Origin of the sequence: Actinosynnema sp. CS-041913 (assembly GCF_050942485.1) — a bacterium.
Classification (GTDB): domain Bacteria; phylum Actinomycetota; class Actinomycetes; order Mycobacteriales; family Pseudonocardiaceae; genus Actinosynnema.
Window position 1 is genome coordinate 3,491,422 of sequence record NZ_CP192037.1, and the last position, 230,686, is coordinate 3,722,107.

At 69.9% G+C, this 230,686-nt stretch carries 186 protein-coding genes, 4 tRNA genes and 5 pseudogenes (2 of these 195 running past the window's edge); 126 read left to right on the forward strand and 69 right to left on the reverse strand.

Features of this window, described 5'->3' with window-relative positions; all coding sequences use genetic code 11:
* The 4 genes in view from ACQPZF_RS16770 to ACQPZF_RS16785 are tightly spaced (at most 14 nt apart) and all read left to right on the forward strand, a layout consistent with a single transcriptional unit that may run on beyond the window.
* Positions 1-580: the 3' portion of a hypothetical protein gene (locus ACQPZF_RS16770; protein WP_433272590.1), read on the forward strand. Its footprint begins 536 nt before the window's first position; 580 of the gene's 1,116 nt are visible here — the last part of the coding sequence; its start codon lies off the left edge, out of view; the stop codon is at positions 578-580.
* The gene (locus ACQPZF_RS16775) at positions 577-2,127 is read left to right on the forward strand and encodes an MBOAT family O-acyltransferase (protein WP_433272592.1); all 1,551 of its coding nucleotides are present in this window, start codon (positions 577-579) and stop codon (positions 2,125-2,127) included. The genes ACQPZF_RS16770 and ACQPZF_RS16775 overlap by 4 nt, the downstream gene beginning before the upstream one ends.
* Before the next feature lie 14 nt (positions 2,128-2,141).
* A complete protein-coding gene (locus ACQPZF_RS16780) occupies positions 2,142-2,372 on the forward strand; it encodes an acyl carrier protein (RefSeq protein ID WP_433272594.1) in 231 nt (76 codons plus the stop codon).
* A complete protein-coding gene (locus ACQPZF_RS16785; protein ID WP_433272596.1) occupies positions 2,369-4,432 on the forward strand; it encodes an amino acid adenylation domain-containing protein in 2,064 nt (687 codons plus the stop codon). Before ACQPZF_RS16780 ends, ACQPZF_RS16785 begins: the two co-directional genes overlap by 4 nt.
* Before the next feature lie 36 nt (positions 4,433-4,468).
* Here the strand turns inward: ACQPZF_RS16785 and ACQPZF_RS16790 are convergent, their stop codons facing one another.
* Positions 4,469-4,645 (reverse strand): hypothetical protein, encoded by a 177-nt coding sequence (locus ACQPZF_RS16790; protein ID WP_433272598.1) that lies wholly within the window; start codon positions 4,643-4,645, stop codon positions 4,469-4,471.
* Positions 4,642-5,301, reverse strand: a complete 660-nt coding sequence (locus ACQPZF_RS16795; protein ID WP_433272599.1) for a class I SAM-dependent methyltransferase — start codon at positions 5,299-5,301, stop codon at positions 4,642-4,644. The genes ACQPZF_RS16790 and ACQPZF_RS16795 overlap by 4 nt, the downstream gene beginning before the upstream one ends.
* Before the next feature lie 304 nt (positions 5,302-5,605).
* On the opposite strand from ACQPZF_RS16795, the gene ACQPZF_RS16800 reads away from it, so the two are divergent.
* The 5 genes from ACQPZF_RS16800 (at position 5,606) to ACQPZF_RS16820 (ending at position 10,050) form a co-directional block, all read left to right on the forward strand.
* Positions 5,606-6,139: a hypothetical protein gene (locus ACQPZF_RS16800; RefSeq protein ID WP_433272601.1), complete on the forward strand. Its 534-nt coding sequence runs from the start codon at positions 5,606-5,608 to the stop codon at positions 6,137-6,139.
* Positions 6,140-6,298: 159 nt separating this feature from the next.
* Positions 6,299-7,462: a PLP-dependent cysteine synthase family protein gene (locus tag ACQPZF_RS16805; protein ID WP_433272603.1), complete on the forward strand. Its 1,164-nt coding sequence runs from the start codon at positions 6,299-6,301 to the stop codon at positions 7,460-7,462.
* Positions 7,459-8,730 (forward strand): MDR family MFS transporter, encoded by a 1,272-nt coding sequence (locus tag ACQPZF_RS16810; RefSeq protein WP_433272605.1) that lies wholly within the window; start codon positions 7,459-7,461, stop codon positions 8,728-8,730. Before ACQPZF_RS16805 ends, ACQPZF_RS16810 begins: the two co-directional genes overlap by 4 nt.
* Positions 8,727-9,680: a pyridoxal-phosphate dependent enzyme gene (locus tag ACQPZF_RS16815; protein ID WP_433272607.1), complete on the forward strand. Its 954-nt coding sequence runs from the start codon at positions 8,727-8,729 to the stop codon at positions 9,678-9,680. Before ACQPZF_RS16810 ends, ACQPZF_RS16815 begins: the two co-directional genes overlap by 4 nt.
* A gap of 157 nt (positions 9,681-9,837) precedes the next feature.
* Positions 9,838-10,050 carry a hypothetical protein gene (locus tag ACQPZF_RS16820; RefSeq protein WP_433272609.1) on the forward strand — a complete coding sequence of 71 codons (213 nt, stop codon included), beginning with the start codon at positions 9,838-9,840 and terminating at the stop codon, positions 10,048-10,050.
* Positions 10,051-10,074: 24 nt separating this feature from the next.
* Here the strand turns inward: ACQPZF_RS16820 and ACQPZF_RS16825 are convergent, their stop codons facing one another.
* Positions 10,075-10,437 (reverse strand): ArsR/SmtB family transcription factor, encoded by a 363-nt coding sequence (locus ACQPZF_RS16825; RefSeq protein WP_433272611.1) that lies wholly within the window; start codon positions 10,435-10,437, stop codon positions 10,075-10,077.
* A gap of 95 nt (positions 10,438-10,532) precedes the next feature.
* On the opposite strand from ACQPZF_RS16825, the gene ACQPZF_RS16830 reads away from it, so the two are divergent.
* The gene (locus ACQPZF_RS16830; RefSeq protein WP_433272612.1) at positions 10,533-12,506 is read left to right on the forward strand and encodes a heavy metal translocating P-type ATPase; all 1,974 of its coding nucleotides are present in this window, start codon (positions 10,533-10,535) and stop codon (positions 12,504-12,506) included.
* 226 nt (positions 12,507-12,732) lie between these two features.
* Positions 12,733-13,065 (forward strand): annotated as a pseudogene (locus tag ACQPZF_RS16835) (transposase); the annotation flags it as partial.
* 148 nt (positions 13,066-13,213) lie between these two features.
* On the opposite strand, the gene ACQPZF_RS16840 reads toward ACQPZF_RS16835, so the two are convergent.
* Positions 13,214-13,834, reverse strand: a complete 621-nt coding sequence (locus tag ACQPZF_RS16840) for a TetR/AcrR family transcriptional regulator (protein WP_433272614.1) — start codon at positions 13,832-13,834, stop codon at positions 13,214-13,216.
* Between the two features lie 101 nt (positions 13,835-13,935).
* Between ACQPZF_RS16840 and ACQPZF_RS16845 the strand changes: the two genes are divergently transcribed.
* Together ACQPZF_RS16845 and ACQPZF_RS16850 are read left to right on the forward strand one after the other, a co-directional pair.
* Positions 13,936-14,208: a siderophore-interacting protein gene (locus ACQPZF_RS16845; RefSeq protein WP_433272616.1), complete on the forward strand. Its 273-nt coding sequence runs from the start codon at positions 13,936-13,938 to the stop codon at positions 14,206-14,208.
* A 14-nt stretch (positions 14,209-14,222) separates the two neighbouring features.
* On the forward strand, positions 14,223-16,340 hold the full coding sequence (locus ACQPZF_RS16850) for a 2Fe-2S iron-sulfur cluster-binding protein (RefSeq protein ID WP_433272618.1): 2,118 nt from the start codon (positions 14,223-14,225) through the stop codon (positions 16,338-16,340).
* A gap of 143 nt (positions 16,341-16,483) precedes the next feature.
* Here ACQPZF_RS16850 and ACQPZF_RS16855 read toward each other — a convergent pair whose 3' ends face one another.
* Positions 16,484-17,695: an ISAs1 family transposase gene (locus ACQPZF_RS16855; RefSeq protein WP_433261511.1), complete on the reverse strand. Its 1,212-nt coding sequence runs from the start codon at positions 17,693-17,695 to the stop codon at positions 16,484-16,486.
* Positions 17,696-18,111: 416 nt separating this feature from the next.
* On the opposite strand from ACQPZF_RS16855, the gene ACQPZF_RS16860 reads away from it, so the two are divergent.
* On the forward strand, positions 18,112-19,068 hold the full coding sequence (locus ACQPZF_RS16860) for a hypothetical protein (protein ID WP_433272620.1): 957 nt from the start codon (positions 18,112-18,114) through the stop codon (positions 19,066-19,068).
* Between the two features lie 433 nt (positions 19,069-19,501).
* On the opposite strand, the gene ACQPZF_RS16865 is transcribed toward ACQPZF_RS16860, so the two are convergent.
* From ACQPZF_RS16865 to ACQPZF_RS16875, 3 genes are all read right to left on the reverse strand, one after another.
* Entirely contained in the window at positions 19,502-20,023 is a 522-nt protein-coding gene (locus tag ACQPZF_RS16865; protein ID WP_433272622.1) for a DUF6907 domain-containing protein, read from the reverse strand.
* Positions 20,024-20,322: 299 nt separating this feature from the next.
* Complete coding sequence (locus ACQPZF_RS16870) at positions 20,323-23,970, reverse strand: AAA family ATPase (protein WP_433272623.1); 3,648 nt, start codon at positions 23,968-23,970, stop codon at positions 20,323-20,325.
* Complete coding sequence (locus ACQPZF_RS16875; RefSeq protein WP_433272625.1) at positions 23,967-25,211, reverse strand: metallophosphoesterase family protein; 1,245 nt, start codon at positions 25,209-25,211, stop codon at positions 23,967-23,969. The genes ACQPZF_RS16870 and ACQPZF_RS16875 overlap by 4 nt, the downstream gene beginning before the upstream one ends.
* A 343-nt stretch (positions 25,212-25,554) precedes the next feature.
* Between ACQPZF_RS16875 and ACQPZF_RS16880 the strand changes: the two genes are divergently transcribed.
* From ACQPZF_RS16880 to ACQPZF_RS16895, 4 genes are all read left to right on the forward strand, one after another.
* Entirely contained in the window at positions 25,555-27,774 is a 2,220-nt protein-coding gene (locus ACQPZF_RS16880; RefSeq protein WP_433274581.1) for a TerB N-terminal domain-containing protein, read from the forward strand.
* Entirely contained in the window at positions 27,771-29,093 is a 1,323-nt protein-coding gene (locus ACQPZF_RS16885) for an ATP-binding protein (RefSeq protein ID WP_433272627.1), read from the forward strand. The genes ACQPZF_RS16880 and ACQPZF_RS16885 overlap by 4 nt, the downstream gene beginning before the upstream one ends.
* A complete protein-coding gene (locus tag ACQPZF_RS16890; protein ID WP_433272630.1) occupies positions 29,068-31,896 on the forward strand; it encodes a DEAD/DEAH box helicase in 2,829 nt (942 codons plus the stop codon). The genes ACQPZF_RS16885 and ACQPZF_RS16890 overlap by 26 nt, the downstream gene beginning before the upstream one ends.
* Before the next feature lie 82 nt (positions 31,897-31,978).
* A complete protein-coding gene (locus ACQPZF_RS16895; protein ID WP_433272632.1) occupies positions 31,979-33,514 on the forward strand; it encodes an ISL3 family transposase in 1,536 nt (511 codons plus the stop codon).
* A gap of 142 nt (positions 33,515-33,656) precedes the next feature.
* On the opposite strand, the gene ACQPZF_RS16900 is transcribed toward ACQPZF_RS16895, so the two are convergent.
* Positions 33,657-39,023 carry a LamG-like jellyroll fold domain-containing protein gene (locus ACQPZF_RS16900; protein ID WP_433272634.1) on the reverse strand — a complete coding sequence of 1,789 codons (5,367 nt, stop codon included), beginning with the start codon at positions 39,021-39,023 and terminating at the stop codon, positions 33,657-33,659.
* A 402-nt stretch (positions 39,024-39,425) separates the two neighbouring features.
* Here ACQPZF_RS16900 and ACQPZF_RS16905 point away from each other — a divergent pair, with 402 nt between their 5' ends.
* Both ACQPZF_RS16905 and ACQPZF_RS16910 read left to right on the forward strand, forming a co-directional pair.
* The gene (locus ACQPZF_RS16905; RefSeq protein WP_433272636.1) at positions 39,426-46,166 is read left to right on the forward strand and encodes an RHS repeat-associated core domain-containing protein; all 6,741 of its coding nucleotides are present in this window, start codon (positions 39,426-39,428) and stop codon (positions 46,164-46,166) included.
* 9 nt (positions 46,167-46,175) lie between these two features.
* Positions 46,176-46,652, forward strand: coding sequence for a hypothetical protein (locus tag ACQPZF_RS16910; protein ID WP_433272638.1), 477 nt, complete (start codon positions 46,176-46,178; stop codon positions 46,650-46,652).
* A 529-nt stretch (positions 46,653-47,181) separates the two neighbouring features.
* On the opposite strand, the gene ACQPZF_RS16915 is transcribed toward ACQPZF_RS16910, so the two are convergent.
* Entirely contained in the window at positions 47,182-47,490 is a 309-nt protein-coding gene (locus ACQPZF_RS16915) for a hypothetical protein (RefSeq protein WP_433272640.1), read from the reverse strand.
* A gap of 267 nt (positions 47,491-47,757) precedes the next feature.
* Between ACQPZF_RS16915 and dnaE the strand changes: the two genes are divergently transcribed.
* Positions 47,758-51,327 (forward strand): DNA polymerase III subunit alpha, encoded by a 3,570-nt coding sequence (gene dnaE, locus ACQPZF_RS16920; protein WP_433274583.1) that lies wholly within the window; start codon positions 47,758-47,760, stop codon positions 51,325-51,327.
* 15 nt (positions 51,328-51,342) lie between these two features.
* Here dnaE and ACQPZF_RS16925 read toward each other — a convergent pair whose 3' ends face one another.
* A complete protein-coding gene (locus tag ACQPZF_RS16925) occupies positions 51,343-52,284 on the reverse strand; it encodes a LysR family transcriptional regulator (RefSeq protein ID WP_433272642.1) in 942 nt (313 codons plus the stop codon).
* A 226-nt stretch (positions 52,285-52,510) separates the two neighbouring features.
* Positions 52,511-52,942, reverse strand: a complete 432-nt coding sequence (locus ACQPZF_RS16930) for a hypothetical protein (protein ID WP_433272644.1) — start codon at positions 52,940-52,942, stop codon at positions 52,511-52,513.
* 254 nt (positions 52,943-53,196) lie between these two features.
* On the opposite strand from ACQPZF_RS16930, the gene ACQPZF_RS16935 reads away from it, so the two are divergent.
* A complete protein-coding gene (locus tag ACQPZF_RS16935) occupies positions 53,197-53,427 on the forward strand; it encodes a hypothetical protein (RefSeq protein WP_433272646.1) in 231 nt (76 codons plus the stop codon).
* Positions 53,428-53,567: 140 nt separating this feature from the next.
* On the opposite strand, the gene ACQPZF_RS16940 is transcribed toward ACQPZF_RS16935, so the two are convergent.
* Positions 53,568-54,497, reverse strand: a complete 930-nt coding sequence (locus tag ACQPZF_RS16940) for a zinc-binding dehydrogenase (protein ID WP_433274585.1) — start codon at positions 54,495-54,497, stop codon at positions 53,568-53,570.
* Positions 54,498-54,603: 106 nt separating this feature from the next.
* On the opposite strand from ACQPZF_RS16940, the gene ACQPZF_RS16945 reads away from it, so the two are divergent.
* The 6 genes from ACQPZF_RS16945 (at position 54,604) to ACQPZF_RS16970 (ending at position 58,302) form a co-directional block, all read left to right on the forward strand.
* Positions 54,604-54,990 carry a winged helix-turn-helix transcriptional regulator gene (locus ACQPZF_RS16945; protein ID WP_433272648.1) on the forward strand — a complete coding sequence of 129 codons (387 nt, stop codon included), beginning with the start codon at positions 54,604-54,606 and terminating at the stop codon, positions 54,988-54,990.
* A gap of 239 nt (positions 54,991-55,229) precedes the next feature.
* Positions 55,230-55,820 (forward strand): TetR/AcrR family transcriptional regulator, encoded by a 591-nt coding sequence (locus ACQPZF_RS16950; protein ID WP_433272650.1) that lies wholly within the window; start codon positions 55,230-55,232, stop codon positions 55,818-55,820.
* Positions 55,821-55,902: 82 nt separating this feature from the next.
* Positions 55,903-56,895, forward strand: coding sequence for an epoxide hydrolase family protein (locus ACQPZF_RS16955; protein WP_433272652.1), 993 nt, complete (start codon positions 55,903-55,905; stop codon positions 56,893-56,895).
* A 93-nt stretch (positions 56,896-56,988) separates the two neighbouring features.
* Positions 56,989-57,123, forward strand: a complete 135-nt coding sequence (locus ACQPZF_RS16960; RefSeq protein ID WP_433272655.1) for a hypothetical protein — start codon at positions 56,989-56,991, stop codon at positions 57,121-57,123.
* Positions 57,124-57,177: 54 nt separating this feature from the next.
* Positions 57,178-58,071, forward strand: a complete 894-nt coding sequence (locus ACQPZF_RS16965; RefSeq protein ID WP_433272657.1) for a transposase — start codon at positions 57,178-57,180, stop codon at positions 58,069-58,071.
* A gap of 39 nt (positions 58,072-58,110) precedes the next feature.
* A complete protein-coding gene (locus ACQPZF_RS16970) occupies positions 58,111-58,302 on the forward strand; it encodes an IS3 family transposase (RefSeq protein ID WP_433274587.1) in 192 nt (63 codons plus the stop codon).
* On the opposite strand, the gene ACQPZF_RS16975 is transcribed toward ACQPZF_RS16970, so the two are convergent.
* Together ACQPZF_RS16975 and ACQPZF_RS16980 are read right to left on the reverse strand one after the other, a co-directional pair.
* Positions 58,263-59,801, reverse strand: a complete 1,539-nt coding sequence (locus ACQPZF_RS16975; RefSeq protein WP_433272659.1) for an NB-ARC domain-containing protein — start codon at positions 59,799-59,801, stop codon at positions 58,263-58,265. The genes ACQPZF_RS16970 and ACQPZF_RS16975 overlap by 40 nt on opposite strands.
* Positions 59,802-59,943: 142 nt before the next feature.
* Positions 59,944-60,342, reverse strand: coding sequence for an NPP1 family protein (locus ACQPZF_RS16980; RefSeq protein ID WP_433272661.1), 399 nt, complete (start codon positions 60,340-60,342; stop codon positions 59,944-59,946).
* Between the two features lie 507 nt (positions 60,343-60,849).
* Between ACQPZF_RS16980 and ACQPZF_RS16985 the strand changes: the two genes are divergently transcribed.
* Complete coding sequence (locus tag ACQPZF_RS16985; protein ID WP_433272663.1) at positions 60,850-63,069, forward strand: hypothetical protein; 2,220 nt, start codon at positions 60,850-60,852, stop codon at positions 63,067-63,069.
* A gap of 171 nt (positions 63,070-63,240) precedes the next feature.
* On the opposite strand, the gene ACQPZF_RS16990 is transcribed toward ACQPZF_RS16985, so the two are convergent.
* Together ACQPZF_RS16990 and ACQPZF_RS16995 are read right to left on the reverse strand one after the other, a co-directional pair.
* Positions 63,241-63,468 (reverse strand): hypothetical protein, encoded by a 228-nt coding sequence (locus ACQPZF_RS16990; protein WP_433272665.1) that lies wholly within the window; start codon positions 63,466-63,468, stop codon positions 63,241-63,243.
* Positions 63,469-63,662: 194 nt separating this feature from the next.
* Positions 63,663-65,936 (reverse strand): NucA/NucB deoxyribonuclease domain-containing protein, encoded by a 2,274-nt coding sequence (locus ACQPZF_RS16995; RefSeq protein WP_433272667.1) that lies wholly within the window; start codon positions 65,934-65,936, stop codon positions 63,663-63,665.
* 279 nt (positions 65,937-66,215) lie between these two features.
* Between ACQPZF_RS16995 and ACQPZF_RS17000 the strand changes: the two genes are divergently transcribed.
* Positions 66,216-66,881, forward strand: coding sequence for an SMI1/KNR4 family protein (locus ACQPZF_RS17000; RefSeq protein ID WP_433272670.1), 666 nt, complete (start codon positions 66,216-66,218; stop codon positions 66,879-66,881).
* A gap of 81 nt (positions 66,882-66,962) precedes the next feature.
* On the forward strand, positions 66,963-67,493 hold the full coding sequence (locus ACQPZF_RS17005) for a hypothetical protein (protein WP_433272672.1): 531 nt from the start codon (positions 66,963-66,965) through the stop codon (positions 67,491-67,493).
* Between the two features lie 437 nt (positions 67,494-67,930).
* Here the strand turns inward: ACQPZF_RS17005 and ACQPZF_RS17010 are convergent, their stop codons facing one another.
* Positions 67,931-70,582, reverse strand: a complete 2,652-nt coding sequence (locus tag ACQPZF_RS17010; protein WP_433272674.1) for a tetratricopeptide repeat protein — start codon at positions 70,580-70,582, stop codon at positions 67,931-67,933.
* Between the two features lie 105 nt (positions 70,583-70,687).
* Here ACQPZF_RS17010 and ACQPZF_RS17015 point away from each other — a divergent pair, with 105 nt between their 5' ends.
* From ACQPZF_RS17015 to ACQPZF_RS17050, 8 genes are all read left to right on the forward strand, one after another.
* On the forward strand, positions 70,688-70,840 hold the full coding sequence (locus tag ACQPZF_RS17015) for a hypothetical protein (protein ID WP_433272676.1): 153 nt from the start codon (positions 70,688-70,690) through the stop codon (positions 70,838-70,840).
* A gap of 223 nt (positions 70,841-71,063) precedes the next feature.
* Entirely contained in the window at positions 71,064-73,061 is a 1,998-nt protein-coding gene (locus tag ACQPZF_RS17020; RefSeq protein ID WP_433272678.1) for a hypothetical protein, read from the forward strand.
* A 40-nt stretch (positions 73,062-73,101) separates the two neighbouring features.
* Positions 73,102-73,350 (forward strand): AAA family ATPase, encoded by a 249-nt coding sequence (locus ACQPZF_RS17025; RefSeq protein ID WP_433272680.1) that lies wholly within the window; start codon positions 73,102-73,104, stop codon positions 73,348-73,350.
* Between the two features lie 40 nt (positions 73,351-73,390).
* Positions 73,391-75,460 carry an ATP-dependent nuclease gene (locus ACQPZF_RS17030; RefSeq protein WP_433272682.1) on the forward strand — a complete coding sequence of 690 codons (2,070 nt, stop codon included), beginning with the start codon at positions 73,391-73,393 and terminating at the stop codon, positions 75,458-75,460.
* A 159-nt stretch (positions 75,461-75,619) separates the two neighbouring features.
* On the forward strand, positions 75,620-76,069 hold the full coding sequence (locus ACQPZF_RS17035) for a GntR family transcriptional regulator (protein WP_433272684.1): 450 nt from the start codon (positions 75,620-75,622) through the stop codon (positions 76,067-76,069).
* Positions 76,070-76,344: 275 nt separating this feature from the next.
* A complete protein-coding gene (locus ACQPZF_RS17040) occupies positions 76,345-79,689 on the forward strand; it encodes a hypothetical protein (protein WP_433272686.1) in 3,345 nt (1,114 codons plus the stop codon).
* 874 nt (positions 79,690-80,563) lie between these two features.
* Positions 80,564-80,956 carry a VOC family protein gene (locus ACQPZF_RS17045; protein WP_433272688.1) on the forward strand — a complete coding sequence of 131 codons (393 nt, stop codon included), beginning with the start codon at positions 80,564-80,566 and terminating at the stop codon, positions 80,954-80,956.
* Positions 80,957-81,144: 188 nt separating this feature from the next.
* Positions 81,145-82,011 (forward strand): AraC family transcriptional regulator, encoded by an 867-nt coding sequence (locus ACQPZF_RS17050; protein WP_433272690.1) that lies wholly within the window; start codon positions 81,145-81,147, stop codon positions 82,009-82,011.
* 162 nt (positions 82,012-82,173) lie between these two features.
* On the opposite strand, the gene ACQPZF_RS17055 is transcribed toward ACQPZF_RS17050, so the two are convergent.
* Both ACQPZF_RS17055 and ACQPZF_RS17060 read right to left on the reverse strand, forming a co-directional pair.
* Positions 82,174-82,725 carry an ISL3 family transposase gene (locus ACQPZF_RS17055; RefSeq protein WP_433274589.1) on the reverse strand — a complete coding sequence of 184 codons (552 nt, stop codon included), beginning with the start codon at positions 82,723-82,725 and terminating at the stop codon, positions 82,174-82,176.
* Positions 82,726-82,953: 228 nt separating this feature from the next.
* Positions 82,954-83,682, reverse strand: coding sequence for an ISL3 family transposase (locus ACQPZF_RS17060; RefSeq protein ID WP_433272692.1), 729 nt, complete (start codon positions 83,680-83,682; stop codon positions 82,954-82,956).
* 212 nt (positions 83,683-83,894) lie between these two features.
* Between ACQPZF_RS17060 and ACQPZF_RS17065 the strand changes: the two genes are divergently transcribed.
* Positions 83,895-84,887: an IS630 family transposase gene (locus tag ACQPZF_RS17065; protein ID WP_433272694.1), complete on the forward strand. Its 993-nt coding sequence runs from the start codon at positions 83,895-83,897 to the stop codon at positions 84,885-84,887.
* 33 nt (positions 84,888-84,920) lie between these two features.
* Positions 84,921-85,988 (forward strand): annotated as a pseudogene (ltrA, locus tag ACQPZF_RS17070) (group II intron reverse transcriptase/maturase); the annotation flags it as partial.
* Positions 85,989-86,076: 88 nt separating this feature from the next.
* On the opposite strand, the gene ACQPZF_RS17075 reads toward ltrA, so the two are convergent.
* Positions 86,077-86,466 carry a transposase gene (locus tag ACQPZF_RS17075; RefSeq protein ID WP_433272696.1) on the reverse strand — a complete coding sequence of 130 codons (390 nt, stop codon included), beginning with the start codon at positions 86,464-86,466 and terminating at the stop codon, positions 86,077-86,079.
* A 383-nt stretch (positions 86,467-86,849) separates the two neighbouring features.
* On the opposite strand from ACQPZF_RS17075, the gene ACQPZF_RS17080 reads away from it, so the two are divergent.
* The 4 genes from ACQPZF_RS17080 to ACQPZF_RS17095 all read left to right on the forward strand — a co-directional run bounded on the left by ACQPZF_RS17080 (position 86,850) and on the right by ACQPZF_RS17095 (position 89,970).
* A complete protein-coding gene (locus ACQPZF_RS17080) occupies positions 86,850-87,227 on the forward strand; it encodes a hypothetical protein (RefSeq protein WP_433272698.1) in 378 nt (125 codons plus the stop codon).
* 133 nt (positions 87,228-87,360) lie between these two features.
* Complete coding sequence (locus ACQPZF_RS17085) at positions 87,361-88,044, forward strand: ATP-binding cassette domain-containing protein (RefSeq protein ID WP_433272699.1); 684 nt, start codon at positions 87,361-87,363, stop codon at positions 88,042-88,044.
* Positions 88,037-89,362 (forward strand): hypothetical protein, encoded by a 1,326-nt coding sequence (locus ACQPZF_RS17090; protein ID WP_433272701.1) that lies wholly within the window; start codon positions 88,037-88,039, stop codon positions 89,360-89,362. The genes ACQPZF_RS17085 and ACQPZF_RS17090 overlap by 8 nt, the downstream gene beginning before the upstream one ends.
* 95 nt (positions 89,363-89,457) lie before the next feature.
* Positions 89,458-89,970 (forward strand): hypothetical protein, encoded by a 513-nt coding sequence (locus ACQPZF_RS17095; protein WP_433272704.1) that lies wholly within the window; start codon positions 89,458-89,460, stop codon positions 89,968-89,970.
* A gap of 241 nt (positions 89,971-90,211) precedes the next feature.
* Here the strand turns inward: ACQPZF_RS17095 and ACQPZF_RS17100 are convergent, their stop codons facing one another.
* The 3 genes from ACQPZF_RS17100 to ACQPZF_RS17110 all read right to left on the reverse strand — a co-directional run bounded on the left by ACQPZF_RS17100 (position 90,212) and on the right by ACQPZF_RS17110 (position 93,644).
* Entirely contained in the window at positions 90,212-90,616 is a 405-nt protein-coding gene (locus tag ACQPZF_RS17100) for an integrase core domain-containing protein (RefSeq protein ID WP_433272706.1), read from the reverse strand.
* Entirely contained in the window at positions 90,564-91,310 is a 747-nt protein-coding gene (locus tag ACQPZF_RS17105) for a hypothetical protein (RefSeq protein WP_433272708.1), read from the reverse strand. Before ACQPZF_RS17105 ends, ACQPZF_RS17100 begins: the two co-directional genes overlap by 53 nt.
* A gap of 90 nt (positions 91,311-91,400) precedes the next feature.
* Complete coding sequence (locus ACQPZF_RS17110; RefSeq protein ID WP_433272710.1) at positions 91,401-93,644, reverse strand: NACHT domain-containing protein; 2,244 nt, start codon at positions 93,642-93,644, stop codon at positions 91,401-91,403.
* A 54-nt stretch (positions 93,645-93,698) separates the two neighbouring features.
* On the opposite strand from ACQPZF_RS17110, the gene ACQPZF_RS17115 reads away from it, so the two are divergent.
* Positions 93,699-94,337: a hypothetical protein gene (locus ACQPZF_RS17115; protein ID WP_433272711.1), complete on the forward strand. Its 639-nt coding sequence runs from the start codon at positions 93,699-93,701 to the stop codon at positions 94,335-94,337.
* Positions 94,338-94,413: 76 nt separating this feature from the next.
* Here ACQPZF_RS17115 and ACQPZF_RS17120 read toward each other — a convergent pair whose 3' ends face one another.
* Positions 94,414-94,707, reverse strand: a complete 294-nt coding sequence (locus ACQPZF_RS17120; RefSeq protein ID WP_433272714.1) for a hypothetical protein — start codon at positions 94,705-94,707, stop codon at positions 94,414-94,416.
* A gap of 189 nt (positions 94,708-94,896) precedes the next feature.
* Positions 94,897-95,463 (reverse strand): RHS repeat-associated core domain-containing protein, encoded by a 567-nt coding sequence (locus ACQPZF_RS17125; RefSeq protein ID WP_433272716.1) that lies wholly within the window; start codon positions 95,461-95,463, stop codon positions 94,897-94,899.
* Positions 95,464-95,588: 125 nt separating this feature from the next.
* On the opposite strand from ACQPZF_RS17125, the gene ACQPZF_RS17130 reads away from it, so the two are divergent.
* The 7 genes and pseudogenes from ACQPZF_RS17130 to ACQPZF_RS17160 all read left to right on the forward strand — a co-directional run bounded on the left by ACQPZF_RS17130 (position 95,589) and on the right by ACQPZF_RS17160 (position 99,708).
* Positions 95,589-96,119 (forward strand): hypothetical protein, encoded by a 531-nt coding sequence (locus ACQPZF_RS17130; protein ID WP_433272718.1) that lies wholly within the window; start codon positions 95,589-95,591, stop codon positions 96,117-96,119.
* A gap of 123 nt (positions 96,120-96,242) precedes the next feature.
* Positions 96,243-96,650, forward strand: coding sequence for a hypothetical protein (locus ACQPZF_RS17135; RefSeq protein WP_433272720.1), 408 nt, complete (start codon positions 96,243-96,245; stop codon positions 96,648-96,650).
* Positions 96,647-96,886 (forward strand): hypothetical protein, encoded by a 240-nt coding sequence (locus ACQPZF_RS17140; RefSeq protein WP_433272722.1) that lies wholly within the window; start codon positions 96,647-96,649, stop codon positions 96,884-96,886. The genes ACQPZF_RS17135 and ACQPZF_RS17140 overlap by 4 nt, the downstream gene beginning before the upstream one ends.
* Before the next feature lie 6 nt (positions 96,887-96,892).
* Positions 96,893-97,606, forward strand: coding sequence for a helix-turn-helix domain-containing protein (locus ACQPZF_RS17145; RefSeq protein ID WP_433272724.1), 714 nt, complete (start codon positions 96,893-96,895; stop codon positions 97,604-97,606).
* Positions 97,607-98,218: 612 nt separating this feature from the next.
* Positions 98,219-98,449 (forward strand): annotated as a pseudogene (locus ACQPZF_RS17150) (SAM-dependent methyltransferase); the annotation flags it as partial.
* 59 nt (positions 98,450-98,508) lie between these two features.
* A pseudogene (locus ACQPZF_RS17155) lies at positions 98,509-99,256 on the forward strand (oligopeptide/dipeptide ABC transporter ATP-binding protein); the annotation flags it as partial.
* Positions 99,257-99,348: 92 nt separating this feature from the next.
* Positions 99,349-99,708 carry a hypothetical protein gene (locus tag ACQPZF_RS17160; RefSeq protein WP_433272726.1) on the forward strand — a complete coding sequence of 120 codons (360 nt, stop codon included), beginning with the start codon at positions 99,349-99,351 and terminating at the stop codon, positions 99,706-99,708.
* Positions 99,709-99,722: 14 nt separating this feature from the next.
* On the opposite strand, the gene ACQPZF_RS17165 is transcribed toward ACQPZF_RS17160, so the two are convergent.
* The 4 genes from ACQPZF_RS17165 to ACQPZF_RS17180 all read right to left on the reverse strand — a co-directional run bounded on the left by ACQPZF_RS17165 (position 99,723) and on the right by ACQPZF_RS17180 (position 100,574).
* Positions 99,723-99,797 (reverse strand) — tRNA-Val (locus ACQPZF_RS17165).
* Between the two features lies 1 nt (position 99,798).
* Positions 99,799-99,870 (reverse strand) — tRNA-Cys (locus tag ACQPZF_RS17170).
* A gap of 59 nt (positions 99,871-99,929) precedes the next feature.
* Positions 99,930-100,002: transfer RNA gene (locus ACQPZF_RS17175), tRNA-Gly, on the reverse strand.
* 146 nt (positions 100,003-100,148) lie between these two features.
* On the reverse strand, positions 100,149-100,574 hold the full coding sequence (locus tag ACQPZF_RS17180) for an SsgA family sporulation/cell division regulator (protein WP_433272728.1): 426 nt from the start codon (positions 100,572-100,574) through the stop codon (positions 100,149-100,151).
* A 246-nt stretch (positions 100,575-100,820) separates the two neighbouring features.
* On the opposite strand from ACQPZF_RS17180, the gene ACQPZF_RS17185 reads away from it, so the two are divergent.
* The 4 genes from ACQPZF_RS17185 to ACQPZF_RS17200 all read left to right on the forward strand — a co-directional run bounded on the left by ACQPZF_RS17185 (position 100,821) and on the right by ACQPZF_RS17200 (position 102,824).
* Positions 100,821-101,459, forward strand: a complete 639-nt coding sequence (locus ACQPZF_RS17185; protein WP_433272730.1) for an RNA polymerase sigma factor — start codon at positions 100,821-100,823, stop codon at positions 101,457-101,459.
* Positions 101,460-101,515: 56 nt separating this feature from the next.
* Positions 101,516-102,259: an anti-sigma factor gene (locus tag ACQPZF_RS17190; RefSeq protein ID WP_433272732.1), complete on the forward strand. Its 744-nt coding sequence runs from the start codon at positions 101,516-101,518 to the stop codon at positions 102,257-102,259.
* Positions 102,256-102,702 carry a TIGR02611 family protein gene (locus tag ACQPZF_RS17195; RefSeq protein WP_433272734.1) on the forward strand — a complete coding sequence of 149 codons (447 nt, stop codon included), beginning with the start codon at positions 102,256-102,258 and terminating at the stop codon, positions 102,700-102,702. Before ACQPZF_RS17190 ends, ACQPZF_RS17195 begins: the two co-directional genes overlap by 4 nt.
* Before the next feature lie 50 nt (positions 102,703-102,752).
* Positions 102,753-102,824, forward strand: a tRNA-Val gene (locus tag ACQPZF_RS17200).
* Between the two features lie 332 nt (positions 102,825-103,156).
* On the opposite strand, the gene ACQPZF_RS17205 is transcribed toward ACQPZF_RS17200, so the two are convergent.
* From ACQPZF_RS17205 to ACQPZF_RS17215, 3 genes are all read right to left on the reverse strand, one after another.
* Positions 103,157-103,468 carry a hypothetical protein gene (locus ACQPZF_RS17205; RefSeq protein WP_433272736.1) on the reverse strand — a complete coding sequence of 104 codons (312 nt, stop codon included), beginning with the start codon at positions 103,466-103,468 and terminating at the stop codon, positions 103,157-103,159.
* A 37-nt stretch (positions 103,469-103,505) separates the two neighbouring features.
* A complete protein-coding gene (locus ACQPZF_RS17210; RefSeq protein ID WP_433272737.1) occupies positions 103,506-103,949 on the reverse strand; it encodes a hypothetical protein in 444 nt (147 codons plus the stop codon).
* 90 nt (positions 103,950-104,039) lie between these two features.
* The gene (locus ACQPZF_RS17215; RefSeq protein WP_433272739.1) at positions 104,040-104,348 is read right to left on the reverse strand and encodes a hypothetical protein; all 309 of its coding nucleotides are present in this window, start codon (positions 104,346-104,348) and stop codon (positions 104,040-104,042) included.
* 316 nt (positions 104,349-104,664) lie between these two features.
* Here ACQPZF_RS17215 and ACQPZF_RS17220 point away from each other — a divergent pair, with 316 nt between their 5' ends.
* Both ACQPZF_RS17220 and ACQPZF_RS17225 read left to right on the forward strand, forming a co-directional pair.
* On the forward strand, positions 104,665-106,875 hold the full coding sequence (locus ACQPZF_RS17220; RefSeq protein ID WP_433272741.1) for an ATP-binding protein: 2,211 nt from the start codon (positions 104,665-104,667) through the stop codon (positions 106,873-106,875).
* Positions 106,876-107,289: 414 nt separating this feature from the next.
* On the forward strand, positions 107,290-108,342 hold the full coding sequence (locus ACQPZF_RS17225) for an AraC family transcriptional regulator (RefSeq protein ID WP_433272743.1): 1,053 nt from the start codon (positions 107,290-107,292) through the stop codon (positions 108,340-108,342).
* A 255-nt stretch (positions 108,343-108,597) separates the two neighbouring features.
* Here ACQPZF_RS17225 and ACQPZF_RS17230 read toward each other — a convergent pair whose 3' ends face one another.
* Both ACQPZF_RS17230 and ACQPZF_RS17235 read right to left on the reverse strand, forming a co-directional pair.
* Entirely contained in the window at positions 108,598-109,122 is a 525-nt protein-coding gene (locus ACQPZF_RS17230; protein WP_433272745.1) for a DUF4188 domain-containing protein, read from the reverse strand.
* A gap of 115 nt (positions 109,123-109,237) precedes the next feature.
* On the reverse strand, positions 109,238-110,062 hold the full coding sequence (locus tag ACQPZF_RS17235) for an SDR family NAD(P)-dependent oxidoreductase (RefSeq protein WP_433272747.1): 825 nt from the start codon (positions 110,060-110,062) through the stop codon (positions 109,238-109,240).
* A gap of 228 nt (positions 110,063-110,290) precedes the next feature.
* On the opposite strand from ACQPZF_RS17235, the gene ACQPZF_RS17240 reads away from it, so the two are divergent.
* From ACQPZF_RS17240 to coaD, 3 genes are all read left to right on the forward strand, one after another.
* On the forward strand, positions 110,291-110,782 hold the full coding sequence (locus ACQPZF_RS17240) for a hypothetical protein (protein ID WP_433272749.1): 492 nt from the start codon (positions 110,291-110,293) through the stop codon (positions 110,780-110,782).
* Positions 110,779-113,820, forward strand: coding sequence for a TIR domain-containing protein (locus ACQPZF_RS17245; RefSeq protein ID WP_433272751.1), 3,042 nt, complete (start codon positions 110,779-110,781; stop codon positions 113,818-113,820). Before ACQPZF_RS17240 ends, ACQPZF_RS17245 begins: the two co-directional genes overlap by 4 nt.
* A gap of 65 nt (positions 113,821-113,885) precedes the next feature.
* Positions 113,886-114,329 carry a pantetheine-phosphate adenylyltransferase gene (gene coaD, locus ACQPZF_RS17250; protein ID WP_433272753.1) on the forward strand — a complete coding sequence of 148 codons (444 nt, stop codon included), beginning with the start codon at positions 113,886-113,888 and terminating at the stop codon, positions 114,327-114,329.
* On the opposite strand, the gene ACQPZF_RS17255 is transcribed toward coaD, so the two are convergent.
* Positions 114,292-115,872, reverse strand: a complete 1,581-nt coding sequence (locus tag ACQPZF_RS17255; protein ID WP_433272755.1) for an amidohydrolase family protein — start codon at positions 115,870-115,872, stop codon at positions 114,292-114,294. The two genes, coaD and ACQPZF_RS17255, sit on opposite strands and share 38 nt — an antisense overlap.
* Positions 115,873-115,960: 88 nt before the next feature.
* On the opposite strand from ACQPZF_RS17255, the gene ACQPZF_RS17260 reads away from it, so the two are divergent.
* From ACQPZF_RS17260 to ACQPZF_RS17270, 3 genes are all read left to right on the forward strand, one after another.
* The gene (locus ACQPZF_RS17260) at positions 115,961-116,428 is read left to right on the forward strand and encodes a MarR family winged helix-turn-helix transcriptional regulator (protein ID WP_433272757.1); all 468 of its coding nucleotides are present in this window, start codon (positions 115,961-115,963) and stop codon (positions 116,426-116,428) included.
* A 397-nt stretch (positions 116,429-116,825) separates the two neighbouring features.
* The gene (locus tag ACQPZF_RS17265; RefSeq protein WP_433272759.1) at positions 116,826-118,043 is read left to right on the forward strand and encodes a cytochrome P450; all 1,218 of its coding nucleotides are present in this window, start codon (positions 116,826-116,828) and stop codon (positions 118,041-118,043) included.
* Positions 118,044-118,237: 194 nt separating this feature from the next.
* A complete protein-coding gene (locus tag ACQPZF_RS17270; protein WP_433272761.1) occupies positions 118,238-119,116 on the forward strand; it encodes a hypothetical protein in 879 nt (292 codons plus the stop codon).
* A 93-nt stretch (positions 119,117-119,209) separates the two neighbouring features.
* Here ACQPZF_RS17270 and ACQPZF_RS17275 read toward each other — a convergent pair whose 3' ends face one another.
* The 4 genes from ACQPZF_RS17275 to ACQPZF_RS17290 are packed head-to-tail and all read right to left on the reverse strand — an operon-like array spanning position 119,210 to position 123,372.
* A complete protein-coding gene (locus tag ACQPZF_RS17275) occupies positions 119,210-120,265 on the reverse strand; it encodes an ABC transporter ATP-binding protein (RefSeq protein ID WP_433272763.1) in 1,056 nt (351 codons plus the stop codon).
* Positions 120,265-121,086: an ABC transporter permease subunit gene (locus ACQPZF_RS17280; RefSeq protein ID WP_433272765.1), complete on the reverse strand. Its 822-nt coding sequence runs from the start codon at positions 121,084-121,086 to the stop codon at positions 120,265-120,267. Before ACQPZF_RS17280 ends, ACQPZF_RS17275 begins: the two co-directional genes overlap by 1 nt.
* Complete coding sequence (locus ACQPZF_RS17285; protein ID WP_433272767.1) at positions 121,083-121,967, reverse strand: carbohydrate ABC transporter permease; 885 nt, start codon at positions 121,965-121,967, stop codon at positions 121,083-121,085. The genes ACQPZF_RS17280 and ACQPZF_RS17285 overlap by 4 nt, the downstream gene beginning before the upstream one ends.
* Positions 121,954-123,372 carry an extracellular solute-binding protein gene (locus tag ACQPZF_RS17290; protein ID WP_433272769.1) on the reverse strand — a complete coding sequence of 473 codons (1,419 nt, stop codon included), beginning with the start codon at positions 123,370-123,372 and terminating at the stop codon, positions 121,954-121,956. Before ACQPZF_RS17290 ends, ACQPZF_RS17285 begins: the two co-directional genes overlap by 14 nt.
* A 321-nt stretch (positions 123,373-123,693) precedes the next feature.
* Between ACQPZF_RS17290 and ACQPZF_RS17295 the strand changes: the two genes are divergently transcribed.
* From ACQPZF_RS17295 to ACQPZF_RS17395, 21 genes and pseudogenes are all read left to right on the forward strand, one after another.
* On the forward strand, positions 123,694-124,230 hold the full coding sequence (locus tag ACQPZF_RS17295; RefSeq protein WP_433272771.1) for an NUDIX hydrolase: 537 nt from the start codon (positions 123,694-123,696) through the stop codon (positions 124,228-124,230).
* A 295-nt stretch (positions 124,231-124,525) separates the two neighbouring features.
* Positions 124,526-125,635: a nucleotidyltransferase family protein gene (locus ACQPZF_RS17300; protein ID WP_433272773.1), complete on the forward strand. Its 1,110-nt coding sequence runs from the start codon at positions 124,526-124,528 to the stop codon at positions 125,633-125,635.
* 46 nt (positions 125,636-125,681) lie between these two features.
* Positions 125,682-128,498, forward strand: a complete 2,817-nt coding sequence (locus ACQPZF_RS17305; protein ID WP_433272775.1) for an AMP-binding protein — start codon at positions 125,682-125,684, stop codon at positions 128,496-128,498.
* A gap of 1 nt (position 128,499) precedes the next feature.
* Positions 128,500-129,669 (forward strand): acyl-CoA dehydrogenase family protein, encoded by a 1,170-nt coding sequence (locus ACQPZF_RS17310; protein WP_433272777.1) that lies wholly within the window; start codon positions 128,500-128,502, stop codon positions 129,667-129,669.
* Between the two features lie 62 nt (positions 129,670-129,731).
* The gene (locus tag ACQPZF_RS17315) at positions 129,732-129,989 is read left to right on the forward strand and encodes a phosphopantetheine-binding protein (RefSeq protein WP_433272778.1); all 258 of its coding nucleotides are present in this window, start codon (positions 129,732-129,734) and stop codon (positions 129,987-129,989) included.
* On the forward strand, positions 129,986-131,332 hold the full coding sequence (locus tag ACQPZF_RS17320; protein WP_433272780.1) for a condensation domain-containing protein: 1,347 nt from the start codon (positions 129,986-129,988) through the stop codon (positions 131,330-131,332). The genes ACQPZF_RS17315 and ACQPZF_RS17320 overlap by 4 nt, the downstream gene beginning before the upstream one ends.
* Complete coding sequence (locus ACQPZF_RS17325) at positions 131,296-133,245, forward strand: ABC transporter ATP-binding protein (protein ID WP_433272782.1); 1,950 nt, start codon at positions 131,296-131,298, stop codon at positions 133,243-133,245. The genes ACQPZF_RS17320 and ACQPZF_RS17325 overlap by 37 nt, the downstream gene beginning before the upstream one ends.
* Positions 133,242-135,041, forward strand: coding sequence for an ABC transporter ATP-binding protein (locus ACQPZF_RS17330; RefSeq protein WP_433272784.1), 1,800 nt, complete (start codon positions 133,242-133,244; stop codon positions 135,039-135,041). The genes ACQPZF_RS17325 and ACQPZF_RS17330 overlap by 4 nt, the downstream gene beginning before the upstream one ends.
* On the forward strand, positions 135,038-138,985 hold the full coding sequence (locus tag ACQPZF_RS17335) for a non-ribosomal peptide synthetase (protein ID WP_433272786.1): 3,948 nt from the start codon (positions 135,038-135,040) through the stop codon (positions 138,983-138,985). Before ACQPZF_RS17330 ends, ACQPZF_RS17335 begins: the two co-directional genes overlap by 4 nt.
* Positions 138,982-139,212 carry an MbtH family protein gene (locus ACQPZF_RS17340; RefSeq protein WP_433272788.1) on the forward strand — a complete coding sequence of 77 codons (231 nt, stop codon included), beginning with the start codon at positions 138,982-138,984 and terminating at the stop codon, positions 139,210-139,212. Before ACQPZF_RS17335 ends, ACQPZF_RS17340 begins: the two co-directional genes overlap by 4 nt.
* A 188-nt stretch (positions 139,213-139,400) precedes the next feature.
* Positions 139,401-144,341: pseudogene (locus ACQPZF_RS17345) on the forward strand (amino acid adenylation domain-containing protein); the annotation flags it as partial.
* Positions 144,341-145,150: a phytanoyl-CoA dioxygenase family protein gene (locus ACQPZF_RS17350; RefSeq protein WP_433272790.1), complete on the forward strand. Its 810-nt coding sequence runs from the start codon at positions 144,341-144,343 to the stop codon at positions 145,148-145,150. The pseudogene ACQPZF_RS17345 and the gene ACQPZF_RS17350, both read left to right, overlap by 1 nt.
* Before the next feature lie 87 nt (positions 145,151-145,237).
* Positions 145,238-146,101, forward strand: a complete 864-nt coding sequence (locus ACQPZF_RS17355; protein ID WP_433272792.1) for a hypothetical protein — start codon at positions 145,238-145,240, stop codon at positions 146,099-146,101.
* A gap of 44 nt (positions 146,102-146,145) precedes the next feature.
* The gene (locus ACQPZF_RS17360; RefSeq protein WP_433272794.1) at positions 146,146-147,069 is read left to right on the forward strand and encodes an isocitrate lyase/phosphoenolpyruvate mutase family protein; all 924 of its coding nucleotides are present in this window, start codon (positions 146,146-146,148) and stop codon (positions 147,067-147,069) included.
* Positions 147,066-148,208: a phosphonopyruvate decarboxylase gene (gene aepY, locus ACQPZF_RS17365; protein WP_433272796.1), complete on the forward strand. Its 1,143-nt coding sequence runs from the start codon at positions 147,066-147,068 to the stop codon at positions 148,206-148,208. Before ACQPZF_RS17360 ends, aepY begins: the two co-directional genes overlap by 4 nt.
* Positions 148,205-149,314 (forward strand): pyridoxal-phosphate-dependent aminotransferase family protein, encoded by a 1,110-nt coding sequence (locus tag ACQPZF_RS17370; protein ID WP_433272798.1) that lies wholly within the window; start codon positions 148,205-148,207, stop codon positions 149,312-149,314. Before aepY ends, ACQPZF_RS17370 begins: the two co-directional genes overlap by 4 nt.
* Positions 149,311-150,285 (forward strand): hypothetical protein, encoded by a 975-nt coding sequence (locus tag ACQPZF_RS17375; RefSeq protein WP_433272800.1) that lies wholly within the window; start codon positions 149,311-149,313, stop codon positions 150,283-150,285. The genes ACQPZF_RS17370 and ACQPZF_RS17375 overlap by 4 nt, the downstream gene beginning before the upstream one ends.
* On the forward strand, positions 150,278-151,180 hold the full coding sequence (locus ACQPZF_RS17380) for a phytanoyl-CoA dioxygenase family protein (protein WP_433272802.1): 903 nt from the start codon (positions 150,278-150,280) through the stop codon (positions 151,178-151,180). Before ACQPZF_RS17375 ends, ACQPZF_RS17380 begins: the two co-directional genes overlap by 8 nt.
* Positions 151,177-152,292: a glycine amidinotransferase gene (locus tag ACQPZF_RS17385; protein WP_433272805.1), complete on the forward strand. Its 1,116-nt coding sequence runs from the start codon at positions 151,177-151,179 to the stop codon at positions 152,290-152,292. Before ACQPZF_RS17380 ends, ACQPZF_RS17385 begins: the two co-directional genes overlap by 4 nt.
* Positions 152,293-152,451: 159 nt before the next feature.
* Complete coding sequence (locus tag ACQPZF_RS17390) at positions 152,452-153,336, forward strand: EamA family transporter (RefSeq protein ID WP_433272807.1); 885 nt, start codon at positions 152,452-152,454, stop codon at positions 153,334-153,336.
* A gap of 523 nt (positions 153,337-153,859) precedes the next feature.
* Complete coding sequence (locus tag ACQPZF_RS17395; RefSeq protein WP_433272810.1) at positions 153,860-155,779, forward strand: Calx-beta domain-containing protein; 1,920 nt, start codon at positions 153,860-153,862, stop codon at positions 155,777-155,779.
* A 130-nt stretch (positions 155,780-155,909) separates the two neighbouring features.
* On the opposite strand, the gene ACQPZF_RS17400 is transcribed toward ACQPZF_RS17395, so the two are convergent.
* Positions 155,910-156,899, reverse strand: coding sequence for a Leg1-related protein (locus ACQPZF_RS17400; RefSeq protein ID WP_433272812.1), 990 nt, complete (start codon positions 156,897-156,899; stop codon positions 155,910-155,912).
* Between the two features lies 1 nt (position 156,900).
* Positions 156,901-158,055 (reverse strand): oxygenase MpaB family protein, encoded by a 1,155-nt coding sequence (locus ACQPZF_RS17405; RefSeq protein WP_433272814.1) that lies wholly within the window; start codon positions 158,053-158,055, stop codon positions 156,901-156,903.
* A gap of 424 nt (positions 158,056-158,479) precedes the next feature.
* Between ACQPZF_RS17405 and fxsT the strand changes: the two genes are divergently transcribed.
* Together fxsT and ACQPZF_RS17415 are read left to right on the forward strand one after the other, a co-directional pair.
* Entirely contained in the window at positions 158,480-162,814 is a 4,335-nt protein-coding gene (gene fxsT / locus ACQPZF_RS17410; RefSeq protein WP_433272816.1) for an FxSxx-COOH system tetratricopeptide repeat protein, read from the forward strand.
* 3 nt (positions 162,815-162,817) lie between these two features.
* Entirely contained in the window at positions 162,818-164,134 is a 1,317-nt protein-coding gene (locus ACQPZF_RS17415; RefSeq protein ID WP_433272818.1) for an AAA family ATPase, read from the forward strand.
* 22 nt (positions 164,135-164,156) lie between these two features.
* Here the strand turns inward: ACQPZF_RS17415 and ACQPZF_RS17420 are convergent, their stop codons facing one another.
* Positions 164,157-165,134: an SDR family NAD(P)-dependent oxidoreductase gene (locus ACQPZF_RS17420; RefSeq protein WP_433272820.1), complete on the reverse strand. Its 978-nt coding sequence runs from the start codon at positions 165,132-165,134 to the stop codon at positions 164,157-164,159.
* A 92-nt stretch (positions 165,135-165,226) separates the two neighbouring features.
* Between ACQPZF_RS17420 and ACQPZF_RS17425 the strand changes: the two genes are divergently transcribed.
* The gene (locus tag ACQPZF_RS17425) at positions 165,227-165,835 is read left to right on the forward strand and encodes a TetR/AcrR family transcriptional regulator (protein ID WP_433272822.1); all 609 of its coding nucleotides are present in this window, start codon (positions 165,227-165,229) and stop codon (positions 165,833-165,835) included.
* A gap of 56 nt (positions 165,836-165,891) precedes the next feature.
* On the opposite strand, the gene ACQPZF_RS17430 is transcribed toward ACQPZF_RS17425, so the two are convergent.
* Positions 165,892-166,650 (reverse strand): SDR family oxidoreductase, encoded by a 759-nt coding sequence (locus ACQPZF_RS17430; RefSeq protein WP_433272824.1) that lies wholly within the window; start codon positions 166,648-166,650, stop codon positions 165,892-165,894.
* A 177-nt stretch (positions 166,651-166,827) separates the two neighbouring features.
* Between ACQPZF_RS17430 and ACQPZF_RS17435 the strand changes: the two genes are divergently transcribed.
* Positions 166,828-167,658, forward strand: coding sequence for a MerR family transcriptional regulator (locus ACQPZF_RS17435; protein ID WP_433272826.1), 831 nt, complete (start codon positions 166,828-166,830; stop codon positions 167,656-167,658).
* Positions 167,659-167,801: 143 nt separating this feature from the next.
* The gene (locus ACQPZF_RS17440; RefSeq protein ID WP_433272828.1) at positions 167,802-169,676 is read left to right on the forward strand and encodes a PPC domain-containing protein; all 1,875 of its coding nucleotides are present in this window, start codon (positions 167,802-167,804) and stop codon (positions 169,674-169,676) included.
* Between the two features lie 76 nt (positions 169,677-169,752).
* Here ACQPZF_RS17440 and ACQPZF_RS17445 read toward each other — a convergent pair whose 3' ends face one another.
* Both ACQPZF_RS17445 and ACQPZF_RS17450 read right to left on the reverse strand, forming a co-directional pair.
* Positions 169,753-170,385, reverse strand: coding sequence for a GNAT family N-acetyltransferase (locus ACQPZF_RS17445; RefSeq protein ID WP_433272830.1), 633 nt, complete (start codon positions 170,383-170,385; stop codon positions 169,753-169,755).
* Positions 170,386-170,529: 144 nt separating this feature from the next.
* Positions 170,530-171,396, reverse strand: coding sequence for a LysR family transcriptional regulator (locus ACQPZF_RS17450; protein WP_433272832.1), 867 nt, complete (start codon positions 171,394-171,396; stop codon positions 170,530-170,532).
* 139 nt (positions 171,397-171,535) lie between these two features.
* Between ACQPZF_RS17450 and ACQPZF_RS17455 the strand changes: the two genes are divergently transcribed.
* A complete protein-coding gene (locus tag ACQPZF_RS17455; protein ID WP_433272834.1) occupies positions 171,536-172,429 on the forward strand; it encodes an MBL fold metallo-hydrolase in 894 nt (297 codons plus the stop codon).
* A gap of 65 nt (positions 172,430-172,494) precedes the next feature.
* Here the strand turns inward: ACQPZF_RS17455 and ACQPZF_RS17460 are convergent, their stop codons facing one another.
* Complete coding sequence (locus ACQPZF_RS17460) at positions 172,495-173,085, reverse strand: GNAT family N-acetyltransferase (protein ID WP_433272836.1); 591 nt, start codon at positions 173,083-173,085, stop codon at positions 172,495-172,497.
* A 178-nt stretch (positions 173,086-173,263) separates the two neighbouring features.
* On the opposite strand from ACQPZF_RS17460, the gene ACQPZF_RS17465 reads away from it, so the two are divergent.
* Together ACQPZF_RS17465 and ACQPZF_RS17470 are read left to right on the forward strand one after the other, a co-directional pair.
* A complete protein-coding gene (locus ACQPZF_RS17465) occupies positions 173,264-173,671 on the forward strand; it encodes a pyridoxamine 5'-phosphate oxidase family protein (protein WP_433272837.1) in 408 nt (135 codons plus the stop codon).
* Positions 173,672-173,718: 47 nt separating this feature from the next.
* The gene (locus ACQPZF_RS17470; protein WP_433272839.1) at positions 173,719-173,868 is read left to right on the forward strand and encodes a hypothetical protein; all 150 of its coding nucleotides are present in this window, start codon (positions 173,719-173,721) and stop codon (positions 173,866-173,868) included.
* Between the two features lie 103 nt (positions 173,869-173,971).
* Here ACQPZF_RS17470 and lexA read toward each other — a convergent pair whose 3' ends face one another.
* Entirely contained in the window at positions 173,972-174,631 is a 660-nt protein-coding gene (lexA, locus tag ACQPZF_RS17475; protein WP_433272842.1) for a transcriptional repressor LexA, read from the reverse strand.
* 61 nt (positions 174,632-174,692) lie between these two features.
* Here lexA and ACQPZF_RS17480 point away from each other — a divergent pair, with 61 nt between their 5' ends.
* From ACQPZF_RS17480 to ACQPZF_RS17490, 3 genes are all read left to right on the forward strand, one after another.
* Positions 174,693-175,235, forward strand: a complete 543-nt coding sequence (locus ACQPZF_RS17480) for a methyltransferase domain-containing protein (RefSeq protein ID WP_433272844.1) — start codon at positions 174,693-174,695, stop codon at positions 175,233-175,235.
* 200 nt (positions 175,236-175,435) lie between these two features.
* Complete coding sequence (locus tag ACQPZF_RS17485) at positions 175,436-176,884, forward strand: DHA2 family efflux MFS transporter permease subunit (RefSeq protein WP_433272846.1); 1,449 nt, start codon at positions 175,436-175,438, stop codon at positions 176,882-176,884.
* Positions 176,885-177,029: 145 nt separating this feature from the next.
* Complete coding sequence (locus ACQPZF_RS17490; RefSeq protein ID WP_433272848.1) at positions 177,030-177,500, forward strand: TIGR03618 family F420-dependent PPOX class oxidoreductase; 471 nt, start codon at positions 177,030-177,032, stop codon at positions 177,498-177,500.
* Here the strand turns inward: ACQPZF_RS17490 and ACQPZF_RS17495 are convergent.
* Together ACQPZF_RS17495 and ACQPZF_RS17500 are read right to left on the reverse strand one after the other, a co-directional pair.
* Positions 177,473-178,090: a hypothetical protein gene (locus ACQPZF_RS17495; protein WP_433272850.1), complete on the reverse strand. Its 618-nt coding sequence runs from the start codon at positions 178,088-178,090 to the stop codon at positions 177,473-177,475. The genes ACQPZF_RS17490 and ACQPZF_RS17495 overlap by 28 nt on opposite strands.
* Before the next feature lie 60 nt (positions 178,091-178,150).
* On the reverse strand, positions 178,151-180,412 hold the full coding sequence (locus ACQPZF_RS17500) for a hypothetical protein (protein ID WP_433272852.1): 2,262 nt from the start codon (positions 180,410-180,412) through the stop codon (positions 178,151-178,153).
* Positions 180,413-180,890: 478 nt separating this feature from the next.
* On the opposite strand from ACQPZF_RS17500, the gene ACQPZF_RS17505 reads away from it, so the two are divergent.
* The 6 genes from ACQPZF_RS17505 (at position 180,891) to ACQPZF_RS17530 (ending at position 186,280) form a co-directional block, all read left to right on the forward strand.
* Positions 180,891-182,027 (forward strand): ABC transporter substrate-binding protein, encoded by a 1,137-nt coding sequence (locus tag ACQPZF_RS17505; RefSeq protein WP_433272854.1) that lies wholly within the window; start codon positions 180,891-180,893, stop codon positions 182,025-182,027.
* Between the two features lie 96 nt (positions 182,028-182,123).
* A complete protein-coding gene (locus tag ACQPZF_RS17510; RefSeq protein WP_433272856.1) occupies positions 182,124-182,939 on the forward strand; it encodes an ABC transporter permease in 816 nt (271 codons plus the stop codon).
* Positions 182,930-183,703, forward strand: a complete 774-nt coding sequence (locus ACQPZF_RS17515) for an ABC transporter permease (RefSeq protein WP_433272858.1) — start codon at positions 182,930-182,932, stop codon at positions 183,701-183,703. The genes ACQPZF_RS17510 and ACQPZF_RS17515 overlap by 10 nt, the downstream gene beginning before the upstream one ends.
* A 1-nt stretch (position 183,704) precedes the next feature.
* On the forward strand, positions 183,705-184,754 hold the full coding sequence (locus ACQPZF_RS17520; protein WP_433272860.1) for an ABC transporter ATP-binding protein: 1,050 nt from the start codon (positions 183,705-183,707) through the stop codon (positions 184,752-184,754).
* Positions 184,755-184,823: 69 nt separating this feature from the next.
* Entirely contained in the window at positions 184,824-185,972 is a 1,149-nt protein-coding gene (locus tag ACQPZF_RS17525) for a low temperature requirement protein A (protein ID WP_433272862.1), read from the forward strand.
* Between the two features lie 20 nt (positions 185,973-185,992).
* A complete protein-coding gene (locus tag ACQPZF_RS17530; protein ID WP_433272864.1) occupies positions 185,993-186,280 on the forward strand; it encodes a hypothetical protein in 288 nt (95 codons plus the stop codon).
* Here ACQPZF_RS17530 and ACQPZF_RS17535 read toward each other — a convergent pair.
* Complete coding sequence (locus ACQPZF_RS17535; protein WP_433272866.1) at positions 186,268-186,858, reverse strand: TetR/AcrR family transcriptional regulator; 591 nt, start codon at positions 186,856-186,858, stop codon at positions 186,268-186,270. The two genes, ACQPZF_RS17530 and ACQPZF_RS17535, sit on opposite strands and share 13 nt — an antisense overlap.
* Before the next feature lie 80 nt (positions 186,859-186,938).
* On the opposite strand from ACQPZF_RS17535, the gene ACQPZF_RS17540 reads away from it, so the two are divergent.
* Complete coding sequence (locus tag ACQPZF_RS17540; RefSeq protein ID WP_433272868.1) at positions 186,939-187,265, forward strand: antibiotic biosynthesis monooxygenase family protein; 327 nt, start codon at positions 186,939-186,941, stop codon at positions 187,263-187,265.
* Here the strand turns inward: ACQPZF_RS17540 and ACQPZF_RS17545 are convergent.
* Entirely contained in the window at positions 187,252-187,875 is a 624-nt protein-coding gene (locus tag ACQPZF_RS17545) for a DUF305 domain-containing protein (RefSeq protein ID WP_433272870.1), read from the reverse strand. The two genes, ACQPZF_RS17540 and ACQPZF_RS17545, sit on opposite strands and share 14 nt — an antisense overlap.
* A gap of 148 nt (positions 187,876-188,023) precedes the next feature.
* Here ACQPZF_RS17545 and ACQPZF_RS17550 point away from each other — a divergent pair, with 148 nt between their 5' ends.
* The 4 genes from ACQPZF_RS17550 to ACQPZF_RS17565 all read left to right on the forward strand — a co-directional run bounded on the left by ACQPZF_RS17550 (position 188,024) and on the right by ACQPZF_RS17565 (position 193,392).
* Positions 188,024-189,526 (forward strand): LVIVD repeat-containing protein, encoded by a 1,503-nt coding sequence (locus tag ACQPZF_RS17550; RefSeq protein ID WP_433272872.1) that lies wholly within the window; start codon positions 188,024-188,026, stop codon positions 189,524-189,526.
* A gap of 680 nt (positions 189,527-190,206) precedes the next feature.
* Positions 190,207-190,371, forward strand: a complete 165-nt coding sequence (locus ACQPZF_RS17555; protein WP_433274591.1) for a DUF397 domain-containing protein — start codon at positions 190,207-190,209, stop codon at positions 190,369-190,371.
* Between the two features lie 251 nt (positions 190,372-190,622).
* Positions 190,623-191,486: a helix-turn-helix domain-containing protein gene (locus ACQPZF_RS17560; RefSeq protein ID WP_433272874.1), complete on the forward strand. Its 864-nt coding sequence runs from the start codon at positions 190,623-190,625 to the stop codon at positions 191,484-191,486.
* Between the two features lie 202 nt (positions 191,487-191,688).
* Positions 191,689-193,392, forward strand: a complete 1,704-nt coding sequence (locus ACQPZF_RS17565) for a hypothetical protein (protein ID WP_433272876.1) — start codon at positions 191,689-191,691, stop codon at positions 193,390-193,392.
* Here the strand turns inward: ACQPZF_RS17565 and ACQPZF_RS17570 are convergent.
* Positions 193,389-195,500 carry an ATP-binding protein gene (locus ACQPZF_RS17570; protein WP_433272878.1) on the reverse strand — a complete coding sequence of 704 codons (2,112 nt, stop codon included), beginning with the start codon at positions 195,498-195,500 and terminating at the stop codon, positions 193,389-193,391. The two genes, ACQPZF_RS17565 and ACQPZF_RS17570, sit on opposite strands and share 4 nt — an antisense overlap.
* 299 nt (positions 195,501-195,799) lie before the next feature.
* Between ACQPZF_RS17570 and ACQPZF_RS17575 the strand changes: the two genes are divergently transcribed.
* From ACQPZF_RS17575 to ACQPZF_RS17590, 4 genes are read left to right on the forward strand one after another with little or no spacing between them, the layout of a single operon-like run.
* A complete protein-coding gene (locus tag ACQPZF_RS17575) occupies positions 195,800-196,708 on the forward strand; it encodes an ABC transporter ATP-binding protein (RefSeq protein ID WP_433272880.1) in 909 nt (302 codons plus the stop codon).
* 5 nt (positions 196,709-196,713) lie between these two features.
* The gene (locus tag ACQPZF_RS17580; protein WP_433272882.1) at positions 196,714-197,439 is read left to right on the forward strand and encodes an ABC transporter permease; all 726 of its coding nucleotides are present in this window, start codon (positions 196,714-196,716) and stop codon (positions 197,437-197,439) included.
* A gap of 8 nt (positions 197,440-197,447) precedes the next feature.
* Positions 197,448-198,647 carry a sensor histidine kinase gene (locus ACQPZF_RS17585; protein ID WP_433272884.1) on the forward strand — a complete coding sequence of 400 codons (1,200 nt, stop codon included), beginning with the start codon at positions 197,448-197,450 and terminating at the stop codon, positions 198,645-198,647.
* On the forward strand, positions 198,644-199,261 hold the full coding sequence (locus tag ACQPZF_RS17590; protein WP_433272886.1) for a response regulator: 618 nt from the start codon (positions 198,644-198,646) through the stop codon (positions 199,259-199,261). Before ACQPZF_RS17585 ends, ACQPZF_RS17590 begins: the two co-directional genes overlap by 4 nt.
* Here the strand turns inward: ACQPZF_RS17590 and ACQPZF_RS17595 are convergent.
* The 8 genes from ACQPZF_RS17595 to uraH form a co-directional block, all read right to left on the reverse strand.
* Positions 199,250-199,882, reverse strand: a complete 633-nt coding sequence (locus tag ACQPZF_RS17595) for a hypothetical protein (RefSeq protein ID WP_433272887.1) — start codon at positions 199,880-199,882, stop codon at positions 199,250-199,252. The two genes, ACQPZF_RS17590 and ACQPZF_RS17595, sit on opposite strands and share 12 nt — an antisense overlap.
* Positions 199,883-199,967: 85 nt before the next feature.
* A complete protein-coding gene (locus ACQPZF_RS17600) occupies positions 199,968-200,627 on the reverse strand; it encodes a hypothetical protein (RefSeq protein WP_433272889.1) in 660 nt (219 codons plus the stop codon).
* Between the two features lie 99 nt (positions 200,628-200,726).
* Entirely contained in the window at positions 200,727-201,209 is a 483-nt protein-coding gene (locus ACQPZF_RS17605) for a nucleoside deaminase (protein WP_433272891.1), read from the reverse strand.
* A gap of 65 nt (positions 201,210-201,274) precedes the next feature.
* The gene (locus ACQPZF_RS17610) at positions 201,275-203,494 is read right to left on the reverse strand and encodes a molybdopterin cofactor-binding domain-containing protein (protein WP_433272892.1); all 2,220 of its coding nucleotides are present in this window, start codon (positions 203,492-203,494) and stop codon (positions 201,275-201,277) included.
* Positions 203,491-204,846 (reverse strand): 8-oxoguanine deaminase, encoded by a 1,356-nt coding sequence (locus ACQPZF_RS17615; RefSeq protein WP_433272894.1) that lies wholly within the window; start codon positions 204,844-204,846, stop codon positions 203,491-203,493. Before ACQPZF_RS17615 ends, ACQPZF_RS17610 begins: the two co-directional genes overlap by 4 nt.
* The gene (locus tag ACQPZF_RS17620) at positions 204,843-205,313 is read right to left on the reverse strand and encodes a (2Fe-2S)-binding protein (RefSeq protein WP_433272896.1); all 471 of its coding nucleotides are present in this window, start codon (positions 205,311-205,313) and stop codon (positions 204,843-204,845) included. The genes ACQPZF_RS17615 and ACQPZF_RS17620 overlap by 4 nt, the downstream gene beginning before the upstream one ends.
* Before the next feature lie 3 nt (positions 205,314-205,316).
* The gene (locus ACQPZF_RS17625; protein ID WP_433272898.1) at positions 205,317-206,189 is read right to left on the reverse strand and encodes an FAD binding domain-containing protein; all 873 of its coding nucleotides are present in this window, start codon (positions 206,187-206,189) and stop codon (positions 205,317-205,319) included.
* Entirely contained in the window at positions 206,189-206,497 is a 309-nt protein-coding gene (gene uraH / locus ACQPZF_RS17630; RefSeq protein WP_433272900.1) for a hydroxyisourate hydrolase, read from the reverse strand. The genes ACQPZF_RS17625 and uraH overlap by 1 nt, the downstream gene beginning before the upstream one ends.
* A gap of 162 nt (positions 206,498-206,659) precedes the next feature.
* On the opposite strand from uraH, the gene ACQPZF_RS17635 reads away from it, so the two are divergent.
* Positions 206,660-208,144, forward strand: a complete 1,485-nt coding sequence (locus tag ACQPZF_RS17635) for a PucR family transcriptional regulator (protein ID WP_433272902.1) — start codon at positions 206,660-206,662, stop codon at positions 208,142-208,144.
* A 380-nt stretch (positions 208,145-208,524) separates the two neighbouring features.
* On the opposite strand, the gene ACQPZF_RS17640 is transcribed toward ACQPZF_RS17635, so the two are convergent.
* Positions 208,525-209,934, reverse strand: coding sequence for a DUF1996 domain-containing protein (locus ACQPZF_RS17640; RefSeq protein WP_433272903.1), 1,410 nt, complete (start codon positions 209,932-209,934; stop codon positions 208,525-208,527).
* A gap of 296 nt (positions 209,935-210,230) precedes the next feature.
* On the opposite strand from ACQPZF_RS17640, the gene ACQPZF_RS17645 reads away from it, so the two are divergent.
* The 5 genes from ACQPZF_RS17645 to ACQPZF_RS17665 all read left to right on the forward strand — a co-directional run bounded on the left by ACQPZF_RS17645 (position 210,231) and on the right by ACQPZF_RS17665 (position 215,209).
* Positions 210,231-211,148 carry an SMP-30/gluconolactonase/LRE family protein gene (locus ACQPZF_RS17645; protein ID WP_433272905.1) on the forward strand — a complete coding sequence of 306 codons (918 nt, stop codon included), beginning with the start codon at positions 210,231-210,233 and terminating at the stop codon, positions 211,146-211,148.
* Between the two features lie 218 nt (positions 211,149-211,366).
* Positions 211,367-213,787 carry a nitrate- and nitrite sensing domain-containing protein gene (locus ACQPZF_RS17650; protein WP_433272907.1) on the forward strand — a complete coding sequence of 807 codons (2,421 nt, stop codon included), beginning with the start codon at positions 211,367-211,369 and terminating at the stop codon, positions 213,785-213,787.
* A 42-nt stretch (positions 213,788-213,829) separates the two neighbouring features.
* Positions 213,830-214,264: a roadblock/LC7 domain-containing protein gene (locus ACQPZF_RS17655; protein WP_433272909.1), complete on the forward strand. Its 435-nt coding sequence runs from the start codon at positions 213,830-213,832 to the stop codon at positions 214,262-214,264.
* A complete protein-coding gene (locus ACQPZF_RS17660) occupies positions 214,264-214,635 on the forward strand; it encodes a DUF742 domain-containing protein (RefSeq protein ID WP_121007672.1) in 372 nt (123 codons plus the stop codon). The genes ACQPZF_RS17655 and ACQPZF_RS17660 overlap by 1 nt, the downstream gene beginning before the upstream one ends.
* A complete protein-coding gene (locus ACQPZF_RS17665) occupies positions 214,616-215,209 on the forward strand; it encodes a GTP-binding protein (protein ID WP_433272911.1) in 594 nt (197 codons plus the stop codon). The genes ACQPZF_RS17660 and ACQPZF_RS17665 overlap by 20 nt, the downstream gene beginning before the upstream one ends.
* A 35-nt stretch (positions 215,210-215,244) precedes the next feature.
* On the opposite strand, the gene ACQPZF_RS17670 is transcribed toward ACQPZF_RS17665, so the two are convergent.
* Positions 215,245-216,618, reverse strand: coding sequence for a flavin-containing monooxygenase (locus tag ACQPZF_RS17670; protein ID WP_433272913.1), 1,374 nt, complete (start codon positions 216,616-216,618; stop codon positions 215,245-215,247).
* Positions 216,619-216,907: 289 nt separating this feature from the next.
* Between ACQPZF_RS17670 and ACQPZF_RS17675 the strand changes: the two genes are divergently transcribed.
* Complete coding sequence (locus ACQPZF_RS17675; RefSeq protein WP_433272915.1) at positions 216,908-217,870, forward strand: tryptophan dimethylallyltransferase family protein; 963 nt, start codon at positions 216,908-216,910, stop codon at positions 217,868-217,870.
* 170 nt (positions 217,871-218,040) lie between these two features.
* Here ACQPZF_RS17675 and ACQPZF_RS17680 read toward each other — a convergent pair whose 3' ends face one another.
* The 3 genes from ACQPZF_RS17680 to ACQPZF_RS17690 all read right to left on the reverse strand — a co-directional run bounded on the left by ACQPZF_RS17680 (position 218,041) and on the right by ACQPZF_RS17690 (position 221,722).
* The gene (locus tag ACQPZF_RS17680) at positions 218,041-218,904 is read right to left on the reverse strand and encodes a 3-hydroxybutyryl-CoA dehydrogenase (RefSeq protein ID WP_433272917.1); all 864 of its coding nucleotides are present in this window, start codon (positions 218,902-218,904) and stop codon (positions 218,041-218,043) included.
* Between the two features lie 213 nt (positions 218,905-219,117).
* Complete coding sequence (eat, locus tag ACQPZF_RS17685) at positions 219,118-220,533, reverse strand: ethanolamine permease (RefSeq protein ID WP_433272919.1); 1,416 nt, start codon at positions 220,531-220,533, stop codon at positions 219,118-219,120.
* Between the two features lie 58 nt (positions 220,534-220,591).
* Positions 220,592-221,722 carry a hypothetical protein gene (locus ACQPZF_RS17690; RefSeq protein WP_433272921.1) on the reverse strand — a complete coding sequence of 377 codons (1,131 nt, stop codon included), beginning with the start codon at positions 221,720-221,722 and terminating at the stop codon, positions 220,592-220,594.
* A 236-nt stretch (positions 221,723-221,958) separates the two neighbouring features.
* Between ACQPZF_RS17690 and ACQPZF_RS17695 the strand changes: the two genes are divergently transcribed.
* The 3 genes from ACQPZF_RS17695 to ACQPZF_RS17705 all read left to right on the forward strand — a co-directional run bounded on the left by ACQPZF_RS17695 (position 221,959) and on the right by ACQPZF_RS17705 (position 225,507).
* On the forward strand, positions 221,959-223,299 hold the full coding sequence (locus ACQPZF_RS17695) for a glutamine synthetase family protein (protein WP_433272923.1): 1,341 nt from the start codon (positions 221,959-221,961) through the stop codon (positions 223,297-223,299).
* Positions 223,280-224,044 (forward strand): gamma-glutamyl-gamma-aminobutyrate hydrolase family protein, encoded by a 765-nt coding sequence (locus tag ACQPZF_RS17700; RefSeq protein WP_433272925.1) that lies wholly within the window; start codon positions 223,280-223,282, stop codon positions 224,042-224,044. Before ACQPZF_RS17695 ends, ACQPZF_RS17700 begins: the two co-directional genes overlap by 20 nt.
* 104 nt (positions 224,045-224,148) lie before the next feature.
* Positions 224,149-225,507 (forward strand): aldehyde dehydrogenase family protein, encoded by a 1,359-nt coding sequence (locus tag ACQPZF_RS17705; RefSeq protein WP_433272927.1) that lies wholly within the window; start codon positions 224,149-224,151, stop codon positions 225,505-225,507.
* A 47-nt stretch (positions 225,508-225,554) separates the two neighbouring features.
* Here ACQPZF_RS17705 and ACQPZF_RS17710 read toward each other — a convergent pair whose 3' ends face one another.
* Positions 225,555-226,763 carry an IS110 family transposase gene (locus ACQPZF_RS17710; protein WP_433272929.1) on the reverse strand — a complete coding sequence of 403 codons (1,209 nt, stop codon included), beginning with the start codon at positions 226,761-226,763 and terminating at the stop codon, positions 225,555-225,557.
* Between the two features lie 235 nt (positions 226,764-226,998).
* Between ACQPZF_RS17710 and ACQPZF_RS17715 the strand changes: the two genes are divergently transcribed.
* Entirely contained in the window at positions 226,999-227,766 is a 768-nt protein-coding gene (locus tag ACQPZF_RS17715) for a 3-oxoacyl-ACP reductase (protein ID WP_433272931.1), read from the forward strand.
* Positions 227,766-228,467, forward strand: coding sequence for a FadR/GntR family transcriptional regulator (locus ACQPZF_RS17720; RefSeq protein WP_433272933.1), 702 nt, complete (start codon positions 227,766-227,768; stop codon positions 228,465-228,467). The genes ACQPZF_RS17715 and ACQPZF_RS17720 overlap by 1 nt, the downstream gene beginning before the upstream one ends.
* A 14-nt stretch (positions 228,468-228,481) precedes the next feature.
* Here ACQPZF_RS17720 and ACQPZF_RS17725 read toward each other — a convergent pair whose 3' ends face one another.
* Positions 228,482-228,709 carry a hypothetical protein gene (locus ACQPZF_RS17725; RefSeq protein ID WP_433272935.1) on the reverse strand — a complete coding sequence of 76 codons (228 nt, stop codon included), beginning with the start codon at positions 228,707-228,709 and terminating at the stop codon, positions 228,482-228,484.
* Between the two features lie 118 nt (positions 228,710-228,827).
* On the opposite strand from ACQPZF_RS17725, the gene ACQPZF_RS17730 reads away from it, so the two are divergent.
* Together ACQPZF_RS17730 and ACQPZF_RS17735 are read left to right on the forward strand one after the other, a co-directional pair.
* On the forward strand, positions 228,828-229,691 hold the full coding sequence (locus ACQPZF_RS17730) for a helix-turn-helix domain-containing protein (protein WP_433272937.1): 864 nt from the start codon (positions 228,828-228,830) through the stop codon (positions 229,689-229,691).
* Between the two features lies 1 nt (position 229,692).
* Entirely contained in the window at positions 229,693-229,872 is a 180-nt protein-coding gene (locus ACQPZF_RS17735; protein ID WP_433272939.1) for a DUF397 domain-containing protein, read from the forward strand.
* A 66-nt stretch (positions 229,873-229,938) separates the two neighbouring features.
* Here ACQPZF_RS17735 and ACQPZF_RS17740 read toward each other — a convergent pair whose 3' ends face one another.
* Positions 229,939-230,686, reverse strand: the 3' portion of a protein-coding gene (locus ACQPZF_RS17740) for a choice-of-anchor K domain-containing protein (RefSeq protein WP_433272941.1). Its footprint extends 50 nt past the window's final position; the window shows 748 of its 798 coding nt (coding positions 51-798); its start codon lies off the right edge, out of view — the gene reads right to left on this strand; its stop codon occupies positions 229,939-229,941.

Sequence of the window (230,686 nt, forward strand, 5' to 3'; positions counted from 1 at the left end):
CAACCGCGCGCCGATCCAGCAGTGGTCGGGCACGTTCAACATGGGTGGCCTGTTCGGCCGCGTGCAACAGCTCGACACCGCCGAGGGCACACCGGCGCTGACCACCGCGACCCGCGACGACCACCTGGACATCATCGCCTCCGACGGATCGCTGCGCTGGTCGAAGAAGAGCGACGCGAAGTTCACCAAGAAGTACGTCGACAAGTTCGTCGACAACGAGATCCTGCGCGCCGGACCCACCCGACCGGCCATCGACCGCGACCTGGTCCAGGTGCTGGGCAAGCTCATCGACTGGCTGCGCGCCAAGAACGTCCGCGTCGTCCTCGCTCAGACGCCCTACCACCCCGTCTACTGGCAGCGCATCCAGAGCTACCCGTTCGCCAAGACCCTGCACGGCCTGGAAGCCGTCGCCGAGGAGATGGCGGCCAAGCACGGGGCCATCGCCGAGAACCGCTTCGACCCCGCGCCGTACCCGCGGTGCAAGGCGGAGAACTTCGTCGACCACATCCACGGCCGCTACGAGTGCCTGGAAGACATGTTCCAGCGGATGCCCGACCTCGTGACGGGAGCACGGAGATGACCTTCACCTCGTACGGGTTCCTGTTCGCGTTCCTGCCGATCGTCGTGGCGGGCTACCACCTGATCCGCCGCTACCTGCCCACCGGCCTCGCCATCGGCTGGCTCGTGCTGGCTTCACTGGTGTTCTACGCCTCCGACACGCCGCAACACGTGATCGTGCTGGTGTGCTCGGTGCTGGGCAACTTCCTCGTCGTGCGCCTGATGGCCGCCCGCCCGGTCGACAGCCCCGGCCGCAGGGCGCTGCTCATCGTCGGCGTCGTGGCCAACCTCCTGCTGCTCGGCGCCTACAAGTACAGCGGCTTCCTGGTCGACAACATCAACGCGGTGTTCGGCACCTCGCTGCCCGGCGTCGCCGCCCGCGCGCCGATCGGCCTGTCGTTCTACACGTTCATCCAGATCGGGTTCCTGCTCTACGCCTACCTCGCGCAGGGCGACCGCCCCACCCTGCTGCGGTACGCGCTGTTCGGCACCTTCTTCCCCTACGTCACCGCGGGCCCGATCGTGCGGCCGGACGAGGTGTTCGGCCAGATCGAGAACCCCGACCGCGACCGGACGCTGGGCACCCGCATCGTGCTGGGCACCACCATGTTCGTCATCGGCCTGTTCAAGAAAGCCGTGCTGGCCGACAACATCGCGCCCTACGCGACCACCCTGTTCACCACCGCCTCCGGCCACGACGCGATCGGCGCGGGCAACGCCTGGGTGGGGATGCTCGCCTACACCCTCCAGTTGTACTTCGACTTCTCCGGCTACAGCGACATGGCGATCGGCCTGGCCTACATGCTCGGTTTCCGCCTGCCGGTCAACTTCAACTCGCCGCTGCGGGCCACCAACATCGTCGACTTCTGGCGCCGCTGGCACATCACGATGACCCGGTTCTTCACCGACTACGTCTACACCCCGCTGGCCACCAAACTCATGCGCCGCAGCATGTCCGGCGGCCACTCGGCGGCACTGCGCGTCCTGCTCGTGCTGTGCCTGCCGGTCCTGGTCACCTTCCTGCTCGTCGGCTTGTGGCACGGCGCGGGCTGGGGGTTCGTGCTGTGGGGCGCGTTCCAGGGCGTGGCGATGGCGGTGAACCTGGTCTGGCGCGAACTGGCGACCGCCCATCCGCGCCTGCCGCGCATCCCCAGCCCGGTCGGCTGGCTGCTCACGATGGTCGCCTTCGTCTCGTCGCTGACCTTCTTCCAGGCGCCCGACCTGCGCACCGCGTGGGCCCTGCTGACCGCGATGTACGGCTTCGGTCCCTCCGGCGTGCCGGTGGGCGACTTCTACGGCCGCTCCAACCTGTTCGACGTCGTCACCGTCGTGCCCGCCCTCGTGTGGGTCGCCCTCCTGCTCGCCGTCGCCCTGCTCCCGCGCAACAGCCAGCAGTTGCTCGAACGCTACGAGGTGGCGCTGCCCACCGCCGCGGAGGAGCGCAAGCCCTCCCGCCTCGCTCTGACGTGGCAGCCGACGCTGCGCTGGTCCGTCGTCATCGGCTTGGCCGCCGCGATCGCGCTCGTCTTCGCCGGCGGCCCGTCCCCGTTCCTCTACTACCGCTTCTGACCACGGGAGAAGTCATGCGATTGACCGAGGTGGTCGGGCGCGTGCTCGACCTGGACCCCGCGGAGCTCACCGACGACTCCAGCAGGGACACCATCCTGAAGTGGACGAGCATGCACCACGTCAAGCTGCTGGTCGAGATCGAGTCCGCCTACGGCATCCGGTTCTCCAACCCCGAGATGGCCTCGATGCAGACCATCGGCGACGTCCGGGCAAGCCTGCTCAGGCACGGGGCGGAAGTCTCGTGACCGCCCCGCAGCTTCCCCTGTCCCGCAACAACTCCACCACCGTGACCCGCCGCACGCACCGGATGCCCGCGCCGCGGTGGCGGTCCCTGCGAGACCAAGCCGACCGCGCCGGCAGCACACCGTCGGCCGTGCTGCTGTGCGCATACGCGCGCACCCTGGGCGGCTGGTGCCGCGACCAGCGGTTCTCCATCGGACTGCCCGACGGCTACCGCGCCGAGCTGGACGTCGACCCCCGGCGGAGCTTCCTCGACTGCGCCAAAGACCTCCGGATCGGCCCCGGTGAACCCTTGTCCATCGCCTTCAGCTCCCGCCTGGACGACCGGACCGCGGCGCCCAGGACGACCGAACGGCTGTGGCACGAGGTCTCCCCGGACCGCGAAGACCTCCTGCTCACCTGGGAATCCCTGGACGAGCAGTTCGCCCCGGACGTGGTCGACGGTCTGGTCTCCGCCCACCTCGCCCTGCTCGACCGGCTGGCGCACGACCCGGAGTCGTGGACCGGACCCGCACCGGAAATCCTGCCCGCCCGCCAAGCGCGCGTCCGGGACCGCGTCAACGACACCACCGTGCCCGTCGACCCGGTCCTGCTCCACGAGCCGTTCTGGCGTCAGACCACCCGCACTCCCGACGCCTCCGCCGTCATCACCTCGGGCCGCACCGTCACCTACCGGCAACTGCGCGCCGCCGCCCACCACCTCGCGAACCGCGTCACCGGACCGGGCACCCGCGTGGCGATCGTGATGGACAAGGGGTGGGAACAGGTCGCTGCCGCACTCGGCATCCTCGCCGCCGGAGCCGCCTACGTCCCCGTCGACCCCGGCGTCCCGGCGGACCGCCTGCACTACCTGCTCCACCACGCCGGCGCGACCGTCGTCCTCACCAAGGCCGGGCGCAGCGACCTCGACTGGCCACCCGACACCACCGTTGTCGGAGTCGACGACACGATCCTCGACGGCGACTCACCGGACGAACCGCCCACGCTGCAAGGAAACCGCGACCTCGCCTACATCATCTACACCTCCGGCTCCACCGGTCGCCCCAAAGGCGTGATGATCGACCACCTCGGCGCCGTCAACACCGTCACCGACGTCAACCGCCGCTGGCAGGTCACCGCCGCCGACCGCGTGTTCGCCTTGTCCGCACTGGGATTCGACCTGTCCGTCTACGACATCTTCGGCCCTCTCGCCCTCGGCGGTGCGCTCGTCATGCCCGACCCCGGCACCACCCGCTCACCGTGGGAATGGACGGAAGCGATGAGCGCCCACCACGTCACGATCTGGAACACCGTGCCGGCACTGATGGAGATGCTGGTCGAGTACACCGCCAGCCGCAGGATGCGCCTGAACGACCACCTGCGCCTGGTGCTGATGAGCGGCGACTGGATCCCCGTGTCCCTGCCCGACCGCATCAGGTCCCTGGCGCCGCCCGACCTCACGATCGTCGGGCTGGGCGGAGCGACCGAAGCGTCGATCTGGTCCAACTTCCACCCGATCGGAGACGTCGACCCCGCCGCGCCCAGCATCCCCTACGGCACACCGCTGGCCAACCAGACCTTCGAAGTCCTCGACCCCGCCCTGCGCCGCGTACCCGACTGGGTTCCCGGCGAACTCCACATCGGCGGGCTCGGCGTCGCGATGGGCTACTGGCGCGACGAGGACAAGACCGCGCAGTCCTTCATCCGCCACCCGCGCACCGGCCAACGCCTCTACCGGACCGGCGACATCGGCCGCTACTTCCCGGACGGCACCCTGGAATTCCTGGGCCGGGAGGACTTCCAGGTCAAGATCCACGGCTTCCGCGTGGAACTCGGCGAGATCGAAGCCACCCTCCTGACCCACTCCGAGGTGACGGCCGCGGTCGTCACCGCCGTGGACACCGACGACACCGGCAAGCGCCTCGTCGCCTACATCAGCCCGTCCGACATCGACCCACAGGCGCTGCGCCGCCACCTGACAACAACCCTGCCCGCCTACCTCGTCCCCGACCACATCATCCCGCTGGACTCCTTCCCACTGTCCTCCAACGGAAAAGTAGACCGCGCGGCGTTGCCCGACCTCTGACCCCCACCGACGTGGCGAAAGGCCTTCCGGTCGGCCTCAACCGTCCGCCGTCCGCCGTCGCGCGACCCGGTGCGCCAGGAAGGCGAGCACCAGGTGTGCGGCGGCCCCGACTCCGGCGATCACCAGCCCGAACCGATAGCCAAGTCCGATGTGGACGGACAGACCGGCGACCACGACCGCCACGACCCAGGGCCGGGCGCGGTGTCTGTTCACGCGTCACCGCCGGGCTTCACCGCGCGCACGCAGTGCAGCAGCGCTCCGACCCGTTCGACTGCGTCGACGGCGAACCCCACGTCGGTGAGCAGTGGCGCGATCCGCTCCACCGGGTTGTCCCGCATCGCCGAGCCCGCCACCGCGCCGACCAGGTGACGTGCGAGATGCCCGCGCGGGGGCGGGAAGTCGGCGATCAGGACCCGTCCGCCGGGTGTGAGGACCCGGAAGACCTCCGCGAACGCCGGCGCGCGCAGGTCTTCCGGGATGTGGTGCACGGCCAGGCTCGACACGACGACGTCGAACGACGCGTCGGCGACGTCCAATGCCTCGGCCCGGCCCACCCGGAACGTGCACCCCGCCACTTCCCGGAGCCGTCGAGCCTGCTCGACCATCTGCTCCGAGACGTCCACACCCACCGCGCATCCGCCGGGCCGTGCCGCCTCGGCCGCCAAGGCGGTCAGGAAACCCGTGCCACAGCCCACGTCCAGCACTCGATCGCCAGGTGTGACGCCCGCCAGCGCGACCACCCGCGCGTACGTCGACCGGCGACGTCCGGCGAACGCCACCGTCGCCAGCGCCTCGTAGGCCCTGGCACGTCCGATCGCGCCCGGTGCGTCCACGCGCCGCTTGCCGTGCAGCAACTGCCCGAGGTTCATCGGACACCTCCCAACTTAGTGGTCACTAAGAACATGCTGATAACTTAGTGGCGACTAAGCAGGGAGGCAAGGCCTGCCGAGGAGGTAAGGGCGACCGTCCTCGGCGCTCACAGGTAGAACGCGTACCTGCCATGAAGGCGCAGTTCCTCCGCGAGGCACTCCGCGCTGGACTCCGTGTCGACCAAGCGGAACGGCAGGGGAGAGGGCACGTACGACACCGCACCGGGCTGGGCGTCAAGAGTTGACGACTTACTCTGTGTATCTGTGATAGGACTCAAAGTGACTCGCTCAGTATGGTGAGGTGGTGTCCTCGACCACCTCCCGGAGCCTGCGCCAGGTGGTCGTCATCCTGCTGAGCGTTCTGCTGGGCCTCGGGGTGTTCGGCAGCCACGAGCATTCCCCGAGCTTCCCCAACCACGGCGTAGACCACAGCGCCGACCACGACGCGCACGACGACGCACACCACGACGACGCGCACGACGACGCACAGGAAGACGCGCACCACGACGAGGACCACCTCAGGCACCACGACGAGGACCACGCCGCCGGCGACGACCTGTGGCCCCACCATCACGGCGTGGCGATCCTGGGACAGCGGGCCGGGGGAGAAGCGCCCGGCGGGCACGGAGGAGAACCGCACCGTGCCCCGGTCCGCTCCGAAGCGACACCGGCGGAGAGCCAGTCCACCCGCTGTCCGGCGCCCACCGAGGTCTCGACGGTTCCACACCTCCGGTCGCACCCGTCGGAGGCCCGCCTCGACACCCGAGACGGAACCACCACGAGGGCCAGTCCCTCGGGAATCGACCTGCTGACACTGGTCTGCGTGTCCAGGCGCTGAGCGGCCCCCGAGCCGTCAAACACCCCCGCCGCCGCCTCCCTGCCCGAGGCGTCGCGGCCGAACACGGCCGCGTGCGCCCGGCACGAGCCGGTGTGGCGAGCTCGGTTCCGGTCGACCGCTCTCCTGCCGAACCCTGCCTGTGTAAGGGGACACCTCACCATGTTTGCTGCTTCCTCCGTGGTCGGCGAACGTCGTGTTCGCGACGACCACCCCCTATCCCCGGCGCGCCTGGTGCTCACGGCGACCGCCGCGCCCTGCCACACCCCGGCCGGGGTCGTGGGCAACACCCCGGTCCTGTGGATCGGCGAGCCGTTCACCGCGGAAGGCCGAGGCTTCTGGGCCAAGCTCGAAGGCCACAACCCCGGCGGCATCAAGGACCGCCCGGCCCTGCACATGATCGAACGCGCCCGTGAACGCGGCGACCTGGCGCCCGGCGCGCCGATCGTCGAGTCCACCAGCGGCACGCTGGGCTTGGGCCTGGCACTGGCCGGCATCGTCTACGGCCACCCGGTCACCCTGGTCACCGACCCCGGCATGGAACCGATGATGGTGCGGATGCTGTGCGCCTACGGCGCCGTGGTCGACGTCGTCGGGGAACCCGATCCGGTCGGCGGCTGGCAGGAAGCGCGCCGCCGTCGCGTCCGGGAACTCCTGCACGCCCAGCCGGGCGCGTGGTGCCCCGACCAGTACCACAACCCGGACAACGTCACCGCGTACGGACCGCTGGCCACCGAACTGGTGGCGCAGCTCGGCCGGGTGGACGTGCTGGTCACGAGCGTCGGCACCGGCGGGCACTCCGCCGGCGTGAGCCGACTGCTGCGCCGCTACTGCCCACAGTTGAAGGTGGTCGGCGTCGACACCGTGGGGTCGACCATCTTCGGCCAGCCCTCCGGCAGCCGGTTGATGCGCGGCCTGGGCAGCAGCATCTACCCGCGCAACGTCGACTACCGGGCGTTCGACGAGATCCACTGGGTCGCCCCGCCCGAAGCCGTCTGGACGTGCCGCGAACTCGCGGCCAACCACTACGCCAGCGGCGGGTGGAGCGTCGGCGCGGTCGGCCTCGTCGCCGGGTGGCTGGCCCGGACCTGCCCGCCGGAGAACCGGATCGCGGCGATCTTCCCGGACGGGCCGCAACGCTACTTCGACACCGTCTACAACGACACCTACTGCCACACCCACGACCTGCTCGACCGCGTCCCGGCCGCCCACCCGGAGCGGATCGCCCACCCCGGCGAGCGGGTGGTGGACCGCTGGACCCGGTGTGCCACCGTCACCGACCCGGTCACCGATCCCCGGCTCGCCCACCTGGGAGCACGGCGGTGACCGGCACGTGGCGGCAGTTCCGCTCCCTGCCCGGCGGCGTCCGACTGCTGGCGGTGAACCAGTTCGGCATCAACCTGGGTTTCTACATGCTCATGCCGTACCTGGCCAACCACCTGTCATCGGGACTCGGCATGGCAGCGTGGACCGTGGGGCTCGTGCTCGGCGTGCGGACGCTGAGCCAGCAGGGCCTGTTCGTCGTGGGCGGCGCGCTGGCCGACCGGTTGGGCTACAAGCCGATGATCGTCGCCGGGTGCGCGCTGCGCGCGTTCGGCTTCGCGTTGCTGGGCCTGGTGGACACCCTGCCCGCCCTGCTGGTCGCCTCGGTCGCCACCGGGCTCGCGGGAGCGTTGTTCAACCCCTCGGTCCGCGCCTACGTCGCCGCCGACGCCGGACCTCGGCGGGTCGAGGCGTTCGCCGTGTTCAACGTCTTCTACCAAGCGGGCATCCTGATCGGCCCGCTGGTCGGACTGGCGTTGATGACGACGGACTTCCGGGTCGTGTGCCTCGTCGCGGCGGCGGTCTTCGTGTTGCTGACCGCGTTGCAGATCCGGTCCCTGCCCGCACGTGCCGAGCGGCGCGACCAGCCCGCCGGGGTCCGCTCGGACTGGCGGACCGTGGTGGGCAATCGCGCGTTCCTGCTGTTCTCGCTGGCGATGATCAGCTCGTACGTGCTGTCCTCGCAGATCTACCTCGCCCTGCCGTTGCAGGCCGCACACGCCCTCGGACCGGACCTGGGCGACACGGGGAGCAGTGTGCTGTTCGCCGTGTCGGCCGTGGTCGCGGTGATCGGCCAAGTACGGCTCACCGAGTGGATACGCGCCCGCTGGGCCGCAAGCCGCGCCGTGACCGCCGGCCTGGCGCTGATGGCCGCGTCGTTCCTGCCCTTGGCGTGGACCGCGGGCCTGTCCGGCGGGCTGTGGGCTCTCGTGCTGGCTCTCGTGACGACAGTGCTGCTCACCCTGGGCACCGCGGTGGCCTATCCGTTCGAAATGGACACCATCGTCACCCTGGCCGACGGACGACTCGTGGCGACGCACTACGGCTTCTACAACACGTTGTCCGGAATCGGCATCACGCTGGGAAACCTGGCCACCGGCTGGGCCTGGGACGTCGGCATCGCGCACGACCGGCCATCTCTGGTGTGGATAGCCCTCACCGCAACGGGAACGGCCGGCACCGCGGCACTCGTGCTCCTGCAACGCGCCGGACACCTCCCGACGCGAAACACCCCCGAACCCACGCCCACGGAAAGGACGACCACCCGATGACCCGCGCACCGACGCCGGCGGACGTGCGCGAAGCCGCCGCCCGGCTCGCCGGAACAACCACCCGCACGCCGGTCCTGCACGCCCCGGCACTCGACCCCCACACCGCAGGTCACGTGCTGCTCAAATGCGAGAACCTGCAACGCACCGGGTCGTTCAAGTTCCGCGGCGCCTGCAACGCCGTCGCACGACTGGACGACGACGACCACGCACGCGGCGTGATCGCGTTCTCCTCCGGCAACCACGCCCTCGCGGTGGCGCCGGCAGCCGCAGCCGCCGGAACCACGGCACTGCTGGTCATGCCTTCCGACGCCCCGCCCGCCAAGCACGCCGCCGTGCGCCGACTGGGCGCCGAGGTCGTCACCTTCGACCGTTACACCGACGACCGCTTCGCCATCACGGCGAGCCTGGCCGCCGAACGCGGTCTCACCGTGATCCCGCCCTACGACCACCCCGACGTGATTGCCGGCGCGGGAACCACCACCACCGAATTCCTCGACCAGGCCGGCGACCTGGACGTGCTGGTGTTCCCGCTGGGCGGAGGAGGCCAACTGGCCGGCGCGACACTGGGCCTGGCCGACCACAAGACCCGCCTGGTAGGAGTGGAAACCGCGGTCGGAGACAAGAACCGCCGTTCCCTCGACGCAGGCGAACGGGTCCGGATCCCCGTGCCGCACACCATCGCCGACGGCGTCACCGGGGAGGTCCCGGGAGAACTCACCTTCCCGCTCATCCAACGCCGGGTGGACGACGTCCTCGTAGTGGACGACGACGAGATCCGAGCCGCGATGCGCCTGCTGTTCGAGGAGGTGAAACTCGTCGTCGAACCGTCCGGCGCCCTCGCCGTCGCGGCCCTGCTCGCAGGTCCCATCCACGCACCGGGCGCACGCGTCGGAGTCGTGCTCTCGGGCGGCAACATCACCCTGGATCGACTGCACCACTTGTTGAACTGACCGCTCAACGGCTCCGCACCGGACCAACCCCGCCCGGTGCGGAGCCACACGCTTGCCGTGCCGGCTGAATCGACCGCCACCGGCCGCCGCGGATCCGTACGCGATCGACCCACTTCAGCCGCACGCGAGGAGTGGTCCGGCGCAGCACAGCGGTCTCGTGCCGCGGCACCAGCAGCAGAGTGTCGAAGACGCCCACGAGCGCGAGGTGTTCACGCTCGTCGCCGCCTGCATGTCCAACGCCAAGATCGCCCAACACGGTCGCCACGCACCTGACAGCCGCACCACCACGGGCGCGACCCCACCGGATCGGGCACCGACCGGCGGTGACGACGTCGGCGGAAACCTCCGTGATGAGCGTCAGCAGGGCTGATCACCCGAGGACGTGGCGCCGGGACTAGCTGGAGGTGTCGGGGCGGTCGGCCAGGCCCAGGCGGAGGTGTTCGCTGTGGTAGACGGCCTCGTCCAGCAGTTGCGCGACGTGGTTGTCGTAGAGGCTGTAGACGATGCTGCGGCCGGTGCGGGTGCCGGTGACCAGGCCGAGGTTGCGCAGCAGCCGGAGTTGGTGGGAGACCGCTGACTGCTCCATCCCGATCGCCTCGGCGAGGTCTGTGACCGGGCGGGGGCCTTGCCGGAGTTCGGTGAGGATCAGCAGACGGCTGGGAGTGGCGAGGGCCTGCAGGGTGGTCGCCACATGCGCCGCCGCTTCGGCGTCGAGCCGGGCCGCCGGTCGATCGCGGCCCTGCACACCGTGTCCCATGAGGCGCAGTCTAACTCACAGCAGTATGCATGAAGACGTCTTCATGTGTTCTGTTATGGTCGGCTCGACCGCCTGCCGTCCCTCGGAGGTAACCCGTGGCCACGCCGTCCACCGCCGCACCGACCCGTCCGACACCCGCCCGGCCCGCGGTGCCGGTGCGGCGGACGCGGCTGTTCGCGTTGCCGGAGATGCGGTGGGCCGCCGCGGCGCTGGTGCTGTTCCTGGCCGGGCTGGCCGTGCAACTGCTCGGCGGACCCGAGTGGTTGTGGTGGGGGCTGTATCTGGCCTGCTACGCGACCGGCGGCTGGGAGCCCGGCTTGGCCGGACTGCGGGCCCTGCGCGAGAAGACGCTGGATGTGGACCTGCTGATGGTCGTGGCGGCGATCGGCGCGGCGGCGATCGGACAGGTGATGGACGGCGGCCTGCTGATCGTCATCTTCGCCACCTCCGGCGCTCTGGAAGCACTGGCCACCGCCCGCACCGAGGACTCCGTGCGCGGCCTGCTGGATCTCGCGCCGGACACCGCGACCCGACTCACCCCGGCCGGCGACGAGGAGACGGCCGACGCCGCAGACCTGGAGATCGGCGATGTCATCCTCGTCCGACCGGGTGAGCGGGTTTCCGCCGACGGCACGGTCGTGGCCGGAGCCGGCGAAGTGGACCAGGCCACCATCACCGGCGAGCCGCTGCCGGTGGACAAGGCGGTCGGCGACGAGGTGTTCGCCGGGACACTCAACGGCACCGGCGTCCTGCGGGTGCGGGTGGACCGCCGGGCCGAGGACTCGGTCGTGGCGCGCATCGCGAGCCTGGTGGAGCAGGCCGGCCGGACCAAGGCCCGCACCCAGTTGTTCATCGAGAAGGTCGAGCAGCGCTACTCGATCGGCATGGTCGCCGCCACGATCGCCGTGTTCGCCATCCCGCTGCTACTGGGAGATGCGCTGCAGGACTCCCTGCTGCGGGCGATGACCTTCATGATCGTCGCCTCGCCCTGCGCGGTCGTGCTGGCCACCATGCCGCCGCTGCTGGCCGCCATCGCCAACGCCGGCAGGCACGGCGTGCTGGTCAAGTCCGCGGTCGTGATGGAACGACTGGGAACCACCACACGGGTGGCGTTCGACAAGACCGGCACCCTCACCCGCGGCACCCCCGAACTCGCCGACATCCGCCTCCTGCCCGGCACGCCGTTCACCACCGAGGAACTGCTGCGGCTGGCCGCAGCGACCGAGCACCCCAGCGAACACCCGCTGGCCACCGCGATCGTGCGCGCCGCCCGTCAACAGCGCCTGGAGCTGCCCATGGCCCACGAGTTCTCCGCACAACCCGGACGAGGCGTGTCCGCACTGGTCGAAGACCGCTTCATCCAGGTCGGATCGCCGCACACGCTGCCGGCCACCGACACCACACCCGAGGTCGCGGCGGCCGTCGACTCCCTCCAGCAACACGGCCACACCGCGGTCGTCGTGCTGTGCGACCACCGACCGGTCGCAGTGCTGGGCATCACCGACCAGCTCCGCACCGAGGCCGCCCCCACCGTCGCCGCAGTGACCCGCTTGACCGGCGCCCCGCCGGCCCTGCTCACCGGCGACAACCACGCCACCGCCACCCTGCTCGCCGGCCAGGTCGGCATCACCGACGTGCGCGCCGGACTGCTGCCCGACGACAAGGTCACCGCCGTCCGCGAACTGGAAGCCGACGGACAACGAGTGACCGTCGTCGGCGACGGCATCAACGACGCCCCGGCCCTGGCCGCCGCCCACACCGGCATCGCCATGGGCGGCGCCGGCTCCGACCTGACACTGCACACCGCAGACGCCATCGTCGTCCGCGACGACCTCACCACCATCCCCGCCGTCATCGCCCTGTCGCGCCGCGCACGCAGGGTCGTCATCGCCAACCTAATCATCGCCGGCACCTTCATCGCCGGCCTGGCCCTCTGGGACCTCATCGGCACCCTCCCGCTGCCACTCGGCGTCGCCGGACACGAAGGCTCCACCGTCATCGTCGGCCTCAACGGCCTGCGCCTGCTCCGCCACGCCGCCTGGCGCCGCGCCACCGAATCAACGCGCTGAAAACACGGTCCCACCCAAGACACATGACCGTCCACATAGGAATCTCCGCCCGACAGCGCGAAGCAGTCCGAACAGGATCCGACCGCGCCTAGACACGGCACCTGCGTACAGGAACTGCCCCGACTCCGGCAACACATCCGGCAGGCCCTCACAACTCGCGTGGTTCGCCGAGCTCCCAACCGAAGCGGCACAGCACGTCATCGACGTCGGAAGTGAAGAAGGATTCACCGAATGGGGCCGTAAGTACGGGGCGATGATCCGGTTGTGGCGCAACGCCTGGGACGAGTTCGTGCCGTTCCTGGACTACGACGTCGAGATCCGGCGGATGATCTGCTCCACCAACGCGATCGAGTCGCTCAACGCCCGCTACCGCCGGGCGATCCGCGCCCGCGGGCATTTCCCGACCGAACAGTCCGCGATGAAGTGTCTGTACCTTGTCACCCGCAGCCCCGACCCGACCGGGACGGGCCGCGCCAGGTGGACGATGCGCTGGAAGCCCGTGCTCAACGCCTTCGCCATCACGTTCGGTGACCGCTGGCCGAACGCCGAAACCTACTGATCAACAACGCCGGACACACCGATCACGAGATAGGCCCGGGCCAGGCGGCAGAGTCGGTGAGCATCCGCAGAATTCCTGCCGTGTCCGAGGCGATGGGGACACGGTGGCAGCCGTGGCCGATGGCCGAGGGCGCCCGGTGGCGCTGCGGCTACCGGTCACCGCGCAGGTAGCGGGTCACCATGGCGACCAGTTCGTTCTCGAACGCCTCGACGGGAGCGGCCTGCGGTGCGGCCATGAACTTGTGCGTGTTCATCTCCACGGTGAACAGGATTATCTCCGCTGCGAGTTCGGGGTCGGCCACGCGGCTGTCGGGGTGCCGGACGACGACATCGCGGACCTGGGCCGTGCGCAGCTTTCCGTGCCGTTCGATCGTGTCGAGCAGTTCCTGGGAGACCGACGCTTCCTCGATCATCACCCGGAGCAGCCGGGGATCGTCGCTGTGGTTGTCGATCGCGTCGCGGATCAACGCCCGGACCGTCGTTTCCAGCGTTCCCGGTGAGAGGTCGAGATCGTCGGCGCCGGTCCAGGTGCCGGGGTCGATGTGCTGGATCAGCAGTTCGGCGAGGATGGCCTCCTTGTTCGGGAAGTACTGGTACAGCGATCCGATGGAGACGCGGGCGCGCTCGGCGATGCGGTTGGTGGTGCCGGCGGCGTAGCCGTGCTCGGCGAAAACGTGAGCAGCCGCGGTGAGGATGCGCTTGCGGGTGAGTTCGGCACGCACCTGGTGGGGCTTGCGACGTGGCTCTAGACGTCGGTCCGCGGACGGCATCGCGGTCCTCCTCCGTGGCGGTAAAAGCGAGTAGCCAAGAACTGAGCTAATGCTCACAATATAGCTATGAAGTGCGTAAACACAAAACAACGCGGTGCCTCGTGATCCACAGGGCGCGTGTGCGAACCCACTGGTTCAGCCGCGACGCCGTCCTGGCCCAGCGGCCGGGAGCCGTCGTGCTGGAGGCGGTTCGCTCCGCGGCGCCGCCGCCCGGCCGGGTCTACGCGTGGGTCGCGGGCGAGTCCCGGCCGGCCACGTCTGTGCGGCGGCGCCTGGTCAACGACCGCGGCGTGCCGAAGGCGGACATCTCGTTCGCGGGCTACTGGCGGCACGGCTGGTCCGCGCCGGGGTGGAGGGGATTCCGATGCGGTTGAGCACGTTCCACCGCATGACGACGGTCGACGAGGTCGAGGCAGTCATCGGGCGGCCTCCGGCGATGATCATGCTGAAGCAGATCAGCGCCCTCGATGAGGGCTGCCGGACCATCCTGGCGCACTGCCCGCTCGCGGGCTTCGGCTACCGCGACGCCGACGGCGTGAGCCGCACGACGTTCGTCGGCGGCACACCGGGATTCGTGCGCGTCCACTCACCCACGCGGATCTCGTTCCCCCTGCCCGATGGCGAGGCGCACGGTCCGGTGTCGTTCGTCTTCCTCCTGCCGGGCGTCGGGGAAACGTTGCGCGTCAACGGTTGGGTGGCAAAGCGGAAGGGCGTCGAGACGTTCGTGGACGTCGAGCAGGCGTACGTGCACTGCGCCCAGGCCGTCATCCGCTCGCGCCTGTGGCTGCCGCCCGCTCCCGCCGAACCGGCATCGGAGGTCGAGGGCGACGGTCCGTTGCGCGGTCCAGGCGTCGCGGACTTCCTCGCCGCCGCACCATTTCTCGTGCTGTCCACTTGGGACGGTGCAGGTGGGAGTGACACCAGTCCGCGCGGGGACCAGCGGACCGTCGCGCGCATCCTCGACGGCCGGACGCTCGCCATCGCCGACCGCAAGGGCAACAAGCGCGCCGACAGCCTCCACAACCTCCTCCAGGACGACCGGCTCTCGTTCGCAGCCCTCGTCCCGGGCCGGACCGGCGTGCTGCACGTCCGCGGCCGAGGCTCGATCACCGACGATCCCACGCTGCTGGAGACGATGGCGTTGCGCGGGACGCCCCCGCACGCCGCGCTGCTGATCGACGTCGAGCACGCCGAAGTGACCGCCGGCACCGCCGTGGCGCGCTCGCGGATCTGGGCGGCGGCCACCCATCTCGACCGCGGCACGGCACCGGACTTGATGGTGCTGACCGGGGACCACCTCGCCGCGAACATGGCCGAGGTCCACGGAGGTGTGCTCGCGCGGGGACTCGGAATCGTCGCGAGGATCCCGGGGATCGGCCGGGTGCTGCGGCTGGCCATGAACGTCGCCTACCGGTCCGGACTGAGGAAGGAAGGCTACGAGGACGTTCAGGTCGGCTCGCGACCGAAGCCGCCCGCCGTCGAATCCGAGGCGGCGCAACGGTTGCGGGAGGTGCGCGTGACCGAGGTGCGCCGGGAAACGCCGAACGCGGTCACCCTCGTGCTGGAGGACACCGAGGGTCGGAGTTCCTTCGACTTCCGGCCAGGACAGTTCTTCACCCTGGTCACGGACATCGACGGGCGACCGGTGCGACGCGCCTACTCCGCCTCGTCGGCACCGGGGAGCTCGCGGCTGGAGGTCACGATCAAGCAGGTCGAGGGCGGTCGCTTCTCGACCCACGTCCACCAGAACCTCGTTGCCGGTGACCGATTGTCCCTGCGCGGTCCGTCCGGGGGCTTCCACGCCGATCCGGCGGCGGCGCACGACATCGTCCTGGTCGCCGCGGGCAGCGGGGTCACGCCGGTGATGAGCATGATCCGCACGCTGCTCGCCACATCGGGGACTCGCCGGATCGCGCTGCTGTACAGCAACCGCAGCGAGGAGGAGGTCATCTTCGCCGACGACCTCCTCCGATTGGCGGAGGAGAACCCGGATCGGCTGTCGGTCACGCATGTCCTGACGAGGGAACGAGGACGGCTCGACGCCACGGGTGTCCGCGACTGGCTCACCGAGGTGCGGCCATCCGACGACGCCAGGTTTTACACGTGCGGGCCTGAGGCGTTGATGGACACGGTCCGCGGTGTCCTGACCGAGCGCGGAGTGCCGGACGACCGCGTGCACCAGGAGCGCTACACGAGCGGGGCGGACACGATCGCCACGGTGACCGCGCCGCAGCAGATGATCGTCGAGGACGGGGCGCACGAGGTCGGATCTGTGGTGGTCGAGCCCGGCCAGACGCTTCTCGACGCCGGGCTCGCGGCGGGGCTGCCGATGCCGTACTCGTGCACGGTCGGCAATTGCGGGGACTGCATGGTGAAGCTCCGCGGCGGGCAGGTCGCGATGAACGAACCGAACTGCCTGACACCGCGACAGAAGGCCGACGGTTACGTCCTGACGTGTGTGGGCTGTCCGCTGTCCACGGTCACCCTGGACATCACCGAGCCCTGACGGACAGCCACGCAGTCATCGGCGGGCGTTGGACGGCTCGCGTGAGGTCGCTGAAGTCCGCCGGTATGTGGCCAACCGCCCTACCTGGCTCCCGCGGCGCGCCTGGCTCGCCGGGGCAGCTCCGCGAACGCCGTGCGCCAGGGTCATTGCGTTGTGGAGTAGCTGCTGGTCACGGCGGTGATCAGGTCGTGTGATCGGCGGTTGGCGCGTCGGAGGGCGCGGGCGATGTTGGTGTGGCCGTTGGTGCGGTGCCAGCCGATCGCGGTGTTGCGCAGAGTGGCGATGACGGCGGGGCCGGTGCCGGTTCGGGCTTGGTGGGAGTCTTCACGGAACGTCACGTCGCGGACGTGGTGGACCTGGTTCTCGATGAGCCATTCGCGGCGGATCCAGTCCTGCAGATCGACCGGCAGGGCGTCGCCGGCGGGCAGGGACACGGTGAAGTACGCGGTTTCGCGGGTGGTCTTCGTGCCGGTGGTGCGGCTGCGGGTGATCCGGACGGCCTGCTCTGCGTGGGGGAACGCGATGCCGCCGGGAGTGTGCGGGGTGACGGCTTTGACGGTGCGGGTCTCGCGGCGTCCGTGACCTCGGTCGCGAGTGCGGTCCCCGACGGGGATCTTGGGCCAGGGCAGGGATTTCAGTTGGGTGAACAATGTCGGCTGGTTGCCCTTCACCGCGGTCATCAGGTGGGCTCCGCGGGTGGCGACCTGGTGGGCGTGGCCGGCTTGGGTGTGCAGTGCGTCGGCGACGAACACCACGCCCTCCAGGGTGCCCACAACCCTGTGGACGGCGTCGAGAAGCGGGGTGAACGCTGGAATCTCGTTCGACTTCGCGTTCACGGTGACCTGGGCCAGGACGATGCCGGTGTCTGTGTCCAGGGCGGAGAGCAGGTGGACCTGTCGGCCGTCGTCGAGGCGGGCGCCGCGCAGGGTTTTGCCGTCCACGGCGATGACATGGCGGTGTCGGCGTGGACGGACCGGCGGTGATCGCCGGGCGCGGGTGGTGAGCCAGCCGGCGAGGACGGTGGCCAACAGGTCGGCGTCGAGGCGGGTCAGCAGCCGCCACATCGTTGTGCCGGAAGGGATGCGCTCGAAACCGAGCCGGCCACGGGCATCGCTGTCGAGATCCTGTATCCAGTCGGTGATCGCCGCGAAGGACGACGCCCCGGCCAGGACCGCGCAGACCGCAATCATGAGCAATGCCGACAGTGGGTAACGGATCCCGCGCGGGTCACGCGGGTCCGGGACCTTCGCCAAAGCGTCCAGCAGACCGCCATGCTCGCCGTCGGCGACGGGCGCTGGTAGCCGGTCAAGGGTGGGTGTGGTGACGGTCAGTGCGGTGATGAGAGATGATGTCATCGGCGGGTGAGGTCTTCCTCGGAGTCGTGAAGCGTCGCAACTCCATGATCACCGATGCGGTCTCACCTGCCGCTCCCGCCTCCATGAAGGCCCTTCGCTCCGCAAACTCGCAGCTCAGAGCCTTGCTTTCTGACTACGCAATCGCCCTGCGCCGTGCGCAGCTCCGGCGGGCCGGTCGGCCCGACGGCACCTGGGGGAGCAGGTCGGGCTTCTCGTCGGAGAAGGCCGCGGAAGAGTGGGGGTCGGAGCAGGAGACACTGATTCGACGGAACATGTGGATCGACCCCCCGCGACGCGGAAATGCCGTTCGTCGACTTTGTCACTGAGTGGTTCGACGCGGTGGCGCCCAGGCTGGAGCCGAACACGCAGGCGAAGTACCGGTCCCATCGGGACAACCAGTTGATCGAGTGGGGCCTGTGGCCGATGATCGGCATCTTCAACGGCTACATCGAGATCGAGAAGTGGCTGTCGAAGTTGCACGACGAGTACGCCGAGCTGTCGGTCGCGTCGTTCTTCGCGTCGTTCTCCACGATCATGAACGCGGCGCGGCGATGCGGCTCTACGAGTCGGAGATGGGCCTGGCGGGATTCACCTTGTGCCTGGTCGGCGGCTACACGGGCGCGCGGTGGGGCGAACTCGTCGGCCAAGAGCGCCACGACCACGACCTGCGTGCGATCGACGTGCGCTATCCGTTGAAGGAGGTCAACGGGCGGCTGATGAAGGCGGGTTCGATCGCCGCGTCCTCGACGCCGACGGCCCGGCCGGATGTGCCGTATGTCACGCCGAGGAGGTCCAGGGGGAAGCGTGGACGGACCAAGACGCCTGCGGGTACCCGGTGGCTGCGGCTGCCGCCCAGCATCACCGTGTTCTACGAGTCCCTGCTCGACGGTCAACCGGGGTCCTTCGCGTTCACCCCGCCCGAAGGCGGGCTGCGGCGGGGGAACTTCCGGCAGCGGTTCTGGCGGCCGGCCTGGGACGGGCGCAAGCCGGACCGTCCGGAGGTCGCCGGTCACGTGCCGCCGATCCTGCCGTGGTTCACGTTCCGTGAAGCACGTCACATCCATGCGACGTGGATGGCCGAGGACGGCATCCCGGAGGTGGCGCGGCGGGCACGGCTGGGGCAGAAGATGAAGGGGATCGCCCGCACCTACGACCATGTGACGGAGGTCATGCTGATTCAGATCAACGACTCGCTCGAACGACGCCGGGCGGCCTCGTTGCTCGCGCTCCACCGGGACGAGCGGGACCGAATCATCGGATGGTTCCCCACCTGGCGTGACCGTGGTGGAGGAGGCACGAACGCTACCGTCACCATCGCCGTTTCATCGCCATTGATCTTGCACGACATGCAGGAAGCCCGGCCTCAAGATTGAGTACCGGGCTTCCGACCTGCATAGTTCGCTGGTGGACGATACTGGGATTGAACCAGTGACCCCTACCGTGTCAAAGAGGCCGGGGTCCGGCTCCGACCTGCGTAAACCGAGGTCTGCGCAGGTCGGAGCCGGTCGTTCCTTCTGGTTGTGGCGCGCGGCGACGGGTTCCACCCGGTTCCCGTCGCCGCCAAATCGCCATTTGATCTTGCTTGTGGTTGGTCGATCAGCGAGTAGCTCATCGGACCTCCGCGTGGGTCGGTTGGCTGCTACCTCCGATGACTCGATGCGGTCGTAATCGGTCCTCCCGCTGCTGAAGCTCCGCCACCGCTCGCACGACGCTCCTCCCGGTGGACCGGGCAAGCGCGAAATTGGCCCGAACCGGTACGGATGTCCGCCAAGGTGATCCTGCTGGCGCCCAGGTGGAAGCGGCTGGTCACGCAGCCTTGATGGACGGCGCCATCTTCGGAGCAATAGAGGTCAAGTTGGCGGCCTCCATCAACACCTTGGCCAAGGTGCGAGCTTCCGCGGGTGTGAGGTGCCAGCCTTTCGCGGTCTCGCCCAGGCCGCACCAGATCATGGCACCATTTTCACGGACCATCTGGCGAATGTGGAGCGCGACGTACTCCGGTTGAAACGGCCCCTTCAACAGGTCGTCGCAGGTTTCCGCCTTCTCGTTGATCAATGGCACCCTGCCCTGCCAAGAAGAATAGTGACCACGATCATCGGGGTCGTCATGGTCCGCGTGTAGCCCATCACACCACGGCGGGCAAGGTGCATCCAGCCAGAAAACCTTGCGCTCGCACATCATGCGATCTTCTTCTGAACAGGCAACCAGCGTCGTGTCGGCACTATTGTCGACTACTTCCAGATTGACCGGAACCCGTCCGCAGTGGATGCAACTGACGCCCGACAGTTGATCCTTGCTGAGCTTGTCGTATGCAGTGCCATCCGTCATATTTGTACTCCCTTTGTACGGCGATATGCAGGTTTTTCATGTTTCGACTCGGATCTAGGTGGTGCTTGAGCATCAAATAAATCCCGATTAATCGTCTTGTGCTAAATACGGCGATTGGTCGTCCTCGCCGTAGCGCTGAACGGGTGGTGCCCGCTGGGCTGAACGGGTGTCGTGAGGTCGTCGCTGACCGCGTGACGCGGACTGCCTCTCACTCGAGACGAGGCTGTCCGGTGGCCGGAGACGGGACAGCGCGGACGGTCGTGCAAGAAGTGATCCACTGCACCCGCTGGCGCGCGTGATCAGCCGTGAGCGGCTTCGTAGGCGTCGACGACGTCCTGCGAGATCCGGCCGCGATCGGCCACCTGCCTGCCGGTTCGGCGCGCCCACGCCCGGACCAGTGTCGGGTCGACCGTCCTCGTGGCGCGCGGGGCGGGTTCTGGTTGGTTGCCGATCACGATGCGCTCGCGCGCGGCGTCGCGGATCTCCTGCGGGGTGCGCGTGGAGTCGATCGGGGGTGGGACGACCAGTTCGGCGACGGTGAGGTTGTCCAACTCCAGGCCTTCCGCGACCTGGCGCATGTGAGTGTGGTGGCTGAAGACGACGATCTGCCACTGGCGTGCGAGCCGTGCCATCACTTTGAGTGTTGCTGCGGCCCTGGCGTCGTCGAAAGTCATCAGCACGTCGTCGAGAACGACCGGCAGCGTCGGGAGCCCGCGGGTACGCCTGTCATCCTGCAACGACTCGATGCCGGCCAGGCGGAGGGCGAGGAACGCCTGGTCGGCCGTCCCCTCCGACAGCTCGTCCGGTTTCCGGGGGCGCTCATCGGCACCGACGATGCGCAACGACCGCCCGTTGGCGTCGCTGTGCGTGTGCAGGGCGACATAACGCCCTCCGGTCAGCTCTTCGAGGATGCGCCCGGCGGTGTCGAGCAGCGGTGAGGCGTGCTCCCGCTCGTACGCCTCCAACTCGTCGCGCAGGACCGTGCGCTGGATCTCAGCGACCAGGTACTCCTCGACCTCGTCGGCCAGCGCGGCCAGTCGTTCGTGCGCTTTGGCATGCAGTTCGGCGGCTCCGGGCCGGGTGATCAGCGCCTGGTGGCGTTGGGAGAGCTCGCCGTAACGGCGGAGTGCTTCTTCGTGCGTCTCGTCGGCGTCCTCGTACCGCTGCCGCGCCGTGTCGACGTCGATGCACAGTTGTTGCTCGTCGACATCACTCAACTCGGCGACCAACTGCCGCAGGTCGGTTCGCGGCAGCGCGATGCGCACCACTTCGCTGTGCTGGTTGACGTTGGTCGACAGGCCGGCCAGTTCCTCGCCGCGTTCAGCCGCGGCGTCGAGGTCCGAAGCGTCGGTCCGGCGACGCAAGTCGTCCAGAGCGGCGACGGCCAGAAGCCGTTGCGCTGTGTGCTCTTCGAGCTTCCGGCGCAGCGAGTCGAGCCTGTCCGCGAGGTTGTCCGCCGTGCCTTTGACCTCCAACGCCGACTGGACCCGCGCCGACAGGGTGTCGAGCGCGTCGGTGATGTCGTCGTCCTCGACACCCAAACGTGCGGTGAGCGCCGCCAGCTCCTTCACGAACCCCTGATGCCGTTCAGCGAGCTGTCGTGCCCGTGCGCGGAGGCCGGTCGCGGTGACGTGTGACGCGCGGGCCCTCGTGACGATGTCGCGCCGCCGGTACCACCCGGTCGGGCGGCTCAGATCTGGGAGCTGGGCGGCGGCCAAAGCTGTCCGCCACCGGTCATCTGCCCAGTCCCGCTGCGCACGTGCCCGTTCGAGTTCCCGCTCCGCCTCCTTCCGAATGGTCCGCACGTTCTGCGCGACCGCACGTGCTTCGCGTGCGTAGTCGTCCTCGGCCAGCAGCCGCCTCGCTGCTTCGAGCAGGCTGTCCAGATCCGCCTCGGGCCGTGGTCGTCCCGCCCGCGCGAGTACGTCCGCCAAGTAGTTGCGCTGCTCCTCGACCGCCGGACGCAAGTCCTCGGCGGTGCGGCTCGCGGTGACCTTACGTCCTTCGGCCGTGAGCGCCCCGGCCAGCGACTCGTGGAGCACGAGCGCATCGCTGACGGGCGGATGTGGAACGCCAACCGGTTTCCAGCTAGCCTCCCACGCCTGGCAGGCCGCTGTGTGTGCGCGTTCCGCTTCCGCGACCTTTGATCCGGCGGCGACCGCCTCGGCACGGGTCTTCGCCAGTTCGGCGGTCAGCACTCCGCGTCGTGCCGCCACTTCGACGTGCTCCGCGATCAGATCGCCGACGCGATCGGCCTCGCGGACGGCGCGTTCGACCTTCACCGGCAGGCCGGGCGCTCGTGCGGGCGGGTGACCCGCCAGCCAAGCGCGCACGACCTCGGTGATCAGTTCGTCGCGTGCCGCACGGGCAGCCGTCACTTCTGACGGGTCCGGGACGTGGTGCAGTTCGTCCTCGGACAGTTGCCGTTGGACGTCGGCCGACCGCCTTTCGACGGCGTCCAGTTCTCGACGGGCCGTCCGGATGGCACCGTCACAAGCCGAGATTTCGTCGCAGGTCCCTATCACCGACTCGCGGGATGGCAGTGCCCCGAGACGCGTGTGTGCGGGCAGGCCCACCGTCGTGAGAAGGCGGGCGTGCTCGTGTCGCGCATCCGCCACGGCTTCAGCAGCGCGTCGGAAAGTGGTCACCACCGAATCCTCGGCCTCGATGGCACTCACGGCCTCACGCAGGGACGCGACGATTTGTGCGTCCGGTGCCTCCGAGTCGGGCGTAGCGGGTTCGCGGTCACCTGCGGCTTCTACCTGGCGTTGTCGCTCGGCCACGATGGCGTCCGCCTGGACGAGCGCCTCCGCTGCGGCATCCAGCTCGGCGACGCGGTCCTCGCCGACCCACAGCGTGCTCAGCAGCACGTCGACCGGCTGGTCGACATTGCGGGTCAGGTCGACCAGCAGCGCGCGGGTGCCAGCGTCGCTTTCATCGGCTTCCGCTAAGCAGGCCTGGGCCTGCTCCGCGTCGTCCAGTCTGGCTGCGGACTCCCGATTCAGGCGCTCCACCAGGTCGCGGTCCCCGAGGGCGGGGTCCTTGGAGGCGGTGCCGGCTAGCTGCGCGGACGTCGCGGCGATCTCGTCCTCGACGTCGACGATTGCACTGTGGGCGCGGTGCAGTCGAACTGTGGTCTCGGCGTGGAGTGCGAGGTCTTCGGCGTCCAGGCAAGGCCCCGCCGACCGCAGGGTTGCGATCCTGGCTTCGGCCCGAGCCAGTTGCCGGACCCTGTCGAGCACCCGCAGCCGAGCCTCCTGGTCGGTCAGCCCGGCGAAGGCGGCATCCTTGACCCTCTTGGTCCGCTCGACGTCCTCGCCGACCTGGCGCAGCACCTCGCGGATTGCAGTGACGTCGGCGGCGAGCGCAGTGGCTTCCTCCACGTCGTGGACCGCCTGTTCGTACTCGGCGATTGCACGACGTGCCCGAACGCTCTTGTTCCCCCGGTGCTCCTTGTACAGCGAGTCGGCACGCGCCGAGAGCGAGTCCAGCAGGTGGTGCACCGACAGCCCGCTGCGCGCGCGGAAGATCAGGGACGCGAGGTCGCCTTCACCCTTGAACAGGTGCTCCCCACCCTTGCGCAGCTCCTCGTGGGACAAGCCGAACGAGGTCCGCCACCGGCCGCGGTCGTCCCCGTCCCCCTGCCACACCGCGGGAACCTCCCTGTGGGTGGCGGTGTCGACCAACCCGCTCGCACTTCGCTCGACAGGGACCTCGGTGCCATCGGGCAGGACGAGCACCGCGCTGACGACCAGTTCCTGGCGGCGGAAGTGGAAGGCGCGCTTCGAGTACTGCGGTATCGACCACAGCAGGTCGGCCAACGCGTCGAGCGCGGTGGACTTGCCGGTCTCGTTGAGGCCGAGCACCACGCTCAGACCGGTGCCGAGTTCGATTGTCCGGTTCCGGAACGCGCCGTAGCTGTCCAGCGTGAGCAGCCGAACCCTCATCGGTCCTCCCCGGTGGTCATCTTGGCGACCAGGCCGTTCATCGCCGCCGCAGTGATCCGCTCCAGCACGACGGGGTCGTTGAGGTCCAGCGGGCTGTCCTTGTGCAGCACTCGGCCGAAATCGCGCTTGAGTGGTGCGGTCAGCCTGTCAACCAAAGGGCTGTCGTGACCCAGGTCCTCCGCCCTGCGGAGCACCGCTTCGATCAGTCGGTCGTTCGCCGGGTCACCGGCCCGGGGCATGCGCGCGTGGGAAGCGGCCTTCTCCACGGTGACGCCCGCGCGGCCGCCGGATGCTCGTACCTCTTGGACCAACCGTTCGCGATCGCTCAACGCTCCCGCCGCCCGGGTCGTCCCGGTCACCGTCACCCTGGCGACCAGCGGACGGCCTTCGGCAGCGACACGGGCGTCGGCCAGGCTCGTCTCCACCGTGTCGAGCACTTCGTCGAACGTCCCGTGCCCGGACGCGTCGACCTCGATCCGCTCCCAGCGAGCCACGTCGAGTGCGACGAACCTCGGATTTGCGGGCTCGTCACGGTCCAGGTCGACCACCAGAGCACCCTTGGGGCCGGTCTCGTTGGCGTGCCTGCCCTGTAGGTTGCCGGAGAACGCTGCGACCCACCGGCCGTCGTTCACCACCCGCCGCTGATGGACGTGGCCGAGCGCGAAGTATTCGTACTTGGGCTTGAGCAGGTCCGACGGGTCGCACGGTGCGTAGGTGTCGTGGCCCTCCGCGCCGGATACCGCCGTGTGCAGGATGCCGACGTTCACCATGCCGTGGACGCGGTCGGGATAGGCCAGCGCCAGGTTCTTCGTGACGGCCCGCGTGGCGAACCCCTGGCCGTGCACGGCCAAGCCGAGGTCCTCGTCGATCACGGTTTCGGCCTTGTCCACGTCGAGCACGGTCACGTTGTCGGGCAGCCGCACGGCCTTGGTGACCACGCTGGCCGCGTCGTGGTTGCCCGCGGCCATGAACACCCGCACGTCGTGGTCGTTCAGGAAGTCCATCTGCTCGGCGAAGAACCGGCCGGTGGCGTAGTCGGGCCAGTCGCCGTCGTAGATGTCGCCGGCCAGCACGAGCGCGACCGCTTTCTCGTCGACGCTCAACCGCACCAAGTTCTTCAGCGCCTGCCGCGAGGCCTGGCGCAATTGATGGGCGACGTCCTCCTTGACGAACCCACCCAACCCCCGCAGCGGGCTGTCGAGGTGGATGTCCGCCGCGTGCACGATCCGCACCCCGGTCACCGTTGTACACTCCAGAGTTTCGTGTGGATCGCGGGCAGCGGGACCAGGTGGCGATCATGTAAAGGGATCATGGCTCGCACATCGCAGCCCTTCACGGCAGCGCTACATCGACCATCCACACGATTGGGCGAGTAACACTCGCGTATTGGCTCGTTGCTGCGACAAGGCGAAAGTGTCACCGGAGTAATTCACCCATTCGGTCGCTAACGCTGGGTCGAACTGACGCGACGTAGCCGCTGTCACCGATTAGAACGACCGTCCGTGTGCACACCGCGCGAGCTAAGGGGGCCGAGTGGGGCTGTTGGGCCGAGTGCGGCAGCTATTCGAGGGCAAGCCCGCTGTCATGCCGCCACCGCGACCCGCGCCGCCGCCGGCAGCACCCGTGCCGCCACCGGTGCCCGTGCCGCATTCGACCCGGACCGGTCCACCACCGCCTTCCCGTCCGCAGCCGGTACCGCGTCGTCAGCCCTCGGTGTCCGCCCCGACTTGGGTACAGGCCGGTGCTACATCATCCGTGGCCGGCCGGTCGCTGCTCGGCGGGATGCTCTACATCGGGAAGTTGTCCCGGGGTGACGCGGTACCCGGTCGGAACGTCGAGGTGATCGACCCGACCCTGCCGATCGACTGGCGCAAGCCCGACTTCACCGGTCGGGACATGGATTACTGGCCCGCTTACCACTCGATCACGCCTCGCAGCCGGGCCGCGTACCTGCTGTGGCTGGAGGGCGGCAGGTGGGCGCCGGACGCCTACATCGGCTACGTGTTCCTGTACTTCTACGGCCTGGAACGCCGGGCGCTGGTCGATGCGCAGCAGGACCCGGCCGCGCGGGCCGACGTGCCGCATATCCTGGGCGAGGTCGCGCGACTGCTGACGGTCTACGGCGGAAACTCGTCGTTCCGCCAGTACGCGACCGCCTTACAACAGGTCCTTCGCGCGCTCATCTCGAGGGGAGAAGGACCCCCGCCAGACCCGGCCGAACACGACAAGTGGCCCCCGCCGCTCACCCTGCGCTTCGGCATCGGCCGCTTCGCCGCCGAGGGGCGTCCGGTACCTGTGGACTGGGCGTGGTCGTGGGCCATGCTTCACCCCGAGATCTATCCGCGAACGCCCGCGACGCGGTGCCCCGACGAGTTCCGCGCGCTGTTCACCACCCGCTACCAGACCCGCTACGCCGATGGCCTCCGGGTCCGCCCGCTGAAGAGCCGGGTGGAACTCTCCTACCGCCCCGCCAGCGGTGGTCTGACCTCGACAACGTGGCACTCGGACGTGTCCGACGTGCTCACCGCCGCTGCACCGACGAAGGCGCTCAAGGCCTTGGTCGAGTCCTGCGCGAACGACCTGGACGCTTACAGCCGCTTGATCGGTCGGCAACCGGAAGCCACGGGCACGTTGCCCGCGCTGGCGCTGCTGCCGGACGAGCTGTTCACGAGTGACTTGGCGGGCCTGCGGCCGGTGCGCGAACTGGTCGAGCGGACGTTGCCCGCCGACGTGCCCAGAGCCAGGTTCGAAATGTCGGACCTGGTTGCCCTCTGGCCCGCCAAGGCGTCGGGGAAGTTCGCCAAGGCCGACGTGGTCGGACTGGCGCAACTGCTGGACAAGTTCGGCGTCGGCGTCGAGCCCGACGTGCGCTTGGGCGGTCCGGTGCAGAGCGCGGGGCCTGCCGTGCTGTTCCGCATCACCGCCGCGCAGTCCGCGACCGCGACGCCCGAGTACACCGCCGCCACGACGCTGCTGCACCTCGCCGCCGTGGTCTCCGCGGCCGATGACGATGTGTCTACCGCCGAACGGGACCACCTGGTCTCCCATCTGGAGTCGAGCCTGCACCTGACGCCGGGGGAGCGGATCAGGTTGACCGCCCACTTGGACTGGCTGCTGGCCTCGAAGCTCAAGCTGACCGGGCTCACCAAGCGCCTGGGTGGCCTGACCGACGCGCAACGCGCTCACGTCGCCGAGTTCGCCACCGCGATCGCGGCCGTGGACGGTGTCGTCTCGCCGGGCGAGGTCGACACGCTGCGCAAGATATACAAGCTGCTGGGGCAGGAGCCGGACTCGGTGTACACCGAACTGCACGCCCTCACCGCCGCGTCCACCCGTCCCGCACCGGCCACCGATCCTGTGGTCGTCGTGCCCGCGGACACCGGCCCGACCGGCTACCTCATCCCGCCACCGCCGAAGCCGGAGCCACCGGTCGGCGCCGTGCGCCTCGACCCCGCCCTGGTGGAGGCCAAGATGCGGGAAAGCGCCGCCGTAGCCGCGCTGCTCGCCGACGTCTTCGACGAGCCTGAAGAATCTGCACCACGGCCACCCGCACCTGTTGTCGCGGTGGATCTCGTCGGTTCCCTCGACGCAGCCCACTCGACCCTGCTGCGGGAACTGGCCACACGATCGTCCTGGAGCCGTGCCGACTTCGACGCCCTCTGCGCCGAGGCAGGTCTGCTGCCCGAGGGCGCGCTGGACGTGCTCAACGAAGCGGCGGTCGAGGCCGCCGACGAACCGGTCGTCGAGGACGACGGCGACCAGTTCGTGATCAACGACTACGCAATGGGAGAACTGCTCGCATGAACGACACGCGCATCCGGCCCCGAGACCGCGACGCGATCATCCAGTCGCTCCGGGCCGGCGTCGTGCCCCGCTCGGGCCAGCAGCACGTCCAGGTCGGGCGTGCGCGCGAGGTCGAGTCGCTGCTGCGCGACCTCGACAGCGTCGCAGACGGCGGCTCCACGGCACGCTTCGTCATCGGCGAGTACGGCTCGGGCAAGACGTTCTTCCTGAACCTCATCCGCGCCGCCGCGCTGAAGAAGCGCCTGGTCACGATGCACGCCGACCTCGCGCCCGACCGTCGCCTGCACGCCACTGGCGGCCAGGCCCGCAGCCTCTACGCCGAACTGGCCCGCAACACCTCGACCTCGGCCAAGCCGGACGGCGGCGCGCTGGCGGGCATCGTCGAGCGGTTCGTCTCCCAGGCGCTCACCACCGCTCGTGAGCGGGGCACGTCACCGGAGAACGTGATCCGGCAGCGCATGGCCGAGCTGTCCGAGCTGGTCGGCGGCTACGACTTCGGCGCTGTTGTGGAGGCGTACTGGCGTGGCCACGACACCGGCAACGAACAGCTCAAGATCGACTCGGTGCGCTGGCTGCGCGGCGAGTTCACCACCAAGACCGAGGCCCGCGCCGCGCTCGGCGTGCGCACGATCGTGGACGACGCGAGCTTCTACGACCAGCTCAAGCTGCTGTCGCGCTTCGTGCGCATGGCCGGCTACAGCGGCCTGCTGGTGTGCCTGGACGAGATGGTCAACCTCTACAAGCTGACCTCCTCGCAGGCCCGTTCCGCCAACTACGAGCAGATCCTGCGCATCGTCAACGACAGCCTCCAGGGCATCAGCACCCACGTGGGCTTCCTGTTCGGCGGCACGCCGGAGTTCCTCATGGACACCCGCCGCGGCCTGTACTCCTACGAGGCGTTGCAGTCCCGCCTGGCGGAGAACGCCTTCGCCGCCAACGGCCTGGTGGACCACTCCGGCCCGGTGCTGCGGCTGACCAACCTCACCCAGGAGGACTTCTACATCCTGCTCGCGAAGCTGCGCCACGTGCACGCCTCGGGCGACCCGCAGCAGTACCTCGTGCCCGACGAGGCGTTGCACGCGTTCATGCACCACTGCTCGCAGAACATCGGTGACGCCTACTTCCGCACCCCGCGCACCACGATCCGAGAGTTCCTCAACCTGCTGTCGGTGTTGGAGCACAACCCCGGCCAACCGTGGGAACAGCTCGTCGGCGGCGTGCGGTTCGAGGCGGAGCGCAACCCCGACCTCGAACCACTGGAGTCGGCAGCGCAGGACGAGTCGAGAGTGGACGATGAGCTGGCCACCTTCCGCCTCTGACGCCCCGCCAGGGTCCTCGCAGTTCTTCCGGCTTCACCACAAGGTCCAGCGCTGGATCCACCGGCAGGGGTGGCCGAAGCTCAACGACGCGCAGGAGCAGGCAATCCCCTTGGTGCTCAAGGGGACCGAGGACGTGATCGTCTCGGCGGCCACCGCGTCGGGCAAGACGGAGGCAGCGTTCCTGCCGATCTGCTCCGCCCTGCTCGACGAGGTGGACGACGGCGGCATCCGGGTGCTCTACGTGTCACCGCTCAAGGCGCTGATCAACGATCAGCACCGCCGCCTCGACGAGCTGTGCGAGGAACTCGACCTGCCGGTACATCGCTGGCACGGCGACGTGCCCGGATCGGCCAAGGCCAAGGTCCTCAACAAACCCGACGGCATCCTGCTGATCACGCCGGAGTCGCTGGAGGCGATGTTCGTCCTGCGCGGCATGGAGATCGGCTGGTTGCTGCGCGCCCTGCGGTGGGTCGTGATCGACGAGATGCACTCGTTCATGGGCACCGAGCGCGGCGCACAGCTCCAGTCCTTGCTGCACCGCGTCGAGCTGGCAACCCGGCGTCGCATCCCCCGCATCGGGCTGTCGGCCACCCTGGGCAGCATGGAGTCGGCGCGCGACTACCTGCGCCCCGGAAACGGCCAGAATGTCCACCTCCTAATGGCCTCGCACCAGAGCGGGGAAATCAGCGCCATAATCCGCGGGTACGTCCACGAGGCACCCACCACCCAGGACGAGGAATCCGACGAGGGCACCTCCGTCGAGCGGATCAGCGAACACGTGTTCACCACCCTGCGCGGCGGCAACAACCTCGTGTTCTTCGACCGGCGCGGCGACGTCGAGCTGTACGCCGACCGGCTGCGTCGGCGCAGCGAGGAACGCGCCGTGCCCAACGAGTTCTTCCCCCACCACGGCAGCCTCGCCAAAGACGTGCGCGAGCACGTCGAAGACCTGCTCAAGAGCAACCGGCCCGTCACCGTGCTGTGCACCTCCACGCTGGAGATGGGCATCGACATCGGCACCCTCACCTCGGTCGCCCAGGTTGGGGCGCCGCCCTCGGTGGCAAGCCTGCGCCAGCGCATCGGCCGATCCGGACGTCGTGGCGAGCCCGCCGAGCTGCGCATGTATGTGACCGCTCAGAAGATCGACGCCAACATCGCGCCCCAGGACGAGCTGCGGGCGGAGCTGTTCCAGGCCGTGGCGATGATGAGCCTGCTGTCCGAGCGCTGGTACGAGCCCGCGGACACATCCTCGCTGCACCTGTCCACGCTCATCCAGCAGATCATGTCCGTCATCGGCCAGCACCAAGGCGCCCACCCGGTCGAGCTGTTCCAAGCGCTGTGCCTCTCCGGATCGTTCGCGCACGTCGACAAGACGACCTTCGCCACCCTGCTGCGCGACCTCGGCCAAGCCGAACTCGTCCAGCAGGAACCCGACGGCCTGCTGCTGCTCGGCAGCGTGGGAGAGCGGATCGTCAACCACTACTCGTTCTATGCGGTCTTCGCGGAGAAGCAGGAGTACCGGCTGGTGCACGGCTCCCGCACCCTTGGCGTGCTGCACGTGACAACACCCACCGAAGTCGGTTCGCTCGTCATCTTCGCGGGCAGGCGCTGGAAGATCGTCTCCGTGGACGACCAGGCGGCCCTGATCCAAGTGGAGCCCTCACACGGCGGACGGGCACCCAAGTTCGCCGGCGGTCGTGCCGAGATCCATGACGAAGTCCGCCGCCGGATGCGCGTCTGGTACGAAGCCGACAACGTCCCCGCCTACCTCGACGCCACCGCCCAACGCCTCCTCGACGAAGGCCGCGCGGCCTACCGCCGCTTCGAACTCACCCGAAACCCCGCGCTGGCCAAGGGCAACGACACCATCGTCTTCCCTTGGCGCGGCGATCGCATCCTCAACACCCTGACGGCCTGGTTGACCCGTGCGGGTGTGCCGGCGGTCCGGGACGGTGTTGCCTTCACCGTGCCCGAGTGCACACCGGCCCAACTGCGTGTGGTTCTCCAGCAACTGTTCCTGGAGGACGACACCACCGCCGAGGACATCGCCGCCGCACTGCCCGACACCGTCGTGGAGAAGCACGACGTCCACCTTGGCAAGCCGTTGCGCACCCGCGGCTACGGCGCTGGGTGCCTCGACATGGCAGGGGCCCGTGCCACGCTGGCCGACCTGGTCGACCGGCTGCCCGAGCACGACGTCGACGTCATCACCGGAATCCCTTCCATTCCGCCACCTCTCGTCGCCACCCCGACCGCCTACGCGGTCGTGGACGTCGAAACCACCGGCTTCGCCGCCTGGGGCAACGATAGGGTCATCGAGGTAGCGGTCATCCGCGTCGCCCACGATGGCACCGTCCTGGGCGAGTGGAGCGCACTGGTCAACCCTCAACGTCCACTCGCCGCCTCCAGGGTTCACGGCATTACCGAGCACGACGTGGCGGGCGCTCCCGCGTTCGCCGACATAGCACCCACCCTCGCCGCTCACCTGGATGACGCCGTCGTCGTAGCCCACAACGCCTCGTTCGACTTGAACTTCCTGAACGCGGAGTTCGCCCGTACCAACACCCCGCTTACGTTGAGCGCGGCGCTGTGCACGATGAAGCTCGACGACCACGTCCACCAGGCGGGTCGTCGCAAACTGCACGACTGCGTCACCGCGATCGGCATATGCACCACTCAGGGCACGGCCCACCGAGCCCTCGCCGACGCCAGGGCCACCGCCGACCTACTGCGGCACTACCTGACCCACACGCCCCACGATGTGCGAAAGCTCGTCACTGCGTCCGAGCGCAGCACCTCGTAGGTCCCTGAGCGGGTCTGTCAATCGAGTGGCTCTGTCACGTAGTCGGTGGTGACGTGGAGTAGTCGTTGGTGATCATGATCTTGTGTTGGATGTCGATTCCCTTGTAGGGACGGTGTTTTCCGGACTGTCGGCGTTGGTCGTTGAGGACGTGGCGGACAGTGGCGGCATGGTGGTGGTTGCGGCCCGCACTCGGGATGGGGCCGTGCCGTGTCCTGTGTGCGGAACCGCGACGGCGAAGGTGCACGGATATCACCGCCGGACGGTGACCGACGTGCCGGTCGACGGCCGCCAGGTCGTCGTGCACCTGCGTGTGCGGCGGCTGGTCTGCCCGGCTCGGAGTTGCCCGCGGCAGACCTTCCGGGAACAGGTTCCCGGAGTGCTGGAACGCCACCAGCGCCGCACGGTGCGGCTCGTCAGGCAGGTATCCGAAGTGGCGCAGGAGTTGTGCGGTCGGGCGGCTGCACATCTGGCCGGCGTTCTCTCCATGCCCGTGTCCCGCAGCACCGCGTTACGTCGTCTACGGCGTCTGCCGCTGCCCGCGCAGTCGGTCCCGCGGGTGATCGGCGTGGACGATTTCGCCCTGCGCCGACGCCACCGCTACGCCACGATCATCATCGACGTCGAGACCGGCCGACGTGTCGCGGTCCTGCCCGGCCGCGACGCGGCCACCCTGGAATCCCGGCTGCGCGAACATCCCGGTGTCGAGGTCGTGTGCCGGGACGGTTCGGCCGCCTACGCCGAGGCCGTCCGCCGCGCCCTGCCCGACGCAGTACAGGTCAGCGACCGCTGGCACCTCTGGCGAAAACTCTGCGACAAGGTTCTGCTCGAAGTCCGCGCGCACACCGGGTGCCGGGCCACCGTCAACCCATCCCGTCCAGGCGGCGTTCACGAGCAAACCACCCGCGAACGCTGGAACAAGATCCACAAGCTGCTCGGCCAAGGCATCGGTCTACTCGACTGCCCACGCCGCCTCGGCGTGGCCCTGAACACGGTCAAACGCCACGCCCGCATGCCCGAACCCCAGACCCTGCGCATCGCCCCCACCTACCGCCCGACCCTCGTCGACCCCTACCGCGATCATCTGCGCGCCCGCCGCGCGGCCGATCCCGCGGTCCCTGTCACCCACCTGCTCGCAGAGATCCGGGAAATGGGCTACACCGGCAGCGCCAACCTACTGGTGCGCTACCTCAACCAGGGTCGAGCCGAAGGCGACCGCCCCGTCACCACTTCCCGTCACGCCAGCCGACTCCTGCTCACCAACCCCGACAACCTACGCCCGAAAGACACAAGCCTGCTCGAAAAGATCGCCGCAGCCTGCCCGGAGATGACTGCACTCGCCAACCTGACACGCGGCTTCGCCGCCCTGCTCACACCGGCCGTGGGCAACGACGTGAAGCCCACCGACTGGATCGCGGCGGCCCGCGCCGTCGATCTACCGCATCTACGCAGTCTCACCAACGGTTTCGAGATCGACAGGTCCGCTGTGGACGCTGCTCTCACCCTGCCCTACCACAATGGCCGCACCGAAGGCGTCAACACACGCACCACAAGGATGATGAGACAGATGCACGGACGCGCCGGATTCGACCTTCTCCGCCACCGTATCCTCCTGCCCTGACAGATGCTCACCGTCACCACCGACTACGGGACAGAGCCCTCGTTTGACAGACCCCGTGGTGCGGTATGGCGGTCGGTGTGTGCCTGGTGGCCGGGTTGGTTGTCGGTGGGGGCGGCGTCGCGCCGCCCCCACCGGGTCGTTTCTAGAGTTCGGCTCGGGGTGGGAAGTCGTTGATGGCGTCGGCGAGGTTTTGGGCGATCTGGTTGTGATAGGCGGTGTTGGGGACACCGTTGGTGAGGTATTGGGGTGCGAGTTGGTTGGGGTTTGTGGTGTCTCGTACTGCTGCGTCGTAGTCGACGATGTAGTCGGCTCCGTGGCTGAGTGGGTCGGCCAGCAGGGCGTTGTTGAGGGCGCGTCGTTGGGTTTCGCGCGGGTCGCCTGCGTCGAGGCCGAGTGGTGGCACGGTGGTGAGGATGACGTGTACGAGCGTGCCGTCGGGACGGTTGTGTCGCTTGAGTCCGGCCGGGCTGTTGGTGCTGATCAGGTTGAGGAGATTGTTGCTGATCTCGCCTGCTGATGCCCCACTGAGGATGTCGGAGGCTCCTGCGGCGATGAGCAGTGAGCGGAGGTTGGGTGAGGCGAGGGCGGTGCGGTGGAGGTCGGTGGTGGCGTTGGCGGCGGTGAGGACACCGGTGTTGAGGTATGGGCCGGAGTTTTGTTGGCGGTGGCTGAGTTTGATGTCGCCGGCGCTGAGGGTGCGTTGGTGGACGCGGACGTCGGCGACTGAGCCGTTGTAGTAGTCGGTGGGGTTGCCGGCGAATTTGGCGCGGCCGATGGTGAAGGGCCCGTTGGTGGGGAAGAGGGTGACGCCGGTGGCGGTGTCTTCGAGGTTGCCGTTGATGTAGAGGCGGATGGTCTGGGTGCCGGCGTCGTAGGTCGCGGCGAGGTGGGTCCAGACGTTGAGTTCTGGTGCGTGGTCGGACAGGACGCGCCAGGTGGTGGATTGGGCTGAGTCGGCGGAGATGACGGACAGGGCCCAGCGCTGGTGGGCGGGGGAGTACTGGAGGTAGAAGGCGTTGTAGGTGGTGCCGTCCTGGCTGAGCAGGGTTTGCCAGCCGTTGGTGGACTGGAGTTTGGTCCAGGCGGTGACGCTGAAGTTTTTGCTGGTGTCGATGGCTTTGTTGGCGGTGAAGTGGCCGTTTGTGCCGTTGAGGACGGCGGAGCGCCGGGTGGGGTCGGTGGTGTTCCAGGTGACGCCGCCGTGGGCGGTGGCATGGTTGTTTCCGGCGGAGTCGTGTGCGGTGGTGCCGGTGCCGTCGTTCATCCGCCAGCGTGCGGTGTCGGGGATGCCGCTGCGGCTGGCGTTGACGATGCCGCCGGGGATGGTGTAGCCGGTGGCGGCGAGTTTGGCGGGCAGTTCGTCGACCCAGGTGTTGCGTTGGGTGGTGCCGGGGGGTGCGGTGGCGGTGAGGTGGTCGCCGAGGACGACGATGGTGCCGTGGCCGGGTTCGGTCGTGGACGCCTCGACGCCGGTGACGAAGTAGCTGCCGTTGAGTGTGGTGGTGAACGGGGTTCCGTCGGTGTTGGCGACGGTGTTGCCGTTGGCCAGGAAGGTCGGTGCGGTGGCGTCTGCGTGGACGGGGGCGAGCGCGGTCGCGGTCGGGAGGTGCAGGCTCACGACGAGGTTGCCGTTGCCTCCGGTGGGGTATGCGACCGGGTCGCTGTGGGCTTCGCCGCCGGCGGGCAGGGTGATCGAGTCGTTGCCGTTGAACTTCAGCGTTGTGGGTGTGGCGATTGCCGAATCGGTGCCGGTCTGGGCGGCGATGGTGGCCGCGCTGATGGTGACCGGGGCGGTGTTCAACGCGTTGGAGAGTTTCACCCGTGCCTGGCCGCCGGTCACGGTGGGCCGTAGGACGGTGCGCAGGGTTTTGTTGGCGAACCCGTGGCCGCCGGGTGGGACGACGGCGGCGTCGGAGGGTGCGGACCAGGTGCCGACCCAGCCGGTGTCGACGGGGCGGGGTGCCATGGACAGCACGTGCAGTGCTGCCGCCGGGTCGCAGGTGGCGCGGAGGAACGCGGTGCCGTAGTTGGGCAGGGTGATCGACTTGACGGTCTTGGTGGGGTTGGCCGGTACGAAGATCGGCGTGATCACCGGCTGGAGGTCGCGTTCTTGTGCGAGTGATGCGTTGCGGTAGGGCAGCGTCATCCCCGCGGTGTCCTTCGGTACCCAGACCCAGTCGCGGAGTTCGGGGAACAGCGGGTTGTCCGTGGTGCCGTCGGTGTAGGTGATGGTGCCGGAGCGGGGTGCGGTGGTACCGCAGGTGCTGACGGCGAGCAGGCCGATGGCGTTGGCCCTGATCTGTTGGGCGGCGGGGAAGGGGATGGTCTGGCCGGTGGCCACGACGTTGTCGTTGCCGGTGGTCGGGTTCGGGGTGGGCATGGTGAACACCGCGCCGTTGATCGTGACGGTGTTGCCTGGTGCGAGGCCCGCTGCGGCGAGGGTTTGGGCGGACAACGAGTTGTGCTGGAAGTCCAGATCGCCGACCGTGGCGCCGTCGTTGCTGATTCCCTTGTTGTTCAACGCGTCGGTGAAGCTCGCGGTGGTGACGTTGTTGATCGGTTGGATGGTGAGGTAGTCCATGCCGATGATGTGGTGGGGCGCGATGGAGTCGGGGTTGGAGTCCACGGTGCGGAAGGTGATCCGGTGTTCGCCCGCGCCCAGGTGGGCGCCGCCGAGGCCGACGTGGGTGGTGATCAGCGTCGGGTGGTAGCCGTCGATCGGGGTGGTGTCGGTCTGGCCGATCGGTTTGTCGTCGACGCTGACGGTGAACTTGGCGCGGTTGTTGTTCTTGAGCAGGCCGAGGCCGATGGCGTAGTCGGCTTCGATGGGGGTGGTGAACTTGAGGGTGAAGGCCTGGTTGGTGTTGTCGGCTTCGAAGCGGCGCATCGCGTCGCTGTTCCAGTCGGGTTGGGGGCCGGGCCAGTGGGTGAGCGGTTTGTCGGCGTTGGCGATGGGTAGTGTCTCGGCGTCGAGTTTCACGGTGGGGGACAGGTCGATGTAGTCCACCCCGGTGCGGAACTGGGTCGCGGTGGAGCCGGCCTTCTTGGTGATCTTGATGCCGAGTTCGTGTTGTCCTGCGGAGAGCTGGACTCCGGCGAGTTGCTTGTCGATGCCCTTCGGCGGTGCGTTGGTGCCGCCGGGGAATGCGCTGCTCACTTCCGCGCCGTCGAGTGTGAATTCGGTACGGTCGGGGAGTGCGGTGTGGTCGACCAGGCCGATGTCGAGGTTGTAGTCGCCGGTGGTGGGCACGGTGAACGGCAGCTTGAGGGTGGTGCCGTTGACCGGCGTGGTGGCGGTGAGGTATTGGCCGCCGGACAGCGCCGGGTCGGTGGTGATCGCGGTGGTCAGTCCCCAGCCGGTGCCGGCCAGGGTTTCGGCTTCGATGCGTTGGGTGGGTGCGGGCGCGACGAGAGTGGGTGCGACGTAGAAGCGGTAGGCCGTGGATTCGGGGGAGAGCTTGTGGGCGTCGTCGAAGCTGCGGACGTGCAGGGTGTGGTAGCCGGGGCTCATGTTCGTGGGCAGGGTGATGGTGGCTTTGCCGTCGGTGTTGGCGACCCAGCCGCCGCCGGGGAAGGTCTGGTTGTAGTCGCAGTCGGCGGTGTTCGGGACGCGCTCGGTGCCTGCGCCGTTGAAGGTGTAGGTGAAGCCGACGATGTCCGCCGCGCCCTGGGCATCGAAGGAGAACGTGCCCGGCTGGCTCTGGGGGCGCCCCCAGTCACCGACGGGGTAGTCATTGCTGGTGATGGTCGGTGTGGCGGTGATGGGTGCGGTGCGGGCGGTGAACCACAGGAACCAGGACCAGCGGTCGGCCCACAGGTTTCGGCCCGGGTCGCCGGGGAACTGGTTCCTGGCCGCGACCGTGGTGTAGTAGTCGCCGTTGGGCAGGCTGTTGTTGGTGGCCCACTGGCCTTGTGTGCCGGAGGCGATGACGGTGGGCGTGCTGCCGGAGTCGGCCTTCAGGGTGGTGCCGTCGCTGGTCCAGACTTGGTAGTAGAGCCCGATGTTGAGCGGCGGGTCGTTGTTGTCGGTGGCCGTCGCGTACAGGGTCGGGTGGGCGTCGGGGGTGACGATCCTGCCGCCGCAGGTGACCGCGTTGCCCACGGCGGTCGCGGTGGCAGGGTTCGGCCGGAACGCGAAGGCCACGTCCAGGTACGGGTCGTTGGCGAACTTCTTCCACAGGTCACGGTTGTTCTCGTCGGGCGAGATCAGGCCCAGGGACAGCGACGGGGAGTTCCAGTCGGCGACGTTGTTGAGGCTGGAGTGGACGTCGAACTCGACACCGCCTGCGCCACCGCAGTCGACTCCCGCCTTGGACTCCTCTCTGTCGACTTCGAAGCCGGGCGCCCCTGGCCATCGGGTGGTTTCGTCGATGGTGTTGGTCTGGTGGACGGCGACAGGGTACGGGGTGGAGCACGACGTGCCATGCTTCTGCAGCGCATAGAGTTTGGCGCTGAAGATTGTGGCTTTGTTGCCGTTGCGGTGTTGGAGTTCGCCGGTGGGGAATCGGAAATACGACCTGGCGACCCAGCTCCCGTTGCAGCCATTCCAGTTGCCGCACAGGCCGACCTGGGCGTCCATGTTCACGTTCCAGTAGACCCTGTCGTTGCTGGTGACCTCGACCCACGCGTCGTGGTTGCGTGACATCACCGGGTCGATGTAGACCGGGTACTCCACGTCCTGGCCGCGCAACGCCTCGGCGTCGGGGGTGATCGTCAGCTCTGCCGTGGTCGACGGGCCGGTGTCGACGGTCGTGGCGGTGAGGTCCAGTGTGGACACTTTGCCGCTGCCGGGGTCTGTGGCGGTCGGGTCGGGCCCTCGTTTGGCGTCCTTGGTGGAGTCCCACATGATCGGGGTCGAGCCCTGGAACACGACCCGCCCGGCGTCGTCGGTGGCGCTGAGAACGTCGCCTGTGTTGGTCAGGTCCAGGCCGGTGGTGGCGGCGTGGAGCTTGAACGACGACAGCGCCGGGTTCGCGGCGGCCTGTTCGTTCTTGACCACGAGGACTTCGGAGTAGCCGGTGCTGTTGGCGGCCAGTTGGAGGTCGACGCCGGGAAGCAGTTCCGGGTAGGTGGCGCTGGGTCCGTTCACCACCGGTTCGGGCAGCGGGGTCGGCCAGCTCAGCGTGAAGGTCTTGTCGCCCTCGCGCATGGTGACCAGCGGTGAGGTGCCGCCTGCGGAGAACGACACGTCCAGCGGGGTCGCGGTGGGCGCCAGTGTGCCGTCCGCGGCGCGCACGAGGTCGGTGTCGATGTCCTGCCAGGTGCCGTTCTTGTTGGTGCGCACGGGTTTCACGTGCGACCGCAGGGTGAACGTGCCGTCCGGGTTGGCCAGCACCGTGCTGGCCTCGGTGAGCCTGTCCGCCACCGGCACCGGCTCCCCGGTGCGCTGCGCCTCGGTCAGCGCGGTCTTCTCTCCGGGCGTGTGGAGGTCCGCACGGGCCGGCGGTGCGGGTTCCGGTGCTGCGACCGCTGTGGGCTCGAATCCCACCAGGGTCTGTAGGACTAGCACACCGGCGATCAGCGCACTCAGCGATGCCGGTCTGCGCGTGACGAAGCCAGACGATCTTTGACGCACGAGTCCCCCCGGACGGTTCCGCGACGGGCCCAATCCGGGCCGGAGCGGACCCTAGCCAGCCGCGCCCACCTGCGGATAGACACTTGAAGTGTGACTAGGACCACAGGGTCTGTGTGTAACGGTGACCCCGCTTCGATCAAGGTTCGGCCGTCTTCGTGAGTGGTCTTCCGGAGTCGGTTGCGATGGCTTACTGTTCGCTGGCCTGTGACCGATCACGGTCCTGTTCTCAGGGGGGCTTGAGGCATGTTCGGTGGGGATTCCGCGCGTCCGCACGCGGTCGGCGCGTCCAACTCGGGTTGGTCCAGACGGACGCCGTCCGCCCTCCTGTCGATGGCCGTGACCGCTGCACTCGCGGTCGGGTTGACCTCCGATGTGGTGCGAACGTTCGAACTTCCCGTCGCCCAACGGCAGGAACCCATCTCCCACCGCGAAATCCCGTTGGCAGCCGAGGAACAGCCCTCCGCTGAACCGGCCTACGCCCAACCGGACCATGCCCGCTGGCCCGACGCGGGCAAGGCGTCGGTGTCCGCCGGAGCGTCATCGCGTCGCGCGGGCGGCCTGCCGGTGACCGTGGCGGCCAAGGGGGACAAGGAACGGCGGTTCGACGTCGAAGTCGTCGACCAGGACGCTGCACACCGCGCGGGTGTGGCCGGCGTGGTCTTCACCGTCACGCCGACCGACGGCACCATCGAGGACGTCTCCGTCGGCTTGGACTACTCCGGTTTCCGCAATGCCGGCGGTGCCGAGTTCGGGTCGCGTCTCCGGTTGGAGCAGTTGCCCGATTGCGCGTTGTCCACGCCCGACAAGGCCGAATGCCAGGTGCGGACGCCGTTGCCGTCCACCAACGACCCGGCGGCCAAGACCGTGACCGCCCCTGCGGTCCGGGCATCCACCGACGCGCCACCTGCCAGGAAAGTCACGGCAGGCGCGCCGTCCGCGCAGACGATGGTGCTCGCGGCGACCGCCGGAAGTTCCGGCCCCGACGGCACCTTCGAGGCATCGTCACTGTCGCCGTCCGGGACGTGGGCGGTGTCGGGCAGCTCGGGCTCGTTCAGCTGGTCCTACCCGATCACGCTGCCTCCGACGTCCTCCGGTTCGACTGTCGCCCCGAGTGTCGCCCTGTCCTACAGCTCGTCCTCTGTGGACGGTCGCACGTCGGCGACCAACAGCCAGACCTCGTGGATCGGTCAGGGCTGGAACTACTCACCGGGTTCCATCGAACGCACCTATCGCACCTGTGCCACGGACAAGACGCTGCCGCAGGCACAGCAGACCGGTGACTTGTGCTGGGCCGGGCAGATCGTCACGATGAACCTCGGCGGCCAGGCCACCGAGCTGGTGTACCAGGAAGCCACCAATACCTGGCGCGCGTCGGTCGACGGCGGTGCGCGGATCGAACTGCTCATCGGCGCGGGCAACGGTGTACACGACGGCGAGTACTGGAAAGTCACCAACACCGCCGGTGTCAGCTACTACTTCGGCCGCAACCGCGGCCCCGGCTACACCGGCCAGGAACAGACCAACTCCGCCTGGACGGTCCCGGTCTACGGCCCCCGCGCAGGCGACAAGTGCCACAACCCCAGCGGGTTCGCCTCGTCGTGGTGCATGCAGGCATGGCGCTGGAACCTCGACTTCGTCGAAGACCCCCACGGCAACGTCACCGCCTACTACTACGACCAGGAGACCAACCACTACGGCGCCAACACGCAGACCGCTGGCGTCTCGTATACCCGCGGCGGCACGCTCAAGCGCATCGACTACGGCCTGCGCAACACCGGCGGCTCCATCTACGGCGCGGTCGCGCCGAACCAGGTCGTGTTCGGTGTGGCGGAACGGTGCCTGCCTGACGCCGGGTTCGACTGCGCCCCGTCCAAGTTCACCGCCGACAACGCCACCCGGTGGCCGGACACCCCGCAGGACCAGGAATGCAAACCCGGCGCGGTGTGCAACAACCACTCCCCGTCGTACTGGTCCACCAAACGCCTGACCACCATCACGACCCAGTACAACCAGGGTTCCGGTCCGGTCAAGGTCGACGAGTACCGCCTGACCCACGACATCCCGACCCTGACCGACAACGCCAAGGAACTGCTGCTCCAGTCGATCACCCGCACCGGTTTCAGGGGCACCGACTCGATCACCCTGCCGGCGATCACGTTCACCCACCAGGCGTTCGACAACCGGGTCGCGGGCTACAGCGGCCTTGGCGGTCTGGCGCGGTGGCGCATCACCAACATCAAAACGGAGACCGGCACCGGGATCATCGTCGACTACAGCGCGCCGGACTGCACGAAGGACAGCGTCCCGACCGACCTGGCCAACAACACCCGCCGTTGCTACCCCGTCTACCGCACCCTCCCGTTCAACCAGAACCCGACCCTCGACTTCTTCCACAAGTACGTCGTCGACAAGGTACTGGTCACCGACGGCGCGCTCGGGCCGAATGGCGAGCCCCGTCTGGGCGCCTCACCTACACAGATCACCACCTACACGTACCTGGGCACACCCGCCTGGCACCACGACGACTTCGAACTCGTCCAACCCGAGCACCGCACCTACGGCCAGTACCGCGGCTACGGCAAAGTCGAAGTCCGTACCGGCGACACCCAGCGTCACGACGCCGGCGTCCACGACAAGCAGACACTGACCCGCACCACCTACTTCCGCGGCATGGACGCCGACACCCTGCCCGGCGGCGCACACCGCACCGCCACCGTCACCAACTCGCTCGGCGAGACCACCACCGACCACTTTCGCTACACCGACACGGCCTACGAGACCGAGGTCTTCAACGGCGACGGCGGCCCCCGCATCTCCACCACCATCACCGACCCGACCGTCATCGGCACCACCGCCACCCGCGCCCGCACCGGCCTGCCCGCGTTGACCGCCGACGTCATGGGTATCGCCCGCACCAGGACGATCACGCACCTCGCAGCCGGCGGCACCCGCACGGCGGTCACGACCAACCGTTACGACGACACCGGCCGGCTGGTCGCCCGCACCGAGTCCGGTGACGGTGTCCCGGATCTGTGCACGAAGACCGGCTACGCCGACAACACCACCACGTGGGTCCGCGACCGAGTATCCGAAGTCACTGTGTCGCAACAGTCCTGCCCGACGGATGGCGTAGCTCAATCCTCGATTCTCAGTTCGTCGCGCACCTACTACGACCAGAGCACCATCCTCGGTCAGACCACGGCGGGTGACCCGACCCGCGTCGACACCGCGACCGCGAACACCAACGACCAGTTGACGTTCGCCACCACCGACACCATCGGGTACGACATCTCCGGTCGCGTCACATCCAAGACCGACGCACTACAACGCATTACGAACATCGCCTACACCCCGGCGGACGGCGGCGTGGTCACCAAGACGGTGACCACAAACCCCAAGAACCAGACCAGCACCGTCGAACTCGAACCCGCACGCGGCAAGCCGACCGCCACCATCGACGTCGGCTCGCGACGCACCGACGTCGGCTACGACGCCCTCGGCCGCGTCACCGAAGTCTGGAAACCCGGACAGATCCGGCGATCCGGCGGCGGCTCTCCGGCGATCACCTACGAATACCTGGTCCGCGACAACGGGCCGCTGGCGGTCACCACGAAGGCGCTGGTCGACTACATCGACGGCACCAACTACCTGACGAAGATCGATCTGTTCGACGCCTTCGGTCAGCTCCGCCAAACCCAGGCCGACGCCGTGGACGGCGGGAACGGACGCGTCGGCAAGGACGTTCTCTACGACTCGCACGGCTGGGCACGCATCACCAACAACCGCTACGTCACCAGCGGTGTCCCCACCACAACCCTGGTCCAGGTCGACGCGTCGGGAGTCAACGACCGCACCGTCACCGACTACGACGGCGCAGGCCGGGCCGTGCTCGCCACCGCCTACAACGGCTCCACCGCCACCTGGAAGACCAGGACCGTCCACGGCGGCGACGGTGTCACGGTCTTCCCGCCCCAAGGCGGCACCATCACCACGAAAATCAACGATGTCCGCGGTCGTGACGCGGAGGTGCGCCACTACACGAACCCGCCGACCGTCACCGGCGACACCGTCACCGGTGGCGCCTACCAAACCACGACCCACGAGTACACCGCGCTGGGCCAACTGAAGAAGAGCACCGACCCGGTCGGCAACCAGTGGACGTTCAGCTACGACTTCCTGGGCCGCAAGACCAGCCAGACCGACCCCGACGCCGGCGCCTCCAGCACCACCTACGACCTCGCGGGCCAGATCCTGACCACCACCGACGCCCGCGGCACGACCCTGGCGTTCACCTACGACGTGCTGGGCCGCAAGACCGCCGAATACGCCGATTCCACCAGCGGCACCATGCTCGCGTCCTGGTCGTACGACAACGCCATCAACGGTGTCGGCCTGCCCGGCTACACCACCCGGTACACACCCGACGGCCAGTACAGGACAGGCCCGACGATGTACAACGGCCAAGGACTGGTCTCCAAGACCGTCACCCAACTCCCGGCCGCCGAGACCGGTCTGACCACACTGTTCACCACGACCTTCGGCTACACCTCGACCGGCCAGGTCTTCCAGGTCCAACCGCCCACCACCGGAGGCCTGCCCGGCGAGGTCATCGGCACCAAGTACAACAAGTACGGCCAGCCGATCAGAACCGACGGCAGCAACGCCTACGTCTCCGACGCGTCCTACACCGCGTTCGGCGAAGCGAGCCAATACCTACTCGGACCGTCGAACAACTCCGCCTGGCTGAACTACGACTACGACCCCCAGACCCGGCGACTGACGCACACCTCCCTCCACGCGCAACAGACGCCCGCCCAGATCGACAAGACCGAGTACACCTACGACCCCGTCGGCAACGTCACCAGATCCGCCAACACCCAGGGTGCCGACGGCCAGGCCCCGGTCCGCACCCAGTGCTACACCTATGACGCCCTACGCCGCCTGAACAACGCCTGGACCGCCACCGACAACTGCGCCGCCACCCCCACCACAACCCCAGGCCACGCCAACATCGGCGGCCCCACCCCGTACTGGACTTCCTGGACCTTCGAGCCGGGCGGCCTTCGCACCACCCAAACCCAACACGCCCTACCCGGCACCACCGGCGACACCACCACGACCTACACCTACCCCACCAGCGGCAGCGCCCAACCCCACGCGCTGGCCAGCGCCACCACCACCGGGCCGTCGGGCTCCACCCTGTCCAGCTACGGCTACGACACGGCCGGGAACACCACCCGCCGCACCATGCCCTCCGGCGAACACACCCTGACCTGGGACAAGGAAAGCCGCCTCGCCACGGTCAACTCACCCGCGGGCACGACGAAATACGTCTACGACGCCGACGGCAACCAACTCGTCCGCCGCGACCCCGGCAAGACCACCCTCTACCTACCCGGCCAGGAACTGACCCGCGACAACACGAGCGGGGCCATCACCGGAACCCGCTACTACACCCACAACGGCACCACGGTCGCCGTGCGCGTCGGCAACACCAACCCCACCTACCTCGTCTCCGATCTGCACAACACCATGTCCGTCGCGGTCCAATCGGTCGGGTTCGCCGTCAGCCGCCGCGTCATGGACCCCTACGGCAACCAACTCGACCAGACCGCCGGCCTCCCCTGGCCGGACCGACACGGGTTCCTGAACAAACCGGTCAGCCAGACCACCGGACTCACCGACATCGGCGCACGCAAATACGACGCCGCCACCGGCCGGTTCATCAGCGTCGACCCCATCCTCGACCTGACCAACTCCCAGCAGTGGACCGGCTACGCCTACGCCGACAACAACCCCACCACCTTCAGCGACCCCACCGGCCTGGCGACCTGGATGTGCCCGGACGGCGAATGCGGTGGCGGCAAACGCCCCTCCAACGGCCTGGGCTACGACAACTCGATTCCCACCCCGAGAGTGGATCCCCCCAGCCCGGTAGACCGCACGCCCCCGAGTTGCACCACCAGCAACTACCCGGCAGCAAAATCCTGCGGCACCGGCAACCCGACTCGCTCCACAAGCGGCTACCCGGCCTGTCCCAACTGCCAAAACGGTCCCATGACCCGTGAAAAGGCCCAACTTCTCCTGACCATCATCGGACTGTTCCCGGTCGTCGGTGAAGTGGCGGACCTCGCGAACTGCGGGATTCACGGTGCCCACGGCGAGCACGCCGACGCGGCGTTGTCCTGCGGCGGGGCCGTCCCGGTGGCGGGCATGGCCGCAAGCCTGGCCAAAATCGCCAACGGCGGAAGAAAGCTCGACCACGCCTCGGACGGCGTGACGGCGGCGGGCAAATGCGTCAACAGCTTCACTGGCGACACCCACGTCCTCATGGCCGACGGCACCACCAAGCGCATCGACGAGATCAAAGTCGGCGACAAGATCGCGAACAACGAACCTGAACGCGAGCAGGTCGAAGAAAATAAGGTCATCGCTGTCCACATCACTGACGCTGATAAGGAATATGTCGATCTTACGATCGTCGCATCAGAAGGTCCGAAGACCATCAGCACCACCGCTCACCACCTTTTCTACAACGCCACTACGGGCAAGTGGACCAACGCGGATGGGCTGGAGCCAGGTGATCAGCTCCAGACGCCCGGCAACGGTCGCGTGGCCGTCCACGCCACTCGCCAGTACAGTGCTAGTCTCCGTACGTACAACCTCACCGTCGACGGTATTCACACGTATTACGTCCTCGCGGGCCGGGCGTCGGCCCTGGTTCACAACTGCAATGGCTTGGCTGATCCTTGGCAGGTGATGGAGCGGATTCACGGGGCGAAGGATGGGCACGTATGGAAGTTGCACGGCCCCGGAACGCCAGCTAAGTCCCCGGGCAGTGGAACCCTGAGCAAGTTCGGTGCAGAAACGTCGCCTGAGGATGTCATCAACGTGGCGATGGCGGGTGTCAACAAGAACACCTACGTCGGTCCCGGCAACATCCCGGGAACCCACCAACACATCTACGACACCGGAGTGGCGGGGTTCGGTACAGTCGATGGCGTTCCGACGTCGTGGGTGAATATCTACGTCGACGACAAAGGGAATCTTGGCACTATGTTTCCGATTATAAGATAGGGTTGTGGGATGGCGATGTCAGCCGCTATCAGTCTGAGGTACGTTCCCGACGATGCTTCGCCGTACGGAAACCCTGAACGGCAGATGGACTTGGCGACCGCGCCGGTATATCAGTTGTTCTTCTCGTGTTTCATGGGTGACGTCGATCTGGTCATCGCAGGCGCGGACTTCAGGACGAGCTTCGGGTGGGTGTCAACACTCGGTTTCGGCATCGGGTTGTTGCGATCGATTCGAAAGTTGGCGTCTGAAGAGGTGGTGAGGGTTGGCTTCACCGAGTCCGAGGATTGGATCGAGTTTCGCGTCCAAGATTTGCTGGTCACTACCTCCTGCTCGTATTCGACGGCCATCGCAGCCGTTTCATACGACCAGTTGCTTGAGGTCGCCAAGGGCGCGTTGGGCGAGCTTCTCGACGAGCTCAAACCCAGGTATCCTGCGCTCAATCGGAATCCGTATCTGATTGATGCCCTGAGTCTGGTGCAAGGCTGATCGGGTTCGCGGCTGGGCATAGCTTTGCAGGTATGTGCCACCATTTCGGTATGGACGTTGTGCTTGCCGAAAACCTTTCCACATCGATCGAGCGGCGTGGTGGTACACATAAGGAGGGTCGCTCAACCGCTGTCGTCGGCGGATGTCGAGAGGCGTGAGCCCTGCTTGATCTGTGGCAGTGAGTGTAATGATTGGGTGTTGGCGATGCCCGGATGGAGGCAGTGGGCCAACAGCAAATCCGAGAGCGCGCAAACTGAGGCACACGAGGTACTCGCGGTCCATATCGCTGATGCCGACAAGGACTATGTAGATGTTGTCGTAGCCACTCCAAGCGGCCTTAAGGTCGTCCGTGAGACCGCCCATCACCCGTTCTACGACGCCACCATTTGACAGTGGGTCGGCGCGGTCAACCTTGAAGCGGGCGAACAACTCAAAACGTCAGGTAATGGTCGTTTGAGTATCTATGCGGTTCGTAGACGAGGTCGACCGAGTCGTCCAGGCGGGCACGTAGTTCGTCGGGTTCCATCCGTTACTGGACCTGTCGCCAAGCGTAGGGGACGTCGCGGTAGTCGACCGGTGGGGGCAGACCCGATGCAGAGTCGAATCCCGTCACCCGCACCGTCAGTCCGGACTCGGCTTCGTAGTAGCGGGCATGCCGTGACAGGGCCAGCAGTCCGCCGCCTGTGCCGACGCCGAACTCGACCACGGTGACGCCCCGGTGGTCGAGCGCGGCGGCCAGTTCCACCGCTTTGCGGACGCCGTGCGCGTACATCGGGCGGTCGACCATGCCCAGTTGGTAGCGCACTCGGTCCGGCAGCAGCGGGATGCGCTCGGTCAACCTGATGAGATGATCCTCGCGGATAGCGGGGATGGTCCACCCTCGCAGTGTCGACAGCAAACCGGCCACTGACCTGCCCCTTCATGGGCGATGTGGATTGCGCATCGAAGCGTATCCATCCCGGTTGAACGCGCGCAAGGGCGTGAATATTTTCCTGGGTTGACAACCAGCGGTTGTGAACCCACGCGTGTCGTTTGTTTGCTGTTGCCCTGTGTTTTCGTTGGGATGGCGATCGTCTGTCCGTCGCTGCAGCTCGGGAGCCGTCCGTTGTCGTCGTCCTCGTTCGTCCACCTGCATGTGCATACCGAGTACTCGATGCTCGACGGCGCGGCGAAGATCGGGCCGTTGTTCGATGAAGCTGCCCGATTGGGAATGCCCGCGGTCGGCATGACCGACCACGGGAACATGTACGGCGCGGACGAGTTCTACCAATTGTCGAAGAAGTCCGGCATCAAGCCCATCATCGGCATCGAGGCATATCTGGCACCGGTCAGCAGGCACCACAAGAAACCGGTGTTCTGGGGTCAGTCCGGGCAGCGCGGCACCACCGACGAAGGTGTCGGCGGCGACGTCTCCGGCGGCGGCGCCTACACGCACATGACCATGGTCGCGGAGAACGCCACCGGCCTGCGCAACCTGTTCAAGCTGTCCTCGCTGGCGAGCCTGGAGGGCTACTACCGCAAACCGCGCATGGACCGGGAGCTGCTCGCGGACAACGCCTCCGGCATCATCGCCACGACCGGGTGCCCGTCCGGCGAGGTGCAGACCCGGCTGCGGCTCGGACAGCAAGCCGAGGCACTCCAGGCAGCGTCCGACTACCGGGACATCTTCGGCCACGACAACTTCTTCCTCGAACTGATGGACCACGGCCTGCCCATCGAGCGCTCGGTCCGGGAAGGGCTACTGGACATCGGCCGGAAGATGAACCTGCGTCCCCTGGCCACGAACGACTCGCACTACGTCACCAAGGACCAGGCCGAAACGCACTCCGCGCTGCTGTGCGTGCAGTCCGGCAAGACGCTCGGCGACCCGAGCCGGTTCAAGTTCGACGGCGACGGCTACTACCTCAAGTCGGCCGACGAGGTGCGCGCCTTCTGGGACACCGAGGTGCCCGGCGCCACCGACAGCACCCTGCTGATCGCGGAGCGGGTGCAGTCCTACGCCGAGGTGTGGGAGCACCGCGACCGGATGCCGGTCTACACGCCGCCTCCTGGCCACGATGTGAACTCGTGGTTCCGCGCCGAGGTGATGCGCGGCTTGGAGTGGCGGCTCCCCGGCGGCGTGCCCCGCGAGTACGTCGAACGCGCGGAGTTCGAGATCGACGTCATCGTGCAGAAGGGGTTCCCGGCCTACTTCCTGATCACCGCCGACCTGATGAACCACGCCCGCGAGGTCGGCATCCGCGTCGGCCCGGGGCGGGGTTCGGCGGCGGGATCACTGGTCGCCTACGCCATGCGCATCACCAACCTGGACCCGATCGCGCACGGCCTGCTGTTCGAGCGGTTCCTCAACCCCGAGCGGATGTCCATGCCCGACATCGACATGGACTTCGACGACCGCCGCCGCGGCGAGATGGTCCGCTACGCCACCGAGAAGTACGGGGCCGACCGGGTCGCCCAGGTCATCACCTTCGGCAAGATCAAGACCAAGGCGGCGATCAAGGACTCGGCCCGGGTGCACTTCGGCCAGCCCGGCTACGCCATCGCCGACCGGATCTCCAAGGCGCTGCCGCCGCCCGTCGCGGCCAAGGACATCCCGCTCGGCGGCATCGTCGATCCCGGCCACGAGCGCTACCCGGAAGCCGCCGAGGTGCGGGCGCTGATCGAGTCGGACCGGGATGTCGCCACCATCTTCGAGACCGCCCGCGGTCTGGAGGGCCTGATCCGCAACGCGGGCGTGCACGCCTGCGCGGTGATCATGTCCTCCGAACCGCTGGTCGACGTCATCCCACTGTGGCGACGCGACGACGGCGCGGTGATCACCGGGTGGGACTACCCGTCGTGCGAAGCCATCGGCCTGCTGAAGATGGACTTCCTCGGGCTGCGCAACCTCACGGTCATCGGTGATGCCATCGACAACGTCGAGGCCAACCGCGGCGAGACGGTGGACCTCGACAGGTTGAGCACGGACGACCCGAACACCTACGACCTGCTTGCCCGCGGCGACTCGCTGGGTGTGTTCCAGCTCGACGGCGGCGCGATGCGCGACCTGCTGCGACGCATGCGGCCCACCGGTTTCGAGGACATCGTCGCGGTGAACGCCCTGTACCGGCCGGGGCCTATGGCGATGAACACGCACAACAACTACGCCGACCGCAAGAACGCCCGGCAGGCGATCGAGCCGATCCACCCCGAGCTGGCCGAGCCGCTGCGTGACATCCTCGCCGAGACCCACGGCCTGGTCGTGTACCAGGAGCAGATCATGCAGATCGCGCAGCGGGTCGCCGGGTTCTCCATGGGCCGCGCGGACGTGCTGCGCCGGGCGATGGGCAAGAAGAAGAAGGAGGTCCTGGAGAAGGAGTTCGAGGGCTTCCGCGACGGCATGAACGCCAAGGGCTTCTCCGACGAGGCCGTGCAGGCCCTGTGGGACACGATCCTGCCGTTCGCCGGGTACGCGTTCAACAAGTCGCACGCCGCGGGCTACGCCCTGGTCGGTTTCTGGACCGCCTACCTCAAGGCGAACTATCAGCCCGAGTACATGGCCGGGCTGTTGACCTCGGTCGGGGACAACAAGGACAAGTCCGCCGTCTACCTGGCCGAGTGCCGGCGACTGGGTATCAAGGTGCTGCCGCCGGACGTCAACGAGTCCTCGTTGCGCTTCTCCGCGGTCGGCGACGACATCCGATTCGGCCTCGGCGCGGTGCGCAACGTGGGCGCGAACGTGGTCGAGTCGATCATCGCCACCAGGAACGAGAAGGGCAAGTACACGTCCTTCACGGACTTCGTGGAGAAGTCGGAGCTGGTGTGCTGCAACAAGCGGGTCCTCGAGTCGCTGATCAAGGCAGGCGCCTTCGACTCCTTTGGGCACGGTCGACGGGCGCTGCTCGAAGTGCACGAGGAGGCCGTCGACGCGGTCGTCGGGCTCAAGCGTCAGCAGGCCATGGGCCAGTTCGACCTGTTCGGCACCGGGGACGAGACGGTCGCCGAGCCGGATGCCGGGTCGTCCCCCTTGTCGCACCTCCGGCTCGATGCCGAGGAGTGGCCCCGCAAACAGCTACTCGCCTACGAACGGGAGATGCTCGGCCTGTACGTCTCCGCACACCCGCTCGACGGCACCGAGCACATCCTGCGCAAGGCCGCGCCGAGGTCGATCGGCGCGGTGCTCGCCAACCCGCCCCGTGAGGGTGAGCTGGTCGTGTCAGGGATGATCTCCGCACTGGAGCGCCGGGTCAACAAGAAGGGCGAGACCTGGGCCATCGCGGTCATCGAAGACCTCGACGCCTCCATCGAGGTGCTGTTCTTCCCCAAGAGCTACGCGGTGCTCTCCGAGGAACTGGTCGAGGACGCCGCGGTCGTCGTCAAGGGCCGGGTGAACTGGCGGGAGGACAAGATGTCGGTCTTCGGTTCGGACCTGGCGTCGCTCGACCTCAGCAGCGCCCGGCTCGATGGCAGCGAACCCCCGCTCGTGCTCGAGGTGACGACTGCCAGGATCACCAGGGACAGCGTGGTGGAGCTGCGTTCGACCTTGCAGGCGCATCGGGGAAGCACGCCGGTGCGCATCGTGGTGGGCAGCGGTCCCCGCAGCGTCACCCTCGCGGTGGACGACTACCCGGTGTCGGTCACCGCGGCCCTGTTGGGCGAGTTGCGGTCCGTCCCGGGAGTGCGCGTGACTTCCTGACGCCACGCGGTGGTGTCAGGCGAGGAAGGCTGCCCGGTCCGCCTCGGGCAGCCACGCCCCGTCGACGTGGTGCGCCCGGAATCCGCTCCGGATGTGCTCGACCAGCTCGGGCAGCAGGGCGTGCTCGTTGTCCGGATGCCACAGCAGCGACCACGGGTAGGTCGGGCGCGGCGGCGCAACCGCCAACCGCACCACGCCGGGGTGGTCCGGCACCCGGCACTGCTCGCCGATGAACCCGATGCGGTCGGTGCTGCGCGCGATCCCGCCGACGAAGTGCTCGTAGCCGAAATTCGGTCCGGTGCTGTCGATCCGCACGCCGAACGCGGCGCTCACCGCGTCCCAGAAGTCGGTCCACTCGGTGTCGGGCGCATTGCCCGGCATCCACGCCGTGGCGCCGGCCAACTCGGCCATGCTGACCTCATCGCGCCCGGCGAGCGGGTGGCCCGTCCCGACCAGCACCTGTGCCGGCTCCAAGTGGGCGGGGATACTCCGCAGCCCGTCCTCGACGAGGGAGCCGGTGAGCCGGGCGAACGCCGCGTCCACCTTGCCGGTCTTGAGCGCCGTGCGGGCCGCCCGCAGACCGGTCGAGGTGACGACATCGATGTCAGGTTCGTCGGCGGCCTCGTAGAAGTCGCGCACCAACTCCGCCGCCGCGAGTCGCGTGTCGAGCACGTCCACGCGCAGCGGTCGGTCCCGCCCGGTGAGCACCGCCAAGGCGTGGTCCGCAGTGGCCAACAACGTCCGGGCGTGGGGCAGGAACATCTCACCCGCGCGGGACAGGCCGGTACCCGCGCGCAGGCGGGACAGCAGCACCGAGCCCACGGTCGACTCGAGCTTGGCTATCCGCTTCGACACCGCCTGCTGCGTGATGCCGAGTTGTGCAGCCGCCTCGCCGAAATGCCTGTTGTCCGCCACCGCGACGAAAGCACGCACCGAACCGAGGTCCAGCTCCGCCATCCATGCCTCCCGGCCCCGCCGACCGCTGTGCCACAGGCTGTCGTGCGTGTGCACCCAGTGTGGTGATCATCCTACAACTGCGGGATGTCCACCGCTGGTGGAGCGGTGCGGCGTCGACCTGGGTGGCGAGTCCTGGGCGGGCCGTTGGAGGCGGTCGAGCACATCGGACTGCGCGCCCACCTCTCCTGCTCCGCAGTTGCGGCCGGACCCGCCCACCATCACCTGATCACGGCCCGGGGTGATCGCGGCACAGCAGGTCGAGGTCCGGCACGATCAGGTCGACCGGGACGACGTTCCCCATGGGCAGCCCGGCGTAGACGGCAGGTGCCATGCCGTAGCCGTCCCGGCGGACCGTCCGATATGCCCACCGGGGCCACAGCGGAAGCCGCGACGCCTCCCACCACGACCAGGCGGCCAACAGCCCTGTCACGAGTGCGAGCGCCCCGGTGGCGGTGGCCTCGGCTCCCTCCCACGCCGCGAGCACCGCACCCGCGACCGCTGCCAGCGCGGTGCCCCGCACCCGCCACACCAGCGCGACCACGGCGGTCCCGGTGGCCGCAGCCGCGCCCATCCCGCCGCTCGACCCGACGAGCAGCGCCGTGGCCGCGACCAGCTTGAGCAGGGTCAGCCGCACCTCGCCCAACGGGTGCGACGACACCACGTCCTCGGGCAGGTCCTGCCACCGCGGCGGCGTGCGCCACTGCGTGCCGGTCGCCCGCGCGTGTTCCTGCCACCACGGCAGGTAGACCTCCCGGTGCCAGACCCCGCAGTCGTGCCTGCCGGTCCTCCAGGGTCAGCAGTCGCGCCAGACCCATCATCAGCAGCACCGAGACGCAGATCCCGACGACATATCCGGGCTCCAGCGGCACCTCCTGGTAGGGCCCCTGGTCGAAGCTCGCCAGGATCGGGACCATGAACGAGGTGGTGATCGCGCAGGCCGCCCAGTACACCGGGCTCGGCACGGCGGCGATGCCCCGCCACGTCGCGGTCAGCACCCACAGCAGCGCCGGCACCGCGCAGTACACCAGGGCGGGCCACCCGAACTGGAGCGCCGACCCCGCCAGCACCAGCAGCCCGGCAGCCGCCACCAGGACGCGCAGCACGGTGATCGCCTTGAAGGGCGTGCGGTCGGACAGTTCCTGAAGCAGGCCCGAGAGCCATTTACTCCACATACCGTCATGGGTATTGGGACATCTGCCGCATGGGGGAGACCTGCACGGGTTCTTTTCGTCCGCTTCACCCGTCCGGCCGAGGGTGTGGAGTTCCGAGGAAGGGGGCGCGTGTCAGCCGGCGAGGATGAAGACGGCCTTTCCCTGGAGCTGTCGGTTGTCGAGCAGGGTGATCACGTCGTTGACCTCGTCCCAGCGGTGCAGGCCGAACTGCGGGTGCAGGCGTCCGGTGGCGGTCAGGCGGACGAGGGCGGCGAGGTCGGTGGCCCAACTGGTGGTGCTGTCGTACACGGTGAACTGGCGCACGGCGGCGGACTCGTGACCGCTGAAGTAGTCGAAGAAATTCAGGGTGACCGGTTGCCCGGACGCCTGGCCGAACCACAGGACCAGGCCGCCGCGACGCACCTTGGCCAGGGCGGCGGGCAGGTGGTCGCCGCCGATCGACTCCAGCACCACGTCGAACGGCCCCTCGGCGTCGGCGATGCGGTGGACCACGGTGGTGGCGCCCAGCTCCGGCAGCCGCTGCCACGGCTCGTCCGCTGTGGCGACCGCGGTGATCTCGGCGCCTGCTGCGACGGCCAGTTCGACCACGTAGTGCCCGACTCCGCCGGTCGCCCCGGTCAGCAGGACCCGGCGTGCGAACAACCCGCCCGCGCTGCGCAGCAGTCGGGCTGCGGTGATCCCCGCCGTGGGCAGGGCGGTGGCGGTCGCGGCGTCCACGTCGTCCGGCGGCACCGCGAGTCGGTCGGTGGCCACGGCGGCGTACTCGGCCCACGCGCCACCGGCCGGTGAGTAGCCGACGACCCGCTGCCCGACGGCCGGGCCACTGCCGTCGGTGGCCGCTCGCACGACGGTGCCCGCCAGGTCGTCACCGGGACGCCACGCGGGGTCCGGCCGGAATCGAGGTCCTCCGGTCAGCCGGATCAGGTCGGCCCGGTTGAGCGAGAACGCCTCGACCGCCACCAGCGCCTCGCCGGGTGCCGGTACGGGATCGGCCACCTCGGCGCGTTCCACCAGGGCGTCCTTGTCGTCGGTAGGGATCATTGCCTGCACGAGCGGTCTCCGTTCTGCCTTGCGGTCACCGGGTCACCGTAGGAAGGTGGTTGCCCGCCCGGAAGAACGCACGTGCATGAACGAAGGGAACCTTCAGGTGAGCACCCAGGTCGGGACGGCCGACGCCCACGGGGATGTGACGCACGCCAACTCCGTGGCCCGCGAGGTGATCGACCGGATCGCCGACAGGTGGGTCCTGCTGGTCATCTCCGCGCTCGGCGACGGCACGCTGCGGTACAGCCAACTGCGCACCCGGATCGACGGCATCAGCCACAAGATGCTCACCCGCACCCTGCGGAACCTGGAGCGCGACGGCCTGATCGCCCGCCACGTCCACCCCACCTCCCCGCCGCAGGTGGACTACACGCTCACCCCGCCCGGCCGGACGCTGCTGCGCACCGTCAGCGGGATCTGCCACTGGACCCGCGACCACCTCGACCACATCGAGACCGCGCGTCGGGCCTATGACGCGAAGCTGTCCTGACCCGAGGCTTCCCTGATACGAGGGTTATCCGACCCGAGCTTCTCCGGCAGGAGCCTGCGCCGACGCCAAGCTCCACGATGGACTGACACGCGGGGCCGGGCCCGGTGTCGCGGCGTCCACATGCGACTCCCGTCACAGCACGGGCACGCGTTGTCCGACAGGCGTGTTAGGTTGAACAGACGTTCAACCGAAACCTGACGACCGAGTCGTCGGCTCACGCCCACCGGAGAGGAGATCGCGTGCCGCGCACCCCTGAGGCGTCCGCCGCCGTCCGGGACGCCACCCGGGCCCGCATCCGCCGAGCCGCCGTGCTGCTGATGGCCGAGCAGGGTTATCGCGCCACCACCCTGCGCCAGGTCGCCGCCCGCGCGGGAGTGGCCGACGGGCTGCCGTCGCGCTACTTCGGCAGCAAGGCGGGACTGCTGATCGACATCGCCGACGGCTGGCGGGAGCGCACCCGCGCCGCGCTCGCCGCCCATCAGGATGGCGACCCGGCCACCACCTTGCGGCTGCTGATCCGCTCGGCGCTGCTCGGTCTGGACACCTCGCCCGACGAAATCGACGAAGGGCGCGCCGTTTCCGCACTGCTCGCCGACCCGGAAGCCCGTGAGGTCCTGCACGAGGCGGGCGCGGACATCGCCTCGGCAGACCTGTTGCGGGCGCTGGACGACGCGCTGGTCCGGGCCGGCTCACCCGACCCCGAAGGGGATCGGCTCGTGCTGATGGCCGGCATCCGGGGCGGACTGGTCCTCGCCGCCGAGGACCCCGGATTCCCCCTGCGACAACTGGAGGACGCGCTGATCAACCGACTCCGACCGCCCACCACGTGACACGACCGCCCGCACCACGACCGTCATGCGCCATGACCGTCCGCACCGATCGTCTGCCCGCTCCGCCAGGAAGTAGAAACCCATGACCGCACCGAACATCCGCCCCTTCCGCGCCGAGATCCCGCAGGCCGCGCTCGACGACCTGAACGCACGGCTCGCCCAGACCCGTTGGCCCGCAGCGCTTTCCGGCGACGACTGGGACTACGGCGTTCCCGTCACCTACTTGCGCGAACTCGCCGAGCACTGGCGCACCGGCTACGACTGGCGCGCCCACGAAGCCCGGCTGAACTCCTTTCCGCAGTACATCACCGGAATCGACGGCAGCGACGTGCACTTCCTGCACGTCACCTCACCGGAACCCGACGCCGTGCCGCTGATCATGACCCACGGCTGGCCCGGCTCGGTCTTCGAGTTCCTGGACGTCATCGGCCCGCTGACCGACCCCCGCGCCCACGGCGGCGATCCCGCTGACGCCTTCCACGTCGTGGTCCCGTCCATCCCCGGGTTCGGCTTCTCCGGTCCCACCACGCAAGGGCGCTGGGACCACCGCCGCGTCGCCCGTGCCTGGGCCGAGCTGATGCGCCGGCTCGGGTATGACAGCTACGGCGCGCAAGGCGGCGACTTCGGCTCCGGGATCTCCCGCGAACTCGGGATTATCGCGCCCGACAACGTGATCGGCATCCACCTCAACAGCTCGCCCACCTTCCCGGACGGCGACCCGTCGACACTCGACGACCTCGACCGCGAACGGCTCGCCGGCTGGGCCCGCCACCAAGCGGAAACCTCCGGTTACGTCGCCGTGCAGGCCACCCGGCCGCAGACCCTCGCCTACGCCCTCACCGACTCCCCGGTCGGCCAACTGGCTACACCCAGCGCCTGGCCGAGGCCGGTGCGGTCGCATCCGTGGGCAGCACAGGAGACTCCTACGACTGTGAGACTGGTAGTCGCCACCAGCCAGCCTGACTCCTGCTTACGACTGACCCCACGATCTTTGGGTGTCCGTGCTGTTGATCTGTCGTCCGCCTGGCGGTGCATCACCACTGTGGTGCCGGCCGGACGGGCAGTGACCTTATAGGAGCCTGATCGCAGCAGGTCCCGTCACAGTCCCGTCCACCCGACCGGCCGGCGTCACGAACCCCGTGTCCCCGGCATCGAGGTGGAGCCCGCAATGCCCAGTGTGGAGCGCGATCCCCGACTGCGTCGAGTCGTCATCGGCGTCGACACCCACAAGCACGTCCACGTCGCCGTCGCCCCGGACGACATCGGCGGCCGCCTCGACACCCGGTCCTTCCCCGCCGACTAGGACGGCTACCGGCAACTGCCGGACCGGGCCGCCGCGTTCGGTGCCAAGCGGCTCGTGTTCGGCATCGAGGGCACCGGCTCCTACGGCGCCGGCCCGACCTCCGCCGTGCGCCGCCGCGGCCTGGGCGCGGTCGAGGTGCTGCGCACCGACCGACGCGACCGGCGGCTGCGCGGCAAGAGCGACACCATCGACGCCGGGAACGCCGCCCGCGCCGTGCTCAACGACACCGCCACCGCCGTGCCCGAGACCAACGACGGCACGGTCGAAATGATCCGTCAGGTCAAGGTCGCCAAGGACGTCGCGGTCAAAGCCCGCACCTCCGCCATGATCACCCTCGAAGCCGTGATCGTCACCGCCGACCCCGAGCTGCGCGAGCAACTCCGACCACTGACGAAGATGGCGCTGATCCACCGCTGCGCCGGCCTGCGCCCCGGCACGGTCGACACCGTCACTGCCGCGACCGAACACACCCTGCGCGCCATCGCCCGCCGGTGGCAGCACCTCGACGACGAGATCAAGTCCCATGAGACGCTGCAGGGCGAGCTCACCGAACAGCTTGTGCCGCAACCGGTCGATGCCTTCGGCATCGGCGCCGACACCGCCTACGAGATGCTCATCGTCGCCGGCGACAACATCGACCGCGTCCGCTCCGAACCGGCCTGGGCCCGCCTCTGCGACGTCGCGCCCATCCCCGCATCCTCCGGCACGACCAACCGCCACCGCCTCAACCGCGGCGGACACCGCCAGGCCAACGCCGCCCTCTACCGCGCCGTCATCGTCCGCATGCGCTTCCACCAACCCACCATCGCCTACGTCACCCGACGAACCGCCGAAGGCAAGACCACAGCCGAGATCATCCGCTGCCTCAAACGCCTACCGGCCAGGGAAATCCGGGCACTGCCACGACCGCTGCGCAGCCAGCCCACCAGCACCGCACAGGCCGCTTGACAACTATAGGAGCGTCAACGCCATGGCCGAGGCGTTCAAATCTTCAAGGCCGAACTGGTCCGCAACAAGGGACCCTGGCGCGGCGTCGACGACCTCGAGATCGCCGTCGCCGAGTACATCGACTGGTACAACCACCGGCGGCTACACGGCGAACTCGGCCTGATCCCGCCCGTGGAACACGAGGCCAACCATCACCACACAACCGCACCCGTCCCGCCACCGAGCGGGTAATCACACCCTCCAGCAAACCCGGTACTTGACAGTCCTCGGCGGTCGTGGTAGCCGAACAGGACACGTGCCAACGACCAGGTAACATCGTGCCAATCTCGTGCGGTCGCGACCTGCTGCGCGGCGAGGAGGCAGCAGTGGTTCGCGTCGAACCACGTCATGATCGCGCGATCGTCAGGCGCCAAGGGAAGCGGCTCGCATCCCGCGACCGGCCGGCTGAGCTGGAGCGGGGTCGCACGGGGGTTCAGGTGCCGATCGCCCGCGTGAGCGGTGTGCAGGTAGAAGTCGACCACTCGTCGCAACGCCGATGACCGTTCCGATTCCCCGCAGAGGTCGTGGGCGTGCAGCCGGATGAGGTCGTGCATCCGGTACCGGCCCGTACTGTGGCGGTCCACCAGACTGGCCTGCAGGAGCACGCGGAACGCCGCGTTGGCAGCGGATATCGACACGGCGGCGAGGCTGGCCGCGGCTGCGGCGTCGATGTCGGGACCGGGCGCGATCGCGAGCAGCCCGAGCATGCGCCGCGGCCCGGGGGCGAGCGCGCGCAACGACCAGTCCAGCACGGCGGGCAGGCTCGACGCCGGGTCCTCGTCGGCGAGCGCGGCCAGCCGAGTCGGCGGGTCTCTGAGCTCTTCCGCCAACTCCGCGAAAAGGACGTGCGGGTCGGCCTGCGCACGTCCCGCGACGACTGCTAACGCCAATGGATGCCCAGCGCACAACCGGAGCAGTTCCGACACCGCGTCCGACGCGTTGTCTACCCTGGCGACGCCGAGCCTGGCGACGAGCAGTCGACGTGGTTCATCCTCGACGAGAACCCCCATTCGGATGAGGTTGGCGCCGAAACGCGTCACGAGACCGGCGAGGTGACGGCGACTGGTCACCACGACCGCACACGTAGACGCTCCCGGCAGCAGCGGAGCCACCTGCTCCACATCGGCGGCGTTGTCGAGCACGATCAAGATCCGACGGCCTTCGGCCAGACTGCGGAACATCGCGGTCCTGGAGTGCAGGTCGGGTGGCACTCGCCAGGGCTCGACATTCAGCGCCTCGAGAAAACCTCGAAGCACCGCGGTCGGTTCCAGTGGTGCGGCGGGCGAGAACCCAAGCAGGTCGACGAACAATTGCCCATCGGGGAACCGGTCGACGTGGTGGTGCGCCCAGTGCGACACGAGCCAGGTCTTGCCCATCCCGCCTGCTCCGGCCACCACGGCGACTCGCCCTGCGTTGCCGTGGTGTTCCGGGGTCAACGCGCTGGACAACGCAGCCAGCTCCGGTGCGTGCCCGACGAACGCCGCTGGCACCGGAGGGAGCTGGCGCGGTGTCGGAACCGCGGGGTGCGGAGAGTGAACGTGGACACCACCGACGACCGTGCCCGCCTGCAGGACCACTCCGGATACCGCTGCGGCGGCCACTTCATTGCGCACCCCGGCGTCGACAGATCCGCTGAGGCTTAGGGATCCGGAAGCGAGGGTCGTGTCATCGCTACCGTGTTCGATCGTCATTTCGTGTCCAGAGTGTCATTCGCGTGATGCGAAACGTGAGTTCCTTGAATGGTGATACGTGCACCGGGAACTGCCCTGACGGTGGCGTCTGTCAACCGTCGGGGCGCCTTCATGCGCGCAGTGGTGTCCGACTCGGCTTTCATCAATTCACGGCTGAACGTGCCGTCTTTGATGAACAATGCGGCCTCGCCGGAAACCTGCTCTCACCAGTTTCTGTCGGATTCCCGGAGCGAGTCGATTCCAGTCCGCGCGGGTCAGGTATTGCCAAGCGCCGTACATGTTCTACGGGCGCTCGCCCGACTTGGCGAATCGGAAACATGGATGACGCACTTGTGTGCGCGCAACACCCGTGGTTGCGCTTCGACCGCACGTACGAGTTCGTGTTGTCGAGGTCGGAGCGGTCGCGGCAGTTGCCGTCGACCGCCGCCGAGGGGTTGAGTCCTGATGCCACCACGCCGTTCCTGCCCACGGCCGGCACGGGGTAGCAACCCGCGGTCGTAGTCGAACGCGGGTTGCCAGTTCCTGGCCTCGCTGCCCGCATCGGCGGGAAGCGCACCCGGAGGCGCGGCCTGCGCGACTTGGGGCAAGCCCGTCATGAGCGCCACGACGCCCGCGATAGTGACGACCATTCGCATCCTGCGGCGGGGTCGTCCTTCCATTGGTTCTCCTCGTTGAATCCGCCGACGCCGAAGACCGGGCACTCGATCTCACGGCGCTCTGCCGATGTGCGAAAGCCTCGGTTTGGAGGCGGATGGTCGTCCAGCGGGTTGCCGCGACTCCCGGCGCCGTCTTCGACGCTAGCCGCTCTTGCGCCGCTGACCAGCGCAATCGTGTCCCCGGGATATCCCGGGGACGGGCGGCTCTGGTCTTGGGGCAAACTGGAACGGTGCGGCACCAACCCTCCCGGACTCGCAGTGACCTGCTGGCGGACTTGGACCGGGCCCGAAAAACCCTCAAGTGGTCACTCAAAACCCTTGCCGACAAGACGGGCGCGAGTGACACCAGTTGGAATTACTGGCTAAGAGGGACGCGGGCTGTTGCCGATGAAATGGTGCTGCGCGCGACCGAGGTGATGATCTTCGCGCTGGACCGGAAGGTCGAACTCGGAGGAGCTGGTGCGGAAGACCTCCAAGCCGTGGGCGAAGCGCGGGACTTGCTGCGCTCGGTCCGTGAACATTGGCGGCACGCGCGAACCGAAGCGGAGCAGGCGCAGGAAGCACCCAGCCCGCCGCTGCTGAACGCCGACCTCACGGCGGCGGCCGACCGGCTGGCGATCGAGGTCGCGAGCCAGTGGGCCGCGGAGGCGGACCACAGGAGGCTCCGCGTTCCGATGCCGGTGCCGATCCGTTGGCGGTGGGCGAAGGGCATGACCAGCACGGTGGAGGTCGTCGCGAACGTCCCGCCGCGGCGAAGACCGCTGTTCCCGCCGCTGCGCGGGGTGAGCGCGGTCGGTCCGGCGGGTTTGCGGTCCGGTGGGCTGCGGGACCTGTTTTCCGTGTACGCCGGACTCGACGGCGGGCGCACCGTGATCCTCGGCGACGCGGGTTCCGGGAAGTCGGCCGCCACGATCCTGACGCTGATCGAGGCGCTTGCCCACCGGGCGGGGCTGGTGGCGCAGCAGCGGGCGGCGGTGCCGGTGCCGGTCCTGTTCACCACGAGCGGGTGGGACCCGGGCGATCAACGGCTGGGGGAGTGGCTGGCCGAACGGTTGGCCGTGGACCACCCGTTTCTGCGCACCGAGCAGTTCGGCGACAGCATGGCCGCCCAACTCGTCAAAAGCGGTGGAGTCGCGCTGTTCCTGGACGGGTTCGACGAGATGGACCCGCGGTTGCGCGCGGCGGCGCTGGACGACATCCGCAAGCCGTCGACATTCCGCCTGGTGCTGGCGACCCGGACGAGGGAGTTCGCCGACGTGGTGGTCACCGGCGAGCACGTGCACGCGGCCGCGGCGCTCGAACTTTTGCCGGTCCCGGCCGCGGACGCGGCCGATTACCTCGACGGGCTGAACCGCGACGACGCCGCACCGCAGTGGACACAGCTGACCGCTCACCTGCGCGAGCACCCGGACAGCGTCGTCGCGCACGCCCTCGACTCCCCGCTCACCCTGACCCTGCTGCGTGACCACACCGACGCGGACCTCGTTCGAGACCTGCTGACGCCGGGCAGGTTCAACGTCCGGGAGGAGGTGGAGAACGCGCTGCTCGACCGCTCCGTCGGGACCGGTGAGCACCGAGCGCTGCTGACCTTCGTCGCGGCGCGGATGCTGGAACAGGGCAACACCCGCGACCTCGCCTGGTGGCAGATCCACCAGTGGGTGAAGCGGTGGCACGAGCGTGCGGTTCGCGTGAGCGTTCCCACGGTCATCGGGATGGTCGTGGGCGCGGTGTCCGGGCCGATGATGTTCGGACCGCACGGCAGGTACGTGGTCGACGGATCCACCGGGGCCGCTTTCGGCCTCGTCTACCTGTCCGCGATCGGCCTGGTGTTCGGTCTGCTGACCGGTCTCATGTCCGAACTGCGCCATTCCCGCCGGTTCACCAGGGCCAGCGGCAACACCGCGGCGTTCAGCCTCGGCGCGGGGGTGACGACCGGGGTCGCCACGGTCATCGCGGTGGGGAACCAGACGCAGTGGGGCCTGGGAGTCTTGGCGGGACTCGGTGCGGGCGTGGTGGTCTGGCGTGGGCCGAGCGGCGCTGTGGCTCCGCCACGGACGGGCGAACGCTCGCGGTGGCGATCGCTCGCGAGCCGGTTCCACCCGTTGTCGGGTCTCGCGGGCGGACTGCCCATCGGGCTGGCGTACGGGTTCACCGACGGACCGCGGCAGGGTATCGGCGCGGGCCTGACGATGACGTTCGTCTTCGGGGTCATGGTCGGCTTCGGCCGTCCGTCGATGCAGACCGCCACGGATCCGTATGTGGCATGGGTCCAGGACGTGAAACGCGCCATCACCTTCGGTCTCACCTGTGGGTTGGCCCTGGGCGTGCCGCAAGGGGTGAAGCACGGGGTGCTCCACGGACCGTTGGCCGGGGCGATCACCTTCGCGGCGATCACGGTCATGGTGGGACTCGCCCTCGGCATCGGTTCCTGCGATGCGTGGCGGACGACACTGGTGTGCCTGCAATTGAGGCTGCGCGGCATCCGGATGCGCGGCGTTTTCTCCCTCGAGGTACAGCGCGACCGCCGCGTACTGCGTACCGTCGGTGCGCTCTACCAGTTCAAGCACCCTCGCCTGCAAGACCGGCTCGTGGACGAAAGATCGGCCGGTTGACGCGTCCGCTCCGCGATGAACGGCCGTGAGGGTCCAACCTGCTGAAGATGATGGGCGCTCGTCTGTTTTGATCTTCGATACCGTCAACTGCTCGACCTGCGCACCGGTGAGCCCAGGTGCCAACTCGGGCGGTCAGCCGAGCCCACTGCGGCGCGTCGCCGTCGAGTTCAATCAGTCGAGGTAGGCGGCGGCGTGCATGTGCTCGCCGGCGACCACCGCTTCGGCGAACTCGCTCGTCCAGGTCAGGACGCACCAGCCGAAAGGTCGAAGCAGAATTTCGACCTTCTCGGACTCGTGGCGACCTTGGTCAGGCCGGCCCTCGCCAGGGTCCTGACCCTCGTCCGGTGCTTCGACGGCGTCCCTGCGGAACTGCTCGGGGCACTTCGACTTGCCTGACACGGGGGCATCCCCCCAAGACCGCCCCAAGACCGCTGTCTGGGATCAGGGTGTCCGATTCAAGGGGACAACCTCCATCTGCCGTTTCGGCGTCCTGGTCTGTATAGGGTCGCGGTAGTGAGGAGCGCCGGGTGCGGCGTGATTTCGCCGCACCCGGCACCTCGGGGGTTCTGTTGATGGAGCCGTTCGAGGTGGTGTTATTCGATTACGCGTACGTAGAAGTGGTCGCCGTCGATGATTCGGTCGTAGGAGTACCAGGTGCCGATCCAAGTCCCCGACGCGCTGTTGTCGTCCTCGGGGATCGACTTGACGGAGAAGTTCCGTTGCGGGTTGTACGTGCGGGAGGCTCCTTCATGCGTGCTGGCGAAGGGGTACTCGTCGCATTGGTAGCCGTCCCTGGGGTACTCGCCCGGTGGCATTTCGCTGCTTCTGCAGGTGCGCAACGCCTCGTCCCGGTTCTCCTCGCGCCACCGGTCGTTGTGCTTGAGGCGGTGCAGGGGCGATCCGCCGATCGCGCCGGGGATGGACTTGCCCGTCACGGCCGGGATCGTCTGCTCCGGGTGTTCCATGGCCTGCTTGTAGTGCAACCCGGATTCCCTCATGGCGGCGAACTCAGGTGTGTTGATCGGGAAGTTCATGACAGGGTCGACGTCCGGGAAGATCGTTCCGGACTTGCCGTTCGCGGACATGTACCCGGCCGAGTCGAACCGTAGGCGTAGGTCCACCGAGTCGACCTGTTTGAAGCTGCCGTCCTGTCGATGGACCTTCACCCGCACGTACGCCTTGCCGTAGCCGAGCTGCTCGGGGTTCAGCACAGGGTTCGGCCGGGGTTCGTGGCCGATCACATCGCCCCTGGCGTCTTTGTTGTTCATCCATTCGGCGATGGTGCGCTGCACCGGCGGCGTGTCCGGATCCGATTCGCAATCCGTGGTCTCGACTTGTGGAAGGCACCTGGCCTCGACGCTGACTCTGAGTCCCTCGTCGACGGGAAGGACGTGCTCGAACCGCGAGACGGAGATGGCGAAGCGGCCCTGCCGGTAGTAGTCCGACCCGAGCCCGATCACAGTCACGGTGAACGTGATTCGGCGTCCATAGCACACGTCTTCACCGTGCACCCTGTGGCAAGCCATCTTGAAGTGGACGGTGTTGTCGGCTGCCCAGCATGAGGAGTAGCGGTTCTTGATCGAAAAGTGCTCACGGACCACGTCTGCCGTCTTGGTGCACTCGTCGTAGGTGAAATGTTCGTACTGGAAAGCCGGTGGGGTCCACCCGGTCGGGCCGACCTGCCGCACTGCGTTGACCCCTTCTGCGTACTGTCCGCTGCCGCCGTCCTCCGCCCGCACCGTCGGCAAGCTCCGCAACGCCGGCGGTGCGGGCTCGGCCTGGTCCTGTGCCGGCTCGGAGTAGTTGCCGACGATCTCCGCGAACTTCTCGCTGCGGTCGTTGTAGACGGCGATCCAGGAACCGTCCGGCCGTCCCGTTCCCGAGATGGCCTGATCACTGAGCACACGTGGCGCGTCGCGGCCGGTGAGCTCGTCCCACTGGTCCGCCGTCGTCATCCCGGTGGTCGGGTCGAATCCGAAGCGGCCGGCGAACAGGCGGCCGTCCTCAGCGCCGGCCAGGATGGACAGCCGCCCGTCCGGGCGCAGGATCACGGCGGGTTTCCCGGTTCCGACCGGGCCGGTGAGCGTGGACCACGGCGCCCATGAGCCTCGGGGCGAGGTCTGACGCTTGGTGGCCACTTGGCCGCCCTGGGTGCGCACCACCAGTTCCATGCTCCGGTCGGCGTGAGTGATGAGCTGGGCGTGCCGGTGGAAGCCGGAGTCGCTGAACTGCTGCCATGTCGAGTACGGGCCGCCCGCGACGGCCTGCGAAGCCTTCCAGAGGGTCTTCGTCTTCCAGGATGTGGCGACGACTTCGAAAGCGTCGCCGACGCCCCTGCCTACGGTGACCGGATTGCTCAACCCGGTGCCGCCCAGAGACTCCCAAGTTCCCCAAGGACCATCCTTCGCCTGCTGCCGGAGCGTCCACACGGCGCCGTCGCTGCCGGCGACGAACACCGATACCGCGTCGCCGGCGCCGCGGATGACGGCCGGCGCGTCGTGCACCTGCGGACCACCTAGCTTCGACCAGTCGGCCCACGACCCGTTCCGGCCCCGCTGTGCGGTGGTCCACAACGAGCCGTCGGTCCCCGTGGCGACGATGCGCAGGGAGCCGTCGTAGGTCTCGACCGGCACGCTCGACTCGAGCCATACGATGCCACTGGGCGGCAACTGCTGCCGGAAACCGTGGCCGTTCGGCGCATCGAGCGAGATGTGATAGCCGTGCCCGGACGGGAAGTCGAGGTAGTGCACACGACCATCTGAAGTAGCCAGTACTGTCGGCGCCGAGGGTGACGTCGGCGGAACCCTCGGTTCTGCCGTCGAGTTGCCGGTCGCGACCGTGATACCCGCCGTGAGCAGGATCAGCACGGTGCCGATATCGATGAACCGTCTCCGCCGTCGGAACCCACCGGACGGCAACGATTTTTTTCTGGCATGGGAAAGCAAAACAACCCCCCTCGGGTTGTGTATCGAACCCCCATCAACATCGTTTCGCCGGTACATAATCTGGTCTAGACCCATTCGGGCCAACTCCGGTTACACACCCCACGCCAGCAAGGGCGACGAGGGCGTTGCGCCACACTCGCTCCAGCCATCGGAACGAACTGCGGTGCGCACCGCAACACACGTCGGTCCGGGTGGTGCAGAATGGGCACCGTGGACGCATCAGTGGTCGACTCCTGGCGTGGAATCACGTCCTGGCTTGAGATTCACGCTCCCGTGACCTTCGCGGCGCTCGCACCGCCCGCATCCGACGAGGACCTGCGTGCGATGCGCGACGATGTCGGGAAGAACCTCCCGGACGACCTGATCACGTGGTGGCGACTGTGCAACGGCACCGGACTGGCCGACGGCAACGGGATGCTGCTGCCACCGTTCTTTGAACCCTGCTCCCTGCACGACGTCCTCGCCAAGCGATCGATCAGAGTCGGCTCCGGCGCACCCACCGCCATCCACAACGCCACCGCCGCCACCGCAGGCAGCCCTGCAGGGGCGTTCCTCGCGTCTTTCGTGCCCATCGCCGCGGACGGAGGAGGAGACCTGCTGTTCGTCGATCTCCGCCCCGGCCCCCGACACGGCTGCGTCCAACACTGGAGCGGCGAGGACGGCACCGACGGCGGACCGTGGTGGACCGGAGTCGCCGACATGCTCGCCGACGTCGCTGGCGCCCTGCACACCGGCTCCGAAGCCCGCCGCCGCTACGTCGAAACGCGTGAACAGCATGTCCAAGCCTCTACCAACCAGGCAGCAGTCGACGACGGGCGCCTGGTCTGGACATCCACACCGCGCGATCACCCACTCCTCGGCCGGTGAAGCACCACGGTGTCCCACAACGACGAAGGCGCCGTATCCACACCCCGCCGGAGGCCGGTACGCAGCCGGTGGCGCTCAATCGTGATCGCGACGGGCCTCGTGGCACTCGGGCCGGTCACGGCAGTGCTGATTGCCGCTCCACCTGTCGGACCTGCCGCCACGGGCGGACTCTGCCTGATGTGGGGAACACAAGTGGAGGTTCCCCGCGACGTCTGCGACCGCGTGTCGACCGACTCCGCTCGACGCGGCAGGATCACCGAAACCCAGCGCGCCGACGCCGAGACCGCGTTCACCCCGGCCGCACGCGTGCTCAGCCTGCTCGGCAACTGCTTCACCGACAAGGGCCTACCCTGCCGTCGTGAACACGAACCCAGACCGCCTGCCCAGGCCGACGCCGACCGCTTGATCCGGGACGCGAGCGCAGCCGGCTTCGATCGAACCAGCGCCCGCGTCGCCGACAACGATGACCCGGCTCCCGTGGGGAGCCTGCTGTATGCGATCCAGATCGACGATCACATCTGCATTGTGGGATACCTGCGACAGGTTCCGTCGGGCCTGAAAGGGCACGACATCGTAGGAACCCTGCCCCACGGCAACTGCCTCGATAGCTGAAAATCCGACGGGCTCGACGGTCGACCCGAGGTTGCCGACGAGTCGGTCGGCGAACGCGCGATAGATCCCCGCGCTCGTGCGGTGGTGCAGGGCGGATGGGCTGTCGTCGGCCAGGACGGAGGCCGTCCCGGCGATCAATGGGTTCCTGTCCCGGTCGACGCTGTCGAGCCGCGCCAGATGTTCTCGCACAGCGCTTTGGAGCACAGCGGACTGTTCGCCGCGGTGTGCGAGCCATTGTGCGTCGAAGCGGCCCAGAGCATCGGGTTCCAGAGGCTGCAGGACGTAGTGAGCGGCCCTGTCCGGGACGAGGTCGTCTTCGACGGGGCGGGAGGTGATCATGAACTGCTTTGAGCTGGTCACCCGCTGCGGCTTTCACCACAGTCGGTCACATCAAGGTTGTGGAGTGCCCTCCTGCAGTGAGTGGACCACACAGTCGGTTACAGGGGGCGCGGTTCCCCGGCGGATGCCCTCCTCAGGCACTCGCGGGCGGATCGCACGCCTTGCTCGTCATTCGACTCGGTGTAGGCGGCCAGGGCCTCTCGGTAGGCGGACATCGCCCCCGTCGTGTCGTGGTCGTGCAGGCAGATGCCAAGGCGCAGCCATGCGCTGGCCTCGTGCCTGACGTCGCCGATGTTGTAGAACAGGGCGATCGCCTCGCGGAACGCGGCTTCGGCGGTGGCGGTGTCTCCCGCCTCGTCGTGCAATTCGCCGAGATTGGCCTGGGTCATGGCCTGCCCGAAGTAGTCGTCGTGCGCCTGGGTGAGTCTCAGCGCGGCCTGGTGGGCCTCGGCCGCTCCTCGCCTGTCACCCGTCCGCAGCAGGACCATGCCCAGGTTGTTCGACGTCATCGCCTCACCGTGCTGGTCGCCGATCCGGTGGTATGTGCGAACGGCTTCCCGGTGCGCCGCCGCGGCTCCGTTGAGGTCGCCGTCGGCGGCTCTCGCGTTCCCCAGTTGGATCCACCGCTGCGCGACCATCCCGGTTGGGTGCTCTCCGCTCTCCAGTTCGATGCTCCGCCGGTACGCCTCGTCGGCCTCCGCGGGACGCTCGAGTCGCAGGTAGGTGGAGCCGAGCCCGGCCCACGCGAGGGCCTCGGCCGCGGTGTCGTGGAATGCCCGGCAGATCGCGATGGCGCTGTGGCACACATCGACGGCGTCCTCGCCCAGACCCGCATCCACGAGGATGTCCGCGACCAGCGTCCAGGCCTGGATCTCGTTCTCGTGGGCGTCGACCTCGCGGTACATGCCCGCGGCCCGCTCGAGGGCGAGGACCGCTTCGTCCATCCGGCCGCCGGCCGCGAGCGCGCTTCCCAGGTTGCGCCATGCCCCCGCCTCCCGTCGGGGGGCACCCGACCGCCGGTAGGCGTCGACGGCGTCGCGGCAGGATCTGATCGCCTCTTCGTGTCGCCCGAGGGACGTCAGCACGGAACCAAGGTTGTTGCGGCCCTTCGCGGCGAGGTGGTCGTCGCCGTTGCGGGTGTGCAGGTCGATCGCGCTCCGGTAGAGGTCCATCGCCTTCCCCGGCAGTCCGACCTCACTGAGCGCAACTCCGAAGTTGTTGGCCATCTCCGCCCGTACGGAGAGGTCGTCCTGCCGGCAGGCGACCACGTAGCCGAGTTGCGAGGTCGTGAGTCGGTCCATCAGGTAGCCGCGGCTGTCCTGGTACACGCTCAGATGGCTGCACAGCGCCATCGCGGGATGGTGGTGGTGACCTCCTGCGGCCAATCTGCGGGCGACGGTGAGCAGGGCGGGGTACTCGCCGTCCAACCAGCGCAGGGCTTCCCCGGAGTCGGTGAAGCGGTTGTCGGGCCTCTTGGCCTGCAGTGCCGTCAGGTGGCCTACGGCGTCCTGGGTGGAGAAAAGGTAGTGGTTGACCAGGCGGAGGTCGGCGGCGACGAGATCGGCCGGTGTGAGGTCCGCGTCGTGCGTCTCGGTGTGGGCGCGAACGAGGTCGTGCATCCGCCAGCGCCGATCGGCGTGGGCTAACAGGTGGGCCTGGCGCAGTGCGCGCAGCAACGGGGCGGTGCGGGCTTCGGACGAGTCGGCGAGCATGGCGGCGACCCCTGTGCCGCAGTCCGGCACGGGAGCGAGGCAGAGCAGCCGCAACAGCTGCGCGGCGGGCAGGTTCCGACGGACCAGGTGGTGCCAGGACAGGTCGAGCACTGCCGACAGGGCCCGCTCGCCGTGGACGAAACCCACGATCCCGGCTTCGGTGAGTTCGGCGGCCAGCCGGGAGGGGGATAGTCCCGGTTCCTCGGCGAGCAGGGCCGCGACGATGCGCAGGGCGAGGGGTAGCCGCCCGCACGTGCGAACCAGTTCCCGCGTCCCGACGGGGTCGTCGGAGAGCCGTCGGTCGTGCGGCGCCACGTCGCGCAGTGCCTCGTCGAGCAGCACGGTGGCCTTGTCCGCAGCCAGAAGGTCGAGGGAGAAGCCGCGGGCGGCCGGAATGTCCAACGTGTCCCTGGTCGTGACCAGGACCCGGTGCGCGGGGTGGGCGGGGATCAGACCTTCGACCTGCCGGGCGGTGGAGACGTTGTCGAGCACCAACAGGACTTCCCGTCCTGACCGGGCCATCTCGTCGAGCACCCGCTGATAGACCGCCACCGACTCGCCGGGATCGGCCGGCGCGCCGAGCGGGTCGACGCCCAGGTGCCGCAGCAGGGGGCGCACCACCGATTCCACCGGAACGCCGCCGTCGGCCAGGTAACCCCGCATGTCCACCGAGAACGCGCCGCCTGGGAACCAGCCGGCTCCGACGGCCGCCCTGGCGCAGTGCAGGGCCAAGGCTGTCTTGCCCACCCCACCCATGCCGGCGACACACGACACTGTGCTCCCGGAGCCCGGCCGCAGGCGGCCGGACAGACGCTCGATTTCCTCTTCCCGTCCCACGAAGATGTCCGCGCCCGCCCTGCCATGTAGCGGCAGCACCAGGGCGGCCGGGGGCGGTGACGGCACCGCGCCGAAGTTGACGGTGCCCACGACGCCCGCCTGCACCAGGTTGGTCACATGGTCGGCATTGGCGGAATTCTCGACCGATCTATCCGGTTGCACGCGCAGATGATGGCGGACCCTGGCGGCGCCGGTGGTCACCTACCCGCCAATCACCGGTCCGTCGCTTCAGCGGACCAGTCGCCCGGCGTCCGGCGTCTGTGGTGGCACGGTCCTCCGGCAAGCCGAGGAAGATGGCCAGTACCAGTGGCGCCGGGACACGCGGGCGAGGTCGGGATGGACGCGGCCGGCGCCGGGCTGCGCGTGCCGATCGACAAGGACGGGGTGTCACCGCCGTGCGCGTGGAATTCGGTCGACGAGCGGGGGATGGTGATCGGCCACCGCTTGTGGGACGCCTGAGCCGAACCGCTGACGTCGTCGCACGTCGGAGTGAAGCGCCGCCACTGGGCTTGTGAGCCTTTCTCGACGGGCAAGACTTGTCGGTGGAGCACGCCGACCTCCTGGACGGCGTCCAAGAGGAAGGGGCCTCGTGTGCTGGTGCCCGCAGCAGGGGGTGGGAGCGCTCTGCTCGCAGGCGCGAGCGCGGGGGGAGCACCGTTCTGCCACCGGCGCGCTCGACGGCGTGGAGATCATCTTCCTGGACGACGGTGGCGAGCACGTCTCGGGGCTGCGGGTGGCGGCGCCGCTGACCGGGTGGTCGGTGGACGTGCCGTTCCTGCGGGTGGATCTGGAAGCGCTGCGGGAGCACGGTTTCGGCTCGGCGGTGGTGCTGCTCGGCGTCGGTGTCGCCCCAGGCGGTGAGCTGCCGTCCTCCTGGGTCGCGGACGGGGTGACGTTCCCGCTGGCGGGTCAGGTCGTCTGCCTGGCGGTCCGGGGCTCGGACCTCGACAGCGGGTACGAGCTGTTCGGCGCGTTCGGGCCCGAGCTGGTTCTGCCCGGCACCGGCGACCTTGTCGGTGTGCCCGGCTTCGGTCCGGTCGGGCCGGGAGAGTTGGTGCTGCCGGAGGAGATCCCGGCGGCGAGCGCGGTCGCCGGCCTCGACGTGCTGGTGCGGGTCGACGCGCACGGCCTCCGCTGGGCGCGGGTCCGCGCCGGGCTGGTGGGCGCGGGCAGCGAGTTGATCCCCGGCGTGGTGGTGCTGGACGACCTGTGGGCCGAGTTCGCGGTCGGCCTCGACGAGCCCGGCTTCGGCGAGGGGGTGGCCGCGGGTTACGTCGTCACCGCCGTGCTCGGCGCGACGGCGACCGTACTGGGCAACAGGATGTCCGCGACCGTGCACCTGCCGAGCCTCGTGCTCACCGCCGTCCTGGCCGACCCGCCCGAGACCGAGGACCTGGTCGGCGACCGGCTCGCGGACAGCGGCATCCCCGACGGCGTGCGCGTCTCGCACCTGTCCCCGGTCATCCGGCTCCGGGACCTCGGCTACGACCTGTCGTGCGGGCTCGCCACCGACTGGACCTTCTTCGACGGGCTCACCGTCGACGGGCTCACCCTGGAACTCGCGGGCCAAGGCGGTGCACCCGACGACGTGGTGGTCGGCGCGTCGCTGTCCGTCGGGAGCCTGCCGCTGCGGCTGGAGGCGCGGCGCACGGCCGCGGGCGGCTGGTCGATGTCCACGGGCGACGTCGGTAACCTGGCGCTCGCCGACGTCACGGACTGGCTGCACGACACCTGGGGGATCGCCCTGCCCGCGTCGCTGGCCGGACTGGTCCTGCACGGCGCCACCGCCACGTTCGACCCGGCGGCCAGGAGCTTCGCGCTCGTGCTGGACGGCGAGTTCCCCGTCGGCGACCTGTCGGGGGCCGTGCGGGTGCGGGTGCGGTTCGCGAAGGAGGGCGCCACGTGGGTCGGCGGCGTCGAGGGCGAGCTGACCCTGCCCTCGGGTGGGACGGCCGGGGCGCCCGCGTGGATGGACTACCGGCTCACCCTGGACACCGACCCGGACGGCACCGTGCTGACCGGGTCCTGGCGCGCCGATCCAGGGGCGGGTGTGGACGTCCTCGACCTGCTCGGGGCCCTCGTGCCCGGCGTCGAGGAGGTCCGCGACCACCTGGCGGCGCTGGACTGGCCCGATGTCGAGGGGGTGACGATCGCCTGCGCGCCCGCCACGGGCACGTTCGCGCTCGCCGTGGCGGGTGAGCGGATCGGGGTGCTCGGCGCGGTCACGGGCACAGGGCAGGCCCGCGCCCACGCGGTCGTCGTGCGCGGCGCGCTGGAGGTGCGGGCCTCGGACCTGCCGGTGGTCGGCAGCGCGGTGCCCGCGGACCACGACCTGGTGCTCACCGGCCTCGGGTTCCGTTACGCCGCAACGGCATGGACGCCCGAGCAGGTGGCCGACATCGTCGCGGCGCGCACGCCAAGGCCGTCGGACGCGGGCCGGCGCTGGCCATCATCGCCGCAAACCTCTTCGCCACCGGCGACGAAGTGGACAACCGCGCGGTGCGCGCCGTGCCGCGTGACGAGCTCGACCTCGTCGGCATCGGCGTGCACAGTGCACGCAACGCAGTGGACAAGGTGCTTGAGGGCACCCTGGTGCACCCGTAGCGCTCGACGACCCAGGGCCGCCCACCACCGTGAACGGTGTAATCCGCGCGAATGTCGGACCTCGGAGCTAACATGACGGGCCGAGCGTTGCCACCCGAGCCGGAATGAGGCCAGGGATGCACATCTCTACCGTCTACATCCGCTTCTTCCGCTCGTTCAACTTCGATTACCTGCGTAAGGCGCACATCGACTTCGCCCCCGACCCCTGGGACGCGCTCGGCACCGAAGGGTTGCAGTACCCCTTTGTCAGGGTGCCACTCGAGGACGGCGTGACGACCGTGGTCGGGGCCAACGAGTCCGGCAAGAGCCAACTGCTGTCCGCCGTGAAGCACGCGCTCACCGGCGACGGGATCGAGAGGGGGTGACTTCTGCCGGTACTCCCAGTTCTTCGCGGTCGACAGGTCGATGGCGTTCCCCGACTTCGGTCTGGAGTTCTGCGGTCTCGACACGAGTGCCCGGGAGGCACTGGGCAGGGCTTGCAAGACGCGCTTCGACGACGACCTGGACGGCTTCTTGATCTTCAGGATCGGCAACAGGGGGCCTGTCGTCTACACGCGTAGCTCCGATGAGTGGAACAAGCACGTCGTCAAGGACAAGAAACACCTCGACGGCGTCCTCCCTGTCTGGTTCGAGATCGACGCCGGAGTGGCGCTCCCGGAGAGCGTTCCGATCAGGTGCCTCGCGGACGGGACAGCGTCGACGCGCACCGGGCCGCGCAAGGCGCGCCAGTCGTTCCTCAACAAGCTGTTCGACAACGCCCCGAACTGGTTCGCCTCTCCCGAACAGGTCAACGCCTCGGCCTCGACCGTGCTGGAGGCGTTCACGGCGGCCACCAGGGCGACCACGGCGCATGACAAGCAGCTCAGGCTGGCAGACGATCTGCTGCTCAAGGTGGCTAAGATCGACAGGACCGCGTTCGAGGAACTGCTCAAGGCTGCGGACGAGGCCAAGGACGGTTTCGCCAACGGGATCGTCGAGCGGATGAACAGCGCGTTGGCGGCAGCGCTGAACTTCCCGAGATGGTGGTCACAGGACCACCAGTTCCAACTGCTGCTGACCTTGCGCGACCAGGACCTGGTCTTCACCATCCGCGACCGGACCGGCACCGAGTACTCGGCCGACGAGCGCAGTGGAGGGTTGAAATACTTTCTCAGCTACTTCGTCCAGTACCTGGCGCATGAGGCGCCGAAGTCCGGTGCCCGTGAGGTCCTCCTCATGGACGAACCGGACGCCTACCTGTCCAGCACCGGCCAGCAGGACCTGCTGCGGATATTCGCGGACTTCGCGCACCCCCAGGACCCAGACCGACGGCCGTGCCAGGTCGTGTACGTGACGCACTCCCCGTTCCTCATCGACAACAACCACGGTGAACGGATCCGTGTCCTGGAAAAGGGCGAGGGCGACGAAGGCACCAGAGTAGTGAAGAACGCCGCGCGTAATCATTACGAGCCGCTGAGGTCGGCGTTCGGCAGTTTCGTCGCGGAGACGACCTTCATCAGCAACTGCAACCTGATGTTGGAGGGCATGTCCGACCAGGTCATGCTGGCAGGGATGTCCGCCCGCCTGAGGCAACAGAAGACCGGGTCGATGGACAACCTCGACCTCAACACCCTGACGCTCGTACCGGCGGGCTCGGCGCCGCACATCCCCTACCTCGTATACCTGGCACGAGGACGAGACGTCGATCGCCCGGCCGTCATCGTCCTGCTCGACAGCGACGAGTCCGGCAGTCAGGCGAGCAAAGCACTCCGGCGCGGACCGAACGGCAAGCCGCTGATCGACCCCAAGTTCGTTCTACAACTCGGAGACCTCCCCGCCGACGAGGTCGTGAGCACCACCGGCCGCAGCGTTCTCGCCATCGAAGACCTCATCCCCCTGGAGATAGGTGTCGCGGCGGTCAAACGGTACGCCAACGACTTCCTGGAGCCTGCCGAGGCGAGAAAACTCGGCGAGCTTCGCACCACAGACGTGAGGTCCACCGAGGGCAAAGGCACTCACGACGCCCTACAGGAGGCAGCCGCAGGCATCGTGACCGGGTTCCACCTCGACAAGGTCGGCTTCGCCAGAAGCGTCATCGACGCCGTGCGCCTCGACGACAGGCTGGCGGCCGCCGCCGCGACCTTGGACGCAAACTTCCGCGTCCTCTTTCGCGCACTCGGCAGCAAGCAGCGCCAGGCGATGAGAGACATCACCGTCGAGAAGACCGGTTCCAAGATCAAGCGCCTCAAGAAGTCCTTCCTCCTGGACCATCCCGCTGTCGCCACGCGGGAACAAGCCACTCTGCTGCTCGAAGAGATCGAGGCTGGCCTCGACAACTCCGTGGACGCCGAGGACTTCAAGAGCCAAATCCGGGACATACGGCGTACATTCATGCTGGACGACGACCCCACAGAATCCGTAGAGGACTTCGATTCATTCCGAGGCGGGTTGGACGTGCTGGTGTATCACGAGGTCAACGACGCCCAGGAGCGCTAACTGTGCTGCATCTCGGAACGTTGACCCGCTGATCGCGGCGGGAGTCGACATTCGGACCGTGTCCGGGCGACTGGGCCACTCCGGCGGCGGCAGCACCCCACCCTCAGGATCTACGCCGCGTGGGTCGAGGAAGCCGACCAACGCGCGTCGGTGGCGTTGATGAACCGCATCCCCACCCCGCCGGTCACGTTCCCCGGGCCGCACAGCGTGCGCAAGGTCGACCCCCGAAGCCCGTATGAGACGGTCGCAGCCCTGGAACGGACCAGGATCGTGGCCGACGAGATCCCCGACGGCACACCGGCCCCCAGCGTGAAGGAACTCGCGACCCGCCACGGAGTCTCGATCGGCACCGCACATTGGGCGCTGTGCCTGCTCAAGGAGTGGGGCCTGGTCGCCAGAACCGGACGCGGTGTGCGACCGGTCATCGTCCGTACCGAGGGCGACGACGAGGACGCCCCACTCTACGAGGAACAGAACCCGACCGCCGTCGCCCGACTACCGGTCCCACCGGCGCCCGGACACACCGAACCGGACCCGGTCGCCGGTGTGGGGAACCGCCCTCTGCAACTGGAGATCAGCAAGCGGACAGGAACCGACGCGCTGGGGTGATGCTGCCATGCGCGAACCACAACCGCGGCGACAGCACCCACCCCTCGGCGCAAGACAGGGCTCGCTGACCCCGCATTGCGGCATGAGCGTGCGTGCGTTCCGCCCGATCAGCGGTGGCGGAGCTAAGGGCCTGCGGAGAGGGCCGACCACTGCGGCCTCTTGTGGCACGGGCACCGTCACCGACAGCCGGCGCAATGAATGGCTGGCATGATGAGGAGGTGGGGCCTGCAGAGACACCTCCGGACGGCGTGTTGGGGAACTACGTCGTAGGACCGGTGCACGGGCCTGTTGTTCAGGCGGGGGTCATCCGCGGCGACGTGGTGTTCGCACCGCTGGCCCGGTCTGGCTACCTCCATCAGGTCTCGCGGATCGCTCCGGCCGCGCTGTTGGACCGGAATGCGGAGTTGGCGGAGTTGGCGGCCTGGTGCGCCGAGCCGGAACCTTCGTACCTTTGGTGGCGGGCCCCGGCGTGGTCGGGCAAGACCGCGCTGTTGTCATGGTTCACGCTGCATCCGCCCGCAGGTGTCGACGTGGTGTCGTTCTTCGTGACTTCACGCTTGGCTGGTCAGGCCGACCGGGTCGCATTTTCCGAGGTGGTGTTGGAGCAGTGCGCGGCCATGGTGGGAGAGCCCCTGCCAACGCTGTTGACTGACGCGACTCGTGACGGGCACGTGCTCGCAGGCCTGGCATCCGCTGCGGAGGCGAGCGCGCGGTGTGGGCGGCGGTTGGTGCTCGTGGTGGACGGGCTCGACGAGGATCGGGGTGCAGGCGCCTTCCCGGATGCACACAGCATCGCCTCCTTGCTGCCCTCGAGTGGGGTGCGAGTCGTGGTGTCCAGCCGTACCGAGCCGCCGATTCCACCGGACGTGCCCGATGCGCATCCGCTGCGAGGGCTTGCGCCTCGTTCGCTGTCCCGGTCCCTACACGCTCAAGTGGTGAGGGTGGATGCGCGCCGGGAGTTGGTGCGCCTGCTGCGTGGGACCGTCATAGAGCGTGACTTGTTGGGGTTCGTCACGGTAGCGGGTGGGGTGGGTGTCGCAGATTTGGCGGAGCTGTGCGAGACGGACGGTTGGGTGGTCGAGGAGCACTTGGGCGCAGTGTCGGCCCGATCGTTCACGCGACGGGATGCGGGCCGGGCCAAGCGGGCCGGCTACCTGTTGGGGCACGAGGAATTGCAGCGAGAGGCGGAACTGCTGTTCGGACCGCAGGAGTTGACCGGTTACCGTCGTCGGCTGCACCGGTGGGCGGCCGGCTATCGCAACCGGAGTTGGCCATCGAATACTCCCGACTACCTGGTCGAAAACTACTTCGATCTGTTGCGCGCCACCGGCGATATCGATCTGGTGGTGCCGTTCGCTGCCGACCCGGCTCGACATGCCCTGCTGCGGAGACGAACCGGGGGCAACGGGGCGGCCTTGAGGGAGATCGACGCCGCGCGGAGCCTGCTCGCCGCACAGCCGGCCCTCGACTGGTTGGAACACGTGAGACTGGCCATTCGTGAGTCGGATCTGCTCATCGACCTGGTACCGCTCAACGCCGACCTGGCGATGACCTGGGCTCGTCTAGAGCAGTTGGGCCGCGCCGAGGACGCCGCACGGTCGTTGCCCTCCCCGTACGCGCGGGCACAGGCGCTGGCTTCACTGGCAGCCCTCGTGCCCGATGTCGAATGGGCATCCACGCTCGGGGTCGAGGCGGAACGGTTGGCGCGCTCGAAATTGAGTCCTCCTGAGCTCGCGGAGTCGTTGGCCCGGCTCGCGTTGGAGGCTGCCGTGCACGGTCACCAGCCGCGTGCCGATGCACTGGCCGAGGAGGCCGATCGGCTCGCCCGGGCCACGTCGGACGTACCGGTGTTGCCTCGGGTGTTGGCGCACGTTGCCGGGGCGATGAGCGCTGCGGGCCACACGGCGCTGGGTTCGAGCCTGGTGTACGAGGCGACAGGTCTGCTCGCCGGATGGGGCTCCGCTCTCGCGCCGCGTGAGCTGGCAGATTTGGCGCTGACACTGGTGAACGTCGGTCATCTCGACGGAGCACGCGCCGCGGTAGCAGAGGCGGAGGGTCGGGCACGGAACTTGTACGCCGATCACACCGAGACGGCACTGACGTACTTCGTCGAAGCGGTGCCAGCACTGATCAGGGCAGCGACCGCCATCGGCGATCCGGGAAAAGCCTTCAGGCTCGGTGACGAAGCAGCCGCCGCCATCACCGAGGGGAACCTGGACGAAGCCCTGTACCAACCGACACGAGTAGCGCTGATCTACGCGCGGGCCACCATCGACGGGTTCGACGACGCGGTGGCCGCAATCCGGTCGTTATCCCAGGGACGAGCGGAAGCGCTGAGCGAACTCGCCGCGCTGACCGCCGTCGCCGGGGACTTCGCTCGGGCACACGTGCTGGCCACCGAAGCGGAACGTCTCCTCGTGAAGTCTGACTGGAGAGGGAGGGGGCCGTCGGTCAGAGGGGCGTTGGAGGCGGCAGTCCGGCAGTTGGCCGGGAAACCGCACGCTAAGCGCACCGGCCGCAGCGGAGCCAACCGAACCGCAACACCACCACGCGCGGACCGTGGCGTCCACAGACAGCCCGACCGCCGCATCGATCGAACACGCGCACCTCTAGGGGAACGGGAACGCACCGACCTGGTGGAGTCTGCCGCAGCGGCCGGCGACATCGATCGGGCGGTGGACTTGGCACTGCCTCTCACGAATCGCTTCCGCAGGGCAGAAGCTCTGGTTGCCCTGGTGGGTGCGCTGTGCCGGGCGGGGAAGGTGCATCAGGCCGAGGAGTTGATCCCCCTGATCGACAGCGCCTACCGCCGCGCACAGGCCACGAACGCGTTCGTGGCGGGTTTGGCGTCGATCGGCGCGGTCGACAAGGCCGACGCCGTGGTCGAATCGATCGCGGACCTGGACGACCGGGTTGGTGCCTTGTGCGCCTGGGCGCGCATCGCGATCGCCGCTGGAGACCCCACGCGTGCGGCATGGCTGGTCGCCCGCGCCGAAGGCCTGGTGCGACGTGGCATGGACGGTACCGCCGCGCTGGTCGAGATGACGAGCCTCCTCCTGTCCATGGGACACCTCGACCGTGCCGAGGCCATCGCCCGCTCGATACGCGCGTCCCACGCGCGGGACCGCGCAGTCACTGACGTTGTCCGCACGCTCACCGAGACCGGCGCCGTCGACCGCGCGCACGCGGCTATCCACGCCCTCTCGTCGCCTCGCCTGCGAGCCACCGCTCTGGCCGACTTGGCCGCCGTGCTGACGATCACCGGAGATATCAGTCTGGTCGATGCCCTCGCGACCGACGCCGTCGACGTGGTCAAGGACTCAGGACCTCGAACCGAGTGGCACGATCCCCTGATGACCCGCTTGGTCGGCCTCCTGCTGACCGGCGGACGACCGGCACAGGCCGAGATGGTCGCCAGGGCGATCGTCGCGGGCGAGGCGCGCGGGAATGCGCTCGCGTGTGTAGCCACGCAGGTCGGGAAGTCGGATGCCACCCGACTTCTGGGCGAAGTCTTGTCCATGCGCCACTGGCCGGCGATCATGACAATTCTGTCGATCGTCCAACCAGACGCCATAGCGACGTTGGCCCGAGAACTACTACCTCCAGCCTCGACGACCTAACGTGGGATACCTGTGACTACATCAGACTCGCACAACCCGGCCTTGCAGTCCCGCCACACGAGACGTCACTGGCCCATGCCGGGCGGATATGGGCACAGACAAGGAGACCGATTCGACTTCGAAAGCCACAACGAACAACGACCACAGATTGATAAATATCTCACCACCTGCGACTCCACCCCGGCCCGCTAACCGTCCGCTCATCGGGCAGAAGCGGACGTTCGCCGAAGCACTCGGTGGGCGGCATTTGAGTGCATTCGGAGCGTTGAGCCGCTGGAGGTGTAACAGCCACAACATTGCGCTGGCGAACCGCCGTGGCCTTCGTGCCGAGGGTGACACCGTCCGGCTCGCGGCGGTAGTCGGCCGGTGTGCGCAACGGTTTCGGGGTCCGCCCGGACACCGGTCATCTGGTCGACCATGGTGACCGCGCACCGGATCGCCGGCTCGCCGAAGCCGGGCTCGGCGTGCCCGCGGTCATGCCGACCACCCGGTCCTCGGTGTGCGGCTCGGCCCGGCCCGTGACGATCACGTTGGGGCGAAAGCGGTTCATCGGCACCGGGGCCGCGCCCCGGGCCGGGATCCTTCAGTACGGACGGGACTCCCGCACCGGTGGGAGTATCCGATCGTGGGCGGGTTCCCAGCGCACGTTGAGGATCGCCACCGACGACCGGTCGGCCGGCGGCGCTGGACGCCGGAGGCGGAAGCCGCGTTTCGAGCGAGCGTCGGCCGGTATCGAGCCATGCCCGATCAGCGGTGGGTGCGGACGCTGGACCACGGTGGTCGACGGCGCGATGTCCGATTGGTTCAAGACCGGGGTGCCGGCTCCGTGATGGTCTTGGGCCGTCCTCTGTACCGATCTTCCGGGAGAGCCGCAATGAGGTTCGGTTACGCCACCGTGTACGTCTCGGACGTGGTCCAGGCTGTCGACTTCTACGAGCGGGCATTCGGGCTCGCGCGCGCGTTCGTTCACGAGTCGGGCGATTTCGCCCGGCTCGATACCGGTGGGACGGCGCTTGCCTTCACCAGCCACCGGTTGGGGGCGGAGGCGGTGCCGGTGCCCTACGCCGCCCTCGACCCTGCCATGCCACCGGCGGGACTCGAGTTCACCTTCATCACCGATGACGTCGCCGGCAGCTTCGCCCGCGCGGTCGCGGCGGGTGCCAGCGCCCTGGCCGAGCCGCACGACACGGCCTGGGGGCAAGTGGTCTCCTATGTCCGGGATCCCTACGGCGTCCTGGTGGGACTCGCCTCGCCGGTCGACGGGTAATGACCCCGTCGAAGTCAGTCACCGTCGGTTGGACGAACGTACTCATCTCGGCAGAAACGGACACTCGCCGAGGCGCTCGGTCTGCGGCGTGGCGGCGCGTGGGGCCCAGGAACCGATCGGATCGGTTCGCTGTGATCGGGCGCGGTCGGGGTGCCTTCGGTCAAGGTTGACGAAGGAAGGAGGGCCTCATGATCTCGGCACTCAACCGGCTGGTCGATCACGTCGAGGAGCGCTTGGGGGAGGAGTTCGACGTCGACGGGTTGGCCGGGACGCTCGGCACGACCGGGTATCACCTGCGCCGGATGTTCTCGTCGTTGGCGGGCATGCCGCTGTCGGAGTACGTGCGCCGGCGCCGCATGACCGTCGCCGCGGCCGACGTCATCCGGGGCGACGACCTGCTGGGCATCGCCGTCCGGCACGGGTACGGCTCGACCGAGGCGTTCGGACGCGCGTTCCGGGCGGTCCACGGCGCCGGCCCCGGTGACGTCCGCCGCGACGGAGGCCCCCTTCGCGCACAACCACAGCTCAGGTTCCGCCTGACCGTCGAAGGGACGAATCCCATGGACACCCGAATCACCGACCGCCCCGCGTTCCGGCTCGTCGGACACGCCGCCCGCGTCCCGCTGATCCACCACGGGGTCAACCCGCACATCCGGCAGCACATCGCCGCGTTGCCGCAGGAGGAGCACCTACGGCTCAAAGTCCTCGGCGACACCGAGCCGGCGGGCTTGCTGCAGGTCAGCGACGACCTCGACCCCGAAGCCACCGAGGGCAGCGAATTGACCTACCTGCACGGGGTCGCCGTCTCCCGGGACACGCCGGTCCCCGACGACCTCGACGGCATCGAGGTGCCGGCCGGCAGGTGGGCGGTCTTCCGCGCCGAGGGCCCGTACCCGCAGGCCCTGCAGACGACCTGGGCCGCGACCGCGACCGAGTGGTTCCCCTCCAACCCATGGCGCCTGCGGCCGGGCCCGTCGATCGTCACGGTCCTCGACCGCGCGGACGACTTCAGCACCGCGACCTGCGAGCTGTGGCTGCCCGTCGAACCGGCGTAACCGACCCTCCCCGGGACCAATCCGCACAGCATCAAAGGCCCGACCCGGCCGCCTCTCCGTCACCCGGTGAGGGAGGGCTGCCGGGTCTGTCAAACGAGCGGTTCTGTCGCTGATTGCGTGATCAACGATTTCAGTTGAGTAGGCGAGATACCACGACTGTTGCTACTGGTTGAGCAGGATCCGCTTGCGCAGCAGGGCGAAGCTCGCCCGTCCGTAGGTCTGCCGCTTGAGCAGCTTGATCTTGTTGACGACTCCTTCGGTGGGACCGTTGCTGTGGGGCAGGGTCAGCCCTGCGAGCACCGCCTCGTTGTCCTTGCGCAGACCGTGGACGAAGCGGTGCAGGGCGGGCAGATCGTCGGCCAGAACCGCGTCGATCCAGGCGTGGAGATCGTGCCCTCGGCGGCGGGTGAGGATCGCGGCGAACTCGCGGACCCGCTGGGCGAGCGTCGTCATCGGCGGACAGCTGGTGATCAGTTCATCGAGGTGGCGACGGTGGTGGGCGGGCAGGTTCTCGGGCTTGCTCGTCAGCCAGGTGACCAGGCGTCGTGGCGAGGGCGGGACGCGGTCGGGTTCGGCCCGGCCTTGTTTGAGGTAGCGGACCAGCAGGTTGGCGCTGCCGGGGTAGCCCAGGGCGCGGATCCCGGACGGGCAGGTGGGTGACCGGGACGTCGGGTCGCTCCGCCAGGCGGCGGCGCAGGTGGTCGCGGTAGGGATCGACCATGCTGCGCCGGTAGGGCGGCGGGCGCCGCAACTGCTCGGCGGAGGGGATGCGGGCGTAGCGCTTGACCGTGTTGAGCGACACGCCGAGTCGTCGTGCGCATTCCAGCAGGCCGATGCCTTGGTTGAGCAGGTCGTGGACCGCGGCGTAGCGCTGCAGGGTCCGTTCCTCCGCGGCCCGGGTGCGTCGCTGCGGTCCGACGTACCAGCATGTGCTGTGCGCGGTCACGGTCTTCTCCGCCGCCGCTGCCAGGTTGTTCCAGATGTGCCATCGGTCGCCGATCTGGACGGCGTCCGGGCACCTTGGCGGACGGCCTCGGCGTAGGTGGCCGAGCCGTCCCGGCAGACCATGGACACGCCGGGATGCTCGCGCAGCCAGGCGGTCAGGGTCGCGGCCCTGCGGTCGGGCAGCACGTCGACGCGGCGGTGGGTGACCGCGTCGATCAGCACGGTCGCGTAGCGGCGGCCACGCCGCAGGGCGAAGTCGTCGACTCCCAGCACTTCCACCGCCCCGATCGGCGGATCGGGCAGAGTGTGTACCAACCGCAGCAGCGTGCTTCGGCTGGTCGGCAGTCCGAGTCCTGCGGCCAGCCGTGCTCCGGTCCGGCCCGCCAACGCCAATCCGATGTGCTCCAACGCGGTGCGCGACGACAGGGTGCGCCGCGAGTGCCCGACGGTCAGACCGTCGACCTGCTCGGCGAACGTCCCCACTTCGCAGTCCGGGGCATCGCAGAAGAACCGGCGCACCCGTAATCGCAGCACCACCGGCCTACCTGCCACCGGAGCGTCGTCCAGCTTCCGGTCGTAGCGGCTGTGCACCCGACCCGACCGCGCACCGCAGGACGGGCAAGGCGGGGTCCTCACCTTCGTACACGCCCAGATCTGCACGCCCGAGGAGGTCCGCTCGACCCGCTCCACCACCACACCGGCAAGGTGCGGCAGCAGAACGTCCAACCAGTCACGATCACACCCCGATCATGATCACAGACCCACGACACCTGCCAGCAGCCACCCGAACTTGTTGATCACGCAATCAGCGACAGAACCGCTCGTTTTACAGTCCCCACCACAACGCATATTGAGTCGAAAGTGATCGTCTTCCGGTAGGTTGATCACTCGTGATCGTGGTCGAGGGTGCCCGCCGGTTTTCGCCTGCGGAGCGTGAGGTGCTGAGGTTGCGGGTGGTGGCCGCGTTGGAGGCCGGGAAGGTCGAGGGCTATCGGCAGGCCGCGGAGGTGTTCGGGGTCTCGGAGCGCTCGGTGGGCACCTGGTGGCGCGCCTATCGACGGGACGGCCGCGACGGCCTGGCGACCCGCACGGGACGCCCGGGCCCCGCCGAACTGATCAGCGCGGAAGACCGGGGCACGCTATTCGCCGCGATGGCCGACTACACCCCCGAGGAGTTGCTGATCGGCGGCCCGTTGTGGACCCGCCAGGCGGTGGTCGAGCTGATCCGGCTGGTCGTCGGCGCGGACATGACCGAGCAGGGCGTGGGGTTGTGGCTGCGTCGGCACGGGTTCACCCCGCAGCGTCCGGCCCGGCGGGCCTACGAGCAGCAGCCCGCCGCGGTGCGCGCCTGGCTGGACGAGGACTATCCGGCGATCGAGGCACGCGTGAAGGCCGAGGGTGCGGCGATCGCCTGGGTGGATCAGTGCGGGCTGCGCTCCGACGCCGCACCGCCCGGCCGGTCCTGGGCGCCCGAGGGCCGCACGCCGGTGGTGCGGGTGACCGGCAAAAGGCTGCGGGTCAACGTCATGTCCGCGTTCGCCTCGCGCGGCGCGCTGTGGTTCACCGTGTTCACCGAGCGGTTCACCGCCGCCGTGTTCACCGCGTTCCTCGACCGCGTGGCCAGTCAGGCGGGCCGGAAGGTGCACGTCATCGCCGACCGGCACCCGGTCCTCCGAAGCAGGGCCGTCCGCGCCTGGCTGCAGGCCAACGCCGAACGGGTCGAGCTGCACCTCATGCCCGGCTACAGCCCTGAGCTCAACCCCGACGAGCTGCTCAACGCCGACTTGAAACGCAATGTCAACGCCTCCCGCGCCCACAACGTCGACCGACTCGCCCACCAGACCCGCCGCTTCCTGCGCCGCCGCCAACACCAGCCGCACATCGTCCGCGGCTACTTCCAGGCACCGCACGTCCGCTACGCCGCCATGTAGGCAACCGAACACCTTCGACTCGAATATTTTCCGCCTCCGGTGCGTGCCGTGGAGATTCCGAAGACCGTGGGAGGCGTGAGAGTTTTGGGTGTGCCCACGGTCGGGGACCGGATTGCCCAGACGGTGGCAGCGCGGGTCATCGAGGTGAAGGTCGAACCGATCTTCCACCCGGACTCGTACGGCTACCGGCCGGGCCGGTCCTCGGTCGACGCGGCGGCGGTGTGCCGCACACGGTGCTGGAAGAACGACTGGGTGATCGATCTGGACATCCGGAAGTTCTTCGACACGGTCCCCTGGGATCTGCTCCTGAAAGCGGTCGCCGCGCACACTGATCAACCGTGGGTACTGTTGTATGTGGAGCGTTGGTTGAAAGCTCCACTGCGGCTACCCGACGGCACTCTACGGGAACGAGATCGAGGAACTCCGCAAGGGTCCGCGGTTTCACCCGTGCTGGCTAATCTGTTTCTCCATTACGCGTTCGACCTGTGGATGGCTCGCGTGTTTCCGGCGGTCCCATTCGAGCGTTACGTGGATGACGTGGTCGTGCACTGCGTCAGTCAACGTCAGGCCCGATATGTGCTGGCGGAGATCACGAAGCGGATGACCCATGTAGGGCTTGAGCTGCATCCGGAGAAGACCTGGATAGTCTACTGCCAGGACGACAACCGGCGTGGCTCGTACGAACACACCGAATTTGTCTTCCTCGGCTATGGCTTCCGGCGACGTTCCGCCCGCTCGAACGACGGGGCGATGTTCTTGTCGTTTCTACCGGCGATCAGCAGGCAAGCCCTGAAGAGGATCAGTGCCGAGGTGCGGTCGTGGCGGCTGCACCATCGCACGAGCCTGACCGCGAAGGACCTCGCCGATTGGGTGAACCCGATCGTCAGAGGTTGGATGAACCATTACGGGGCGTTCTACCGATCCGCCCTGTATCCCCTCCTGGAACGCATCAACGCCTATCTGCTGCGGTGGGTCCGCCGGAAGCACAAACGGTTGCGGAGTAGTAGGAAAGCCCGGAAGGCCTGGAACAACGCCGTCCGGAAACGACCGCGCGCCTTCGCCCACTGGGCTTGGGTCACGCACGCTCCCACGGTCTGGTGACCAGAGCGACAATAGCCGTACAACGGGCGACTGTTACGTACGGTTCTGTGAGGGCCCGGGGGTGAGACCCCCCCGGGCTACTCGGCGGCTATAAGGTCTGTCGGCGGTGGGTGCCGCAGCGATCCTGGCCGAGACCGGCGACCATACGTCGCCGCCTTGCGCAGGATGTCGCGCTCCTCCTCCAGTTCACGGACCCGCTGGCGCAGCGCGGCGTTCTCGTCCTCCGGCGAGGCCGGGGCCGTTCCCGGCCGCAGTGCGACCCAGTGCCCTGCGCGTCGCCGAGCCGGACCCAGTTGCGCAGCGTCTCGTGGTTGATGCCCAGGCCATCGGCCACGGATTTGATCGTCACGCCCGACCGGGAACGGTAGAACCCGACCGCCTCCGCCCGAAACTCCGGCGGATAGTGCTTCATCACCATCTGAACGGCACTCCTGTTCACCCCGACCACCATGATCCAAGTGTGTCTGGCGTCCAACATCCGGGGTCAAGGCGCGAGGAACTCTTCCCTGGTCTGTGCGGTGCACACACTGGCAGCCCGAACCCGGCCGTGGAGTCCGGCGAATGGGGAGGGCGCCGTGCGCCACGCCAGAACGCCCATCCGACGATGCATGACGGGATTGGGCGCACAGGCGCCTGAGTAGTCGGAGTAGATTACTGCTGATGGGGGAACCGGTTGATAGGAACGGCCGTGGCATCCCGGTACTCCGCAGAGGTGTGATGACCATATCCCTCGTTTGGGTGATCGCGACTCATTGTCGTTCCTGGCTACGGTGAGATTCGCTGGGGCACTCGGAACACTCTACCTAAACCAGTACTCGATGTTCTGTCTGGCTTTCCTTCTGGTGGTAGAAAAGGAGCGGCGTGAAACGTCTTGTCATCGGCGCGGTCCTGGTCACGGCATTCTCGGCCGCGGGAGTCGCGCTGACTGCTCCCGCGTGGGGCGCACCTGACCTGCAGGCCTGTGGACTCGGCGCGGACAGCCCGTATTGGATCTCCGACGGCACGATTCGCGGTGTCGGTAGCCGTACGGACTGCGGCGGCACGGTAACCTTAACCGTGCGGATCGCCAAGGACCGGCCCTTCCAGCCCGACACCATCCACGGTACCGAGACCAGGACAGAATTCGGCAACGGCAACGTCAGTGTAGACGGCGCCTGTGCCGGATATGACGACTACTACACCTGGACCACCAGTTCGTCGGGCAACGAGCTCGAATCCGGTCGAACGAAGACCTGCTAGGATGACAGATCGTGCGGCGCGGACCGGGTCCGCGCCGCACGAGGCACTGTTCGACAGGTCAACCGAGCAGAAGCGGCGCCCATACGTGCGAATAGTCATCGATGATGTCCGGTTTCGATATGGCAAGAAACCGGTGTTGTCCGGGGTTGATTGGGTGGTCGGCACCGGGGTGACCGGGCTGCTCGGCCCCAACGGCGCAGGTAAGACCACGTTGCTCAGCCTGCTGGTCGGGTTGGAGCAACCGGATTCCGGCGTTCTTCGGTTCCAGGGCGCCACCTCGGGTGCGATCGGCTTCGTGCCGCAGCGGTTCTCCCTGGTCGGCGGGATGCGGGTGCTGGACACCGTCGCCTACGCAGCGTGGGTCAACGGCGTGGACAGGGTCGACTGCGCTGTGGCGGCGGTTCGGGCGCTGGCGGCGGTGCGGCTTGACGACCTGGCGGCTGCTCGCGTTCGGACGTTGTCCGGCGGGCAGCGCCAGCGGTTGGGTGTGGCGGCGGCGCTCGCCCACGAACCGGACTTGCTGGTGCTGGACGAGCCGACAGTGGGGCTCGACCCGGCGCAGCGGATGCGGTTGCGGGAAGTCATCGCCGACATCGGGCGCACCAGGACGGTGTTGCTGTCCACGCACCTGATCGAGGACATTTCCCACTTGTGCCAACGGGTCGGCGTTCTCGCCGAGGGCAGGTTGGTCTTCGACGGGACCGAAGCGGAGTTGACCGATCTGGTCGACAGCACGGCCTCTCCGGGAGTGCTGGGCTCGCCATTCGAGCGTGCGTACCACGCGCTGGTCGCGAAGCTGGGGGCCGACCGTGACTGACCTCCGCACGACCTTCCCGGCACGGCCGGAGAGCACCGCCGCCTTCCCCAGGGCCCGACTCCGCTCTCCGTTGGGCGCTTGGCCCGTTTTGTTGCCCGCGTTGGCGATCATCGGCGTGGTGGTCGCCGCGACAGCTCGTATGCGGTCGTGGCCCTACCAGGAGTGGGTGCAGACCTCCGCCGAGTTCCACCAGCAGAACGTGTTCACGGCTCCGATCGCGGCGGCGGCGGCCACGTACTTTGCCGGACGTCTGCTGCCGCCGTCACGGGTCTTCGCGCTTCCCTCCGCCGCACGCGCGGGCCGGCAGACGGTCGCACAGCACCTGGGTTTGCTAATCGGCGTGTTCGTGGCCGCATACCTGCTCGGACTCCTGCCCTTGGTCGTCGTCACAGTGTCCGATGCAGAGCACGGTGGACCCGACATAGGTGCGATGCTCACCGGGGTGCTCGGCCTGGCCTTGGCGACTGCTGTCGGCTACCTGGTCGGTGCGGTGACCCGGACCGCCTTGACCGCACCGCTGTCCTTCGTGCTGCTGTTCGGCGCTGCCGTGGTGGGCAGCAGCGGTGACACGTTCTCGTCACTGGTTCCGGTCCTCTACATCACGCCCGTGCTCGGCAGCGTGCAGTCCACTCCCTTCGTCGTCTACCGGCTGGCGTTCCTGACGGTGTCCGCCATCGCGGTCGTGTGGGCTGCCGTCGGTCTGCTGCGTCGGCACCGCGTGAGCGGTCGGTTCCGCGGGGCCGACGCGCTGCTGCCGCTGCTCCTGCCCGCCGTGTTGGCCGTGCCGCCGTTGCTGTCGAAGCCCGCCCTGTTCGCCTACGAGGCCGAAGTGCCGCAGGTGTGTCGAGCGGCCGGCGGAGTCGAGTACTGCGTGCACGGGGGACATCGCTCCCGATTGGACCTCCTGGTGGCCGCCACGGACGCCGCCGTGCAGCGGTACGGCAGGCCCGCGCCGTTCACCCGGGTCTACGACGAAGCCCTGCGTGGACGCCCGGTCGACGGAACGGACGAGTGGCGGCCGGAGGCGCCCGACACCGTCCTCTGGATCCCGATCCAACCCCAGAACCCCACGGAGACCCGGCCGGTCCAGGCGGTCTACGTCCTGTCCGGCTCCGGGGCTTGCCGTCGACTGGGCGGCGCAGCCGACCCGGAGTCGGTCCGGATGGCCGACGACCTCGGCGGTTGGCTGGCCGGGACAGTCCGATCGCACAACGCCTTCGCCGGTCTGCCCGATTCCGCCGTCCGGGAGTGGATCGCCGCGAACGACGACCGGATCGCGGGCTGCACCCTGACACCGGAGAGCTTGCCCACCCGATGATCCGCGTTGTGCTGGCATCGAGGTCGTTTTACCTCTTCGTGGCTGCGACGGTCGTGCTCAGCGTACTGAGCACTCTCCTGGGAGCCCGTGCCGTCGTGATCCACCTGTCTGCCGCCGTGCCGCAGAACCGCTTGCCGTTCCCGGAGTTGTGCGCCGTCGTGGGAGCCGTCGTCACCGCCACCGTGCTGCGGCCACGTCTGTGGGAATGGGACCGGGTGGCCACCCGGCGTGCGTCGCTGGTGTCGGTGGCTTGCGCGATGTCGGGCATCCTGCTGCCGATGGTGATCGTCCTGTTCGGATCGACGCGGCTGCCGCCGGGTGTTCCGTGGTCCTGGCAGGTCTCCAACTACCTGGTCTTCGCCGGGATCGCGTTCTGCCTTGGCCCCGTGCTGGGGCCGGCGCTGGCCGGCGGGACGACGCTGGTGCTCTACCTCGGGTGCGGAGTGGTGAATCACCTGGCCCCGCAGGCTCAGGGCGTCCTGCCGGTCACGGGGTACCCGGGGCCGGAGACACACTGGACGGTGGCGAGCTCGGTGGTGTTGCTGGCTTTGGTCGTGCACGGCCGCACTCGTGGAGCCACCCGGTGGTCACGCCGACTGACCGACTGAACTCCCGGTACACGACTGCGGTCGAAGAGCCGGTCAGGATCCGGTGGCCTCGTCACCCCGATGATCCGACGACATCCACCTCTCGGACCAGTTTACGGACGACCGACCAGGCCTACCTGCGCCTCCGGCACCCCTGGGTAAACCTGTCGGAGACGGGAGCACCGCGGACGCGTTGGCCAACGAGTTGAGGACTGGGAACAAGACCGGACCTTGTGCTTGCCGGGAATGTCGTCCGTGCAGGTCAGGCGGCGTGGTGGTATTCGTTGAGGATTCCGCTCAGTCGTTGTTGTCGGCGGATGTCGAGTCGGGTGGCGGCTGCTTGATGGGTGGCTGGCTGTGGCAGTGGTTGTAGTGGTCTGGCGTTGGCGATGCCTTGGTGGGGCTGGTGAGTGTTGTAGAAGTGCTCGTACTCGCGCAGCGCGTGGAGCAGGTGCGGTTGGTTCCAGATCAGCGTTCGGTCGAGCAGTTCCCGTCGGCAGCTGCGGATCCAGCGCTCCATGATCGCGTTCATCCGCGGGAACCGGACACCGGTGAGGACGACTTGGATGTCCGCGTCGGCGAGGACGGCGTCGAGCAGGGCGGGGAACTTGCTGTCACGGTCGCGGATCAGGAACCGCGCGTGTCGGCCGTCGTCTCCGAGGTCCATGACGAGGTTTCTGGCGGCTTGGGTGACCCAGGATGCGGTCGGGTGTGGGGTGGCGCCGAGGACGCGGATCCGGCGGCTGGCGGTGCTCGATCACCGTGAGCACGTACAGCCGGGCTCCGCTCAACGTACGGGTCTCGAAGAAGTCACAGGCCAGTAGAGCGTCGGCCTGCGAGCGGAGGAAAGTCGCCCAGGTCGTCGATGTGCGCTCGGGAACAGGGTCGATCCCAGCGTCCTGGAGGATCCGCCAGACGGTGGAGGCTGCGACCTTGATGCCGAGTACGAGGAGTTCGCCGTGGATGCGGCGGTAGGCCCAGGCAGGGTTCTCGCGCGCCAGACGTAGCACCAGGAGTCGAATTGAGCGGATGGTTCGTGGTCGGCCGGCCCGCTTGGGGCGGGATCCGGCTGCGTGGCGGTGGGCGAGGAGGTCTCGGTGCCGGCGCAGAATCGTCTCCGGGCGTACCAGTAGTCGGAGTCGACGAAGCGCTTGCACCGGGAGTCGGTGCAGCAGTGCCGCGAGGAATGCCTGGTCGCCGGGGGAGAACCGTGGACGGGCGTCTCCCAGTTGCCGTTCCAGGATGGTGGGCTGGTGGCGTAGCGCGAGGATCTCCACGTCCTTGTCCCGGTCGCTCACGGGCAGCAGGCGCAGCAGTGCGAAGGCATTGGTCATGCCCAGGTAGGCCAGTCGGAGCAGCATGGCCGGTCATCATGCCGCGTTAGCCGAGGGCGCTGCGGACCTGCGGCCCGCACCCAGGAGCCCCTTCGATCCTTCACGCTAAGCACAGCTTCAACCTGCATGGATGAGGTTTCCGGCAGGCACAACGTCGAACTCCCCTCGGGCCCACGCGACCAGAAAGGCCTGCGTCTCCCAGGCGACCCCGCCCGCCTCCATCGAGTACATCAACTTGGCGTGAGGAGCGCCGGCCTCACGGGCCATGGTCAGGTGTTCCACGATGGCCACATCAGGAATGCTCAGGTCCGGCACGCCGGACGCATGAAGTTCCGAGTAGGGCAGGAACACCAGCGCCAGCGCGTCGGCCGGTACGGTGCTCCACGACGCGGCGGTGACACCCTGTCCGTGCCGGTACACGGCGGTGGTGAAATCGCGGTTCTCGGACGGACGCCAGCAGGCCGGGTCGATCCAGGGTCGGGGCGCTTTCATGAGCAGGGCGCACAGCGCGGTGAAGTCCACGTGCAGCCCGCCGGCGTGCAGATCTCCGATCCGGACGGCGAGTGCTCGCCGCGACCCGGTCAAGATGGCGTCGGCGAGGTACAGCACTTGTGCGCCGAACTGCTTCACGAGTTGAGCGGGGTCGGCGTTGCCCGCGATCCCCCACCAAGGACTGCGTCTGTGCCACTTGGACAGCGTGCGCTTGTGCCGGTCGAGAAGTTGCCCTTGGATCTCGGTCCACGCTCGCACGCGGCGCTCGTCGGCGCCGATGAGGTGGCGTTGGAGGTTGGACAGCAGCAGCCACGCCGATTCGTTGCCGGCACGGATCTCCGAGTCCAGCTCGGCGGCCACGCCCCTGCGCAACGCCTCCAGGTTGCCAGGGGCACTCCGGTACATCAGCGTGTGCAGCGCATCGTCGCGCGCACGCATCTCCTCGAACGTCAGCTCGCCGACCCAGGGGTGGAAACGGTCCTCCGGTTCCCCCTCGACGGCCGACCGGACGGCGATCGCGGCGATGTCCCGGATGACGTCGTACGCGGGCTGGGTGTAGGCGAGCGCCCTCGCGGCGAAACTGCGCAACCAGGCGGCCTGCCTCGGGAGTCCGACGACCGAGTCGAGCACCAGTCGGAGAACCTCCTCCGCCCCTCCGTCGACGTTGCGGTCGAAGAGCTGCAACGCGATCTGCGCGACGACGTCCCACTCCCCGACCGCCACTCGCGGTGACAGGGCGGTCCACAGGCGCTCTGCGGTCGAGTTGGTCCGAACCAGGTGCTCGGCGGCGAAGTACTCCAGGAAGGTGCGGTGGGTGAACCCGTAGCGGGGCTCGGTCTCCGTGGCGCCGACATCGGTCAGAATCCAGGCCCGCCCGGCGCAGAACTCCAGGAACTGTTCCGCGGTGCCTATCGCCTCGTCCTCGTCGAACTTCTTGGTCACCAGGTGCTCCACGAGCAGCCGGACGATCTGGTGTCTCGGCAGTGCCTTGCCGGATTCCTCCGCGCTGAAGAGCTTCCAGGCCAGGTGCTGCACCGCTCCCCGCAGCCGGCCCTGAAACTGCAACGGCATGGCGATGCCCCGCATGGAGTCCCAGCGGTCGAACAGCATCACCGCGCAGCGCTCGTACACCTGGGCGAGGTTGCGGGGGATGTAGTGCTCGCTGGAGTACATCGCGCACAACAAGGCCAGCAGGAGCGGGTTCGCCCGCAGTTCGGAGACCTGCTCGCTCTCCACCAGGAACGACTCGGCCATCGTCCCGCGGTCGCTCGCGGCCGTGGCCTCGTCCAGCGCGAACCACCGGCGGGCGTACTCCGCGACCTGGGCCGTCGTCATTCGGGAGACCCCTCCGACGGCGAACAGGCTCGGGTCCAGCGGCGCGTCCGAGTAGCCGACCCGGCGCGCCGTGACGATGACCGTGACCTGCGGGTACCGGCTCACGAAGCCGTCGACCAATTGAACGACGTTGCGCCGCAGTTCCGGGCTCACCAGTTCGTCCAGACCGTCGAGGAGGACCACGGCTCGGCCGTTGTGCAGCAGGTACTCGATGGCGTCAGGCGGCACCACGAGGTTGTAGGGATCGGCGCAGATCTGCTCCAGGTGGTATGCGAGCCCCCGGCCGCCCTTGCGGAAAGCCTTGGAGAAGTTGCGCAGCACCATCAGGAACGGCACCCGATCCCTGGCGCTGGAGACTCCGTCGATTGCGATGTCATGAGCTAGTTTCGCGACCAGCGTGGACTTGCCCGCTCCCGGATCGCCGAGGACCACCGACCGCCGCCCCGGCATCAGCAGTTCCTCCAACAGCGGCGCTCGCGAGTTCTCCTGTTCCGGACGCAGAACCGGAGCCACGTACAGTTCGGCGTACGGCACAGAGCGACTGGTGCCCAAATGCGGCAAGCGCATGTGGCGGTGCACGGAAGCGACTTGCGCTCGCATCTGGTCCGCGAACTCGTGGATTTTCGTCAGGCCGCCGATGAGCCCCAGCAGGCGCGAACTCGCCGCGGCGAGAGCCGTCCGGTGCGCGACCGCACGCGCCGCGGTGGCGTCGAGTTCGGAAATCTTGCGGCGGTCCAAGCACCAGTCCGCACCCGCGGCGACCGCATCCACGATCACATCCACGGCGATCATGAGGAGGTCGGGGCGCAAACCGGTCCACCGTTTCAGATCGAGGCGGACCTCTGCTCGGATGTCCGCCGCGAAGTTCCTCGGCGACTGCTTCGTGGCGTAACCGACGATGTACCGAAGAACGGTTTCCTCGAACGCCGGCGAGCGCAGGTAGTCGTTGAGACGTCCTACCTCCTTGCCGTCCAATTGGCCGATCAGGTCGTCGGCAACCGCCACCGGCGTCAAGGTCCGTGCGCCTTTGCGGAGCGCCAAGCGTTGCTGATGCGTCTTCGCCAGCCCGAAGAGCTTTTCTCCGGCTTGGCCGACAGCGCGGCCGACAGCCGCTTCGATCCCTGCCATCGCAGCATCATGCCCCAAGGCGATTCCCGGTCGCGCAGGGGATCGGTAAAACTGGAGAGCGTGCCCGCCGCAATTGTGCGGATTTCCACCGACATCTGACGGCGGCTTCCAGTCCGAACGAACCAGTCTGGCATTCGACAGGCAAGTGACGGCTTGACGCAGTGCCCCGAATGGCTCAGATCACCTTCGACTTCCGGAACTCCCGCTGGTCCCTGGTCGCTGAGGACTTTGGCCACTGCCACCAGCACCGCCGCCGGGCGAGCATCGGGGTTGTGCACAAGATCGCGAACGGGTCGACGGGATCCCCGCCGAGGCGAGCGGTGTCGAGGAAGAAGCAGTGCCGTGATGCGCCGAGTACAGCCGGCTGCGCCGCGCGCTGACCGCGGACCCGAGGTGAGGAGACGACCAGGCCCGCCGTGGTCGCCGCGAACCACACCGCCCCCGCCGACGCCGCTCTGCGCTGGGCCACCGAGCACTCCAAGCCGCTCGACGCACCGCTGAAGGTGTGCCCGGCGGAACCGGCCGACCTGCGGTCACTGCTGCCGGCCGGGACAACGCACCGCCCGCGCAAGGTCCTGCTGTTCCTGGAAGGACTCGGCTTGATCACCTGCGCGTCCGACGAAGCCAGCGCCGAGGTCTGCACAGCGGGAGCTGAGGATCACCGGTCGATCGTGCCCCGGACACGACGAGGCAAGCCCGGTTTGGATGTGGACGAGCCACCAGCCGCCCCAACCCACCGCAACACCGAAGTCGCAGTCGCCCCTCCCTGCCAACAGCAACGACTGCCCCGGCCGATCCACCGATCCTCACGTCCAAGGAGGCCACCCGCAGTCGAACAGCACCTGTGGCCCATGTGCGAGGCACCGGCTGGGAGTCCGTGCCGCACGCGGGCGATACCGGAGACCGCGCCGAGCCCGACGCCGGCACCGACGCCCGCGCCGGTGGCGCACCCGACCGGGCCCACCACGCACGCGATCAGGCCGACCCCGCCGCCGATTGCCGCGCCCGCGCCACCGAAGTTGGCGACCACGCCGAGGTCGTCCTCGAAGTCGTCGGTGCTGTAGGCGCCGATGGGGTCGGTGTTGTTGATCGGGTCGGACTTGCCGTAGGCGTACCGGTTGCGCTCCTGGTAGGTCGGGTCCGGCGCGGTGAAGCGACGCCCGGCCGAGTTGTAGTACCGGTGGCCGAACAGGGACAGCCCGCCCTTGAGCGTGTAGCCGACCACGTACCCGGAACGGGTTTACGCCCGCCGCACCCGTGCCCGTCGTCCCGCCGTACGGGTTGTAGGTGTAGGTGGCGGCCAGGGTCCCGGCCGAGTCCAGCAGGCCAAGGACGCTGCCCTGGTGGTCGGTGATCACGTTGTACCGGGTAGTCCCGGCCTTCTCGGTGACCAGCCTCCCGTCCGGGTCACGGGCGACGCTGACCTGGGTGCCGCCCGCGGTCACCGTGCTGGTGCCGAGCGCGGTGTGGGTGAACACGTGCGTGGTCGTGGACCCGTCCACGAGGACGGCGCCCTGTTCCTCAACGACAAGCGCGTCGTCACTGCCGAGGGCGCCTACGTACGGCGAGGCGGACTGGCCGCAACGCCTGCGCTTACCCAGGGTGCGGTCCTCGGTCGACCGCGTCGAGCTGTCGGTCGGCTCGGCGGACAGCCGGGACTGGGCCAACATCCGCGCGCTGATCGAGCGCGAGGGCACCGGACCGCAGGCCGCCCTGCGCCGGAACTTCGCCATCCTGCAAGACATCACCCAGGCCGACGCCGTCAACAGCGACGACGAGGACGCCTATCATCTGGGCTCGGCGGTGGCGTTCGCCCGCCTGGTCGAACGCACCGGGTACCGGCACTTCACCTTCGCGCCGTACGAGAAACCCAGGTACTGAAAGCAGCTCAAGGACCGCCTCTCCGCGCCCCGGGGCGAACCCGAGCTGGTAGGGGATCGCGGAGGCCGTGCATCAAGTTATGGGACCACCACTTTCGGGTGGAAGTTGTCCATTAGTTGACCGGTGGTGCACGTGCTCGGTTCGGTGCTGCGGCGCGCTACCGGTTCTTTTGTCGCGCTGGCTGTTCGGATTCTGGCCCCGGTGGGGCGCTGGGCCGCCGACGGGCAGGCGCTGTTCTCGGTGCAGCCGCAACGCTTGACCGCTGATGTGACGCAGGGCACATTTGCTGAATCTGGACACCCGGACTTCGGGCATGCGGCCTGCGGTCGAGCGAACAAGGCTGCCACCTGCGGAAAGACGCCTACCGCCCGGTCGCGTCGAAGTCGGCTCACCGAGCGGATTGTTGCAGGCCGGGAGGCGGACGAAGTGGAACAATCGGGCTCGGCGAGTGGACGCGCCCGGCAGGTGAGGGCCATCCTCGATCCCGGTCAAGCCATTCGTCGCGAAATCCATCACAGGGGTGTTGAATGAATCGCAACAGCACGCGCGGAGCGGTGCGGAACGAGAACGCCGACTCGGACTTTCACCGGATCGCGAGCAGGGTGACGGTGTTGATCGTCCTGTTCGTGGCCACGTCGGCGGCGCTGCACCTTGTCGGCGTCGCTTTGGGGGACATCGCGACGCTCATCGGCATCGCGTGCGCCGGGGCCTTGGGCGTTGCCCTCCAAGTGCACGTGATCGCCGCGGCGATCGCGCGCAGGAGGTGAGCGGAGGTGGGACGTCGGGAGATCCCGCTGGAATCGGACGGGAGCCCGCTGGTGGACCTGGCCCTCTGGCTGCGAGGACTGCGCGACCGCGCCGGGCTCACCTACGACGAGATGTCGGCCAAGGTCGGTGTGCACAAGTCCACCCTCAGCAGGGCGGCGTCGGGCACCACGTTCCCCGACTACCGTCACGTCGAGGCGTACGCCAGGGCCTGCGGCGCCGACGTGCACGAGGCGCGGGGGCGGTGGGCGACCGCGCAGCGGCGGATCTTCCAGGCTTCGAGGGCGGGGGGTGGCCGGGTCGACTTCCGCGCCCCGCGCCCCGACCTGGTGGTGGACGCCGCCGAACTGCGCGAGGCGATGCGCCTGCTGTACCAGCAGTCCGGGCTGAGCTTCCGCGACGTCGAGCAGAAGTCGCGCGAGCTGCAAACCGAACGGGGCGGGGGGTACGCCGTCGCGCGGAGCACGCTGTATGAAGTCCTGGCCGGTCGCGCCCGACCCACGCGCAGGGTGGTGATGGCACTTGTCGAGGCGTGCGGGGTGCGGAACGAGGAGCTGACCGTCTGGGAGTCCGCCTGGGAGCGGGTCAAGCGGCAGGAGCAGCGCCGTGATCACCTCTACGGCGACGACTGGGCTCCTTATCGCGCGCCCGATCCCGAGAACGACCGCCTGCCCGAGCGTTGGGGCCCCGTCGACCCGGACGACGTCCTCCGGAACTACTAGGTCCCCGCTGGTTGGTGCAGGTCGCGGGGAAAAGGCCAGCCGTGCTGGAGGTGAGTTGGCTGTTGATCACAGCGTGACCCCCTACCTCGCGTCGGCTGCCGCCCACGCGGTGGGGAACGAGGTCGCCGTAGGGTTCGTCGTCCGCCGCGGCTTGGTCCGGGCTGGAACGGCTGCCGATCGGGCACCAGTTCGCGTCAACACCGGGCATCGCCGTGCCTTCGCTTCAGGTGGCGAGCACCTCGTTGGGCGGCATAGATGGTGCGCCGCAGCGCTCGAAGCGATTTGCGCAGTTCCGTCGCGCTGCCGAAGCGTACTTTGACCAGAAGTGGCCCGCCCAGCTCTACCGTCCGCGCTCGGTGCCACTCATACGAGTGATCACGGCAGCGGTAAATGGGATGCTCAGGCGGGATGCCGCCCCACTGACGCCTCACGAGCGCCCTGGTCCCGCTCTGGTTCGGATCTTCCCACCGCCAGTCTAATCGCCGACACCAATCGACTCGGTCGACTTCAGGCAGCGGACGAACCGCTACCCGTCGGCCTGCCCGAGTCGACCAGGGTGCGCGACGAGTCGGGCTCGTGAGTATGGGCCGGGGCGGGGAGAACGGCACGGTGATGACGACGCAGAAGGTCGTACACGAGCGGGCCGCGCCGGTCGATGTCAACGTTCCTTCACTGTCCCGGATCTATGACCACCTGCTCGGTGGCGGACACAATTTCGCCTCCGACCGTGCGGTGGCCGACACGATCATGGCCTTGGCGCCGCGCTACGACGTGTTCATCCGCGAGAGCCGCGCCTTCGTGCGTCGCGCGGTGCTGCACATGCTCACCGCCGGAATCGATCAGTTCCTCGATCTAGGTGCGGGCCTGGGTGGCGTTCGTCATGTGCACACCTCGACCGGCCGCGCGGCCGGACCTACGGGCTGGTCGGCGAGTCCGGCTGCGGCAAGTCCAGTCTCGGGCGCGCAGTGCTGCGGCTGGAACCCGTCGCCGGCGGCCGGGTCGTGTTCGACGGGACCGACGGCGGCGGTGAAGGAGCACGCGCTGCGGCCGTTGCGGCGGCGGATGCAGATGGCCTTCCAGGACCCGATGGCCAGCCTGAACGCCCGGCAGACCGTAGGCTCCATCCTCGAACAGCCGTTGCGGGCCCACAAAGTGCCCGCCGGACGCAAGGAATGGCACGACAAGGTGCTCCGCGCACTCGACCGGGTCGGCCTGCCGCACTCGGCCGAACACCGCTACCCGCACGAGTTCTCCGGCGGTCAGCGCCAGCGAGTCGGCATCGCCCGGGCCATCATCCTGGAGCCCGACCTGGTCATCGCCGACGAACCGGTCTCCGCGCTGGACGTCTCGGTGCAGGCGCAGATCGTGAACCTGCTGGAGGACGTCAAGGAATCGCTGGAGCTGACCACCCTGGTCATCGCGCACGACCTGGCCGTGGTCTGACACCTGAGCGACACGGTCGGCGTGATGTACCTGGGCTGGCTGGTGGAGGAGGCGGAGTCCACCGAGCTTTACCGCGACTCGCGCCACCCCTACACCCGGTCGCTGATGTCCGCCGTGCCGGTGTCCGACCCCGAGGCCGAGGCCCGCCGGGAGCGGATCATCCTGACCGGCGACCTGCCCAGCCCTACCGCCCCACCGCCGGGCTGCCCTTCCGGCAACGGTTCTGGCGACCGGCGTGGGGTGGCCGCAACCCCGCGCGGCCCGGTGCTGTCGATCACACACCGGCGATCCTGCCGTGGTTGACCTTCCACGAGGGGCGGCACAGCCACTCCACTTGGATGGTGGAGGACGGGATTCCGGAAGTGGCTCGCCGCGCCAGGCTCGGGCACAAGATGAAGGGCGTCGCCAGGGTCTACGACCATGTGACGAGCGTCATGCTGGAGCAGATCCGCGAGTCGCTGGAGAGCCGTTGGGTGACGTCGCTCCTGGCGCTCCACGACGACGAGTTGGCCCGAATCATCGGATGGTTCCCGCACCTGGGACCGGTGGTGGAGGGCGCACGAGCACTACCGTCGAGGCTGGTCATCTCCGGATCGTCTCCATTGATCTTGCACGACATGCAGGAAGCCCGGCCTCAAGATCGACGACCGGGCTTCTGACCTGCGTAGTTCGCTGGTGGACGATACTGGGATTGAACCAGTGACCCCTACCGTGTCAAGGTAGTGCTCTCCCGCTGAGCTAATCGTCCGAGGCGGAGACGGGAATCGAACCCGTGTACAGGGCTTTGCAGGCCCTTGCCTAAGCCACTCGGCCACTCCGCCATGAGTTCCTGCAGGCTAGCACCAGGAAGTCTGGCCTGAGCCCAAGGGGCCCTCTGCCGAGCGGATGACGAGACTCGAACTCGCGACCCTCACCTTGGCAAGGTGATGCGCTACCAACTGCGCTACATCCGCATACTCCGTGGATTTCGGGAACTGTTTGCCCTTTTGGGGCTTGCGGTTCCGGTCTTCCCCGGTGCAGGAGGAACTTTATTACATCCCCCTCCGCAGGATCAAATCGGGGTGCCCCGCAGCCCCGCGCAGGCCTGCCACCTGCGCGTTCAGGTCAGATCGTTGGTGATCAGGTGAGTCAGGGCCTCGTCCACGTCCACCCACAGGTGCTCGTTGCCGGGCACGACCACGTCGTACGTCCGGTCGAGGAAGTCGGCCAGTTCCTGCGCCGACGCCTCGAACATGGCGTGGCCGGAAGGCGAGCTGAGTTCGATGACGACGACCTCGGGGTCGTCCGTGGCCGGGCGGATCCGGACGTCGCCGTCTCCCGCGTCGGCGATCAGGCCGTCGGCCAGCAGGTCGCGGGCGAACACCCATTCGACCCAACCGGCTCGGCCGGTCCGGAACGCGGCCACTACCGCGTACGGGTCTTTCGTGTCATAACGAAGCTCCACCTGCACCGGCACGGCCGGGGTCCTCGGTGCCAGCAGGTCGAAGACCGCTGTTGAGCGGAGCGTCACGTGATCATTGCGCATTGTCGTTAACCTCTTCTCCCTTCCCGGTCCAGGAAACGACCGAGCTCTCTACTTTGTGACGTGTATGTGGCGAGGAACGCTCGACATCGAGGGTTTTATCACCCGTTCGGGCCCATCAAACTCCACTGGGCTACCACCCCGCTGCGTTCCGTGTCCACACAGTTCCGCGCCGCACCACATCTTGCTGGGTTTAACCTGAACCCGGTACCGGCTGTTGCGCGAATGTTGGACGTGAGGACATCTCTGGTGGCTGACGGACCTGCCCCGGCGCCCAGACCCGAGCCCGACGGGCGACTCCCCGACGCGTCGCTGGTCGAGCGGGTTTCCGCTGGTGACCGCGTCGCCTTCGGGGCGCTGTACGACCGTTACGCCCGGCCGGCGTACTCGCTCGCACGGCGCATCTGCGTCGATCCGGGCCTCGCGGAGGACGTCGTCCAGGAGGCGTTCTTGGCCCTTTGGCGCAACCCCGCGGGGTACGACCCGGCACGGGGCGGCTTCGGCACCTGGCTGATGACCGTCGTGCACCACCGGGCGGTGGACGCCGTGCGGCGGGAGAACACGCAGCGTCGGCGGAACGTGCCGCTCACCGACGAGGTGTCCGAACGTGACGTCGCCCCCGCCGAGGGGGCCGACCTCGCCGCGTTGACCGGGGTGGTCGGCGCGGAGGTCCGGGAGGCGCTCAACCGGCTGCCGGAAGACCAGCGGCAGGTGATCGCGCTGGCCTACCTCGGCGGCTACACGCAGATAGAAGTCGCGGCTTTGACCGGGATCCCGCTGGGCACGGTCAAGTCGCGCACGTTCGCCGCGATCCGCAGGCTGCGGACGTCGCTGCGATCGGCCTGGGCCGGGGAGACCGGCGGCGAGACGACGGGAGCACATCGGTGACCGGGGAGCGGAGGGACGACCGGTGCCCTCAGGAAGAGCTCGCGGTCGGTTGGGCGATGCACTCGCTCGAACCGGACGAGGAGGCGCGGTTGCGCGCCCACCTGCCCGGCTGCGCGCAATGCCGGAAGGCGGTTCGGGCCACCGAAGAGGTGACCGCGATGCTCGGCGGCTCGGTGCGGCAGTACGACCCGCCCCCGCGGCTCAGGGCGCGGCTGATGGACGCCGTCGAGCACACCCCGCAGGAGCACGTGGCGCAACGGCCCGTGGCGGCGCCTGTCCCGCTGGAGCGCCACCGGCGGCGCGCGACCGGCGGCCTCGGGCGCCGGCTGCTCGCCGCTGCGGCGGTGGTCGTGGCGCTGGTCGCGGTCGGCGTCGCCGGCGTGCGGTTCAACCAGCTCAACGACCGGGTGGCGGTCCAGGAGCAGCGGAACAGGGAGCTGAACGAGGCGTTGCTGCTCGCGGCGAGCCCGGACACGAACCGGGCCGTGATGCGGTCGCCGACCGGCGGTGAGCCCGTGGCGATCGTGCTGTCCGGCAGCGACCGGGCCGCCGTGATGGAGATGAAGCTGGCGCCCAACAACGCGACGGACCAGACGTACGTCGTGTGGGGGAGGAGCACCCAGGCGCCCGTTCCGCTGGCGACGTTCGACGTGTCGGCGGAGGACCATCGGGTGCGGCTGTTGTCCTGGTCACCGGACGCGCACAAGCACAGCGAGTTCGCGATCTCGCTGGAACAGGGGAGGGAAATGCCCGTGAAGCCGTCGAGTGTCGTCGCTCTGGGTCAGGTGGGCGCCGCATGAGCGATGATGGGCTGATGAAGACCGAGCACCGCGATAAGGCCGCCAAGCCGAGCGGCTACCGCGCCTGGTTCCGCCGCAACCCGGCGCTGAACATGACTTATCGCGTCGGTGTGGGCGTGGTGGGCGGCCTCGTGCTGGTCGGGGGGATCCTGATGATCCCGTACCCCGGTCCCGGCTGGCTGGTGGTGTTCGCGGGACTGGCGATCCTGGCTACCGAGTTCGAGTGGGCCGGGCGTGTGCTGCGGTTCGCCAAGGGGTACTACGACGCGTGGGTCGAGTGGCTCAAGCGGCAGAACCTCTTGGTGAAGGCGTTGGTGCTCACCGCGACCGGTCTGGTGGTCGCCTTGACGTGCTGGCTGCTCGGGGCGTTCGCGCTGGTCGGCGGGTGGTTCGGACTGGAGTGGGCGTGGCTGGAGAGCCCGATTTTTGGATCGAAGGGGTGATGTTGTAAGCTATCGACGCACCGCGAGAGCGGGGCGGGGGAACTAAATACGGGCGTTTAGCTCAGCGGGAGAGCGCTTCGTTCACACCGAAGAGGTCACTGGTTCGATCCCAGTATCGCCCACAGTGTGTTTCACCAGGTCAACGGCTCGTAGACGAACTTCGTCTGCGGGCCGTTGATCGTTGGTGGCAGCAGAATGGGGCAAGTGATCTTGACCTCAATTGCCGCTCCGAAGAGGTCACCGTATTCCGCTCGCGCATTGCTCCCACCGGTCCTGCCGTCCTTGCCGCATGGTGTCGAGCGTGGGTCGGGTGACGTGGGAGTGGACGCCATGACGCTGCGGAACTTGTGGCCTATGCGCTTGTGTTGGAGCACTTCCGGGACGTCGTCTTCGGTGAGCCAGGTCTTGTCGGTGTGGCGCGGCCGGGTCTTCGGCGGTCCGAGTTGCTGAGCGGTTACGCGTCGATGTTCTTGCTGCCGGCGTTCAACGGCCCACCGGGGGCACCGGGCGACCAGTCGGCGGCCCCGCGCCAGTTCGCGGTCGGGCCGGCGGGCGAGTTGTGGTCGGCCGAGTTGGACGGTTCGCCGCTGTGGTGTCGGATCGCGGTCGGATGGTGGTGGCGTCGGCACGGCGTCCGGCGGGATCGCCGGTGGTCGGGTGGCGTCGCATCCGACCACCGGCGGTTCTGGGGGCGGCTCGGCTGGTTGAGGACCTTGTCGATGACGAATACCGTCGCGTTGGCCGTGGGAACGTTGCCGCACAGCACCTTGCGACGGTGGTGACGGGGTCGTCGGCCATCCCGGTCAGGGGGCCTTCGTCGGTTGCTTCCTTGGGCAGGCTGGCGCAGCCTGCGCCGAAGACGTCACTCGCTGGTGGTCGTGGCCGTCGCCGGCGGGTGACGTGTCTGCCTGGGTCGTCCAGGAGTCGCGCACGGCACCTGGGCCGCCGATTGCTGCGAGCGCGATGGCGCAGTAGAGCGCGGACACCAGTGTGATCGCCAGGTAAGGGGCTTGGAGCACCTCGGCGGTGAACCGCCAATCCCAGGGGTCCGGGATCAGCAGGTACAGCAAGAAGAAGGCCAGGTCGAACACGAGCGACAGCGTCGCGAAGGCGATGCTGCCGAACAGCAGGATCCAGTACGGCGTGGTGGCGAGGATCCAGTACAACGCCGTCGGGGCGGCCTTTCGGTACGCCGGCAGCATGAGCACGGTTGTCACGAGCACGTACGACACCGAGATCGCGTCCACGGCAAGGAATTGCGAGAGGAACTCCGGGTCGATGAACGACAGCGGCGATGCGCCGTAGGCGTTGTCCAGGATCTGCCAACGCGCGTGGTCTTAGGGTGTCGCCACGATGCTGCCGCCGACGTAGCTGACCCGGATCATGATCGCCTGGGCGGCGAGGACCGTGCCGGTCGTGAGGAGGGTGGCGGCTACCTGCGCCGGTCGTTGCCGTGCGACCCAGGCGCTTCCCCGTCGCACCGCACCGGAGGTGACGACGGCGGCTCGTGCCATGCGTTTGGCGTTGGAGTACCAGGACTCCAACGCGAATGCGAGCAGCACGGCGGCGATCAACACCGGACTGACGCCGATGAGGTGCAACACCGCCGACACCGCGTTGTCGAAGTTGGGGAGCGGTGAGGTCACCTGCTCGTCGGCGAGGCTCGTGACCGGACGATCGTCCGATCGTTGGTGTGCGTTTCTTCGGCGGTGACGCGCTCGGTGCGCGGGCGGATGAGGCGCCGTGGCGTGGTGGACGGCGGAGTCGCAGTGAATACGAATTCCTCGGCCGCGAGTTCGGACGTTGTGCGCAGTGGGATGGCGCGGACAGGTGAATCTCGTCTGATTCCGACCTGGCTCAGGGGTGGGGCTGGAACGCTCGATTCGCCAGTGGCGAAGCCGATGCGGGGAGTGCTCTTGAGTGACGACGCCTGAATCGGAGCCGGCGCACGATTCCGGACCCGTGGACCGGAGCGACGGGCTGCGGGTGCACAACACGGTGCCCGGGACCGCGGGCGGTGTGGTGCAGGCCGGTGTGGTGCACGGCGACGTGCACCTGCACCCGCCACCACCCGTGCTGGGGGTGCCCCGACAGTTGCCCGCCGCGCCGGGTGTGTTCGCGGGGCGGGGCACGGAGCTGGCCGAGCTGGACCGTGCTCTGACCGCTTCCTCCCCGAACAACCAGGCCGATGCGGGCTCGCGCGCGGGAACGGCGGCGACGATCGTGATCTCGGCGATCGGTGGGGCGGGCGGGATCGGCAAGACATGGCTGGCGCTGCGTTGGGCCCACGCGCGGGCGGAGTGGTTTCCCGACGGGCAGTTGTTCGTGGACCTCCGCGGGTTCAGCCCCACCGAACGGCCGATGCCTCCGGGAGAGGCGGTGCGGGGTTTCCTCGACGCCCTCGGCGTCGATCCCGGTCGTATCCCGACCGAGCTGGTGGCGCAGGCCGCGCTGTACCGCAGCCTGGTCGCGGACAAGCGGATGTTGGTCGTGCTGGACAATGCCGCCACCGCCGAGCAGGTCGTTCCCCTGCTTCCCGGCGGCCGGTCCTGCATCGTGCTGGTCACCAGCCGTCGGATCCTCAGCGGTCTGATCGCCCGGCACGGCGCCCGCCACCTGAATTTGGACGTGCTCACCGATACCGAGGCCCGCACGTTGCTGGAACGCCGGCTGGGAGCGGAGCGCTTGGCAGCCGAACCGCGGGCGGCGACGGACCTGCTCACGCTGTGCCGGGGGTTCCCGCTGGCGTTGGGACTCCTGGCCGGACGTGCCCACACCAACCCGCGCCTGCCGCTCGCGCAGTTGGCCGGGGAACTGCGCGAGTTCGGCGTGGGCGCGCTGGACGACGACGACCCGACGGCCAGCCTGACCGCTGTGCTCGCGACCTCCCACCAGGCGCTGACCCCCGAGCAACGACGGGTGTTCGGCCTGCTCGGGATCGCACCCGGCCCGGACATCGGTGCGCCGGCCGTCGCCTGCCTCACCGGCCTCTCCCCAGCGGGCACCGGGCGGGTGCTGCGTGCCCTGCAGGAGGCGTCCCTGCTGCACCGGGACTCGCACGGCCGGTATGCGATGCACGACCTGATCCGCGGCTACGCGGCCACCACTGCCCAACAAGACCTGCCTGAGGATCTGCGCGACGCGGCACTGGAACGAGTTGTGGACTTCTACCTGCACACCGCCCACGCCGCCAACCGCCTGCTCAACCCCCACCGCACGACGACCCCCCTCGACCCACCCGCACCCGGCGCGCACCCACACCCGCTACCCGACGCCCCGGCCGCGTTGGCTTGGCTGAGCACCGAACACGCCTGCCTGCTGGCCGCCCAGCACACCGGCGCCACCCGTCATCGACACCAAGTCGTGTGGCAACTGGCCTGGGCCCTGACCACTTTCCACGACTGGCAGGGACACCGCCACGACGCTCTGGCCGTGTGGCGGGCCGCAGCCGACGCCGTCGCGCACCTGCCCGACCCGACCACCCACGTCCGCACCCACCGCAACCTCGGCCGCGCCTATGCCGAGTTGGGACGGCACGAGCAGGCCCTCGAACACCTGCACCGGGCGCTCGCCCTGGCCGAACACCACCACGACTCCACCCATCAGGCCCAAACCCACCTCACCCTCGCGTGGGCCTGGGAACGGCGGGGGGACGACCGGCAGGCCTTGGAATGCGCCCGGCACGCCCTGGACCTCTATCGCACCCTCGACCACCCGGTCTGGGAAGCCCACGCGCTCAACGCGGTGGGCTGGTGCGCCGCCCGCCTGGGCGCGTACGACACCGCCCGCGCCCACTGCCAGGAAGCCCTCACCCTGCATCGCCGCCAGGCCTATCCGGCCGGCGAGGCGACCGCCCTGGACAGCCTGGGCTTCATCGACCACCGCACCGGCCACCACCAGCAGGCCATCGACCACTACCGGCAGGCCCTCACCCTCCGCCGGAGCCGAGGCCACACCGTCACGGCCGCCGGCACCCTCGACCGCCTCGGCCACCCGCACGCCGCCCTCGGCCAACACGACCAAGCCCGCGCGGTCTGGCAGCAGGCCCTGCGGCTGTACCGGCAGTTGGGCCGCAGCACCGACGCCCAACGCGTCCAACGACAACTCGACGAACTCGACTCGACGCCGGAGCCGGTCGAGCCGGGCGCGCCCGAGAACCCCGAGCGCGGGTAGGCGGCCGGTGAGCAGGGCGATCGTCGGGTTATCACACCGTGCAGCCGAGGACGAGCGCCCGACGGCCGTGAGGTAGCCGGCGCACCGTGCCGTTCGTCCAGGCCGGCGAGGCGGCCGCGGCGCATCCCACCGCCAGGTTGGGCGACGAGCGGCATGCTGTGGTCGCCCGGGTGCAGACGGTCGTTGTATACGGTGAGCTGCAGGTCGCGCAACTTCCCGCCCAGCGACTCGTCCCTCGTGCCCGTCCGATGTGCCCTCTGGGGCAGGCGTGGCAGAACCTACCATCGGATGACTGGCGCGGAGCCGACAATGTCCTGGTGGGGTGACAGAGTCGTCCACCACCGCGCGCGCAACGTCGACAACGTTGCGGACAGACAATGAGAGGAGAAGCACCGTGGCGGGGTCGACTCGACGATGACACCCTCTGACGCGGTCATTCCGCCGACGCTGCTGAGCGCTGTCGTGGCGATCGGCCGCCAAGCCGGGTTGTCGGTCTCGGCCTGGTTCTCGGGGACGGGACTCGCGCCCGTACTCCTCGACGACGCCGATGTCCGCGTGTCGTTGGATCAAGCCAGGACGGTGCTCCGCAGAGCCGTCGCGGCGCTGCCCGACCGACCCCTCGGCCTTGAGGTCGGAGCCCGCGACGCGTTGCTGTCCTTCGGCTTCGTCGGCGTGGCGATGAGAACGTCCGCGACTGTCGGCGACGCATTCAGGGTCATCGACGAATTGCATCGTGCTTCCGGCAGCCTCGCCGACTTCATCGCGGAAGGGGTGGGTGGGGACGAGATCGAACTGTATCTCCGGGAGCGTTGGCCAGACCCAGCCCTGCTGCCGTTCCTCGCTGAGGAGGCGTTCGCCAGCATCACCGCGTTCCTGCGCTCCGTCCTCGGTGAGACCTGGGCGCCCAACCGGATCTTCCTGTCCTATCGGTCGCCGGCCCATGCCGCCCGATACCAGCGGTTCTTCCGTTGTCCGGTGCACTTCGGCGCCGACGCCGACCGCTTCGTGATCAGTTCCGACGTGCTGCGATCGCCGATCCCCACGCACCACGAACCGACGCTGCGGACAGCGCTCGCGGTGTGCCGGAGCCTGATCGCTCCGACGCGGATCAGGCCCGGGGTCGTCGCCGCGGTGGAGGCGCTGGTGAACGCACACCTCCACCGCCCGCTCTCCATGACCGAGATCGCCGAGGAGATGCACATCAGCGAGCGCACGTTGCGCCGGCAGCTCGCTGAGGCAGGCGACAACTTCGGCGCCATCCGCGACCGCGTCCGCGAGCGACACGCGACCGCGCTGCTTCGGCGCTCCACCCTGGCGATCTCGGCGGTGGCCGCCGAAGTCGGCTTCAGGGACGGACGCGAGTTCCGCCGCGCCTATCGGCGTTGGACCGGCCGGACCCCACTTGCCGTCCGCACCTCCGGCGACGGGTACCCGGCCACCGAGGGGTATCCGGCCACCGGGACCTGACCGGGACCAGGCCCGGCGCCGGTCGAGTCCGGAGGCCGGTGGCTCCGTGCCCGGCACGACCGCGCCGGGCACGGAGGAGGTCGACTGCGCGAGCCAGGCGTCCGGTCCCGCGTTGTCGACCACCACTCCGAGCCTGCCGAACGTTCTCGCTGCCGTCTCGACCATCGCCTCAGGACGACGCCGCACGCAGGGCCACTGCGACGACTCGCGTCCTGCACCGAGTTGTCGCAGTGGCACCAGCAGAGCAACCCGTGATCAGTCCGACTCCTCGGCGGTCGGACGGGGCTCCGGGCTTTCGGGCAGCGTGGTGGCGCCCGCCGCCAGCCGCGTGCGGGCGCGGTGGGAATTCTTATCGACGGGCACGATCTTCGTCGCCTTGGGCAGCGCCATGGCCGGTGTCCCGACGAACATGCTCTCGGCACGCTCGACGAGGAAGGTCTCGTGCCAGACTCCCACCGCCTTGGGGTGTTTCCTCGCCATCGCGTTGAACTTGGTCCATGCCGGACGGTGCTTCAGCGACCCGGCGGACGCGTAGTCGTAGAGCTTGTCGATCGAGGACCAGTACTGCACGGCGAACGGTCCTCGGCGGTTGAACAGGAATTCGTAGCCGAGCATTCCCGAGTCCGGGTCGTCGGCGAGTTCGCGGATCATCGCCGGCATGGCGAAGAAGACCGGCAGGTAGAGATCGGGCCGCCACCACTGGTTGAACGTCATGCCGATGTGGAACACCACCAGCTCCCCGTCGTACTCATGCGTGACCCTGCCTGGGACGATCTTCACCATGTCTCCTTTGTGGAACAAGTAGTTGCACCGTCGGCGCATCCCGCGCCGCGGTGGCGTCGCTGTGTCGTGACTGCTCGGGCCCCGCGCTGGGCGAACCAGGACCGGGCCGGCGTCAGTTGAGTCCGGCGGCCATGGCTCCGGTGACCGGCACGATCGCGCCGGACACGTAGGAGCCCGGCTGCGCGAGCCAGGCGATCGCGGCGGCGACGTCGTCCGGCGTGCCGAGCCGTCGCACCGGGATGCTCTCCACGACCGAACGGGCGGTGTCCTCGACGGTCGCTCCGGACGAGGCGGCAATCAGCTCCAGCTCGGCCGTGCCCAGGTCGGTGTGGATCATCCCCGGCGCGACGGCGTTCACGCGGATTCCGCGCGGCCCGAGCTCGGCGGCCAAGAGCCGGGTCAGCCCGACGATCGCATGCTTGGTCACGGTGTAGGCCCCGTAACCGGCCTGAGCGGCAATGCCCGCCGTGGAGGCAACGTTGACGATGCTGCCACCCTGCTGCTCCAGGTACGGAAGCGCGGCCCGGCTCAGTCGCATCGGACCCATGACGTTGACCAGCCAGGACAGCTCCCACTGGTCGTCGGTGACCTCGGCGAACGCGGCCACGCCGATCCCTGATCCCGCGTTGTTGACCAACACGTCGAGCCGGCCGAACGCGCTCACTGCCGCCTCCACCGCCGCCTCGATCTGCGTGGCATCGGTGACGTCGAGCGCGACGCTCGTGGCGTGGCCACCGGCGGCGCGCACCCGTGCGACGGTCGCGTCGAGACCGGCCTGCGCCTCTTCGCCGGCCGGCCCGGCCGGTACGAGATCGCTCACCAACACCGACGCGCCCGCACGGGCCAGGTGCTCCGCGGTCGCGGCGCCGATGCCTCGTTCGCGACCGGCACCGGTGACGAGAGCGACGAGGCCCTGCAGCGATGTCGTAGTTCCCACGATGGCCCCCTCGAGTTGATGTCTGACGAAGTGGGATCAGTTCACCTCGTGGCAGGCCTTGTTCTGGAGGGCATCAACGGCCATCACGGGGGGCGAACCGGACATGTTCCGCCGGTCGAGAAGCCGGGCCGGACCCGTCAGTTGCCGACGGAGGACCGCGTTCTCGTGCCGCGGCGCAACGGTCCGGAGCCGGCTGCGCGTGGCGGCCTGTGGCGGTACGGTCCGAGAATGCAGACTCCGCGTCGTGGCGTTCGCGCCCCGGAGATGTGTGCCTTGGTCATGGCCGGATCCTTTCTGCTGTCCGGCTGTTCCGGACGTGAGCCGGACGCCGCCCCCGTCTCGTCGGCGCCTGTCACCCCGACCAGTTCGTCCTCGTCGAGCTCTCCCGCGGTCGTCGCTCCGACCAGTCCGCGGATGACCAGTTGCTTGGTGGACGTGCACATCGGCACCGGAGCCGCGAGTGCCGCGTCCGACCGGGCGGTGAAGATCACCAGGTACCAGCGCGGCCTCACGGTGGCTTGCGGGGGACTGGACGAGGTTCAGATTCGCGACGACCGCGACACGCCGGCCTTCGCACTGGCCCTGACCTTCGGCGGCGAGACGACCGTCCTGCGCAAAGGCGAACGGGCTCCGGTAGGCCCTTATGAAGCCGTGTTGGTCGAGCAGTCCGGTGACGACGGCAAGCAGATGCGCTTCGAATTATCGGTGCCCGCCCAGTGATCCACGCCGGTAGTTCCCCTGACGACGTCGATTCCACGCCGACCGGGCTTGAATCGGCGGACACCAGGTCCGCGGACCGGCCGTCCGGCGAGCGGTACGACGCCTTCCTCTCCTACAGCCACGCCGACGACGGGGTCGCCGTCGCCGTCGAGCGCGGGTTGAGCCGGCTGATGAAGCGGTGGCACCAGCGCCGCGCGTTGCGCGTGTTCCTCGACCGGAACATCCTGGCCGCCAACCCCGATCTGTGGGGGCGCATCGCCGACGCTCTGGACGGGTCTCGCTACTTCATCCTGCTGGCGTCACCGCACGCCGCCGCGTCGCCGTGGGTGGGCCTGGAGGTCGACCACTGGCTGCGCACCGAGCCCGATCGCGGCCGGTTCCTGATCGTGCTCGCGCACGGCACGATCGCCTGGGGCGAGGGGGACTTCGACTGGGACGCCACCGACGCGCTGCCCCCCGGCCTGCGCGGGTGGTTCACCACCGAGCCGAAGTGGGTGGACCTGGGCTGGGCGCACGGAGAGCCCCGGCTCTCCACCCGGCACAGCGTGTTCCGCCGGGCGTTGGCCGAGGTGGCGTCGCCGATCCACGGTGTCCCGGTCGACGACATCGAGGGCGAGGACGTCCGCCAGCACCGGCGGATCACCGCTGTCAGGCGGTTCGCCGTCGCGTTCCTGGCCCTGTCGCTGGTGGTGGTCACCGGCCTGTTGGGCTACACGGCCGTGTTGCGGGGCAACGCCGAGGACCAGCGCGATGCCGCGTCGTCGCGCGACTTGGCCTCGCGCAGCGAGGCGATCGGCGACAACGACCCGGAGCTGGCCCGCCTGCTGGCGGTCGCCGCGCACGGGATCAGCCCGACCGGGCAGGCGCGGTCCGCCCAGCTCGCCGCGACGCTGCGCCCCGGCCTCGCGGTCCTGTCACCCGGCGGGGGCGCGGTGGGCGCTCTGGCGTTCAGCCCGGACGGCGGCTCCCTGGTGGTCGGCACGGCGGACAAGGCGATGGGCGTGTGGGACGTCGCGACCCGCCGGCGGGTCGGCGAGCCGGTCACCGGCCACGAGGCGGCGCCGACCTCGATCGCGTTCCGCCCGGACGGCGGGCTGCTGGCGACCGGCGACGGCGCGGACGTGCGGCTGTGGCGCCTCGCCGACCGGCGGCCGGTCGAGCCGGAGCGACTCGCCCTCGATCCGGAACGGACCGGGCTGTCCACCGTCGACACCGCGCACCGGGTCGCGTTCAGCCGCGACGGGAGGCTGCTGCTGAGCACCGCCGCGCGCGGCGCCCGGATCCGCATGTGGGACCTCGTCACCCGCACGGCGACGCGGCCGTACGTGCCGTCTTTCGGCTCGGTGGCCGCCGCGTTCACGGCGGACGGCGGACACCTGGCGACCCTGAGCGGCGACAACGGACACCTGAACTTCCTGCGCACCGGGGACTGGGCGGGCAACCCGGTGCCCGCGCACGAGAGCAGTCCGCGCAGCGACACCAGCCCGGCCGTGGCGATCTCGCCGGACGGCCGGGTCCTGGCCACCGTCGGCTCCGACACCACACTGCGGTTCTGGGACACGACCACCAGGCAGCCCCTCGGTGAGCCCATCACCGGCCGGGTCGACGCCGACCGTGCCGCGAAGGTGCCCGCGATCGCCTTCTCGCCCGACGGCGCGCTGTTCGCCGCGGCCGGCCACGGCGGCACGGTGTGGTTGTGGGACACGGCCGGGCGCCGGCCGGTCGGCGAACCGCTGCGCGGCCACACCGGCACGGTGACCACCGCGGCGTTCAGCCCGGACGGCGAACTGTTGGCCACCGGCAGCTCCGACGGCACGGTGCGACTGTGGCGGATGTCCTTGCACCACGCGATGGCCGCGCCGCTGGCCGGTCACGCGGGCCGGGTGTTCGCCGCCGCGTTCAGCCCCGACGGCCGGACGCTGGCCACCGGCGGCGATCCCCGACGGGAAGCGTCCATCCCCGGCCGGCCCTACCCGTGCGCCGACGGGGACTGGGACATGTGCTTCATCGGCGACCAGGGCACCGGGTCGGTGTCGGAGGGCAGGACCATCCGCTGGACCGCGGGCAAGGAGCGCTCGTGGTCCGCCGAGGGTCCGGCCGTGCACCTTTGGGACCTGGCGCGGCGCGAGCACGTCGCGGCACTGGACGCGGGCACGACCGCGGTCCGGGCGGTCGTGTTCGACGCCGACGGCGCGAACCTGTTCGCCGGTGGGCTCACCACCGTTGAAGGCACGGGGGGAACTTCGTTCCTCGGCGCGATATACACCTGGCAGGTCGACACGCGGCAGCAACGACTCCACACGCTCCACTCGAACCAGACGATCCGGTCCCTCGTCCGCCACCCCGACCGGCACGCCCTCACCGTCGCCTCGGACCTGGGAGGCGGGATCGGGACCGGCGGAACGGTCTTCGAGTGGAAACCGGAGACCGGCACGCCCTCCCGGACGCGCCTCACCGACACCACCGCCTACTCCGCGACGTGGAGCCCCGACGGCCGGGTCGTGGCGGCGGGACTGCAGGACGGTCGCGTGAAGCTGTGGCGCGACAACGCACCGAAGGAACTGGAGCGGCACGGAGGCCCCGTGGGCGCCGTCGCGGTCTCACCCGACGCCACGACGCTCGTGACCGCGAGCGACGACGGCACCGTCCGCCTCTGGAACGTCGCCGACGGCACCCGGATCGGCGAACCGCTCGTCGGCCACGTCGGGCCCGTGTACGCGGCGGCCTTCAGCCCGAACGGCGAGATCCTGGCCACCGGCGGAGGTGATCACTCGGTGCGCCTGTGGCACCTGCCCACCCGACGCCAGTTGGCCCCACCGCACCTGGCGCACCACGGCACCGTCAGGTCCGTGGCGTTCAGCCCGGACGGCCGGGTCCTGGCCACCGGCGGCGACGACGGCGGGGTCCGGCTGTGGGACACCGGCTCCACCGTCGACCCGCAGCGTTCTCTGTGCGCGGCGACGGATCGAACGCTCAGCGCCGAGGAATGGGACCGGTACGCACCCGGCCTGCCGCACCGCACACCGTGCCGAGGGTGACGAGCGGGGAGGCTCCTGTCACCGGTTGCCCGCACGGCCACCGCCGGTCGTTAGCATGGCAAGCCGTGCGCGCCGTATTCCCCGGCTCCTTCGACCCGGCCACGCAGGGACACCTCGACGTGGCGCGCCGGGCCGCGGGCCTGTTCGACGAAGTGGTCATGTGCGTCCTGACCAACCCGGAGAAAACCGGCCGGCTCCTCCTCTCCGAGCGACTGGCCCTGCTGGCCGACATGACCGGCGACCTGGCCAATGTCACGGTGGACTCCAGTCCCGGCCGGCTGCTGGTCGACTACTGCCGCGGGGCGGGTATCGGCGTGGTCGTGCGAGGCACGCGCACGCCGGGCGACCTGGAGCACGAGTTGCCGATGGCTCGGATGAACCGTCACCTGAGCGGCATCGAAACGGTCTTCGTCCCGGCCGGCCCCGCGCACGCGTACATCTCCTCGACCCTCATCGCGGCGACGGCCCGCTCTAGGCGAACAGGTCCTGCGGTAGTCCCATCGCCTTGAAGAGGTAGTCGCGCGATGCTTCAAGGTCCCGCCGCAGCCGGTTCAGGTCCGCGTCGAGCAGCCGCCCCCGCCACTTGCGCACCTGGCCGGCGACGATCACAGTCTCGACGTTGGTGCGGTCCATCAGGGACACGACCGCCCCGGGCACGTTGTTGAGCGGGGCCACGTTGAGCGCGGTGGCGTCGAGGAGGACGATGTCGGCCTCCTTGCCCGGCGTGAGGGTGCCGGTCCTGCCGTCGAGTCCCAAGTGCTTGGCGCCGTTGATGGTCGCGTAGCGGAGCACGTCGCGGACGGTGAGGAGGTCCGGCGTGCCGGGGGCGGGCGTCGGCCAGTTGTTGGGCGGCACGGGGTCTCCCTGGCCCAGGACCAGCTCGTTGACGATCATGCGCTGCATGGTCATCGCGGTGCGCATCTGCGTGAACGGGTCCGCGGTCATCGTCGTCTCGACGTCGGAGCTCAGGGAGGGCTCCATGCCCAGTTCCCGCATCTTGAGGATGGGCGGAGTGCCGTGCCGCATGGTCATCTCGATGGGGAACGCCAGCGAGACGTGCGCGCCGGCGTCCCGGAACCGCTGCCAGGTCTCGTCGGACATGCCGGTCATGTGGATGAAGAGGTTGTCCGGCCCCACCTGGACCCCGCCGTCGCCCCGCGCGATGGCGTCGAAGACGGGCCGCATCCCCCACGAGCCGACGGAGTGCGCGGCGATCCTCAGACCCAGCTCGCGGGCGATCGCCCACGCCCTGGTGTACACCTCCCTGCCGAGGTGGAGTTCGCCGCCCATGACCATGGTCACGAGCTGGTCGTCGGAGCGGAACCACTTGTCCCGGATGCGGTAGGCGTCCTCCGGGTACCGGGCTCCGATGCGGCCGTCGCCTTCGAAGTAGCCGAATGCGGCACGCCGCCCGGTGTCGATCAGCGCCTGGATCGCCGCATCGCTGTGTTCGGGGGAGTGGTGGATCTGCGACACGTCGAGCACCGTGGTGACACCCGCGTCAAGCTGCGAGAGCCCCGCGAACAGCTCATTGATGTACACGTCCCGCGTCCGGTACACCCGCGCGAACCCTTCGAGGATGTGCTCACCGTAGTTCGGCTGCGCGCTCGGCGATCCGGATCCGTCGTCGCGGAGCAGGCCATTGGCGAGGAACGCGCGCTCGGCGGTCTCGAACTGGTGGTGGTGGGTGTCGACGAAGCCCGGCATGACGATCCGCCCACGCGCGTCGATCACGCCGGCGCCGGCGGCGCGGATGTCGGGCCGGACCTCGACGATCCGCTTGCCCTCGATCAGGACGTCGGCCCGCTCGAAGTCGCCGACGTTGGGGTCCATGGACATCACCGCGCCGCCGCGGATGACATAGCGGCGTCCACGGCGGCCGGTGTCCTTCGGCGGTTGACCGTCGTCGTGCGCGTCGGCCGGGCCGGCGATGCCCGCGACCGCTCCAGCGGCGACTGCGGTCACCGCCGCGGAGGTCTTCAGGAAGTCACGCCGCCCGGTTCGCGCCGCCGACGGCTCCTGCGGCTCGCCCTCGTCACGTCGCCTGCTCATGATGTCTCCTCGCGCCCTTCGAGTTGATGTATCAACTCAAGAGTCGCACAGTTGAGTTGATACATCAACTGGCGAGTACGATGACCGCATGGTGCAGCAGCGACTGACCGAACGCGAACTCCGCGCCTGGCGGACGTCCTTCCAGATGCTGGAGCTGCTGCGAACGCGCATCGAGCAGCAGCTCCAAGCCGACAGCGGTCTGTCCAACGCCGACTACTCCGTGCTCGCGTTGCTGTCCGAGGCGCCCGACGGGCGGATGCGTCCCTACGAGCTGGGACAGGTGGCAGGCTGGGAGAAGAGCCGCATGCACCACCAGCTCACCCGGATGTGCAAGCGAGGTCTGGTCACCAGGGAACGGTGCGGCTCCCGGGGCGTGGACGCCGTGATCACGGCGAAAGGCCTCGCCACGCTCGAAAAGGCCGTGCCCGGCCACGCGCAGGAGGTCCGGCGACTGTTCGTCGACCCCCTCACGGCGGACGAGCTGGACCAGTTCGCCCGCATCGCCGGCACGATCCTCGACAACCTCCAGGCGGACCTGCCGGTCGGCTGGGCCTGATCAGGCGGCCGTTCGCCGCGCGAACACCATTCGACAAGGCACGGTAGGCCGGCGGTTGCCCGAAAATGTGAGGTAACTCACGTCCGTTTTGTCCGATTACCGCGAGGTTCCGCCCCGGCATGATGCGGGCGTAGGTCACTCGGCGGTGAGGAGGGGCGTGTGGGCGACGGTCAGGGTGGCGGTTCGCCGTCATCTTCGCCTTCGGGATCTTCACCGCACGGCCGGCCGGCCACCACACGCGACGCCCGAACGAGGCCGACGTCAAGCCCGCCGCCAACGGTCGGCCGTGACCGGCTCCGCCGAGAACGCGTCGTCGGTGCACTTGCCGAATGCACCTCGGACTCGCGGCTCGTGATCGACACAGACCAGAGATGAACGTTCGACACGAGGAGGTTCCATGACCGACGACAGGACAGCGGTGTCGCAATTCCCGATGGCTCGCGCGGCGGGTTGCCCATTCGACCCGGCGCCGGAGTTGACCCGGCGAGCCGAACAGGCGCCAGTTGCGCCGGTGAGGTTGTGGGATGGCAGCACGCCGTGGCTGGTCACCCGTTACGAGGACCTGCGCGCGCTGCTGGCCGACCCACGGATCAGCGTCGATCCCACGCAGCCCGGCTTTCCGCACACCAACGCGGTGAGCAAGGCACGCGACACGAGGATGACGACGCTGATGCAGATGGACCCGCCGGAACACACCATCGAGCGACGGTTGCTGACCGCGGAGTTCACGATCAAGAAGATGGAGGCCTTGCGGCCCCGAATCCAACACATCGTCGACGACCTCATCGACGGAATGCTCGCCGGCCCCAAACCGGTGGACCTGGTGCAGGCCTTCGCGTTGCCGGTCCCCTCGCAGGTGATCTGCGAACTGCTCGGCGTGCCCTACGCCGACCGCGACTTCTTCCAAGGAGTGGCACGCACACTCGTCATGGACGAACCCGATCCCGAACAGGCCGTGGCCGCCGGCGAGGAACTGAACGCCTACCTGGAAGAGTTGGTGGTCACGAAGAACGCCGAACCCGGCGAGGACCTGCTCAGCACGCTGGCCGTCGAACAGTTCCGGACCGGCGCGATGACTCCACGCGAGATCGCCGTGCTGGGCCAGCTCCTCCTGGTAGCCGGACATGACACCACCGCCAGCATGATCGCCCTGGGCACCGCCACGCTCCTGACGCACCCGGATCAGCTCCGCACGGTCCGTGACAGCGACGATCCAGCGCTGGTGGCCAACGCGGTGGAGGAACTCCTGCGCTACCTGTCCATCACCCACACCGAAGCCCGCCGTGTCGCACGGGAGGACCTGGAGATCGGCGGCCGGCTCATCCGCGCCGGCGAGGGCATCATCGGCGTGAAGAGCACCGCCAACCGGGACTCCTCGGTCTTCCCGAACCCGGATTCAGTCGATGTCCGCCGCAAGGCCCGCCACCACGTCGCCTTCGGCTACGGCAGGCACCTTTGCCTGGGCGCCCCACTGGCCCGGGTAGAGCTGCAGGTCGTCTACAGCACCCTCTACCGGCGCATACCGACCCTGGCGCTGGCCACACCGCTGGAAGAGCTGGTATTCGACGAGAACGCGGTCTTCTACACAGTGCGAGAGCTACCCGTCACCTGGTGAAACGGAAGGCCGGTTGCAGCCGGGGCTGTCCAGGTGGTGGCGTAGGCACGGAGGGGTCGTGCGTGGCGAGGATGCCCAGTGCGAGTGGGAGTCTTTGGCAGTAGGCCCCAATGAGGTACCGGGGCGTCGCGACGGTGGCCGCTTCGGCTCAATATGGTGCATGTCGGGAGTCAGGGCGAGCTGTAGGGGTTGACGTGGATCGCACCGTGACGGTCGAGTTGTTGATCGGTCCTCGTAGTGAGGAGGTGCAACTGCGCCTCCGCGACGCGGTCGGCTGGCAGGCGTACGCGGATGAGTTGACCGCGCTGCTCGGCGCGGCGGTCCGCGCGACTGGTGCCGCGGTGTTCGAAGTCGACCAGTTGCTGCTGAACGAGCCGGTGCCGGGGGACCTGACTTGGTTGCGCAACGGCGTGACCGTCGATCCGGCGACCGCTGTCGCCCTCGTGGTCGACATGGCGGGGGGCAAGCCGCCGCCTTTTGCGCTCGTTGCGGATGGATTTCGCGTGGACACGAGTTGGGACGGCTTCGTGCACATGGGAATGTCGGAAGGCCTGGCCGAGGAACTGGGCGATGTCGACGGTGACGAGGTGATCGTCGTGTGGCGACCCTGGGACGTCAGCAGGGATCCGGTGGTGGAACGGGTGGCGGACGGGGAGTTCTGGGCGGAGGTTCGGGCGGCGGCGCGGGCGCGGCTCGTGCTGTTGCGCGAACAATGGGCTCACGGGAGGTTGGGCACCCGGTGGTACCTGGTGGACGCGGGCAATGTGGACGACGTGATCGCGGGCATGGGGCGCCGCTCGCTGGTGGGTGTCGTGGTCGATCCGGACTTGCGGCTCGATCCGACGTTGGTGGAGAAGCCGTTCACGGCCTTTCCCGGCCCGTTGGTGCCGGGGAGGCTGGACCACGTGATGTACGGGTCCGGGGTCGACGACGTCTCCGAGGTCACCGGTGCCGGGTTGTCGTACATGGTGCCGGATTCGATTGTGGACGCGTGGTGCGCGGTCGTGCCCGATGCGGACGGCGTGGTCAGGATCGAGTGGGAGGACAACCACAGGTCGATCTGGACGCGCTGATGGTCGATCGCCGCCCGGCCGGCTCACACCCGCTCGAACGTGGTGGAGCCACCGCACTTGCCGGCACTCGGTCGGGAGCGCTCAGCCGGATGGTCAGCCGCCGAGCAGTCTGCCGTCATCCGCGCCGTAGAACAGCAGCCTGCCGGGTGCGGCGTCGACGGTGAGGGACGCGCCGAGAGCCGGTTCCTCCTGTTCCGGCACGGTGAGGCTGATCAGCGTGCCGTCCGGGCAGTCGAGGGTCACCAGTGACGACACGCCCAGGTTCTCCACGGTGGACACCCGGCCGGTGATGCCCTCGCCGGCCGGCGCCAGGTACTCGGGGCGCACGCCCACCACGACGGGCGTGTCGTCGGCCAGGCCCGGCGGGCCCGGCAGCCTCGCCCCGGCGCACTCGACGTGACCGTCGCGGGTCTTGGCCTCGATCAGGTTCATCGGGGTGGAGCCGATGAAGTTCGCGACGAACGTGTCGGCGGGCCGTTGGAACACCTCGCGCGGTGTGCCCAACTGACGGATCCGGCCCGCCTCCATCACCGCGATCCGGTCGGCCAGCGCCAAGGCCTCGGCCTGGTCGTGCGTCACGAAGACGGTCGTGAGTGCCAGGTCGTGTTGCAGCCGCTTGAGGAACGTCCTGGCCTCCAAGCGCAGCCGCGCGTCCAGATTGGACAGTGGCTCGTCCAGCAGCAGCACGTCGGCGCCCGCGGCGACGGCGCGCCCCAGCGCCGTGCGTTGCTGCTGACCGCCGGACAACTGGCCGGGTCTGCGGTCGAGCAGGGCCGACAGGCTCAGGCCCTCGGCCACCTCGGCAGCCGCTTCCCGTTGCCGCGCCTTGGGCGCACGGCGCACGCGCAGCGGGTAGGCGATGTTCTCCGTCACCGTCATGTGCGGGAACAGCGCGTAGTCCTGGAACACCATCGCCACCCCACGCCGGCCGGGCGGCAGCCGCGTCACGTCGCGCGACCCGATCGCGATGGCGCCCGCCGAGGGCAGCTCCAGGCCCGCGATCGTGCGCAGCAACGTGGTCTTGCCGCAGCCGGACGGACCGAGCAGCGCGAACAGCTCGCCGTCCACGACGCGCAGGTCGAGCCCGTCCACCGCGCGCACCCCGTTCGGGTACACAGTGGACACCCCGGTGATGTCGATGCCTGCCATCAGCTCTTGATGCCCCCGTGGAATCGGAACCCGTATCGCTTGTTGACCACCAGGTACAGCAGCACCACCGGGATCGAGTACAGCAGTGAGAACACCGGGATCACGGTCAGGTTGGCGCTGCCGCCCTCGTCCTGCAACGTCCGCATCAGCACCGCCGCGGGCTGCTTTCCGACGTCGCGCAAGAGCAGGAACGGCAGCAGGAAGTTGCCCCACGCGTTGACGAACGACCACACCAGGATCGTCGCGAGGCCCGGCCTGGCGATCGGCAGCACCACGTGCCCGAGCACCTGCCGGGGCGAGGCGCCGAACACCCGCGCGGACTCCTCGTACGAGCGCGGCACGGAGTCCATGAAGTCCTTCAGGATGAAGATGGCCGCGGGCAGCATGCCGCCCGCGATCACCAGCGCCGTGCCGAAGCGCGAGTCGATGAGCCCGAGTTGCAGCATCAGCACGAACAGCGGCACCATGGCCGCGGTGCCCGTGACCACGCTGGACAGCAACAGCAACACGTACAGCAGCACGTCCCGGCCGGGGATGCGCACGCGGGACAGGGCGTAGGCGGCCAGGGCGGCGAACGCCGTCGTCACCGCGGTCGCGACCAGGCACAGCACCAGCGAGTTGACCAGCGATCGCACCGCGTACGGGTGGCGGAAGGTGGCGGCCACGTTCGCCGACGTCCACTCGGGCCAGCGGATGCCGAACCCCGGCCGCGCGTCGAACGGCGCGCCGGCCAGCCACAGCATCGGCACCGCGAAGAACGCCAGCACCACCGCGATCAGCACGTAGAAGCCGATCCGGCGCACCACCCACGCCGGTGTCACGCGCGCCTGCGCAGCAGCCGCAGGTACACCAGCGCCACCGCCAGGTTGCCGACCAGCAGCAGCAACGACATCGCCGACGCGTACCCGAGCTGACCGCTCTCCAGCGCCTGTCGGTAGATCAGCACGGGCAGCACCTCGGATTCGTGGTTCGGGCCGCCCGCGGTGAGCAGGAACGGCGTGAAGTCGTTGGCCGTCCACAGGCTGATGAGCAGCGTGTTGGTCAGCACGTGCCCGCGGATGTGCGGGAACACCGCGTCGCGCACGGTCTGCCAGCCACCGGCGCCGGCCAGCCGGGCGGTCTCCAGGTGCGACGGCGGCACGGCGGCCAGCGCGGAGGTGTACAGCAGCATGGAGAACGCCGTGCCGCGCCAGGTGTTGAACACGATCAGGCTCGCCATCGGGTACTCGACCAGCCACGCCGTCCCCGGCCGGCCGAGCAGCAGGTCGAGCGTCCCGCCGTCCCGGCTCAGCACGGCGAACCACAGGTAGGCGACGACGGGACCGGGCAGGATCCACGCCAGCAGCACGAAACCCTCGACGGTGCGCCGCAGCCCCGGCCGCACCCGGCGCAGGAGCCAGGCGAGCGCGAAGCCGAGCACGTTCTGCCCGAGGACCGCGGAGCCGAGCACGAACAACGCGGTGAGCCACAGCGAGTTGGCGAACAGCGGGTCGTCCAGCGCGGTGGCGAAGTTTTCCGGGCCGACGACGCTCGGCTCGGCCGCGGCCGGTCCGGTCAACTGGTAGTCGGTGATCCCGATGTAGAGCGTCCACAGCGCCGGGAACACCAGGAACAGGCCGATCAGCAGCAGCGCCGGCGCGACGAACCCGATCGCCCGCGTCGTGCCGAGCCCCGCCGGGTCACGGTGGTCAGCCGCCCGCAACGGCGTCCTCGCCGACCGCCGCGACCAGCGCGTCGTGGTAGGACCGGGCGGCGGCGTCCGGGCTCTTGCCCGCCACCACGTCGGCGGTCGCCTGCCGCAACGCGGCCGACACCTTCGGGTAGTCCGCCAGGCCGGGCCGGTACCGGGTGATCGGCAGCACCCGGTCGGCGACGAAGTTCAGCATCGGGTCGCCCGCCAGCACCTCGTCGTTGACGTCCGTGCGCTGGGTGACCTGCGCGGTGCCCGCCAGCGCCGACTTGACCGCCTCGGCCGAGTTGAGGAACCGCATCAGCTCCCACGCCTGCCGCGGGTACTTCGTATTCGGGTTGACCACCCGCACGCCGCCGCCGGACATGCTGACGAAGTCTTGGCCGCCGACCCCGGCCCCCGGCGCGCGTGCGGGGATCAGCGCCCACCCGACGGCCGTGTCCCGGTCCGCCATCCGGGCGACGCCGATGCGCGGCTCGACCACCGAGCGCCAGAAGTAGTCGCTCTCCAGCAGGATGCCGATCTTGTTCTCGGCGAACATCGCGAACGACCGGTCACGGCCTTTCGCCTCCTGCTGGAGGATCGGGTCGCCCAGCCCGTCCCGGTAGACGCGCTGGTAGAGCGAGAGGACGTCCTTGACGCCCGCCGTGGCGCCCTGCCACTTGCCGTCCTCGTGCACGGTCGTGCCGGTGCCCACCAACGCGGGCAGCACGCCCTGCATCGTGGTGGCCTCACCCATCGCGGTGCCGGCGTTGAGCTGGAGCGGCGAGACGCCGGGCAGCGCCTTGAGCTTCGCGGCGGTGTCGAGGACGTCGTCCCAGCTACGCGGCTGCCAGTCGGTGGGCAGGCCGGCCTGCGCGAACAGCTTCTTGTTGTAGAACAGCACCCGGCCGTCGGTGCCCATCGGCACGCCGTAGCGCCTGCCGTCGAACTCGCCGAGGCGCTGCACGGCGTCCGGGATCTGCCGCCAGCCGTCCCACGCGTCGACCTCGTCCTTGCCGACGACGTCGTCGAGCGGCGCGACCTGGCCCGCTTGGGCGAACTCGCCGAGCCAGATGCCGTCCAACTCGACGATGTCACCGCCGCCGCCGGTCTTGAAGTCCAGCGCGACCTTCGTCTTGAAGTCCTCGTCGCCCGCGCCGTTCTGCTCAAGGCGGACCGTGGCGTTGACGCCCTTGGCCCGCTGCGCCTCGGTGAACCTCGGGATCACCCAGTTCGTGATCCAGTCCGCGCCGCGCGCGTTCTTCCCGCCCGCCACCGCGTTGGCCGTGATCGTCAACGTGACGTCCTTGGCGTCGGCGTTGCGCGCCGGATCGGCTTCCCGAACCTGGCCGAGGCACCCCGCGAGCAGGCCCGCCACCGACAGCAGGACGATCGTTGTCCGCCGCATCGCGCCCCCCACCAGAGTGCACGCCACTTCGCCACCTCTCAACATGGCACCCCGGCCGCTCGATTGCAGCACCTCCGGGCGGCATCACCCGTTTGATGGCCGGAGGTCGTCGGGTGGGCGACCGGTCGGAGGGCGGGGGAGGCCGGGGTCGCGGTTCCGGAGCCGATGTCCATCCACTGTGGACAGTGGTGGTCGGCGGTGTGGCGGGCGGGTGCGGTCGGCGGTTGTGTATCGTCGGGCACCTCCCGGAGCCCCCCGGGCCCGCGGTCATCCCGACGGAAGGCAGGTCATGCGCAGCAGAGCCGGACGGCGATCCGTGGCCGGTCGACCCTCCGGTGCGGCCTGAGCATGGCGCTCGACCGCGGCCTGCCGGTGCCGCTGCCCGACGACCTGCCGATCCTGGAGCGCAGTGCGGTCCGGGTCGTCGTGCTCGACGCCCTGGACCGGGTGCTGCTCTTTCGCATCCGAGACCGTGACCACCCCGATCTGGGCATTTGGTGGGAGCTGCCGGGCGGTGGCATCGACCCGGGCGAGTCCTATGTGGAGGCCGCGGTCCGGGAGCTTCGCGAGGAAGCCGGGATCGTGGCCGACCCGTCCCGGCTGGGGCCGCCGAACTGGCGGCGTCGGGCGTCGTTCCGCAGCCGGCAGCGCCGCCACCTCCAGGACGAGGTGATCGTCGCGCTGCGGCTGCCGGGCCCCGGGCCGGACGTCGACGATACCCACCGCCTCGACTACGAGCGCGAGGACTACTTCGACTTCCGCTGGTGGCCGCGGTCCGAGCTGCGGGTCAGCCGCGACCACTTCTACCCCGGCCGGCTGCCGGTCCTGCTCGACGCCTTCCTCGACGGCGACGAGATCGACGAGCCCTTCGAGTTGTTCTCCTAGCGCACCGCCCGCGTGCTCGACCCCGGCCGTCCCGGGGTGCGGCCGGTGGTGCGCCGGAAACACGAGTGCTCTGTTGACACTATAAGATCGTTGAGGTAGACAGTTAATGTAGAGTTCATCGGGGGCGGAAACGGCCGAACGTTCGCCGGCTATTACACCCGATGTGGAATCAGCATTTACTGGGGCGGTCCTCGACGGGCGGCCTGCTCAAGGTTTTCTCTGGGGTGGGATCAGGGTCGACGCCGGGGGGCTGTGCATGAGCGAAACTGGGGGCGGATGCTGGCGACTCCTGGAGTTGGCCAGTATCCACGACGACCGTGCGGCAGCCGGTGAGGTCGACTTCGACATTATTCTGGCCGAGGTCGACTGGGACTTCCTGATGGCCGCGGCAGTGCGCCACCGAATGCTGCCGAGACTGGCGGATCTGCTCATCCGGTCCGACCTGTCGGCACTCGTGCCGACGGAGTACCGGCGTGCCCTGGTGATGTCGCTGCACGAGAACCGCCACCGGTGCGCGGAGGCGTCGACAGAGGCGAATCGGGTGGTGAAAGCCCTGGTCGCGGCCGGTGTCCGGGTCGCATGCACCAAGGGCGTCGGGTTCCAGGTCACCCTCTACGGGGGGCTCGGCGGGCGTTATTTCGACGACGTCGACGTGATGATCCACCCGGAGGACCAGGCCCGGGTGACCGCGGTGATGCGTGAACTCGGCTACCTGGAAAACATGGAGCACGACCTGTGCACCGACACGCTGGTGGCGCTTTCCCGGCAAGACGTGGCAATGTTCCGACTCTATCCTGACCACCTGCCGCATTTTGTGCGCCCGGCGGTCGGTTGCGCGTTTCCGTATCACACGGTGGATGTCTGCTTCGATATTACGTGGTATGGCGCGGCCTGGCGGATTCCGATGCGCGAGGTGCTCGCCGAAGTGCGCCAGGTGGCGGTTCCGGTGGGCGGCGAAGAGGTAGTCACGTTGCCCGTGCTGACTGCGCCCTACGATTTCATCTTCACGGCGACCCACCTGTTCCGGGAAGGCTGGTTCGCGCGCACCATCGCGCTCAAGAACCTGCGACTGGGGCAGTTCGCCGATCTGTGGCGGCTGTGGCACCGCCTCGAACCGACCGAGGCGGCGGAACTCGTCAGGCTGATCGACGGGCACGGGATCGCGCCGCCGATCGCGTGGGCGTGCCACCACGTCGACCGGATCTTCGGCGGCGACCTCGTCGCCGGGCTCGGCCTCGGCGACTTCTGCGACGAGGACTGGCTGCACAGCGCCGGCGCCGTCGACGGCACCAGTCTGTCCTGGACGGGCGACATGCGTGAGCGCATCAGGTCGAGCAGCCCGATCGAGCTGTCACCCGCGCCCGCGCCCCGCTTCGCCGTAGACGCCCGCGCCGCTCGGCGCTAGGGGCTCGATCCGGGTCTGCCCGCAACACGAGTGAGGTGTGCCATTCATGCTTGCCCAACACTCGACCGGAACGCTGCGTCCCGCGCACCGCGTGCTGGAGGAAGCGGCATCCCGCACCCCCGACCGCATCGCGTTGCGGGATGCCCGAGGTGCGTTGAGCTATGCCGAACTGGACAGACTGGCCGTCGCCACGGCGACGTGGTTGGGCGAGCAGGGAGTGGGGCGCGGTGACCGCGTCGCCGTGCGGGCCTGCCCGGTCCGGGCGACGGTGGCCGTGTTCTTCGCGTGCCTGCGCCGCGGCGCGGTGTTCATGCCGTTCAGCACGGACGCGAAGCGGTACCAGTTGTCGGAGGTGCTGGCGGACGCCGAACCCGCGCTGCTGATCACCGATGACGCGGGACAACTGGGCTGGGCCGCGTGCCGCGGTGTCCTGACCGGTGAGCTGCCCGCCTCGGGGGGAACGCCGGCCGCGGTGCCCGCGCCGGGCGGAACGCCGGCCGAACAGCCCGTGGCGGTGGCGCCGGACGACTTGGCGTTGCTGCTCTACACCTCGGGGAGCACCGCGCAACCCAAGGCCGTGGTCTGCACGCACGCCCAGGTCTCCTTCGCCGCGCACGCCGTGGCGGAGAGCGTCCGGTACCGCGCGGACGACGTGGTCTTCTGCCGCCTCCCGCTGTCCTTCGACTACGGCCTGTACCAAGTGCTCCTCACGTTCCTGGCCGGCGGCACCCTGGTCCTGGCCGACGCGTCGCGCGACGCCCGCCTGCTGTCCGATGTGGACGCTCACGGCGCGACCGTGGTGCCGGTGGTCCCGTCGATCGCGACGATCCTGCTCCAGCTCGCCGGCCGCAGGCGTCCCGACGCCCCGCCACCACGGGTGCGGCTGTTCACCAACACCGGGGAGCACCTCTCGGCCGCCCAGGTGGAGTCGCTCCGCCGGGAGTTCCCCGGCGCGGGCGTGCAGCTCATGTTCGGCACGACCGAGTGCAAGCGGATCTCCGTGCTGGAGGTCGACGGCGACCGCGCGCGTCCCGGCTCGGTCGGCCGGCCGATCCCTGGCACGCAGGTGCGGATCCTCGGCGAAGACGGTCGGGAGCTGCCGCCGGGGGCGACGGGGGAGATCAGCGTCCGGGGCCCGCACCTGATGTCGGGCTACTGGCGTGCGCCCGAACTCACCGCGCGGCGCTACCGGGTCGAAGAGGGGACCGGCGAACGCTACCTGCTGACCGGCGACTTCGGGCACCTCGACGACGAGGGATACCTGTACTTCGCCGGTCGGAAGGACGACGTGTTCAAGCTCCGCGGAACGCGCACCTCCACGGTGGAGATCGAAGCGGCGGCCCTGGCCCTCGACGGCGTGACCCAGGCAGCCGTCCTGCCGCCCGGTGCCGACCGGGAAGCGGTGCTCTGCGTGGTCGCCACCGTGCCGCCTCGCGAAGTGCTCAACGGGCTGCGGGAGCTGCTGGGATCGCTCAAGGTCCCGCAGACCTGCCGGGTGGTCGAGTCCATGCCGCTCAACGTCAACGGCAAGGTGGACCGGCAGGCCCTGCGGCGACTGGTGGCGGGGGACGGGGCCACGAGCGGCCCCGCGCCGGACCGGCGTGCCGTCGGCGCGAGTCGACCGGACGTCCGGGATCTCGCCCGTCGCTACGGGACACCGGCCTACCACTACGAACTCGACGAGGTCGACGCCGCCGCGCGGCAGCTCCGCGCGGCCCTGCCCGATCCCGCCACGCTGTACTACTCGCTGAAGGCCAACCCGCACCCGCTGATCGCCCGGACGCTGCGGGAGGCGGGCTGCCACGCCGAGATCAGCTCCTCCGGTGAGCTGGAGGTCGCCCGGCAGGCGGGGTTCCCCGGCGCGCACTGCCTCTACACCGGGCCGGGGAAGTCAACCCGGGAGATCACCCTCGCGCTCGTGGCCGGGGTGCGGCGCTTCTCGGTGGAGTCGGCGGCCGACTTCGCGGCGGTCGCGGTCGCGGCCCGTGATCTCGGGGCGACCGCGGACTGCCTCATCCGGATCAACGCGCCCGGTGCGCGCGGCGCGACCAGCCTGCGGATGAGCGGGGTGGCCTCGCAGTTCGGCGTGGACCCCGGGCAGCCGGCCGAGCACCCGGAGCGCTTCTCGCCCCGGCCCGGCGCCCGGGTCGTCGGCCTGCACTTCTTCGCGCTGAGCAACGCCGCGACGGCGGCGGCCATCGCCGAGGAGTCGGTGGCGAACCTCCGCCTGGCCGCGTGGCTGCGTGACGAAGCGGGCGTCGACCTGCGCGTGGTGGACCTGGGCGGCGGGTTCGCCGCGCCGTACGCGCAGCCGGGCGACCGGCCGGACTACCGCGACCTGCGGCCGGTCCTGGAGACCGCGCTGGACGAGCACCTGCCCGGTTGGCGGACGGGCGACCCGCTGGTGGCGTTCGAGTCGGGCCGCTACCTCGCCGGTGGCTGCGGCCGGCTCGTGTCGAGGGTCGCGGACGTCAAACGCAACCGGGACCGCACGTTCGTCGTGCTGGACGGCGGTATCAACCACCTGGGCGGGCTTGCCGGCCTCGGCCGCCTGCTCCCGGTGAGCGCCGCGGTCCTGCCCGTCGGGGACCGGACCGCCGCGGGGGCCGCCGTCGAGCCGGCCACCGTGGTGGGGCCGCTGTGCACACCGGCGGACGTGCTCGCCCGGCAGACCACGACGAGCGCGTTGTCTCGCGGCGATCTCGTCCAGGTGCCCAACGTCGGCGCCTACGGGCTGACCGCGAGCCTGGTCGGCTTCCTCAGCCGGCCCATCGCGGCCGAGGTCGTGTTGCGCGGCGGACACCCGCTGGACGCCTCCCGGCTGGAGCTGGGACGCGCCCCGATAAGTCAGGAAGGTGCCTGAAGTGACGACGCTTTCCCGGGTCGCGGTCGATCCGCGAGTGCTGGAGGTCCTGCGCGACCACGCCGCGAAGATCGACGCCGGGGCGGCCTTCCCCACCGCCGGGATGGCCGCGCTGGCGAACGGCGGGCTGTTCGGCCTGCTCGTGCCGGTGGAGCACGGCGGGCTGGGTGGCGGCGTGCGCGAGCTGGTCGAGGTCGCGGGGCAACTCGCGGGCTGCTGCCTGTCCACCGCGCTGATCTGGGCGATGCACTGCCAGCAAACGGATTCGATCGTGCGGTACGGCTCGCCGTGGCTGCGCGAACAGGTCCTGCCGAGGGTGGCGCGCGGCGAGCTGTACCTGGCGTCGGTGACCACCGAACCCGGCAAGGGCGGGCACCTGCTCACCGGGGTGTCGCCGCTGCACCGCGACGAAGGCGGCCTCCGGTTGGACCGGGACGCGCCGGTCGTCACCGGCGGTGAGCACGCGCAGGGGTTCCTGATCACGATGCGCGCGTCGGACGAGGCGACGGAGAACCAGCTCTCCCTCGTCTACGCCGACCGGGACCAGCTCGACCTGGTGAGATCGGGCGAGTGGAACGCGCTGGGCATGCGCGGCACGCGGAGCGTGGGCCTGAAGATCACCGGCACCGTGCCGGCGCGCCAGGTCGTCGGCGAACCGGGCGGCTTCCGGCAGATCGCGGTCGAGAGCATGGCGCCGCTGGGCCACCTCGGGTGGGCCGCGTGCTGGCTCGGCACGGCCCGCGGCGCGTTCGCCGAACTGGTGGCGTGGCTGCGGTCGGACAAGCGGTCCCGCGGCATCGACCTGCGTTCGGAGCTGGTGGCCGAGCGGCTCGCCCGCACCCGGATGGAGCTGGAGCTGGTGAGCGGCTACCTCAACCGGGTCACCGACGAGATCGCGCTGCTGCGGGAGGAGGACCGCAGCGTCGCCGGGGTCGGGACGCAGATCCACCTGAACACCCTGAAGGTGACCGCCGCCGAACTCACCTTCGGCGCGGTGAACCGCATGGTGCAGCTAGCCGGGCTGACCGCGGGCTACCGCGTGGACTCGGCGCTGCCGCTGGAACGGCACTTCCGCGACCTGCGGTCGGCCAGCCTCAACTACGCCGACGACCGGTTGCTCGTGTCGAGCGGGGCACTGGCCCTGATGGACGGCGCCGTTCGCCTGGCCTGACCGGAGCACGCGAACGCCGACCCACCGCGCGCGCGAGACACGGACGGATGGATGTGACGACGATGACCGGCGAATGGCCCGAGAACTTCGAGAAGCTCCTGCGAACCCACCTGCCGCTGCTGGGCGATGACCCGCTGCCGGGCTCGACCGTGCTCGCCGAACTCGGACTGGACTCGATGTCGACCATCGGCCTGCTGCTGGACCTGGAGGAGTCGTTCGAGGTGCGGTTCCCGGACGACGCGCTGTCCCCGGAGACGTTCGCCACGGCGTCGTCGCTGTGGGCGGTGCTGTCGCGGCTGCGCGGCGAGGTGGCCGGATGACCGCCTACCCGTTGACGTTCGGCCAGTTGTCGGTGTGGCGCATCATGCAGCGCCACCCGGTGCGGCGCTGGCCGGAGAGCTACCTGCGGGACTCGGTGCCGGTGCCCGGCGGGGTCCGCGTCGACCAGGTGATCGAGGGCATCGGCGTGCTCCGGGCGCGGCACGAGTCGCTGCGCACCCATTTCTTCGACGCGCCGGGCGTCCCGCTCCAGCGGGTCGCGCCCGCTGCTCGGCCGGTGGACGTCGAGGTCGTCCACCACGACCGCGCCGACGAGGAGGCGGTCGCCGCGGTGGGCGCACGGCTGGCGAGCACCCGGATCGACCGGGAGGTCGAGTTCGGCGACCGGTTCGCGGTGGTCACCGCGGCGGGCGGGCCGGCTCACGTGGTGGTCGTGGTGGACCACATCGTGGCCGACGGGTACGGCCTCAAGCGCATCTGCGCCGAGCTGTCCGCGTTGCTGGGCGGCGAAGATCCCGACGGTGCGCGCTGGCTCGACGAGGAGCCTCCCCGACCCGGGGAGCTGGCGCTGGAGCAGCGTTCGGACGCGTCGCGCGCCCGCCGGGAGGCCGCCGTCGAGCACTGGCGGCAACTGCTGCGCACGCTGCCCGCCGAGGTCTTCCCGGTGCCCTGGTCGGCGGGCGAGTCGCCGGGGCGCATCGAGTCGGTGCTGCACTCGCCGCGGGCGCGGTCGGACCTGTCCGCGGTGAGCGCGTGGACCGCGGTGTCGCCGCAGAACGTCCTGCTCGCGTTGAGCGCGCTGGCCACCGCCGCGGTGACCGGCTCCGAACGCCTGGTGATGACGTTGCAGGCGGGCAACCGGTTCAGCCCGCGGTGGAGGTCCATCGTCAGCTCGATGAACCAGTACTCGCCGCTGCCCGTCGAGGTCGGCCCGCCCGAGGCGGCGTTCGCGGACTTCGCGGCGCGCGTGCAGACCGCCGCGCTCAACGCCTACCGCAAGGGCTCCTACGACGTCGACGTGATCACCGAGCTGGTGCGGCGCGAACGGGGCGTGGACCTGGGGTACGACCACTTCTACAACTTCATGGCCCACGGGGTGACCGCGTCGGCCGCCGCGCCCGCCGCCCGGTTCGCCCCGGGACGGGTGCGCGACACCGAGCCGTACCGCCAGATCGGCCCCCGGTTCGACATCAAGGTCCGCGACGGCGCCGACCTGCCGATCGTGGTGCGCGTCGATCCGCTCCTGCTGCCCCGGGAGGCGCTGCACGGTTTGCTCGGCTGGTTCGACGAGGAGCTGCACCGGTTGGCGGGCCGGGCCGACACCACGGTCGGCGAGGTGCTCGCCCGGTGCGCGGGCGCCCTCGGAAGGCGCGTGGCCGGATGACCCGCCTCGGCGCGGTGGTGCGCGAACGGCGGCGGCTGCTGACCCTGCTGCCGCACGCCGGACGGGGCGTCCTGGGGTGGCTCCTGGCGGCGCACCTGGTGGCGGCGCTCGCCGGCGCGGTGACCGCGGTCGCCACCGGGTGGCTGCTCGACCGGGCGCTGACCGGTGTCGGGATCACCGACGTGGTGCTGCCGCTGGCCTCGGTCGCGGTGCTCGTCCTGGTCGGGCAGTGCGTGGAGATCGGGCGTGCGCCGCTGGACCTGCTGGCGGCCCGCCGGATCGACGGCGCGCTGCGGGCGGCGCTGCGACGCCGGGTGGCCGAACCCGCGACGATCTCCCACCTCGACGACGCCGCCTACGCCACCGACGTGGCCAGGGTCTCCGACCTCGGCGGGTGGCGGGTCCGCACCCCCGGCACCGGTGCGGTGGGCCAACTCGTGCTGGCGGGGCGGCTGACCGGCGCGACGCTGTGTGCCGCCGTGCTGGCCTGGTTCGCGCCGCTGCTCGCGGTGGGGCTGCTGGCGGTCACGCTGCTGATGCGCGCCACGATCCGCCGGCAGTGGGTGCGGCTGGGCGCGATCTGGGACGCCCACGCGGGCGACCGGCGCCGGATGGAGTACTGGGCCGACCTGGTGACCGGTTCGCCGGCGGCCAAGGAGATCCGGCTGTTCGGGCTCGGCGACTGGCTGGCCGACCGGCACGGCGTCCAGGCGCGCGGGTGGCTGGAGCAGATCTGGCGGGAGCGCCGCGGCATCCTGCGGCGGCAGTGGTGGACGTTCCTGCTCGCGCTCGCGGCGGGGTTCGCGGCGCTGTACGTGCCCGGCGCGGCGCTGGCGGCCGGGGAGCTCGGCTACGGCGGCCTGATCACGGTGGTGCTCGCCGCGTGGGGCGTGTTCGCCGCCGGCGCGATGGGCCACGAGGCGTTCGACATCGAGTACGCCATCGGCGCGCTGCACGCCCTGGACCGGCTCGCCCGCCACGACGCCGCCCGCGCCGGGGATGGCGGGGGTGGCGAGGGTGGCGGAGTCGGCGGGGGAGCCAGGGCTGACGGGAGAGCCGGGGAGGCCGGGGGTGCCGGGGGCGGTGAGCGTGCCCGAGGTGGCGCGGCACCACCGGCCACGCCCGCGTCCGTGCGGTTCGACGGGGTCGGGTTCACCTATCCCGGCGCGGAGCGGCCTGTCCTGGACGGGCTGGACCTGGACGTCCACCCCGGCGAGGTGGTGGCGATCGTCGGGCGCAACGGCGCGGGCAAGACCACCTTGCTCAAGCTCCTCGCCGGGTTGGCGCGCCCGTCCGAGGGGCGGATCACCGTCGGCGGCCGGGACCTGGCGGAGTTCGCGGCCGACGCGTGGCGCAGGCGGATCAGCGCCGTCTTCCAGGACTTCGTGCACTACCCGCTCACCCTGCGGGAGAACATCGCGCTGGGCGCGCCGGAAGCGGCAGCCGACGACCGGGCGCTGCTGGGGGCGATCGAGGCGGCCGGGGCCGGTGACCTCCTGGAGCGGTTGCCAGACGGGGTGGACACGCTGCTGACCCGGGCGCACTCCGGAGGGGTCGACCTGTCCGGCGGCCAGTGGCAGAAGGTCGCGATCGCCAGGGCGCTGTTCGCCGTCGCACACGGCAGGCACCTGCTGATCCTGGACGAGCCGACCGCCCACCTGGACGTCCGGGCGGAGGCCGAGTTCTACGACCGGGTGGTGTCGGCGGTGTCGGGCGTGACGGTCGTGCTGATCTCGCACCGCCTGTCCACGGTGCGCCGGGCCGACCGCATCGTCGTGCTGGACGGCGGCCGGATCGCGGAATCGGGCAGCCACGGCGAACTGATGGCCGGCGACGGCGGGTATGCCGACCTCTACCGCCTCCAGGCGGGCCGGTTCGTCGACGGTGACGGAACGGTGGTGGTCGGCTCATGAGCGAGGTCGTCGGCACCCGCCGGCGCGGGCCGGTCGTCACCGAGATCCTGCGCATCGCCTACGCGGCCGACCGCCGGGCCACGATCACCGCGCTGGCACTGGCCTGCGTCAGCGCCCTCGCGGTGGCCGCGAGCGGGCTCAGCGTGCGCGGGCTGGCCGACTCCGCGGGTTCGGGGCCCGGCGCGCTGCTCGCGGCGGCCTGCCTCGGCGCACTGGCCTACGCCGTGATCGCGGCCGTGCAGCGGGTGCAGCACAACATCCAGGTCGACCTGACCGAGCGGGTGGACCTGGTGCTGTCCCGCAGGCTGTTCGACCTCACCTCGTCGATCCCGACGCTGGAGCACTTGGAGCGGCCGAAGTTCCTCGACCGGCTGAGCCAGATCCGGCTGAGCACCGAGACGCTGGCCGGGGCCTGCTGGGGCGCGGCCGAGGCCGCCTCGTCCCTGTTGAGCCTGGGGTTGAGCGCGTGGCTGCTGGCCGACGTGCACCCCGCCCTGCTGCTGCTCGTGGTGCTGGCCGTGCCGCCACTGGCCTTCTCCCGCCGGGCCTCGACGCTGCTCGGGCGGGCCATGGACGACGTGGCCGAGCCGGCCCGGCGGGAGGCGCTCCTGCACCGGCTCGGCACGGAGTCGGCCGCGGCCAAGGAGCTGCGGATCAGCGGCAGTTCCGGCGAGGTGGGCAGGCGGGCGGCCGGCTACTGGGACTCGGCCACCGCCGGCCTGGTCCGGGGAGAGTCGCGGGCCGCGCTGTGGCAGGCGGGTGGCTGGGCCTGTTTCGCCACGGGCTACCTCGCCGCGCTCGCGTTCGTCGCGCACCTGGTCGCGTCGGGCCGCGGCACGCCGGGGGACCTGGTGATGGTCGCCGGCCTCTCCGGGTACCTCCGGGCCCAGCTCCAGACCGCGGTCGTCGGCGCGACCCGGCTCGCGGAGGGTCGGCACACCACGGCGCACCTGCGGTGGTTGGAGGAGCACGCGGCCCGCAGCCGGCACACCGGGACCGAGCCGCCACCGGACCGGCTCGCCCGGGGGATCTCCCTGCGCGGCGTGGGCTTCACCTACCCCGGGACCGACCAGCCGGTGATGGACGGGGTGGACCTCGACCTGCCCGCCGGCGCGGTCGTCGCCGTGGTCGGGCTCAACGGCGCGGGGAAGACCACGCTGGTCAAGCTGCTCACCGGGATGTACGAGCCCACGGCGGGCACGATCACCGTCGACGGGGTTCCCCTGCGCCTGCTCGACCTCGACCGCTGGCGCGGTCGGGTCACCGCCGCGTTCCAGGACTTCGGCAAGCCGCAGGTGACGGCCGGGCACGCGGTCGGCCTCGGCGACCTGCCGCGTGCCGACGACGCGGACGCCGTGCGGCGGGCGATCGGAGCCGCGGACGCGCGCGCCGTCGTGGACGGCCTGCCCCACGGCGTGGACACCCAGCTCGGCCGGGTCTTCGGCGGCGCCGAACTGTCCCACGGCCAGTGGCAGCGGCTGGCGCTGGGCCGCGCGGTGATGCGCCAGGAGCCGCTGCTGTCGGTGCTCGACGAGCCGACGGCGGCCCTCGACCCGCAGGCCGAGCACGATCTCTACGAGCGGTTCACGGGCACCCGCGGCGCGGCCGGCTCGGTGACCCTGCTGGTCTCGCACCGCTTCTCCACGGTCCGGATGGCCGACCACATCGTGGTGCTCTCCCACGGGCGGGTGGTGGAGCGGGGAACCCACCGACAGCTCACGGCCGAGGGCGGGCAGTACGCCGAGCTGTACCGGACGCAGCGCCAGGCCTACGCCGCGGATTCGGAGCAGACATGAACCCGCCGACCCACGCGTTGCCGATGTCGTTCGCCCAGCGGCGGATGCTGTTGCTGCACCTGCTGTCCGGACCGGGCGCGGCCTACCACCTGCCCGTCGTGCTGAGGCTGACCGGCGACGTGGACGAGCGGGCGTTGCGGACCGCCGTGGAGGACGTGGCGAACCGGCACGAGCCGTTGCGCACGTACTTCCCCGGTACCGACGGCGAGCCGACCGCGGTCCTCGGGCCGCCGCCTCGGTTGACGGTCGTGCCGGTGGCCGAGGGGGACCTGGACGACGCCGTGCGCGCCGCCGCTTCGGCGCCGTTCGACCTCGGGCGCGAACCGCCGATGAGGGCGGTCCTGTTCGTCCTCGACGCCCACGAGCGCGTGCTGTTGCTGGTGCCGCACCACATCGCGGCCGACGGCGCCGCCATGACACCGCTGCTGGCCGACCTCGCCGAGGCGTACCGGGCCCGCGTCGCGCGGACGACGCCGGGCTGGTCGCCGCTGCCCTTCCGGTACACGGACTACGTGCTGTGGCAACAGGAACTGCTGGGCGACCCGGCCGACCCGGCCGGCGTCCACGCCGGCCAACTGGAGTACTGGACCCGGACCCTGGCGGGCCTGCCCGAGCTGATCACGCTGCCCGCCGACCGCCCTCGTCCCGCGGTGGCGAGCGGGCTCGGCGCGGCCGTCAGTGTCCACGTAGGACAGAAGTTGCACCGTGACATCGTCGCACTGGCCCGGGACAACGACTGCACGGTGCACATGGTGGTCCACGCCGCGCTCGCGGTGCTGCTCGCCCGCCTGGGTGCGGGCACCGACATCGCCATCGGCTCCGTGGTCGCCGGGCGCACCGAAGACGGCCTGGACGAACTCGTCGGCCTGTTCGTCAACACGCTGGTGCTGCGCACGGACCTGTCCGGCAACCCCGACTTCCGGGAAGTGCTCAGGCGGGTGCGCCGCACCGACCTGGAGGCGCTGGCCCACCAGGACCTGCCCTTCGACCGGCTGGTGGAAGCGCTCGACGTCGCACGGAGCCCGGCGCGCCAACCGCTGTTCCAGGTGCTGCTCGCGTTCGAGCCCGACCACCCCGAACGCGTCGACTTCGGCGACGTGCGCGTGCGGCGGCACCGGTTGGACCTCCCCGCCGCGAAGTTCGACCTGACCTTCCAACTGCGCGAGGTCCACGACGACGGGGGAGCGCCGCAGGGCATCGAAGGCTACCTGGAGTACGCCACCGACCTGTTCGACGCCTCGACCGCCCGCGCGGCCGTCGCACGGCTCGGGCGGGTGCTGGACGCCGCCGTCGCGGCGCCGGAGCGCCCGATCGGCCGGATCGACCTGCTCTCGGCCGAGGAACGCGCACAGGTGCTGGCGGAGTGGCACGCCACGCGCCACCCGCTGCCGGTGACCACCCTGCACGCGGAGTTCGAGCGGCAGGCGAGGCGGACGCCCGACGCGATCGCGCTCGTCTTCGGCGACACCCGGATCGGCTACGCCGAACTGGACGAGCGGGCCACCCGGTTGGCGGGGCACCTGGCGGGATACGGCGTCGGCGCGGGTTCGCTGGTGGGTGTCGCGCTGCCCCGGTCGGTCGACCTGGTGGTGGCGCTGCTCGCGATCCTCAAAGCCGGCGGGGCCTACCTGCCGCTGGACCCGGAACACCCCCCGGCGCGGTCGGCGCGCATCCTGCTGGACGCCCGGCCCACGTGCGTGCTGACCGATCGTGCCGCCCTGCGGTCGAGCTCGGTCCCGATCCTCGACCCGGGCGATCCCGACCTCGCCCGCCCGACCACGTGGACCGCACCCGCGCTGGACCCGCACCACCCCGCGTACGTGATCTACACCTCGGGCTCGACCGGGCACCCCAAGGGCGTGGTCGTCCCGCACGGCGCGATCGACAACCGGCTCCGGTGGATGCAGGGCGCCTACCCGCTGGGGCCGGCCGACCGGGTCCTGCACAAGACACCGGTCGGGTTCGACGTCTCGGTGTGGGAGCTGTTCTGGCCGCTGCGCACGGGCGCCGCGCTGGTGGTGGCCGAGCCGGGCGAGCACCGGGATCCGGTCCGGCTGTGGCGCACCGTGCGCGGGCAGGCGATCACCGTGCTGCACTTCGTCCCGTCCATGTTGCGGCAGTTCCTCGCCGGCGACGATGCACCCGCGCGCACGAGCTTGCGGATGGTCTTCGCCAGCGGCGAGGAGCTGCCCCGGGACGTCGTCGACGCCTTCCACGAAGTCCTGCCCGGCACCCGGCTGGAGAACCTGTACGGGCCCACCGAAGCCGCCGTCGACGTCACCGCCCAGCCCTGTCCGCCGGGCGGGCGCGGGCCGGTGCCGATCGGACGCCCGGTGTGGAACACCCGGGCCCGGGTCCTGGACGCGGACCTGAACCCGTGCCCGATCGGGGTCCGCGGCGAGCTGTACCTGGCCGGAGTCCAATTGGCGCGGGGATATCTGGGCGGGGCGGGGTTGACCGCGCAGCGGTTCGTCGCCGACCCGCACGGCGCCCCGGGCGAGCGGATGTACCGCACCGGCGACCTCGCCCGCCGGCTGCCGGGCGGCGCGCTCGCCTTCCTCGGCCGGGTCGACCACCAGGTGAAGGTGCGCGGCCAGCGCGTCGAACTCGGCGAGGTCGAGAGCGTCCTGCTCGCCGACGACCTCGTGGACGCGGCGTGCGCGACCGTCCGCGACGGCGGTCAGCGACTGCTCGCCTACGTCTGCCCGCGACCGGGCCGCCGGCGGCCCGATCCGGCGGCGCTGCGGCGGCTGCTCGCGGACCGCCTGCCCGCCGCGATGGTGCCCGAGGTGATCACCGTGCTCGACCGCCTTCCCGTGGGCCCCAACGGGAAGCTCGACCGCTCGGCGTTGCCCGAACCGCGGGTCGTGCCCGCCGGGGGACCTCGCCCGCGCACCACCCGGCAGCGGCAGTTGGCCGCGTTGTTCGAGGAGGTGCTCGGGGTGCCGGCAGTGGGCCTGACGGACGACTTCTTCGCCCTGGGAGGCCATTCGCTGCGCGTCGTCCGGCTGGTGCGCCGGATCCGGGAGGTGACGGGAGTGGTGATCCCGGCGCACGAGGTGTTCCGCGCGCCTACGGTCGAAGGGCTCGCGCACCGGCTGTCGGGCCCGGCGGAGCACACCGCCGTGCCGGTGCTGCGTGCCGGGAACGGCGGCGGGCCGCTGTTCTTCCTGCCGCCCGCCACCGGTTTGAGCTGGTGCTACCGCCGAATCCTGCCGTACGTGGACCCGGTGCGACCGGTATACGGCCTCCAGACCGACCCGTCGTGGCTGCCCACGTCGGTGGCGGAACTGGCGGAGCACCACCTGGCGCAGGTGCGGCGCGCCCAGCCGCGCGGTCCGTACCGCTTCCTGGGCTGGTCGTTCGGCGGTCACGTCGCGCACACCGTGGCCGCGCGCCTGCGGGCCGAGGGCGAGGAAGTGGCCCTGCTCGTGATGTTCGACAGCTACCTGCCGCTGCGGGACCGCGTCCCGGGCGAGGCGGAGCTGACCGCCGAAGCGCTGCGCAACCTGCTCGGCGGGCACCGCGACGCCGACCTGTCCTTGACCCCCGCGGTCCTCGACGAAGTCCGGCACGCGTTCCCGCCGCTGGCCGAGTCGGACGACGAACGGGTGGCGGAGTCGGTGCGCACGGGGGTCAACAACCTCCGCCTGCTGGCCTCGTTCCGGCCCGAGGTGTTCGACGGGGACCTGACCGTGCTGCTCGCGGGGCGGGACGAGCCGGTCGGAGTGCGACCCGTCGAAGCGTGGCGGGGCTTCGTCACCGGGCGGTTGACCGTGCGCACCGTCGACTCCGGCCACCACGAGATGTTCGGCGCGGCGGCCGAGGCCACCGGTTCGGCGTTGGCCGCCGTGCTGCGCGGGACGGAGCCCGCACCCAGTTCCGGGAACAACCCGATGAGCCGACCGGGCACGGCCCGACGACCGCGCGAGGAGATGTTGTGAGCACCAATCCGTTCGACGACGAGACGGCGTCCTTCCACGTGCTGGTCAACGACGAGGGCCAGTACTCGCTGTGGCCGAGCCGGGTGCCGGTGCCCGCCGGGTGGGCGGTGGTCCTGCGTGATCGGCCGCGAGCCGAGTGCGTGTCGCACGTGGACGCGGAGTGGACGGACATGCGGCCCCGCAGCCTGGTCGAGGCTATGCGCGCGGCGGACGGGGAGCGACCGTGACCGCGCGCTCGTCGGCCGGGTGGGAAGCGACGGTGGGTGCGGGCTCGTCGGCGGGGCAAGGCGCGACGGTTGGTGCGGGCTCGTCGGCCGGGCAAGACGCGACGGTTGGCGCGGGCTCGTCGGCCGGGCAAGACGCGACCGTGGCAGCGCGCTCGTCGGTAGAGCGGGAAGCGACCGTGGCAGCGCGCTCGTTGGCCGGGCGGTTCGCGGAGCAGGCGCGACGCGGTCCCGAGCGGGTCGCGGTCGAGTGCGGCGGCCACCGGCTCACCTACGCCGAGTTGGACGCCCGGTCCGACCGCTTGGCGGGCCGGCTCCGGGCCGGCGGTGCGGCCCCGGAACGGCTGGTGGCGTTGGTGCTGACCCGGTCGGTCCACCTCGTGGTGGCGCTGCTCGCGGTCGCGAAGACCGGTGCGGCCTACCTCCCGCTCGACCCCCGGCACCCGGCCGGGCGCAACCGGCGCATCCTGTCCGATGCCCGACCGGTGCTCGTCGTGGCCGACTCGGCGTCGGCCCGGGACGTCGACACCGCCGTGCCGGTGCTCCTGGTGGACGGGACGGGCGACGTCGACGCCGCCGGACCGGTCGTGGAACCGGCTCCCGACAACCTCGCCTACGTGCTCTACACGTCGGGTTCCACCGGTGTGCCCAAGGGCGTCGCGGTCACCTCCGCCAACTTCGCCACGCTGCTCGACGCGTTCACCGACCGGCTCGGGCTCACCAGTCGGGACCGGTGGCTCGCCGTGACCACGGTCGGGTTCGACATCGCCGGGCTGGAGGTCTTCGGCCCGCTGCTGAGCGGGGCCCGGGTCGTCCTCGCGACCGCCGACGAGCAGCACGACCCCCGCGAACTGGCGGCCGTGCTCCGCCGGCGGCGGATCACCGTGATGCAGGCGACGCCGACGCTCTGGCAGTCCCTGCTCGACGTCGGCGACGTGCCGTTGAGCGGAGTGCGGGTGCTCGTCGGCGGAGAGGCGTTGCCGGCCGGGCTCGCCGCGGCGCTGTGCCGCGCCGCGGCCGGGGCGACCAACGTCTACGGCCCGACGGAGACGACGGTCTGGTCCACGGCCGAGACGCTGCGCGCCGGGGACCACCCGGTCGCCATCGGGCACCCCATCGACGGGACGTCGGCGCATGTGCTCGACGACGCGCTGCGCCCGGCCGCGTCCGGTGAGCTGTACATCGCCGGCGCGGGCGTCGCGCGGGGGTACCTGGGCAGGCCCGGCCGCACGGCGGAGCGCTTCGTCGCAAACCCGTTCGGCCCGCCGGGGTCGCGCATGTACCGGACGGGCGACCTGGTGCGGCGGCAGGCGGGCGGTGCCCTGGAGTTCGTGGGGCGCGCCGACGACCAGGTGAAGATCCGCGGCTTCCGGGTGGAGTTGGGCGAGGTCGAGGCAGCCGCCTGCGCCCGCCCGTCGGTGGCCCGCGCCGTGGCGGCCGTCCGGGAGGACCGCGCGGGGGACGCCCGGCTGGTGGTGTACGTCCTCCCCGAACCGGCGGCGGAGGTCGACCCCGTGCTGCTGCGCCGCTCGTTGGCGGAGAGCCTGCCGGACTACCTGGTCCCGTCCGCCGTGGTGGTGCTGGACGAGCTGCCGCGCACGCCGAACGGGAAGGTCGACCGGGGCGCGCTGCCCGCACCGGACTACGGCCGGGCCACCGGCGTGGACGGGCCCGCGAACCCGCGCGAACAGCGGCTGTGCGCGCTGTTCGGACGCGTGCTCGGCATCGACGGGGTCGGGGCCACCGACGACTTCCTGGAGCTGGGCGGGCACTCCCTGCTCGCCATCCGCCTGCTCGGCCTGGTGCGCGCCGAACTGGGCGTCGACCTGACGATCCGGGAGTTCTTCGCCGGACCCACCGCCCGGGAGGTGGCGAACCGGACCGGCCGACCGGCGGGCGACCGGCCGGTGCTGCGGCGGCTGCCGCGCCCGGCACGCGTGCCGCTGTCCCCTTCGCAGCGCCGGCTGTGGTTCCTGGACAAGCTGGAGGGGCACGGCCCGGCCTACCACATCCCGCTGACGCTGCGCCTGCGCGGGAAGCTGGACGTCGAGGCGCTGCGGGCGGCCCTCGGCGACGTCGTCGCACGACACGAGAGCCTGCGCACGGTGTTCCCCGAAGCGGAGACGGGACAACCGTGGCAGCGGGTCCTGGAGCCCGCGGACGCCGTGCCGCACCTGCCCGTCCTCGACGGGGCGGTGGACGGCGCCGCCTTCTTCCGGCAGGGATTCGACCTGGCCGTCGACATCCCGCTGCGGGCGCAACTGGTGCGGACCGGCCCCGAGGAGCACGAACTGCGGGTCGTGGTGCACCACATCGCCGGCGACGGCGCGTCGACGGGACCGTTGGCCGAGGACCTGGTCGAGGCCTACGCGGCGCGGCGCGCGGGTGTCGCGCCCGCCTTCGCCGAACTCGTGGTGCAGTACGCCGATTTCACGCTGTGGCAGCACGACGTGCTCCGCGTCGGCGAGCCGGGCGGTCCGCACGACCGGGAACTCGCCTTCTGGCAGGCGGAATTGGCCGATCTGCCCCAACAGCCGGAACTGCCCTACGACCACCCCCGACCCGCCCGGCCGTCCTACCGGGGCGGTCGGGTCGAGTTCACCGTCGAGCCCGGCCTGCACCGCCGACTCGGCGCGACCGCGCGGAACGCGGGCGCGACGGTGTTCATGGCCTGCCACGCGGTCCTCGCCGGCCTCCTGACGAGGTTGGGCGCGGGCACCGACATCCCCGTCGGCACCCCGGTCGCCGGGCGCGACGACGAGGGCTTGGCCGCACTCGTCGGGTTCTTCGTGAACACCGTGGTGTTGCGGGTGGACACCTCCGGCGATCCCTGTTTCGCGGAACTGCTGCGGCGCGTGCGGGAGACCGACCTCGCCGCGTTCGAGCACCGGGTCCTGCCGTTCGAAGCGGTGGTGGAGGCGGTGAACCCGCCGCGCTCGCTGTCGCGGCACCCGCTCTTCCAGGTGCTGCTGGTCGCCCAGCACACCGATCGGCCCGTCCCGTCCTTGCCGGACCTGGAAATCGTGGTCGAGGAGCCGGGGATCGGCGTCGCCAAGTTCGACCTGTCGTTCAGCATGACCGAACGACCGGCGGTGGACGGTGCGGAGGCGGGGATCGACTTCACCGTGGAGTACGCGCTGGACCTGTTCGAGCGGGACACGGTGGACCGGCTGGCCGACCACTTCCTCCGGTTGCTCGCTTCGGCCCTCGCCGAGCCAGGCAAACCCTTGAGCCTGTTGGAAGTCATGTCGGAGGGCGAACTCGGGCGGGTGCTGGTCGAGGCGAACGACACGGCCCACCACGTGCCGCGGTCGACGCTGCCGCGACTGCTGGAGGCACAGGCGGCGCGCGGGCCCGGTTCGGTGGCCGTCGTCCACGAGGACGAGTCCGTCACCTACGCCGAGCTGAACGCGCGCGCCAACCGGATGGCGCGGCTGCTCGTCGGGCTCGGGGTCGGGCCCGAGACCGTGGTGGCCCTGGTGGCGTCCCGGTCGGTGGAGATGCTGGTCGCGCTGCTGGGCGTGGTGAAGGCGGGCGCGGCCTACCTGCCGATCGATCCCGACTACCCCGCCGAGCGCGTCGCGTTCATGGTGGAGGACAGCGAGCCGGTCTGCGTGCTCACCACGGAAGCCTTGCGGCACCGGGTTCCGCCGAGCGCCCGCACGCTCGTCCTGGACAGCCCGGACCTCGCCGCGCGGCTGGCCGCGCTGGACGACGCCGATCTCACCGACCGCGAGCGGACCACGCCCCTGCACGTCGACCACCCGTTGTACGTGATCTACACGTCCGGCTCGACCGGGCGTCCCAAGGGCGTCGTCTTCCCGGCGAAGGCGATGGTCAACCTGTTGGCCTGGCACGCCGAAGTGATGCCCGGCGGCCCCGGGGTGGTGACGGCGCAGTTCGCGTCGTTGAGCTTCGACGCGGCGGCCCAGGAGATCCTGTCCGCGCTGACCTCCGGGAAGACCCTCGCCATCCCGCTGGACGAGGTGCGCAAGGACACCGAGCGCCTGGTGCGCTGGATGGCGCGCCACCGCGTGAACGAGCTGTTCGCCCCGACCCCGGTCGTGGAGAGCGTCAGCGAGACCGCCCGCCGGCTGGGGACGGACCTGCCGGACCTGTCCGACATCGCCCAGGCGGGCGAGGCGTTGACCCTGCACCGGTCCATCCGCGAGTTCTGCGGCCCGGGTTCGGGCAGGCGGCTGCACAACTACTACGGACCCACCGAGACCCACGTGGTGACCGGCTGCACGGTGTCGGCCGACCTGCTCGACCGGGGGGACACGCCGCCGATCGGGCCGCCGATCTGGAACACCCGCGCCTACGTGCTGGACCGGTCCCTGCGGCCGACGCCCCTCGGGGTGCCCGGTGAGCTGTACCTCGCGGGAACCCAGGTCGCCCGCGGCTACCTGAACCGGCCCGCGCTCACCGCGCAACGGTTCGTCGCCGACCCCTTCGGGCCCGCGGGTTCCCGGCTGTACCGGACCGGCGACCTCGCGCGCCTGCGCCCGGACGGCGTCATCGAGTTCCTGGGGCGCACGGACTTCCAGGTGAAGATCCGCGGCTTCCGGGTCGAGCCGGGCGAGGTCGAGTCCGTGCTGGCCCGGCACGCGGACGTGGCGAGGGCGCTGGTGCTGGCCCGGGAGGACCGGCCGGGCGACCGGAGGCTGGTGGCCTACGTCGTGCCGCGGGACGGGCGCCGGCCCGACGAGGCCGCGATCCGCCGGGCGGCGGGGCGGTCGCTCCCGGAGCACATGGTCCCCGCGGCGGTGGTGCTGCTCGAAACGTTCCCGTTGACGCCGAACGGCAAGGTCGACCGCCGCGCGCTCCCGGCCCCGGACTACTCGGCCGCGGTGCGCGGTGCCCCGCCGCGCGACGAACGGGAGAAGGTGCTCTGCCGGTTGTTCGCCACGACCCTCGGCCTGCCCGAGGTCGGCGCGGACGACGACTTCTTCGAACTGGGCGGGCACTCGCTGCTGGCGACCGGGCTGATCAGCCGGATCCGGCGGGAGCTCGGCGGCGAGCTGAGCATCGTCGACCTGTTCGACCACCCCACGGTGCGCGGCATCGCCGCGCGCACGACGGCACCCGTCCGGGTGCGGCCGGTGTTGCGTCGCAGGGAGGAGGAAAGCTGATGTTGTCCGATGACGCGCTGAAAGCGTTCCGGCGGAACGGGTTCGTCGCGTGCGCGACCGGGTTCACCGGTGCGGAGGTGCGGGTCCTGCGGGAACTCGCGGAAGCGGAGTTCGACCGGGACTCCGCCGCCCGCGTGCTGGAGAAGGACGGGCGGACCGTCCGGGGGGTGCACGGGTCGCAACGGGTGAACGCCGACTTCGCGCGGCTGGTGCGCGACCCGCGGCTGCTGGGGCCCGCCACCGCGGTCCTGGGCGGGCCGGCGTACGTGCACCAGTTCAAGATCAACGCGAAGAAGGCGATGCGCGGTGACGTCTGGCCGTGGCACCAGGACTTCATCTTCTGGAACCGCGCGGACGGGATGCGCGACGCCAGGATGGTCAACGTGGCGGTCCTGCTCGACGAGGCGACCGACGTCAACGGGCCCCTGCTGGTCATCCCCGGCACGCACCTGCTCGGCACGCTGGAGCCCGCGGCCCGCGAACGGCCACGCACCTGGGAGTCCCACCTGTCGGCGGACCTGGAGTACGCCTTCGACGCGCCGAAGATCGCCGAGCTGACGGCGGACCGCGAGATCGTCCCGATCAAGGGCGAGGCGGGCGCGGTCTTCCTCTTCGACCCGCAGTTGGTCCACGGCTCGGGCACCAACATGGCGCCCCACGACCGGCGCATCGTCCTGGTGACCTACAACCACGTGGACAACGTCCCGGACGCGGTCGAGCATCCACGCCCGGAGTTCCTCGCCGCACGCGATTTCGCGCCGCTCGAACCACTCGAACCGGGCTTCGTGCACGGGGACCGCGTGGAGTAGGGGCGCCGCGTCGGCGCGACGGGCGTCGATCCGCATCGGAACCGATGGGTCTGGGGGTCGAATCGCATGGCAAGTGCTGTTCGCGGCGTGTCCGTGACATTGATGGGCATCGACGGGGCGGGGAAGACCACGCTCCTGCGTCACCTGGGGCGAGCGCTGTCGGAACTGGGGATCGAGTGCGTGGACACCAGTCGGAACGCGGCGATCCGCGCGGCGGGCGCCACTGACGGCTTCCCCGCGCGGAGCCTGGAACGGCTGTGGCTGGAGTCGTGGCGGCTGCTGCTCGGCGGCGGGCGCGCGGGTCGCTCGCCCGTCGACCCGGTGGTGCCGCTGGAGTTCGGCGAAGGGACGGAGGTGGCCTCCGGCTGGATCGTGGACCGGCTGCCGCCGGTCGTCGAGGGGGTGCGGCGGTCCGGTCCGGTGGCCTCCGCGCTGGCCGAGTTGACCATCGACCAGGTGGTCCGGGCGGAGGTGGTGGAGCCCGTGCTCGCGCGGGGCGCGGTCGCGCTGGGGGACGGGTTCGGGTTCACGACCGCGGTCAAGAACCTCGGCATCGTCCGGGAGATCCCGGCCGACACGACGTCCGACGACGCGCTGGACCAGTTCGAGGAGGTCTTCCGCGCGGCCTACTCGGTCCCGTTCCTGCAACCCGACGTCGGGTTCCTGCTCGACGTGGACCCGCGGCTGTCCGGCGAGTGGCGGCTGCGCCAGAACGGGCGGCTGGGTGCGGGCGAGGACCTGCGGCTGGCCGGTCGAGGGGGTGTGGACACCTACGTGGCGCTCCAGACCCCGGTGGCCGCGAAGCTGCGCGCCGCCGCCGCCGACTGGGGGTGGCACGTCCTGGAGATCGACGGTCGGCCCCAGCGGGAGACCGCCGCACAGGCCGTGGCAACCATGATGCGGGAACCGGCGGTGCAACGGTTGGTCCGGCATCGAGTCGGCGTCACCTAAACCGGGTGCGTCGCCGTGATTCACAACAGAGGTGTGATGTGGCTATGTCTGCTGCGTTAGGCTTGCGCAAGCTGTTCGCCCGACCCGGGATCGTCCGGGTCATCGGGGTGCACAACGCCTGGGGCGCGCGACTGGGCGAGCGCGCCGGATTCGACGCGATCTGGGCCAGTGGGCTGGAACTGTCGGCTTCGCACGGTGTGCCGGACGCGGACATCCTCACCATGGGCGACCTCCTGGCGGACATCCGCTGGATCACCTCCGCCGTGCCCATCCCGGTCATCGCGGACTGCGACGCGGGCTACGGCAACGCCAGCAACGTCGCCCACATGGTGCGGCTCTACGAAAGCGCCGGGGTCGCCGCGGTCTGCATCGAGGACAAGGTCTTCCCCAAGACCAACAGCTTCGTGGAGGGCCGCCAGCGGTTGGTCTCGATCGCCGAGTTCGTCGGCAAGATCGGCGCGGCGAAGGCGGCGCAGGCGGATCCGGACTTCATGGTCGTCGCACGGGTCGAATCGCTGATCGCCGGCTACGGCCTGGACGAGGCGCTGAAGCGGGCCGCGGCGTACGTGGAGGCGGGTGCGGACGCGATCCTCATCCACGCCAAGGACAAGTCGCCGCAGCGGGTGCTCGACTTCCTGTCCGCGTGGTCCGGGCCGATTCCGGTCGTCGTCGTCCCGACCATGTACCACTCGATCACCGGCGCCGAACTGGAACGGGCGGGCGCGAAGATGGTGATCTACGCCAACCACGGCCTGCGGGCGGGCACGCAGGCGGTCATGGAGGTCTTCGAGGAGATCCTGCGCACCGACGGCACGACCTCCAGCGAGGACCGGATCGCGCCGCTGAACACGATCCTGGAGTTGCAGGGGACCTTCACGATGCTGGCCCACGACGCGAGGTACGGGTACGGCGGCGATTCGCCGGACAGCGACGTTCCGCTGAACAGCGGCCGGACGGCGGAGAAGTGACCGGCGGCGCGGCGATCGACGCCGGCTCGGTGATGCGCACGCTGACCGGAGCGGGCTTCGGGCCGTTCTTCGGCGTGCCCTGCTCCTACCTCGCCCCGCTGGTCACCTGGTGCGAGCGCAACGCGCCGGACCTGTACGTGGCGGTCAACAACGAGGGCGAGGCGGTGGCCCTGGCGGCGGGCAGCCACCTCGCGGGCAGGCGGCCGGTCGTGATGATCCAGAACTCGGGCCTGGGCAACGCCGTCAACCCGTTCACGTCGCTGTGCCAGCCGATGCGGATCCCGTTGCTGCTGCTGGTGACCTGGCGGGGCGAGCCCGGCCGGCCCGACGAGCCGCAACACCGGCTGATGGGGGCGATCACGCTGCCGCTGCTGGACCTCATGCTGATCGACCACGAGCCGATCGCCACCGCGACCACCGCGTTCGAGGACCAGGTCCACCGCGCTTCCCGGCACCTGGACGGTTCCGGGCTCTCCCGCGCGCTGGTCGTGCCCGGCGGGTCGATCAAGCCGGTGCCGACCGAACCCCCGGCCACCGGACTCCCGTTGCGGCGCGACGTGATCGCGGCCGTCGTCGACGGGTTGCCGGACGACGTGGTGGTCGTCGCCACGACCGGCAAGACGGCGCGGGAGCTGGAGGCGAACCACGACCGCCCGGCGAACCTGTACGTCGTGGGCTCGATGGGCTGTGCGAGCAGCATCGCCCTGGGCATCGCGAGGGAACGTCCGGACAGGACGGTCGTCGTGCTCGACGGCGACGGGGCCGCGCTCATGCGGCTGGAGTCGATGGTCTCGGTCGGGGCACACCGACCGGAGCGCTTCGTCCACGTCCTGCTGGACAACGGCGCCTACGAGAGCACCGGGGGCCAGCGCACCAACTCGCCCGACGTCGACTTCCTCGCGATCGCCCGCGGTTGCGGGTACCGGACCGCACGGACGACCGACGACGCGGTGACCGCCGCCGAACTCACCCGGTCGGCGCTGACGGGAGGCGGGCCACACCTGATCCGGGTGGGGATAGGCGTCGGGTCGGACCCGGCGCTCGGCAGGCCGTCGCGGACACCCCCGGCCGTCGCGGAGCGGCTGCGGGGAACGCTCGCCGCGCGACGGCCGCCGGTCCCGGATGCGGGGCGGCGATGAGCCCCGCCGGCGGCCCGGCCGAACTGGTGCTGCTCAACCCCGGCCCGGCCAACACCTCCGAGCGGGTCCGGCGCGCCCTCGACCGCGGTGACATGTGCCATCGCGAGCCCGAGTTCAGCCGGCTCCTGGAGTCGATCCGGGCGGGCCTGGTCGAGACGCTGGTCTCGCCGCACAGCCACGAGGCCGTGGTCATCACGGGTTCGGGCACGGCGGCCGTCGAGATGGCCGTGCTGTCGTCGGTGCGGCCCGGTCGGGCGGTGCTGGTGCTGGAGAACGGGGCCTACGGCGAGCGCATCGGCCGGATGTGCGCGGCGCAGGGGCTGAAGACCTACCAGGTGGTCGAGGAGTGGGCACGCCCGATCGACCCGGCGCGGGTGACCGACGCCCTCGCGGCGCATCCCGACATCGACGCGGTCGCGGGCGTGATGCACGAGACGACCAGCGGCCTGGTGAACCCGATGGAGGAGATCGGCGCGATCGTCGCCGCCACCGACGCGGTCCTGGTGGTCGACGCCATCAGCGCCACCGGGCACGAGACGCCGGAACTGGCGCGGATCCAGGCCGATCTCGTCTGCGGCACGGCGAACAAGGGCCTGCACGGCCTGCCCGGCGCCGCGTTCGTCCTGATCGGACGGTCGAAGGGACTGTCCCGAGTGGAGCGGACGCCGGTCCGGAGCGGGTACCTCGACCTGGCGGGTCACCTGCGGGCCCAGCGCGGGGGCGAGGTCCTCTACACCCCCGCCGTCCAGGTCTACCAGGCGTTCGACGAGGCGATCAGGGAGTTCCGGGAGCTGGGGGGCTATCGCGCGCGGGTCGCCGACTACCGCGCGCGGGCCGCGTTGCTCCGCTCCGGGTTCGCGCGGCTGGGACTGGAGATCCTGGTCGCGCCACCGCACCGGTCCAACTCCGTGACGACCGTCCGGCTGCCGGCGGGCGTGGCCTACCGCGCCCTGCACGACGAGTTGAAGGAACGGGGTTTCGTGGTCTACGCCGGGCAGGGCCGGTTGTCCGGTGACTACTTCCGCGTCTGCAACATGGGCGAGCTGGCCCTGCCGACCCTGTCCCGCTTCGTCTCCGAGTTGGAAGAGGTGCTGACACTGTGGTGAGTGCGTTCGACCACGAGAGCCTGACCATCATCCAGGGGAAGCTGGAGCAGTACCGCCGCGAGGAAGGCGGCTTCCTCGCCACCGGAACGGAAACCGCCCAGCGCGCGTTCGGGGCGGACCTGCCGCGGGTCCTGCCCCGGCTCGCCGTCATGGTGATCCACGCGGAAACGGTCGCCGCCCGCAAGGCCGAGACGTGCCTGTCCTACCTGGCCCGCAACGGTTTCCGGCTGTTGCACGCGCTGACCTTCGAGGTGTCGCAGAATATGTGCGACACCGTCTGGCGCTTCCAGGCCAACGTGATCAGCGCGGACAGCCTGGCGGTCCGCGACGGCATCTACACCCACGGCACGTCGATCATGTTGCTGCTCAAGGACACCAGCCCGGACCCCGGCATGCCCGCGAGCAGCCGGCTGACGATGCTGAAGGGTTCCCCGGACCCCGTGCAGCGCGACGGGGGCACCCTCCGGTCCGAACTCGGCGCGATCAACAACATCTTCGGTTTCGTGCACTGCGCCGACGAACCGCTGGACGTGCTGCGGGAACTGGCGGTGATGCTGCCGCCACCGGTCCTGTCCGACGTCCACCTGCGGCTGGCCCGCCGGTTCGACGACGACGGCGCGGAGTTCGACTGCCGACCGGTGATCGAGACCGCCTACGCCGAGAACCCCGAGCACGACATCGATTCCGACCGGGCCCGGCGGCGGCTGCTCGCCGACGTCGCCGAGGCCGACGGGGGCGACGCTCGCGCGGGTGCGCTGCGGGCGATGCTCGCCGAGAGCGATCGGCCCGGCCGCGACCTGGACTGGTTCGCCTTCGCCGCCGCGTTGCGCGAGCTGGGCATCGACCCCTTCGGCTGGGACTCGCTGGTCGTGGCGAGCGACCGGGTCCGGTACGAGGTCCCCGGCCTGGTCAAGATCGTCCCCAGTTTCACCGAACTGATGAAGAGCAAAGGAGCACTCCGTCATGTCTGACACCTCTACCGCCGCCCGCACGGCGAACGACTGGTCCCCGCTGACCGAGGCCCAGTCCGCCGAGTACGCCGAGCGCGGCTACCTCCACCTCCGCGGGGTCTTCTCGCCGGAGGAAGTGCGCCGCGGGCTGGAGGCCATGGACCAGGTGGTCGCGGCCCAGCCGAAGACCCTGGCGCACCACGAGAGCTTCTACGTCAACGAGCAGACGGTGCGGGTGCGCAACGCGGTGAGCACCACCGCGGGGCTGGACGAGTTCCTGGACCACCCGGGGCTGGTCGGACCGCTGATGACCCTCTTGAACGGCAACGTCCAGATCCTGAGCACCGAGGTGCTGGTGCGCCACCTCCAGGACGAGGCCCTGGAGCCGTGGCACACCGACGGCGGGCAGTACCTCCAGCGGCTGCGCCTGATGGCCGAGAGCCCTCCCATCCAGGTCAAGGCCCAGGTGTTCCTGACCGACGTGACCCGTCCGAACAGCGGCAACTTCCTGCTGGTGCCGGGCAGCCACCTGGTGGTGCCCGAGTCGATGGACTACATGTGCAACATCGAGGAGCTGAACGAGCCCCTGCGGCGCGGCGAGGTGCCGGACCACGCGCTGATCGTCCAAGCGGAGCCGGGTGACGTGCTGATCTTCCCGCACTCGCTCTGGCACGGGGTGATGGCGAACACGACGCAGCCGCGCAAGACCTTCATCTTCCGCTACGGCCAGCTCTGGCAGCGGCCCTACGACTACGCGACCCAGCCGAGGGAGGTGCTGGACCGGATGTCGCCCCGGCTGCGGCGCATGTTCGGCGATTTTGGCGAGGACGCGCACCCGTCCGACTTCTACAAGCCACTGGGACAGGACGAAGTGATGTCCGTCGGCGGCCGGACCGCTGGGCAGGTGTCGCGATGAAGGTCAACTCGTGGAACGAGTGGGGCCGGCTCAAGCACGTGATCGTCGGCCGGGCGGACGGCACCCAGGTGCAGGCGCCGGAGCCCGCGATCTTTCGGGACTGGCCCGACGAGGGCTACCCGCGCGGCACCCACGGCGCGCTGCCGGACGAACTCACGGCCAAGGCGAACGAGCAGCTCGACCACTTCGCCACCGTGCTGACCGACCGCGGCATCCGGGTCGACCGGCCGGTGCCGCTGGACTTCGGCCAGTCGGTCGGCACGCCCGAGTGGACCCAGGAGAGCATGTTCGGCTGCATGCCGGGCCGGGACGTGCTGGTCACCCTGGGCAACGAGATCCTCGAAGCGACGATGTCCTACCGCAGCCGCTGGTTCGAGTACCTGTGCTACCGGCCGCTGATCGAGTCGTACTTCCAGGCCGACGAGGACATGCGCTGGGAGGCCGCGCCCAAGCCCCGGCTCACCGCGGCGTCCTACAACGAGGGTTTCTGGGACGAGTTCGAGGCGCTGCCCTTCGACGACCAGGTGGCGCGCGTGCTGCGCAACGACCTGGTGCTGACGGAGGCGGAACCGCTGTTCGACGCCGCCGACATCTGCCGGTTCGGCAAGGACCTGTTCGTCCAGCTCTCGCTGGTGACCAACCGGAGCGGCATCCGCTGGCTCAAGCAGCACCTGCCCGATCACCGCGTCCACACCGTCGTGTTCGGGAACTCGCACCCGCTCCACATCGACGCGACCTGGGTGCCGCTGCGGCCGGGCCTGGTGCTGCACTGCGGCGAGCGGACCGCGGAGGAGTCGCTGGTGCAGCACTTCAAGCTCAACGACTGGGAGGTGGTGGAAGCCGCACCGGCCCGGCACGAGGTCGCGCCGCCGCTGTCGCCGTGCAGCCGCTGGCTGTCGATGAACACGTTGAGCCTGGACGAGAAGACCGTCTGCGTCGAAGCGAGCGAGACCGCGCAGCTAGAGCAGTTCGACAAGCTCGGCTTCGAGGTCGTCCCGGTCCCGTTCTGGGACGTCGCGCCGTTCGGCGGCGGGCTGCACTGCTCGACGGTCGACATCGAACGCGAGAGCAGTCTGGAGGACTACTTCCCGAAGCGGTACGGGCGGTTCTAGGACCTGTCGTCGACCCGGACGTGGCCGATCGCGCGGTGCGTGGCGGCGGAGGTGTCGGGACGGACGGCAACGGCGCGACGAGGCCGTCGGGAGCGGCTCGCCGGGGTTGTGCCGACCCCGTGGTTCACTGGCCCGATCGGTCGCCCGGGAAGGGGTGCGGTGAACCTCGTCGCGTTGTCCCTGGCGGTGCTGGCCGCTTCGCTCCACGCGGGGTGGAGCCTGCTGAGCAAGCGCTTGTCGGACTACGACGCGTTCGCGTTCATCTGGCTGGCCTCGCTCGGCTCCTTCGTGGTCTACGCGCCGGTGACGATCTGGCTGACCGACGGCCTGTCGCTGTCCTTGTCGGCGCCCCAGACCGTCTTCCTGGCGGGCAGCATCGTCATCAACCTGGCGTACTTCGTGGTCACCCAGCACGGGTACCGGTTCGGCGACCTGTCCCTGGTGTACCCGATCGCCCGCGGCACCGGCCCGATCCTCGCGACCGTCGGGGGGATCGTGTTCCTCGGGCAGGTGCCGGGCGCGGTCGCCACCATCGGGTTGGTCGCGGTGGCCGCCGGGGTCGCGGCGCTCGGCCTGCACCGCGCCCCCCGCGGCCCGGTGCGACCGCCGGGCGGCGGCTACGGCGGTGTGGTGGGCTACGGACTGCTCTCCGGGGTCACCATCGCCGGCTACACGCTGTGGGACCAGCACGCCGTGGGACCGCTGGGTATCTCGCCGTTCCTGCTCAACTGGGTCGACGACGCGGGCCGGGTGCTGCTCCTGGCACCGGTGGTCCTGCGCAGGCGGGAGGAGGTGCGCAGGCTGTGGCGCGACTGCCGCCTGCTGCTGTGCGGGGCCGCGACCCTGATGCCCCTGCCGTACCTGCTGTTCCTGTTCTCGTTGCGACTGGCGCCCGCGAGCGTCGTCTCGCCGGTCCGGGAATCCAGTGTGCTGCTCGTCGTGCTGGCGAGCGGCGCACTGCTGGCCGAGGGGCACCGGCGCTTCCGGCTCCTGGCGTCCGCAGGGGTCGTGCTCGGGCTGGCCCTGCTCGCCGTCGGGTCCTGACCCGAAGTCCGGCCCATCCCGGGGCGTTGCGGGTGGCGACCAGGTGATGGAGGCGCGTCCCGACTTCGACCTGGGACCACATCGGGGTGCGGGCGTCGGCCGGCCATGGATGACGACGGCATAGGCCGGGCGTGACCGTAAAAATCGGTCACCGTCACCTGTAAAGACCAGTGCCCGCACCAGCAGTGTCATAACACGATTTTCGTGTCCCACCGCTGGCGGATTGGTCCGGATCTCCGCGGCGACGATGATCCCAGTTACGTTTCCATGATGGGGGGCAACGCATTCTGCTCTCGGCTCGGCCGGATTCCCGGCCGACGCCGGCCGGAGCGGTGACAACGCCGATGGCGGATTTTCCGGGGAGTTCTGGGCAATCGTGCGTCGTCCCTGACCTGCTGACCCGCTCGTCTTCCCATGCTCCCGGAAAGTCCGGGGTGGTGCATCCGACCGGCTGCTGATCGATGTCCGAAACCCTGCCACAGCCCTGTGCGCGTTATGAGCAGAAACCTCATCAGGAGGATCCATGTCCCATTCCAGACAGCGGCGCCATTCGGTGCTGCGGAGATCCGTGGCGGCGGCCACGGCCACACTGACGTTGTGGGCCACGACCGCCGTGGTCGTCGCGGCACCACCGGCGGCGGCCCAGGTCGACCCGGTCGACGTCGTGGTCACCCTCGGCCCCGGCGCGAGCACCACGGTGGCCAAAACGGTCACCACCCCGGCTGTCCCGCCCAACCCCGACCTGGTGTTCCTGGCCGACACCACCGGGAGCATGGGCGGCGCCATCGCCGACGTCCGGAACAACGCGGGCGCCGTCACCAGCGCGGTGCTCGACGCCCAGCCGACGGCGCAGTTCGCGGTGTCGGAGTACCGCGACGCCGGGGACGCGTTCGTGTTCCGGGTCAACCAGAACCTGACCGGCGACACGGCGGCCGTGCAGAACGGGATCAACGCCTGGGCCGCCGGCGGGGGCGGTGACATCCCGGAAGCCGCCATCAACGCCCTGTTCGAGATCGGCAGCGGCGCCATCGCGTTCCGCCCCGACGGCACCCGGATCGTGGCGTGGTTCGGCGACGCGCCCTCCCACGACCCCAGCCAGGGCCACACCCTGGCCGCCGCCATCGCCGCGCTGCAGGCCGCCGACATCCGTGTCATCGCGGTCAACGTGGGCCCGGCCGGTGGCGGGCTCGACGCCGGCGGCCAAGCCACGGCCATCGTGAACGCGACGGGTGGCGTGCTGCTGAACAACGTCCCGTCCAACCAGGTGGCGCAGGCCATCCTCGACGGCATCCAGGCCGTCAAGGTCACCGTCACGCCCACGATCACCGCGTGCGACCCGCAACTGACCGTCGGCTTCGCGCCCGCGAGCCGGACGGTGGACAGCGGCGACGTCGCCGACTTCACCGAGACCATCACGGTGAACCCGGGCACCCCGGCCGGGACCTACCACTGCACGGTCGACTTCCTGGTCGACGGCACCTCGCGCGGCTTCATCGAACAGAACACCGTGCACGTGCCCGGACTGTCCATCAACGACGTGACCGTCGCCGAGGGCGACGCGGGCACCACACCCGCCACCTTCACCGTCAGCCTGGACCGGCCGAGCCCGAGCCCGGTCACGGTGAACTTCACCACCGCCAACGGCACCGCCGTGGCGCCCGGGGACTACACGGCGACCGCCGGCACGGTGACGTTCGCGCCGGGTGAGACCGCGAAACCGGCGACCGTGCCCGTCGTCGGCGACACGGTGGACGAGCTGAACGAGACGTTCACCGTGACCCTGTCCGCGGCCGACGGCGCGGCGATCACCGACGCGGTCGGTGTCGGCACGATCGTCGACGACGACCGCGACGGCGTGTTCTCCTGCCGGGCGAGCGCTCTGAACGTGGTCGGCATCGAGCCGGTGGTGGCCAACCCGGCCAACGTGCCCTGCGTGGACGACAGCGAGACGCTGGCGCAGGTCGGCCTGAACGCCGGGGCGCTGGCGGTCAACGCCAAGGTGCTGTCCGCCACCACCGACCAGACGCCGGACGACCTCACCTCGGCACCGCCGGCCGCGGGTGACAACGCCACCGCGAAGGCCAAGGTCGACACGACGACCATCAGCACCCTCGGCCTGACCATCGAGCTGGGTGTGATCCAGGCCGAGGCCGTGGCCCGGTGCGTGCCGAGCGGCGGCGGGCTGGCGCCGCAGTTCACGGGCAGCTCGACCATCGCCTCCCTCAAGATCAACGGAGTGTCGACGACCGTCGGTTCCGCGCCGGTCACCATCCCGCTGCTGATCGGCTCGTTGAGGCTCAACAGCACCGAGACCACGGCGACCTCGGTGACCCAGCGCGCCGTGGTGCTGGACACGCTGCTGACCGACGTGGTCATCGGTGAGGCGCACGCCGACATCCACGGCACGGGCACCCACCCCAACGGCAACCCCTGCACCAGCTAGCTGACCGAAGCTCGACCGACGTCAGCGTCCGATCAGGACGGGCCGCCGCACCCGGCGGCCCGTCTCGTTCCACGGTCGGTTGCCCGGAGGCGGCTCGTTCTTCGACGCCGGCGTCGGCAGTACGCCGGGGTCAGCCGTGCGGGGACTTGCGCCAGGCCCCGGCGGGACCGACCCGGGGGCCGGGGCGGAGCAGGTGGCGGAGCAGCTCGCGGCGCTCGGCGGCGTTGCCCGGCTTCGGGTCGAACACCGCGTCGAGCAGCGGCAGCACCCGGGCACGGGCTTCGCGGGTGCGCATGATCCGCCGCCACAGCAGCAGGTCGAGGTGGTAGCGCCACTTCGGGGTGGTCGCGAGGCGGAGGACGTTGACGACGTTGCCGCGGGCCTTGGTCGGCAGCGTGTCCAGGTCTTCCGGTGCGGCGAGCAGCGATTCGGGCAGCACGTCGAGGCCGTGCGCGGTCATGAAGGCGAAGTCGGTGGGCCAGGCCGCCGCCCACAGGTAGTCGACCATCCGGCACCAGCCGCGCAGGAAGGTCACCTCCAGGTCGGGCCAGGGTTCGGTGTCGACGTCGGCGAGCACGTCGACCACCACGTCCAGGCACGTCTTGTGCGCCTTCCACAGGGCCAGGCGCGCCGGTTCGGGGTCCGCCGGTCCGTTCCCGCCCACCAGGGCGAAGTAGGCGCGCCAGTCCGCCACCGCCGCGGCCAGCTCCTCCGGCACGACCCCGCCCGTCACGTACCGGAACCGGGAGCGGGTCGGCGGGTCGGCGACCGGCAGGGCCGGCACCACCCCGGCGGCACCGGCCGCCAGCCACGGGACGACGCTGAGCGTGTAGTTGCCGTAGCCCCAGGGCGAGTCCGGGTCGATCCGCCCGTCCCGCCGGGTGTCGACGCCCAGCCGGTCGGTGCGGAACTGCCACTGGTGCTGGAACATCAAGCCCCACAACGGGTTGTGCCGGTTGTCGGCGCCGAACCTGTCGGCCGGGTTGGTGTTGTCGATCATCAGCCGGTAGGCGGCCATCCGCTGCTCGAAGGAGAACGGGTCGAACGTCTCCCGCAGGTCCTCCGCCGTCGTCCAGACCGGGTAGAGGTCCAGGGCCGCCAACTCGTCCGGATGGGCCACGTCAGATCGGTGTGGCCGTCGGTTCGGCCGCGGTGGGGGCGGGGCACCGACCTTCGGCTTCCCACCGTTCGCGCAGGTCGGCGGGGATGTCGAGAGTGGTGGACTGGCCGTTGGTGAGGTTGCGGACGCTGCCGCCGAGCAGGAGGTTGCCGGCGCGGTCGAGGATGGTGGTGGCCAGGGCGTTGTCGTCCTCGGACCGCTCCATCGCCCGGATCAGACGGGTGCCCGCGCGTACGACGCCGGACCAGCCGCGTGAGTGCGGCACCTCCATCCAGTCCGCCACCTCCGGGTTGACGACCTGGCGGACCATGGCGGCGACGATGCCGTCGAAGAGTTCGCCGGGGAACAGCCTCTCGTACGTGGTCAGCAGGTGACGGGTCAGCGCCACGCCTTCGGAGGACGGGCCGTAGGCGGCCTCGACCAGCGTGGCGCTCAGCTCACGGGCGTCTTCGACGGACTCCGGCAGCGATTCGGCGGGGATGCCGAGCATGGCCCCCGTGACGCGCCAGACGTAGTAGTAGTCGGAGGCTTCCTGCTCGGTGACCGCGATGCCGATGCGCCGCATGCCCTCGACGACCTGCACCGAGAAGATCAGCAGGCCACCGACCATGTCCTGCTGGCACACGGGCACGCCGTCGGCCTCGACGTCCCACCGGCCGGATTCGGTGAGGAAGTGGCGCACCGCGGCGTGGATCAGGCGCGTCTTCTGGATGGTGGGCACGAACGCCCCACCCGACCCGAAGGCGTCGCGACCCATCATGTTCATGACGAACTGGGAGGTCTCCGACAGCCGCCGGTGGGGTTGGTCGAGGCCGTGGGTCAGGGTCAGCACCCGTGACGTGCGGGCGTGGGCGTAGCAGTTGACCATCGCGCCGAAGGTCAGCACGGAGGCGACGTGCACGCCGTCGTCGACGAAGAAGTCGTAGGCCCGCGCCACTCGGTCCAGGTCGGCCCACTCCGGCGGGTTGTCCGTGGCCACCAGGAACGCGCGCACCGACTCGGGCAGGTCGTCGGGGATGGGCTGGTCGTTCGCGCGGAAGTGCTCCAGCACCTCGTTGACCACGCCGACGCGGTTCGTCGCCACCAGGTCGGCGATGACCGCGTCGGCGAAGGGATCGCCCTGGAACTTCAAGGCCTCGAACGCGGCTGTGTCCATCAGGGGCCACCCTTCGCTGATCAGTGACCACTACTTCACTCCACGTGCACGTGGCACGCCAGGGCACGAACCGGTGAAGTGCGGGCCGAAACACCCACTCGCTGTAGGTGGACCGCTCGAAACGCGTCCCGAGCGAGTGACAGTGGAGCATTGGGAAGCCTGCCCTGTCCGCAGTTGGGCGGCAGGGTGGCCGCCGTTCGGGTCAAGTCGTTCGAGTCGAACCGTCCGTCCGTGGTCCTACCGCGATACTCGTCGCGTGGACAGGCCGAACATGTCGCAGCACGCAGTGGGGAATGCCCTGTCCGGCGACGTGTCCGGGACAATCGTCCAGGCGGGCACCATCGGTAGCGTATTCGTGCACACGCCCGATGCGCGCGAGGATCTCTCGGTCCCACTGCCCTACCGGTTCGGTGCGGTACCACGCTTGCCCGACGGTGCTCAGCACCGCGACCTGTCCGCAACCCTCGCCGAGACCGTGGAACGCGGCGACACCGCCGTGCTGAAGGGCGTCGGTGGCGCGGGGAAGACCGAGCTGGTCGCGCAGTACGTCAGAGACCTGTGGGACGGCGATGAACTCGACCTGCTGGCCTGGGTGGGCGGATCGTCGCGGGAGTCGATCGTGCTCGCGTACGCCGAGCTGGGCGCGAACCTGACGGGCACCGAGGAAACCGTCCCCGAACGCGGTGCGGAGCGGTTGTTGGAATGGCTGGCGGTGAGCAGGCTCCGTTGGCTGGTCGTGCTGGACGACGTCCGGGCGCCGAACGACATCTCGGGGTTGTGGCCGCCTGCCACGCACTCGGGGCGGACGATCGTGACCACCCGCCGTCCTGACCTGCCGACGCGGCGAACGCGCCTGAAATCGATCACCGTGGGGTCGTTTCGGAAGGAGGAGGCGCTCGCCTACCTCGACGCCCGGTTCGCCGATGCGCCGGACGGCCTCGTCGGCGCCGCCGAACTGGCACGGGACTTGGACTACCTGCCACTGGCGCTTGCCTCGGCCGCCGCCCACATGCGAAACGTGGGGCTGTCGTGTGCCGAGTACCGGTCGAGGTTGAACGCGCGAAGGCGCGCTGTGGAAGGACGTCCCCCCACCGGCGACGACCTTCGATCGATCGTGGGCCTGACGTGGTCCCTCGCCGCGGAGGCGGCCGACCGGGAAGCCCCCACAGGACTCGCTCGGCCACTGCTGGAAGCGATCAGCGTCCTGGCTCCCTCCGGCTTCCCCTCCGGCCTGCCGGCTGCCCCGGCGATGCTGGAGGCGCTGTCGGCGGTGGTCGGTCGGGTGGTCGACCGGTACGAGGTGGCGGACGGACTGGCCGTCCTCCAGCGGTTCGGCCTGGTTGATCCGACACCGGATGCCGGCAGCCCCCGAGTGCGGATCCACCCGCTGGTCCAACGGGCTGCGCGCGATGCGACAAGGGACCAGGACCTGCCCCGGATCGCACGTGCCGCGGCTTCCGCTCTCCTCGGGGAGTGGCGCGCGAGCGCGGGCGAACCGGGCCAGGCGCAGATGCTCCGGGCGAACGCCGAGGCGCTTCGCGCCGTTGCCGGCGACGTGCTGTGGGACGCGGACCACCGGGAGATCCTGGTGCGCGCGGGGACGAGCCTCGCGGCCGACGGACTGGTGTCGGAGGCGGTGCACTACTTCGAGGACCTGCACGCGGAAGCCGCACAGCGGTTGGCGGAAGACCACCCGTTCACCCTGGGCATCCGACGGCACCTGGCCATCGTCCGCGCGACCGCGGGGGACGTGCGCAGATCCGTCGTCGAGTTGGAGGAACTGCTGGCCTCCTACTCCGCGGCGCTGGGACCGGATCACCCCGACACCCTCACCACGCGCGACCACCTGGCCGGGTGGCGAGGCGAGGCCGGTGACCTCCACGGCGCGGCGGCCGAGTTCGAGCAGGTCCTGGCCCTGCGCTCGCGAGCGCTCGGGGAAGACCACCCCGCCACCCTGGCCACGAGGGGCAACCTGGCGTTCTGGCGGGGGACGACCGGCGACCTCGACGGCGCCGCGACCGGGTTCGAGAGCCTGGTGGCCGCGAGCACCCGGGTGCTGGGCCCGGACCACCCGGCCACCCTCACCGCGCGTTTCAACCTCGCCCGCTGGCTGGGGGCGGGGAACAACGTCGACGCCGCCATCACCGTCCTCGAACAACTGCTCGCCGACCAGCGACGGGTGCTGGGCTCCGGCCACCCGGACACCATGGCCACCCGCCACGGCCTGGCCGACTGGCGCGGCGCCGCCGGGGACGCCGCCGGTGCGGTGGCCACCATGGAGCGGGTCCTGGCCGACCGCGCCAGGCTGTTAGGACCCGACCACCCGGACACCATGGCCACCCGGCAGAGCCTCGCCGAGTGGCGTGGTGCCGCGGGTGACGCCGCCGGTGCGGTGGAGGAACTGGATTCCCTCTACGAATACCGGGTCCGGGCGCTCGGCCTCGACCACCCCAACACCCTCATCGCTGCGAGCAACCTGGCCGCGTTGCTGCGGCAGGCGGGGAACCACACGCGCGCGCGGATGCTGCACGAGCACGTGCTCGACGCGCGCCGCCGCGTCCTCGGGCCCGATCACCCCGACACCCTTCGCTCGGCCGCGAGCCTGGCGGTGCTCCTGCGGCAGTCGGGGGACTACGAGCGGGCCCGCGACCTGCACGAGCACGTGCTCGACCGGCGTCGTCGGGTGCTCGGACCGGTCCACCCCGACACGCTGCGCTCCACCGCCGATCTCGCGGTGGCGTTGCGGCAGTCCGGGGACTTCGCCCGCGCCCGGGTCATGGACGAGACGGCCGTCGAAGGGCGACGTCGGGCACTGGGCCCCGACCACCCGGACACGGTCAGGTCGGAGAGCGCCCTGGCCGCGCAGGACCGGTTCGGGGTGCCCCGGATCTTCGTCGCGCACCAGACCGCGGGTCGGGTGGTCGACGAGATCGTGGCAGGGCTGCAGTACCACGCGATGATGGTGCACACCAGCGGCTCCATCGGACCGGGCGGACGCCACGGGCCGGCGGCGGAGGAAGCGTTGACCTCCTCGGACCTGGTGCTGGCGCTGGTCACCGAATCCGGGTTCAGCTCGCCCGCGGCGACCCGCGTGATCGACTCCGCCCTGTCGCGCGACCTGCCGTTGATCCCGGTGCTCGTCGGCGTCTTCCCCGGCGAGGTCACCCGGATGCTGCCCCACGGGATCACCGACCGACGGGCGATCACCCTCGACTCGACCACCCCGGCCGAGATCGACCGCCTGGTCGAGTCCGTGCGGCGGGTGATCCTGGCACGCCGGGAAGTGCGGTCGGAGCAGGGGAGCCGGAGCGGAGCGGGGCGGCTCTCGCCCGACGAGTTGGCCGAGCTGCGGGACGCGGTGGCGGCGGCGTTCGACGACGCCGGACGGCCGCTGGAACACGATGACCGGCGCCCCCAGTTGCTACAGCCCGGACCGGTGTGGATCTCGGCCGAGGTAGCGCCGACGACGACCGAAGTCGACCACTTCGCCGAGCACCTCTCCCATGGGCGGCTCGGGTACCTGGTGCACGTCGGCGATCTGCGCGCCGGCGCGCAGATCGCCCTGGACCAGATGCGCATCGGTGGCAAGCCGGTCGTGACGGTCACCGCGCGGTCGTTGCGGGCGGCGCACGCCGACCAGCGCGTGGACGCCTTCCTCGGCGAGCTGGAACGCGACTACGGCAACCGCGACAACCTCTTCGACACCAAGAACGCGTTGATCAACGAGCGGTTCCTGTTCGGGCGTGACGTGCTGCTCAACACCGTCGGCAGCGCGTTGCGCCGCAACGAGCACGTTCTCGTCACCGGACTGCGCAAGGTGGGCAAGACAAGCCTCCTGAACATCCTCCGACAACATCTCGCCGACCGCCCGGTCTGCCAGGTGGACCTCCAGCGCTTCGACCGCCACGGCGAGGACTGGCCGCCCACCCTGTTCTCGTTGATGCTCACCGCGTTCGACCGGTGGGGGCGCACCGAGTACGACGACTGGCCGTTCGAACCGTCCACTCCGACCACCACCACCGCGCTGGAAGCCGAACTCGACCGCAGGCAACAACACCTCGTGAGGTCCGGTCGACCGGAGACACCGCTGGTGGTCGTACTGGACGAGTTGGAACGCATCTACCCGGCACGCGGCGAGGACCACGCCGCACGGCAGTGGGTGCGCGCCGGCGGCGCGCTGCGCGCCCTCGCACAGGGGGAGCGGCGCCACGTCGTCGTCATCGGCGCGGACCTGAGACCCGGAGTCAACCGCGACAACGACCTGGGCCCGGCGGGCACGAACCCGTTCTTCTCGTTCTTCCAGGAGACACCCATCCCGCTGCTCGGCGCCGAGGCGGTCGACAAGATGGTGCGCGACCTCAGCAGGGCCATGGCGATCGAGGTCGTCCCGGCCGAGTTCGTGTCCCGGCTGTGCCGGCTCACCGGCGGCCACCCGGCACTGGTGCGGACGGTCGCCGCCGAGGCCTACCGGCAGCGCGCGAAGCCCTACGAGTTGTCGTCGACCGACCTGGACGTGGCACTCGACCACCTCGAAGACTCCGACGCCGTCGGCTTCTTCCTGCGCAACAACCTGTGGCAGCTCATGACGGTGGCTGAACGCGAGGTGATCCAGGCCGCCGCGCAGGCCCGCGACGTGGCGGCATTCGTCCCCGAGGCGGAGCGGAAGCAGGCCATTTCGGCGTTGCGGACCCAGGGCCTGCTGGGCGACGGCGTGCGGATCGGGTTGTTCCGCGACTGGCTGCGCCACCTGGAGAGCTGAGCCGTGACCAATCCGTTCTACTCCAGTTCCCTGTTCGTCGGCCGCGATCGCCAAGTGACCGATCTGTCCCAACTGCTCGGGCACGGACGATCCGCGTTGCTCATCGGTGGGCGGCGGGCCGGCAAGACGACGTTCGTCCGCCGGTTGACCGCCGAATCGGTGGGACGCGCGGTGGTGCGGACGGACGTCGCCGGCTGGGACCTGGCGTCGGAAGCAGCCGCCCTGGGCGCGTTGTTGAGCGCGGTGCTGGGGCAACAGGAGACGTCGCGGTCGGCGGCCACCCGCCACGAGGTGGCCATGGCGCTGCACGACATCCGACCGGTGGCGCTCCTCATCGATGAAGCCGACCGGGTCCTGCTCGCGCGGTGGGGGCCGGGTTTCTTCTCGTTCCTGCGTTGGCTGGACGACACGTACCTCCGCGACGACATCGCGATCCTGCTGTCCGGCGGGCCGGTGCTCACCGTGTTCCGCGACCCGGAGGATCGGGGCTCGCCTCCGTTGAACACGGCCGAACCCAGGTTCCTCGACCCACTCGACCGCGCCGCCGTCGTCGAACTCGCCGGCCCGGTGTCCAGTGCGGACATCGATGCGCTGATGAACCACTGCGGTGGGCACGCCTGGCTCACCAAGCTGGTGTTGGCGGCGCTCTACAACGGCAAACCGATGGAGGATGCGCTTGACGAGGTCTTCGACCTGGCGGTGAGCACTTTTCCGGTGTGGGAACGCCAACTGGGCGAGGCGGGCCGGCTCCTGCTGCGGGACTTACCCGCCGGCGGTCTCAGCAGAGCGGCTCTCCGGAGTGATCGCTGGGCGAAGCACCGCGCCGCGTCGAGGCTGAGCCGAAGTGTCGGAGCGGTGCGCTACGAAGACGGCTTGCTGCGACGCGGGCCGCGCCTGTTCGTGGACTGGCTCCTCCAGCGCCAAGCCGACGACACGACGTGGGACCTCGCCATCTCCTACGCGTCGGAGGACGAGGCGTTGGCCCGCCAGATCAACGCCCACCTGCGCGGCGAGTTCCGGGTGTTCTACGCGCCCGATCAGAACGCGGCCCTGTGGGGCACCGACCTGAACCGCGTGTTGCCGAACACGTACGGTGTTCGCAGCAAGCACGTCCTCGTGCTCAGCACACCGATCTACGTGACCAAGCACTGGACGAGACTGGAGTTCGAGTCGGTCGCGGTCCACGCGCCGGAGCGCATCCTGCTGATGGATCTCGGCGGCCTGCCCGAAGACCTGCCGGACGGACTGGTCTACCGCGGAGGCAGTCCCGGCGAGATGGTCGGGCTGGTCGCCGCGCTGCGGGACAAACTCGCCGTCTAGCTCCCCCGTCACGGGCCGTGCCTCAGCTCTTGTCGAGTTCCGCGTTGACCATCGCCTCCAGTTGGTCGCGGCCCTCGGTGCCCAAGGCTCCGCCCAGTGCGGTCGCCAGTCGGTCGAACGGGTCCTCCAGAGGCAGTGCCGCCAGGCTGTCCGCGAGTTCGGGAAGCGTCCAGAGTGCGCCGTCCTTGTCGACCTGCGCGCCGCGCGACCAGCCGTGGTTGACCGCGATCGAGCCGCCGCGCACCGACAGGACCTGTCCGGTCAGTGGGCAGCCCTCGCTGACCAGGTATGCGACGAGTGGGGCCACCACGGCGGGGTCCTTCGGGTCCAGTTCCCCGGCCGGCGGTGTCCGGTCCATACCGGGCACCGGGTTCGTCAGCCGGGTCCGCACCATCGACGGGCTGACGCAGTTCACCCGGACGCCGAGCCGCCGCAGTTCCAGCGCGTGCACGGTCGTCATGGCCGCGACTCCGGCGTTCGCCGCCGCGTAGTTCGTCTGCGTGGGCAGCGGGTTGAGCAGGCCGGAACCCGAGGCGGTGTTGACGATGGCGCGGTCGGTGCGCACTCCGTCGTTCACTCGTCCGCGCCAGTACGCCGTGGCCCAGCGGCTGACCGCGAAGGTCCCTTTCAGCTTGACCGCGACGACGTCGTCGAACTCGGCTTCGGTCAGCCGTTCGAGCCCTTTGTTGACCTCGATGGTGGCGTTGTTGACCACCGCGTGCAGATCGCCGAACTCCGTGACGGCCCGCTCGACCATGCGCTGGGCGTCCGCCCAGTCGGTGACGCTGCCGGTGTCGGCCACCGCCCGCCCGCCCCGTGCGCGGATCTCCTCGACCACATCGGCGGCGACGCCGTCGTCGCCGCCGCGCCCGTCGATCTCCACGCCGGGGTCGTTCACGACCACGTTCGCGCCGCAGTCCGCCAGGTGCAGCGCCTCTGCCCGGCCGATCCCTCGCCCGGCACCGGTCACCAGCACCGTCCGCCCGCTCAACCCGCCCATGACGACCCTCTCTTCACTCCGATACATCTCAGTGCACTCAGTATACTGATGCATCAGGTGTATTGAGTTACGTGGTGCACTACGCTCGTCCTGTGCCAGACGATGTCGGACGCCGCGAACGCAAGAAGCTGCTCACCCGGCAGGCGCTGGTGGACGCGGCCGTCCGCCTGTTCACCGAACGGGGCTACGACGAGACGGCTGTGGCCGACATCGCCGAAGCCGCCGACGTCAGCAAGCGCACCTTCTTCCTGCACTTCGCCACCAAGGAGGACGTGCTGCTGGCCGACGGCGGCGTCAGGATCGATCTGGCGGTGCAGGCCATCGAGGGACGGCGACCCGGCGCGCCGATACGCGAGGTCCTGGCCGAGGCGACGACGTGCATGATCGCCAACACCGCCGGCGAGCTGCCGAACGGGCTCGCGGCGCTCCGTGCCCGGCTGGTGGTCACCACGCCCGCCGTCCAGGCTCGCGTGCTGCACACCATGTTCGTCGCGCAGACCCGGATCGCCGCAGCGTTGCGCAAGGCGTACCCGGACCTGCTCGACGAGGTCACCGCGGCCGGCGTCGTCGGTGCGCTGACGGGCGCCATCAGCGCCGCTGCCGTCGCCAGCCTCCAACTCGGCGAGCCACCCGAACCGACCCGCGCCGCGATGCGGCACGCGGCCGAGATCGCACTGGACTACGTGGAAACGCTCGCCTGACCACGTCAGGGTGCCCGTAGCGACTCGGCCGGCGTCGGATCGCCCGCCAGCGCCACCTACTTCGCCGGAGGCGGGTTCAGCGGCAGCCATTCCTCGAACCGAGTGGTGGACAACTGCGCGTCGGCGCTCGGCAGCAGCGTGTCCCTCTCCAACAATGCACCGAAGTAACGTGCGTCCGGGTCGGCCACGACATCGCGCGGGTCGCCCTGGAACGCCAGCCCCTTGCGGATCAGCTCGTCCAGGCCGAACTGCTCCGGGCCGGCCACCTCGACGGTGCCGTCGAGCGGTGCGCCCACGGCGGCGCGGCCGACGGCGCCGGCCACGTCGTCGCCGGCGATCGGCTGGATGCGGGCGTCCGACAGGCGCACGGTGTCGCCGTCGGTGGCCGCCTCGGCGATGCTCCGCACGAACTCGAAGAACTGGGTCGCGCGCACGATCGAGTACGGCCGTCCCGAGTCCTCGATGAGCTTCTCCTGCGCGATCTTCGCCCGGAAGTACCCGCTCTCGGCGAGCCGCTCGGTGCCCACCACCGACAACGCCACGTGGTGGCCCACACCGGCCTTCTCCTCGGCGTCGAGCAGGTTCCCGGTGGACGTGCGGAAGAAGTCCATCACGGCGTCGTCGGCGAACGACGGCGAGTTCGAGACGTCCACGACGACCTGGGCGCCTGCCAGCACCTCGGCCAAGCCCTCGCCGGTCAGCGTGTCGACCCCGGAACCAGGCGACGCGGGAACGGCTTGGTGGCCGAGTCCGCCGAGTTCGCGCACGAGCTTCGAGCCGATCAGACCGGTGCCGCCGATGACGACGATCTTCATGTCCTGCCTTCCGTCCTGCCGTCCCCGGCCGGCCCGGGGACGTCCGTCGACAGCCTGTGCCGACTGTTTCACTGTGCCGGCACCGGCCGGGTGCGGCCGGAACATCCCTCACCGCCGATGCGGTCCGTAGCCTTGGGTGCTTGACCTTGTAGTTGCTGTAGAGGCGAACCTGGTGCCATGTTGTCCATCAGCGATTTCAGCGAGATGTGCCGTCTGTCGCCGCAGACGCTGCGGTTCTACCACTCGGAGGGCTTGCTGGTCCCCGCCGAGGTCAACGAGCAGACCGGCTACCGCTCGTACACGTTCGACCAGGTCGAGCAGGCCATGCTGATCACCGTGCTGCGCGGCGCGGGCATGAGCGTCAAGCTCGTCCGGCGTGCGCTCGACGAGCCGGACACGGCGCCTGCCCTGGTGCAGCAGCACAGCGCGGAGGTGCAGCGCCTTCGGCAGGAGCAGGACAGGGCGATCAGCGACGCGTGCGAGCTGTTCGACGCGTGGCCGGAGGCGCGCCTGCGCCACACGCCGGGTACGACCGTGGTGTCGAAGGTGGTGCCCGGCCCGGCGGGCGGGAGCGACCAGTACGACTGGGAGCAGGCCGATGTCGCCCTGGCCGCCACCGTCCGGGAAGTCGCCGAGGCGGTGAAGTCGTGCGGAGCCGTCGTGTCGGGGACGCCATGGCGCGCCCCGGCCATCGAAACCCCGGAGCAGAAGAAGCGGAACCTCACCACCGAGGGGCCGCACTGGCTGGCGAAGGTCCCCGTCACGGCGGAGGAGGACGCGGTCGCGGCCCTGCCCGCCGACGTCGAGGTGCAGACCTTCGAGGCCCGGCGGGAACTGTCGATCTTCATCCCGGGCCGCAGCTCGACGGCCAAGTACGGCACCGCGATCTCGCGCCTGGCCACGTATCCCCTCGACGCCGCCTTCATCGACCTCTCCCGCATCCGCCAACTCGTGCACGACGACGGCGTCGAGACCGCGGTGGCGATCTGCGTGCTCGATGAGAGGTGACCGGACGGGACGGCCGAACGTCGGAACCGCCGACGCGCGATCCGCTTCACCGCCGTGCCTGAATGGGCCAACCTCGGCCGAAGACCGGTTGCGGAGACTTGTCGGGCGGTTTCCTGGACGTCCGGAAACCAGGGGGAGAACACATGGCCAAGCGTTCACTCGGTGTGCTGGCGGCAGGAGCGGCCCTCTCGCTCCTGCCGGCCGGGCAGTCCGTCGCCGCACCGGAGCAGCACGCCGTCCGATGGATCCAGCCCGAACCGATGCTGATGTTCCCGTCGAACCTCTCGAACGCCGATCCGATCGCGGTCGCCCGCGATCGCGAGGCGAAGGCGCAGGTGCGGGCGGGGGCACGGCAACAGGCCGCCGGCACGCCCTTGCCCTATCGGGAGAAGGAGGCGGTCGGCGCCGGTGGCGCCAACGACAGCCCGGCGACCGCCGAGCACATCGCGGGATTCGGCACCCGCGGGCAGAACAACCCGAAGGTCGCGCTCACCGGTGACCTCAAGCCCGACGACACGATCCCGACGCTGCCGCCGTTCGCCGAGACCAACGACGCGATCGGTTTCGCGGGCGACACCGGTGTCGGCGGCGCACATCGGGCCATCCGCACCAGCGGCGCCATCGGCGACGGCCCGCACGGCAGCGCCGGCGACGGCACGGGCGACATCGACTTCTACCGGCTCGACGGGGGCGCCTCCGGGGTGACGTTCACGGCGCAGACGTCGACCCCGACCGGCGACCTCGACACGTTCCTGGCGCTGTTCGACGCCGACGGCAACCTGTGGGCGGTCAACGGCAACGTGGGGGGCACGACCGACTCCGCCATCATGTACACCATCCCGCCGGGCCGGGACTTCTACCTCATGGTGGGTTCGGACCCGTTCGGGGTGCCGCGTGATCCCAAGACGCCGGGCACCGGTGCGGGCGTCTCCACGGAGGGCCCGTACGACCTGCGGATCACCAGTGGCAAGAGCGGCGGCGACCTCGACTACTACTCGTTCGACCTGCGTGCCGGCGACGTGCTCGGCGCGTCCGTCGCGGGCGGCGGGACGCGGCTCGCGGTGCACGACCCGGCCGGCCGCGAGGTGTTCGGCTCCTCGCAGGACCTCACCTGGATCTTCGCCGTCGACTCGCCGATGCCCGGCGGCGGCAACGCCGTCGTGGACTTCGCCGCGCCGCGGGACGGCCGGTACCGGCTCGGTGTCGAGGCGGGCGAAGGCCCGTATGACATCAAGCTCGAAGCGTTCCGCCCCGGCACGGAGACCGCGCCTCGCGGCTCCGTGCACACGATCTTCCTGGACTTCGACGGCGCCAGGGTGAACACGGCGATCTTCGGCAACGGTGGCGGCCTCCGCGACCTCTCCCCGTTGTCGAGCTTCCTGCCGAGGTGGGGGCTCACCGCACGGGACGAGCGCGCGTTGACCGACGCGGTCATCGCGACCGTGCGGGAGAACATGGAGCGGGACCTGGCCGCCAAGGGCACCAACCCGCGGTTGGCGCTGCGCATCCTCAACAGCCGCGACCACGCCGATCCCTGGGGGCAGCCGAACGTCAGCCGGGTCGTCGTCGGCGGCACCACCGCCGAGACGGGCATCTTCACCATCGGCATCGCGCAGTCCATCGACGCCGGCAACTTCGGCCGGGAGGAGACCGCGCTGGTGCTGCTCGACGAGATCAGCGCGCCGGCCGGACCGGACTGGTCGATCAACTCGTACCTCCGGCCGCAGAGCGACCGGATCGGGTTCATCGGCCGCGCGGTCGGCAACATCACCAGCCACGAAGCCGGGCACATGTCGGGTAGCTGGCACACGGACGAGCGCAACGAAGCGCACGGCGTCATGGACCCGGGCGGCAACCCGGCCGTGATGTTCGGGGTGGGCCCCGACGGGGTCGGCGGCACGGCCGACGATCCCGATCTCGACTTCATCGAGGACGGGCTGAGCCCGTCCGAGGGCTTCACCGGGATCGAGGACACCGTCAACCGCACCGCGTGGGCGTTCGTCCGGGGAACCGGCTGACGCGGAGGTGGGCGCGGCTCCTGCCGTCGTCGTCGGGCACTGGCGGCGGGGCCGCGCGCACCTGGACGACCACCGGTCAGCGTGCGTCAGGCAGGTCGGGTTCGCGCCACATCGGATAGGACTCGGGTCCGCCGTCGGGCAGCGCACGCGCGAGGGTGGGGCCGTCGGCGTATCCCAGCCTGCGGTAGAGCCGCGCGCTGTCCGGGCTCGACGCGATGAGGAACGTCGGTGTGCCCGGACCGTCGGCGAGCAGGGCGTGGTAGTGGCCCACGAGACCGCGGCCGATGCCCTGGTTCCGGTGTTCGGGCGTCACGCCGAGCACGGCGAGGAAGTGGTGGGGCCGGCCGCGGGGGTGCAGGTCGTCGAGCAGTTCGTCGTACACGAGGAACCGCGGGGTGTGGACGCCGCAGCCGCGCGCGAGCCGCTCCTCGTAGTCCCGCGGCGGGGGCGGCGGCCGGTCCGGCTGCTCGTGTCGCACCCAGACCGCGGCGGCGGTGAGTGTGCCGTCGTCGGCGGTGACCAGGTGGATCGCCCCGTGTTCGAGCCCATGTTCCACGGCCAACTCGAAGTGCGCGCGCAGGGCGACGAGGCGTTCGACGGGGTCGCTCACGAGCCATTCGCCCGGTGTGGTCCCGTGGAAGACGCGTGCGAACAGGTCGGCGACCTGCGGCAGGTCGGCCGAGGTCGCGGTGGTGGGGACGTGGTTCATGCCGCGCCACCGTGCCGACAACAGATCTCCGCTTGGGCGCGCACGACACAGTTGTCCCAGACCTGAGCGGATTCCGGAAGGGATCACCAGGGCAGATCGGCGGAGGACCGGGTCCGCACCGGGCCCGCACCGAGCCCGGTCGCGTCAGGTGCGGGCAGACCCGTAGACGGCCGCGGCGATCCGGGCGAACGAGCGGATGAGCGGGCCGGAGTGGGCGTCCGACCAGGCGACCACGAGGTGGCTGGGCGGCATGTCGGTCAGCGGCACCGACGTGAGACCGTCGGGAAGCGCGTGGACGAGCGGCGCCAGGCCGATCGTGCCGTTCCACAGCACCGCTTGCAGGCACTCGTGGACCGTGCGCACGACCTGGCCGTCGAGCCGGGGCCCGTCGGGGCCGCTCCAGTACGCCCGCCAGATCGGGTCGATGCCCGCCGGCAGTTGGAACCACCGGCGGTCGGCGAGTTCGCGCGAGTGCAGGCTCTCGCGGCCGGCCAGCGGGTCGTCGACGCGGAGCACCACACCGACCGGGTCCGTGCGCAACACGTGCGTGACGAGGGCCGTGTCGTCGAACGGCGTCCGGGTGAGCGCCACGTCGACCAGCCCGGCCCGCAGCCCGGCGGTCGGGTCGGTCAGACCGGCTTCCCGGATGCGGACCTGCACCCCGGGATGGCGTTCCCGGTAGGCGGCGGCCAGCCGGGTGCCGACCTGCTCGGCGCTGTCCGCGAGGGTGCCGATGGTGATGGTCGCCGCGCCGGCCGCCGCCGCCACGCGTGAGCGGACCTGGTCCGCCTGCGCCAACAGCGTGCGCGCCTCGTCGTAGAGCGAGACCCCGGCCGGGGTGAGCGCCACCCCGCCGGGTGAGCGGTGCAGCAGCACGTGCCCCAGGTCGTTTTCGAGCTGCTTGATGGCCCTGCTCAGTGGGGGCTGCGTCATGTGCAGCCGTGCGGCGGCGCGCCCGAAGTGGAGTTCTTCGGCGACCGCCACGAAGTAGCGCAGCTCGCGTAGGTCCATCACCGGCGAAGATACCCGCACGGTATCGGCGCGGCGGAATCGGGCTTGGACACCTCGGACACTCCCGCGATGGACTGGACCCGATCTTGGACTGCCCGCGAGACGACCCGCGGGCGCCTCGCCACCCGAAGGAGACACCGTGACCGAACCCGTGCAGGCCGAACCCGTCGTGCAGGTCACGGGCGTCCGGGAACTCGCCCGCGACCTCGTGGTCATCCCGGACCGGCGCGTGCAACTCGTCCCGAACATCGGTGTCATCGGCGGCCGGCACTCGGTGCTCGTCGTGGAGACCGGACTGGGGCCCCGCAACGCCGAAACCGTGCTGAAGTTCGCGACCGAGTACGCCCGGGGGCGCAAGCTCTACCTGACCACCACGCACTTCCACCCGGAGCACGCGTTCGGCGCACAGGTCTTCGCGGGCGAGGCGACGTTCCTGGTCAACCGGGACCAGGCCGACGACCTGGAGCGGAAGGGCCCCGGCTACCTGGAGATGTTCAAGGGCCTCGGCGCACCGGTCGCACGGGAGCTGGAAGGGGTCGAGTTGGTGCGGCCCGACCTCGTCTACGACCGGGAGTACGACCTGGACCTCGGCGGCCGGGTCGTGCAATTGCGGGCCACCGGCCGGGCGCACAGCAAGGGCGACCAGGTCGTCCGGGTGCCGGACGCGGACGTGCTGTTCACCGGCGACCTCGTGGAAGCAGGCCAGTTCGCGATCTTCCCGTGGTTCCCGCCGCACGACACCGATGTCTCGGGCACCCGCTGGCTCGCGCTGATGCAGCGCCTGGCCGCCGAGGGCGCGGGGATCGTCGTGCCCGGTCACGGCGATGTCGGTGACGCGCGGCTGCTCGCCGACGTCCGCGACTACCTCCAGTTGCTGCGCGACGAGACGTGGGCGCGCCGCGACTCGGCGATGAGCGAGGCGACGATCGCCGCGGAGGTCTCGGCGCTGATGATCGAGCGACGCCCGGACTGGGTCGGTCGGGAGTGGATCGACAAGGGCGTCGGCTGCCTGTGCGCCGAGCACTCCGCCTGACCTGAGGACGCGACCGGCAGCCCTTCGACTCGGCGGATCTGAGGCGTGCGGCGCACCGCACCGCGTCAGCGGACTTGAGGCGCGCGGCGCATGCACAAGGTCAGCGGTCCGCCGTCGGGCAGTTGCACTTCGGCGAACACCTCGAAGCCGAGCTTGCGGTAGAGCCGCACGTTCCGGTCCCCGGTGGTCTCCAGGTACGCGGGCGCACCGGCCTCGTCGGCGGCGTCGAGGCCCGGCTGGATCACCGCGCTGCCGAGGCCCTGCCCCTGCCGGTCCGGCCGCACGCCGACGGTGCCGAGGAACCACGCCGGCTCCGTCGGCCGGTGCGGGCCGAGGGCCTGCTCGGCGCGGGCGGACGCTTCGGCCCGGTCGCCGGCGAGTTCCCCGGCCCGTTCGGCGATCGGCCCGAACGCCGCCGCGGCATCGGTGTCCGGGGTGGTCCACACCGCGACGGCGCCGCAGTCGTCGGTGACCCAGACCGCGCCGTGGTCCAGCCCGACCTCGGTCAGGAACAGCCGTTGCAGCTCACGTACCCGCTGCTCGTGGTCGTCCGCGGCCACGACGTGCCGCACGAACGGATAACCCGTGAACGCCGCGGCCAAGGTGTCCGCGGCAGCCTCGATGTCCGCACCGGTCGCGCGCCGAACGTCAGCCATGATCGCGACGATACCGGCGCGTGCCGAAGCGCCCCGATCTGGCTCCGACAAGGGCAGTGCAGACGCACACGCATTCATCGCAGACGCACGCGCATGGCCCAGCGCCGGGCCGCCCGGTTGGCTGGCCATGCGGCCATCAGGCCCCGGTGCGGCGACGGAAGGATGGACCATGCCGGTGATGAGCAAGGCGCAGCGCGAGGAGTTCCTGGCCGGGGTGCACATCGGCGTGATGGGCATCGCCCGGCCCGGCGGCCCGCCGCTGACCGTGCCGGTCTGGTACCAGTACGAGCCGGGCGGCGACGTCCGGGTGCAGATGAGCCCCGACTCGGTGAAGTTCCGACTGGTGGACGCCGTCCGGGAATTCAGCCTGGTCGTGCAGGTCGAGACACCGCCCTACCGGTACGTGAGCGTGTCCGGTCCGGTGGTGGCCGTCGAGCGGGACACCTCGCACGCGGACCTGTTGTCGATGGCCCACCGCTACTTCGACCGCGACGCCGCCGTCGACTACGTCGAAACGATCAAGGACGAGGCGATCGTGACCCTGCACATGCGCCCACAGCGCTGGTACTCGACCGACTACGGCTGAACCGGGGTCTGCCATGCTGGGCGGGGCAGCGGATCAGGGGGGAGTGCATGGCGTCGAAGCGCAGGAGCGGTGTGGCGCCGTACGTGGCGCTCGTGGTGGCGTTGATCATCTTCGTGCCGGTGTTCCGGGAGGCGTTCCTCGACCTGTTCGACCCGCTGCTCGACCTGGTGAAGAACCTCAACCCGTTCCGCGCCTAGCCCGGTGTCCGCGAGCTGAGGACTGCCGGGCAGCTCGTGGTGGTCGCCGAGGATGTCGGACCCGCACGCGACAGAACGTGGACTCCCGCCGTGCCGGTGAGCGCTAGACGCTGCGCAACACCGAGACGACCGTGCCCAGGACGACGGCGTTGTCGCCGTCGATGACGTCGTACGCCGGATTGCGCGGTTCCAGGTAGACGTGGCCGTTGCGGCGCCGGTACACCTTCACGGTGGCCTCGTCATCGATCATCGCGGCCACGATCTGGCCGGAATGGGCCTCGTTCTGCTGACGTACGACGACGATGTCGCCGTCACAGATCGCGGCGTCGATCATCGAGTCGCCACGCACCCGCAGACCGAAAACGGTGCCGCGGCCGGTGAGTCCGCGGGGGAGCGTGAGGAGGTCGTCGACGTGCTCTTCCGCCGAAATGGGACGGCCCGCCGCGATATGGCCCACCACCGGCACGGTCACCGAGTCGTCGGGCTCCCGCGTCGACGGCTCCCGCAGGAACGCGCGCACGTCGATCGGCCGGGACACCGCGGTGCTGCGCCGCAGGAATCCCTTTTCCTCCAGGCTCGCCAGGTGTTTCGACACCGACGACGACGAACGCAGGCCGACCGCGTCACCGATCTGTCGAGTGCTCGGCGAATACCCGTGCCTCATCACCCAGTCCCGGATCGCGACCAGAATTCGCTGCTGACGCTGCGGCAGGGCGGAGGTGTCCAGGTGCTCGAAGGCATCAAGATCGTCGTAGGCGGCCACCTGCGGGATGATAGAGGTAGTGGACGCCCTGTCCGCGCCCTACCGGGTACCGTGCTCGAATATGGCCGAACCGGACTTCGTGCGGCGCACCCGGTCCTCCTATGACGCCTTGGCGGACGACTACGCCGAGTGGATTCGCGACGAATTGGCGGCCAAACCCCTGGATCGCGCGGTGCTCGGCGGGTTCGCCGAACTCGTGCGGACGGCCGGAGTGGGGCCCGTCGCCGATGTCGGGTGTGGTTCGGGCCGGGTGACGGCACATCTCGCCGGCCTCGGGCTGTCGGTGTTCGGGATCGACCTGTCGCCGCGGATGGTCGCGGCGGCCCGCCGGGCGTATCCGGGTCTGCGGTTCTCCGTGGGGTCGATGACGGCAGGAGCACTGAGCCGAGGCCGCAGGTCACGAGGTCTCACTCGACTTCCACTCGCGGCAGCCGGACCGCGTGGCGGAGCTGCTGGACCGGGCCGGCCGTGCGGGCACGGAAGCCGTGCGAGCCCGACGTGGACGGCGACTTCCCGGAAGGACACCGCAGGGCTTCGTGCCGGCCCGCAAACCTTTCCACGACCGAGCGTGACAAGCGGGACGAGCACGTTTCACACACGGTGACGATTGCGTTCGAAACCGTGACGAATGGTTCAGGGTGGGCGCACGGCCCGGTGCTGTGAGCGTCCACACTCGGGTTCGCCGGCGGCGGAAATCGTGCTGTCGAGACGTGCGCCGATGGGTACTGTTGAGCACGTTCAGGGCGCTGTCGCTCGTTCTCGCGTCCATTTCTTCTGCGCCTGTTTGCTTCTGGGGGACATCGCATGACATCCGCAGGTGTGTCCGACGCCGTGGCGTCGCCGCCCGCACTCGGCCGCGGCGACCGCGTCGTGATCGGCGTGCTGCTCGTGGCCACGTTCGTGGTCATTCTCAATGAGACGATCATGGGTGTCGCACTGCCCGTGCTGTTGACGGAACTGAACGTGACGGCCGCCGTGGGCCAGTGGCTCACGGCGGGCTTCCTGCTGACCATGTCGGTGGTCATCCCGATCACCGGCTACCTGATCCAACGGGTGCCGACGCGCGTGCTGTACGGCGTCGCGATGAGCCTGTTCAGCGCGGGCACCCTGCTCGCCGCCCTGGCGCCGGGCTTCGCGGTGCTGCTCGTGGCGCGCGTGGTGCAGGCGTGCGGCACGGCGATCATGCTCCCGCTGCTGATGACGACGGTGATGACGCTCGTGCCGCCGGCCCGCCGCGGCGCCCTGATGGGCAACATCTCCATCGTCATCTCCGTCGCGCCGGCCATCGGCCCCACGGTGTCGGGTGTGCTGCTCGACGCGTTCGGCTGGCGCGCCATGTTCTGGACGGTGCTGCCGATCTCGGTGGCGATGCTGGTGCTGGGCCTGCGCCGGGTGACGCGCATCGGCGAGTCGAGCGACGCGCCGATCGACGTGCTGTCGGTGGTGCTCTCGGTGTTCGGCTTCGGCGGACTGGTCTACGGCCTGTCCAGCTTCGGGCACGGCGCGGGCGCGTCCACCACCACGCTCTGGCTGTCGCTCGCGGTCGGTGTGGCCGGTATCGCGGCGTTCGTGCTGCGCCAGTTGTCGCTGCAACGCGACGAGCGCGCCCTGCTGGACCTGAGGACGTTCGGGTTCCGCACGTTCACGCTGGCCAGCGCACTGATGATGGTGATGATGGTGATGCTGCTCGGGGTCGCCACCATCCTGCCGATCTACATGCAGAACGTCCTCAAGCTCGCCCCGCTGGCCACGGGTCTCCTGCTGCTGCCCGGCGGCCTGCTGATGGGTCTGCTGTCCCCGCTGGTGGGCCGGCTCTACGACCGGGTGGGGCCGCGCATCCTGCTGATCGTCGGCACGGTGGCGACCAGCGCGTCCCTGTGGTTCGCGTCCGGGTTCGACGCCTCGACGCCCGCCCCGTTGGTGCTGGTGTTCCACCTGCTCCTCAGCCTCGGGCTGGCGTTCTCGTTCACGCCGCTGTTCTCGGCCGGCCTGGGCGCCCTGCCGGCCCGGCTCTACTCGCACGGCAGCGCCATCTTCGGCACGACCCAGCAGTTGGCCGCCGCCGCCGGGGTGGCCCTGCTGGTGAGCGTCATGAGCGCGCGGGCCGCCTCGCTGGCCGCGGCCGGCGAGCCCGGCGTGGGCGCCGAAATGGGTGGTATCCACACCGCGTTCCTGTTCGCGGCCGTCCTCTCGCTGGCGGCGGTCGCCGGCTCCTTCGCGGTCAAGGGCGGGAAGGCCGAATCCCCGGAGTGACCATCCGACGACCCGGCCGCCCGTCCGTAGTGGGACGCGCGGCCGGGTCGTGCCGCGTCGGCCGGTGTGCACTTCGGACCGTCGCCAGTTGTGAGTGGACGAATCCCCTGGAATAGAAGTGTGTGCGGGACGGGTTGTCGGTGGCATGACTGACGAGCGCAAGGGCCCCGGTGCGGCGGCGTTGGACGAAGCCGGGGTGTTCGAGGTGTTGGGCGCTCGGCGGTTCGGGGTGTTGGCCACCACCAAGCGGAGCGGCCACCCGCACCTGACGACCGTGCTCTACCACTGGACGCCGGAGGAGCGGCTGCTGCGGTTCTCCACGACGCTCGACCGGGTCAAGGTCCGCCATGTCCGGAACTCCGGCAAGGCCGCGCTGCACGTCGCCGTCGACGATTGGACGTTCGCCGTCGCGGAGGGGGACGCCGAGGTGTCGGAGGCGTCGACTACACCGGGGGACGCCGTCGGGCTGGAGCTGCTGGAGATGCTGCCCGCCGACCTGCGGGCCGATCCCGGCTCGTCCGACGAGGACTTCCTGAAGCTCCAGGTCGAGGAGCGCCGCGTGGTCATCCGGCTCAGGGCGACCAAGGTTTACGGCACCCGGATCAGCTTCGACTGACGGCGGGTCCGTGCCCGGACGATCGGGTGCACGATCACGACCAGCAGCGACAACGCCGGCGTCGACCGGCCCAGCAGGTACTCGCCCAGCAGGTGGTCGGCGGCCGGCACCGCGAGCGCGGCGGCGAACGTCCAGGCGGGCGCCGTGGGCAGTTTGCCCGGCTTGGCCCACGGCGTGCGCTTGAACGGTTTCGCCACGGACAGCCAGACCTGGAACGCCAGCGCCGACGCCATCAGCAGGGAGCCCAGCAGCATCAACGCCGGCGACCCCGCCGGGTGGAGGTTGGGGCTCAGCACGAAGATCCCCACGTAGAGCTGGGTGAAGGTGATCACGAACTTGACCAGCACCCACCAGTGGCGGAAGTAGCCCCACGGGGTCAGGCCGGACAGCGCCAGGCCGGTGAACGCCGACGTGGTCGCCATGAACTGCAACACGTCCACGTCGATCCGCAGCGCGACGTCGAACGCCGCCGCACGGGACGGGCCCGACGCGTCCAGGGCGTACGTCACCGCGACGAACAGGGCCAGCGCCATGCACATCCAGCCCGTGGACGTGATGACGTGCAACCACACCAGCAGTTTGCGGGTCATGGGATCCCCCAACAGGTAGCTGTACTACATATAGCACAGCTACCTGTCGGGGGTTCGCGGTCAGACGCGGCAGGGGGTGCCGCCGACCTCGCCCGGCAACGCCTCCACGTTCGCCTTCGCCTCACCCAGCACAACGTCGGTCAGCAGGGTGTCGAGCACCAGCGCCTGCTGCGTCACGCTGGTCGCGGTGGTCGTCGTGCTGTTGAGCCGCAACGAGCCGATGACCAGCGGGATGGTCAAGGGCGCGCTGCCGACGGCCACCGACACGCCGTTGATCCGCAGGCTCGCGATCTGCGACGAGCCGGCGAACTGCGGTGTCAGGCCGCCCGGTCCGGGCGCGCACGTCGCCGACGCGTCCGAGCGGATCACGCCCACCTCGATGGTCACCAGCAGGCTGGAGATCCGGGTGCGCTCGACCCTGGCCGAGGACACCGCGCTGTCACCGGCCGCCGGCGGGTTCGCCAGCAGGTCGTCCGGTGTCTGGTCGGTCCGCGCGGTCAGCGCCTCCGCCCGCACGGCGAGGATCCCGGCGGACAGGTTGACGTTCGCCACGTTCTCGTAGTCGTCCGCGCACGGCACGTCCGGCGGGTTGGCGCGGGCCGCGATGATGCCCGCCAGGTTCAGCGCGGTGGCCTGGCAGGAGAACACGCCGGTCCGCTCGGAGGTCTTGATCCGCAGGTCCGACAGGACCGGGCTCGCGCCCGACGGGGATGCCGTCAGCGTCGCCCGCACCTCGATGTACCGGCCCGTCCGGGCGAACTCCACCCCGTTGGACACCGGGGTGAACGGCCCGGTCAGGCCCGCCTCGGTGTCGGCGGTGCGCGCCTCCACCGTGATCGACGTGCCCGGCGGGACGCTGCCCTGCGCCTCGGTGTTCCAGGTGACCGTGCCCCACGTCTGGCCGGCCACGCCGCCGTCCTGCACCACGGACCACGTGCCCACCGGCGCGGTGATCTCGCCGAGCACGGAACCCGTCATGTCGCTGTAGTTGTACGGCCCCGCGCCCGCGCCGAGGTCCACCGTCAGGTCGACCGCGCCGATGGTGAAGCCGCCGCCGCCGACCCCGCCGAGCGCCGGGTCGATCCGCATCGCGTTGTTGGTGCTGATGTTGGTCACCCACACCTTGCCGTTGGTGTCCACCGCGACGCCCGTCGGGCCGACACCGCCGGGCAGGGTCACGTTGCCGACGTACGTGCCGTCGGTCCGCAGGTGGCCGACCGTGGTCGCGCCGAACAACGCGTGCGCGACCCACACGTTCCCGTCGCCGTCGACCGCCACGCCCTGGGCGTTCTCGCTGCCGTGCGGGAAGGTGCCGAGCACGGTGCCGTCCGGGGCGAGCTTCACGACCTGGTTGCCGGCCACCTTGGTGTGCCAGATCTCGCCGGTCCGCGGGTCCATGCCGAGCCCGTAGTCGCCGTGCGAGGTGTCCAGGCACGCGCCCGTGGCCGTCCCCGGCTCGTACCGCAGGAGGTTGGCGCCGAACCGCGCGGACCACAGGGTGCCCGCCTGGTCGACCAGGCCGCCGTAGCCGCCGCAGCCGAGGCTGAACGGCGGCGTGACCGGCGCACCGTCGACCCCGGAGATCTTCTCGTGCCGCGTGTTCGAGCCGCCCGTCCACAGGTCGTTGTTCGAGTCCACGGCGACCGTGCGGGTGTTCGTGCCGGCCACCCGGCGGTAGGTGATCAGGCACTCGTCGGCGGCTGTGGTGACACCGCCGCCGTCGTCCGCGCCGCCGGCGTTGGTCCACGGCCGGATGTCGCCGAGGCCGCGCGACGTGGCGTACCGGCCGTCGCCGTCGCGGTCCACACAGGTGTTGTAGCCGAACGGGCCCTGCAGGTATGCGCCGTTCGCGTCGGGCGTGCCGGCGGCGTCGACGCGGGTTCCGCCGAGCGTGATGCCGACCCGCGTGACGGAACCCTGCCCGCCCTGGGCCTCGTCGCGGTTGGAGAGCCAGGTGTTGCCGAGCTTGTCCACGGTGGTGCGGGAGGGGTTGCGACCGCGGCCGTCGGGCGCGGAGAGCCATTCCCCGACGATCTGGCCGGTGTTCACGTCGATCCGGACCATGGTGCCGCGTGCGGACGCGGCGACGTTGACGAACGGGAAGAACGCGCTCTCCTTGTCCAACTGGAGCTGGTTGTTGTTCGGCGCGTCGTGGTTGACGTCCTGGAGCACGCCCTGGTCGAAATCGGCGTCCAGGGTGTAGAGCACGTCCTCGCCGGTCACCGGCACGGCCGAGGCCGTTCCGGGCAGGCCGGCCAGCAGGCCGGGTATGAGCGCCAGGCTGACGGCCAGCACGGCCGTCGACTTTCTCGGGTGACGCATGGGATTTGCCCCTTCGTGATGGGGAAAGCCGGGGATTCGGGCATATCCGTCACGTGACATCCGGATGTCGAAACGCTTTCGAAATCCGTTACGTGGCCTCGAAAACGTGAGTGTTCGGTGGCCGCAGAAAGTGGGGTCGACATCATCCGATGCGCCCAGCGGAAAACAGCTCGTGGCCTATTTCCCCGGCTTTCGCGCGGTGGCCGGTGGTCGCCGCCGCTACTCCTTACGGGTCAGTGGTTGGGCCGATCCGGTCGACTCCGGGCCGGTAGCATCCGGTGCGTGCGGTGGATCACGCCCGCCCGGCCTGCGCGTTCACCACGGGGACACCGGGCGACCACCGGGAATTCGTCCGGTTGGTCGTACGGGTCTCACTCGGCCCGGCCGGCTTGACAAGCACGCGCGGCGTCCCGAATCCTCCGCTGGCTGAAACGTTTTGGTCGCTCGGATTCCCTTGTCCACGAGGAAGGTTCGCCCCGTGACCCAGGTCAGATCGTCCAGCCTCCACCTGATCGGCATCGGCGCCACCGCGCTGGCGCTGGTCGCCGCGTGCGGTGCGCCGCCCGCCAAGGAGGGCGGCGCGACCAACTCGTCCGCCGCGTCCGCGAAGTCCGCCGCCGAACTCGGCGGGATGGACAAGCTCGTCGAGGCCGCCAAGGCGGAGGGCAGGCTCAACGTCATCGCGCTGCCGCCGGACTGGGCCAACTACGGCGAGATCATCGAGGCGTTCGAGGCGAAGTACGGCATCGAGGTCGACTCCGCGCAACCCGACGCGTCCAGCCAGGACGAGATCAACGCCGCGAAGCAGCTCAAGGGCGGCGACCGCGCGCCGGACGTGTTCGACCTCGGCCTGAACGTGGCCCTGGCCAACAAGGACCTCTTCGCGCCCTACCAGGTCGAGACCTGGGGTGACATCCCTGCCGAGCTGAAGGAGCCCAGCGGGCTCTACTACGGCGACTACGGCGGCTTCATGTCCATCGGCTACGACGCCGGCAAGGTGCCCGCGCCGAATGCGGTCAAGGACCTGCTCAAGCCCGAGTACCAGGGCAAGGTCGCGCTCAACGGCGACCCGACGCAGGCCGGCGCGGCGTTCTCCGGCGTCGTGATGGCCTCGCTGGGCAACGGCGGCTCCGCCGACGACATCGCGCCCGGCGTGGAGTTCTTCAAGCAGCTCAAGGCCGCCGGCAACTTCCTGCCGGTCGACCCGTCGCCCGCGACCATCGAGTCCGGCCAGACGCCGGTCGTCATCGACTGGGACTACACCAACGCCGCGCAGACCGCGAAGCTCGCCGGCAAGGCGGACTGGAAGGTCGTCGTGCCGGCGGGCGCGCAGGTCGGCGCGTACTACAACCAGGCCGTCAACAAGGACGCCCCGCACCCCGCCGCCGCGCGGCTGTGGCAGGAGTTCCTGTACTCCGACGAAGGCCAGAACCTGTACCTGAAGGGCCTGTCCCGGCCCGTGCGGCTGGACGCGCTGACCAAGTCCGGCAAGGTCGACAGCGGCGCCGCCGCCAAGCTGCCCAAGACCGACGGCAAGCAGGTGTTCCTGACCCAGGAGCAGTCGGACAAGGCCAAGAAGGCGCTGACCGACACCTGGGCGCAGGCGGTGGGCTGACCGGTGGTCGCGCCTGTCACCACCGCGGTCCGGCGAGAGGCCGCGGCTCCGGGGCGAGGGCCTGCCACGAGGCCGTGGCGGGCTTGGCTCGTCGTCGTGCCGTTCCTGCTCTACGTGGGCACGTTCCTGGTCTACCCGACGGTGCTGGTGCTGGCCGGGGCGTTCCAGGACCCGGACGGCGGGTTCACCCTGGACAACCTGGCCGCGCTGAGCCGAGGCGTGTACCTGGAGGCCTTCCTGCGCAGCGTCGAGCTGTCCGCGCTGACGGCGGTGCTGGGCGCGGTGCTCGGCGCGCTGCTGTCGTGGGCGGTCGCGGGCAGGAAGCCGGAAGGGCTGCTGCGACGGGTGGTGGTGGCCGGGTCGGGGGTGCTGGCGCAGTTCGGCGGTGTGCCGCTGGCGTTCGCCTTCCTCGCCACGGTGGGCTTCCAGGGCTTCGTCACGCAGTTCCTCAAGGACCGGCTGGGCATCGACCTGTTCGCCGGCGGGGCCTGGCTGTTCGAGCTGCCGGGGCTCACGCTGGTCTACACGTTCTTCCAGATCCCGTTGATGGTCATCGTGTTCCTGCCCGCGCTGGACGGCCTCCGTCCACAGTGGAGGGAAGCGGTGGACAGCCTCGGCGGCACCTCGTGGACGTACTGGCGGCACGTGGGCGGGCCGGTCCTGCTGCCCGCGTTCCTGGGCGCTCTGCTGCTGCTGTTCGCCAACGCGTTCTCCGCCTACGCGACGGCCGCCGCGCTGGTGTCGCAGGGCAGCCCGATCGTGCCGTTGCAGATCCGGGGCGCGCTGACCGGTGAAGTCCTGCTGGGGCAGGAGAACCTGGGCAAGGCCCTGGGGCTCGGCATGGTCGTCGTGGTCGCCGTGGCGATGGGTCTCTACGCCCTGCTGCAACGGAGGTTCGCGCGATGGCGGTGAAAGTGGTCCGCCGGCTGGTCATCCTGCTGCTGGGCGCGTTCTTCTTGTTGCCGCTGTTCGCGATGGCGGAGTTCGCCACCCGGGGCCCGAACGGCACGCGCAGCCTGGAGTCCTGGTCGGGCATCGGGTCCGACCGGGACCTGGTCGAGGCGATCCTGGCGTCCGTGCAGCTCGCCGTCACCAGTTCGCTGGTGATGCTCGTGCTGCTGGTGCCGACCATGGCGTGGATCCGGCTGCGGCTGCCGAGGCTGCGGCGGCTGGTGGAGTTCCTGTGCCTGCTGCCGATCGCGATCCCGGCGATCGTGCTGGTCGTCGGCATGGCCCCGCTGTACGCGTGGGTGAACTACCTCCTCGGTGACTCGCCGCTGACGCTCACCTTCGCCTACGCGGTGCTGGTGCTGCCGTTCGCGTACCGGGCGATCGACGCGGGGCTGTCCGCGATCGACCTGAAGACCCTGGCGGAAGCCGCCCGCGGCCTCGGCGCGTCCTGGGGCACGGTGCTGCTGCGGGTCGTGGTGCCCAACATCCGCACCGCGCTGATCGGCGCGTCGCTGCTGTCGGTCGCGTTGGTGCTGGGCGAGTTCACCATCGCGTCGCTGCTGAACTTCGACACCTTGCAGGTGCGGGTGAACCTGCTCGGCAAGCGGAACGCGGGCGTGTCCGTCGCGGTGTCCCTGCTGAGCCTGCTGTTCGCGTTCGTGCTGCTGTTCCTGCTCTCGTTCATCGGCAGGCCGCGCCGGGGCGCCGTCGTGGAGGAAGGCTGAGATGGGTTACCTGGAGTTGCACGGGCTGCGCAAGTCGTTCGGCGGGCAGCCCGCGCTGGCGGGCCTCGACCTGGAGCTGGCCCGGGGCGAGCTGGTCAGTCTGCTCGGCCCCAGCGGCTGCGGCAAGACCACGGCGTTGCGCATCGTGGCCGGTTTCGAGACCGCCGACGAGGGCACGGTCCGGGTGGACGGGCGCGACGTCACCGGCGTCCCGGCGAACCGCCGCGACATGGGCATGGTGTTCCAGGCCTACAGCCTCTTCCCGAACCTGACCGCCGCGCAGAACATCGCGTTCGGCCTGCGGCTGCGCAAGACCCCGCACCGCGCGCGGCGGACGGGGGAGCTGCTGGAGCTGGTCGGCCTGGAGCACCTGGGGAAGCGCTATCCGCACGAGCTGTCCGGCGGGCAGCAGCAGCGGGTGGCGTTGGCGCGGGCGCTGGCGATCCAGCCGAGGGTGCTGCTGCTGGACGAGCCGCTGTCCGCGCTGGACGCCCAGGTGCGGGTCGGCCTGCGCGAGGAGATCCGGCGCATCCAGACCGAGCTGGGCATGACGACGCTGTTCGTGACGCACGACCAGGAGGAGGCGTTGGCCGTCTCCGACCGCGTCGGCGTCATGTCCCACGGGAAGCTCGAACAGCTCGACACCCCCGCCGTGGTGTACCGGCAGCCCGCTTCGGCGTTCGTGGCGCAGTTCGTCGGCGTGACGAACGCGGTGTACGGCACGGCCGAGGTCGGTGGCGTGCGGCTCGGCGCTTTCCGACTGGCGACGGACGCGGCCGTCGGGCTGGCGGCCGGCGTCGAGGTGAAGGTGATCGTGCGGCCGGAGGACATCGGCATCGCGCAGCACAGCGGCCAGGACAACGGCGCGCTGGTGGGCAGCGTGCTGACGCAGAGCTTCCTCGGTCCGGTGACGCGGCTCTCGGTCCGGCTGGACGGCGGCGAGCAGGTCGTGCGGGTGGACCAGCCGTCCAGCCGGGCGGGTGACTTCCCGCCGGGCACGACGGTGGCGTTGGACCTGGCTCCCACGCGGCTGATGGTCGTCGAGGCCTGAGGGCTCCGGTCCCCGGTAGGCGGACGGGCTGACCGTGCGGATGTCGCGCCGACTGGGCATGATCCCCGCATGACGAGGGCGTGGTACCGGCCGATGACGGCCCGGCGGTCCGACGAGGAGCACCGGGCCGCCACCCCGCTGGAGCTGCTGTTCGACCTGTGCTTCGTGGTCGCGGTCGCCTCGGCCGCCGCGAGCCTGCACCACGCGCTGGCCGAGGGCCACCTCGGTCACGGCGTCGCGGGCTACCTGTCGGTGTTCTTCGCGATCTGGTGGGCGTGGCTGAACTTCACCTGGTTCGCCTCCGCCTACGACACCGACGACGTGCCGTACCGGCTGACGACGCTGGTGCAGATCGCGGGCGTGCTGGTGGTCGCGGCCGGCGTGCAGAGGGCGTTCGACCGGGCCGACTTCACGATCATCACGGTCGGTTACGTGATCATGCGGCTGACCATGGTCGGGCAGTGGCTGCGGGCGTCGCGGACCGATCCGGAGCGGCGCGCGTGCGCCCTCCGGTACGCCCTGGGCATCACGGTCGTGCAGATCGGCTGGGTGGCGCGGCTGTGGCTGCCGGACAGCGCGTTCTGGGTCGGTTTCCTGGTGCTGGTGGCGGCCGAGCTGGCGGTGCCCGCGTGGGCGGAGCGGGTCGGGCGCACCACGTGGCACCCGCACCACATCGCCGAGCGGTACGGGCTGTTCACGCTGATCGTGCTCGGCGAGTCGATCCTGGCGGCGACCGGAGCCGTGTCCTCGGCGCTGGACGGGGGCCACTCGGCGGGCGCGCTGATCTCGCTGGCCGTCGCCGGGCTGGTGATCGTGTTCTCGCTGTGGTGGCTGTACTTCGACCACCCGGCGCAGGAGCTGCTGATCTCGCTGCGGTTCTCGCTGACGTGGGGCTACGGGCACTTCCTGGTCTTCGCGTCGGTCGCGGCGGTGGGCGCGGGACTGGAGGTGGCGGTCGACCACGACCTGCACGAGGCGCACCTGTCGTCGCTCGCGGCGGGCATGACGACCACCGTTCCGGTCGCGGTGTTCCTCGCCGTGGTGTGGTACCTCCAGGTGCGCCCTCGTCAGCAGGGGCCGATCACCTGGGCGTTCCCGGCGGCGGCGCTGCTGGCGCTGCTGTCGTCGTTCGCACCCGCGCCGATCCACGTGGTCGCGTTGGTGCTGGCGGCGCTGGTGGCGGTGGTGGTCTTCACCGGGCGCCGTGGAACTCGCTGAACACGGGTTAGTCTCGTCGCGTGGACGGCGAGATCATGGCCAGGGCCGGCAACCACCTCTACACCTTCGACGGCCGCGTGTTGGAGGTCTTCGGCAACAGCTCCGTCCGCTTCCACGTGCGCCACATGCACCTCTCGGTCAAAGGCCCGGACCGCAAGGGGAACCGGACCGTCGAGATCCGCCACGGCCGGCCGGACGCGCCGGGCGACGGCTACGTCTGGCGGTATTCCGCCGCCGAGTGGGGCAGCCTGCCGGGACTGGACGGGCTGCTGCACGCGGTCCGAGTGGCCATCGATCAGGCCGGCTGACCGCCCACCCCGTGCAGCGTCTGCGCCAGCAGCGCCCGCAGCACCGCCTCGCTCTGCTCGGCGTCGCCCGGCCGCACGGTCCGCGCCGCCGCCTCCACCGAACCGTGGATCAGCAGCGCCCGCAGCCCCGGCTCCGGCACCCGCGCCTCCACCAGCACCTCGGCCAACGGCGCGAGCAGCTTCTCGTGCTCGTTCCGGATCTGCCGCCGGCTCGCCTCGGGCAGCGCGTGCGCGGACAGCGCGACCACCGCGCCGTGGCTGCCGTCGACGATGATCTCCAGCACGGTCCGCAGGTAGGCCTCGACCTTCGCCGGAACCCCGGACACCGCGTGCACCGCCTCCGCCAGCCGACGCGCCTGATCAGGCAGCTCATCGGTCACGATGGCGGTGACGAGTTCCTCGCGCGACCGGAAGTACTCGTACAGCGTCGGCCGCGACAGCCCCACCCGGCGGGCCAGCGCGGCGAGCGTCAGCGCTTCCGCGCCCTCCGTCGCCACGATCGCCCGGCCGGTGTCGAGCAGGTCGCGCAGGCGGTTCGCGCGGTGCTGCGCGACGGTGTCGGCGCTGATCTTCGGCACCCGCCTGATCCTAGCCCTTGTCTTCCCGACGCGCCGTTGGGATAGTTGCCGACGTAGCGTCGGGAACTCGGAGGTGCCGCATGTTCGTCGCGACCAACCGCTTGTTCGTGCCCGCCGACCGCGCCGAGGAGTTCGAGGCCCACTTCAGGGACCAGATGCGCACCTGCCTGCCGGGCGTGCCCGGACTGCGGCGCAGCACGCTGCTCCGTCCCACCCGCCCCGACCAGCCCTACGTCGCGGTCAACGAGTTCGACACCGAGGACGACTTCAAGGCCTGGATCGCCTCCGACTCGTTCCGGGCGGCGCACCGGCGCAACGCGGGCATCGCCCGGCACGTCACGGGCAACGCCGTCGAGACCTTCCAGCCCTCCGAGGACTTGGTCCTCACCGCGCCTACGGGATCGTGATCGCCTTCATCCGTGCGATCTCGTCCGACTGCGACGCCACCACGTCGTTCGCCATCTCCTCGACCCGCACGTCCGTCCCGGTGGACAGCAGGTCGACGGCCATCTTCAGCGCGCCCTCGTGGTGCGCGATCATCAGCCGGAGGAACAACCGGTCGAAATCGGCCCCCCGCGCGGCTTTCAACGCCGCCAGTTGCTCGTCGGTCGCCATGCCGGGCATGGACTTGTGGTCGACTTGCGGCAGCGTGCCGCTGTGGCCGTGCGCCGGGGCCTTCTCGGCGAACTGGCGCTGCCACTGCTCCATGGCGGCGATCTCCGGACCCTGCGTGTCGTGGATCCGGGACGCGAGGCCCTTCACCGTTTCGTGTGCCGCCCGTTCGGGTGCGAGTTTTGACATGTCCAACGCCTGGGCGTGGTGCGCGATCATGCTCGCCACGTACTCCAGGTCGGCTTCGCTCGGCGCGACCCACCGGTCCGTGCCGACGTCGCCGGGCGCCATGGTCGCCGCCGGCTCACCAGGCCCATTAGGCACGATGACGGGCGGTGCGTCCTCCGTCCGGGCCGTGCAGGCGGCCAGGAAAGCGATCACCGCAGCGATGAACAAGATCCGCATCCGACCGACCCCCTAGGTTCCGCGACAACCTACCCGGCCGTCCCACCAGCCGGAAAGGGTTCACATCACCGACGAATGGATCTGGTGGTTAGCGTTGCGAAGGGGTGATACTGCGGTCCCTGCTACAGGTTGGAAGGGGAGACCTGAAGTGAAAGCACGCGATTCGGCCCGCCGGCGCAGATCCGCCGCGGCCTTGGGTGCGTTCGCACTCGCGCTCTCGACGACGCTGGGCTGGGGTCCGCAGGCGGTGGCGGATCCCGGCGTGGACGCTGATCTGGCCGGGCTGTCGGAGGCCCAGCTAGTGGCGCAGGAACAACCGGCCACGGGCCTTCCCGCGGTCGACGAGATCCGCAACAGCCGCAACGTGAAGCACGTCGCGAACCTGCCGAAGCCGGCTCCGTTCACCGAGACCTCCACGTGGACCGACCTGGCGTTCCAGGACGGCTACGCGTTCGACGGGAACTACGACGGGTTCGTCATCTACGACATCCGCAACCCGCACAAGCCGAAGATCGTGAGCACGGTGCTCTGCCCGGGGTCGCAGAACGACATCTCGGTCAAGGGGAACCTGCTCTTCCTCTCCACCGACTCGTCGCGCAGCGACAACTCGTGCGCCAGCACTCCGCTGCCGGCCACGAACAAGAACGCCTGGGAAGGCGTCAAGATCTTCGACATCAGCGACAAGCGCAACCCGCGCTACATCGCCGCGGTCGAGACCAAGTGCGGTTCCCACACCCACACGCTGGTGCCGGACAAGCGGGGCAGGAACGTCTACGTGTACGTCTCGTCGTACAGCCCGAACGCGACGTTCCCGGACTGCCAGCCGCCGCACGACCTGATCTCCATCATCAAGGTGCCGCTGAAGGACCCGGCGTCCGCCGCGGTGCTGTCCGAGAGCGTGCTGTTCCCGGACGGCGGCAACCCCGGACAGCCCGGCTCGATCCCGACCGGGTACGTGTCGGCGACCTCGGGCTGCCACGACATCACCGTGTACCCGTCCAAGGACCTCGCGGCGGGCGCGTGCATGGGTGACGGCGTGCTGTGGGACATCTCCGACCGGGAGAAGCCCCGCGAGATCAGCCGGGTGCAGGACAACGTGAACTTCGCGTTCTGGCACTCCGCCACGTTCAACAACGCCGGCACCAAGGTCGTCTTCACCGACGAACTCGGCGGCGGCAGTGCGGCCACCTGCAACGAGACCATCGGGAAGACCCGCGGCGCGGACGGCATCTACGACATCACCGGCCGCGGCGACGACCGCGAACTGGAGTTCCGCTCGTACTACAAGATCTCCCGGACCCAGGGCGACACCGAGAACTGCGTCGCGCACAACGGCTCGCTGCTCCCCGTCCAGGGGCGCGACATCATGGTGCAGGCGTGGTACCAGGGCGGCATCTCGATCTGGGACTTCACCGACTCCCGCAACCCGAAGGAGATCGGCTGGTTCGAGCGCGGCCCGCTGCCGGACGGCAAGCGCGGCGGCGCGTGGTCGACGTACTACTACAACGGCTACATCTACTCGTCGGACATGGCGAAGGGCCTGGACGTCCTGGACATCCGGGATCCGCGGACGGTGACCGCCAAGTTCATCCGCGTGGATGAGCTGAACGTGCAGACCCAGGGCCACTACCGGGAGCTGTTCCCGAGGTAGTCCCCGAGTCGGACCGGGGGGGGCCTGTCCGGGCGACCGGGCAGGCCCCTTCGTCGTGTCCGCGGCACGGGGACACGGCAGCCGCTCACGTGGCGGACGGGCCGGGATCGTCCGGAATCCGATGTGTTCCGGGTGACCGCCGAATATTCCTTCGACGGCTTTCGATCGGATGTCCCATAACGAATTGAGTCGGTAGTCGTGAGCGACTCGGCCGGTACCCGGACAACTCTCGCGGGCTGGCCCGGTCAAGTGATCGATCAGCGTCGAAGCACATTACTGCCGGGCGCGGTGGTGGAGATCGTCCGTAGCGGCGGGTCTTTCGGCACCGTGCGGGCGGCGGCGTCGCCCGACCCGTCGCGGACCCGTGACTAGGCGTTCCGCGTCCCGCAAAGCTCGGGCGGCGGGATCGGGACGGTGCGATTGCACGTGGCTGTCGAGTGGGGTAACAAGGCGGCGGCCGGTTGCCGCAATGGTCGGGACGCCGTTTCTGCGACCATCGGCGAAATCGCGATCCGAGGTCATTCCGCCTTTATGCGAGTCGCCGGCTCGCTCTGTCGGCGGTACGGCTGATCGAGGTCCCGGCGTTACTCTCGGTTGTCACGACACGGCGATCGGGGACTGACGTGGCAGAGCGGGGAAAGGCGCACCTCGTGGAGGTGGAAGTCTGTGGACTGGTGTGGGTGAAGAGCTCCGCCAGCGGCAGCAATCAGGGCGACTGCCTGGAGATCGCGCGGTCTCCGGACTGGATCATGGTGCGCTCGTCCAGGAATCGGCAGGGTGAGCGTCTGATGCTGACGTGTTCGGCGTGGCGCGCGCTCCTCGCCTGGCTTAGGTCGAATGGCTGAACCCTGCCGCCGGTCAGTCCGCTGCGCGACGTAGCGGGTAGGGCATCGGCGTTCGGCGTTGTTTTTTCCGGGCCGGTGACCTCGGCGCATACCGTGAGCAGCAGCCCCCGTCGGCCGAACTGGTTACGCAGTGCAATCATCTCTCAGTCGTTCCGACAGCAGGCGACTGCCTGCCGTCTCGACGCTTGCTACCACCGTGCACGTGGCAGATCGCCACGTGCACGGTGGTAGCGGCCGACTGAGGGAGGCACATGTCCCCTGGTACGAACCCGCTCACCGAGCGACGCAGGCTCCGCATCGAGCTGCGGCAGACTCGCGATGCGTTGAAGTTGACGCAGAAGGAGGTGGCCGACGCCCTTGAGTGGTCCCCGTCCAAGCTCATCCGCATCGAGAAGGGCACGGTCGGGATCTCCGTGACCGACCTCAAGGCACTGCTGCTCCACTACCAGGTCACGGACCCGGATGCGGTGGATCGACTGGTCCGGATGGCTCGGATCGGCAAGCAGGCCGCGTGGTGGAACGAGTACCGCGACATCGCGAGTCTCCGGTTCCAGAAGTTCGTCGGCCTGGAATCCTCCTCCATCCGGATCCGGCAGTTCCAGAGCCTGGTGTTCCCCGGGTTGCTTCAGTCCAGGAGGTACGTCGAGGCGTTGATGACCAACTCGCACACCGAGACCGGCCGGCGGCTGATGGAGGCGCGCCTCAAGCGCCAGGAACTCATCGGCGAGGACGGGCCGGAGATGATCTTCATCGTCGACGAGTCGGTGCTCCACCGGCAGATCGGCGGGGCCGCGGTGATGCGGGCGCAGTTGCGGCACGTCAAAGAGGTCGCCGCCCACCCCAACGTCACCTTCCGGGTAATGCCCTTCTCGGCCGGCGTGCACAAGGGCATGGCGGCCTCGTTCGAGATCTTCGAGTTGTCCGACGAGCCCGACGACTACGCGGTGCTGCTGGAGCAGGCGCACAGGGACACCCTGTTCGAAGACGCTTCGGAGGAGACGGCGGAGTTCGTCAACATCTTCTCCGAGCTGGGAGAGGTCGCTCTCCCGCCGGAGGACACCCTACGCGTCATCGACCAGCGACTGCGCGAGTTGGCAGAGGAGAACGAGCAGTAGCCCTTGACATGGCTCGGGCGGCCTCCGCGCCAACGAAGCCCGCCCGAAGGCAACCAAATCCCACCACCCGGCCAAGAGTTCGAGGACCCGCTGCCGAGCGCCAAGCCTACGACGTTCCCCGCGTCTCCGCTGCCTTCGCGCCCCATTCCTTCGGGTGAGGCATCCGCGGTCGTGTCCTCCTGAGCAACGCTAGGAGCACCTCGTGGAAAAGCCACCGCCGCCTGGGCCGCCTCGGGTGATCATCTGCTACGCCCACGACGAAGAAGGCAAGCAGGCGGTTCCCGCGTTGCGCGCCGCCTTGACGCGCCGCGCCGTCGATGTCGTCTCCGACCACGACCTGCCACGGCTGAGCCCCACGTCGATGCAGGTGTGGATGGACGAAGAGGTCCGGAACCGGATCGTGCTGTGCTGGCTGTCGCCAGGTCTCCTGCGCGCGTTCGCCGGGGACGACGAGGAGGGCGGGTTCCCTCCCCGCCTTGGCCTGCGTTACGAGATCAGGGGGATCCTCCAGAAGATCTACTACCACCCGAGGCGGGTCGGCTGCCCGGTCATCCCGGTCGCCCGGCCGGGCTTTCCCGCCGACCAGGCGCCCGGTGCGTTGCGGGCGCTGGAGATCCAGCGTTTCGATCCCGCGACCGGTGAGGGGGCCGACGAACTGGTCGGCCGGATCGCGGCACTGGTGGGCAGCGGGAGCCGGGGCGGCACGGCCGCGGGCGGCGGGTCGATGTCGAACGGCGAGCCGGAGCCGGGAACCCGGTCGCGGACGCTCCGGCAGGTGATCCACGAGTTGGAGGCGGTCGACCCGCAGTCGGACACGGCGACGGACCTGGTCCGGGAGTGTCTGCTGCTGGCCGACGACCCGCGGTGCGCTTGCGACCTCCCCAAGGCGTTCCCGGCCGCGGAGCGGGTGATCAAGGCGGTCGGGGACATCCCGCTGATGCGGGCGTTCGCCACCCAGTGCCTGCGGTCGCTGCGGACCGAGCCGCGGGTGCGGGCGGACCGGGAGATGGAGGCGCGGGTGATGATCTGTGCCGAGGGCTGGTACCTGCAACGCGAGTACCGGCTGGGGGAAGCGCTGCGGGTGACCGAGGAGGGGGTCAAGCTCGCGGAGAAGTACGGGGACCACCGGACGGCCGCGTCCGGGCTGATGGACCTCGGCCGGATCAGGCTGGTGTCGGCTCAGGACACCCTGGGCCTTGAACGGCAGCACCACCTGCTGACCGGTGAGGAGTCGCTGCTGAAGGCCGAGCGGCTGCTCACCGCGATCCACGGACCGCGGAGCCGGGAAGTCGGCTCGTGCCTGAGCACCCGGGCGCACGCCCAACTCGCCCGCTTCGAGGCGTTCGACGACCGGGAGGCGCGTGCTCGGGCGAGGCAACTGGCCGTCCGGGCGGAGGACCTGCTGGCGCCCGAGAACGGACTGGACTACTACACCCTGCTGATCCTGTTCGCCGAGATCGAACTGGCGAACAACCGGTACCAGGCGGGCAAGGACCGCATCAACCGGGCGATCGAGCAGATCGCCTCGCCACTGGCCGCTCAGGTGTGCGAAGTGCTCGCCTGCGCCTACCAGGTCCGCTCCCGCCTGGTGCTCGCCTCCCGCGGCATTCGCGCCGACGCCGCGCGGGACCTCAAGCGCGCGTTGGAGATCTTCACCGCGCTCGGGCAGGAGCACGGCATCGCCAAGTGCCGGTGGGCGATGATCAAGCTGGATCCCGCCACGGTCACCACGCTGAAGATCACCAACGCGGACCTGTCCGACATCGAGGAACTGACCCTCGACCACCGGACGCGCATCCGCGCGGTGGAGGAAGCCGAACGCCTCAACGGACAGCGGTTCTCCGGACCGGCGAGGCGCCGGCCCGACTGGGTCTACCTGGTCGAGCGGGCCGCGCACGAGAACTAGGGCCGTTCGCGCGCGGCCTGGCGGATCCGATCGGCGTCAGCCGTCCGGTGTTGCGCCGTGTACAGGTCCAGGCAGGCCTGCGTGGCATCGAGTGCGTTCGCGTGGTCGCCACCGGCGAGATACGCCCGGGCCAGGTGCTCGGTCACGATCGCCTCGAAGTACGTGTTGTCGAGATCCCGGCACAAGCCGCGCGCACGCCGCAGGAGTTCGACGGCCTCGGCGTGCCTGCCACAGCGCAGTTCGACCGACCCGAGACTGTCCAACGACACCAGCGCGCCGCTGCGGTTGCCGAGGCGGTCGTGGGCTGTCAGGGCAGCGGCACAGTGGGATCTCGCCGATCGGACGTCACCGAGTTCCGCGTAGTGCCAACCCATCGCGTTGAGCGCGTGTGCTTCCCCCACCGCATTGCCCACCGCCCGGTAACGGGCGAGTGCTTCGGTCGAGTGCGCCAACGCGTTGTCGTGGTCCCCGATGAGCGCCCAGGTGCGTGCCAAGTCGTGGTGAGTGTGAGCTTGGCCGTGGACATCGCCGATCGCCTCGCCCAACTCCAGCGAACGTTCCAGCCATCGACGGCCTTCGCGGACGTCGGTGGTTCTGGTCAGCGCCCGCCCGAGTTGGCGGTAGGCCAGGAGTCGTGCACCGTCTCCCAGGTGTTCGGCGGCGGTGACGCCGAGTCGTGACGACGACACGTTGTCCGACAGGTGTCCCCGGCGGTGGAGGAACGTGTCCAGTGCCCGTGCCACCTGCCAGACCCGGTCGTGCCGACCGGATTCCACGGCGACCCGTTGCACCGCGAGCAGGGTCTCGTGCTCGGTCGAGAACCAGGCGAGCGCAGCCGCGCCGTCGGTGAAGTCCCGCACGGTGCTGCCGGGCGCCGGTGCGGGCCACTCCGTCGCCGTGCGGTGCGGGTAGAGGAGGGTGTCGCCCACCGACGCACTGTGGGCGAAGTGGTCCACCAGCCGCTGCATGGCCTCATGGCGTTTGGCGGGCACGTCGCGTTGTTCGGACATGTCACCGGCGAACAGCCTGACGAGACTGTGCATGCCGAATCGCCGCGGTCGGATCTCCTGCACGAGGTTCTTGCGCTCCAACTCCCTGAGCAGGTCCGCGGTCGTCCGTGACGGCAGCCCGGCGAGGCCCGCCAGCGCGGGAAGGTCGGCCTCGGGCGTCGGGAGGAGGCCCATGAGCCGGAACAGGCGTGCGGTGGGCGCATCCAGAGCCTTGTACGACAGCGAGATCACCGCCCGCAGGTTGGCCGACGGATCGCCCGCGTCGAACGCGTCCAACCTGGTGGAGGTGTGCCGCAACTCGTCGGCCAACGCGCTGAGGGGAAAGTGCGGGTGCGCGGAGGACCGGGCCGCCGCGATCGTCAAGGCCAGCGGCAGACCCGCGCACGACTCCACCACGGCCGCCACGGCGGCCGGCTCCCGGTCGACCACGTCCTCGCCCAGGTAGCGCGACAACAGGTCGTGCGAACCCGCCCGAGGCAGGACGTCCAGCCGCAGCGACGCCGCGCCGCGGACGCGCAGCCCGCCGAGGTGGCTCCGACTCGTCACGATCACCGCGCACGACGGCGAGCCCGGCAACAACGGCTCCACCTGGGCGGTGTCCGCCGCGTTGTCCAGCAGGATCGCCGAACGCCGGTCCGCCAGCAGGCTGCGGTACAGGGCGAGTCGGGCGTCCTGGTCGGCCGGGATGACGTTCGGCTCCACGCCCAGCGCGAGCAGGAAGCCGTGCGCCACGGCCATCGGGGACGTGGGCGCGCTGTTCGGGTCGAACCCGCGGAGATCGGCGTAGAGCTGGCCATCGCGGAACCGCCGCGTGTTCCGGTGCAGCCAGTGCAGCGCGAGTGTGGTCTTGCCGACGCCGCCCGCGCCCTCGATCGCCATGATCGGTAGCTGCGCCGTGTCGTCCCGCAGCGCTCTGTCCAGGTGCGCGATTTCACGTTCGCGCGCCACGAGCCAGCGCGGCGGGGCCGGCAGGGCGCGTGGCGGCACCGCCGGCCGTGGCCGGTGCTGGTGGATGTGGACGCCGCCGGTGACGGTCCCCGCTTGGACGACCGCGCCGATCGAGCGCGCCTGCGCGTCGTTGTCGACTGGACGGATCATGTCGGACCTCCGGTCAGGCGGAACGGGGGAGTCGACGCTGCTCCGGCTTGATCCGCGGCTGAGGGCACGGCGCAGGTGGCGGGCGGGGTTGGCAGGCCGCCGACAACCGGGAGCCCTGTTCCGATGGTCGTCCTGGCGGGCGGGACCGGCGAGGGGCTGAACGGGTGGGACCGCTGTGCCTGGCGCGGTCGCCGGCCGTTCCGGTCGCCGATCGGTTCCGGGCGGTCAACCGATCGGTTGATCCCGGTGCTGGCCCGCTGAGCGATTCGCCCCGGCGGTGCGGCGGCGAGGCTGGGGGCATGGCAATCATCGAGGTGGTCGACCTCGTCAAGAGGTACGACCGGAAGGTCGCGGTGGACGGCGTCTCGTTCGCCGTGGACGAGGGGGAGATCTTCGGGATCCTCGGGCCGAACGGGGCCGGGAAGACCACGACCGTCGAGTGTGTCGAGGGGCTGCGCTCGCCGGATTCCGGGTCGATCCGGGTGGACGGGCTGGACCCCCGGCGGGACCGGGACGAGTTGCGCGCGCGGCTGGGCGTGCAGTTGCAGCAGAGCGAGCTGCCCGAGCGCATCCGGGTGGGGGAGGCGCTGGACCTCTACGCCTCGTTCTACCGGGAGCCCGCCGACTGGCGGGAGCTGCTGGCGCGGCTCGGGTTGTCGGACAAGGTGAAGACCGAGTACCGGAAGCTGTCCGGCGGGCAGCAGCAGCGGGTGTCCATCGCGTTGGCGTTGGTGGGCAAGCCGAAGGTGGCCGTGCTCGACGAGTTGACCACCGGGCTCGACCCGCAGGCCCGGCGGGACACCTGGAGCCTGGTCGAGCAGGTCCGGGACTCCGGGGTGACGGTCGTCCTGGTCACCCACTTCATGGAGGAGGCCGAGCGGCTGTGCGACCGGCTCGCCCTGATCGACGCGGGCAAGCTGGTGGCCGTGGACAGCCCGGCCGGGCTGGTGGCCCGGGTGGACGGTGAGCAGACCGTGCGGTTCCGGCCCACCGCGCCGTTGGAACCGCGGCTGCTCGAAGTGCTGCCCGAAGTGGACCGCGTCGAGCGGCACGGGCCGCAGTTCGTCGTGTCGGGCAAGGGGAACCTCCTCCACGCCGTCACGTCCGTGCTGGCCCGCAACCACATCGTCGCCGCCGACCTGCGGATCGAGCAGGCCGGGCTGGACGACGCCTTCATCCGCCTCACCGGCAGAGCCCTTTCGGAGTGAGCACCGTGACCAAGATCATCGCAATCGAGTGGAAGCTGTTCCTGCGCGAGCCGAGCATGGTCGTGTTCGCGATCTTCTTCCCGACCGTCCTGCTGCTGGTGCTCGGCGCGATCCCGGCGCTGCGCACACCCGACCCGGAGTTCGGCAACCTCCGCTTCGTCGACGCGTACGTGTCCACGCTGGTCGTGATCGCGCTCGCGTTCCTGGGGCTGAACAAGCTCCCCACGACCGTCGCGACCTACCGCGAGAAGGGCGTGCTGCGGCGGTTCTCCACCACGCCGGTCCACCCCGGACTGCTGCTGGTCGCCCAGGTCGCCGTCAACCTCATCGCGGGTGCGCTGTCGATCGCGCTGCTGATGGTGGTGTGCAAGGCGGTGTTCGACGTCGACCTGCCGCACCACCCGCTCGGCTTCTTCGCCGCGTGCCTGCTCGGGATGCTGTCGCTGTCCGCGCTCGGCCTGCTCGTCGCGGCGTGGGCGCCGACGGCCCGGTCCGCCGGCGGCTGGGCGACGGTGGTGTTCATGCTCGTCATGTTCTTCGGCGGCGCCTACCTGCCGCGCTTCCTGATGCCGGACTTCCTCAACCGCATCGGCGATCACCTGCCGCCGGGCGTGGGCGCGTTGCAGGACGCGTGGCTGGGCACCGCGCCGAGCCTGCTGCACCTGGGGATTCTCGCCTTGACCACGCTCGTGGCGGGTACCGTCGCGGCGAAGTCGTTCCGCTGGGAGTAGGTGCGCTGGTGTCGGACAGTCTCGACGTGTGGGAGCGGCGGCTCGGCGTCGCGGGGCACATCGTCCCCTATTTCGCCCTCGTGCTGCCGACGCTGATGTACGTGCTGATCAGTCCGGACGGCCTGCGGGAGCGCGCGGTCAACCTCGGCGTCGCCGCCGCGACCGCGCTGTGGATGCTGTGGTGGTACACGCTGCACCCGCGATGGCGTACCCGCAGCGGGCTGATGACCGTGTTCGTGGTGGGCATCCTGGTCTGCTACGCGGTGCTGGGGCTGCGCGACCCGATGTTCGGGTTCTTCTCCTTCGCCGGGTACGTGTACGCGATCGAGGTGCTGCCGGGGTGGCGCAGGGTGGCCGGGGTCGTCGTCAACGGCGTGCTCGCCGCCACCTCGCTCCACGGCGGACTGCCGCCGGCCGAGCCCGTGAAGATCATGATCTTCGTGGTGATCGTCGTGTTCATCGTGACGATCGCGCTCACCTTCACGTTCCTCGGGCACATCACCGCGGAGCAGTCGCGGCGGCGCAAGGAGATGGTCGCGCAGCTTGCGTCCATGATGGAGGAGAACGCCGGTCTGCACGCGCAACTGCTGATCCAGGCCCGCGAGGCGGGTGTGCTGGACGAGCGGCAGCGGCTGGCGGGGGAGATCCACGACACCCTCGCCCAGGGGTTCACCGGCATCATCACCCAGCTCCAGGCCGTGGACGAGCCGTCCCGGCGGGTCGACACCGCGCTCCGGCTGGCGCGGGAGAACCTGGCGGAGGCCCGGCGGTCCGTGCACGCCCTGCGCCCGCCCGCGCTGGAGGACGCCAACCTGCCGGACGCCCTGTCCGAAGTCGTGGCGGGCTGGACCGACCAGACCGGCGTGCCGGTCACCGTCTCCACCACCGGCGCGGCGCGGGCGCTGCACCCCGAGGTGGAGGTGGCCCTGCTGCGGATGGCCCAGGAGGCGTTGTCCAACGTGGCCAAACACGCCTCGGCCTCGCGGGTCGGGCTCACCCTGTCGTACATGGAGGACGTGGTGACACTGGACGTGCGCGACGACGGCACGGGCTTCGACACGTGCCGGGAGACGAACGGCTACGGCCTGGTCGGGATGCGGCAGCGGGTGTCGCGGCTGGCCGGGTCGCTGGCGGTCGAGTCGGAGCCCGGCGGCGGCACGGCCGTGTCGGCGTCGGTGCCCGCCATCCCGGCGGGGGTGGCCCGGTGATCCGCGTGGTGATCGTGGACGACCACCCCGTGGTGCGGGACGGGTTGCGCGGCATGCTCGCGGCGGCCGGTGACGTGGACGTGGTGGGCGAGGCGGCGGACGGCGCGGAGGCCGAGGCCGTGGTGCGGGCCAAGAACCCGGACGTCGTGCTGATGGACCTGCGGATGCCGGGCGTGGACGGGGTGACCGCGATCGAGCGGCTGCGCGACTGCCCGGCCCGGGTGCTGGTGCTCACCACGTACGACACGGACAGCGACGTGCTGCCCGCCATCAAGGCCGGCGCGACCGGCTACCTGCTCAAGGACACGCCGCGCGACGAGCTGTTCCGGGCGGTGCGTTCGGCGGCCAGGGGAGAGGCGGTGCTGTCGCCGTCCGTGGCCACCAGGCTGGTCGGCCAGGTGCGGGCGCCGGCGGCGGAACCGTTGAGCGAACGGGAGATCGAGGTGCTCGGCCTGATCGCCCGCGGCTGCACGAACCGCGAGGCGGCGGCCCGGCTGTTCATCAGCGAGGCGACGGTCAAGACGCACCTCGTGCACGTCTACGCGAAGCTCGGCGTGAAGGACCGGGCCGCCGCCGTGGCGGTGGCCTACGAACAGGGATTGCTAGGGGCGTAGCAGCGGCAGGACGGCGCGGCCCGCGGCCTCCAGGTCCGTTGCCGCGCGCTGCCGGTCCGCGCCGATGTAGGTGATCATGGTGAACAGGTCGCCCTTGCTGAGCAGGAGCGTGCACTCCACGAGGGCGTCACGGCCGTAGCAGAGGGCGAACTGGGCGTCCGCGCCCAACGCCGGGATGGCCAGCTCCTGGGCGGCCGTGTACGCGCTGTCCTCGATCTCGAACGTTCCGCAGTCCAGTCCCGTGCGCCCCAGCTCGACGGTCTCGGCGGCGGCGGCCACCCGTCGGTAGGAGATCGTGTACTGGATCAGCGTCGAGGACGCGGCCTGGTTCGCCCACCGGGTGGCCGTCTTGGTCGCCGACTGCGCGCCATCGGTCGGCAACTGCGTCTTGCAGAGCACGATCCGGTAGTTCTTCTGCTCCGGTCCGCTGGTGAGGGTGTAGCCGAGCGGCGTCACGGTGTCATCGGTGAGCTGTGCCCGCAGGATCCGGCTCTCGATGAGCGCCGGGTCGGGCGTCGTCTGGGTGGTCGTGGTTGGCGCTGTGCCGGCCGACGTGGTCGACGGGGTACCGGCGCAGCCGGCCAGCATCAGCAGTGCGAGGAAAATCCCCCCGAATCTCATGGTCAGGACGGTATCAAGTGGACGGATGTGGAATTCGAGGATCCGTCACCTGTGGCTGTGACGTCGGTCAACACCCGGGCGCGCGCTAGGAACTCAGCAGCGGCAGGACGGCGCGGCCGGCGGCTTCCAGGTCGGTGGCCGCCCTGGCGTCGTCGGGGCCGATGTAGGTCAGGCTCGTCAGCAGGTCGGCCTTGGTGAGCAGCAGGCTGCACTGCACGTAGCCGCGGTCGCGGAAGCAGACGGCGAACTGCGCGTCCGCGCCCAGCGGCGGGATGGCCAGTTCCTTTTCGAACGTGTACGTGCTGTCGCCGGACGTGAACGTTCCGCACTCCAGCGCCTTGCGGGCGAGTTGGACCGTCTCCGCCGCGGCGGCCACCCTGCGGTAGGACACCGTGAACTGGATCAGCGTCGAGAACGCGGGCTTGTCCACCCAGTGGGTGGCCATCCTGGTCGCCGACATCGCGCCGTCGGTCGACAGGTCCTCCGGGCACGCCACGACCGGGTAGTTCTTCTGCTGCTGTTCCTCGCCCGACACGCGGTAGCCGAGCGGGGCCACCATGTCGACGGTGAGTTGCGCCTTCTTCAGCCGCCCTTCGATCAGCGCCGGGTCCGGGGCGGCCGGGGTGCTGCTGGTGCTGGTGGTGGTCGTGGTCGGCGTGGCGCTGGACGGTGGTGGCGTCGCGGTCGATGTCGACGTGCAGCTTGCCAGCATCAGCAGGGCGAGGATGATCCCCCCAGTTCTCATGGGCGGGACCGTATCAAGTGATCCGCACCAAACGTGAACGGTAGTCACTTGTGTGTCGGTCGACTTCGGACTGTCCTAGTAGGACTGCGCAGCGTGACGTCAGTAGTCGACGCGGTCGGGGCGGGACAGCCAGGCGGCGAACGGCGCGTCGTCCTCGCCGGTGGAGATCTGGCGCACCGGCAGGCTCCACTCCTCGCGGGGCTTGCCGAACAGCTCGTAGAACTCGCGGTCGTCGAAGCCGGCTCGCGCGGCGTCGTGCCGGTCGGCGGCGTAGACGACCCGGTCCACGCGGGCCCACAGCGCGGCGGACAGGCACAGCGGGCACGGTTCGCAGGACGAGACCAGCACGCAGCCGGTCAGCCGGAAGTCGCCGAGGACCCGGCACGCGGCGCGGATCGCCACCACCTCGGCGTGCGCGGTCGGGTCGAGCGTGGGCGTGACCTGGTTCGTGCCGGTGGCGATCACCCGGCCGTCCTTGATGATCACCGCGCCGAACGGGCCGCCGCCGGCCGCGACGTTGCGGGTCGCCAGGTCGATCGACTCGCGCAGCCACTCGTGGTCGGCGGACACGGAGATGGTCATGGAGGGGCTCCTAGGCGTGCTCGGGCGCGCCACCGGCGGGATGGCGTCCGGCGGGAGGTGCGGGTCTACGTTCCGGTGATGTGCTCGGGGCGTACCGGCACGCGGGTCAACGCCGACCCGGTGGCGGCGCGGATGGCCGCGACGATAGCCGGGGTGGACGAGATGGTAGGTGGTTCGCCGACGCCGCGGACGCCGTAGGGCGCGTTGGGGTCGGCCAGTTCCAGCACGTCGATGTTCATCGGCGGCATGTCCAGCACGGTCGGGATCAGGTAGTCGGTGAACGAGGGGTTGCGCACCTTGCCGCCGGCGGTCTGGATCTCCTCCATCACCGCGAGCCCCAGGCCCTGCGCCGAACCGCCCTGGATCTGCCCCAGCACGGCCTGCGGGTTGAGCGCCTTGCCCACGTCCTGCGCGCAGTTCAGCTCCACCACCTTCACCAGGCCCAGTTCGACGTCCACGTCGACCACCGCCCGGTGCGCCGCGAAGCCGTACTGGACGTGCGCGTTGCCCTGCCCGGTCACCGGGTCCAGCGGCTCGGTGGTCCGGTGCCGCCACTCCACGGTCTCGTCGATCACCTCGTCGCCCAGCAGCTCGGCGAGGTCCGCGGTGCTCCGCCCGGCCGCGAGCTTGGCCAGCTTCTCCCTGACCGCGGCACAGGCGGCCTTGACCGCGCCGCCGGTCACGTAGGTCTGCCGGGAGGCCGAGGTCGAGCCGCCGTTGCCGATGCCGGTGTCCATGGGCAGGACCGTGACCCGCTCGACGTTCAGCTCGGTGCGCACGATCTGCTGCATGATCGTGACGAGCCCCTGGCCCACCTCGCACGCGGCGGTGTGCGCCAGCGCGGCCGGCTCGCCGTTGATGACCTGGAGCCGGACCCGCGCGGTGGAGTAGTCGTCATAGCCCTCGGAGAAGCAGACGTTCTTGATCCCCACCGCGTAGCCGACACCGCGCACCACGCCTTCGCCGTGCGTCGTGTTGGAGACGCCGCCGGGCAGGTCGCGGAGGTCCGCGCTCGCCGTCGTCGGCGGCAGAGGCTTGTCCTGCACCAGTTTCAGCAGTTGCGCGACGGGCGCGGCCGAGTCGACCACCTGACCGGTCGGCATCACCGAACCCTCGGACATCGCGTTCCGGATCCGCACGTCCACCGGGTCCATGCCCAGCGCCTCGGCCAGTCTGTCCATTTGGGACTCATAGGCGAAGGCCGCTTGCACCGCACCGAACCCTCGCATCGCGCCGCACGGCGGGTTGTTGGTGTACACGCCCCAGCAGTCCACCGTCACGTTGTCCACCTCGTACGGGCCGACGCCGAGCGTGGCCGCGTTCGCCACCACCGCCCCGGTGCTGGACGCGTACGCGCCGCCGTCCAGGAAGATCCTCGCCTTGACGTACACCAGTTTCCCGGTGCGGTCCGCGCCGTGCTCGTAGTACAGCACCGCCGGGTGCCGGTGCACGTGCCCGTAGAACGACTCCTCGCGGTTGTAGACCATCTTGGTGGGCTTGCCGGTGTGCAGCGCCAGCAGGCACGCGTGCACCTGCATCGACAGGTCCTCGCGCCCGCCGAACGCGCCGCCGACGCCGGACAGCGTGAGCCGCACCTTGTCCAGCGGCATACCCAGCGCCGACGCGACCTGCGCCTGGTCCACGTGCAGCCACTGGGTCGCGATGTACAGGTCGACGCCACCGTCCTCGGCGGGCACCGCCAGACCCGACTCCGGTCCGAGGAACGCCTGGTCCTGCATCCCGACCTCGTACCGGCCGGTGACCACGACCTCGGCGGACGCGTGCTGGTCGCCGCGCCGCACCGGCACGTGCCGCACGAGGTTGCCGCCGGGGTGCAGCGGGGTGTCCCGCTCGGCGGTCTCCATGTCCACGACCGGCGTCAGGACCTCGTACTCGACCTTGATCCGCTTCATCGCGCGCAACGCGGTCTCCGGGTGGTCCGCGCCGACCAGCGCGACCGGTTCTCCTTGGTAGCGCACGACATCCACCGCCAGCACCGGCTGATCCCGGTGCTCCAGGCCGTACAGGTTGGTCCCCGGCACGTCCTGGTGCGTCAGCACCGCGTGCACGCCGGGCACCTTCAGCGCCTCGGCCAGGTCGACGGACACGATCCGCGCGTACGGGTGCGGGCTGCGCAGGGTCGCGCCCCAGATCATGTCCTCGTGCCACAGGTCCGAGGCGTAGGCGAACTCGCCGCGCACCTTGAGGTTGCCGTCCGGCCGTTGCGGGCTCGTGCCGATGCCACCGGAGACCGCGGAGGTCAGTTCCGCGGGTGTCAGGCTCATCCTGCCTCCTTCAGCCGGGTGCTCGCGGCACGCAGATCACGGGCGAGTTCTTGTTCCGAGGCGGTGCGCAGCTCGCCGTCCTCCACCACGGTCCGGCCGCCGACGAGCAGCAGCTTCAGCCTGGGCTGCGGACCCAGCACCAGCGCGGCCACCGGGTCGTCGATGCCCGCGTGGTCCAGGCCGTCCAGCCGCCACACCGCCAGGTCGGCCAGCTTGCCGGGCTCGATGGAGCCGATGTCGCCGTCCCGCCCGAGGCAGCGCGCCCCGCCCATGGTGCCCAGCCACAACGCCTGCCGGGCGTCGAGCGCCTTCGGCCCGCCGCGTTGCCGCGCCTGGAGCAACGCCTGGTGCAGCTCCTCGACCAGCCCGCACGACTCGTTGGACGCCGCGCCGTCCACGCCCAGACCGACCGGCGCGCCCGCGTCCAGCAGGTCGCGGACCGGTGCGATGCCGGTGCCCAGGCGGCCGTTGGAGGTGGGGCAGTGCGCCGAGCCGGTGCCGGTCGCGCCCAGCTTCCGCACCGCCGCCGGCGACAGGTGCACGGTGTGCGCGAGCCACACGTCCTCGCCCAACCAGCCGGTGCGCTCGGCGTACTCCGCCGGTGTGCAGCCGAACTCGGCCTGGCACTGGTCTTCCTCGTCCGCCGTCTCGGCGAGGTGGGTGTGCAGCCGGACGCCCTTGGCGCGGGCCAGTTCCGCCGCTCCGGTCATCAACCCGGTGCTCACAGTGAACGGCGAGCACGGGCCGACGGCGACCCGGACCAACGCTTCGGGCGACGGGTCGTGGTGGTCGTCGATCGCCTTTTCCGTCGCGGTCAACGCGGTGTCGATGTCCTCCACCAGGTCGTCCGGTGGCAGCCCGCCGTCCGACCGGCCCCGGTCCATCGAGCCGCGGACCGCGTGCAGGCGGATGCCGATCCGGCGGCCCGCGTCGACCAGCGCGTCGAACTGGTCGCCGCCGGCTCGGGGGAACACGTAGTGGTGGTCGGCGGCGGTCGTGCAGCCCGTGGTGGCGAGCCGGGCCAGGCCCGCCGAGCCCGCCGCGTGCGTGATCTCCGCGTCCAGGCCCTGCCACACCGGGTACAGCGCGGTCAGCCACTCGAACAGGGTCGCGTCCTGCGCGATGCCGCGGGTGGCCCACTGGTACAGGTGGTGGTGCGTGTTGACCAGGCCGGGCGTGACCAGGCAGCCGCTGCCGTCGACCCAGGTGTGCGGCCCGGTCGGTTTCGGGGCCTGGCCGGGGCCGACGGCGGTGATCCGGCCGCCCTCGAACACCACGTGGCCGAAGGGGAGTTCGGTGCCCGCGGCATCCATTGTGGACACCGCGACACCGTCCAGGATGGTGGGCGTCATGGCCGGGCCTGCTCCCGGGCCGCGAGCCGCACGGCGTCCAGGATCTTCTCGTAACCGGTGCAGCGGCACAGGTTGCCGGCCAGCGCCTCCCGGATCTCCGGGTCGCTCGGCTCGGGCACCCGGCTGATCAGGTCGTGCGCCGCGACCACCAGGCCGGGCGTGCAGAACCCGCACTGCACCGCGCCCGCCGAGACGAACGCCGCCTGCACCCGGTCGAGTTCGTCGCCCTGCGCCAGGCCTTCGACGGTGCGCACCACGCGGTCCTGCGCCTGGCCCGCCGCGACCAGGCACGCGCACACCGGCACGTCGTCCAGGTAGACCGTGCAGGAGCCGCACTCGCCCTGCTCGCAGGCATTCTTGGACCCGGGCAGCCCCAGCCGCTCGCGCAGCAGGAACAACAGGCTCTCGCCCTCCCAGACGTCGTCCGCCCGGCGCTGCTCCCCGTTGACCGTCACGTTCACGCGCATGGCTCAGGCGACCTTCCCGGTGTAGTCCCGCCACGCCCAGCCCAGGGTGCGGCGGGCCAGCACGGACAGGGCGTGCTTGCGGTACGCGGCCGACCCGCGCACGTCGTCGATCGGGCTCGCGGCCCGTGCCACCAGTTCGCCGAACCGGTCCCGGACCGAGTCCGTCAGCGGTCGCGGCGACTCCCACTGCCCGGTGGCGGTCAGCTCGCCGGACAGGAATTCCTCGGCCTCGGTCGCCCGACGGGGCGTGGGCGCGGCACTGCCCACCGCCGCGCCCACTCGGCCCTCGCCGGGGTGCAGCGCCACGGCGAACGAGCACACCGCGATCACCATCGCGTTGCGCGTGCCGACCTTGGAGAACTGTTGCGGGGCCTGCGTTTCCGGCACGTGCACGGCCGCGATCAGCTCGTCCGGCGCCAACGCGTTGCGCTTCACGCCCAGGTAGAAGTCGGTCGCCGGGACCATCCGGACGCCCCGGGTCGACGCCACCTCCACCGCCGCGCCGCCGGCCAGCAGCACGGGGTGCGTGTCGCCGGCGGGTGAGGCCGCGCCGAGGTTGCCCCCGACCGTGCCCCGGTTGCGGATCTGCGGTGAGCCGACCGTGCGGGCCGCCATCGCGAGTCCCGGCAGCCGGTCGCGCAGCTCGTCGATGATCCGCGCGTACGGCACACCCGCGCCGACGCGCACCACGCCGTCCGCCACCGACCACTCGCGCAGCTCGGCGATCCGCGTCAGGTCCAGCAGCGCGGCGGGCCGCCGGTGGTCGAAGTTCAGCTCCACCATCACGTCCGTGCCGCCCGCGATGGGCACCGCCGCCGGGTGCGCGGCCTTGAGCGCCAGCGCCTCGGCGAAGCTGTCGGGTCGCAGGAAGTCCATTAGCTGCCTCGATAGGTCGAGTAGGCGAACGGGGACAGCAGCAGCGGCACGTGGTGGTGCTCGCCGGGCTCGGTGACCCGGAAGGTGAGCACCACCTCCGGGAAGAACGGGGCGACCGGGCCGGTGTCGAACACCAGTCGGTAGACCCCGGCGGCGTCGGACGGCCAGCCGGTGATCCGGCCGTCGTCCCCGGTGTGCCCCGCGGCGACGGGCTCGCCGTCGCGTTCCAGCCGCACCGCCATCCCGGCGGCGGGCCGGCCGCGTTGCGCGTCGAGCACGTGGGTGCTGATCGTCACTCGTTCTCCCATCGGTGTGTGATCCAGTACACCGCCGGCGCGGACGGGCGGCTACGGCGGCGACACCTGAAAACCCAGGTTCCTCCGGTGACCGGATTTGTGCTTTCCTACAAACCCGAACGGACGAAAGCGGACCGCTCGTGACGACCGGTGCCCGGCCGGGAGGAGGCACGCGTGCTGGTGCGGACCCTGCTGCGGATGCCGGAACTCCGGCTGCGCTCCGTCGTCGGCGAGGAGTGGCTGGACCGCCCTTTGACCAGGCTCTACGGCACCGAGCTGCCGAATCCGGCGCGGTACCTGTCCGGTGGCGAGCTGGTGCTGTCCGGCCTGCTCTGGCACCGCTCGGCGGCCGACTGCGAGACGTTCGTGACCGCGCTGGCGGACGCCGGTGTCGCGGCGCTGGCGGCGGCCCGCGCGCCGGGCGCCCGGGAACTGCCCGAAGCGCTGGTCGACGCCTGCCGGCGGCATGCGGTCCCTCTCTTGGAGGTCCCGGTCGACCTGTCGTTCGCGGCCATCACCGAACGGGTCGTGCTGGAGCTGGCCGCCGAACGGGTCGGCGACGCGGGCACCCAGCTCGGCCGCCACCGCCGCCTGCTGACCGTGGTCGCGGAGGGCGGCGGGCTGGACGAGCTGATCGCCGCCGGCGCGGCCGAGCTGGGCGCCGCGTGCTGGGTGCTGTCCACCACCGGGCATGTCGTCGCGGGCCCGGAACTGCCCGATGCGGCCTTCCTCGCGGGGGAGTTCCTGCGCGCCGACCGGCTGCCCCGGGTGGTGCGGCGGACGACGCTGCTGCCGGTGTCCGAACGCGGCGGGTCGCGGCTGGCGACGTGGGTCCTGGCGGTCGCGGGCGACCGGGCGCAGGACGAGGTCGCGGCGGAGCTGGCCAGCCTGGTCGGCGTGGAGCGGAACCGGGTCGTGCAGGGTCGGCGGATCGGGAACCGCGCGGCGGGTCCGCTGCTGCGCGAGGTGCTGTCCGGCTCGGGTGACCTGGCGGCCCGGATCGCCGCCGTCGGCTGGGCCTCCGACGCGCCGCTGAGGGTGCTGGTGGCGTCGGCGTCGGACGGCCGCGTCGAGCAGGTGGCGGCGCTGCTGGAGGAGGTGCTGGCCCCCGTCGCTCCGCTCGCCCTGGTCGGCACGGTGGACGCGGAGGCGTTCGCGGTCGCGCCGTCGGGCGCCGGATGGGCGGAGGCGGTTCGGACGGCGTTGCGGACCGTCGAGCCCGGCCTGGGGTCGACCCGCGTGCTGGTCGGCATCTCGTCGGCGGTCGTGGCGACCGCGTTGCGCGGGGCGGCCGAGGAGGCGTCGCACGCGCGGCGGCTGGGGGAGCGGCGTCCCGGCCGGACGTGCGTGGTGGTGGGCGAGGAGATCGCACTGCACCAGCTCCTGCTGGCCGGCGTGCCGGAGGAACTGCGCGCGTCGCTGCGGCGGCGGGTGCTGGGGCCGGTGCTGGACTACGACGCCGAGCACGGGTCGGACCTCGTGCACACGCTGCGGGTGTTCCTGGACTGCTCAGGCTCGTGGACCACCACCGCCGCCCGCCTGCACGTCCACGTGAACACGCTGCGCTACCGGGTCGGGAGGGTGGAGGAGCTGCTGGGCGTGGAGCTGTCCGACTTCACTTCCCGCGTGGACCTGTACTTGGCCTTGCAGGCGGGTTGATGCTGACCGCATGGCCTCCACGCGCCGTAGGCCAACTTCGCACTCTTCGCGGTCGCCGCGCAGGGACTCCCGATCGAGCAGTTGGCGGCGGACCTGCGTCGGGTGCACCGGCTCCTGAAGGCCAAGTACAGGTCCACGCGGGCGTCCGGCCGGGCACGCCGCACGCCCGCCGCGCAGGGGCACGGCAGGCGTACGACGTCCCGTTGGCACAGGCCTGTGCGGCGGTCGGGGTGACGCACCGGCTCGGCGAGTTCGCGTCGGTAGGCCGCCGCCGATTTTCCGGCGATCATGCTCTTCGATCGCCGGAAAATCCGCGGTGGACTGCCGACTAGCAGGCGAACTCGCCCGCCGCGACGAAGGAGCGGCAATATGCACTGCAATTATTCACTGCACTTCTTGCCGGTGTTGATGCAGTTCACGACCCGCTGCATGATCTCGTCGGACATCACGTTCGCGAAGTCGTCGTGGTCGGAGAGCGGGTTGTGCTCCTCCTCGGGGAACGCGTCGACCGCGTACTGGCCGTTCTGCTGCACATCGCGGGGGATGTTGTAGGTCAGGCTGATCCGTAGCTGCGGCACGGCCTTGAAACCCCTGGGGCACTTGCCGTTCTGGTCGGCGTAGACGATGTGGTCGCGGTGGTTGGCGCTGTCGGTGTTCTTGCCGTCCCAGCAGCTCGCGAAGTCGTGGATGCGCTTGACCTTGCTGCCCTGCGGGCAGATCGGGTACTTGTTCATCAGCACCTTGTCCTCGAACCCGGTGCACGTCCACGAGTCGCGGGCGTTCTTCGGGCCGTTGGTGGACACCTTGGCGTCGCCGTAGAGCACCCGCAGGAACTGGGGCATCGGCGTGACCTTGCCGGTCGGGCTGCCGCGGAAGGTCAGGTCCACGACCTCGGGGCGCTGGATCTCGCCCTCGTTGCCGGGCAGTTCGTTCTCGTCGCTCTGGCTCTTGCCGTCACCCTTCTCCGGCGCGTCGGCCTCGGCTTCCTTCTCCGCTTCGGCGACCTTCACGTCCTTGGCGTCGCCGTCCTTGACCGTGCACGGCGCGAGCCGCTGGAGCCCGCGTGGCCGCTGGCCGACCCGGTCGATCGCCTCCACGATCCGGCCGATGGAGGTGGCCCGCTTGTCCCGCAACGGCTTCAGCACCGTGTTGTTGACCGCGCCGGGGTCGTCGACGTCGATGTTCTTCAGCTTGTCGTTCGCCTCGGCGATCTGCTCCTTCATCTGCTGGAGGTTGCGGTCGACCTCGCCCTTGGCCTGGCGCGGCACGCTGCGGAGCTTGCGCTTCACGTCCGGGCACTCGACTTCGGCGTTGCCCGGCTGGCCCGGCTCCTCGTCCTCGTTCTCGCGGTCGATCCGCACGACGGGCCAGAAGTACGTGGACTTGTCGCCGTTCTTGCAGGTGGTGTCGGCTTCCAACAGGCTCTCGTTGGTCGAGTCGGCGTCTGTGGACACGTTCCCCACGTAGTCGTGCAGGTGCTGGGCGCCGTTGCGGACGCCGGGCTGCGCGATGAAGTTGTCCGGGTTGAAGTGGCCGTTCTCGTTGCGACCGCAGTCCACGGTGAACGTGCCGGTGGTCGCGTCGTTCTCCGGCTTGGGCGCCTTGACGTTGCGTCCCTGCTTGGTGATGTCGACGAACAGGGACTTGTCGGCCCCGTCCGCCTGGGCGGTGCCCTGGTCGCCGGTGGTGGAGATCGCGACCGCCAGGCCTGTCGTCAGCGCCAGTCCGGCAATCCCGGCCGTGAGCTTCGTGCGCCGCGAGAAGCGGTGCCGCCCCTGGTTTCGCGTCATGGATGTGTCACCTCGTCGTAGGTACGCGCATTCGCTTCGAACCCCGACCGCCGGTGGGCGGCGGACACCGTGGCATACGTACCGCACCCCGGTCCGCGACCTGACCGTTACCTGTTCGTTACCGTCGGCGCCCCCTAACTCTGTCGGGCGGCACGGCGCTCGCTACGGCAATCGGCGGCAACCCGATCGTCGACGCGAGCCGGACTCGTCTTAGTTGGCCTATCGGTCCGATAGGAGCTATCCGGGCCGTGGTCGCTGCGGAACACTCGCGAAACGGACAACCGTAAGGAGTGTTCATGTCTCGCATGTCCGGTGTGCTGGCCGCCGTGGTCGTCGGGCTTTCGCTCGTGACCGCCGCGCCCGCCACCGCCGAGAGCACGCACCCGTTCCCCAGCGAGCTCCCGCTGCCGAACGGCTTCCGCCCCGAGGGCATCGCGATCGGCCACGCGCCGGTCGCGTACCTCGGCTCCCTGGCCGACGGCGACCTGATCCGGGTCGACCTCAGGACCGGCAAGGGCGAGGTGTTCAGCCAGGGGCCCGGCACGCCGTCGGTCGGGTTGAAGATCGACCGGCGCGGACGGCTGTTCGTGGCCGGCGGGAATGGCGGGGACGCGCGGGTGGTCGACGCTCGAAATGGAGCGATCCTCAAGTCTTACAAGTTTTCCGGCACCGGGGCGTTCGTGAACGACGTGGTCGTCACCGACGACGCCGCCTACTTCACCGACTCCAGCCGGGCGCTGCTCTACAAGATCCCGTTCGGGCGGCACGGCGAGTTGCCCGACACCGCCACCGAGGTGCCGCTGACCGGCGATTTCGTGCTCAAGCCGGGGTTCAACGCGAACGGCATCGCGGCGACGCCCGATCGGAAAGCGCTGCTGGTCGTGCAGAGCAACACCGGTCAGTTGCACCGCGTCGTGGACGGCGTCAGCAAGATCGTCGACCTCGGCGGCGAAGTGCTCACCAGCGGTGACGGTGTGCTGGTGCGCGGGCGCACCCTCTACGTCGTGCGGAATTCACTCAACACGGTCGTGGTGTTCACCTTGGACAAGTCCGGTGCCAGCGGAAAGCTGGTGACCAAGATCACCGACCCGCGGTTCGACGTGCCGACCACGGTGGCCGCGTTCGGTGAGCGGCTGTACCTTCCCAATGCCCGGTTCGGCACGCCGCCGACGCCGACCACCGAGTACAAGGTCGTGGCTGTTCCCAACAGGTGAAAGTAAGGGGGCCGATGAGGGCAGAGTTCACATCGGCCCCCTGTTCCGGGTGTCACTCGACTGGGTAACCTCAGCGTCGCGTCGCGCAAGTGATCGCTGTCTCTTCGTAATGATGATCTTCTGGTGTTACCGTTCCGTGGCCGATCGGGTGACGAGGAGGCAGCGCTCCTAGTGCTGCGCCTGACCAGACTGACTAGTTCACGAGGCTGCGGAGCACTGTGAAGCAGAAGAACAAGGCGGAGACCAACCAGAAGACGATCCGCTCGCGGCTCACCGGTGTGGTGGTCGTGCCGAGCGTGGTCCTGCTGGTGATGTGGTTGGCGTTCTCCTCTTACACGGTGTTCGACGGCTTCTACACCCGTGCGGTGGCGGTCAGCGTCAAGGACGCCTCCATCCCCGCCGTGAACGCCTTCGTCGCGATCCAGCGGGAACGCCAGTTGGCCATGACGGCGCTCAGCCAGAAGAACCCCGACCTCGGCGACCTCCACGAGCAGCAGCGCGTCGTGGACGACACGACCAACGCGATGAGATCGGCGTTCGATGCGGTCTCCGGCAACGCGCCCGACGAGGTCAACGCCAAGATCACCGAACTGAACGTCCTGCTGGGCGAACTGCCGCAGCGCCGCGCGGGCGTGGAGTCCGGCAAGGTCGACAAGAACGAGATCTACCGGTACTACAACAGCGTGGTCGACGCGGGCACCACGCTGTTCGGCACGCAGGCCCGCGTCGTGCCCGACGTGGTGGCCTCCCTGGGCGGTCTCAACGCCACCGAGCTGTTCCGCGCCGCCGACTGGATGTCCCGGGCCTCCTCGGTCGCCTCCGGCGCGCTGACGTCCGGCTCGCCGAGCCCCGAGGACCGGCTGGAGTTCGTCAACCTGGTCGGCTCCTACCACGCGCAGCTCACCACCACGACGCCGTACGCGCAGGACGACGTCCGGCGCGAGTACCGGGCGCTGACCGAGTCGGAGAACTGGCGCAGGCTCACCGACCTGGAGAACCGGCTGATCGCCACGCCCGACGCCGACGTGGCGCTGGAGGACTGGCAGGCGGTCTCCCGCCCGGTCTCCGAACGCCTGGTGGACCTCGCGATCGACGAGGCCTCCGGCGCGGCCGACGCCGGCCTGGAGCGCGGCAACAGCCGGTTCGTCACGGTCCTCATCGGCGCGCTGATCGCGCTGGTCGTGGTGCTCGGCGGCATCGTGTTCGCGGTCCGCATCTCCAACCGGCTGGTCAACCGCGCGCTGATCACCCGCCTGGCGGCGCTGAAGAAGGACTCGCTGGCGCTGGCCCACGAGCGGCTGCCCGACATCGTGGACCGGCTGCGCGAGGGCAAGCACGTGGACGTCGAGGTGGAGGTCCCGCCGCTGGACTACGGCAGCGACGAGATCGGCCAGGTGGCCGACGCGTTCAACGCCGCCCAGTACACCGCCGTCGCCGCCGCCGTGAAGGAGAGCCAGGCGCGCGAGGGCGTGAACCGCGTCTTCCTCGACATCGCCCACCGCAACCAGGGCCTGGTGCACCGCCAGCTCAAGATCCTGGACAAGCTGGAGCGGGAGGAGGAGAACCCCGAGCAGCTCGACGCCCTGTTCCAGCTCGACCACCTCGCCACCCGCGCCCGCCGCAACGCGGAGAACCTGATCATCCTCGCCGGCGAGCAGCCCGGACGGCAGTGGCGCAAGCCGGTGCGGCTGCTGGACGTGCTGCGCGCCGCCGTCGCCGAGACCGAGCAGTACGTGCGGGTCAAGGTGAACCCGGTGCCGGAGACCGCGCTGGTCGGCGCGGCCGTCGCGGACACCATCCACCTGATCGCCGAGCTGGTGGACAACGCCACCGCGTTCTCCTCGCCGCGGTCCCAGGTGCAGGTGCACGCCAGCGAGGTGCCGCAGGGCATCGTGGTGGAGATCGAGGACCACGGCCTGGGCATCAACCCCGAGGACCGCGAGCAGCACAACGCCATGCTGGCCGACCCGCCGGAGTTCGACGCGATGCGGCTGCGCGGCGAGTCCCGCCTCGGCCTGTTCGTGGTGGCCCGGCTGGCGGCCCGGCGCGGCATCCACGTCGAGCTGCGCGAGTCGCCCTACGGTGGCACCCTCGCGCTGGTGCTCGTCCCATCCGCTATCGTCGCCGGGCCTACCACCGCGGTGGAGCCGGCGGAGACCCGCCAGCTACCCCGCCGCACCTTCCCAGACGACCACGTGATCCCGGAGCAGGGCGACGACTCAGTGCGAGACGCCAGGTTTCCCGACACCTCCAGAGAACTGGAAGGATTCTGGGCCCAGGCCGAGGCTGCGGCCAACCAGCATTCCGTTCCAGCGGACCACCGACCCGACGACCGACTGAGCGACGAGCTGGACCTGCCGCAGCACAGCGGCGACCTCCAGCTCCCGCAGCGCAAGCGGACCGCCGAGTGGCCGGCCGACGAACCGGTCGCCGGCTCCGTCGACCGGCCTGAGCTGCCCCGCCGCCGCAGGCAGCAGAACCTCGCGCCGCAGTTGGTGCGCAACGATTTCCACCCTTCGCCCGAACCGCTGGCCGAGGTCGACGCCGAGCAGTCCGCCGAACGGGTCCGCGAGGGCCTCTCGGCGTTCCAGCGGGGCACCCGTGACGCCCGCCGCTCAGACGACGCTCTCGAACCCTGATCAGCAGTGGCCGGACGACAGGAAACCGGAAAGGCAACGGCGATGAACGACATGACCAGCCAGCACAACGAACTCAACTGGTTGTTGGAGGACCTGGTCGGCCGTGTGGTGGGTGCTCGGCACGCGGTGGTGCTGTCCGCCGACGGTCTGCTGCTCGGCCGGTCACCAGGACTGTCGAAGGACGACTCCGACCACCTGTCGGCCATGGCGTCGGCCTTCCAGAGCCTGGCCCGCGGCACCGGCCGGCACTTCGGCGGCGGCGCCGTGCGGCAGACCATCGTCGAGATGGAGCACGCGTACCTCTTCGTCACGGCGGCGGGGCACGGCGCGTGCCTGGCCGTCCTGGGCGAAGAGGACTCCGACATGGGGATGATCGCGTACGAGATGAACATGCTCGTGAAGCGGGTCGGCACCTACCTGTCGTCCGCGCCGCGGAGCACCTCGTCCGCGTTGCCCACGGCCCGCAGGTCGTCGTGATGGCGGGCCGCGAGGACTGGTGGTACGACGAGGCCGCGGGCCCGCTGGTCCGCCCGTACGCGATGGTGCGCGGTCGGACCCGTCCGCTGCGGCCGGAGCTGCACCTGGTGACCCAGGTGCGGGCGATGCCGTCGCCGGCGGACCCGGACGCGCTGTCGGTCGAGCACCTGGAGATCATGGAGCTGTGCCGGCGACCGCTGTCGGTGGCGGAGGTCGCCGCGTACCTGGACGTGCCCCTGGTGGTCGTCAAGGTGCTGCTGAGCGACCTCATCCAGCGCGGTGACGTCGTGATCCGAGACCCTTCCCGCGTCCCGCAAGTGCCGGACCGGAACCTGTTGCAGGCAGTGCTGGATGGTGTCCGTGGAATCTGAGCGACCGGGTGGCGAGCTGCTGGTCCCCACCCCAGTCAAGATCGTCATCGCCGGCGGCTTCGGCACCGGCAAGACGACGATGGTCAACTCGGTCAGCGAGATCCCGCCGCTGCACACCGAGGAGCTGCTGACCGAAGCGGGCGTGGGCGTGGACGACGTGCTGGGCCTGGAGCAGAAGGAGACCACCACGGTCGCCCTCGACTTCGGGCGCATCACGATCAACCCGGAGGTGGTGCTCTACCTGTTCGGCACCCCGGGCCAGAACCGGTTCTGGTTCATGTGGGACGAGCTGGCCTACGGCGCGATCGGCGCGGTGGTCCTGGTCGACACCCGCCGGCTGGACTCCAGCTTCCCGTCGATCGACTTCTTCGAGCGGCGCGGGATCCCGTTCATCATCGCGGTCAACTGCTTCGAGGGCGCGCACGCCTACGAGGTGGACGAGGTGCGCCGCGCGCTGGACGTGGACGAGGCGATCCCGCTCGTGCTGTGCGACGCGCGGGACCGGGAGTCGTCCAAGACGGTCCTGGTGAGCCTGATCCAGCACACCATGGACCGGCTGGATGCCATGGCCTGATCGGTTATCACCCGTTGGTGTGATCGCCTACATGACTATCCACGGCGGGTGATGAGCACCGAGGAGCGGCGTTGCCTGCGCAGCGCCGCCAGGTACGTGGCGAAGTCCACCTGCACCGAGTCCGCCGCCGACGGGCCGTAGCGCGCGTCGGCGGCTTTGAGGTGCGTGTCGACCTCACGGCGCATCGTCTGCGGCGGGGGCAGTTCGGCGACGCCCTCCACGAGGTCCGCGATCCACTCCGCCTGCGCCTGCACCAGTCGGGTGATGGCGCCGAACGGCCTGATCAGGCCGGCGAAGTAGAGGTCCGGCCGGGCGAGTGATACCACCCGCTGGTACAGGGCGACCCGGCCGGCTGGCTCGAACACCCATTCGAATGGCACGAACGGAAATTCGATGTGGTACCCGGTGCAGTAGACGAGATCGTCCGCCTCCTCCCTGCTGCCGTCCACGAAATGTACGACAGAGTTCACGATCCGGTCGATCGCCGGCCGCACGACGAGGCTGCCGTGGTTGATCCGGCTGAGCAGCTCGTCGGATATCGTCAGCGCGCCGCCGAAGATCCGGTGGTCCGGTTCGGCCAGCCCGTAGTCGGTCAGCTTGCCGCGCATCAGGCGCAACAGGGTTTCGATCAGACGGCGTTGTTCGGGGAACCCCAGGCGGGCCCACCAGGGGGCCGAGGCGATCTCGTCGATGGGGATTCCCAGCATGGTTTTGGGCACCACGTGCACGCCCCGCCGCTGTACCAGAACGGTCCTTTCCGCGACCCGGGACAATTCGACGGAGATATCCGCGGCAGAGTTACCGAAACCGACCACGATCACCCGTCTGCCGGTGTGCTGTGCCGGACTGGAGTAGTCGAACGAGTGCAGCCTGCGACCGGGGAACGTCTCATCACCCGGGAGTGAGGGCAGCCGGGGTGACCAGTGGTGGCCGGTGGCGACGACCACGTGCCCGTACTGCCGGTAGCGTCGCAGGCCGTTCCGGTCACGGCTGGTCACGAGCCAGGTGCCGTCACCGGTCCGGGTCAGCGACTCGACCTCCGTCTCCAGCTCGACGTGGTCGGTCACACCCTTGTGATCAGCGTAACGTTGCAGGTAGGCGGCAACCTGGTCGTGTCGGGGGTAGCGGGGGGAGTCGGCGGGCATGGGGAAGTCGCTGTACCCGGTGATCTTGGCCGACGTGTTGAGGTGCAGCGACCGGTAGGCCGGGCCTGGCTCCGCGGGATCCGGGTAGCGCCAGAGCCCGCCGATGCCGCTGGACCGTTCCAGAACCGTGACCGGCAAGTCTCGGGAACGAAGCGTTCCGGCGACCGCGAGGCCTGAGATGCCGGCGCCGATCACGCAGGTGTGATCATGAATGGGACGTTCGGGGTATTGACTACCCGGGAATTCAGCCACTAATGCCGCCACCCTTTCGGCCCAATTCCGTCACGCCCCGTGCCCGGCGTCCCGGAGGTGTGATCTTCGCCGCCCGCGTGATCCTCCATTGCGTGCGCCCTGTTCACAAGGTAAGCCTTGCGCTCGGAGGTGCCTAGTGTCCAGTTCTGCCGCTGTGGCTCAGGCCTCACGCCGTGAGGGTCTGTTCGGTGCATCGCATTCGACCTATCGAGACTTCGCGTTTGACAAATGGCTCGCCGTCGGCCGTGCGCTGGGTTTCACCGGGGAGCAGTTACGAGCCTCGGAGGGCGAACTGGGCGCCGTGCTCGGCGACTGGGCGGATCGGCGTATCGGGGAAATCCGGAGATATCCGTCGTTCGTTTCCCGGGACGGATTCCCGATGGAGTTCTCGGTGAGCTGGCGCGGCGGCGTGCCGGAGGTCCGGGTGCTGTTCGAATCGCTCGGCGCGACGCCGACGGCGCGGGCGGCGCAGGAAGCGGGCCGGGCGCTGACCCGCTCGCTGGCCGGGCGGCCGGGCGTGTCCCTGGCGCGGTACCACGTGATCGAAGACCTGTTCGTGGTGGACGAGCCGCGCCCGTTCCGGCCCACGGTGTGGCACTCGCTGGCGCACCGCCCCGGTGAGCCGGCGCGCTACAAGGTCTACCTCAACCCGCAGGCGCACGGGCTCGCCGCCGTGCCGGAGGTGATGTGCACGGCGATGACGCGGCTCGGGCTGGGCCCGGCGTGGCTCCGCGTCGCGTCGGCGTACCAGGAACTGGCGTCCGAGGGGCACCAGTTGGAGTTCGTCGCGCTGGACCTGGCGGACACCCCGGACGCGCGGGTGAAGGTCTACTTCCGGCACACCGGGCGGGTGGACCTGGACCGGGTGGCGTCACTGGCGCGCACCCACGACCCGGCGCTGGCCGGGCCCGCGTACCGGGACGTGTACGGCTCGCCCGCGCTGCCGGACAACGAGCCGATGACGTGCCTGGCGTTCCGCTCGGGCGCGAGCGGGCCGGAGGAGGCGAACATCTACCTGAGGCTGCCCAGCGAGGTGGACTCCGACGCGGACGCGGCGTCCCGCATCGCGTCGGTCATGCGCCGGTTCGGCGTGGACCACCGGCAGTACCTGGCCGTCGCCCACGCGTTGGCCCCGCTCCCGCTGGAGTCGATGACCGGGATGAACGAGCTGCTGAGCTTCCGCACGGCAGACCGCCGCCCGGACCTCGGCGTGTACTTCCGGTTCGCCGTCTACGACACCCCGGTGGACGGCACGCACGCGTGACGGCGCGCGGGTCTCCGGCTCGTCGTCTGCGACCCGCGGTGGACGGCGCGAAAGTGACGGCGTGCGGGTCTCCGCTTCGCGGCGGAGACCCGCACGGCCCTGTGCTCAAGCCCTGTGCTCAAGCCCTGTGCTCAAGCCCTGTGGTGAGGCCGCGTGCTTAGGCCGCGTGCTCAGGCCGCGTAGTTGTGGAACCCCCGGCCGCTCTTCTTGCCCAGCAGGCCCGCGTCCACCATGCGCAGCAGCAGCGGTGGCGGCGAGTACAGGGGCTCCTTGAACTCCTCGTACATCGACTCGGCGATCGCCTTGGTGGTGTCCAGGCCGATCAGGTCGGCCAGGCGCAGCGGCCCCATCGGGTGCGCGCAGCCCAGCACCATGCCGTTGTCGATGTCCTCGGCGCTCGCGAAGCCCGACTCCAGCATCCGGATCGAGGACAGCAGGTAGGGGATCAGCAGGGCGTTCACCACGAACCCCGCGCGGTCCTGCGACCGGATGACCTCCTTGTGCAGGACGCCGGTCACGAATGCCTCGGCGCGGGTCCGGGTCTGCTCGCCGGTCAGCAGCGAGGGCACCAGCTCCACCAGCTTGAGCACCGGCACGGGGTTGAAGAAGTGCACCCCGATGACCTGCTCCGGACGGCTGGTCGCCATGCCCAGCTTCATGATCGGGATGGAGGACGTGTTCGAGGCGAAGATCGCTCTCGGGTCGGCCACCACCTTGTCCAGGGTGGTGAAGACCTCCGTCTTGACCTGCTCGTTCTCCGCGACGGCTTCCACGACCAGGTTCCGGTCGGCGAAGTCGGCGAGGTCGGTGGTGAACCGGAGGCGCTCCAGTGCGGCGTCCCGGTCCTCGGCGGTCAGCTTCCCGCTGCGCACGCCCTTGCCCAACGACGAGGCGATCCGCCCCTTCGCTGCCTCGGTGGCGTCCAGGTTCACCTCGGCCACCAGCACGTCCAGGCCCGCCCGTGCGCAGACCTCGGCGATGCCGGAGCCCATCAGCCCGGACCCCACCACTCCAACACGTTGAATGTCACTCACGCCCCGATCCTGCCAGGGCGGGCACGTGCGGGCACAACCTCACACCGGCGGGCCCAACCTCACGCTGGCGGGCAGGAGCGCCCGCCGGAGGCAGCGCTTCGGGCCGCACGCCCGGTCCCGGCGGCATCGGACGCCGAGCGCGCCGCCGACATCTCCCGGCCGCCCTCCGGTGCGAGCGCGCCGCCGACCTCCCTCCGGCGCGCGAAGCCCTCGTCAGTCCAGTTCCCGCTCCGCCTGGGCGATCGCGGCGAACTCCTCCTCGGGCGCCGCCGCGACCAGGTGGTGCCGGCTGTAGAACCAGAAGTACGCCAACGCCACGACGACGATCCCCGCGGTGATCCCGGCGGCCAGCTCGTCCACGAAGAACGTCGCCACCACCGCCGCCACCGCCAGCACCAGCGCGACACCGGTCGTCACCGCCCCGCCGGGCGTCCGGTAGGGGCGTTCCAGCTCCGGTTCGCGGATGCGCAACACGATGTGCGACACCATCATCAGCACGTACGACAGCGCCGCGCCGAACACCGCGATGTTGATCAGCAACGCCCCGTCGCGGGTCACGGACGCCAGCACGAACCCGATCGCGCCCGGCACGATCAGCGCCAGGTAAGGCGTCTTCCGCCGGCCCGTCCTGGACAGCCAGCGCGGCAGGTAGCCCGCCCGCGACAGCGCGAAGAGCTGCCGCGAGTACGCGAAGATGATCGAGAAGAAGCTCGCCACCAGCCCGGCCAGGCCGACGTAGTTCACGACCTGCGCCAACAGGTTGTCACCGCCGTAGGCCGCGCGCACGGCGTCCGGCAGCGGGTTGTTGGACCCCTTCAACGCCTCCGAGCCCGCCCCGCCGGGCGCCAGCACCAGGATCGCGCCGGCGAACAGCAGCAGCGCCGCCATCGCGCCGAGGATGCCGCGTGGCATGTCGCGCTTCGGGTCGCGCGCCTCCTCCGCGGCCAGCGGAACGCCTTCCACGGCGAGGAAGAACCAGATCGCGTAGACCAGGGCGCCCAGCGCGCCGGCGAACCCGAACGGCAGGAAACCGTCGTTCCCGGCCAGGTCGAACAGCTTCCCGGCGTCGAACTTCGGGATCATGCCGATCACGAACGCCAGCAGCGCCACCACCGCGATGCCGGTGATGACGAACATCAGCCGCAGCGCCTCGCCCACGCCGAACAGGTGCACGCCGACGAACACCAGGAAGCACACCAGGTACACCGGCCACGAGTTGGTGAGCCCGAACAGCCCCAGCGTCTCCACGTACCCGCCGATGAACACGGAGATGGCGGCGGGCGCGATGGCGTACTCGATGAGGATCGCGATGCCGGTCGCGAACCCGCCCAACGGCCCCAGCGCACGCCGGGCGAAGCCGTACCCGGCTCCGGCGACGGGCAGCGCGGCGGCGAGTTCGGCCAGGCCGAACACCATGCACGTGTACATGGTGGCCATCAGGAGCGTCGCGACCAGCAGGCCGCCCCAGCCGCCCTGGGCGAGCCCGAAGTTCCACCCGGCGAAGTCGCCGGAGATCACGTAGGAGACCCCGAGGCCCGCGAGCAGCACCCAGCCCGCCGCGCCGCGCTTGAGCTGCCGGTGCTCCAGGTACTCGCTGCCCACCTTCTCGTACTCGACGTGCTTGGCCATCTGCGCCCCCTAATGGGTCAGCCGCGCTCCTTTGAGAAGTGATCGAGGGTGACGCGCGTCACCGGATCGTGTCAACAGGCAGCGCGCGGAACACCCCGCGCGGCGGGTAGCCGAGCCGGCGGAACGCGGGGTGCGCGGCGACCATGATCGCGATCCGCAGCGAGTTGTGCACGGGCGAATAGCGGCGCACCGGCTCGAACGTGCCCACCCAGTCCAGCGAGAAGTGGATCAACGCCTGGATCGGCGACCGGAGTTCGCCCGAGCCACCCCAGTCCGGCAGTCGCGGCGGCGTCCAGCTCTGCCCGTTGTCCCGGGGGTGCGCACGGGCGTGTGCCGCGAGCACCGCGGCGGATCGGACGCGGAAGCGCTCGTACTCGGTCCGGTCCATGGCGACCACGAGGATGAGCCGTTCGGGTTTGAGCAGGCGCATCGCCTCGCCCAGTTCCCACAGCGTGCCCTCGCCCCAGCCGAGCGTCAGCGCGACGTGCCGCGCGCCGCGGATGAGTTCCCGCACCGGCGGCTGCCAGTCGTCCGGCAGGTACATGCGCAGGGCGCCGACCTGGGGTGTCGGCTCGCCGGGCCGGCCGACGGCCACCATCGGGTCGTCGGCGGTCGACAGCGCGTCGACCAGGTGCACCTCCTCGGGCAGTTCGGTGATGAGCGTGCCGCGCAACGCCCGCTTCACCGGCGAGAAGGACTGCGGCGACGCCAACCGGTCGTCGTCGCCGAAGGTCCGCAGGTACAGGGAGTAGTCCACCCCTGCGAGGGCGCTCGGCGACGGGACGGTCTGCGCCAGGTACTGCCGCGACCGGGCGAACAGCGTGTTCGCCCGCACGAACATCCACAGGCTCACCGGCACGGCGGCGGCCAGCACGGCGTCGGTCCAGTGCACCTCGCCTTCCAGCAGGCCGCCCGCGTGCGGGTGCCTGCGCAGCGCGGACACGAGCGTGAACCCGATGCCGCCGACTCCGGAGACGCCGAAGGCCATCGCGCCCCAGCCGAGGGCGGAGTTGACCACGAACATGTTGTTGCCGTCGCGGAACGTGTTCCACACGATCCGCATGGCCACCACCGAGACGACCAACATCCAGGTGCTCGCCAACCCGAGCCCGGCGACGGAGAACGGCGACACGGTGAGGCGGAACAGCAGGTTCAGGCTGATCATCAGCAGCCCGCTGCCGACCGCCATCAACAGCATCGCGCGCCCGAAGAGCGGAGCCGCCCGGTGGCCGAGCGGATTGGGCTCCAGCGCTAAGCGGGGTCGGTCCCCCTGATCCATGGCCACGGAATCCCCCTCCGGCGCACCTCGCCCGACCGAGCGTATCGGGGCGGACGACGACGCCGGGGAGGGTGGCGTCAGTCACCTGATGGTGTCAGGATGTCAGCGGCCAATGGCTCGCTGACATACCTTTGGAGGTACCGGGGATGCTCACCGTCGAGAGGTTGCGCGAGCTTGTGGACACCGGGGAGGTCGACACGGTCCTCGTGGCCATCGTCGACATGCAAGGGCGACTCCAGGGCAAGCGCTGCGCCGCGCGGTACTTCCTCAGCGAGGTCCTGGAGCACGCCGCCGAGGGCTGCAACTACCTGCTCGCGGTCGACGTCGACATGAACCCCGTCAGCGGCTACGCGATGTCGTCGTGGGACACCGGCTACGGCGACTTCGTCATGAAGCCCGACCTGTCCACGCTGCGCCGCCTGCCGTGGCACGAGGGCACCGCCCTGGTCATGTGCGACATCGAGTGGGAGGGCGGGGAACCGGTGCCCGCCTCGCCGCGCCAGATCCTGCGCCGCCAGCTCGACCGGCTGGCCGAGCGCGGGCTCCAGGCCTTCGTCGGCACCGAGCTGGAGTTCATCGTCTTCGACAACACCTTCGAGGACGCCTGGAACCGGGGCTACCGCGACCTCACCCCGGCCAACCAGTACAACGTCGACTACTCGCTGCTGGGCACGGCCCGCATCGAGCCGCTGCTGCGCGACATCCGCAACCACATGGCGGGCGCGGGCCTGGAGGTCGAGTCGGCCAAGGGCGAGTGCAACCCCGGCCAGCACGAGATCGCGTTCCGGTACAAGGAAGCGCTGGCGACCTGCGACAACCACAGCATCTACAAGACCGGCGCCAAGGAGATCGCGGCGCGGCACGGCAAGTCCCTGACGTTCATGGCGAAGTACAACGAGCGCGAGGGCAACTCGTGCCACATCCACCTGAGCCTGCGCTCCGCCGACGGCGAGCCGGTGTTCGCCGAGGGGCACGGGATGTCGGCGTTGATGGAGTCGTTCCTCGCGGGCCAGCTCGCCGGGCTGCGCGAGCTGACCTGCTTCCTCGCGCCGAACGTCAACTCCTACAAGCGCTTCGTGCCCGGCAGCTTCGCGCCGACCGCCGTGGCGTGGGGCCGGGACAACCGGACGTGCGCGCTGCGCGTGGTCGGGCACGGGCCGTCGCTGCGGTTCGAGAACCGGGTGCCCGGCGGCGACGTGAACCCGTACCTGGCGGTGGCCGCGCTGATCGCGGCGGGCCTGCACGGCGTGGAGAACGAACTCCGGCTGGAGGACGAGTTCGTCGGCAACGCCTACGCCTCCGACCGCCCGACCGTGCCCGCGACGCTGCGCGACGCCGCGTCCCTGTTGGCGCAGAGCGAGATCGCGCGCACCGCGTTCGGCAAGGACGTGGTGGACCACTACCTCAACGCGGCGAAGGTGGAGCTGGCCGCGTACGACTCGGCGGTGACCGACTGGGAGCGCATCCGTGGTTTCGAACGGCTCTAAGCCGCTGATCGGCATCAGCACCTACCTGGAGCGCACGAGGTTCGGCGTGTGGGACGTCGAGGCCGCCGTGCTGCACCGGGACTACCTCGACTCGGTCGTGCGTGCGGGCGGCAACCCCGTGCTGCTGCCGCCGCTGGGCGACTGGAACGCCGACAGCATCGGGTTTTTGGACGGCCTGGTGCTCGCGGGCGGCGCGGACGTCGATCCCGGCCGGTACGGCGCGGCCAGGGATCCGCGCACCGGCCCGGCGAGCGTGCACCGCGACGACGCCGAGTCGGCGCTCGCCCGCGCGGCGCTCGACCTGGACCTGCCGCTGCTGGCCGTGTGCCGGGGCGCCCAGGTGCTCAACATCGTGCTCGGCGGCACGCTGCGCCAGCACGTCGACGGCCACAACGTGACGCCCGCCGTGTTCGAGAAGGTCGACATCGCGGTGGCCGCCGGCAGCGCGCTGGCCGGGATCGTCGGCCCGTCGGTCTCCGTGCTGTGCCACCACCACCAGGCGCTGGACCGGATCGGCGACGGCCTGGAGGTGGTCGCCACCGCGCCGGACGGCACGGTGGAGGCCGTGGAGCTGCCGAGGGCGAGGTTCGCGCTCGGCATCCAGTCGCACCCGGAGGCCGACCGCGAGGACCGGCTGTTCGGCGCATTCGTCGACGCGGCGCGGAAGGCGCGTGATGGCTCTCTTCGGCGTGCTGGGGAAAGGCGCGTGATGGCTCTCTTCGGCGTGCTGGGGAAAGGCGCGTGATGGCTCTCTTCGGCGTGCTGGGGAAAGGCGCGTGATGACTCTGTTCGGCGTGCTGGGGAAAGGCGCGCGATGACCCTTCTCGACGTGCTGCGGAAAGGCGCGCGATGACTTCCTTCGACGTGATCAACCCCGCGAACGGGGAGCTGGTGCGCAGCGTCGGGCTCGCCTCACCGGAGGAGACCGACGCGGCGATCGCCCGCGCCCAGGCCGCTTTCCCGGCGTGGAAGGCGGTCGCCCCCGGCGACCGGGCCCGTCTGCTGCGCCGGTTCGCCGACGCCGTGGACGGCGCGCTGGAGGAGCTGGCGCGGCTGGAAGTGCTCAACGCCGGGCACACCATCGGCAACGCGCGGTGGGAGGCGGGCAACGTCCGGGACGTGCTGCACTACTACTCGGCCGCGCCGGAACGCCTGTTCGGCAGGCAGATCCCGGTCGCGGGCGGGCTGGACGTCACGTTCCAGGAACCCCTCGGCGTGGTGGGCGTGATCGTGCCTTGGAACTTCCCGATGCCCATCGCCGGCTGGGGGTTCGCGCCCGCGCTCGCGGCGGGCAACACGGTGGTGCTCAAGCCCGCCGAGCTGACGCCGCTGACCGCGTTGCGGCTGGCCGAGCTGGCCCGCGAGGCGGGTATCCCGGAGGACGTGTTCCAGGTGCTGCCCGGCGCGGGACCTGTGGTGGGGCAACGCTTCGTGACGCACCCGGCGGTGCGCAAGGTGGTGTTCACCGGCTCCACGCGGGTGGGCAAGCAGGTCATGGCGGGCTGCGCGGACCAGGTGAAGCGGGTGACGCTGGAGCTGGGCGGCAAGTCGGCCAACCTCGTGTTCGCGGACGCGGACCTGGAGCAGGCCGCCGCGACCGCGCCGTACGGGGTGTTCGACAACGCCGGCCAGGACTGCTGCGCCCGGTCGCGGATCCTGGTGCAGGCCTCGGTCTACGACAGGTTCATGGAGCTGCTGGAACCCGCGGTGAAGGGCGTCGTCGTCGGCGCGCCGGGGGATGAGGCGACCGAGATGGGGCCGCTGATCTCCGCCGCGCACCTGGCCAAGGTGTCCTCGTACGTGCCGGACGACGCGCCCGTGGCGTTCCGCGGCTCGGCTCCCGACGGGCCGGGTTTCTGGTTCCCCCCGACGGTCCTCGCGCCCGTCTCGCCCGGCGATCCGGCCGCCATCGACGAGATCTTCGGTCCGGTGGTGGCGGTTCTGCCGTTCACCGACGAGGACGACGCCGTGCGGCTGGCCAATGCCGGCGAGTACGGGCTGTCCGGCTCGATCTGGACCCGTGACGTGGGGCGGGCGCTGCGGGTCTCGCGCGCGGTGGAGGCCGGGAACCTGTCGGTCAACTCGCACTCCTCGGTGCGCTACTGGACGCCGTTCGGCGGGTTCAAGCAGTCCGGTCTGGGACGTGAGTTGGGGCCGGACGCACTGGCGTCGTTCACCGAGACCAAGAACGTGTTCATCGCGCACTGACCCATCCCTCACCGCGATTCATCCGATTGGGAGTTTCAATGACCGTGTCAAGCGGCCTGGGCCGTAGGTGAGCGATGAAATTCCCGGCCGTCACGCAGCAGTGCCCAGATGACGTCGACCAGGCGGCGTGCCAGTGCGATGAGCGCTTGCGTGTGCACCTTGCCCTCGTCCCGTTTGCGCAGGTAGAACCGTCGAGACGGGCCGTCCTGGACCTTGATCGCGGACAGGGCGGCCAGGTAGAACACGCGGCGCAGGCCGCGGTGGTAGCGCTTGGGCCGGTGCAGGTTTCCCCGTACTCGCCCGGAGTCGCGGGGCACCGGGGCGAGTCCGGCGTAGGCGGCCATGCGGCCGGAGTTGCCGAACATCGCGCGCAGGTCACCGCCGGTGTCAGCCAGCAACTGTGCTCCCAGGATCGGCCCGAACCCGTCGACGCTGGTGATCGGCGCGGCGTGCGGGTGTTCACCGAAGCGATTGGCGATGCGCTTGTCGAAGTCCTTGATCTCCCGGTCGAGGTCCAGCAGCTGCCGGGCGAGCCGGGAGATCAGCGGCGCGGTCGCCGATTCCGCCGGCAGGGCAACGGTCTGCTCGTCCGCCGCGGCGAGCGCCTTGTCCACCATGGACGGAATGCCCTTGGGCCAGGCGCCGCCGGCGAGCAGGTGCTCGGTCAGGCCAGGCGCGCCCGCCGCCCGAATCCCGGCCGGGGTGCAGTAGCCGGTGAGCAGGACCAGCGCCGAGCGGGTGGAGTAGTCGAAAGCACGTTCCAGGGCAGGAAAGATCGAGCTGAGCAGTTCACGCAGCCGGTTGATCCCGCGCACCCAGTCGGCCATCAGGTCCTCGCGGCGCGCGGTCAGGATCCGCAGTTCGGCGACGAGCTCGTCCGGGTGCGTGACCGCGGTCAGGTCACCCCGCAGCCGGGCGGTCTCGGCGATGGTGCGGGCGTCCTTGGCGTCGGTCTTGCCCTCGCCGGGAAACGCGCCGGCCATGCGGTTGACCAGCCGGCCCGGCACATACAGCACCCGCTGACCGGTGCCCGGCAACAGCGTCAGCAGCAGTCCGGCCGCACCGGAGGTCATGTCCACCGCCCACACCGCCGCGCGAGCTTTACGCCCCACACGGGCGATCAACTCCTCGATCGCGGCCTGGCCGTTGGTCACCTTCTGGCTGAACACGACCTTGCCCGTGTCGTCGACCGCGCACGCGTGGTGGCCGGCCTTTCCGACATCGACACCCACCCAGATCCTCTCGCGCACCGCCACGCGACCCGTTCTCCCGTTCTCGCAACTCAACCCCGTGGACAGCCCGCCAGCAGCTCCATAAACAGCGACACGCACCAGCACGTGCAACAGATCTCAATCAGCGGCCAGGGCGTCCCAGACGGCGAGGCGGCCACTCCCAACGAGCCACCCAACGACAGCGAGACATCAGCCACACCACGCCGCCCTGGGCATTCAGAACATCCCGTCCTGAACACCAACAAGCTTATGGAGAGACATGGCACAGCGACTGGAAGGCCGGGTGGCCGTCGTGACCGGCGGCGGCAGCGGCATCGGCCTGGCCTCGGTGCGCCGGCTGGCGAGCGAGGGCGCGCGAGTGGTCGTCGCGGACATCGACGCGGGTGCGGGCAAGGCCGCCGCCGACGAGGTGAACGGCCTGTTCGTCCAGGTGGACGTGACCGACGAGGAACAGGTGTCGGCGCTGTACCAGACCACTGTGGACACTTGCGGCTCGGTCGACGTCGCGTTCAACAACGCGGGCATCTCGCCGCCCGAAGACGACTCGATCCTGACCACGGGCATCGAGGCGTGGGACCGGGTGCAGCAGGTCAACCTCACCTCGGTGTACCTGTGCTGCCGGTACGCGATCCCGCACATGTTGCGGCAGGGCAAGGGTTCCGTGATCAACACGGCGTCGTTCGTGGCCACCATGGGCGCGGCCACTTCGCAGATCTCCTACACCGCCTCGAAGGGCGGCGTGCTGGCGATGAGCCGCGAGCTGGGCGTGCAGTTCGCGCGGGAGGGCGTGCGGGTCAACGCGCTGTCGCCCGGACCGGTCAACACCCCGTTGCTGCGCGAGCTGTTCGCGAAGGACCCGGAGCGGGCCGCGCGGCGGCTGGTGCACGTGCCGCTGGGCCGGTTCGCCGAGCCGGAGGAGATCGCGGCGGCGGTGGCGTTCCTGGCCAGTGACGACTCGTCGTTCATCACGGCCTCGAACTTCCTGGTGGACGGCGGCATCGCGGGCGCCTACGTGACACCGCTGTGATGATCCCCTTGCAGGACGCGTTGTTCCGCCCGGTCCGGGCGGGCAACGCGTTCGAGGAGACCGTGGAGCGGCTCATGCAGGCGATCCGGCTCGGGGTCGTCCCGCCGGGGGAGCGGCTGCCCGCCGAACGGGACCTCGCGACCAGGCTCGGCGTGAGCCGGGTGACGCTGCGCGAGGCGATCCGGTCGTTGCAGGACGCCGGGTACGTGGTCTCCCGGCGGGGCCGTTACGGCGGGACGTTCGTGAACGCCGAGCTGCCCGTGCCGACGCCGGACCACCGGGTGGAGGCGCCCGACCTGCTCGACGCGCTGACGCTGCGCGCCGTGCTGGAGACCGGGGCCGCCGAGTGCGCGGCGGGCCGCTCGCTGGGGCCGGGGGAGCGGCGGAACCTGCGGGCGCGGCTGGCCGAGTGCTCGAACGCCGCGCTGGACGAGTACCGCCGCAAGGACTCCCGGCTGCACCTGGCGATCGCCGAGTCCACCGGGTCGACGTCGCTGACGGCGGCGATCGCGGACGTGCGGATGCGGGTCAACGTGCTGCTGGACCGCATCCCGCTGCTGCCGCCGAACCTGGCGCACTCCAACGAGCAGCACGAGCTGATCGTCGGCCGCATCCTGGACGGCGACGCGGACGGCGCGCGCCGGGCGATGGCCGAGCACCTCGACGGCACGGCGTCCCTTTTGCGCGGATTCCTGTCCTGATCGGTGCGTCAAATTCACTCGATGTGGTGATCTTCGAACCGCGCGTCGGCCTTGGCGACTACATCCGCCCACTGCGCCTTGAACTGCTCGAACCCCCGTCGGCTGAACGACAGCATTACGTCGGTGCCACCGGAGAACACCAGCTCAACCGTCTCGCTGGCGTCGTAGACGGTGCTGGCGAGGGTGAAGTTCTCGGAGATGTCGATGTGCGTCGCCACCTCGACCGGGCTGCCTCGGAACATGGGTTGCTCGCCCCCGTAGAGTCGGGTACTGAACGATGATGAGGATCGAATGAGGAGTTCTGATCAAAGATATCCTCATCTGATCCGCTAGTCAGTGCCTCGAAAGGGTGAGATCCGGGTGGCGGACGCGCAGCAGACGGTCGAGCGCATGCAGTTGGGACTGGTCCTGGTCGAGCTGCGTTCGCGGGCCGGCGCGTCGCAGCAGGAGGCGGGTGCCGCCGTCAGGAAGTCGCCCACCCGCATCAGTCAGATCGAGCACGGCAAAGGCGCGCTGAAGCACGACGACCTGGTCAGGCTCCTTGAGCTGTACGGCGCGGCGGAGTCCGAGCGGGACGCCGTGCTCGCGCTGGCCAAGCAGGCGCGGCGGCGGGCTCCTCGGCGGGCCTACACCGACGTGCTGCCCGACGCGTTCCACCGGCTCGCCGACCTCCAGGCCAGTGCTTCGGCGATCAGGCACTACGCCAGCGGCGTCTTCCCCGGCTTGCTCCAGTCGCCCGAGTACGTGCGGGCGGTGATCGAGGCGTGCGACGGCTACTGGTGGGACGAGTCGAGCGGCCAGGTCGACACCAGGATCGCCTTCCGGCTCGAACAGCAGCGCCGGGTCTTCGCCGCCGTCGAAGCCAAGTCGTTGGCCTTCGTGTTCACCGAAGACGCCCTGCACAACGTGGTGGGCGGTGCGGCCGTGATGCGCGGGCAGGTCCTGCACGTGCTCCAGTTGGTCGAACGGCATCCTGCGATCAGCGTGCAGATCCTGCGCTCCGGCACCGTGGGCAACCCGGCGCTGGGTGGCGACCTGACTGTTCTGGACTTCGTCAACGCGCCCCGAATCGGCTATGCGCCAACGCTTTACGGTCCCACGACCTACTACGATCAGCCTGCGGACACCGGCCCGATGGCGCGGGTGTTCGAGCGAGCGCGGGAACTTGCGCTCCGCCCTGCCGAGTCCAAGGCCCTGCTGATCGAGCACTTGAAGGAGTCCTGAGATGGCCCACGACACAGGTTGGTTCACGAGCAGCTACAGCGCGGGCAGCAACAACTCCTGCGTCGAGGTTCGCCTGACCGACGCCGGGGTCGGTGTGCGGGACTCGAAGAACCCGGCCGGTCCGCGATTGGCCGTCGCCGCCACGACGTGGGACGCGTTCGTCAGCGGACTGCGTCGTTGACATTTCCGTGCGCCGAAGACCGGCTCCGCCGAAGTGCGGCGGAGCCGGTCCGGAATTTCCGCGGTCTCACGGCGTAGGCTGGGCGGCCTTTCCGTAACCGAACTTGGACACCAGGTTGCCGTTCGTGTCCCGCAATTTCGCGGAATCGCCCTGGTCGTTCCAGATGGGACGCTTGCTGCCGTAGGAGAAACCACCCGATTCGGGGTGGATCTCATTGGTGTAGATCCGGATGCGTTGGCCCGGCTGGAGCACGGTGCCCGGCGGGAAGGTGAAGTCCTGGCCCGCGTCGTCGGCTCCCAACACCCAGCCCGAAATGTCCCCGGGCGCGCTGCCCCGGTTCACGATTTCGACGTACTCGTCCGATTGCGTGCGTTTCACCGCACCCTTGTTCAGCACCGACGTGATCACGATGTCCGGCCGGCCGGCGCGGCCGAACAGGGCCACGACGTCGGCGCTGTTGGCGCCGTTCTCCGGGCTGATGAACTTGCGGACGACCTGCCCGCCCTGCTTGAAACCGCTGATGACGACCGCGTACTCCTCGCCGTCCACGGTGACCGTCTCGGGCGAGACGAACGTGGGCAGGTCGACCTCGTCCTCCGGGTTGGGGCCGACGTTGGGCGTCTCGTTGTGGTGGAAGCGGAAGCTGAAGCCGCTCGTCGTGCCGTCCTCGAAGACCACCTGGACGGCGAGGTCGACGTCGAACTGCGACTGCGGCATCGCCTGGATCGGGAAGTTCTCGTGGGTGAAGGTGCCGAGGGTGAACTCGGTGCCGTCGAGTTTCACCTCGACCTGACCACCGCGGAACACGTAACCG

Bases quoted from the DNA above. Each gene is read 5' to 3' on its own strand.
- ACQPZF_RS17465 (WP_433272837.1), top strand. From the start codon at position 173,264: ATGAGCAAGGCGCAGCGCGAGGAGTTCCTGGCCGGGGTGCACATCGGC.
- ACQPZF_RS16980 (WP_433272661.1), bottom strand. From the start codon at position 60,342: ATGCGGGCAGCGAGGCCAGGAACTGGCAACCCGCGTTCGACTACGACC.
- ACQPZF_RS17045 (WP_433272688.1), top strand. From the start codon at position 80,564: ATGAGGTTCGGTTACGCCACCGTGTACGTCTCGGACGTGGTCCAGGCT.
- ACQPZF_RS16850 (WP_433272618.1), top strand. From the start codon at position 14,223: ATGACGACGGTCGACGAGGTCGAGGCAGTCATCGGGCGGCCTCCGGCG.
- ACQPZF_RS17540 (WP_433272868.1), top strand. From the start codon at position 186,939: ATGTTCGTCGCGACCAACCGCTTGTTCGTGCCCGCCGACCGCGCCGAG.
- eat (WP_433272919.1), bottom strand. From the start codon at position 220,533: ATGGCCAAGCACGTCGAGTACGAGAAGGTGGGCAGCGAGTACCTGGAG.
- ACQPZF_RS17615 (WP_433272894.1), bottom strand. From the start codon at position 204,846: ATGACGCCCACCATCCTGGACGGTGTCGCGGTGTCCACAATGGATGCC.
- ACQPZF_RS16975 (WP_433272659.1), bottom strand. From the start codon at position 59,801: ATGACGATCGAACACGGTAGCGATGACACGACCCTCGCTTCCGGATCC.
- ACQPZF_RS17460 (WP_433272836.1), bottom strand. From the start codon at position 173,085: ATGGCTGACGTTCGGCGCGCGACCGGTGCGGACATCGAGGCTGCCGCG.
- ACQPZF_RS17645 (WP_433272905.1), top strand. From the start codon at position 210,231: ATGTCTCGCATGTCCGGTGTGCTGGCCGCCGTGGTCGTCGGGCTTTCG.
- ACQPZF_RS16935 (WP_433272646.1), top strand. From the start codon at position 53,197: ATGAACGAGGTGGTGATCGCGCAGGCCGCCCAGTACACCGGGCTCGGC.
- ACQPZF_RS17385 (WP_433272805.1), top strand. From the start codon at position 151,177: ATGAAGGTCAACTCGTGGAACGAGTGGGGCCGGCTCAAGCACGTGATC.
- ACQPZF_RS17075 (WP_433272696.1), bottom strand. From the start codon at position 86,466: ATGTTGGACGCCAGACACACTTGGATCATGGTGGTCGGGGTGAACAGG.
- ACQPZF_RS17720 (WP_433272933.1), top strand. From the start codon at position 227,766: ATGATCCCCTTGCAGGACGCGTTGTTCCGCCCGGTCCGGGCGGGCAAC.
- ACQPZF_RS17490 (WP_433272848.1), top strand. From the start codon at position 177,030: ATGACTGACGAGCGCAAGGGCCCCGGTGCGGCGGCGTTGGACGAAGCC.
- ACQPZF_RS17370 (WP_433272798.1), top strand. From the start codon at position 148,205: ATGAGCCCCGCCGGCGGCCCGGCCGAACTGGTGCTGCTCAACCCCGGC.
- ACQPZF_RS16925 (WP_433272642.1), bottom strand. From the start codon at position 52,284: ATGGCGGAGCTGGACCTCGGTTCGGTGCGTGCTTTCGTCGCGGTGGCG.
- ACQPZF_RS17620 (WP_433272896.1), bottom strand. From the start codon at position 205,313: ATGCGCGTGAACGTGACGGTCAACGGGGAGCAGCGCCGGGCGGACGAC.
- ACQPZF_RS17485 (WP_433272846.1), top strand. From the start codon at position 175,436: ATGACATCCGCAGGTGTGTCCGACGCCGTGGCGTCGCCGCCCGCACTC.
- ACQPZF_RS17665 (WP_433272911.1), top strand. From the start codon at position 214,616: ATGGTGTCCGTGGAATCTGAGCGACCGGGTGGCGAGCTGCTGGTCCCC.
- ACQPZF_RS17560 (WP_433272874.1), top strand. From the start codon at position 190,623: ATGTCCCCTGGTACGAACCCGCTCACCGAGCGACGCAGGCTCCGCATC.
- ACQPZF_RS17140 (WP_433272722.1), top strand. From the start codon at position 96,647: ATGAATCGCAACAGCACGCGCGGAGCGGTGCGGAACGAGAACGCCGAC.
- ACQPZF_RS17295 (WP_433272771.1), top strand. From the start codon at position 123,694: ATGGCGCTCGACCGCGGCCTGCCGGTGCCGCTGCCCGACGACCTGCCG.
- ACQPZF_RS17000 (WP_433272670.1), top strand. From the start codon at position 66,216: ATGGGCACCGTGGACGCATCAGTGGTCGACTCCTGGCGTGGAATCACG.
- ACQPZF_RS17195 (WP_433272734.1), top strand. From the start codon at position 102,256: ATGAGCGATGATGGGCTGATGAAGACCGAGCACCGCGATAAGGCCGCC.
- ACQPZF_RS17520 (WP_433272860.1), top strand. From the start codon at position 183,705: ATGGGTTACCTGGAGTTGCACGGGCTGCGCAAGTCGTTCGGCGGGCAG.
- ACQPZF_RS16815 (WP_433272607.1), top strand. From the start codon at position 8,727: ATGACCCGCGCACCGACGCCGGCGGACGTGCGCGAAGCCGCCGCCCGG.
- ACQPZF_RS17625 (WP_433272898.1), bottom strand. From the start codon at position 206,189: ATGGACTTCCTGCGACCCGACAGCTTCGCCGAGGCGCTGGCGCTCAAG.
- ACQPZF_RS16880 (WP_433274581.1), top strand. From the start codon at position 25,555: ATGCCGCCACCGCGACCCGCGCCGCCGCCGGCAGCACCCGTGCCGCCA.
- ACQPZF_RS17725 (WP_433272935.1), bottom strand. From the start codon at position 228,709: ATGTTCCGAGGCAGCCCGGTCGAGGTGGCGACGCACATCGACATCTCC.
- ACQPZF_RS17470 (WP_433272839.1), top strand. From the start codon at position 173,719: ATGGCGTCGAAGCGCAGGAGCGGTGTGGCGCCGTACGTGGCGCTCGTG.
- ACQPZF_RS17440 (WP_433272828.1), top strand. From the start codon at position 167,802: ATGGCCAAGCGTTCACTCGGTGTGCTGGCGGCAGGAGCGGCCCTCTCG.
- ACQPZF_RS17525 (WP_433272862.1), top strand. From the start codon at position 184,824: ATGACGAGGGCGTGGTACCGGCCGATGACGGCCCGGCGGTCCGACGAG.
- ACQPZF_RS16890 (WP_433272630.1), top strand. From the start codon at position 29,068: ATGAGCTGGCCACCTTCCGCCTCTGACGCCCCGCCAGGGTCCTCGCAG.
- ACQPZF_RS17240 (WP_433272749.1), top strand. From the start codon at position 110,291: ATGCAGACTCCGCGTCGTGGCGTTCGCGCCCCGGAGATGTGTGCCTTG.
- ACQPZF_RS17335 (WP_433272786.1), top strand. From the start codon at position 135,038: ATGAACCCGCCGACCCACGCGTTGCCGATGTCGTTCGCCCAGCGGCGG.
- ACQPZF_RS16825 (WP_433272611.1), bottom strand. From the start codon at position 10,437: ATGGGACACGGTGTGCAGGGCCGCGATCGACCGGCGGCCCGGCTCGAC.
- ACQPZF_RS17640 (WP_433272903.1), bottom strand. From the start codon at position 209,934: ATGACGCGAAACCAGGGGCGGCACCGCTTCTCGCGGCGCACGAAGCTC.
- ACQPZF_RS17050 (WP_433272690.1), top strand. From the start codon at position 81,145: ATGATCTCGGCACTCAACCGGCTGGTCGATCACGTCGAGGAGCGCTTG.
- ACQPZF_RS16795 (WP_433272599.1), bottom strand. From the start codon at position 5,301: ATGAACCTCGGGCAGTTGCTGCACGGCAAGCGGCGCGTGGACGCACCG.
- ACQPZF_RS16955 (WP_433272652.1), top strand. From the start codon at position 55,903: ATGACCGCACCGAACATCCGCCCCTTCCGCGCCGAGATCCCGCAGGCC.
- ACQPZF_RS17545 (WP_433272870.1), bottom strand. From the start codon at position 187,875: ATGCGGATCTTGTTCATCGCTGCGGTGATCGCTTTCCTGGCCGCCTGC.
- ACQPZF_RS17405 (WP_433272814.1), bottom strand. From the start codon at position 158,055: ATGGACACAGCCGCGTTCGAGGCCTTGAAGTTCCAGGGCGATCCCTTC.
- ACQPZF_RS16885 (WP_433272627.1), top strand. From the start codon at position 27,771: ATGAACGACACGCGCATCCGGCCCCGAGACCGCGACGCGATCATCCAG.
- ACQPZF_RS17330 (WP_433272784.1), top strand. From the start codon at position 133,242: ATGAGCGAGGTCGTCGGCACCCGCCGGCGCGGGCCGGTCGTCACCGAG.
- ACQPZF_RS17600 (WP_433272889.1), bottom strand. From the start codon at position 200,627: ATGAGAACTGGGGGGATCATCCTCGCCCTGCTGATGCTGGCAAGCTGC.
- ACQPZF_RS17595 (WP_433272887.1), bottom strand. From the start codon at position 199,882: ATGAGATTCGGGGGGATTTTCCTCGCACTGCTGATGCTGGCCGGCTGC.
- ACQPZF_RS17690 (WP_433272921.1), bottom strand. From the start codon at position 221,722: ATGGCGGTCGGCAGCGGGCTGCTGATGATCAGCCTGAACCTGCTGTTC.
- ACQPZF_RS16865 (WP_433272622.1), bottom strand. From the start codon at position 20,023: ATGACGGATGGCACTGCATACGACAAGCTCAGCAAGGATCAACTGTCG.
- ACQPZF_RS17605 (WP_433272891.1), bottom strand. From the start codon at position 201,209: ATGACCATCTCCGTGTCCGCCGACCACGAGTGGCTGCGCGAGTCGATC.
- ACQPZF_RS16960 (WP_433272655.1), top strand. From the start codon at position 56,989: ATGCCCAGTGTGGAGCGCGATCCCCGACTGCGTCGAGTCGTCATCGGC.
- ACQPZF_RS17275 (WP_433272763.1), bottom strand. From the start codon at position 120,265: ATGGCAGGCATCGACATCACCGGGGTGTCCACTGTGTACCCGAACGGG.
- ACQPZF_RS16985 (WP_433272663.1), top strand. From the start codon at position 60,850: ATGGTGCTGCGCGCGACCGAGGTGATGATCTTCGCGCTGGACCGGAAG.
- ACQPZF_RS17480 (WP_433272844.1), top strand. From the start codon at position 174,693: ATGGCCGAACCGGACTTCGTGCGGCGCACCCGGTCCTCCTATGACGCC.
- ACQPZF_RS17575 (WP_433272880.1), top strand. From the start codon at position 195,800: ATGGCAATCATCGAGGTGGTCGACCTCGTCAAGAGGTACGACCGGAAG.
- ACQPZF_RS16870 (WP_433272623.1), bottom strand. From the start codon at position 23,970: ATGAGGGTTCGGCTGCTCACGCTGGACAGCTACGGCGCGTTCCGGAAC.
- ACQPZF_RS17100 (WP_433272706.1), bottom strand. From the start codon at position 90,616: ATGGACCTCGGAGACGACGGCCGACACGCGCGGTTCCTGATCCGCGAC.
- ACQPZF_RS17500 (WP_433272852.1), bottom strand. From the start codon at position 180,412: ATGCGTCACCCGAGAAAGTCGACGGCCGTGCTGGCCGTCAGCCTGGCG.
- ACQPZF_RS17445 (WP_433272830.1), bottom strand. From the start codon at position 170,385: ATGAACCACGTCCCCACCACCGCGACCTCGGCCGACCTGCCGCAGGTC.
- ACQPZF_RS17610 (WP_433272892.1), bottom strand. From the start codon at position 203,494: ATGAGCCTGACACCCGCGGAACTGACCTCCGCGGTCTCCGGTGGCATC.
- ACQPZF_RS16910 (WP_433272638.1), top strand. From the start codon at position 46,176: ATGGCGATGTCAGCCGCTATCAGTCTGAGGTACGTTCCCGACGATGCT.
- ACQPZF_RS17320 (WP_433272780.1), top strand. From the start codon at position 129,986: ATGACCGCCTACCCGTTGACGTTCGGCCAGTTGTCGGTGTGGCGCATC.
- ACQPZF_RS17660 (WP_121007672.1), top strand. From the start codon at position 214,264: ATGGCGGGCCGCGAGGACTGGTGGTACGACGAGGCCGCGGGCCCGCTG.
- uraH (WP_433272900.1), bottom strand. From the start codon at position 206,497: ATGGGAGAACGAGTGACGATCAGCACCCACGTGCTCGACGCGCAACGC.
- ACQPZF_RS16775 (WP_433272592.1), top strand. From the start codon at position 577: ATGACCTTCACCTCGTACGGGTTCCTGTTCGCGTTCCTGCCGATCGTC.
- ACQPZF_RS16805 (WP_433272603.1), top strand. From the start codon at position 6,299: ATGTTTGCTGCTTCCTCCGTGGTCGGCGAACGTCGTGTTCGCGACGAC.
- ACQPZF_RS17260 (WP_433272757.1), top strand. From the start codon at position 115,961: ATGGTGCAGCAGCGACTGACCGAACGCGAACTCCGCGCCTGGCGGACG.
- ACQPZF_RS17495 (WP_433272850.1), bottom strand. From the start codon at position 178,090: ATGACCCGCAAACTGCTGGTGTGGTTGCACGTCATCACGTCCACGGGC.
- ACQPZF_RS17655 (WP_433272909.1), top strand. From the start codon at position 213,830: ATGAACGACATGACCAGCCAGCACAACGAACTCAACTGGTTGTTGGAG.
- ACQPZF_RS17030 (WP_433272682.1), top strand. From the start codon at position 73,391: ATGGCGTTCCCCGACTTCGGTCTGGAGTTCTGCGGTCTCGACACGAGT.
- ACQPZF_RS17735 (WP_433272939.1), top strand. From the start codon at position 229,693: ATGGCCCACGACACAGGTTGGTTCACGAGCAGCTACAGCGCGGGCAGC.
- ACQPZF_RS17035 (WP_433272684.1), top strand. From the start codon at position 75,620: ATGAACCGCATCCCCACCCCGCCGGTCACGTTCCCCGGGCCGCACAGC.
- ACQPZF_RS17435 (WP_433272826.1), top strand. From the start codon at position 166,828: ATGTTGTCCATCAGCGATTTCAGCGAGATGTGCCGTCTGTCGCCGCAG.
- ACQPZF_RS17305 (WP_433272775.1), top strand. From the start codon at position 125,682: ATGCTTGCCCAACACTCGACCGGAACGCTGCGTCCCGCGCACCGCGTG.
- ACQPZF_RS16780 (WP_433272594.1), top strand. From the start codon at position 2,142: ATGCGATTGACCGAGGTGGTCGGGCGCGTGCTCGACCTGGACCCCGCG.
- ACQPZF_RS17705 (WP_433272927.1), top strand. From the start codon at position 224,149: ATGACTTCCTTCGACGTGATCAACCCCGCGAACGGGGAGCTGGTGCGC.
- ACQPZF_RS17570 (WP_433272878.1), bottom strand. From the start codon at position 195,500: ATGATCCGTCCAGTCGACAACGACGCGCAGGCGCGCTCGATCGGCGCG.
- ACQPZF_RS17695 (WP_433272923.1), top strand. From the start codon at position 221,959: ATGCTCACCGTCGAGAGGTTGCGCGAGCTTGTGGACACCGGGGAGGTC.
- ACQPZF_RS17025 (WP_433272680.1), top strand. From the start codon at position 73,102: ATGCACATCTCTACCGTCTACATCCGCTTCTTCCGCTCGTTCAACTTC.
- ACQPZF_RS17180 (WP_433272728.1), bottom strand. From the start codon at position 100,574: ATGCGCAATGATCACGTGACGCTCCGCTCAACAGCGGTCTTCGACCTG.
- ACQPZF_RS17265 (WP_433272759.1), top strand. From the start codon at position 116,826: ATGACCGACGACAGGACAGCGGTGTCGCAATTCCCGATGGCTCGCGCG.
- ACQPZF_RS17225 (WP_433272743.1), top strand. From the start codon at position 107,290: ATGACACCCTCTGACGCGGTCATTCCGCCGACGCTGCTGAGCGCTGTC.
- ACQPZF_RS17350 (WP_433272790.1), top strand. From the start codon at position 144,341: ATGTTGTCCGATGACGCGCTGAAAGCGTTCCGGCGGAACGGGTTCGTC.
- ACQPZF_RS17190 (WP_433272732.1), top strand. From the start codon at position 101,516: ATGCACTCGCTCGAACCGGACGAGGAGGCGCGGTTGCGCGCCCACCTG.
- ACQPZF_RS17420 (WP_433272820.1), bottom strand. From the start codon at position 165,134: ATGGGCGGGTTGAGCGGGCGGACGGTGCTGGTGACCGGTGCCGGGCGA.
- ACQPZF_RS17360 (WP_433272794.1), top strand. From the start codon at position 146,146: ATGTCTGCTGCGTTAGGCTTGCGCAAGCTGTTCGCCCGACCCGGGATC.
- ACQPZF_RS17255 (WP_433272755.1), bottom strand. From the start codon at position 115,872: ATGAGCAGGCGACGTGACGAGGGCGAGCCGCAGGAGCCGTCGGCGGCG.
- ACQPZF_RS16855 (WP_433261511.1), bottom strand. From the start codon at position 17,695: ATGACATCATCTCTCATCACCGCACTGACCGTCACCACACCCACCCTT.
- ACQPZF_RS17395 (WP_433272810.1), top strand. From the start codon at position 153,860: ATGTCCCATTCCAGACAGCGGCGCCATTCGGTGCTGCGGAGATCCGTG.
- ACQPZF_RS17430 (WP_433272824.1), bottom strand. From the start codon at position 166,650: ATGAAGATCGTCGTCATCGGCGGCACCGGTCTGATCGGCTCGAAGCTC.
- ACQPZF_RS16840 (WP_433272614.1), bottom strand. From the start codon at position 13,834: ATGCCGTCCGCGGACCGACGTCTAGAGCCACGTCGCAAGCCCCACCAG.
- ACQPZF_RS17515 (WP_433272858.1), top strand. From the start codon at position 182,930: ATGGCGGTGAAAGTGGTCCGCCGGCTGGTCATCCTGCTGCTGGGCGCG.
- ACQPZF_RS17315 (WP_433272778.1), top strand. From the start codon at position 129,732: ATGACCGGCGAATGGCCCGAGAACTTCGAGAAGCTCCTGCGAACCCAC.
- ACQPZF_RS17450 (WP_433272832.1), bottom strand. From the start codon at position 171,396: ATGGACCTACGCGAGCTGCGCTACTTCGTGGCGGTCGCCGAAGAACTC.
- ACQPZF_RS17715 (WP_433272931.1), top strand. From the start codon at position 226,999: ATGGCACAGCGACTGGAAGGCCGGGTGGCCGTCGTGACCGGCGGCGGC.
- ACQPZF_RS17105 (WP_433272708.1), bottom strand. From the start codon at position 91,310: ATGCTGCTCCGACTGGCCTACCTGGGCATGACCAATGCCTTCGCACTG.
- ACQPZF_RS16940 (WP_433274585.1), bottom strand. From the start codon at position 54,497: ATGATCCCTACCGACGACAAGGACGCCCTGGTGGAACGCGCCGAGGTG.
- ACQPZF_RS17380 (WP_433272802.1), top strand. From the start codon at position 150,278: ATGTCTGACACCTCTACCGCCGCCCGCACGGCGAACGACTGGTCCCCG.